The organism is Streptomyces tropicalis (assembly GCF_029269835.1).
GTDB lineage: Bacteria > Actinomycetota > Actinomycetes > Streptomycetales > Streptomycetaceae > Streptomyces > Streptomyces tropicalis.
Genome location: NZ_JARJBB010000013.1, coordinates 1 through 175,439 on the forward strand (window position 1 = coordinate 1; position 175,439 = coordinate 175,439).

General features: G+C 75.3%; 157 protein-coding genes and 5 pseudogenes. 69 read left to right on the forward strand and 93 right to left on the reverse strand.

All coding sequences use genetic code 11. The features are described from left to right. The first annotated feature begins 150 nt into the window (after window positions 1–150). Both P3H78_RS22745 and P3H78_RS22750 read left to right on the forward strand, forming a co-directional pair. Entirely contained in the window at window positions 151–1,662 is a 1,512-nt protein-coding gene (locus P3H78_RS22745) for an LCP family protein (protein WP_276110960.1), read from the forward strand. Between the two features lie 238 nt (window positions 1,663–1,900). Continuing rightward, window positions 1,901–2,197, forward strand: coding sequence for a hypothetical protein (locus P3H78_RS22750; protein WP_276110961.1), 297 nt, complete (start codon window positions 1,901–1,903; stop codon window positions 2,195–2,197). Window positions 2,198–2,332: 135 nt separating this feature from the next. Here P3H78_RS22750 and P3H78_RS22755 read toward each other — a convergent pair whose 3' ends face one another. Continuing rightward, window positions 2,333–2,722: a hypothetical protein gene (locus P3H78_RS22755; protein ID WP_276110962.1), complete on the reverse strand. Its 390-nt coding sequence runs from the start codon at window positions 2,720–2,722 to the stop codon at window positions 2,333–2,335. Window positions 2,723–3,035: 313 nt separating this feature from the next. On the opposite strand from P3H78_RS22755, the gene P3H78_RS22760 reads away from it, so the two are divergent. The 4 genes from P3H78_RS22760 (at window position 3,036) to P3H78_RS22775 (ending at window position 7,653) form a co-directional block, all read left to right on the forward strand. Then, window positions 3,036–3,746, forward strand: a complete 711-nt coding sequence (locus tag P3H78_RS22760) for a response regulator transcription factor (RefSeq protein WP_276110963.1) — start codon at window positions 3,036–3,038, stop codon at window positions 3,744–3,746. A gap of 95 nt (window positions 3,747–3,841) precedes the next feature. Then, on the forward strand, window positions 3,842–5,227 hold the full coding sequence (locus P3H78_RS22765) for a HAMP domain-containing sensor histidine kinase (protein WP_276111118.1): 1,386 nt from the start codon (window positions 3,842–3,844) through the stop codon (window positions 5,225–5,227). A gap of 56 nt (window positions 5,228–5,283) precedes the next feature. Then, window positions 5,284–7,275, forward strand: a complete 1,992-nt coding sequence (locus tag P3H78_RS22770) for a glycoside hydrolase (RefSeq protein ID WP_276110964.1) — start codon at window positions 5,284–5,286, stop codon at window positions 7,273–7,275. Between the two features lie 168 nt (window positions 7,276–7,443). Beyond that, window positions 7,444–7,653: a hypothetical protein gene (locus P3H78_RS22775; protein WP_276110965.1), complete on the forward strand. Its 210-nt coding sequence runs from the start codon at window positions 7,444–7,446 to the stop codon at window positions 7,651–7,653. A gap of 25 nt (window positions 7,654–7,678) precedes the next feature. Here the strand turns inward: P3H78_RS22775 and P3H78_RS22780 are convergent, their stop codons facing one another. Then, entirely contained in the window at window positions 7,679–7,951 is a 273-nt protein-coding gene (locus P3H78_RS22780) for a phospholipase domain-containing protein (protein ID WP_276110966.1), read from the reverse strand. A 38-nt stretch (window positions 7,952–7,989) separates the two neighbouring features. Here P3H78_RS22780 and P3H78_RS22785 point away from each other — a divergent pair. Continuing rightward, window positions 7,990–8,430 (forward strand): annotated as a pseudogene (locus P3H78_RS22785) (LysR family transcriptional regulator substrate-binding protein); the annotation flags it as partial. 87 nt (window positions 8,431–8,517) lie between these two features. On the opposite strand, the gene P3H78_RS22790 reads toward P3H78_RS22785, so the two are convergent. After that, window positions 8,518–8,892: an STAS domain-containing protein gene (locus tag P3H78_RS22790; protein ID WP_276110967.1), complete on the reverse strand. Its 375-nt coding sequence runs from the start codon at window positions 8,890–8,892 to the stop codon at window positions 8,518–8,520. A gap of 128 nt (window positions 8,893–9,020) precedes the next feature. Here P3H78_RS22790 and P3H78_RS22795 point away from each other — a divergent pair, with 128 nt between their 5' ends. Then, the gene (locus tag P3H78_RS22795) at window positions 9,021–9,413 is read left to right on the forward strand and encodes an ATP-binding protein (RefSeq protein ID WP_276110968.1); all 393 of its coding nucleotides are present in this window, start codon (window positions 9,021–9,023) and stop codon (window positions 9,411–9,413) included. Window positions 9,414–9,650: 237 nt separating this feature from the next. Here the strand turns inward: P3H78_RS22795 and P3H78_RS22800 are convergent, their stop codons facing one another. Then, the gene (locus P3H78_RS22800; protein ID WP_276110969.1) at window positions 9,651–9,998 is read right to left on the reverse strand and encodes a VOC family protein; all 348 of its coding nucleotides are present in this window, start codon (window positions 9,996–9,998) and stop codon (window positions 9,651–9,653) included. 265 nt (window positions 9,999–10,263) lie between these two features. Here P3H78_RS22800 and P3H78_RS22805 point away from each other — a divergent pair, with 265 nt between their 5' ends. Further along, window positions 10,264–10,929, forward strand: a complete 666-nt coding sequence (locus P3H78_RS22805) for a DUF3159 domain-containing protein (protein WP_276110970.1) — start codon at window positions 10,264–10,266, stop codon at window positions 10,927–10,929. A 411-nt stretch (window positions 10,930–11,340) separates the two neighbouring features. Here P3H78_RS22805 and P3H78_RS22810 read toward each other — a convergent pair whose 3' ends face one another. From P3H78_RS22810 to P3H78_RS22835, 6 genes and pseudogenes are all read right to left on the reverse strand, one after another. Beyond that, window positions 11,341–13,293 (reverse strand): ATP-binding cassette domain-containing protein, encoded by a 1,953-nt coding sequence (locus P3H78_RS22810; protein ID WP_438828019.1) that lies wholly within the window; start codon window positions 13,291–13,293, stop codon window positions 11,341–11,343. Window positions 13,294–13,837: 544 nt separating this feature from the next. Continuing rightward, window positions 13,838–14,550: pseudogene (locus P3H78_RS22815) on the reverse strand (MBL fold metallo-hydrolase). Between the two features lie 158 nt (window positions 14,551–14,708). Then, a complete protein-coding gene (locus tag P3H78_RS22820) occupies window positions 14,709–15,443 on the reverse strand; it encodes an alpha/beta fold hydrolase (RefSeq protein WP_276110971.1) in 735 nt (244 codons plus the stop codon). Between the two features lie 145 nt (window positions 15,444–15,588). Then, on the reverse strand, window positions 15,589–16,134 hold the full coding sequence (locus tag P3H78_RS22825) for a nitroreductase family protein (RefSeq protein WP_276110972.1): 546 nt from the start codon (window positions 16,132–16,134) through the stop codon (window positions 15,589–15,591). Beyond that, entirely contained in the window at window positions 16,131–16,457 is a 327-nt protein-coding gene (locus tag P3H78_RS22830; RefSeq protein WP_276110973.1) for a DUF6092 family protein, read from the reverse strand. Before P3H78_RS22830 ends, P3H78_RS22825 begins: the two co-directional genes overlap by 4 nt. Window positions 16,458–16,684: 227 nt before the next feature. Next, window positions 16,685–17,533 carry an SDR family NAD(P)-dependent oxidoreductase gene (locus P3H78_RS22835; protein ID WP_276110974.1) on the reverse strand — a complete coding sequence of 283 codons (849 nt, stop codon included), beginning with the start codon at window positions 17,531–17,533 and terminating at the stop codon, window positions 16,685–16,687. 85 nt (window positions 17,534–17,618) lie between these two features. Here P3H78_RS22835 and P3H78_RS22840 point away from each other — a divergent pair, with 85 nt between their 5' ends. After that, window positions 17,619–18,083: a MarR family winged helix-turn-helix transcriptional regulator gene (locus P3H78_RS22840; RefSeq protein WP_276110975.1), complete on the forward strand. Its 465-nt coding sequence runs from the start codon at window positions 17,619–17,621 to the stop codon at window positions 18,081–18,083. Between the two features lie 41 nt (window positions 18,084–18,124). Here P3H78_RS22840 and P3H78_RS22845 read toward each other — a convergent pair whose 3' ends face one another. Together P3H78_RS22845 and P3H78_RS22850 are read right to left on the reverse strand one after the other, a co-directional pair. Then, complete coding sequence (locus P3H78_RS22845) at window positions 18,125–18,490, reverse strand: nuclear transport factor 2 family protein (RefSeq protein WP_276110976.1); 366 nt, start codon at window positions 18,488–18,490, stop codon at window positions 18,125–18,127. 68 nt (window positions 18,491–18,558) lie between these two features. Then, a complete protein-coding gene (locus P3H78_RS22850) occupies window positions 18,559–18,705 on the reverse strand; it encodes a hypothetical protein (RefSeq protein WP_276110977.1) in 147 nt (48 codons plus the stop codon). A gap of 594 nt (window positions 18,706–19,299) precedes the next feature. Here P3H78_RS22850 and P3H78_RS33435 point away from each other — a divergent pair. Continuing rightward, a complete protein-coding gene (locus P3H78_RS33435) occupies window positions 19,300–19,812 on the forward strand; it encodes a MerR family transcriptional regulator (protein ID WP_369015725.1) in 513 nt (170 codons plus the stop codon). After that, the gene (locus P3H78_RS22855) at window positions 19,709–20,098 is read left to right on the forward strand and encodes a cupin domain-containing protein (RefSeq protein WP_276110978.1); all 390 of its coding nucleotides are present in this window, start codon (window positions 19,709–19,711) and stop codon (window positions 20,096–20,098) included. The genes P3H78_RS33435 and P3H78_RS22855 overlap by 104 nt, the downstream gene beginning before the upstream one ends. 54 nt (window positions 20,099–20,152) lie before the next feature. On the opposite strand, the gene P3H78_RS22860 is transcribed toward P3H78_RS22855, so the two are convergent. Together P3H78_RS22860 and P3H78_RS22865 are read right to left on the reverse strand one after the other, a co-directional pair. Further along, window positions 20,153–20,629: a GNAT family N-acetyltransferase gene (locus tag P3H78_RS22860; RefSeq protein WP_276110979.1), complete on the reverse strand. Its 477-nt coding sequence runs from the start codon at window positions 20,627–20,629 to the stop codon at window positions 20,153–20,155. A 42-nt stretch (window positions 20,630–20,671) separates the two neighbouring features. Next, window positions 20,672–21,200 (reverse strand): annotated as a pseudogene (locus tag P3H78_RS22865) (AAA family ATPase). Between the two features lie 247 nt (window positions 21,201–21,447). Between P3H78_RS22865 and P3H78_RS22870 the strand changes: the two are divergent. Continuing rightward, window positions 21,448–21,903 carry a DoxX family protein gene (locus P3H78_RS22870; RefSeq protein ID WP_276110980.1) on the forward strand — a complete coding sequence of 152 codons (456 nt, stop codon included), beginning with the start codon at window positions 21,448–21,450 and terminating at the stop codon, window positions 21,901–21,903. 131 nt (window positions 21,904–22,034) lie between these two features. On the opposite strand, the gene P3H78_RS22875 is transcribed toward P3H78_RS22870, so the two are convergent. Beyond that, window positions 22,035–23,285 (reverse strand): MFS transporter, encoded by a 1,251-nt coding sequence (locus P3H78_RS22875; RefSeq protein ID WP_276110981.1) that lies wholly within the window; start codon window positions 23,283–23,285, stop codon window positions 22,035–22,037. An 83-nt stretch (window positions 23,286–23,368) separates the two neighbouring features. Beyond that, the gene (locus tag P3H78_RS22880; RefSeq protein WP_276110982.1) at window positions 23,369–23,923 is read right to left on the reverse strand and encodes an ArsR/SmtB family transcription factor; all 555 of its coding nucleotides are present in this window, start codon (window positions 23,921–23,923) and stop codon (window positions 23,369–23,371) included. A 104-nt stretch (window positions 23,924–24,027) separates the two neighbouring features. On the opposite strand from P3H78_RS22880, the gene P3H78_RS22885 reads away from it, so the two are divergent. Continuing rightward, window positions 24,028–25,269, forward strand: a complete 1,242-nt coding sequence (locus P3H78_RS22885; protein ID WP_276110983.1) for an MFS transporter — start codon at window positions 24,028–24,030, stop codon at window positions 25,267–25,269. Window positions 25,270–25,315: 46 nt separating this feature from the next. Here P3H78_RS22885 and P3H78_RS22890 read toward each other — a convergent pair whose 3' ends face one another. After that, window positions 25,316–25,855 carry an HAD domain-containing protein gene (locus P3H78_RS22890; protein ID WP_313884422.1) on the reverse strand — a complete coding sequence of 180 codons (540 nt, stop codon included), beginning with the start codon at window positions 25,853–25,855 and terminating at the stop codon, window positions 25,316–25,318. 423 nt (window positions 25,856–26,278) lie between these two features. Here P3H78_RS22890 and P3H78_RS22895 point away from each other — a divergent pair, with 423 nt between their 5' ends. Beyond that, entirely contained in the window at window positions 26,279–28,666 is a 2,388-nt protein-coding gene (locus tag P3H78_RS22895) for an ATP-binding cassette domain-containing protein (RefSeq protein ID WP_276110985.1), read from the forward strand. 44 nt (window positions 28,667–28,710) lie between these two features. Here the strand turns inward: P3H78_RS22895 and P3H78_RS22900 are convergent, their stop codons facing one another. From P3H78_RS22900 to P3H78_RS22915, 5 genes and pseudogenes are all read right to left on the reverse strand, one after another. After that, a complete protein-coding gene (locus tag P3H78_RS22900) occupies window positions 28,711–29,523 on the reverse strand; it encodes a maleylpyruvate isomerase family mycothiol-dependent enzyme (protein WP_276110986.1) in 813 nt (270 codons plus the stop codon). 128 nt (window positions 29,524–29,651) lie between these two features. Then, the gene (locus P3H78_RS33440) at window positions 29,652–30,209 is read right to left on the reverse strand and encodes a DUF7019 family protein (protein ID WP_369015724.1); all 558 of its coding nucleotides are present in this window, start codon (window positions 30,207–30,209) and stop codon (window positions 29,652–29,654) included. A 94-nt stretch (window positions 30,210–30,303) separates the two neighbouring features. Then, window positions 30,304–31,107, reverse strand: coding sequence for an IclR family transcriptional regulator domain-containing protein (locus tag P3H78_RS22905; RefSeq protein ID WP_276110987.1), 804 nt, complete (start codon window positions 31,105–31,107; stop codon window positions 30,304–30,306). Window positions 31,108–31,203: 96 nt separating this feature from the next. After that, window positions 31,204–32,136 carry a quinone oxidoreductase family protein gene (locus tag P3H78_RS22910; RefSeq protein ID WP_276110988.1) on the reverse strand — a complete coding sequence of 311 codons (933 nt, stop codon included), beginning with the start codon at window positions 32,134–32,136 and terminating at the stop codon, window positions 31,204–31,206. A gap of 1,654 nt (window positions 32,137–33,790) precedes the next feature. Further along, window positions 33,791–34,601: pseudogene (locus tag P3H78_RS22915) on the reverse strand (class I SAM-dependent methyltransferase). Window positions 34,602–34,754: 153 nt separating this feature from the next. Between P3H78_RS22915 and P3H78_RS22920 the strand changes: the two are divergent. Beyond that, window positions 34,755–35,615 (forward strand): TetR/AcrR family transcriptional regulator, encoded by an 861-nt coding sequence (locus P3H78_RS22920; protein ID WP_276110990.1) that lies wholly within the window; start codon window positions 34,755–34,757, stop codon window positions 35,613–35,615. Beyond that, entirely contained in the window at window positions 35,612–36,499 is an 888-nt protein-coding gene (locus P3H78_RS22925; RefSeq protein ID WP_276110991.1) for an alpha/beta fold hydrolase, read from the forward strand. Before P3H78_RS22920 ends, P3H78_RS22925 begins: the two co-directional genes overlap by 4 nt. A 52-nt stretch (window positions 36,500–36,551) precedes the next feature. On the opposite strand, the gene P3H78_RS22930 is transcribed toward P3H78_RS22925, so the two are convergent. Beyond that, the gene (locus tag P3H78_RS22930) at window positions 36,552–37,676 is read right to left on the reverse strand and encodes a M20 family metallopeptidase (protein ID WP_276110992.1); all 1,125 of its coding nucleotides are present in this window, start codon (window positions 37,674–37,676) and stop codon (window positions 36,552–36,554) included. Between the two features lie 61 nt (window positions 37,677–37,737). Continuing rightward, on the reverse strand, window positions 37,738–38,409 hold the full coding sequence (locus P3H78_RS22935) for a TetR/AcrR family transcriptional regulator (protein WP_276110993.1): 672 nt from the start codon (window positions 38,407–38,409) through the stop codon (window positions 37,738–37,740). Window positions 38,410–38,468: 59 nt separating this feature from the next. On the opposite strand from P3H78_RS22935, the gene P3H78_RS22940 reads away from it, so the two are divergent. Together P3H78_RS22940 and P3H78_RS22945 are read left to right on the forward strand one after the other, a co-directional pair. Further along, window positions 38,469–40,100, forward strand: a complete 1,632-nt coding sequence (locus tag P3H78_RS22940; RefSeq protein WP_276110994.1) for an FAD-binding oxidoreductase — start codon at window positions 38,469–38,471, stop codon at window positions 40,098–40,100. A gap of 376 nt (window positions 40,101–40,476) precedes the next feature. Further along, complete coding sequence (locus P3H78_RS22945; RefSeq protein WP_276110995.1) at window positions 40,477–40,707, forward strand: hypothetical protein; 231 nt, start codon at window positions 40,477–40,479, stop codon at window positions 40,705–40,707. Here the strand turns inward: P3H78_RS22945 and P3H78_RS22950 are convergent. Continuing rightward, window positions 40,695–41,093 carry a winged helix-turn-helix transcriptional regulator gene (locus tag P3H78_RS22950; protein ID WP_438828020.1) on the reverse strand — a complete coding sequence of 133 codons (399 nt, stop codon included), beginning with the start codon at window positions 41,091–41,093 and terminating at the stop codon, window positions 40,695–40,697. The genes P3H78_RS22945 and P3H78_RS22950 overlap by 13 nt on opposite strands. Window positions 41,094–41,247: 154 nt before the next feature. Between P3H78_RS22950 and P3H78_RS22955 the strand changes: the two genes are divergently transcribed. Beyond that, window positions 41,248–42,093 (forward strand): NAD(P)H-binding protein, encoded by an 846-nt coding sequence (locus tag P3H78_RS22955; protein WP_276110998.1) that lies wholly within the window; start codon window positions 41,248–41,250, stop codon window positions 42,091–42,093. A gap of 180 nt (window positions 42,094–42,273) precedes the next feature. Here P3H78_RS22955 and P3H78_RS22960 read toward each other — a convergent pair whose 3' ends face one another. Further along, on the reverse strand, window positions 42,274–43,368 hold the full coding sequence (locus P3H78_RS22960; RefSeq protein WP_276110999.1) for a PP2C family protein-serine/threonine phosphatase: 1,095 nt from the start codon (window positions 43,366–43,368) through the stop codon (window positions 42,274–42,276). 219 nt (window positions 43,369–43,587) lie between these two features. On the opposite strand from P3H78_RS22960, the gene P3H78_RS22965 reads away from it, so the two are divergent. From P3H78_RS22965 to P3H78_RS22980, 4 genes are all read left to right on the forward strand, one after another. Beyond that, window positions 43,588–44,202 carry a TetR family transcriptional regulator gene (locus P3H78_RS22965; protein ID WP_276111000.1) on the forward strand — a complete coding sequence of 205 codons (615 nt, stop codon included), beginning with the start codon at window positions 43,588–43,590 and terminating at the stop codon, window positions 44,200–44,202. A gap of 1 nt (window position 44,203) precedes the next feature. After that, window positions 44,204–45,202: a glycoside hydrolase family 113 protein gene (locus tag P3H78_RS22970; RefSeq protein WP_276111001.1), complete on the forward strand. Its 999-nt coding sequence runs from the start codon at window positions 44,204–44,206 to the stop codon at window positions 45,200–45,202. A 265-nt stretch (window positions 45,203–45,467) separates the two neighbouring features. Continuing rightward, window positions 45,468–45,815 (forward strand): DUF1330 domain-containing protein, encoded by a 348-nt coding sequence (locus P3H78_RS22975; protein WP_276111002.1) that lies wholly within the window; start codon window positions 45,468–45,470, stop codon window positions 45,813–45,815. A gap of 165 nt (window positions 45,816–45,980) precedes the next feature. Next, window positions 45,981–48,311: an ATP-binding protein gene (locus P3H78_RS22980; protein ID WP_276111003.1), complete on the forward strand. Its 2,331-nt coding sequence runs from the start codon at window positions 45,981–45,983 to the stop codon at window positions 48,309–48,311. Here the strand turns inward: P3H78_RS22980 and P3H78_RS22985 are convergent. From P3H78_RS22985 to P3H78_RS23025, 9 genes are all read right to left on the reverse strand, one after another. Then, complete coding sequence (locus tag P3H78_RS22985) at window positions 48,266–48,739, reverse strand: response regulator (RefSeq protein WP_276111005.1); 474 nt, start codon at window positions 48,737–48,739, stop codon at window positions 48,266–48,268. The genes P3H78_RS22980 and P3H78_RS22985 overlap by 46 nt on opposite strands. Continuing rightward, window positions 48,736–50,505 (reverse strand): PP2C family protein-serine/threonine phosphatase, encoded by a 1,770-nt coding sequence (locus tag P3H78_RS22990; RefSeq protein ID WP_276111007.1) that lies wholly within the window; start codon window positions 50,503–50,505, stop codon window positions 48,736–48,738. Before P3H78_RS22990 ends, P3H78_RS22985 begins: the two co-directional genes overlap by 4 nt. A 185-nt stretch (window positions 50,506–50,690) precedes the next feature. Then, entirely contained in the window at window positions 50,691–51,704 is a 1,014-nt protein-coding gene (locus P3H78_RS22995) for a cytochrome d ubiquinol oxidase subunit II (RefSeq protein ID WP_276111008.1), read from the reverse strand. Continuing rightward, window positions 51,705–53,129 (reverse strand): cytochrome ubiquinol oxidase subunit I, encoded by a 1,425-nt coding sequence (locus P3H78_RS23000; RefSeq protein ID WP_276111009.1) that lies wholly within the window; start codon window positions 53,127–53,129, stop codon window positions 51,705–51,707. Between the two features lie 326 nt (window positions 53,130–53,455). Continuing rightward, window positions 53,456–54,877, reverse strand: coding sequence for a glucoamylase family protein (locus P3H78_RS23005; RefSeq protein ID WP_276111010.1), 1,422 nt, complete (start codon window positions 54,875–54,877; stop codon window positions 53,456–53,458). A 109-nt stretch (window positions 54,878–54,986) separates the two neighbouring features. Then, window positions 54,987–56,189: a glycoside hydrolase family 1 protein gene (locus P3H78_RS23010; protein WP_276111011.1), complete on the reverse strand. Its 1,203-nt coding sequence runs from the start codon at window positions 56,187–56,189 to the stop codon at window positions 54,987–54,989. 113 nt (window positions 56,190–56,302) lie between these two features. After that, window positions 56,303–57,178 (reverse strand): carbohydrate ABC transporter permease, encoded by an 876-nt coding sequence (locus P3H78_RS23015; RefSeq protein ID WP_276111013.1) that lies wholly within the window; start codon window positions 57,176–57,178, stop codon window positions 56,303–56,305. After that, window positions 57,175–58,149 (reverse strand): carbohydrate ABC transporter permease, encoded by a 975-nt coding sequence (locus P3H78_RS23020; RefSeq protein ID WP_276111015.1) that lies wholly within the window; start codon window positions 58,147–58,149, stop codon window positions 57,175–57,177. The genes P3H78_RS23015 and P3H78_RS23020 overlap by 4 nt, the downstream gene beginning before the upstream one ends. 5 nt (window positions 58,150–58,154) lie before the next feature. Beyond that, window positions 58,155–59,399, reverse strand: a complete 1,245-nt coding sequence (locus P3H78_RS23025; protein WP_276111017.1) for a sugar ABC transporter substrate-binding protein — start codon at window positions 59,397–59,399, stop codon at window positions 58,155–58,157. 571 nt (window positions 59,400–59,970) lie between these two features. Between P3H78_RS23025 and P3H78_RS23030 the strand changes: the two genes are divergently transcribed. Further along, a complete protein-coding gene (locus P3H78_RS23030; protein ID WP_276111019.1) occupies window positions 59,971–60,375 on the forward strand; it encodes a nuclear transport factor 2 family protein in 405 nt (134 codons plus the stop codon). 127 nt (window positions 60,376–60,502) lie between these two features. On the opposite strand, the gene P3H78_RS23035 is transcribed toward P3H78_RS23030, so the two are convergent. The 4 genes from P3H78_RS23035 to P3H78_RS23050 form a co-directional block, all read right to left on the reverse strand. Further along, complete coding sequence (locus P3H78_RS23035) at window positions 60,503–60,907, reverse strand: hypothetical protein (RefSeq protein WP_276111020.1); 405 nt, start codon at window positions 60,905–60,907, stop codon at window positions 60,503–60,505. An 886-nt stretch (window positions 60,908–61,793) separates the two neighbouring features. Beyond that, window positions 61,794–62,879 carry an ABC transporter substrate-binding protein gene (locus P3H78_RS23040; protein WP_276111021.1) on the reverse strand — a complete coding sequence of 362 codons (1,086 nt, stop codon included), beginning with the start codon at window positions 62,877–62,879 and terminating at the stop codon, window positions 61,794–61,796. 96 nt (window positions 62,880–62,975) lie between these two features. After that, complete coding sequence (locus tag P3H78_RS23045; protein WP_276111023.1) at window positions 62,976–63,854, reverse strand: ABC transporter permease; 879 nt, start codon at window positions 63,852–63,854, stop codon at window positions 62,976–62,978. Then, complete coding sequence (locus P3H78_RS23050; RefSeq protein WP_276111025.1) at window positions 63,851–64,711, reverse strand: ABC transporter ATP-binding protein; 861 nt, start codon at window positions 64,709–64,711, stop codon at window positions 63,851–63,853. The genes P3H78_RS23045 and P3H78_RS23050 overlap by 4 nt, the downstream gene beginning before the upstream one ends. A gap of 281 nt (window positions 64,712–64,992) precedes the next feature. Between P3H78_RS23050 and P3H78_RS23055 the strand changes: the two genes are divergently transcribed. Together P3H78_RS23055 and P3H78_RS23060 are read left to right on the forward strand one after the other, a co-directional pair. Then, the gene (locus tag P3H78_RS23055; RefSeq protein WP_276111027.1) at window positions 64,993–66,660 is read left to right on the forward strand and encodes an ATP-binding protein; all 1,668 of its coding nucleotides are present in this window, start codon (window positions 64,993–64,995) and stop codon (window positions 66,658–66,660) included. After that, a complete protein-coding gene (locus P3H78_RS23060) occupies window positions 66,657–67,346 on the forward strand; it encodes a response regulator (protein ID WP_276111029.1) in 690 nt (229 codons plus the stop codon). Before P3H78_RS23055 ends, P3H78_RS23060 begins: the two co-directional genes overlap by 4 nt. Window positions 67,347–67,704: 358 nt before the next feature. Here P3H78_RS23060 and P3H78_RS23065 read toward each other — a convergent pair whose 3' ends face one another. The 4 genes from P3H78_RS23065 to P3H78_RS23080 all read right to left on the reverse strand — a co-directional run bounded on the left by P3H78_RS23065 (window position 67,705) and on the right by P3H78_RS23080 (window position 71,607). Further along, the gene (locus P3H78_RS23065) at window positions 67,705–68,610 is read right to left on the reverse strand and encodes an aminoglycoside phosphotransferase family protein (protein ID WP_276111030.1); all 906 of its coding nucleotides are present in this window, start codon (window positions 68,608–68,610) and stop codon (window positions 67,705–67,707) included. 199 nt (window positions 68,611–68,809) lie between these two features. After that, window positions 68,810–69,757: a hypothetical protein gene (locus tag P3H78_RS23070; protein ID WP_276111031.1), complete on the reverse strand. Its 948-nt coding sequence runs from the start codon at window positions 69,755–69,757 to the stop codon at window positions 68,810–68,812. Window positions 69,758–69,823: 66 nt separating this feature from the next. Beyond that, window positions 69,824–70,888, reverse strand: coding sequence for a LacI family DNA-binding transcriptional regulator (locus P3H78_RS23075; RefSeq protein WP_276111032.1), 1,065 nt, complete (start codon window positions 70,886–70,888; stop codon window positions 69,824–69,826). Window positions 70,889–71,055: 167 nt separating this feature from the next. After that, window positions 71,056–71,607, reverse strand: coding sequence for a GNAT family N-acetyltransferase (locus P3H78_RS23080; protein WP_276111033.1), 552 nt, complete (start codon window positions 71,605–71,607; stop codon window positions 71,056–71,058). A 167-nt stretch (window positions 71,608–71,774) separates the two neighbouring features. On the opposite strand from P3H78_RS23080, the gene P3H78_RS23085 reads away from it, so the two are divergent. After that, window positions 71,775–72,608: a maleylpyruvate isomerase family mycothiol-dependent enzyme gene (locus P3H78_RS23085; protein ID WP_438828021.1), complete on the forward strand. Its 834-nt coding sequence runs from the start codon at window positions 71,775–71,777 to the stop codon at window positions 72,606–72,608. Between the two features lie 73 nt (window positions 72,609–72,681). Here the strand turns inward: P3H78_RS23085 and P3H78_RS23090 are convergent, their stop codons facing one another. Further along, window positions 72,682–73,095 (reverse strand): hypothetical protein, encoded by a 414-nt coding sequence (locus P3H78_RS23090; RefSeq protein WP_276111034.1) that lies wholly within the window; start codon window positions 73,093–73,095, stop codon window positions 72,682–72,684. Window positions 73,096–73,290: 195 nt separating this feature from the next. Between P3H78_RS23090 and P3H78_RS23095 the strand changes: the two genes are divergently transcribed. Further along, window positions 73,291–75,399, forward strand: coding sequence for a SpoIIE family protein phosphatase (locus P3H78_RS23095; protein WP_276111035.1), 2,109 nt, complete (start codon window positions 73,291–73,293; stop codon window positions 75,397–75,399). A gap of 248 nt (window positions 75,400–75,647) precedes the next feature. Here the strand turns inward: P3H78_RS23095 and P3H78_RS23100 are convergent, their stop codons facing one another. From P3H78_RS23100 to P3H78_RS23135, 8 genes are all read right to left on the reverse strand, one after another. After that, window positions 75,648–76,967 (reverse strand): PP2C family protein-serine/threonine phosphatase, encoded by a 1,320-nt coding sequence (locus tag P3H78_RS23100; RefSeq protein WP_276111036.1) that lies wholly within the window; start codon window positions 76,965–76,967, stop codon window positions 75,648–75,650. 298 nt (window positions 76,968–77,265) lie between these two features. After that, a complete protein-coding gene (locus tag P3H78_RS23105; RefSeq protein ID WP_438828022.1) occupies window positions 77,266–77,664 on the reverse strand; it encodes a hypothetical protein in 399 nt (132 codons plus the stop codon). Window positions 77,665–78,247: 583 nt separating this feature from the next. Further along, entirely contained in the window at window positions 78,248–79,300 is a 1,053-nt protein-coding gene (locus tag P3H78_RS23110) for an anti-sigma regulatory factor (protein WP_276111037.1), read from the reverse strand. Beyond that, a complete protein-coding gene (locus tag P3H78_RS23115; RefSeq protein WP_276111038.1) occupies window positions 79,288–79,707 on the reverse strand; it encodes an anti-sigma regulatory factor in 420 nt (139 codons plus the stop codon). The genes P3H78_RS23110 and P3H78_RS23115 overlap by 13 nt, the downstream gene beginning before the upstream one ends. Next, window positions 79,704–80,081 (reverse strand): STAS domain-containing protein, encoded by a 378-nt coding sequence (locus P3H78_RS23120; RefSeq protein ID WP_276111039.1) that lies wholly within the window; start codon window positions 80,079–80,081, stop codon window positions 79,704–79,706. The genes P3H78_RS23115 and P3H78_RS23120 overlap by 4 nt, the downstream gene beginning before the upstream one ends. Then, entirely contained in the window at window positions 80,078–80,926 is an 849-nt protein-coding gene (locus P3H78_RS23125) for an STAS domain-containing protein (protein ID WP_276111040.1), read from the reverse strand. The genes P3H78_RS23120 and P3H78_RS23125 overlap by 4 nt, the downstream gene beginning before the upstream one ends. A gap of 106 nt (window positions 80,927–81,032) precedes the next feature. After that, window positions 81,033–82,445 (reverse strand): FAD-binding oxidoreductase, encoded by a 1,413-nt coding sequence (locus P3H78_RS23130; RefSeq protein WP_276111041.1) that lies wholly within the window; start codon window positions 82,443–82,445, stop codon window positions 81,033–81,035. A gap of 68 nt (window positions 82,446–82,513) precedes the next feature. Beyond that, window positions 82,514–85,729, reverse strand: a complete 3,216-nt coding sequence (locus tag P3H78_RS23135) for an AfsR/SARP family transcriptional regulator (protein WP_276111042.1) — start codon at window positions 85,727–85,729, stop codon at window positions 82,514–82,516. Window positions 85,730–85,862: 133 nt separating this feature from the next. Between P3H78_RS23135 and P3H78_RS23140 the strand changes: the two genes are divergently transcribed. After that, the gene (locus tag P3H78_RS23140; RefSeq protein WP_276111043.1) at window positions 85,863–86,087 is read left to right on the forward strand and encodes a hypothetical protein; all 225 of its coding nucleotides are present in this window, start codon (window positions 85,863–85,865) and stop codon (window positions 86,085–86,087) included. Between the two features lie 58 nt (window positions 86,088–86,145). Here P3H78_RS23140 and P3H78_RS23145 read toward each other — a convergent pair whose 3' ends face one another. Both P3H78_RS23145 and P3H78_RS23150 read right to left on the reverse strand, forming a co-directional pair. Continuing rightward, the gene (locus P3H78_RS23145) at window positions 86,146–87,396 is read right to left on the reverse strand and encodes a SpoIIE family protein phosphatase (protein ID WP_276111044.1); all 1,251 of its coding nucleotides are present in this window, start codon (window positions 87,394–87,396) and stop codon (window positions 86,146–86,148) included. Between the two features lie 140 nt (window positions 87,397–87,536). Further along, window positions 87,537–87,920 (reverse strand): ArsR/SmtB family transcription factor, encoded by a 384-nt coding sequence (locus tag P3H78_RS23150; RefSeq protein WP_276111045.1) that lies wholly within the window; start codon window positions 87,918–87,920, stop codon window positions 87,537–87,539. Between the two features lie 147 nt (window positions 87,921–88,067). On the opposite strand from P3H78_RS23150, the gene P3H78_RS23155 reads away from it, so the two are divergent. The 3 genes from P3H78_RS23155 (at window position 88,068) to P3H78_RS23165 (ending at window position 90,794) form a co-directional block, all read left to right on the forward strand. Further along, window positions 88,068–90,047 carry a heavy metal translocating P-type ATPase gene (locus tag P3H78_RS23155; RefSeq protein WP_276111046.1) on the forward strand — a complete coding sequence of 660 codons (1,980 nt, stop codon included), beginning with the start codon at window positions 88,068–88,070 and terminating at the stop codon, window positions 90,045–90,047. Next, window positions 90,044–90,493, forward strand: a complete 450-nt coding sequence (locus tag P3H78_RS23160) for a (2Fe-2S) ferredoxin domain-containing protein (protein WP_276111047.1) — start codon at window positions 90,044–90,046, stop codon at window positions 90,491–90,493. Before P3H78_RS23155 ends, P3H78_RS23160 begins: the two co-directional genes overlap by 4 nt. A 79-nt stretch (window positions 90,494–90,572) precedes the next feature. Further along, the gene (locus P3H78_RS23165) at window positions 90,573–90,794 is read left to right on the forward strand and encodes a hypothetical protein (RefSeq protein WP_276111048.1); all 222 of its coding nucleotides are present in this window, start codon (window positions 90,573–90,575) and stop codon (window positions 90,792–90,794) included. Window positions 90,795–90,812: 18 nt separating this feature from the next. Here the strand turns inward: P3H78_RS23165 and P3H78_RS23170 are convergent, their stop codons facing one another. The 6 genes from P3H78_RS23170 to P3H78_RS23195 all read right to left on the reverse strand — a co-directional run bounded on the left by P3H78_RS23170 (window position 90,813) and on the right by P3H78_RS23195 (window position 98,356). Next, the gene (locus tag P3H78_RS23170) at window positions 90,813–92,438 is read right to left on the reverse strand and encodes an FAD-dependent monooxygenase (RefSeq protein WP_276111049.1); all 1,626 of its coding nucleotides are present in this window, start codon (window positions 92,436–92,438) and stop codon (window positions 90,813–90,815) included. A gap of 152 nt (window positions 92,439–92,590) precedes the next feature. Next, window positions 92,591–93,031, reverse strand: a complete 441-nt coding sequence (locus P3H78_RS23175; protein WP_276111050.1) for an ATP-binding protein — start codon at window positions 93,029–93,031, stop codon at window positions 92,591–92,593. Window positions 93,032–93,096: 65 nt separating this feature from the next. Beyond that, entirely contained in the window at window positions 93,097–95,310 is a 2,214-nt protein-coding gene (locus P3H78_RS23180; RefSeq protein WP_276111051.1) for a SpoIIE family protein phosphatase, read from the reverse strand. Between the two features lie 7 nt (window positions 95,311–95,317). Then, window positions 95,318–95,821, reverse strand: a complete 504-nt coding sequence (locus tag P3H78_RS23185) for an STAS domain-containing protein (RefSeq protein WP_276111052.1) — start codon at window positions 95,819–95,821, stop codon at window positions 95,318–95,320. Between the two features lie 170 nt (window positions 95,822–95,991). Then, entirely contained in the window at window positions 95,992–97,713 is a 1,722-nt protein-coding gene (locus P3H78_RS23190) for an MFS transporter (RefSeq protein ID WP_276111053.1), read from the reverse strand. A 184-nt stretch (window positions 97,714–97,897) separates the two neighbouring features. Beyond that, the gene (locus P3H78_RS23195; RefSeq protein WP_276111122.1) at window positions 97,898–98,356 is read right to left on the reverse strand and encodes a MarR family winged helix-turn-helix transcriptional regulator; all 459 of its coding nucleotides are present in this window, start codon (window positions 98,354–98,356) and stop codon (window positions 97,898–97,900) included. Window positions 98,357–99,199: 843 nt separating this feature from the next. Here P3H78_RS23195 and P3H78_RS23200 point away from each other — a divergent pair. Next, a pseudogene (locus P3H78_RS23200) lies at window positions 99,200–100,347 on the forward strand (low temperature requirement protein A). A gap of 579 nt (window positions 100,348–100,926) precedes the next feature. Then, the gene (locus P3H78_RS23205) at window positions 100,927–102,384 is read left to right on the forward strand and encodes a glyceraldehyde-3-phosphate dehydrogenase (protein ID WP_276111054.1); all 1,458 of its coding nucleotides are present in this window, start codon (window positions 100,927–100,929) and stop codon (window positions 102,382–102,384) included. Between the two features lie 243 nt (window positions 102,385–102,627). On the opposite strand, the gene P3H78_RS23210 is transcribed toward P3H78_RS23205, so the two are convergent. After that, entirely contained in the window at window positions 102,628–102,822 is a 195-nt protein-coding gene (locus P3H78_RS23210; RefSeq protein WP_276111055.1) for a hypothetical protein, read from the reverse strand. Between the two features lie 233 nt (window positions 102,823–103,055). On the opposite strand from P3H78_RS23210, the gene P3H78_RS23215 reads away from it, so the two are divergent. Further along, window positions 103,056–103,430, forward strand: coding sequence for an STAS domain-containing protein (locus tag P3H78_RS23215; RefSeq protein ID WP_276111056.1), 375 nt, complete (start codon window positions 103,056–103,058; stop codon window positions 103,428–103,430). Window positions 103,431–103,572: 142 nt separating this feature from the next. Beyond that, window positions 103,573–104,784 carry a spore photoproduct lyase family protein gene (locus P3H78_RS23220; protein ID WP_276111057.1) on the forward strand — a complete coding sequence of 404 codons (1,212 nt, stop codon included), beginning with the start codon at window positions 103,573–103,575 and terminating at the stop codon, window positions 104,782–104,784. Window positions 104,785–104,977: 193 nt separating this feature from the next. Here P3H78_RS23220 and P3H78_RS23225 read toward each other — a convergent pair whose 3' ends face one another. Further along, entirely contained in the window at window positions 104,978–105,541 is a 564-nt protein-coding gene (locus tag P3H78_RS23225; protein ID WP_276111058.1) for a Dps family protein, read from the reverse strand. A gap of 181 nt (window positions 105,542–105,722) precedes the next feature. Between P3H78_RS23225 and P3H78_RS23230 the strand changes: the two genes are divergently transcribed. The 6 genes from P3H78_RS23230 (at window position 105,723) to P3H78_RS23255 (ending at window position 110,119) form a co-directional block, all read left to right on the forward strand. Then, the gene (locus tag P3H78_RS23230) at window positions 105,723–106,211 is read left to right on the forward strand and encodes a DUF427 domain-containing protein (RefSeq protein WP_276111059.1); all 489 of its coding nucleotides are present in this window, start codon (window positions 105,723–105,725) and stop codon (window positions 106,209–106,211) included. Between the two features lie 134 nt (window positions 106,212–106,345). Further along, a complete protein-coding gene (locus tag P3H78_RS23235; protein WP_276111060.1) occupies window positions 106,346–106,924 on the forward strand; it encodes a DUF4383 domain-containing protein in 579 nt (192 codons plus the stop codon). A 23-nt stretch (window positions 106,925–106,947) separates the two neighbouring features. Continuing rightward, window positions 106,948–107,649, forward strand: coding sequence for an SDR family NAD(P)-dependent oxidoreductase (locus P3H78_RS23240; protein WP_276111061.1), 702 nt, complete (start codon window positions 106,948–106,950; stop codon window positions 107,647–107,649). 34 nt (window positions 107,650–107,683) lie between these two features. After that, window positions 107,684–108,484, forward strand: coding sequence for a YqjF family protein (locus P3H78_RS23245; RefSeq protein WP_276111062.1), 801 nt, complete (start codon window positions 107,684–107,686; stop codon window positions 108,482–108,484). A gap of 116 nt (window positions 108,485–108,600) precedes the next feature. Then, on the forward strand, window positions 108,601–109,014 hold the full coding sequence (locus P3H78_RS23250; RefSeq protein ID WP_276111063.1) for an ATP-binding protein: 414 nt from the start codon (window positions 108,601–108,603) through the stop codon (window positions 109,012–109,014). 364 nt (window positions 109,015–109,378) lie between these two features. Next, on the forward strand, window positions 109,379–110,119 hold the full coding sequence (locus P3H78_RS23255; protein WP_438828023.1) for an alpha/beta hydrolase: 741 nt from the start codon (window positions 109,379–109,381) through the stop codon (window positions 110,117–110,119). Window positions 110,120–110,225: 106 nt separating this feature from the next. Here the strand turns inward: P3H78_RS23255 and P3H78_RS23260 are convergent, their stop codons facing one another. Continuing rightward, on the reverse strand, window positions 110,226–110,513 hold the full coding sequence (locus P3H78_RS23260; protein WP_276111064.1) for an SHOCT domain-containing protein: 288 nt from the start codon (window positions 110,511–110,513) through the stop codon (window positions 110,226–110,228). Window positions 110,514–110,590: 77 nt separating this feature from the next. Further along, window positions 110,591–111,052 carry a DUF6325 family protein gene (locus P3H78_RS23265; protein ID WP_276111065.1) on the reverse strand — a complete coding sequence of 154 codons (462 nt, stop codon included), beginning with the start codon at window positions 111,050–111,052 and terminating at the stop codon, window positions 110,591–110,593. Window positions 111,053–111,242: 190 nt separating this feature from the next. Here P3H78_RS23265 and P3H78_RS23270 point away from each other — a divergent pair, with 190 nt between their 5' ends. Then, the gene (locus P3H78_RS23270) at window positions 111,243–114,017 is read left to right on the forward strand and encodes a SpoIIE family protein phosphatase (RefSeq protein WP_276111066.1); all 2,775 of its coding nucleotides are present in this window, start codon (window positions 111,243–111,245) and stop codon (window positions 114,015–114,017) included. A gap of 151 nt (window positions 114,018–114,168) precedes the next feature. After that, window positions 114,169–114,972: a polyphosphate kinase 2 gene (gene ppk2, locus P3H78_RS23275; RefSeq protein WP_276111067.1), complete on the forward strand. Its 804-nt coding sequence runs from the start codon at window positions 114,169–114,171 to the stop codon at window positions 114,970–114,972. Window positions 114,973–115,076: 104 nt separating this feature from the next. Here the strand turns inward: ppk2 and P3H78_RS23280 are convergent, their stop codons facing one another. Beyond that, complete coding sequence (locus P3H78_RS23280) at window positions 115,077–115,955, reverse strand: universal stress protein (RefSeq protein ID WP_276111068.1); 879 nt, start codon at window positions 115,953–115,955, stop codon at window positions 115,077–115,079. Window positions 115,956–116,407: 452 nt separating this feature from the next. Between P3H78_RS23280 and P3H78_RS23285 the strand changes: the two genes are divergently transcribed. From P3H78_RS23285 to P3H78_RS23295, 3 genes are all read left to right on the forward strand, one after another. Then, on the forward strand, window positions 116,408–118,276 hold the full coding sequence (locus tag P3H78_RS23285; RefSeq protein WP_276111069.1) for a PAS domain S-box protein: 1,869 nt from the start codon (window positions 116,408–116,410) through the stop codon (window positions 118,274–118,276). Window positions 118,277–118,787: 511 nt separating this feature from the next. Beyond that, window positions 118,788–120,194 carry a nicotinate phosphoribosyltransferase gene (locus P3H78_RS23290; protein WP_276111070.1) on the forward strand — a complete coding sequence of 469 codons (1,407 nt, stop codon included), beginning with the start codon at window positions 118,788–118,790 and terminating at the stop codon, window positions 120,192–120,194. A gap of 46 nt (window positions 120,195–120,240) precedes the next feature. Continuing rightward, a complete protein-coding gene (locus P3H78_RS23295) occupies window positions 120,241–120,693 on the forward strand; it encodes a universal stress protein (protein ID WP_276111071.1) in 453 nt (150 codons plus the stop codon). A 21-nt stretch (window positions 120,694–120,714) separates the two neighbouring features. On the opposite strand, the gene P3H78_RS23300 is transcribed toward P3H78_RS23295, so the two are convergent. The 10 genes from P3H78_RS23300 to P3H78_RS23345 all read right to left on the reverse strand — a co-directional run bounded on the left by P3H78_RS23300 (window position 120,715) and on the right by P3H78_RS23345 (window position 129,933). Continuing rightward, window positions 120,715–121,491, reverse strand: coding sequence for an OsmC family protein (locus tag P3H78_RS23300; protein WP_276111072.1), 777 nt, complete (start codon window positions 121,489–121,491; stop codon window positions 120,715–120,717). Between the two features lie 612 nt (window positions 121,492–122,103). After that, window positions 122,104–122,733 (reverse strand): V-type ATP synthase subunit D, encoded by a 630-nt coding sequence (locus P3H78_RS23305; protein WP_276111073.1) that lies wholly within the window; start codon window positions 122,731–122,733, stop codon window positions 122,104–122,106. Beyond that, entirely contained in the window at window positions 122,730–124,172 is a 1,443-nt protein-coding gene (locus P3H78_RS23310; RefSeq protein WP_276111074.1) for a V-type ATP synthase subunit B, read from the reverse strand. Before P3H78_RS23310 ends, P3H78_RS23305 begins: the two co-directional genes overlap by 4 nt. A 4-nt stretch (window positions 124,173–124,176) precedes the next feature. Further along, on the reverse strand, window positions 124,177–125,916 hold the full coding sequence (locus P3H78_RS23315) for a V-type ATP synthase subunit A (protein ID WP_276111075.1): 1,740 nt from the start codon (window positions 125,914–125,916) through the stop codon (window positions 124,177–124,179). Beyond that, the gene (locus P3H78_RS23320) at window positions 125,904–126,422 is read right to left on the reverse strand and encodes a hypothetical protein (RefSeq protein WP_276111076.1); all 519 of its coding nucleotides are present in this window, start codon (window positions 126,420–126,422) and stop codon (window positions 125,904–125,906) included. Before P3H78_RS23320 ends, P3H78_RS23315 begins: the two co-directional genes overlap by 13 nt. Next, complete coding sequence (locus P3H78_RS23325; RefSeq protein ID WP_438828024.1) at window positions 126,419–126,628, reverse strand: hypothetical protein; 210 nt, start codon at window positions 126,626–126,628, stop codon at window positions 126,419–126,421. Before P3H78_RS23325 ends, P3H78_RS23320 begins: the two co-directional genes overlap by 4 nt. A gap of 12 nt (window positions 126,629–126,640) precedes the next feature. Further along, complete coding sequence (locus tag P3H78_RS23330; protein ID WP_276111078.1) at window positions 126,641–127,051, reverse strand: ATP synthase subunit C; 411 nt, start codon at window positions 127,049–127,051, stop codon at window positions 126,641–126,643. Next, window positions 127,036–128,469: a V-type ATPase 116kDa subunit family protein gene (locus P3H78_RS23335; RefSeq protein ID WP_276111079.1), complete on the reverse strand. Its 1,434-nt coding sequence runs from the start codon at window positions 128,467–128,469 to the stop codon at window positions 127,036–127,038. Before P3H78_RS23335 ends, P3H78_RS23330 begins: the two co-directional genes overlap by 16 nt. Then, window positions 128,456–129,496 carry a hypothetical protein gene (locus P3H78_RS23340; RefSeq protein WP_276111080.1) on the reverse strand — a complete coding sequence of 347 codons (1,041 nt, stop codon included), beginning with the start codon at window positions 129,494–129,496 and terminating at the stop codon, window positions 128,456–128,458. Before P3H78_RS23340 ends, P3H78_RS23335 begins: the two co-directional genes overlap by 14 nt. Next, window positions 129,493–129,933, reverse strand: coding sequence for a hypothetical protein (locus tag P3H78_RS23345; RefSeq protein ID WP_276111081.1), 441 nt, complete (start codon window positions 129,931–129,933; stop codon window positions 129,493–129,495). The genes P3H78_RS23340 and P3H78_RS23345 overlap by 4 nt, the downstream gene beginning before the upstream one ends. 195 nt (window positions 129,934–130,128) lie before the next feature. Between P3H78_RS23345 and P3H78_RS23350 the strand changes: the two genes are divergently transcribed. Continuing rightward, window positions 130,129–131,007 carry a CBS domain-containing protein gene (locus P3H78_RS23350; protein WP_276111082.1) on the forward strand — a complete coding sequence of 293 codons (879 nt, stop codon included), beginning with the start codon at window positions 130,129–130,131 and terminating at the stop codon, window positions 131,005–131,007. 333 nt (window positions 131,008–131,340) lie between these two features. On the opposite strand, the gene P3H78_RS23355 is transcribed toward P3H78_RS23350, so the two are convergent. Beyond that, window positions 131,341–132,249: a pyridoxamine 5'-phosphate oxidase family protein gene (locus tag P3H78_RS23355; RefSeq protein WP_276111083.1), complete on the reverse strand. Its 909-nt coding sequence runs from the start codon at window positions 132,247–132,249 to the stop codon at window positions 131,341–131,343. 241 nt (window positions 132,250–132,490) lie between these two features. Here P3H78_RS23355 and P3H78_RS23360 point away from each other — a divergent pair, with 241 nt between their 5' ends. The 4 genes from P3H78_RS23360 (at window position 132,491) to P3H78_RS23375 (ending at window position 136,583) form a co-directional block, all read left to right on the forward strand. Then, the gene (locus tag P3H78_RS23360; RefSeq protein WP_276111084.1) at window positions 132,491–133,165 is read left to right on the forward strand and encodes a CBS domain-containing protein; all 675 of its coding nucleotides are present in this window, start codon (window positions 132,491–132,493) and stop codon (window positions 133,163–133,165) included. A gap of 376 nt (window positions 133,166–133,541) precedes the next feature. Next, window positions 133,542–134,123 carry an Rv1733c family protein gene (locus P3H78_RS23365; protein ID WP_276111085.1) on the forward strand — a complete coding sequence of 194 codons (582 nt, stop codon included), beginning with the start codon at window positions 133,542–133,544 and terminating at the stop codon, window positions 134,121–134,123. Between the two features lie 173 nt (window positions 134,124–134,296). Next, window positions 134,297–135,292, forward strand: a complete 996-nt coding sequence (locus tag P3H78_RS23370; RefSeq protein WP_276111086.1) for a universal stress protein — start codon at window positions 134,297–134,299, stop codon at window positions 135,290–135,292. Between the two features lie 406 nt (window positions 135,293–135,698). Then, window positions 135,699–136,583 (forward strand): universal stress protein, encoded by an 885-nt coding sequence (locus tag P3H78_RS23375; protein WP_276111087.1) that lies wholly within the window; start codon window positions 135,699–135,701, stop codon window positions 136,581–136,583. 58 nt (window positions 136,584–136,641) lie between these two features. On the opposite strand, the gene P3H78_RS23380 is transcribed toward P3H78_RS23375, so the two are convergent. The 3 genes from P3H78_RS23380 to P3H78_RS23390 form a co-directional block, all read right to left on the reverse strand. After that, window positions 136,642–138,384, reverse strand: coding sequence for a sensor histidine kinase (locus P3H78_RS23380; protein ID WP_276111088.1), 1,743 nt, complete (start codon window positions 138,382–138,384; stop codon window positions 136,642–136,644). 139 nt (window positions 138,385–138,523) lie between these two features. Beyond that, a complete protein-coding gene (locus P3H78_RS23385) occupies window positions 138,524–139,216 on the reverse strand; it encodes a response regulator (RefSeq protein WP_276111089.1) in 693 nt (230 codons plus the stop codon). 223 nt (window positions 139,217–139,439) lie between these two features. Further along, the gene (locus P3H78_RS23390; protein ID WP_276111090.1) at window positions 139,440–141,851 is read right to left on the reverse strand and encodes a phosphoketolase family protein; all 2,412 of its coding nucleotides are present in this window, start codon (window positions 141,849–141,851) and stop codon (window positions 139,440–139,442) included. A gap of 544 nt (window positions 141,852–142,395) precedes the next feature. Between P3H78_RS23390 and P3H78_RS23395 the strand changes: the two genes are divergently transcribed. Beyond that, entirely contained in the window at window positions 142,396–144,477 is a 2,082-nt protein-coding gene (locus P3H78_RS23395) for an NlpC/P60 family protein (protein WP_276111091.1), read from the forward strand. A 66-nt stretch (window positions 144,478–144,543) separates the two neighbouring features. Here P3H78_RS23395 and P3H78_RS23400 read toward each other — a convergent pair whose 3' ends face one another. Continuing rightward, the gene (locus tag P3H78_RS23400; protein ID WP_276111092.1) at window positions 144,544–145,356 is read right to left on the reverse strand and encodes an SAM-dependent methyltransferase; all 813 of its coding nucleotides are present in this window, start codon (window positions 145,354–145,356) and stop codon (window positions 144,544–144,546) included. 206 nt (window positions 145,357–145,562) lie between these two features. Here P3H78_RS23400 and P3H78_RS23405 point away from each other — a divergent pair, with 206 nt between their 5' ends. After that, window positions 145,563–146,888: a PP2C family protein-serine/threonine phosphatase gene (locus P3H78_RS23405; protein WP_438828025.1), complete on the forward strand. Its 1,326-nt coding sequence runs from the start codon at window positions 145,563–145,565 to the stop codon at window positions 146,886–146,888. Window positions 146,889–147,555: 667 nt separating this feature from the next. Here P3H78_RS23405 and P3H78_RS23410 read toward each other — a convergent pair. Both P3H78_RS23410 and P3H78_RS23415 read right to left on the reverse strand, forming a co-directional pair. Then, window positions 147,556–148,569 carry a hypothetical protein gene (locus P3H78_RS23410; protein WP_276111093.1) on the reverse strand — a complete coding sequence of 338 codons (1,014 nt, stop codon included), beginning with the start codon at window positions 148,567–148,569 and terminating at the stop codon, window positions 147,556–147,558. A gap of 80 nt (window positions 148,570–148,649) precedes the next feature. Continuing rightward, window positions 148,650–149,897, reverse strand: a complete 1,248-nt coding sequence (locus P3H78_RS23415) for a PP2C family protein-serine/threonine phosphatase (RefSeq protein ID WP_276111094.1) — start codon at window positions 149,895–149,897, stop codon at window positions 148,650–148,652. A gap of 253 nt (window positions 149,898–150,150) precedes the next feature. Here P3H78_RS23415 and P3H78_RS23420 point away from each other — a divergent pair, with 253 nt between their 5' ends. Beyond that, window positions 150,151–150,513, forward strand: coding sequence for an STAS domain-containing protein (locus P3H78_RS23420; protein ID WP_276111095.1), 363 nt, complete (start codon window positions 150,151–150,153; stop codon window positions 150,511–150,513). Window positions 150,514–150,615: 102 nt separating this feature from the next. On the opposite strand, the gene P3H78_RS23425 is transcribed toward P3H78_RS23420, so the two are convergent. Next, entirely contained in the window at window positions 150,616–151,134 is a 519-nt protein-coding gene (locus P3H78_RS23425; protein ID WP_276111096.1) for a hypothetical protein, read from the reverse strand. A 276-nt stretch (window positions 151,135–151,410) separates the two neighbouring features. Between P3H78_RS23425 and P3H78_RS23430 the strand changes: the two genes are divergently transcribed. Next, a complete protein-coding gene (locus P3H78_RS23430; RefSeq protein WP_276111097.1) occupies window positions 151,411–151,944 on the forward strand; it encodes a DoxX family membrane protein in 534 nt (177 codons plus the stop codon). A 106-nt stretch (window positions 151,945–152,050) separates the two neighbouring features. On the opposite strand, the gene P3H78_RS23435 is transcribed toward P3H78_RS23430, so the two are convergent. After that, window positions 152,051–152,224 carry a CsbD family protein gene (locus P3H78_RS23435; protein ID WP_276111098.1) on the reverse strand — a complete coding sequence of 58 codons (174 nt, stop codon included), beginning with the start codon at window positions 152,222–152,224 and terminating at the stop codon, window positions 152,051–152,053. A gap of 117 nt (window positions 152,225–152,341) precedes the next feature. Then, window positions 152,342–153,859, reverse strand: coding sequence for an MFS transporter (locus P3H78_RS23440; RefSeq protein WP_438828026.1), 1,518 nt, complete (start codon window positions 153,857–153,859; stop codon window positions 152,342–152,344). Window positions 153,860–154,126: 267 nt separating this feature from the next. Here P3H78_RS23440 and P3H78_RS23445 point away from each other — a divergent pair, with 267 nt between their 5' ends. Then, entirely contained in the window at window positions 154,127–154,645 is a 519-nt protein-coding gene (locus tag P3H78_RS23445; RefSeq protein WP_276111099.1) for an ATP-binding protein, read from the forward strand. On the opposite strand, the gene P3H78_RS23450 is transcribed toward P3H78_RS23445, so the two are convergent. Beyond that, complete coding sequence (locus P3H78_RS23450) at window positions 154,633–154,968, reverse strand: hypothetical protein (RefSeq protein WP_276111100.1); 336 nt, start codon at window positions 154,966–154,968, stop codon at window positions 154,633–154,635. The two genes, P3H78_RS23445 and P3H78_RS23450, sit on opposite strands and share 13 nt — an antisense overlap. Before the next feature lie 315 nt (window positions 154,969–155,283). Here P3H78_RS23450 and P3H78_RS23455 point away from each other — a divergent pair, with 315 nt between their 5' ends. Continuing rightward, complete coding sequence (locus P3H78_RS23455) at window positions 155,284–156,129, forward strand: RNA polymerase sigma factor SigF (protein ID WP_276111101.1); 846 nt, start codon at window positions 155,284–155,286, stop codon at window positions 156,127–156,129. A gap of 215 nt (window positions 156,130–156,344) precedes the next feature. On the opposite strand, the gene P3H78_RS23460 is transcribed toward P3H78_RS23455, so the two are convergent. Further along, window positions 156,345–156,506, reverse strand: coding sequence for a hypothetical protein (locus P3H78_RS23460; RefSeq protein ID WP_276111102.1), 162 nt, complete (start codon window positions 156,504–156,506; stop codon window positions 156,345–156,347). 575 nt (window positions 156,507–157,081) lie between these two features. Here P3H78_RS23460 and P3H78_RS23465 point away from each other — a divergent pair. From P3H78_RS23465 to P3H78_RS23480, 4 genes are read left to right on the forward strand one after another with little or no spacing between them, the layout of a single operon-like run. Then, complete coding sequence (locus tag P3H78_RS23465; RefSeq protein ID WP_438828027.1) at window positions 157,082–158,764, forward strand: PP2C family protein-serine/threonine phosphatase; 1,683 nt, start codon at window positions 157,082–157,084, stop codon at window positions 158,762–158,764. Next, the gene (locus P3H78_RS23470) at window positions 158,761–159,879 is read left to right on the forward strand and encodes a cobalamin B12-binding domain-containing protein (protein ID WP_276111104.1); all 1,119 of its coding nucleotides are present in this window, start codon (window positions 158,761–158,763) and stop codon (window positions 159,877–159,879) included. Before P3H78_RS23465 ends, P3H78_RS23470 begins: the two co-directional genes overlap by 4 nt. Next, window positions 159,876–160,259, forward strand: a complete 384-nt coding sequence (locus P3H78_RS23475) for an STAS domain-containing protein (RefSeq protein ID WP_276111105.1) — start codon at window positions 159,876–159,878, stop codon at window positions 160,257–160,259. The genes P3H78_RS23470 and P3H78_RS23475 overlap by 4 nt, the downstream gene beginning before the upstream one ends. A 59-nt stretch (window positions 160,260–160,318) precedes the next feature. Further along, the gene (locus P3H78_RS23480) at window positions 160,319–160,753 is read left to right on the forward strand and encodes an ANTAR domain-containing protein (RefSeq protein WP_313884420.1); all 435 of its coding nucleotides are present in this window, start codon (window positions 160,319–160,321) and stop codon (window positions 160,751–160,753) included. 326 nt (window positions 160,754–161,079) lie between these two features. Here the strand turns inward: P3H78_RS23480 and P3H78_RS23485 are convergent, their stop codons facing one another. From P3H78_RS23485 to P3H78_RS23495, 3 genes are read right to left on the reverse strand one after another with little or no spacing between them, the layout of a single operon-like run. Continuing rightward, window positions 161,080–162,687, reverse strand: coding sequence for an FAD-dependent oxidoreductase (locus P3H78_RS23485; RefSeq protein ID WP_276111106.1), 1,608 nt, complete (start codon window positions 162,685–162,687; stop codon window positions 161,080–161,082). Further along, on the reverse strand, window positions 162,684–163,415 hold the full coding sequence (locus P3H78_RS23490; RefSeq protein WP_276111107.1) for a methyltransferase: 732 nt from the start codon (window positions 163,413–163,415) through the stop codon (window positions 162,684–162,686). The genes P3H78_RS23485 and P3H78_RS23490 overlap by 4 nt, the downstream gene beginning before the upstream one ends. A 41-nt stretch (window positions 163,416–163,456) precedes the next feature. After that, complete coding sequence (locus tag P3H78_RS23495; RefSeq protein ID WP_276111108.1) at window positions 163,457–164,674, reverse strand: lycopene cyclase family protein; 1,218 nt, start codon at window positions 164,672–164,674, stop codon at window positions 163,457–163,459. A gap of 696 nt (window positions 164,675–165,370) precedes the next feature. On the opposite strand from P3H78_RS23495, the gene P3H78_RS23500 reads away from it, so the two are divergent. The 4 genes from P3H78_RS23500 to P3H78_RS23515 are packed head-to-tail and all read left to right on the forward strand — an operon-like array spanning window position 165,371 to window position 170,176. Then, window positions 165,371–166,585: a polyprenyl synthetase family protein gene (locus tag P3H78_RS23500; protein ID WP_276111109.1), complete on the forward strand. Its 1,215-nt coding sequence runs from the start codon at window positions 165,371–165,373 to the stop codon at window positions 166,583–166,585. Beyond that, entirely contained in the window at window positions 166,582–168,123 is a 1,542-nt protein-coding gene (gene crtI / locus P3H78_RS23505; RefSeq protein WP_276111110.1) for a phytoene desaturase family protein, read from the forward strand. Before P3H78_RS23500 ends, crtI begins: the two co-directional genes overlap by 4 nt. Next, window positions 168,120–169,139 (forward strand): phytoene/squalene synthase family protein, encoded by a 1,020-nt coding sequence (locus P3H78_RS23510; protein ID WP_276111111.1) that lies wholly within the window; start codon window positions 168,120–168,122, stop codon window positions 169,137–169,139. The genes crtI and P3H78_RS23510 overlap by 4 nt, the downstream gene beginning before the upstream one ends. Then, window positions 169,136–170,176: a DUF5914 domain-containing protein gene (locus tag P3H78_RS23515; protein WP_276111112.1), complete on the forward strand. Its 1,041-nt coding sequence runs from the start codon at window positions 169,136–169,138 to the stop codon at window positions 170,174–170,176. The genes P3H78_RS23510 and P3H78_RS23515 overlap by 4 nt, the downstream gene beginning before the upstream one ends. Window positions 170,177–170,403: 227 nt before the next feature. Here P3H78_RS23515 and P3H78_RS23520 read toward each other — a convergent pair whose 3' ends face one another. Beyond that, window positions 170,404–170,655, reverse strand: a complete 252-nt coding sequence (locus tag P3H78_RS23520; protein ID WP_276111113.1) for a hypothetical protein — start codon at window positions 170,653–170,655, stop codon at window positions 170,404–170,406. A gap of 112 nt (window positions 170,656–170,767) precedes the next feature. Beyond that, window positions 170,768–171,679 carry a DMT family transporter gene (locus P3H78_RS23525; RefSeq protein ID WP_276111114.1) on the reverse strand — a complete coding sequence of 304 codons (912 nt, stop codon included), beginning with the start codon at window positions 171,677–171,679 and terminating at the stop codon, window positions 170,768–170,770. Window positions 171,680–171,867: 188 nt separating this feature from the next. On the opposite strand from P3H78_RS23525, the gene P3H78_RS23530 reads away from it, so the two are divergent. Then, on the forward strand, window positions 171,868–173,250 hold the full coding sequence (locus P3H78_RS23530) for an FAD-dependent oxidoreductase (RefSeq protein ID WP_276111115.1): 1,383 nt from the start codon (window positions 171,868–171,870) through the stop codon (window positions 173,248–173,250). A gap of 119 nt (window positions 173,251–173,369) precedes the next feature. On the opposite strand, the gene P3H78_RS23535 is transcribed toward P3H78_RS23530, so the two are convergent. Next, window positions 173,370–173,603: a chaplin gene (locus tag P3H78_RS23535; RefSeq protein ID WP_276111116.1), complete on the reverse strand. Its 234-nt coding sequence runs from the start codon at window positions 173,601–173,603 to the stop codon at window positions 173,370–173,372. Window positions 173,604–174,202: 599 nt separating this feature from the next. Here P3H78_RS23535 and P3H78_RS23540 point away from each other — a divergent pair. Beyond that, window positions 174,203–175,439, forward strand: a 1,237-nt coding sequence (locus tag P3H78_RS23540; RefSeq protein ID WP_276111117.1) for a hypothetical protein, incomplete at its 3' end; no start/stop codon positions are given.

A 175,439-nucleotide genomic window follows, 5' to 3' on the forward strand; every position in this document is an offset into this window, starting at 1 on the left:
GTCATGGTTCGACACCTTCGGGGGGGTTCAGGGGGCGGGCCCGGGCACAGGCCGGTGGCCGCCCGTTCCGCCCCCGGGCGGGGCGGGTCCCGCGGGCCCGGCGGACGCTCCGGCGCCCGCCGGGCCCGCCCGACGAGCAGGGGCCGGCGCGTGCTCAAGATCACCGGGATCTGCCTGTCGCTGGCGATCCTCGGGACGGCCGGCGCCGGCTGGTGGTTCTACGAACACCTCAACGGCAACATCAACAGCATCTCGCTCGACGGCAAGGGCGGCACGGAGAAGGCGGACGCCTTCGGCCGGACCCCGATCAACATCCTGGTGATGGGTTCGGACGGACGCACCAGCGCCGAGGACTGCAAGCTCGGCGGCGGCTGCTCGAGGACGGGTGTGCAGACCGGCAGCAACGCGGACGTGGAGATGGTGGTCCACATATCGGCGGACCGTTCGAACGCCACCGTGATGAGCATCCCCCGCGACACGATGGCGCACGTGCCGGCCTGCCGGAACGCGGCCGACGGCCAGTCCACCGGCGGCTACTACGGGCAGATCAACAGCGCCCTGCAGTACGGTCCGGCCTGCCAGGTGGCCACCGTCCACCAGCTCACCGGCATCCCGATCGACCACTTCGTGAAGCTCGACTTCTCGGGCGTGGTGAAGATGTCGGACGCGGTCGGCGGCGTACCCGTGTGCGTGAGCGACAACGTGTACGACACCTACTCGCACCTGAAGCTGTCCAAGGGCACCCACACCCTCAAGGGCGTCGCGGCGCTGGAGTTCGTGCGGTCCCGGCACGGCTTCGGCGACGGCAGCGACCTCGGCCGCACCGTCTCCCAGCACATCTTCCTCAGTTCGATGATCCGCAAGTTCAAGAGCGCGGGCACCCTCACCGACCCCAGCGCGGTCTACGGCCTCGCCGACGCCGCGACCAAGGCTCTGACGGTGGACGACGGCCTCGGCAGCGTGAAGCAGCTCATCTCGCTGGCCGCCGACGTGAGCAAGGTGCCCACCAAGCGGATGAGCTTCACCACGATGCAGACCGCGCCCGACCCCGCGAACAACGACCGCGTGGTGGTCGGCTCCGGCGCCCAGGCGCTGTTCTCGACCATCTCCAACGACCAGTCCCTGACCACCGGTTCGGGCGACAAGTCGACTGCGGCCGCCGCGACCGGCAAGGCCGCCGCCCCGGCCGTGCCCGCGTCGCGTATCGCCGTGACGGTGGAGAACGGCACCGGCGTCACCGGCCGTGCCTCGTCCGTCGCCACGGCACTCACCGACCAGGGCTTCAGCCCCGCCACCACCACGGCGAACGCGCCGAGTTCGTCGGCCGCCACCAGGCTCGACTACGGCTCCGGGCAGGAGGACGAGGCGAAGACGGTGGCCAAGGCCCTCGGGCTGCCGTCCTCCCATCTCAGGCAGGGCAGCGGCCCCGGCCTGGTCCTGGTGATCGGCGGCGACTGGCCCAGTGGCACGTCCTATCCGGCGTCCGCCTCCGCGCCCGCGGACACGCAGGCGGCGGTCTCCAACGCCCATGCGCAGACCGCCGACCAGGCCAAGACCTGCGCCAAGGTCAGCCCGTACCGGACCGTCTCGCTCAACGGGGTCGCCATGACCCCGGCGCAGGCCTACGCCGCGGCGACCGACCGGCCCGACTCGGACCACTGAGGTCGGGGCACCGCCCCCGCCGGACGCCACCGTCGCGCTGCGGCCGGACCCGGCGGGGCCGCACGACCGGGTGCGGCCCGGTGGCACGGGCCCACGCCGGGTGGTCACCGCACCGTCGCGCGGTGCCACTCCACCGGCGGGCCCGTCGCGCCGCACCGTCGTCGTGGCCGCGCCGCTGTACCGCGGAGGATCGCGGGGCCCTCGGCCCACACCTCATGGGTTGCGCAACAATGGAACCGTGACGGAGATGACGGGGAACACCCGCGACGAGGGCCGCAGCATCGCCATGGAGCGCCTCCTCGAGGACCTGGCCCGGGGGTGCCCGACGCCGCCCGAGCACGAGGTCCGCCCCGCCTACCAGCCCGTGGAGGTGCAGAGCCAGGCGCGCTGGCCGCATCGGGGCACCGTCGTCGGATGGTGGTCCGGCCCGGACGGTGTCACCGCATGCAGGCTGAGGCTGTCCGGCCTTCCGGCTCCGCGGTGGGTGGTCTTCGACGCCGACCGGATCGTGGTCCTGGTGACGGACGGCACGTGACCCGCCGCGTCCTGCGGGCGCCGGTCCGTTCCGCGGACGACGCCCGGCCGCTCTCCCCAGGCGCTGGAGGGCGGCCGGTGCCGAGGACGCCCACGAGTCCCCGGCCGGAGAAGGCTCAACCGGTGGGCAGGTGCCTCACTGGACCGTGACGTTGACCGTCGACGAGTGCGTCGCGCCGGACGCGACGCGGTAGTGGAGCGTGCCCTTCACCGAGGGGCGCGCGGCCAGGAGGTAGGCATTGCCCTTCTTGACCTTGGTGTTGGAGTGCAGCGGGACCCACTTGCCGTTCTTGTCCTGCTGCAGCACCAGCGTGGCGCCGGGTCGCAGACCCGAGGTGCGTCCGGTGAAGCGGACCATGTGACCCGCCTTCACGGTCGTCGGGCTGGCCTTGACCGAGATGGAGGCGGAGTGGGTGCCGGGCGAGGGCGCGGCGGCCACCGCGCCGGCGGCGCCGGCGGAGAGCAGGGCCGCGGACACGGCTCCCGCGGCCGCCGCGCGAAGGCCGCGGCTGAAGCTCACAGTCATTGCTACTCCCATGGGGGACGGAGGAATGCTCTGGACGGGGATCGGACGATCCCCTGTCGCTTGCACGCCTCCAGCCTTGTCCGCACCCCGCACCGAGGCATCCCGAACACAGTGGGCAAAGGACCGGAAATCATAAAGATTTTCGTAAACGTACAGGTGGGCGGAGTCCCGCAGGGCCGGGCGCTCTTACGCTGCTCCTAACGACCGGCGGCCGGTCCGGCAGGTCGGCATGCGCGGCGGGGATGTCGGCGGGAGCCCGTGCGGGCGAGGTGCGCGCGGGGTGCCGACGGCACGGTTTGGCAGGCTGTGGGTCATGAACAGTGGTGACGGGCGTACACGGGCGCCGAAGGTCCTGGTGGTGGACGACGAGCCCGAGGTGCGGTACGCCGTCGAGGACGGGCTCTCCATCGAGGGCCACGAGGTCCGCGGAGTGCCCGACGGCGCGGCGGCCCTGGCCGCGGTGACGGAGTGGGACCCCGACGCGCTGGTCGTCGACGTGATGATGCCGGGCCTCGACGGGCTGGCCCTGTGCCGCCGGCTCCGGGCCCTGGGCGACCGCACGCCGGTACTGGTGCTCACCGCCCGCGGCTCGGTGAGCGAACGGGTGGAGGGGCTCGACGCCGGGGCCGACGACTACCTCGTCAAACCCTTCGCGCTCGACGAACTGATGGCCCGCATCCGCGCGTTGCTGCGCCGTGCGGCCCCCGTCGGGCCGGAGCCGGGGGACCTGCTCTCCTTCGCCGACCTCGTGGTGGACCCTGCGACCCGGACCGGACGGCGCGGCGAGCGGGCCATCGAGTTCAGCCGGACCGAGTCCGCCCTGCTGGAGCTGCTGCTGCGCAACCCCGGCCAGGCGCTGCCGAGGGAGACGATCCAGGAGCGGGTGTGGGGCCGCGACTTCGGGCCCCAGTCCAACTCCCTGGCCGTCTACGTCGGCTATCTGCGCCGCAAGCTGGAGGCCGGGGGCGAGGGCCGGCTGGTGCACACCGTGCACGGCGTCGGCTACCGGCTGGACCTGCCGTGAGGCGCCCGCGCCGGCGTCCCGCGCCCGCGCAGGACGTGACGGCGGGCGCGGACGTCCCGTGGCGGCGCCGGTGGCCGCTGCGCACCCGGCTGACCCTGGCCGCCTCGTCCGCCGTGGCGGTCGTCGTCGTGGGCCTGAGCGGTGCCGCCTTCCTGGTGATCCGCCACCAGCTGCTCGACCAGCTCGATCTGCATCTGACGCAGTCGGCCCGGCTGGCCGCCCGGCAGTACCGGGACGAGCCGCCCGGTGTCGTGCAGGGCGAGTGCCGCTACCTCGCCGCACCGGCGTGCGCCCAGCTGGTCCCGGCCCGGGCGGGCGACGACCCGGGCCGGCCGTACCTCCTGCCCGTCACCGGCGGCACCCGCCGGGTCGCGGCCGGCGGACGGGGCCCGTACTACGGGGAGTTCCGGCTCGGCCCGTACCGTGCACGGATGCTGACCACGCCGCTGGACGGGGGCCGTGCGCTCCAGGTCGCCCTGCGCGCGGACACCGTCGACCGGGGGGTCCGGCAGGCAGCCGTCGCCCTCGCGGGCGTCGGAGCGGTGGGGGTGCTGCTGGCGGGACTCCTCGGGTACTGGGTGTCCCGAACCGGCCTGGCCCCCGTCGGCGGTCTCACCGCCACGGCCGAGCGCATCGCGGCCACCCGTGACGCCCGGCACCGCATCGAGCTGCCGCCGGGCCGGCCGGGGCGTGCGGACGACGAGATCACCCGGCTCGCCTCCGCCTTCAACACCATGCTGGAGGAGCTGGAGAAGTCCGTCACCGCCCAGCGGCGCCTGGTCGCGGACGCCTCGCACGAACTGCGCACCCCGCTCACCGCGCTGCGCACCAACGCCGAGCTGCTCGCCCGGTCGGGCCGCCTCACCGATGCACAGCGCGAGCGGGCGGCCGGCGCGCTCGGCCGCCAGCTGCGGGAGGTCACCGGTCTGGTGAACGACCTGATCGAGCTCGCCCGCGACGAGGAACCCGACCCGCTCGTCGAGGACGTGCCGCTGGCGTCCGCCGTCGCACACGCCGTCGGCGCCGCGCGCGACCACTGGCCCGGCGTCACCTTCGGCCTCACCGTCGACGCGGGCGCCCGCGCGCGGACGGTCGCCGGGGTGCCGGCCCGGCTCTCCCGGCTGCTGTCGAGCCTCCTCGACAACGCGGCGAAGTTCAGCGGGACCGGCCGGCCCGTCGAGGTGCGCGTCTCGGCCGGGGCCGGACAGGTGGAGGTGACGGTCCGCGACCACGGCCCGGGCATCGCCGGCGAGGACCTCCCGTACGTCTTCGACCGCTTCTACCGGGCGCGTGCCGCCCGGGCCCTGCCCGGTTCCGGCCTGGGCCTGGCCATGGCGCGTCAGATCGCCCGCGCGCACCACGCCGACCTCACGGCCGAGAACCCGCCCGGAGGCGGCGCGCTGTTCCGTCTGCGCATCCCGTCCGACGGTACGGTCGCCGCCGGGAGCGGGGCCGAACCGGACGGCACGCCCCCTTCCTGACGACACGGTCAGCACCTCTCACAATGTTCTTATCCGGCGCCGGGACAGTGCCGTTCATGGGCAAGAGGAAGATCAGCAGGACCAGGACGAAGACCGCCGGGATGTCCGGCACGCTCGCTCTGATCGCCGTGGTCGGCACCGCGACCGCGTTCGGCACCGGCGGGCACGAGGACCGGAGTGTCGAGGTGCACGGGGGCCGGGTGACCGTACCGGTCGCCGGGGGCCGCGCGGTGGTGGACGCGGCCTCGCTGGCCGTGCGCGCGCAGGCCGACGACGGCCGTACCTGGCAGCTCACCGCACCGGCGGCCGGTGGAGGACCCGGAGCCGCGGGGCGGATCGCGGTGCGCCACGACCGCGCCACGTGGCGGTACCCCGCGACGGGACTCACCGTGACGGTCGCAGCACGCGACGGGCGGCTGGAGGTGACCCTGCACTCCGGCCGGGCCGCCTCGGTGCGCTGGCCGGTCACCGGCGGCGAACCGGCCACGCAGGAACTACAGATCCCGCGGGGCGAGGGCATCGCGGTGCCGGTCGCCGACCGGTGGTGGAACTCGGCGGCGGCCGGGCTGGCCGGCTCGGAGGCCGGCATGGCCGACGGGCTGACCATGCCGTTCTGGGGCACGAGCCTGACGGGCGGGCACGGCTCCAGCTACATCGCCGCGTCCGACATCGGGACGACCCTGAGGTTCGTCTCCGCCGGCGGCCGCCTGCACACCGAGGCCGAACACCGGTTCTCCCCGCGGGAATCCACGTCCGACTACACGGTCGCCTTCGCCCTCACCGACGGCTCGCCGGTGGCCGCGGCCCGGGACTACCGTGCCTGGCTGCAGCAGCACGGCGGGATCACCGGGCTGCGGGAGAAGATCGCCCGGAACCCCGAGGTGGGCAGGCTCGTGGGCGCCTTCCACGCCTACACCTGGGGGCAGGCGCGCGGCCCCGAGGGCATCCGCAGGCTCCGCGCCCTCGGCATCGACCGGATGTGGATCGGCTACGACGCGGACGGCTCCCCCATGGGCGGCGAGGCGGTCCGCCTGGCCCGGAAGGCCGGCTACCTCGTCGGGCCGTACGACTCGTGGGCCAACGCGCAGGACCCCGCGACGGCCGACACCCCGGTGTCGAAGTGGCCCGCCCCCGTCTGGCCGGACGGCTGCGTGCACGCGGCCGACGGCACGTCCGTGACCGGCTTCGGCGGTCGCGGCTGCTACGTCAGCTCCGAGGCACTGCGGCGCGCCGAGCCGCGCGGGCACTACCTCGCCGACCGCACGAAGGAGATGACGGCGAACGGTGCCACCAGCTACTTCCTCGACGTGGACGCCGCCGGGGAGCTCTTCACCGACCACTCCCCCACCCACCCCATGACGATGGCGCAGGACCGCCGGAACCGGCTGCGGCGGATGGGGTGGCTGTCCGGTGACCGCGGGCTGGTGCTCGGCTCCGAGAGCGCCGGTTCCTGGGCGAACCGAGTGGTCTCCTTCAGCCACGGCTCGGGCACACCCGTCGACGACCGACTGTGGAAGCTGGAGCGGGACCGGCCGACGTGGGGCGGCTACGCGCCCGCCGGCGCGCCCGGCGTGTTCTTCAAGCCGGTCCGCCTCCCGGCGGACGTGGCCAGGGCGATGTACGACCCCCGGTACCGGGTGCCGCTGTACCAGACGGTGCTGCACGACGCGGTGATCAGCACCGAGCGCTGGGAGCTGTCGTGGTCGAAGCTGCCGGACCTGAGCCGCACCCGGGCACTGCTGGCGATGCTGTACAACGTGCCGCTCAACCTGGTCCTGGACCGGGCCGAACTCGACGCGCACGGGCGGCGGATCGCCGCGCTGCAGCAGTACTTCGAACCGCTGCACCGGGTGGCAGCGACCCGGCCCATGACCGACTTCCGCCGGCTGACCCCGGACCACCTGGTGCAGCGGACGACGTTCGGCGACGGCGACCTGACCGTCACCGCCAACTTCTCCGCCGTCCCCCACGGCGGCCTGCCCTCCGGCTGCGTGGACGCGTCCGTCCGCGGCGGTCCGGCCCGGAGGCTGTGCCCCGCGGGGCTGTGACGGCGGGTTGCCCGGCCGCCCGCCCCGGGGGTGGGCGGCCCCGGGGCGGGGTCCGGGTGCGGCGCAGGGGCCAACAGGGTGGTCCCGGGCCGTGTCGGGCGGCGGGGGCGGACCCGGCTGGCCATGCTGGACCGGGACTGCCCCCTTTCCCGCGACAAGGAGCACGGTATGCCGACCGACGCGGTGCGACGATTCCTCGCGGCCCTGGATCCCGAGCACCGGCAGGCCGTCGGCGCCCGGTCGCACGAGGAGCAGGAGCGGCTGGCCGCGGCCTGGGAGCGCGAACTGGAGGCGGACGACGAGCTCGACACCCTGGACGAGCTGTCCCCGCCGGCGGCGGAGGCCGAGGCGGCCCGCCGTGTCCTGAACCGCGAGTAGGGCCGCTCCCGGCCTCCTCGGGCACTCAGCCGGTCACACTGGCCGCACCCGTCCCCAGGTGGCCGGTGAACCGGCGCGACCACGTCGGGTCGGAGTCCACGGCCACCGTGAGGTCGTACCAGCCGTCCTGCTGCGCGACGACGTCGAGGACGTCCTCCGTGGAGGATCCCGCCGCGACCGGTGTACGTCCACGGGCCGTCGCTGCGGGAGGGGAGCGAGGTGAGGGTGAACGTGACCGCCGTCGTACCGTGTTGGCCATCCTGAAGCAGATCGCGAACTTGCCCGTGCCGGGCTCCACGGCGTAACGGGTCTGCGCCTCGGCCGACTTGCCGGACTGAGGCGGCCGACGGGAACGCCGACGTGGGGATCACGACGCTGGGCGGCTCGGTGCCGCTGCCGCCGGGGCTGGTCACGGGCAGCCTGCTGGACGAGGCGTACGCCCTGGTGCATCCGGCGGGTCATGCGTCCCCGCGGTCGCTGCCGCTGGTCGACCGGGCGGAGACCTGCGGTTCCTCCACGCGCGCCTGGTGGGCCCGCGCAGGACTGGATCCCGGGGGCGACCGTGGAGACCGAGGACGACGGCGCGGTCCTCTCCCTGGTGGGCGCGGGCCACGGCATGCCGTCATGCCGGCGCTGTCCCTGGAGGGCGCGCCCGACTCCGTCGGCGTCACCGACCTCGGACCGGACCGCCCGAGCCGTCGCATCGGCTACGTCACGACGTCCGAACTGGCCGGGTCGGCCGTGGTCCGGGCCCTGGTGCGGGAGTTGCGGACGGCGGCGGACCGGGGCGACGGGGGCGGTCGGCCGCGTGGGCGGTGGCCGCCGGCTCGTGGACGATCTGCGGGCGCTTCCCCGGGCGTCGGCTCAACGGTCGCCGAACTCGAAGTACGCGGATGCGCCCGTGACCGTGAACAGCCGGGCCAGGACGGGCTGGAGACGGGCGTCGATCACCAGGCGGGCGCCCGACGCCCGGCAGTGGCGCTGCACGTCGAGCAGGACGTGCAGCAGCGCGGAGTCGGCGAAGGTGAGGCCGGACAGGTCCACCACGGTGGTCGGCACCCGGGCGGCCCGCTCCAGGAGCGTGCCTCGGAGGGCGGGTGCGGCGTGCCAGTCCACGCTGCCGCAGACCTGTATCGCGCAGGTGCCGTCCGCGACGGTCATCCGCACGGTGTAGTCCGCGGCGTGGAGGAGTCGCGGACCGCGCGGTTCGGGGGCGCACAGGTCGTCGGTTTCGTTCATGATCGATTCAGCACCGGGTCGCGCTGTCCTTCTTTCGGGTGAGTCCCGGCTGGGGTGGGGCTGTCATCACCGCGGCAGGGAACCGGGATGACACGTCGCATCCACTGCGCGGTGAGGGGCTGGTCCATGTGACGCTGGTGCAGGACGACTCGACCGTGACCGGGCAGGCTGCGAGCTCCGCCGAGGCCAGAGCCGCCATCTCCGCGCTCCTGGCCGGGCGGGCGCTGCCACCGGGGTCCAGGGCCCACGGAGACAGCCTGCTCGTGGTCTCCGAGCTGGTGGCGAACGTGCTGAGGCACACCGGAGGTCCCGCGACGCTCGCGGCGTATCTGCACGGCGCCACGCTCGACGTGACCGTGTCCGAGGGCTGCACCAGCGGCCCCGACCAGGACCCGCCGGACCGGGGACAGGATGCGACGGCACGGTTCGGGTGGCTGGTGGTCAGCCGTCTGGCGTCGATGGTCGCGGTCACGCGGCCCCGTCCCGGCGGCAAGCGGATCCGCGTGCACATGGCCGTGTAACGCGCTCATCCGCCTCACCCCCAGCTCGCGGGCACCCCTGTGGTCGTGTCCACCGACTCAGAGCCCGTACCCGGCAGAAGCGGCCATAAGGTCACCCGATCGAATGTCTCTATGACAAGCGTCGAACGCGCGGCCGTCCGTGGGCCGGCGTGGGGGCGCTTCGGAACGTTTCCGGGTGCCGCGGCACCGGTTGCCGGTGGCTGGGCCGCTGCCGGTCGGCGAGGGCGGGGTGCCCGGTCAGGAGACCGGGTTCTCGAGGAGGGTGACGCGGTTGCCGTCGGGGTCGTGCACGGCCGCGAACCTCGCACGCACGCCGCCGGTGCTCACGGGGCCGCACTCGATGCCCCGGCGGGCCGGCTCCGCGATCTCGGCGTCCAGGTCGGCGACCACGAGGTTGAGCAGGGTGCTTCCTGCGTGCTCGGGCGACTCGTAGACCTGGATCCACGCCGAGGCGGTGACGTGCCAGTCGGCCGGACCGGGCATGGGCCGACGGTCCGCGGGACGGCCCAGGAGACGCTCGTACCAGGCAGCCGCCGCTTCGATCTCCCGGACCGGCGCCACCGCGAGCACATGGGTGGGAGTCATTCCGACCCCTTCCGATCGCTTCGGGTCCACTCCCGGGCGGCTTCCGCCGGAGGCGGAGGGCGCGGGCTGCGCCTCGGGTTCCCGGTGGGCCTTCGGCCGCTCGCGCCGGCGTGCCGCCCGCTCCAGCATCGGCGGCGCCGTGGTGATGGGCCCCTGCCCCCGGCGACGGCTGTGCCGTACGCCGGATGCGGTTGCCGGTGCCCGGCGGCAGTCTTGAGGGAGGAGTCGGCGAGGGCTGCCCTCCTCGCATGGCAGGAGGTCTTCGATGGATCATCTCCGTTCCCAGGCCGGAGCAGCGGCGGAGCGATCGGACGTCCGTCCGGACAAGCGGGTCAGGCACAGCAGCATCTTCTTCGGCTTCCTGCCGTGGATCATCTTCGACGTGGTGGCCGGGCCGAGCACGTGGAAGTTCGCCGCGCTGGCCGCGTTCGTGTCGGCACTCGTCCTGAACGTCCCCGACATCCGGCGCGGCAGCGTCAAGGCCCTCGAAGTGACGGGGCTGGTGTTCTTCGCGGTGCTGTGTGTGCTGGCACTCACCCTCGACCTCCAGCACCTGCTCTGGCTGGAGACCTGGGCGCAGACCCTGTCGAGCGGCGTCATCGCCCTGGTGGCCCTGGTCTCGCTCGCGTTCACCCCGTTCACGGAGCAGTACGCCCGGGAGTCCACACCACGCGAGTACTGGCACTCTCCCAAGTTCAAGCACATCAACCGGGTCCTGACCGGTGTATGGGGCGCGGTGTTCGCCGTGTCGGCGCTCCTGGGTCTGTTCGCGATCCGCGTGTCGGGCAGCTCGGACTGGTTCAACTGGGTCATCCCGGTCGTCCTGCTGGTCGGGGCCGTGAAGTTCACCAACTGGTACCCCGACCACGCGGGCGGCTCCTCGTCCGACCGGGCGGAGGCGCCGGTGCCCGCCCGGCCACCGGGCGCGTGACCGCGGCTGCCGATGCCCGCCTCCGCATCCGCACGGCCTCGTGCGGCTCTCCGGGCGCCGACGGTCGCACGCCATGTGGTTGTGCCCGAGTCGGCGGCGACGGCCGCGACCGGTGTCGCGGCACCTCAGGGCACGGCGCCGCCGCGGCACACGGTGAAACCGGCCCTCGCCCAGGCCGTCGGCCCCCGCATCGTCATCCCGGCCAACCCGCTGCGCGGCCTCGCACGCAACTCCGCCTGCGTCACCGAGGCCGGCTCCTTCCGGGCGACCGTCGGCTCCCGCCGGGCCGCCGTCACTCGTGTCCTCGGAGAGGCCCCGACTCCCACCGGGAGGCCTTCCCGGCAGGAGGCGGCGCTGGTCCGACCGGCCGTGGGGCGCGCCGGGGCCGGCGCGTCCCACGGTGGTCCGTGGTCAGCGCTCCTGCGAGAGTGCGTACAGCTCGCCGAGCAGACTGCCCTCCGCGGCGACGAGATCCTCGAAGCGGCCCTGCTCCCGGACACGGCCCCGGTCGAGAACGATGACCCGGTCGGCCATTCTCACGTTGTCGAGCCGGTGCGTGACGACGATCGTGATGCGGTCCGGCGCCATGGCACGCAGTTCCCGGAAGATCTGGTGCTCGCCACGGGCATCCATTTCGCTGGTCGGTTCGTCCAGGACGAGTACCGCCGGCTCACGGTACAGGGCCCGTGCGCAGGCGAGGCGCTGCCACTGGCCGCCGGACAACTCGTGCCCGCCCCACACCGAGCGGGCCAGCAAGGTGTCCAGTCCGCCCGGGAGCTCGCGGAGGGCCGTCGCCATGCCGACCCGATCGGCCACCGCCCAGACCCGGTCGTCGCCCTGTTCGCGGCGCTGGCCGAGGGTGATGTTCTCCCGGGCGGCCAGGGGCCAGTGCCCGTTCTTCTGGGGGACGAGGCCGACGTGCCGCCACACCGACTCCGCCTCGGCGGTCGCGAGGTCGGTGTCGTCCCAGCGGACGGTCCCCTCACTGGCCGTGGTGAGGCCGGTGAGCAGCCTGATCAGAGTGGACTTGCCTGCGCCGTTCTCTCCGACGAGGGCGACGACCTCGCCGCGCCGGAGGGTGAGGGTGACCGGGTGCAGCGCCGGGGCGTCCTTGGCCGCATAGGTGTAGCCGGCTCCGTCGAGGTGGATTTCCTTCGGCACCCCCACCTGGACGGTGCCGCGGGAAGCGGTCATGGACCGGACCTCGTCGACGAAGGCGTGGTAGTCGCTCAGGTAGAGGCCGTGGTGGAACATCACCGCGCCGTAGCGCACGATCGAGTTCAGGGCACGGCCGGCGGTCTGCGAGGCGACGACCGCGGTGCCCGCGATGGCCGCCGTCATCGCCCCGGTGACGACCAGAGCGGCGAGGGAGGCCCACATCCCGAGCGTGAACACCCCTGCCAGGCCGGCGGCGAGCAGCGTCACGAAAAGGTACGGTCGGGCGCCCTCCAGCTCACGGGACTCGACGCGGTCGCACATCGTCCGGTACCAGAAGTGCAGGTATTCCCGCATGGTGTTGGCGCGCAGCTCGTCGGCGAGGTCGGCAGTGGTCAGCCACCAGCGCATCATGCCTCGCACGGTGCGGGAGGAAATGGTCCGGTCGTGCGTCCGGTAGTCGATGCGGGCCGCGACGACACCGCCGAGGCCGCGCGGGATCACGGAGAGCAGGAGCACGCCGAGGAGCAGGGGGTGCAGTGACGTGAGCACGGTCGCCGCGGACACCAGCTGGACGAAACCGTTGGTCAGGGTCTTTGCGTCGTCGGCGAGGTCGACCGCGCGCAGGGCTCCGACCTCCGCGGCCTGGCTGCGGTCGCTGAATCCCTCCGCGTCGTAGGCGGCCAGCTCGGCGCGCATGTGGAGATCGACGAGGGTGAGATCGGCGGCCGAGGCGATCTTCGGATTCAGGCGCCGGGTCGCCCAGTCGGCCAGGATCCACATGGCCGCTCCGGCGGCCATGGCCACGGTGGCGGTGGCCAGCGCCGGCCAGGCGTGGACCAGACCGGTCCGCGGGTCCGCGGTGGTCAGCCGGGGCAGGGCCCGGGCGACGGAGGTGAGCATCACGGCCGTCCCCACGCCCGACAGGATCTGGCAGAGGAGGATCGTGATCGCCATGTGCGGGTCGACGGCCCAGGCCAGCCGGGCCGTCTGGAGGAGGGCCGTGGGGATGCGTCGGGCCATGTCCCACAAGGTTGCGTCGTCCATGGCGCGCCGGTGCTTGCGGCCGTTGTAGTCGAGCTCCGGCGGCAGGGCCGGCTGGGGGGCGGCCGCTCGCGCCCCGGGGAAGGGCGGCGGTCCCGGCCGGTCGTGGGTGGCGTCGAGCGCGGCCGCGGGCAGACCCGACGCGGGCGTCGTCGAGTGGGTCATGCCCCCCACCTCGACGACGGTCGTGATGCGGATGCGAAGGGCGCGCGCCGGGCGTCGAGCGGGCGCCGGACCGCGGAGGGCCCGCCCGTCCCAGCGGGAAGATCCTCGGGGACGGGGTGAAGGACGGGAAGCACGAGCACGGGATTCACGGCAGCTCCTCGTAGGAAGAAGGGGACGCGGTCGCGGCTCACCGAGGACAACGCGCCTGTTCACAGGGGCGATCGGCGGAGACCGCGGCCACGTACGGAACCCTCGTGCACGCCACTGACAACCGCCGGGGGTCTGCGCACAGATCCGGACATTCCGAGCACTCGCCGAGTCGATGCACGCGCAGACGCGGGGACGGCCCTGGCCTGCGCCTGAGTCGGCAGAAAGGATTCTCGATGCGCGCGCCGAGGCCCCGGGGTGGCGCGCTGGACAAGATGGCTCGATCCGATCGGACCGGAGATGCCGCAGGACGGCGGGAGAGAGCACCGTGGTGCCGTGCAGCCCGGCCTCGGCCGCCGAAGCACCGAGGGGTTCGGCTGATGCCGTCGCCGAGGTCTCAGAAGGCGCTCCGGAGCGGTTCCCAGACCGAGCAGTCGTGGGCGAAGAGCACGCGCCGCGGGTCGCATGCGGCGAGACGGTCCAGCCAGTGCGGAGGGCGTGGAAGCGGCTCTTACACGCCCTCGCCTGCCGCCTGCCGGGCCAGGTGGTCCGAGGCGACGTGGGAGGCGAAGTCGTGTGCCTGGCCTGCGAGGACCACCGTGCCGTCCGGTCGGCGGAGAACCAGCGACTGGTGTCAGGGCGTGTGCCCGGGTGTCGGGACGATCCACACCCCGGGGCGGATCTCCCCCCCTCCCCGGAGAGCTCCTCGTGGGTGACACCGCGGTGGTCGACCAATGCGTCGAAGGTGCAGTTTCCTTCGCGAGCCGCGGCCAGTTCGACATCCTGGACCGGGACGGGGGTGCTGCCGAGGAGCGGATTGCCGCCGCAGTGGTCGAAAGGCAGGTGGCGGTTCGCCGCCAGGGAGATGTCCCGCAGGCCGACGCCCGCGGCGTGCAGGGCGTCGCGCAGGTCACGGCGTCGGGGCCGGTAGTGCGCCTCGGTCTCGGGGTTCGCGCGCCCGATACCGGTGTCGAAGAGGATCGGGCCCTGCTCGTGCTCCACGAGAGGGGCGAGGACGGGTTCGACGCGGGGATGCGGGGTGCCGGTCTCCGATGCGGGCCGGACGAAGTAGCCCAGATCGAGTCGCCCGACGGCCATGCGCTGCCCCATGGGTTCATCCTGACGGTCCGTCGTCGTCCCGCCCGGCCGATCCGCCCGGAGCAGAGCGCGGCTGCGGAGCGGACGGAGCCTCCGGTCCGGTGGGCGGGGCCGGTGCACCGGTCCCGCCCCCGCTCGGCAGCCGTGCCGCGATCCGGGAAGAGAAGGGGCTACGGCTCCAGCAGGCCCCGCCCTCCTCCCGCCGCCGCGCGGATCAGCACGTCGGCCAGTTCCACCGGGGTGGAGAGCATCGGGTAGTGGCCGGTCGGGAGTTCGAAGTAGGTCACGCCCGGCTCGGCCAGCCCGGCGAACCTCGGGGCGCCGGTGGCGTGCAGGGACCGGACGGTCTCCAGGGTGAGGCCGCCGTGGACGCAGAGGATGCCGGTGGTCGGGAGCGCGCGCCAGGCGTCGGTCAGCTTGATGGGCTCCGTGACGGTCCGGGCGGGGTGGGGCGTGGCCAGTCGCCGGTAGCGTTCCCACTCCGCCGCCGGCACGCCGTGCACGGCGTCGATCTGCTGCGGGACCCGCAGGACGGGACCGTCGGCGGCGTCGAGCAGGTGCGGCATCAGGGTGAGGACCGACTCGCCGGCCTCGGGGAGCCCGGTGTCCACGAGCACCAGGCGGGCGACCTTCCCGGGCAGGCGGTCGGCCGCCGCCAGGGTTGGGAAGATGCCGTAGCTGTGCGCCACCAGGATCACCCCCGGCTCCTCGGCGCCCAGCCGGTCGGCCAGTGTGTCCGTGTGCTCCTGGAGGCCGATGGCCGCCGGGTCCTCGCCCGCCCGTTCCGCCAGGCCGGGCAGCGTCACGGGCAGCGCCCGGTGGCCGTGGGCCGTCAGCTCGGCGACGACGGTGTCCCAGGCCCATCCGCCCAGGTGAAGACCGGGTACCAGCAGGAACGTCGACATGGTCGACCCCTTCCGAAACGTTGTCCGCGTGGCCGGTGGTGACCGGCGGTTGGACCGTAGGACCTCCCCCTGGGGGAGATTCCAGGTCCCGGCGGCGCGCGGGGTCGGCTGCCCGGCCGGGAGGGGGGACGGCGGAAGGGGGTGGTCAGCCTCTGTTCCACTGCACGAAGTCGTCCCAGGGGTCACGGGCGCGGTTCATCCCGGGTGGCTGTTCCGGGGCGGGGTGGCCCAGGCAGACCATCAGGTGAGGGGTGACGCCGGGGTCGAGCCCCAGCAGGGTGGCCACCGCCGCCTTGCTGAAGGAGGTCACGGGTCCCGCCCCGAGCCCCAGGGAGTGCGCGGCGAGCAGCATGGTGGCAGCGGCGGTGCCGACGTCGATGAAGGGGCCCGGCTTGTGCGGCGGGAATCCGTAGGCGCGGACGCGGTTCTCGTCGACGCAGATCGCGATCAGGGCCTTCGGGCGCTGGAGCATGCCGGGGGAGAACAGCCTGATGGCGTCGAGCAGGTGCTGCCGGTCGACGGCCACGAAGCGGTGCAGGCGCCGGTTGCCCGCATGCGGTGCGTACCGGGCGCTGCGGAGCACCGTGTGCAGGTCCTCGGCGCGCACGGGTTCGTCCGTCAGGGCCCGGGTGACGCGCCGGGTGCGGATGGCGGCGAGCACCGGGCCGGCGGCGGGGCCGGGGCCGGTCACCGTCCGGCTCCTGCGCGGCGGCCGGCCGTGTCCAGGAGGTGCTGGGCGACGGTCCGGCACAGGGCGTCGATGCCCTCCGCGTACGCCGCCGGATCCGCCTCCGCGACCGAGGTGTCCGAGACACCCGCCCGCACGGCGTGCAGGACGGGGCGGAGAGCGGGGTCGGCGTGCGGCTCCATGGCCGTGGCGAGCCGTTCGGCCGCGGTCAGGAGCCGCAGGGGCGCGTACTCGGCCGCCTCGTCGAGCTGTGTCCGCGCGGATGCGAGCAGATAGCACAGTACGTCGAGCAGGTCCTGCCGGATGGGCGGCGTGCTGTCTTCCACGGTGTCTCCTCGCCGCGTCGGCTCCTGGGTGACGGGTCCCGGCAGACAGCAGCCTACGAAGATCGCGGTCCGGCGGCATCCGCACGACGCGGGGCCGCCGCCGGACGGGGACCGCTCCCCCACGTCACCGACCCGGTCCGGCGGCGGAGGCGGGCCGAGGGGGCGGTCGGCGGCGGAATCGGGGGCGGGGCCGGCCGCCGGTACCCGCCCCCGTACCGCGCCGCAGCTCAGGCGGTCCAACCGCGGGTGAGCCCGAGGACGGCGGAGCCGTCCAGGTCGCCGAGCTTGATGCCCACGAAGTCGCGCGCCCAGGCCGAGGTCTGGAGGCGGAAGGCGGGCTCGTCCGCGGTCAGGGCCTCCAGCACCGCCTCGGCCGCCCCCTCCGGGGTCTGCGCACTGTCGGTGAACTGCCCGACCGTGCGGGCCAGGTAGGCCTGGAGCTGAGGCGCGTACACACCGGCGTCGGCGACGGCGGTCTCCAGGTCGATGCCGACGTTGGCGACGAACTCCGTGGCCACGGCGCCCGGTTCGACGACGGAGACGGACACGCCGTGCGCGGCGGCCACCGGAGCGAGGCTCTCCATGTAGCCCTCGACCGCGAACTTCGCGGCGCAGTACGCCTCGTTGAAGGGCTGCCCGATGACGCCGCCGACGCTGGTGACGGTGATCAGGCGGCCGCCGGTGGCGCGCAGGTGCGGCAGGGCTGCCTTGGAGACGCTGAGGACACCGAAGAAGTTGACCTCCATGACCTTGCGGACCTCGGCCACGGACTCGTTCTCGAGGGTGGCGACGTGTCCGGCGCCCGCGTTGTTCACGACGGCGTCCAGGCGTCCGTGGTCGGCGAGCACGCCCTCGACGGCCGAGGTGATCGACGCCTCGTCGGTCACGTCGAGGCGGCGGACGTCGAGGTCCACCCCCGCCTCGGCGGCCGCGGCGCGCAGGGCGCCGGCGCGGCCCGGGTCGCGCAGTGTGGCGACGACGGTCCAGCCCGCGCGGGCGGCGGAGACGGCGGCGGCGAGGCCGATACCGGAGGAGGTGCCGGTGACGAGGACGACCTTGGGGGAGTCGGCAGACATGGGAATGACCTTCCAGCGATTGCGTGCGTGTACACACACCATAGTGCACTTACGTGTGCGTACACGCAAACGCTATGCTGACGACATGCCGAAGAAGCTCGCCCAGAAGGAGATGCCCACGGCCGACCACGCCTTCTACGGGCTCGTGTGGGCCGGAACCGTCCTCACCCAGCGGGTCGACCGCGCCCTGATCAAGGCGCACGATCTGCCGGTGTCCTGGTTCGAGGTCCTGCTCTGGCTGGCCTCCAGCCCCGACCCCGTGCCGGCGTCGGTCCTCGGCAACAGCACGATGCTCAGCCGCAGCCAGGTGTCGCGTGTCGTGGACGCCCTGCAGAGCCGGGGCCTGGTCACCCGCACCCCCTCCTCCCACGACGCCCGCTCCGTAGAGGTCTCGCTCACGCCCGCGGGCAGGCAGCTCTTCGACGCGGCCGACGCCACCCGCCGCGCCTGTCTCGGCCCCGTCTTCACGGACCTCCTCGACGAGGGCGACCTGGCGGCGCTGAGCACCGTGTGGCACAAGCTGAAGGCCGACAAGGAAGCGCAGGTCTGACGGGGGCGGCGCCGCGCGCATGCGGCACCCCCGCGATGCGTTCAGTCCGTCGGGGTCGCCTGGTGGAAGTACATCCGCCGGCCCGTCCCGGTGAGGCGCCAGAGGGAGCTGCGCCACGCCTTCCGGCCGCGGTGGCCGGAGAAGTGGACCAGGTGGACGACACCCGGGGCCAGGACCGTCCCGGACATCCTGGTGACCTCCACCGGGGGCTCCGCCGACACATCGCCGGAGCCGGTCACGTCGAGAACGGACCCCGCGTCCCGGCGGCGTCCGGACGCGCCGAACTCGACGAACTCCGGTTCGAGCAGCTCCTGCACCCGAGCCGCCGAGGCACGCACGCCGGGATCGAGGAGCCGCAGTTCCCCGTCGACGGCCGCCTGTACCGCCTGCTCGTCCTCAACCGTCACGACCGCACCCTACGATCACCAGCCACCGGGTGCGCTCGGGGCATGGCGACTTTCGGGACCCCGCCCGCTCACCGGCCGGACGGGGCGCCCGCGGTCTCGCCCAGGCGGCGCAGGGCGCCCTCCGAGGCCGGGTCGTCGGGCAGGTGGGTGAGCGGGTGGTGGCCGGGCTCGTCGGCCGCGGCCAACTTCACGTAGCGCAGACGCAGTTCACCCACTTCGGTGGGAAGCGGCGCGTGACGGGTGCGAATCCGGAGGTCTCGCGCCGCGCGTACCAGCGCGCCGCGCCCGGGTCGGCCGGCAACTCCTCGAGCTCGGCGAAGCGGGGGACCTGCGGTGCCCGGGCGGCCCGGGAACGGAACTGCCCGAGCAGGGATCGGACATCCTGGTCCCAGTCCGGCAGCAGGATGCGAGGCAGGGCCCGGCGAGACGATGGCGGCGGCCTCCCGGGCCAGCACGAGATCCGGGAGCTGCTCCGCGGCACGCGGTCCGCGATGCGGGACGATCTCGGCGTGGCGCCCGAGGGCTGAGCCGGCCACGGGGTGCCGCCCCCGGGGGGATCACCGTGCGGTCGGCCGCCGGGACCGGCCTCCGCTGCCCGTGGCTTTCCGGTCCCGTGGCAGCGGCGGCCCGGCGGGCGCTCGGCGAACTGCGCACGGGGAGCGTCACGGAGGCGGCCGCGGCGGTGAACGCGGTGCACGTGCGGGCTCGCCCGGGCGCGCGAGGAGGCGTTGCCTGCGCAGCGGGCGCTGATCGCGATCCAGGGCGAACAAATGCTGACGCCGCATCAGAACCATGCGGAAGACGATGCGATGACGGTCACCTGGCTTTCCGCGGCGCTCGGGGTGCCGCCCTCGACGCTGCCGTTCCGGGAGGAGGCGGGGCTCCTCGTGCCGGGCCGGGTGACCTCGCTGCGGGCGCGTCGCTGCGACCCGTCGGCCGCCGCCGCGGCACGGATCGTCGTGGCCCTGCGCGACAACCGCCACGGCATTCCCGACGTCCGCGCGATCACGGCCTCCCTGGACCGGTTCGAGGGACTCGACGAAGCGCGGCGCCTCCCGGCACCGCCTCGAACGGATCGCCGGTCGCACCGTGGCGCTGCTGCGAGCGGGCGCGGATGGCGGAGGACGTCCGGTCCGCCGAGGGCACCGCGGACGGCGCGGGCGGGCAGGGACGTCGGGACGGCGGGGGCGCGGCGGGCGGCTGTTAGCGTTCGGGCGCATGGACGACGACGTGTACGTGGGCAACGCGGGCAAGGACGCGGCGCTCGACCGTGGCTGGCTGCTCGGGCACTTCAAGGAGCCCGGTTCCCCGCGCCACAGTGACGCGGTGGAGATCAAGTGGGGTGTCCATCCACGGGGCGAGGAGCGGGCCCGATGGGTGCGCGGTGAGGAGCGTACGGCGCTTCTGGTACTCGTCAGCGGGCGTTTCCGCGTCGAACTTCCGGGGCGCAGTGTGCTGCTGGAGCAGCAGGGCGACTATGTCGTGTGGGGGCACGGAGTCGATCACTCGTGGGTGGCGGAGGAGGACTCGGTGGTGCTGACCGTGCGCTGGCCCTCGGTGCCCGGCTACGCGGTTTTGCGGGAGGATCGGGCGGATTCGCCCGCGTGACGGCGGGGGCGGGCCGCTGGGGTGCCCGTGGCTGCGTCCCGGCCGCCGGGGTCGTCAGGAGCGGTCCAGGTCCAGCTCGCCCACGGTCTGGCCCCCGCTGGTCTCGCCGGTCGGGCGGAAGCCGAGGCCCAGGTAGAAGCGTTCGGGGCCGTCCGCTCCCGGGTGCCAGGTGGTGGTCAGGCGGGTGCCGCCGCGGCGGCGGATCTCGGCGGCGACGGATGCGACGGCGTAGCGTCCGTACCCCTTGCCCTGCTCTGCGGCGGCGATGTTGAGGCGCCACAGGCCGGAGCGGATGTCCGTGCCGCTGCCGTCGCCCCGCCAGTCGATGTCGAGGAAGGCCATGAGGAAGCCGACGGCGCGGTCGCCGTCGCGGATGAGGCGGGGCCAGGCCGTGCCGGGGTAGACGTAGGCCTCGGCCAGCGACTTCACGACCGGTGCCACGAGATGCTCCTGATCCGGGCGTACGCGCAGGCCGACGGCCGTGTCGAAGGTGTCCGGAGTGATCTCTTCCAGGCGCAGCCGACTGTTCATGCGGGCACTCTAGCCAGGGCGTTCCCCTGTCGCGCAAGGGATTCAGCCCTGGCGGCCGCCGTCACAGGTCCCGGGCGGCAGTTCGGCCGGGCCGGCGTCGCGCACGATGCGGGTCGACGGTCGCCGGCAGGGCGCTGCCGGCGGAGACGCCGGTCTCGGCCCTGCCGGGCAGGAGGGCCAGCGGGCGGCACCAGTCGCGCAATCGGGACGCGTCGACCTCGTCGGCGATCGGCTTCGTGGCGTGGCGGGCGAGGGTCTCGGTCAGGGGCACGTCGAGGTGGTGGGCGTGGATGGGAGAGCGGTGGTCGGCACGCAGGCCGGCGAGCATCTCGCCGTGGTGGTCGGCGTGGAGGACGCCCTCGACCATCACGTGGAAGCCGGCGTCGAGGGCGTAGCGGGCGGTCAGGCCGATCAGGGCGATGTTCGCCGCACCGGGCAGGTCGCGGTCGCGGAGTACGACGCGCCGCAGGTTGTCCTGGGCGACGAGGGCGGGCCCGCGGCCGAACCGCTCGCGGATTCCGGCCGCCACGGACGACTTGCCGGAGGCGCTGGTGCCGCGCAGGACGATCAGCCTGGTCTCCTCGGTGCCCCACCCTCACGGTCCCCGAGCTACCGGCGACCGCTGCGCTCGTGCCGCCCTTGCCTTCGGGTGGGGGCGCGCTGCAGCAGGAGGGGCGCATCGTGCGGCGCGGAACTCAGAGGAAATACAGAGGTTCAGGCCACTGGCGGCCACGGGAGTGCGCGCCCATTCTCTCCATGTCATGTCCATTGCAGCTCGCGCCTGACCGGCGGGCTGCCCGACCCGAGGAGTGACCCCCATGAACTTCTCCCGGGCACAGACGTTACGTTCCGTACGACCCGGTGTGCAGGCGCTGTTCCGCCTGGTGACCGGTTTCCTCTTCGCCTGCCACGGCGCGGCCTCCCTGTTCGGGGTGCTCGGCGGCGCCCACGGCGGCGGCACGGTCCCGAGCCTGCAGTGGCCGGGATGGTGGGCAGCGGTGATCGAACTGGCGGGAGGCGTCCTGGTGTTCCTGGGCCTCTTCACCCGGACCGCGGCCGTCGTCTGCTCCGGGTCCATGGCGTACGCGTACTTCAGCGTCCACCAGGCCCACGCACTGGTCCCGCTCCAGAACGGCGGTGAGCCGGCGGTGCTCTTCTGCTGGTCGTTCCTGCTCATCGCCTGCCTCGGTCCCGGCGCTCCGGCCGTCGACGCGCTCCTGAAGAGACACGCGGCCTCCGGCGATCGGCGCGCCGCGGCACCGCTCACCTCGTAGCACGCCGAGAGGACCGCGGTCCGGGGCCCCCGCCGCCATCCCCATGCCCGGCGGGGGCCCTCGGCCGTCCGCCACGCGCGGGCGCGCGCCCGGCCGTCGCCGCCTCCGCGAGGTCCGCGTCGGCCGGGGCGTCAGGAAGCGGCCGGGGCGTCCGCGCACGGTACGGGAGCCCGGCGCAGGGCCGCCGTGGTGAGTCCCACGGTGGCGACCGCACCGAGGCACAGCAGTCCTCCGGCGACGAGGGCCACGGCGCCCGAGGTGGCGTCCGCCACGAGGCCCCCGCGCAGGTTGCCGATGTCCGGTCCGGCCTGGCCGACGATCTGCTCGGCGGCGCCGACGCGGCCCAGCAGCCCGGCCGGCGTGTGGGCCTGGACGACGGTGCCGCGCGACACGACCGAGACCGTGTCGGCGGCGCCGGCCACGACGAGGCACGCCAGCCCGGCCCACGGGTCGCGCGCGACCCCGAAGAGCGCGAGTGCCGCACCCCAGGTGGCGGATCCGCCCAGCATGACCGCCCCGGGCCGCGGCAGCCGCGTGAAGGTCCCGGAGAGGACCGACGCCGTCACCCCGCCCACGGCGAGAGCGGTGAGGAAGAGCCCGAGGGTGCGCGGACTGCCGCCGAACCGCTCCGAGTTGATCAGCGGGAACAGGCTGACCGGCATCGACAACACGGTGGTGGCGAGGTCGGTGAGGAGTGCGCCCCGGATCACCGGCGTGCGCACGAGGAAGCCCAGTCCGTCGAGCACTCCGCGCAGACCGGGACGCGCGGCGTCGTCGCCCGGCTTCAGCTCCGGCAGCCCGAACGCCCCGTAGAAGGCCGCGCCGAAGGTGACCGCGTCGATGAGATGGCAGCCGCCGACGCCCAGCCCGGCGATGACCAGCCCGCCCAGGGCGGGGCCGAGGAGCATGGCGGCCTGGAACGAGATCCGCCGCAGGGCGAGTCCGGCGGCCAGCCGGCTCCTGGGGAGCAGACTCGGCACGAAGGTGCGCGACGTCGGTCCGCCGCCCGCCGCGAAGCACGACTGGACGGCGACGAGGACGAGGATCCCGGCGGCCGGGAGGGGCCGGAAGAGACCCTGGAGCGCGAGCAGCAGCGAGCACACCGACTGCCCGCCGGTGGTGAGGAGGTAGAACCTCCGGCGGTCGACCCGGTCCACCAGGGACCCGGCGAAGAGTCCGAGCACCACCAGCGGCAGGGCCTGCGCCAGCCCGACGGCGCCGGTCCACGTGGTGCTCCCGGTGCTCCGCCAGACCTGGAACAGGACGGTGACGACGGTCATCTGGCTGCCCAGCCCGGAGAGCGACTGGCCGATCCACAGCCGTCTGAACGCGGGGGACGACCTCAGCGGGGTCACGTCGATCAGCGTGTGCCTCAGCGCCATGTCCGGTCCTCCCCTGCCGGCCCCGCACCGCGATCGTAGAAGCTCGGGCGCCGCGGGGCGTCGGCGGTGTCACGGGCCCGGGTTCAACCGGGTCCGGATCCCGCCGGGTTCGGGCGGCCGTCCCCCTCCGGCCGGGCCTCCTCCTGGAGGGCGAACGCCATCACGCCGATCCCCACCGGGACGGTCCCCGGCGAGTGCGGCGGCCGTGCGGCCGCGTGCAGTTCGGCGGCCAGCGCGGCGAGCCGCCCGCGGACGTCCTGCCAGACCTGCGGGTCCACCCACAGCTCGCCGTCGACGGTGACGCCCTCGCTGTCCGGCGCGCGACGGCCGGCGCGCTCCCGGAGGTTGTGCGCCAGCGTCCCGGCCAGCAGCGGGGTGCCGTCGCGCCGGTCGGAGAGCGGTGAGCCGTGGACCGTGCGGTAGCGCCGCTCCCGGCCGCCGCGCCGGTCGCGCTCCTCCGCGAGCTCGACGAGGCCCACCGCGCTCAGGCGCCGCAGGTGCTGGCTGGCCAGCGCATGGGAGACGTCCAGCTCCCGGGAGAGCTCGGCCGCGGACAGGGGCCCGGGCCACATGAGTGTCAGCATCCGCAGCCGCAGGGGGTGGGCGAGTGCGCGCAGCACGGGGTCGGTGGCGGTCACGCGGGTCAGTAAACCGCATGCCCCTCCCCTACCACCAAGCAAATGATTGGGGGTAGGTTGGCGCGCGGCCGGAAGGACCGGGGTGCGGACGGGGCGGGGACGGCATGAGCTGGGGCGCGGCCAGGGTCCTGCGGGACCGCAATGCGGGTCTCTATCTGGGCGGGGTGGTCGTCTCGGGGTTCGGCGACTCCGCCATGTCGCTGGCCGCGGGCATCTGGGTCAAGACGCTCACCGGCTCCAGCGGCCTCGCCGCGCTCGTCGGATTCTGCTTCTGGCTGCCGGTGCTCGCAGGTCCGGCGATCGGCACCGTCGCCGACCGGGTGCGCCGGCGCCCGCTGCTGGTCGCCGTCCAGCTGGCCCTGGCCGTCGTGACGACCGCGTTGTTCGGACTGCACGAACGCGGCGACGTGTGGCTCCTGTTCGCCGTGCTGACCCTGATCGGCGTCGGCGGGGTGCTCGCGGACGCGGCCGAGACGGCCCTGATGGCGTCGGTCGTGCCGGGTGAGCTGCGCGGCGACTTCAACGGTCTGGTGCGGACCGCGATCGAGAGCATGAAGCTGCTCGCCCCGGTCGCCGGTGCGGGTCTGTTCACGGTCCTCGGGGGACCCGCGGTGGCCCTGCTGGACTCCGTCACCTTCGTCCTGGCCGCCGCGGCCTTCTGGTCGATACGGGTTCGGGAGGCCGCTTCGCAGGTGCGGCCGCGGCGGGCCTGGATCGCCGGGACCGTGGAAGGCGTCCGCCATCTCCGGCGGCACCGGACGCTGCGCCGCCTGGTGCTCGGAGGCAGTGCCGCCATGGTCCTGTCCAGCCTCAGCAGCACGGCCACCTTCGCGATGCTCGACGCCGGGCTGCACCGCGCGCCGGCGTTCGCGGGCGTGCTCACCCCGCTTCAGGGGCTCGGCTCCGTCGTCAGCGGGTCGGCGGCCGGCGCGCTGATGCGCCGCATGCCGGAACGCGCCTTCGCCGCGGCCGGGTTGGCGGTGTTCGCCCTGGGGGTGCTGGCGCGGGCGACCCCCTGGCTGCCGGTCGTGCTGGGCGGCCAGCTGGCGATCGGGCTGGGGCTGCCGTGCCCCCTTGTCGCGGCGCTGACGGCGGTCCAGCGGGAGACTCCCGGGGAACTGCTCGGCCGGGTCGCCGCCACCGCCAACACGCTGATCTTCGCGCCCACCGGCGTCGCCCTGCTCCTGGGAACGGCGATGGTGGAAAGCCTGGACTACCGGGTGCAGACGCTCACCGCCGGTGCGATCGGGCTGGCGGCGGCCGCTGCGCTGGCGTTCGCCGACCGCACGGGGCGGGCCCCGGCGCCGGGGGCGGAGGGGGTCCGCGTGGAGGACACGTCCTCCTGATCGCCGGCCTGCGCAGGCGTCACGCGTTGCGCCGCGGCCGGGGTCGTCAGTCCAACTGGCGGGCCCAGTCGGCGAGGAGGGAGAAGTCGCCGGTGTCCAGGCCGACGCGAGGGTCGATCCGGTGGAGGAGGGCGGGGCCGGCGTGGTGCTCCCGTACCCAGGCGTCGTCCGCGTCGGTGATCTGGTCGTCGACCCATGCGAAGGGGCGGCCCTGTGCCCAGGAGACGATCTGCGGTGTCTTCCAGAACACGCCGCCCTCCGGACGGACCGGCGTCTCGGACCAGGCGATGTACGGCAGAACGGGAAGGCCCAGGAGGGGCGCGAGGTAGTCGTTGGCCTCCTCTTCCCACGTCGTCGCCCAGACCAGGTCGAAGGGCAGCGCCGTCAGAGCCGGACCGTGGTCCGGGTTCAGCCGGACACGCAGCGGCCTGACCGGTCTGCCGGGCAGCCCCCACTCGGCGAGCCGGCGCCGCTCCTTCGCCTCCCAGCGCGGTGTCAGCAGCCGGTGTGTCGCGTAGCCCGCGGGGCGTCCGTACGGTTTCGCCGCATACGGATTCAGCGGTCCGTCGACGTCCACCAGCAACACCGGTCGCACCGGCCCACCCCCAGTCCCCTGCGCACGTTACCGCTCGCGACGGCGCAGTCACACGGCATTTCCGGCCCGCTCGGCCCCCGTCGCGGCACGGCCGGGGAGGCGGGCAGGGGGCGCCACCGGTGGGGTCCGCGTCGACGCGGTCGGGGCAGGGGTCGGTCAGGAATGGAGAAGCACGGGCGTTCCGCGCCGCATAGCATCACCGCCATGCGCCTGCGCGGACGGCGGTGCGGGCTGCCGTGCCCTCTCAGACGTGTCCATGACCGACCGCGGGTGCGGTCCGGGCGGCGCCGGACCGCACCCGCAACCGCCGTCGGCACACGGCGTCCGGACATACTGCACGCAGCCGGTCGGACCGAGCCGGACGACACCAGCGGCGACCGCGACGGGGCGGCCCGCGCGACAGAGGGAGACCCGATGAGCATGGCCAGGCGGACGGACCCGCAGTCGCGTGCCCCGCACCCTGCCGACCGCCACGACCTGATCCGTGTGCACGGCGCGCGCGAGAACAACCTCAAGGACGTCAGCATCGAGATCCCGAAGCGCCGGCTGACGGTCTTCACCGGCGTCTCCGGATCGGGCAAGAGCTCGCTGGTCTTCGACACGATCGCGGCGGAGTCGCAGCGGCTGATCAACGAGACCTACAGCGCCTTCGTGCAGGGCTTCATGCCCAACCTTGCGCGGCCCGAGGTCGACGTCCTCGACGGACTGACCACCGCCATCATCGTGGACCAGCAGCGCATGGGCGCCGACCCGCGCTCCACCGTCGGCACGGCCACCGACGCCCACGCGATGCTGCGCATCCTCTTCAGCCGGCTCGGACAGCCGCACATCGGCCCGCCCAGCGCGTTCGCGTTCAACGTCCCCTCGGTCCGGGCGAGCGGCGCGATCACCGTCGAGCGCGGCGCCAAGAAGGCGGTGAAGGCCACCTTCACCCGGACCGGCGGCATGTGCCCGCGCTGCGAGGGCCGCGGCAGCGTCTCCGACATCGACCTCGCCCAGCTCCTCGACGACTCCAAGTCGATCTCCGAGGGCGCGATCACCGTCCCCGGCTACAAGACCGGCGGCTGGAACTACCGGCTCTACAGCGAGTCCGGCCTCTACGACGCGGACAAGCCGGTCAGCGCCTTCACCCGGAGGGAGCTGCACGCCTTCCTGCACCACGAGCCGACCCGGATGAAGATCGCCGGCATCAACATGACCTACGAGGGGCTCGTCCCGCGGATCCAGAAGTCGATGCTCTCCAAGGACCGGGAAGCGATGCAGCCGCACATCCGGGAGTTCGTGGACCGGGCGGTCACCTTCACCACCTGTCCCGAGTGCGAGGGGACCCGGCTGAGCGAGGGCGCCCGGTCGTCGAGGATCGCGGGCGTCGGCATCGCCGACGCCTGCGCGATGCAGATCAGCGACCTGGCGGCGTGGGTGCGCAAGCTCGACGAACCGTCCGTCGCACCGCTGCTGGCCGCGCTGGGGCAGACCCTGGACTCGTTCGTGGAGATCGGGCTCGGCTATCTCGCGCTGGACCGGCCGTCGGGCACCCTGTCGGGCGGCGAGGCGCAGCGCGTGAAGATGGTCCGCCACCTGGGCTCCTCGCTCACCGACACGACGTACGTCTTCGACGAGCCCACGACGGGCCTGCACCCGCACGACATCCAGCGGATGAACGATCTGCTGCTGCGCCTGCGGGACAAGGGCAACACGGTGCTGGTCGTGGAGCACAAGCCGGAGACGATCGCCATCGCCGACCATGTCGTCGACCTCGGCCCCGGCGCCGGCACCGAGGGCGGCACCGTGTGCTTCGAGGGCACCGTCGAGGGACTGCGGACCGGCGGCACCGTCACCGGGCGGCACTTCGGCGACCGGGCCGCCCTCAAGCAGACGGTGCGCAAGCCCACCGGAGTGCTGGAGATCCGCGGCGCGGCGACCCACAACCTGCGCGACGTCGACGTCGACATCCCGCTCGGGGTGCTCTGCGTGGTCACCGGTGTGGCGGGCTCCGGGAAGAGCTCGCTGGTGCACGGCTCGATGCCCGGGAGCGCGGACGTGGTGTCGGTCGGGCAGGGCGCGATCCGCGGTTCGCGGCGCAGCAATCCGGCGACGTACACCGGGCTGCTCGACCCGATCCGCAAGGCGTTCGCGAAGGCCAACGGCGTCAAGCCGGCCCTCTTCAGCGCCAACTCCGAGGGGGCGTGCCCCGAGTGCAACGGCGTCGGCGTGATCTACACCGACCTGGCGATGATGGCGGGGGTGGCCGCCCCCTGCGACGCGTGCGAGGGGAGGCGGTTCCAGGCGTCGGTGCTGGAGTACCGGCTCGGCGGCCGCGACATCAGCGAGGTGCTGGCGATGTCGGTGACCGAGGCGGAGGAGTTCTTCGGCGCGGGCGAGGCGCAGACGCCGGCCGCACACCGGGTGCTGCGCCGGCTCACCGACGTCGGGCTCGGCTACCTGAGCCTGGGCCAGCCGCTGACCACCCTGTCGGGCGGTGAGCGGCAGCGGCTCAAGCTGGCGACGCACATGGCGGAGAAGGGCGGCGTCTACGTCCTCGACGAGCCGACGGCCGGCCTGCACCTCGCCGACGTGGAGCAGCTGCTCGGCCTGCTGGACCGGCTCGTCGACTCCGGCAAGTCGGTCGTCGTGGTCGAGCACCACCAGGCGGTCATGGCGCACGCCGACTGGATCATCGACCTCGGCCCCGGCGCCGGCCACGACGGCGGCCGCATCGTCTTCGAGGGCACCCCGACCGACCTGGTCGCCGCCCGCTCCACCCTCACGGGCGAGCACCTGGCGGCGTACACGGGCGCGTGAGCGGGGTCCGGGACCGGTGCGCCGGCACCCGGTCCCGGACCGGGTCAGAAGGCCGTGTGGGCGCTCCAGTGGTCCAGTGTCGTGGCCGGGCCGGTGACCTCGAAGGGCTTGTCCTGGTAGGAGCGCCGCCCGTACAGCAGGAGGAGGAGGTCGGCCGCCGGGCCCCGGACCGTCGTGCGCGCGCCGGGACGCGCGGGGTCGGTGGTGTCGGCCGTGGGCAGGAGGCGGAAGCCGTCCGTGTCCAGGAGCATCCGCCAACGGCCGCTCGCGGGACCGTCGTCGGTGCACTCGAAGGTGAGGGTCTCGCCGCTGCCGCGCAGACGGCCCACGGCCGGGGCGAAGAGGTGGGCGTGGCGGAGGTTGACGAGGAACTCGTCGATTCCGTCCGCGGCCAGTGCCGGGTCGACGGGCGACGGCCGGCCGACGGCCTCTTCGGCGTCGACCCGGTGCACCAGCGTCTCGAAGAGCATCCGGCGGGCCCAGAAGCGGGCGTGCTGGTCCTCGCCCCAGGCCCACATCGGCGCCTGCGGGTCGGTGGCCTCCAGCACCGCCGCGATCTTCCCGATGCCCGCCTCCACCCACTGCGGGTAGTCCCGGGGGCTGTCCGGCAGGGCCAGTTCGACGTCCCGGTCGCGGGGCGGCTCCTGCACACGCCGGGTCAGCAGGGCGCAGAACCAGCGCTGGAGGCTGCCCACGTGCCGGGTGAGGTCCCCGACGGTCCAGTCGGGGCAGGACGGTACGGCGGTCGCCGGGTCCACGTCCCCGACCACCTCGGCCAGGCGCGCCGTCTCCCGGCGGATCGCCTGGCAGTGGGTGGTGTACGGCAGCGGACGCTCCGCAGCGCTGGAGGCTTCCATTCGTGTTCCGCCCTTTCGTGCGCCGGGCGCGTGCCGAGGGGCCCGGGGTGGTGTGTGCGTGCGGGCCGCGGTGTCGCGGTGCCGGTGCGGTCCGGTGCCGCGCCGCGGTCCTCGCCCATGATCCCTCATCATGGCCGCCCGACCGCCGACGGCCCGCGGCGGACCGTGCGGCCCGCCCGGCACCGCCCCCTCGGCGCCGTGGGTACGGGTGGACGTCCCCGGGGGTTCCGTGCCGGCGTGCGACGCCTGCGGGGTCCGGCAGCGCCCGGTCCGCACGTCCCACAGCCGCACCAGGCGGTCCCAGACCCCCGGTGACGGCGAAGGTGCCGTCGGCGGAGAGCGCGAAGCCGTACGGCGTCCATCGCCGGCCTGCCCCTGACGTACGGCCCGGGGTCGTCGACCGTGCCGACGTCGCCGACGTCGTCCAGGTGCCGCACCACACGCTCCAGCCGGACGACGCGGGACGGCCCCTGCGCCTCCACGCTGCGCTTGGCGTTGAAGGACTTCAGGCTGGCGCCGACCTCGCCGGTGCGCCGGTCCCCGAACCCGCCGTCGAGTCGGGGCAGCAGCATGTCGACCTTGGCGTCGCTGACGTAGAGGTAGTAGTGCAGCGACACGTCGGCCCCGCTCCCGGCAGCGGGTCCGCTCCCACCCCGCGAGGCTGTTGCGTGCCGCCGCGCGAACATGCCTCTTGTGTACAGCGGTTGGCGCCGCGCCCGCAGGGGGACCGGGCCGGTTCGCAGCGCGGCGCGAACTGCCTCCCGGGGCCCGCCGCCACCGTCAGTCCACGTGCCAGGCACCGCCGAGCCGGCTCAGCCGGGCCGCCGCGGTGATGGTCGCGTAGATGTAGTGCTGGGGTGCCTCCGGCATGACGGGGGCGGGCTTGAGGAGCAGGACCGCTCCCCATATCGCACCGTCCCAGATGACGGGGGCGGCTATGGAGTTCCACTGCGCCATGCACTCCTGGCGCCCCAGCGCATAGCCCTGGTCCCTGATCTCGGCGAGTGACGCGAGCAGTTCGCCGCCGTCGCGGAGGACGCCGGGTCCGGCCTCCTCAGGCACCGGGTCGGCGGCCACCCGCTTCTGGATCTCCTCCGGGAGGTACGCGAGGATCGTGCGGCCCGACGCCCCGGTGCGCAGCGACCGCGTGACGGAGAGGACGTCACGGGGCGTCATGCCGAGCTCCACGAGGTCGGAGTCGCCCACCGCCATGTCCAGGCACTGCCGGCCGGCCGTGCCGAAGGGCGCCCTCATGTAGAGGAAGACCAGGCCGTGGTCGGTGGCGTTGCGCAGGCCCCGGAGGACCTCGGACGCCTCGCTGCCGGAGAGCCTGTCCTCGGCGAGGGCGTGGAAGCCCAGGTCGGCGACGGTGCTGCCGAGCTGGTAGAGGCCCCGGTCGACGCGGACGAAGGTGTTGTTGTAAGTGCCGGCGGTCAGGATGCGGCTGGTGGTGGAGTCGTCGAGGTCGGCGGCCTTCGCTATCTCCGACAACCGGTGTGCGCCGGGGCCGAGCGGGACGAACGCCTGCTGCACCCGCATGAAGCGGTCCGCGTAGCCGGTCCCGGTCCCGCGCTGTGCACTCATCGGCCGTCCCCCTGGGTCGCGGCCGCGCTCCGCCTCCCGGGGCGCGGCGGTGCGCGGAGGTGGTCGCCACCGCGCACGCTCTGGACGCCCAGGTTATTACCTGGCGGTGTCGAGGCTGAACTTGCCCGTTCCCGTACGGAGGTTGAGCGCATGGTGCACCTTCGCCGCGTCGGCCAGCGGGTACGTACCCCCGTCGACGACCTTGAGCGCGCCACCGGCGACGGCGTCGAAGAGCTGCCTCATGGACGCCGCCAGCGGCAGCGTCCGGTCGGTGTACAGGTGCGGGAGCCAGAACCCGGCGGCGGTGACGGACTTCTGGAGCAGGGTGCGCACGGGGATGTCGGCGAGCCGGCCGCCGGCGTATCCGTAGACGGCGAGGCGGCCGCGCGGGGCCAGCACCTCGAGGGTCTGGTGGAGGGTGGGGCCGCCGGTCATCTCCAGCGCGGCGTGGACGGGGCCGCCCGCGGCGTCGAGGATGCGCTCCGCCAGGCCCTCCTCGTGCGAGTCGACCGCTGCGGCCGCGCCCAGTTCCAGGGCCAGCCGGCGCTTGTCCTCCGTACCGGCGAGGGCGATGACGCGGGCGCCGGCCCGGTGGGCGAGCTGCACGGCGAGGGTGCCGACACCGCCGGCCGCGGCCGGGACGACGACGGTCTCCCCCTTGGTGACCCGGGCGACCGTGAAGAGCAGGTGGTAGGCGGTGTTCCCCTGGAGGGCCAGCGGAACGGCCTGGGCGTCGGTGACGCCGTCCGGGACCTCCCACTGCAGCCGGCGGTGCACGGCGGCCTTCTGCGCGTAGCCGCCGCCCTGCGTCAGCGCCACGACACGGGTGCCGTCGGCCCGGGTGCCCACGACCTCGTTGCCCGGGACGTACGGCAGCTCGACGGGCGCCAGGTAGGAATTGCCGCGAACATGGACGTCCGCGTAATTGACTCCGGCGAGCCTGACGTCCAGCAGTATCTGTCCGCGGCCTGCTTCGGGGTCGGGAACATCCTCCAGCCGCAGTACCTCGGGGCCGCCGAATTCCCTCATGACAATGGCGCGCACAGTGCTCCCATCGAAGCCGGTCGAATGCGTACCACGGCAGGCTAGGCCATCGCCCCGCCCCTTCCGACCCGGGATTCCCGCATCCTGCACATTTCTCGCCAGCTGAGAAATGGGTGCCGTATTTCTCACTCCGCAAGAAAGTTCAAACATGAACTTCTCGCGGGGTGAGAAGTGTGAAATGCAGGTTGCATTCGCGTTTTCGCCGGGAGATAGTGATGCCGCCTCGCTTTGCCGGGCGGATTCCTGCGGCCGACACCGCCGCGGGCGCGCCCGGCAGCACGGGAGGACGAGCACCCACCGCCGGTCCGGGGAGCGCCCGGGCCGGGTCCGGGGCCGCGGGACCGGCAGCCGGACCCGGGGGCGGGTGCTCCAGGAGGCGAACGGGGACAGGTGGAGGACACCGATGATCGACCAAGTGCCGCTCAGGGCCGAGGATTCGACGACGTGCGCGGAACGGCCGGCGCACGCACGCCCGCCGTCCCACCCGTCACGCCGCTGAGAAACACGGACCGTCGGAGATCGCCCGACCCCTCGTGATGGCCGCCGCCACCGGTCTCGGGTGGCCGGACGGGTAGCGGCCGGCGGGCGGCACTCGGCAGGCGCCGCCTCCCTGCACCGCAGGCGCAGGCGACCCGCCGACCACCACGGGCCTGCGCTCGCCCGCCGATCCGCGGAGCGCCACCCCGTCGGACCGGCACCGGCCTCCGCAGGCCCGGCCGGCCGCGCCGCTCGTCCACACTGCCCGTCCAGACCGCACGGAGCAGTACGCAGCCCGGGAGCGCACGCCTGCGCTCCGGACGTCCGCACCGCACGACACCCGTTTCCGGCCGGTGCACGGGTGGGTGCCGCCAGGGGACCCGCCGCGTGTCACCGCGCCGCCGACCGACCACGCCCGAAGTCCGGGTGCGTGCCGCAGGACGGCCGCACACCGGACGGGCACCGTCAGCGCCGCCGACGCGGCCACCACCGTCCCCAGGGAGACCGCTGCGCCCGCCGTACGACCGCCCTCAGTCCGCCCCGCCGTGCCGGTCCGCCTCCGGAGGAATTCCCACATCTGGGTCCTCGCCACCGAGTTCGCCACCGCCCACACGCGGTGGCGGGCCGGCCGCCGGTGCGGGGTCACCGACCGGACCGGACGCAGGGCCGGGCACGGGAGCGGCGGATGCGCCGCCCGCGCCCGGGTGCCCGCCGCCACTGGTGACCGTGGGCCCGTGGCCGCCGCGGGACGCCTTCGCTGACCCTCCCCCACCACCTCCACCTCGCCCTCGCCGAGGAGCGCGGCCCGCTGCTCCTGTCGGCGCTGGCGGCGCCCGTGTCGACGGCGGCCGACGACGTCCTGCGGGCGGTGACCGGCCGCGACCGGGTGGCGGACGCCCTCGATGTCCTGACCCCGCTCCTGCCCTCCCGGGGCGCGCCCGATGCCGCCGGCGGCGGGTGGTCCGGGTTCACCTGGCCGACGGCGCGGGCGGCGGGCCCCTCACGGAACGCGTCCCCGCGGATTCGCGGACTCGAGCGTGAACGCCTCTCCCAGGCATAGGTGGCGCGGCTCACGGGGAGCGGGACTGCTCATCGGTCGTCCCGGGCGCGAGCGGTCGCGGGGTGCCGCCGCCCGGGGCGACGGGGATCCGGCCCGGCCGCCTCACACCCGGCCGTGGGCCAGCAGGGCCGCGTGAGGCAGGCTGGGTGCCGTCCGCTTCGGTGAACTCGGCGGACAGCGACCTCAGACGGCCCTCGATCGCGGCGACGACCGCCGGAGGCCGACTCGTGACGAGCCGCCCGATCGTCGCCACGCCGGCCGCCGGCCCGCTCCACCATTCCGCGAGGGTCGTCCGGTGGTTCCACACCAGCGTGTCGCAGTCGACGTCCTGCAGACCCGCCTCCCCCAGCAGCGCGGCGAACCCGTCCTCCGTGCGCGGGAAGTCCTCCTCCGCAGGGAGAGCGGGCAGGTCGGCGGGCCGGGTGACGCCCGCCGCCCGGACGGCCCGCCCCAGCAGAGCCTGCCCGGCGGCCGCGGGAACGGGCCATACGGTGAGGGCGATCCGGCCGCCGGGGCGCGTCACCCGGCGCAGCTCCCCGAGGGCCTGCCGGGGCCGGCCCACGTGGTTGAGGACGAAGTTGCCGACCACGGCATCGAACTCGCCGTCGTGGAAGGGCAGTCGGGGCAGCGCAGCCAGCCGGACGTCGGCGGTCGGTGCCGCCTCCCCGGCCCGGGCGACCATGTCGGGCTCGGCGTCCACCGCCGTCACGTCCGCTCCCCGCCGAGCCGCCGCCGCGGCCGCGGCTCCGGTGCCCGTCCCCACGTCGAGGATCCGCGCACCCGCCCGGACCCGCGCGGCGTCGAGGAGCCGGGGCACCGGGTGGGCACAGAGCTTGGCGAAGCTCCGCGCGCAGGCGTCGGCCCGCCCCGCCCACGCCAGCCGCTCGGACGCGTCGAACGCCGTCTGAACCAGCCGCTTCCTTTCCCCCGGAGCCCCTGCCGGTCGCGACCACGATGCGGCATCTGCGGACTGCTGCACAAGATCGATGCGCGCCGGGACACGGGACGGCCGGGGCGGCTGCCGCACCGACGGGGCACTTGTACATGCGTCCAATGGACGCATACGATGCGCCCGACGGACGCGTCGTACGCCCCCGGACAGCGGCCGGACGGCACGACCGCGCATCCCACCCGGTACGGCGAACTCTCCGGCGGTGAGCAGGACATGGCGGAACGGGGGACCGCACGGACCCGCGTGCGGGCCGGCACGCGGACCGGGCCGTCCGGGGCCGCGGTCGGCTCGGCCGACTGGTGGCGCGGGCGCTACGCCCTGCGGGACCGCAGGCGCGCCCGGCCCGGCGGACTCACCCTGGACGCGATCACGGCGACGGCGCTCCGCATCGCCGACGACGAGGGACTGGACGCGCTGACGATGCGCGCCGTCGCCGACCGGCTGTCGGTACGGCACACCTCCCTGTACCGCCACGTGGCGAGCCGCGAGGAACTCCTCGTCGAACTCGTCGACCACATGCTCGGCGAGATCCGCCTCCCCGGACCGGGCCGCGGCTGGAGGGCCGGCACGGAGTCCGGGGCGCGGGAGTACCGCCGTGTCCTGCTCGCGCACCGCGCCCTGGTGCCCCTGCTCCCCCGGGGTCAGCTCCTCGGCCCGAACGCCCTGCGCGCCCGGGAGGCGGGGCTGCGGCTGCTGGTCGAGGCCGGCTGGCCGGCCGAGCGGGCGGTGCGGATCTACCTCACCGTCACCCACTACGTGGTCGGCGCCGTGGTCCTGGACACCGGGGGCGCGGCGCGCACGGCCGCCCGTCGAGCCGCCATGGCGGACCTGTTCGCCTCGCTGCCCGCGGGGCGGCACCCGCTCGTCACGGCGCACTCGGCGCTGCTGGGCGGACCGGACGGCGACGACGAGTTCGACTTCGGCCTGCGGTGCCTCCTGGACGGCATCGCCTCGACCCGGGAGGACCGCCCGTGACCCGTACCGCCATGCCCACCGGAGCGCAGTGGGCCGCCGGGGGCACCCGGACGACCGTGCGCGGACGCACCCGCACCCATGTCCTGTTCGTCCGCCAGGACGGCCCCGCCGACGGCACACCCGTGACGCTCGTGCACGGCTTTCCGACGTCCTCCCACGACTGGTCGCCGATCGTGCCGGGGCTGGCGGCGCGGGGGCACCGGGTCACCACCCTCGACCTGCTCGGCTTCGGGCACAGCGACAAGCCGCGCGGGCACGCCTACTCGGTGCTGGAACAGGCCGACCTGGTGGAGGAGGTCTGGCGCGGCCTCGGCATCGGCGACACCGCGCTGGTCGCCCACGACTACGGCGTCAGTGTGGCCCAGGAGCTCCTGGCCCGTGATCCCGGCAGGGTCACCCGGTCGGCCTGGCTGAACGGCGGCCTCTACCCGGACCTGCACCGTCCGATCCGCGTACAGCGGCTGCTGCACGGACGGTTGGGCCCGGTCCTGGCCCGTGCCGTGAGCGAGCGCGGCTTCCGTGCGTCGATGCGGAAGGTGATGTCCCGGCCGGTGTCCGACCGCGATCTGCATCTGATGTGGGAGAACGTCGCGCTCGACGGCGGCCGTCTGCTCGCGCCCCGGCTGCTGCGCTACATCGACGAGCGGCGGGCGCACGAGGCCCGGTGGGTCCCGGCGCTGGAGGGGTGTCCGGGGCCGATGCTGTTCGTGTGGGGACCCGCCGACCCGATCAGCGGCGCCCATGTGCTGGCCCGGGTGCGGGAGCGCATGCCGCACGCCGTCGTGCACGAGCTGTCCGGGCCGCCGGCGGTCGGCCACTACCCGCAGGTCGAGGCGCCGGACGAGGTCGAGGCGCTCCTCGGCGACTTCCTCGCCGCGGACTGACCCGGGGACGGCGGAGCGGAAGCGGCCGGATCCGTACGTCCGGCCGGCGCCTTCAGCGGACGCGCGTCTGCGCCGTACCGCCGCCCCGGATCTCCCTGACCAGTTCGGTGACGAGCCGTGCGCGCTCCTCCATGGCGTCGACGAGGAGGTACTCGTGGTCGGCGTGCGCGCCGCCGCCGACCGCTCCCAGGCCGTCGAGCGTCGGTACCCCGAGGGCTGCGGTGAAGTTGCCGTCGCTGCCGCCGCCGACCGCCTTGCCCTCGATGCCGGGCCTCAGGCGGCGCGCCAGCTCGAACAGCCCGACGGAGGCCGTGCCCGGCATCGGAGGCCGTCCCACGCCGCCGCTGACGTCGATCTCCGCCCCGTCCAGGTGCGGGGTCAGCGCGGCGAACGCCGCCTCGATGCGGTCCTTCTCCGCCGCGGACTCCACCCGGACGTCGACGACCACCGTGGCCTGCGCGGGCACCACGTTGTCCTGCGTGCCCGCCGAGGCCACCGTCGGCGTCACGGTCGTGCCGGCCTCGGGGCGGCTGAGGGCGGCGATGTCGAGCACCTGCCGTGCCGCCTCGATCAGCGCGTTGACACCCGCCGCCGGTTCCAGCCCGGCGTGCGAGGCCCGACCCGTGACCGAGACCTGGAAGCTGCCGCATCCCTTGCGTCCCGTCTTCAGGCCGCCGCCCTCGGCCGCGCCCTCGAAGACCAGCACGGCGCCGCAGGCGCGGGCCCGTTCCTCGATGAGGGCCCGCGAGGAACCGGAGCCGACCTCCTCGTCGGCGGTCACCAGGATCTCCACGCCGGACAGGTCGTCCAGCGCCGCCAGTCCGTGGACGGCCTGCACCAGACCGCCGAGCATGTCGAAGACGCCGGGTCCTGTGGCGCGCCCGTCCTCGACGCGGAACGGGCGCCGCTCCAGCGTGCCCAGCGGGAACACCGTGTCGTGGTGGCCGAGGACCAGCACGCGGGGATCGCCGCCGCCGGACCAGTGGACGTGCGGTCCGGCCTCGCTCTCGACCAGGGCGGCCCGCCCGCCCAGCCGGCGCTCGACGAACGCCGCCACCGTCTTCGCCGACGCGGACAGGGCGTCGAGGTCGCGCGACGGCGACTCCACCTCGACGAGCGTCCGCAGGTCGTCCAGCATGGCAGCGGCACTCACGTCGGCTCTCCGGTGCGTCGTCATGCAGCAAGGATAGGCGGGCCGGACGGCGCGGGACGGCCGGAGGGAGCTGCCCTCCGGCGGCTCAGGCGCCGGTCCGGACGGCGGCGACCAGTCGCGACCAGCGGGCGGTCATGTCCCCCGCGGACAGCTCGGGATGGGCGATCCACCAGCCGACGAGCGCGCTGACGGTGCCCGTCCACACGTGCTTGAGGGCGTCCGCGTCCAGCGCGTCGTCGTTGCCCTCGGCCTGCAGCAGGGCCGCGGTGCCCGCGGCCGCCAGTCCGTCGACGGCCGCGCGGTGGCGACGCGCCGCCTGCCACGGCGCGGAGTCGTGCGGCAGGGTCCGGTCGTACAGCACGAACCAGGCGTGCCGGCAGTCCTGGAGGGTGTCGAAGACCGCGGCGAGGACGGCCCGCGGCAGCGCCTCCCGCTCCGGGCCCGACGCCATGGCCTCCTCGATCGCGGCGCGCAGCCGCGGGCCGATGTGGTCGACGCAGGCCGTGTAGAGCCCGTCCTTGGAGCCGAAGTACGTGTACAGCATCGGCTTGGTCACGCCGACGCGCCGGGCGATCTCGGCCATCGACGCGGCCGCGTGGCCGTGCCGTCCGAACTCCTCCAGAGCCGCGGCGAGGATCTGTTCCTCCCGGAGGGCGCGCGGAACCCCCTTCGTCCCGGCGCCGCCGCCCCTGCCCCGCCGTCCCGCCGTGCCGTCGCCGGACGGTTCCGGTGCGGCCGAGGCTCTTGCCGTCGTCATGAAGGGCACTATACGTTGCAGTAAATTACTCCTTGGTAAATTACTGAGAGGTCACATCCATGGCCGATCGCAGTACCGCCCCCTCCGCCCCCTCCGCACCGTCCCCGGCACCCCGGAGCCGCTCCTGGTGGGGCTGGGGCACCACCGCCGAGGCGCTGCCCGACGCCGAGTGCATCGCCCTCGGGCAGTTGGTGCCGGGTGCGGCGGACACTCCGCGGCCCGTGCCCGGCGTCCGCGACCTCGCCCTGCCCGACGTGCGCGTCGCACCGCCCGCCGCGCTCGCCCCGCTGATGTCCTGCGACCCCGGGGAGCGGGCCTCGCACACGTACGGCAAGGCCTACCGCGATGTCGTGCGCGCCCTGGACGGAGACCTCGCGGCCGCCCCGGACCAGGTCGTGCGCCCCCGCACCGAGCAGGACGTGGTCGACGTCCTCGACTGGGCGGCGGACGCGGACGTGGCCGTCGTCCCGTACGGCGGCGGCAGCTCCGTGGTCGGCGGCGTCGAGTACCGCGCGGGACGGCACCGCGGTGTCGTCTCCCTGGACCTGTCCGCGCTGGACCGGGTGCTCCGGATCGACCGGGCCAGCCGTGCCGCCCGGATCCAGGCCGGCGCCCTCGGCCCGGGACTGGAAGCCCAACTGCGTCCGCACGGACTGACGTTGCGCCACTTCCCGCAGAGCTTCGAGTACTCCACCCTGGGCGGCTGGCTCGCCACCCGGGCCGGCGGCCACTACGCCACGCTCCACACCCACATCGACGACCTCGTCGAGTCCCTGCGGGTGGTGACGCCGGTCGGGGTCAACGAGTCGCTGCGGCTGCCCGGTTCGGGTGCGGGCCCCTCCCCCGACCGGTTCTTCCTGGGGTCGGAGGGCACTCTCGGGGTGATCACCGAGGCGTGGATGCGGCTCCAGGACCGCCCCCGTCACAAGGCGTCGGCCACGGTGCTGTTCGACGACGTGCACACCGCGATGGACGCCGTGCGCGCCGTCGCCCGGTCCGGGCTGCATCCGGCCAACTGCCGTCTCCTGGACCCCGGAGAGGCCGCCCTGGCCGGCGTCGGGCGCGGCGGGGCGAGCGTGCTCGTGCTCGGCGTGGAGTCGGCCCACGTCCCCGTCGGCGGACGCCTGGCCGAACTCCTCACGCTGGCCCGCGACCACGGAGGCACCCCGGTGCCGTCACGGCCGGGCGCCCCGGACGACGACGCGGGCCGGTGGCGGTCGGCGTTCCTGCGGATGCCCTACCTCCGCGACGCGCTGGCCCGGATGAGCGTGATCACCGAGACCTTCGAGACCTCCTGCACCTGGGACCGCGCCGCGGAGCTGTACGAGGCGGTGCGCACCCGGCTGGGCGAGGCGGTGACGGAGGTGACGGGCACCGCCGGCACCGTCAACTGCCGTTTCACGCATGTCTATCCGGACGGTCCCGCGCCCTACTTCACGGTCGTCGCACCGGGGCGGCGCGGCGACGAGGTGGCGATGTGGGACGAGATCAAGGCCGCGTCGCTGGAGATCCTCCACGACCACGGCGCGAGCGTCACCCACCACCACGCCGTCGGTCGCGACCACCGGCCGGGCTACGACCGCCAGCGCCCGGAGCCGTTCGCGCTGGCGCTGCGTGCCGCGAAACAGGCCCTCGACCCGGCCGGGATCCTGAATCCGGGAGTCCTGATCGATCCGCCGGACGCCCGCTGACGGGGCGGGCGCGCGGCCCTGTCCGCCGTGCCCGGTGCCGTACCCCGGCACCGGGACCACCCGGCTCGGGACGCCGTGGGGGCCGCGGGGCCGCCTGCCGTCGAACGGGGCCCGGCACCGCGGACCCCGATCCCCCACGTACGCACGAGGAGACACGGCAGGAGCGGAAACACGGCGCGCGAGGCAGCGGGCGCCATCGCGGACGTGACGGTGGCCGAGCGGTTCCTGCCGCGTTCGCCGCACGCGACGGGGCGGCCCTCCGCGCGCTGCTCACCGACGACATCACCTGGTCGATGCCGGGCACCGGCAGCATCTCCGGCCTCGCGCACGGAGCGGACGCGGCGCTCGACCGGGCCCGGGGGATCGCGGGAGGGGCGTGCGGACCGAGCTGCTGCACGTCCTGGCCGGCCGCGGCGGGGTGGCCCTGTCACTGCGCAACACCGCGACCGCTCCGGACGGGCGCACCCTCGACGAGCACCTCGCCACCGTGCTGACCCTGCGCGGCGGCCTGATCTGCGCCGTCGACAGCTTCCTGTCCGACGTGGCCGGGACGAGCGCGTACCTCGCCCGACGCGGCGGCAGCGCCGTCGGCGGTCAGCGGGCCTGATCCGCGTCGTAGGCCAGCCGGGCCTGCTCCACGCGGTCCAGGTGGCCCTCGCCCCAGGCCGCCAGGTGTGCGAACAACGGGGCGAGGCTGCGGCCGAGTTCGCTGATCTCGTACTCGACCCGCGGGGGGACCTCCGGGTGGTAGGTGCGCACGACCAGGCCGTCGCGCTCCAACTGGCGCAGGCGCTGGGTGAGCACCTTCGGGGTGATCCCGGTGATCCGCCGCTCCAGCGTCACGAAGCGCTGCCGGCCGTGGGCGTGCAGCGTCCAGAGGATCGGTGTGGTCCAGCGGCTGAACACGAGGTCGACGACCGGGGCGACGGGACACGCGAGCGCCGGGTCGGTCCCGGTGGCCGCGTGCGAGGGCGCAGTGCCGGACATGGACATCCCCCCGGGTGAGTCGCTTTCCTCTAGGAACGTACCGCAACCGCGGTGTTAGCGTCCGTGCGTCGCCCGGGGAACGGCCCGCGGAGCAGCGCTCCGAGCCTTCCCTCATCGAGTCGGGCTTCATCAACCATGGTGGAAGACAGAGGAGTTGCTGATGTTCGTTGTGACGGGGGCCACCGGGAACGTCGGCCGGTCGCTGGTGCGTGCGCTCGCGGCGGCCGGGGCGCCGGTGACGGCGACGTCCCGCGGGATCTCGGAGGGGGACGTGCCGGACGGGGTCCGGTGGCGCAGGGCGGACCTGACCGAGGCGGAGACCCTGCGCCCGGTGTTCGACGGCGCGCGGGCGCTGTTCCTGCAGAACGGCGGGCCCAGCGCCCACCTGCTGAGTCCGCGTGACCTTCTCGGCGCCGCGAAGGCGGGCGGCGTCGGGCGCGTGGTGCTGCTGTCGTCCCAGGGCGTCGCGACCCGGCCGGAGTCGGCCTCGCACGGCGGGGTGGGCCGCGCCGTCGAGGACGCGGTGCGGGAGTCGGGGCTGGAGTGGACGATCCTGCGGCCGGGCGGTTTCGACTCCAACGCCTTCGCCTTCGCGGAGTCGGTCCGCGGTGCGCGGACCGTCGCGGCGCCCTTCGGCGACGTCGGTCTGCCCCTGGTCGACCCCCTCGACATCGCGCTCGTCGCCGCGCAGGCGTTGAGGGAGGACGGACACGGCGGGCGCATCCACACCCTCACGGGGCCCGCCCTCGTCACGCCCCGGCAGCAGGCCGAGGCGATCGGCGGCGCGCTCGGCGAGCCGGTCCGCTTCGTGGAGCAGACCCACGACGGGGCACGGACCGCGATGCTGCGGTTCATGCCGGAGCCCGCGGTCGACACCACCCTGGCGATCCTCGGCCGGCCCCGGGCCGAGGAGCTGCGGATCAGCCCGGACGTGCAGCAGGTACTCGGCCGCCCGGCGCGGACCTTCGCCGAGTGGGCCGGGGACCACGTCGCCGCCTTCCGCTGACGACCGACGGCACCCGGATCCGCGCACCGGAGTGGGACGCCGGCCGCCGGTCCGGCGCCGGGCGGCACCGTCGCGGGGCGCACCGTCGGCCCCACGGTCCCCACGCCCCGCAACCGGCGTGCGGCCGATGACGGGTGGAGGGGCGCGGGGCCGCGGTGAGACACCCGCGGGGCCGTGGGCTCAGGTAGCGGCGTCCTCTGGGGCGGCCACGGGGACCTGGCCGTCGGCCCGGTCCGGGGACCAGTCCACGAAGATCATGGCCACGTCGTCCGAGAGGGAGTCGCCGGTGTGGTGGATCAGGCGCTCGTGGAGCCGGTCCAGGAACTGCTGCGGGGTCCGCGCGTCCACCTCCTCCATGGCGGCGGACAGCGGGAAGAACTCGCCCGCGTCGTTGCGGGCCTCCAGGACGCCGTCGGTATGCAGCAGCAGGCGGTCGCCGGGGGTGAACGGGTAGCTCTCCGTGACGGCGAAGGGGCCGACCGCGAGGTCCTCCAGGCCGAGCGGCGGCATCGGCGCGCGGGGGCCCAGGGCGTGCGCCTTGCCGTGGTGGAGCACCAGCGGCGCGGGATGGCCGCGGTTGACGAAGTGGACCGTCGAGGCGCCGGACACCTGCGCCACGAGCGCGGTGACGAAGGACTCCGCGCGGTACTCGTCGTCGTAGCCGGCGGTGGCGCACTCCCGGCGCAGCGCGGCCGCGCAGTGGTTGATGACCTCGGCGAGGTCCTGCTCGTAGTGGACCGTCTCGCGGAAGGCGCCGAGCACCGCCGCGGCCGCCCGGACGGCGGGCAGCCCCTTGCCGCGGACGTCGCCCACGATCATGCGGATCCCGTACCGGGTCTGGACCGCCTCGTACAGGTCGCCGCCGATCTGCGCCCCGGCCTCCGCGGCGAGGTAGATGCTCGCCGCGCGCAGGGGGCCGAGGCGGGCGGACACGGGCCGCAGCAGGACGTCCTGCGCGGCCTCGGACACGCGGCGGATCTGGTCCATCTCGTGCCGTCTTCGCACCCGCATGATGTTGCTGATGGTGACGCTGGCGACGGACACCACGAGCAGCCCCAGCAGGTTGCTGTAGACCTGCTCGTCCCCCCACGAGTGGTGGAGGGTGGCGGAGGTGCTGGTGACGCCGAGGGCTCCGGCTGCCGCAGCGAGTGTGCCGAAGGGGCCCATGGTGAGGGCGGCCAGCGGCGGCATCGCGGTGAGGAGCGGTCCCGTGTACACGTAGTGCAGGGGCGACAGTTCGATGCCCAGGCCGACGAGTACGACCGCGAAGGGCACGCACTGCTCGAGTCTGAGGAGGGCCCGACCGTGACCGCTCGCTTCTGATCGGGGAGACGCGCGGAGCCACCGCATGAGAACAGCGTCTCTCGCCGTCCCGGGATGTTCCACCCGTGCCGACGGCGACGGCAGTCCCCCGGCGGCGGGCGCAGGCCGCTCCTCCCAGCGAAATCCATACCGGGTTCATTTTTGAACCCGGTATGTTTTATGGTGGTCGGCATGGCAGGACTGAGGGAGCGGAAGAAGGAGCGGACCAGGCGGCTGATCGCCTCGGTGGCCCTGGAGCTGTTCGCCGAGCGCGGCTTCGACGCGGTGACGGTGAACGAGATCGCGGATGCCGCCGACGTGGCGAAGGCGACCCTGTTCGCCTACTTCCCGACCAAGGAGTCGCTGGTCCTGGACGGGGTGGCCGGGGACGACCTGGCCGGCATCGTCGCCGGCCGGCCCTCCGGGACGACCTGTCTGGAGGCGCTGCGGGCCCACCACCGTGCGCTCGCCGCCGGACGGCTGCCGGACTCCGCCCTGGAACCGCTGCTCACCCGGGTGCGCGTGATCCAGGGCGATCCGGCGCTGCGGGGCGCCGCCGAGGCGCTGCTCTACCGGCAGCGCGATCAGCTGGCCGAGGTCCTCTCCGAGGACCACGGCGAACGGGTCGCCGCCCTCGTGGCGGCCCAGGTGGCCGCAAGCCAGCTCGCCCTCCAGGAGTCGTTCTTCCGGCGCCTCCTCGACGGCGCGTCGGCCGCGGAGGCCGGCCGGGCACTGGCGGCGGACGTCGAACTGGCCTTCGATCTGCTGGAGCACGGACTCGCACACACCGCGACGGAGAGGCACTGACGTGCGCGCACGAGGCATCACCTACGACACCGGGACCTTCCCCGGCGAGCAGCTCACCCGGAAGACCTTCGAACCGGAGGCGGTCGAGCGCGAGATGCAGGTCATCGCGGGGGAACTGCACTGCGACGCCGTACGGATCTCCGGCCGCGACGCCGACCGGCTGGAGGCGGCCGCTCGGCACGCCGCCGGCGCCGGGCTCGAGGTGTGGTTCTCGCCGTTCCCCGTCGACCTCGCACCGGAGGACGCACTCGCCCTCTTCACCGACTGCGCGCGCCGCGCCGAGGCCCTCCGCCGGGACGGCGCGGAGGTCGTGTTCGTCACCGGGTGCGAACTCAGCGCCTTCTGCCACGGCTTCCTGCCCGGCGACACCTACCGCGACCGCCTGGGGGCCATGCTCACCGCGGACATGGCGTGGTGGACCTCGCTCGGCGGGGTGCAGGAACGCCTGAACTCCTTCCTCGCCGAGGCCGCCGCTGCGGTGCGCGCGCACTTCGGCGGGCGGGTCACCTACGCGTCCGGGCCCTGGGAGGGCGTCGACTGGCAGCCGTTCGACGTGGTGGCCGTCGACGCCTACCGCACCGCGCACAACGCGGACACCTTCCGCGACCGGCTGCGGGATTTCTTCGCCCACGGCAAGCCGGTCGCCGTCACCGAGTACGGCACCTGCGCCTACCGGGGCGCCGGGGACCGCGGCGGCATGGCGTGGCAGCCGCCGCGGGACGCGGTGCCCGACGAGGACGAGCAGGTCCGCTATCTCGGGGAACTCCTCGACGTCTTCGAGGAGGAGGGCGTCGACACCGCGCTCTGGTTCGCGTTCGCCGCCTACGACAAGCCCGCAGAGCGCGACATCGCCTCCTACGGGGTGGTGCGCATGCTGGACGCGACCCGCTGGGAGCGGAAGAAGGTGTTCGGCGCGATGGCGGCCCGCCATGCCCGCGCGGACACGGAGGCGCCGGGCACGGGCACGCCGGGCATCGCCCCGGGGGCCGCCCGGGGGTGACCCGCGCGACCGGCCGGTCCCGGCGCGGACGCCGACATGCCGACCGGTCACGGGCCTGCACGCCGCACCGCGCGTCGTCCAGGGCCGGATGGTCGGCGGGCGGACGGGGTCGGCCGGCCCGCCAGGCATCGACTACGCGTCACGCCGGCGTCCGGACGCGGCGGCGGTTCCCGGCCGATTACCCCTGAGGTCATCGACTCCGGCGGGCCCGCTTGCGACGATCACCGCGTACCTGCCGAACCGGTCGTACCACCAGGAGGAACGCATGACCGCCTACGCCGTGGCCCACCTGCGCGAGGCCGCCCCGCACCCGGAGATCGCCGAGTACATCGAGCGCATCGGCGCCACCCTCGCGCCGTACGGCGGGCGCTTCCTCGTGCACGCGGCGGAGCACGAGACGGTGGAGGGCACCTGGCCCGGGCACGTCGTCGTGATCGGTTTCCCCGGCATGGCCGAGGCGCGGTCCTGGTGGGACTCCCCCGCCTACCGGGAGATCGCACCGCTGCGCTCCCGCCACATCGACGGCGACATCGTGCTGGTCCCGGGTGTCCCGGAGGGCTACGACCCGGCCGCCACGGCCAGGGCCGTGCGGGAGGCCCTGCCGTCCGCGTAGGCCGGGGGCCGTCCGGGCGGACCCGGGGTCGGCCGGGCGGACCCGGGGCGGCGGGACCCCCGGCGCGGCGCGGTCGGCCTGCGGGACCGGCCCCCTGCCTGACAGCATGGAGTCAGTACCGCCCGCCGGTCGGATCGGGTCGGCTCTCGGGAAAGGCGGACCATCATGGACAGCTGGCTGTCGGAGCGGGCGCGGTCGGCCGAGGCGGCCGTGCCCGGTGGCTTCGACCTGACCCAGTGCGTGCGCGAGCCGATCCACCTCCTCGGCGGCATCCAGTCCTACGGGACCCTCCTCGCGGTGGACGCGGCGTCGGGGCTGGTGGAGACCGCGGCCCGCAACACCGGCGCGATCCTCGGGGTGGCCGCGGAGGACCTGGTGGGCGGGCCGGTCACCCGCGTCCTGCCCGCGCGGGACTGGGCCGAGTGCCTGGAGGCCACCGACGGGGACGCGGAGGACGGCACGGCCGCGCTTCCGGTGACGGCGGGCGTCCCGGGCACGCAACGCCCCTTCGACCTCTCCGTCCACCGCCGGGGCAGGCTCGTGGTGCTGGAGTTCGAGCCCCACGTCGCCGCCGCCTTCGGCTTCACCGGCCTGCACCGCGGGCTGCGCGCCGCCCTCACCCGGCTCCGGTCGGCCACCACGGTCGCCGACTGCTGCGCCCGCGCGGTGCGCGAGGTCCGCGCGCTCACCGGCTTCGACCGGGTGGTGGCGTACCGGTTCGACGGGACGGACGGCCCCGGCGAGGTCATCGCGGAGGACGTGCGGGAGGGGTGGGAGCCCTGGCTCGGCCTCTGGTTCCCGGCCACCGACGTCCCGCCCCAGGCCCGGCGGCTGTACCGGGAGAACTGGATCCGGGTGATCGCCGACGTGGACGACGAGAGCGTGGGCCTGCATCCCCCGGTCCGGCCGTCGACCGGGGAACCGCTGGACCTGTCGCAGTCGGTGCTGCGGACCGTGTCGGGATTCCACCTGGAGTACCTGCGGAACATCGCGGTGCGGTCGTCGATGTCCGTGTCCGTGCTGCGCGAGGGCGAGTTGTGGGGGCTGATCGCCTGCCACGGGGCGGCGCCCGCCCGGCTCAGCCCCGAGGTGCGGGCGGAGTGCGAGCTGTTCGGTGCCGCGTTCTCCCTCCAGCTCGCGGCGATCGAGGAGAAGGAGCGGGCGGCGGCGCTGCTGGCGGCGAGCGAGCGCATCGCGGCGGTCGCCGCGCTGCTGCACGGCGGTCTGGAGGTGTCGCTGCCGGAGCACGAGGCGGCCGTCCGCGACGTCCTCGACGCCGACGGGCTCCTGCTGGTCCGCGACGGCCGGGTCGGCGGCTGGGGTCTGCCCGCGCCCGCCGCGCTGGTCGAGGCGCTGCGCCGCCGGGCGCGCGGGCTGACGCCCGGGTCGCTGTGGTGCACCGACCGGCTGTCCGAGACCGCGCCGGCCGAGCTGGGCCTGCGCTACACCGGCTCCGGGCGGCTGCCCGCCGGCGTGCTGATGGTGCCGCTCAGCGCCGCGGGCGAGTTCCTGGCGTGGACGCGCGCCGAGCGGCCGATGCCGCGCCGGTGGGCGGCCGACCCGGCCACGCCCGTGCGGGTGGGACCGCACGGGGAGCGGCTGACCCCGCGCGGGTCGAGCGCCGTCGTACGGTCCGTGCTGCGGGACCGGAGTCTGCCCTGGACCTCCGGCGACCGGGCCGCAGCGCTCGAACTGTGGCGCATCCTGACAGGTCTGGTCCTGCGGCACGCGGACGCCCTGGCCGCGCTCAACGAGCAGTTGCGGCTCACCAACCTCGACCTCGACTCCTTCGCGCACGCCGCCGCGCACGACCTCAAGGAGCCGCTGCGCGGCATCTCCAACGCGGCCACCTTCGCCATCGAGGACGCGGCCGGGAAACTCGACGAGCCGACGCTGCGCCGGCTGCGGACGACGCAGCGCCTGGCCGGCCGGATGGACGAGCTCCTCAACTCCCTGCTGGACTACGCGCGTCTGGGCCGGTCGGGGCTGCGCATCGGGGAGGTGTCCCTGGACGAGGTGGTCGAGGCGGCGCTGGAGGTCGCCGGGCCCCGGCTCGCCGAGGAGCGGGTGGCGGTGGTCCGGGGACCGCTGCCCACGGTCCGCGCCGACCGCGACCGGCTCTACGAGGTACTGGTCAACCTCCTGGTGAATGCGGCCAAGTACGCCGGCGACCACGACCACCGCCGGGTGGAGATCACCGTGGAGAGCGCCGTCCCGCCGGGTGAGGCCCGGGAGCAGCGTGTGATCGTCGTGCGGGACAACGGCATCGGGATCGCCCCGGAGCTGCAGGGGCAGGTCTTCGACCTGTTCCGGCGGCTGCACGGGCCGGCGGAGCACGGCGGCGGCACCGGGGTGGGCCTGGCCGTGGTCCGGCGGATCGTGGAGCGGCACGGCGGCCGCCTGTGGCTGGACAGCACGCCGGGTGAGGGCACCGCGTTCCGCTTCACCCTTCAGGCGGCCGGGGACGGCGGGCCGGAGGAGGCCGGCGGCCGCTGACCGCCGGACTGCTGCCAGTAGTCGACCGCGCCCTTCAGCACCGTGCGGAAGAGGGTGAAGTTGACCGGCTTGTAGATGTAGCTGTCCGCGCCGGCCTCGTAGCAGGCGTCGACCTCGGCGGGGGCGGTGGAGGAGGTGAAGACCACCACCCGGATCGCCGTCAGCGCCGGCTGGGCGCGCAGCGACCGCAGCAGGGTGTGACCGCCGAGTCCGGGCATGTTGAGGTCGAGCAGGATCAGGCCGGGCAGGGCGGGGGCGGCGAGGAGCCGCTCGACGACGCCCTCGCCCCGGTCCACGAAGTCCAGGCGCAGGCTCGGGTGGGTGCGCGCCAGGGCGCGCTCGATCGCCTCCGCGTCCTCCTCGGAGTCCTCGATCACGAGGATCCGTCCGAGGTCGACGTCGCGCGCGTGCTCGCCCACAGAACTCAAGACCCTTCCTTCACGGTGTCGATGTGTGCCACCAGGACGGCGGTGTCGTCGTCCCCGGCGGAGCGGAACTCCTCGGCCAGGGCGACGAGGGCGCGTGCCGCGTCCCCGGGCGGGGCGTGGCAGCGGTGGACGGCGTCGGCCAGGCGTTCCGCGAACATCGTCCCACTGTCGTCGCGGGCCTCGCTGAGGCCGTCGGTGAAGAGCACCAGCCGGTCCCCGGGGTCCAGCCGTGCCGTGGTCTCGGTGTAGCGGGCGGCGGGGAGGACACCCATGAGCATGCCGGACACGGGCACCTCCTCGACGCCGCCGGCGGCGCGCCGGATCAGGGGGCGGGGGTGCCCGGCGGAGGCGGCCTCCATCCGCCGGCCGTCGCCGTCGGGGGTGAGGACGACGACGAGGGAGGTCACGAAGCGTTTGACGCCCTCCCGGACCAGGGTGGTGTTCAGTCGTTCCAGGGCGTGTGCGGGGCGGGCACCGTCCTCCAGCAGGGTGCGCAGGGTGTGCCGGGCGAGTCCGGTCATCGCGGCCGCCTGGGCGCCGCGGCCGCACACGTCGCCGATGAACAGGGCGACCCGGTCCCCGGACACCACGGCGTCGTAGAAGTCGCCGCCGACGTCGAGGGAGGCGTCGGCGACCCCGTAGGCGGCGCTCAGGGTCAGGCCCGGCGGCGCGGGCAGGGCCGGCGGCAGCAGATGGTGCTGCAGCTGGGCGACGTGCAGGCGCCGCTGCTCGTAGGCGGTGCTGGTGTCGATGGCCAGGGCGGCGCGGCGCGCCAGGTCGTCGAGGAAGCGGAGGTCGCTGATGCCGTCGTCGTCGCGCTGGTAGAGGAAGGTGAGGGTGCCCAGTGCCCGGCCGCGGGCGCGCAGCGGGCTGACGCTGAGGGCCCGGACCGCCGCGCCCGGACCGCCGGCCCGGGGACCGAAGGGGCCGCCGTCGAGGTCGGCGCCGCGCAGCACCACGCCCTGGCGTCCGCCGGCGGCGGCGCGGAGGGTGCGCCCCAGCCACGCGTCGTGCCGGGCGATCCCGGCGAGCCAGTCCTGGGCGGTGGCGGCCACGTGCGCGCGGGCGACGGGGAGGAGGCGTCCCTCCGGTCGAATGAGGTGGACCACGCATCCCTCGGCGACGGCGGGGACGGCGAGGCGGGCGACGCGGCTGAGGGTCTCCTCGATGTCGAGGCTCTCGTCCATCTGGAGGGACGCCTCGGCGAGGAAGGCGGCCTCCATCTGGAGGCGCTCGTGGGACCGGCCGACGAGGTTGCGGTGGTGGAGCGCGACGAGGATCTCGCACACCTGCCGCAACTGGAGGGGGAGCATGCGGTCCCCGGCGGACGGGGAGGCCAGGCCCACCGACAGGGCGGCCCAGTCGTCGTCGCCGAGGAGGAAGCGGCACTCCAGGGCCGCCTTGGCGCCGGAGCCCGTCAGCAGGTCCCGTTCCGGGGCGAACGCACCGTCGTCGTCGCCGGTCAGGTCCCGTTCGGCCAGCATCGGCGCGCGGTCCGTGCGGGCGAGCAGGGCCCGGAGGCGGGCCGCGCCGGCCGGGGACGGGTCCGGCTGCGCGGGAAGCGTGAGCGGTTCGGTCCCCCGGTCCAGGCTGCGGGCGTAGACGGGACGGTCCCCGGTCCAGCGGGTCCCCGCCACGCCGGTCACGCCGGGCAGGCCGCGCACCAGGGCGTAGACGTGGGAGGCCATCCCGGTGACGTCGGCCATGTCCGCCGCGGCCAGCCACAGCGTGTGCAGTGCACGGGCCCAGTCGGCGTCCGCCGGCACGGGAAAACCACCGCCTTCTTCCACCCTGCCGTCCCTTCCCGTCTCTGCCCGGGGCCGTCGCGGATCCGGATGCTTCCTGCACCGTAAGGCACCCGCGGGGAAATGAGCGACGAACACCCGCTCGAATTCCGGCGGCCCGGACCGGGCCCGGGCGGACGCGGATCCCGGGGCCCTGGCCCTGAGGGTCAGGGCGTGTCTCCCGGTGGCGGTTCGCCGATGCTGCCGCGGCCCGCGAGCCGGAACAGCAGCACCACGGAGGGGACGATGACCACGGCGGCCAGGCAGGCCACCGCGACCAGGACACGCAGGGTGGCGTCCGGGGCCGCCGCCTCGGTGAGCGTCAGGTGGGTGCCGAGGACGTACGGGTACTGGGACACGCCCCAGCCGCACACGATGAGGGCGACGGACCCGGCGGCGACGACCCGCAGGCCGCGCACCCTCCGGCCGAGGAGCAGGGCAAGGCCCAGCAGGCCGCCGGCGGTGGCGAGGACGACCAGGGGCAGCGCGCGGTGGCCGAGGTTGTGGAACAGCCGGGGCGCGTCGGCCCGCAGGACGAAGATGCCGGCGAGGCTGACCACGCCGGTGGCCAGGCCGGCGGCGATGCTGCGGACCCGGAAGTAGGGGTACAGCCGGCCTCCGTCGCGGCGGTGGGCCTCCACGGTCAGGTAGGTCGCGGCGAGGTAGGCGCAGACGAGCACCGCCAGCACCCCGCCGAGGACGCCGGTGGGGTTGATCCAGCTGCCGACCGGGTCGCCGTCGCCCTGCACGGGCACCCGTCCGGACACCAGCGCGCCGGCGATCGCGCCGAAGCAGTACGGCGTGAGCACGGAGGACAGCGCGAAGGCGGCCCCGTAGACGCGCTGCTGGGGGGTGCGCAGGGACGCCTTGCGGAAGGCGAAGCCCGCGCCCCGCAGCACGATGCCGAGGGCGGCCAGCATCAGGGGGATGTAGAGGGTGGTGGTGAGGGCGGCGAACGCGGGCGGGAAGCCGCTCCACAGGATGACCAGGCAGTAGATGAGCCAGGTGTGGTTGGCCTCCCATACGGGGGCGAGCGAGGCGTCGACGAGGCGGCGGGGCTCCCGGCCGCGCCGCGCGCCGCCCGCGAGGAGGTCCCAGAAGCCGGCCCCGAAGTCGGCGCCGCCGAGCAGGGCGTAGGCGACGATCCCGATGAAGAGGAACACGGCGACCACGTCGGGCATCTACGGCACCCTTCTCCCGGCCTCCGGCTCGCCCCGGCGCTCGGGACCGTACGGCACCTCGACGGACTGGTCGCCGTGCAGCTCCCAGCGCGACTTCATGCTGCGCAGCACGCCGAGGGCTCCGGCGGCGACGGCGAGGTAGACCAGGACGACGGCGCCGAGGAGGAACCAGAGGTCGCCCCGCGTCGTGACCGCGTCCCGGGTCAGGAGCAGCCCGACGACGATCCACGGCTGGCGGCCCACCTCGGTGGTGACCCAGCCGCTCTCCAGGCAGGCCAGGGCGAGGATCCCGCCGGTGGAAGCGGCCCGCAGGAACCACCGGTCGGTGGTCAGGGTGTCCCGGCGCCGCCACCACACCCAGAGGAACCACAGCGCCAGGAGCACCAGGAGCAGGGACGCCCCCACCATCACGTCGAAGGCGAGGTGGACGATGCTGGCCTCGCGGTCGGTGGGGCGTACGTCGGCGGGGATCGCGTTCAGCCCCTGGATGGTGGTGGACGGACTGAATCCGGCCAGCACCGAGGCCAGGTCGGGCACCGGGAGGCCGTAGCGGACCGTGCCGTCGAGAAGGACTCCGCCGAGCGTCTCGGGGACGTGGCTGCCGGTGGCGGGGACGAGTTCGACGGCGGCGAACTTGGCGGGCTCCTGGGCGAAGACGTGCCGGGCGATGGTGTCGCCGACGATCATCTGGAAGGGCAGCACGCAGGCCGCGGCGACGAAGCCGATGAGGAAGCCTCGGCGGTGGTAGGGGGTGCGGCGGCCGCGGAGCATGCCCACCGCGTAGACGCCGGCCACGAAGAAGCCCGCGACGATGTACGCCGCGAGGAGCATGTGCAGGAACTCCAGCCAGAACGCGCCGTTGAAGAAGACCTGGGCGGGCCGGACGTCGACGACCGTGCCGCCGCGGACGGTGACGCCGCCCGGCTGGTTCATCCAGGAGTTCGCGGCGATGACGGCGGCCGCGCCGCCCACGCTGGCCAGGGAGACGGGCACACCGGACCAGAAGTGGGCCCAGGGCCGCATGCGGTCCCAGCCGTAGATGTAGATGGCCACGAAGATCGCTTCGGTGAAGAAGAACAGCCCCTCGATGGCGAAGGGGAAGCCGACCGCGGCGCCGTAGCGGCCCATCAGGCGGGGCCACAGGACGCCCAGTTCGAAGGAGAGCACGGTGCCGGTGATGGCGCCGACGGCGAACAGCACGGCCGCGACCTTCGACCAGCGCCGGGCGAGCAGCAGGGCGTCGGTGTCGCCCCTGCGCAGGCCGCGGTGGTGTGCGACGAGCATGAAGGTCGTCAGGGCCACCCCGAACGGCACCAGGATGATGTGGAAGCCGAGCGTGAACGCCATCTGCTCGCGCGCGGGCAGCAGCTGGGCGGGGTCCGCGGCAGCCGGGAGGCGGAGCCAGGCCAGGGCGGCCGGCGTCATCGGCCGGTCCTCGCGGGGGACCCGCCCCGGTGTCCGGGGACCCCGACGGGCGCGGGCGGGCGGCGGTTCGGCCGGAGTGCGACTGCGGGCATCTCGGTCCTCCTCGACGCGGGTGGACCGTCACGCTCGGCGCTGCCGGCCTGTGGCTCAGCCTCTCACCGCCCTTCGCGGCCCGCACGCCGCGCACCTGCCGGACGGGTGCGAAGCGTCCGGACGGGTGAGGCACCCCGGCGCGGGACCGCCGGGGTGCCCCGGTGGCGCCCCCGACGGCGGGGCCGTCGGGGGCGCGGGAGCCGCCGGCGCCGGGGGTGTACGCCGGCGGCGGCTCAGATGCTGAAGCGCTCCTTCGCCAGCAGCGGGCGGACGCGGGTGCGGAAGCCCCCGCTGCGGAAGGGCGCCTGGAGCAGTCCGGGGCGCAGCTGCTGGGCCAGGGCGGCCGCGATCATGCCCTGGTCCAGGGCGAGGACGAAGTCGCTGACCCGGCCGTTGCCCACGTCGACGGAGTCGCGGAAGCCGTAGCGGTCGTCGTAGGCGCCGAAGTCGCGGTCCAGGGCACGGAGGTTGGCGACGGCCTCGGTGCGGGCCTGCGGCAGGGCGAGGAAGGAGGCGTGCGGGGTGACCACGCCGAGGGAGTAGTAGCCGTCCTCCTGCATGCCGATGGCGTCGACGCCGTACTCGCGGTATCCGCCCTCCGGGATGCTGGCCGGGGAGAAGCCCCAGTAGCCGTAGCCCGCCTCGTCGAGGCCGTGCTCGATCTGGCTGCGCACGTAGCGGAGGTGGGTGGTGCCCCAGGAGCGGGGTGACCACTCCGGCTCGGGCACGAACAGGGGCACCATCAGCGCCTCGAACATCGAGCCGCCCCAGGTGGGGACGAGCTTGCGGCCGCGGTAGGTGTAGTGGCCCTCCCAGACGCGGACGCCGTCGATGGTGGCGTACACGCCTTCGGGTTCCTGCTCCTGGCCCATGCCGGGCAGCATCGTGCGGAAGAGGTGCCAGTAGTGCTCGCCGGGAAGGGAGCCGTCGGCGATGCCGAGGTAACTGGCCATGCGGGGTTCGGTGTTGAGGGCACCGTAGTGGTGGCCGGTGGGTTCGCCCTTGCCGGGCTTGTCGGGCCAGTAGCCGCCGAGCAGCTGCCCGGGTCCGGCGACGGGGTCGGCCGGGTCGTAGGGGGTGTAGTAGTACGACCAGTCGGCGTCCGCCAGCAGGGCGCCGATCCGCGGCCGCAGCGCGGGGTCGGCGTGGGCGGCGATGCGCAGGCCGGTGACCAGCCAGGCGTTGTCGACGGTGGAGAGGAAGGGGCGCACCGGGTCGCCGCTCTCCGGCCAGGTGGTCAGCACGGAGCCGTCGCGTGCGTCGTACCAGTTGAACCAGAAGCCGTGCGCCCGCTCCAGCCGCTCGACCGCGGCGACGGTCCGGGACAGCCGCTCGTGCATCGTGGAGCCGGAGATCACGCCGAGCCCGGCCGCGGCGACCGTGGACCACAGGCCGCAGCCGATGTTGGTGGGCGAGGTCTGCACGGAGGGGACGGGGGTGCCCGTGCCGCTGACGTCGATCTTGTCGGCGGTCAGGCCGAAGTCGGTGGTCAAGGCAGTGATCGAGCGGTACGTCGCGGCGAACCACGTCCGCAGCAGGGCGGTGTCCTGCGCGTCGCGGGCGGGGACGGGGGTCGCGGCGCGGGCGGCCGGGACGGTGACGCAGCCGGCCGCGGCGGCGGTGCCGGCGGCCGTGAGGAAACGACGACGGTTCATACGGGTCCGACTCCCTGGGAAGGTGGACGGGGCGTGTGTCGCGGTGCGGGATGTGCCGGGAGCCGGAGGGGGGTCAGGTCCCCGCCGGCTCCCGGGTCGGTGGCGGCTGTCAGGCGCCGGTGCGCGGCAGCTCGCGGGTGCGGCCCATGCGGCCGAGCCAGACGGCGGACGGCTTGGCCGTGCGCTCGAAGGTGTCCGGGTCGACGGCGATGAGGCCGAAGGTGGGCTTGAAGGAACCCCACTCGTAGTTGTCGAGGGCGCTCCAGGCCAGGTAGCCCTGGACGTCGAGGCCGTCCTCGATGGCGGCGGCGACCTGGTCGAGGGCGCCGGTGTAGTAGTCGACGCGGCGGGTGTCGTCGGCGGTGGCGATGCCGTTCTCGGTGACGATCAGCGCCACGCCGGGGCCGAGGATGTCCGCGGTGTGCCGCAGGGCGTGGCCGACGGCGGTGGGGTAGTACTCCCACTGGGTGAGGGTGCGCTCGGCGTCGTCGGCGGCGGGGACGGGGCCGTCGGCCCCGATCCGGGTGCGGGTGTAGGACTGGACGCCGATCCAGTCGTCGCCGCGGGCGGCCTCGATGAAGACGTCCTCGCGCGGGTGGCGGTAGGCGGCGGTGGCGTCCTCGGCGCCGGGCAGCGCCTGGTAGACCTGGTTGGCGATGGTCCAGCCGACCTGGATGGCGGGGTCGATCGCGCGGACCGCCTTGACGGCGGCGTGGTGGGCCGCGATGACCGCGTGGGTGGTCTCCTCGTCCGGCGTGGGCAGCCCGGCCGGCGGGAATCCCTGCTCACCGGACTTGGCGAGGCCCGCGATCACGGCGATCATGTTGGGCTCGTTGAGGGTGCACACGTGCCGGACGCCGTCGGCGATGATCGGCGCGCACGCCTCGACGTAGCGGGCGAACAGTTCCACGGCGCCGTCCGCGGTCCAGCCGCCGAAGTCCTCGAACCACCGGGGGACGGTGAAGTGGTGCAGGGTGACCATGGGGCGCAGCCCGCGGGCGAGGGCGCCCTCGACCATGGAGCGGTAGTGGGCGATCTCGGCGCGGGAGAAGTGGCCGCGCGCGGGCTCGATGCGGGCCCATTCGACGCTGAAGCGGTAGTCGGTGAAGCCGAGTTCGGCGAGCAGGTCCATGTCCTGCTCCCAGCGGTGGTAGCTGTCGCAGGCGTCCAGGCTGGGCTCGGCGATCTTCGCCGCGGGGTCGTGCTCCTTGCGCCACCAGTCGCTGTTGACGTTGTTCCCCTCGATCTGGTGGGCGGCCGTGGAGGCGCCCCACAGGAAGCCTTCGGGGAAGCGGGTCGTGGTGTGCGTCATCGTCCGTTTCTGTCTTTCCGGGTGGGGGCGGGTCCGGGCACGGGTGGCGTCCGTGCGGGACGGAGTCGGGGACCGTGGAGCCGCCCGTCGGGCGGTCGGCGTCCGCTGCGGGGCTACTTGAGCCCGGCGGTGGCGATGCCCTGGGTGAAGTGCCGCTGCAGGGCGGCGAAGACGACCAGGACGGGGAGGACGACCAGCAGCGAACCGGCCATCAGCATGCCGTTGCCGCCGCCTCCGACGGTGCGGTTGGGGTCGTTGGCGAAGGTCGCGAGGGCGACCGGCAGCGTGTACTTGCCGGGGTCGTCGGTGGCGATCAGCGGCCAGATGAAGTTGTTCCACGACCCGAGGAACGTGAAGATCGTCAGGGTGGCCAGGGCGGGCTTGACCAGCGGGAGCACGATCCGCCAGAAGATGTACCACTCCCCCGCGCCGTCGATGCGGGCGGCCTCGATCACCTCGTCGGGGACGGACTGCATGAACTGCCGCATCAGGAACACCCCGAAGGCGTTCGCCGCGAACGGCAGCACGAGCCCGGCGTAGGTGTCGACGAGGCCGAGCCCGTTCATCAGCACGTACAGCGGCAGGATCAGCAGGTTGGCGGGCACCATCAGGGCCGCCAGGACGATCCCGAAGACCTTGGAGCGGCCGGTGAACTCCAGCTTGGCCAGGGCGTAGCCGAGCATCGAGCAGAACAGCAGGTTGCACACGGTCACCAGGCCCGCCACGAGCAGCGAGTTCAGGAAGTACCGCGCCATGTCGAGCTGGCGGAGCAGCGCGTGGAAGTTGTCCAGGGTCCACGTGGTGGGGATCCACACCGGCGGGCTGGCCGTGAGGTCCCGCTTGGTCTTGAAGGCGGACAGCGCCATCCACAGGAAGGGCGCGGCCATCAGCAGCAGGCCGGCCGAGGCGGCCGCGTACACCAGGGGGGTGCGCACGCGGCTGCCGGTACGACGGCGGCGGGTCGGCAGGGGTGCCGTCGGGGCGGTCATCGGGTGTTGTCCTTCAGCAGGCGGAGCTGGAGCACGGTGATGCCCATGATCACGACGAACAGGACGTACGCCATGGCGCTCGCATAGCCCATGTGGAAGAAGTTGAAGCCCTCGCGGTACATGTCGAGGGACACCGTCAGGGTGGCGTCGGACGGCCCGCCCTGCGTCATCACGAAGGGTTCCTCGAAGACGTTGAGGTAGCCGATGGTGGTGATGACGGCCGCGTACAGCAGCGTCGGGCGCAGCAGCGGCACGGTGATGCGGCGCAGTTCCTGCCAGGTGCCCGCGCCGTCCAGCCGGGCGGCCTCGCGCACCTCGGTGGGGACGGCCTGGAGTCCGGCGATGAAGAGCACCATCACCGTGCCGAGGTTGCGCCACACGGCCATCACGATCAGCGACGGCATCGCCCAGGTCGGGGAGCCGAGGAAGTCCGGCACCTGCACGCCCAGTTCGGCCCCGAGTCCGGCGACGAGGCCGTCGGACGGGTCGAGGACGAAGCGCCAGACCACGGCGACCGCGACGATGGTGGTGACCACGGGCGCGTAGAAACCGACCCGGAAGAAGGTGCGGGCGCGGTCGATGCCGTTGTTGAGCAGCAGCGCCACCAGCAGGCCGAGCACCAGGGTGAGCGGGACGCCGACCACCACGAAGTACGCCGTGTTGAACAGGGCGGTGAGGAAGCGGTCGTCCTCGAAGAGGTGCGTGTAGTTGTCGAGTCCGACGAACTGCGCCTCGAGCGGCCGGGTGACGTTGCGGGCCCCGAAGTCGGTGAAGCTCATCAGGAGCGTCGCGACGATCGGGAAGAGCATGAAGAGGCCGAACAGGGCGAGGAACGGCGTGGAGAACAGCCAGCCGTGCAGGGTGTGGCGGCCCAGCGGGCGCCGCCGGGGCCGCCGGCCGGCGCCGGCGCCCTCCGGCGTCGTCTTCGTGACGGCCGCCCCGGAGGCGGCCGGTCCTGTCGTGAGGGACATGGCGCTCAGCCCACGAGCCCTTCGATCTCGGACTGCGCCTTGTCCAGGGCCGCCTTGGCACTGGTCCTGCCCTGGGTGACGGACTCGATGGCGGAGTCGACCTTGGAGGTGATCTCGGTCAGCTTGGGCTGGGAGGGCGTGGTCCGCGCGGTCTCCATCTGCGCCCGCCAGACCTTCAGGCTCGGGTCGGCGGCGAGGGTGCCGGTCTTCCAGGCGGCGACGTCGGCCGGGAGGTCCTTGGTGCGCCGGTACCAGTCGGCCTGGCCCTGGGGGTCGGTCAGGTACTGGATGAACGCCCGGGCGGCGGCCTTGTGGTCGCTGTCCGCGGAGATCGCGAGGCTCGACCCGCCGGCCTCGGACACCGACGCCTTGTCCGCGGGGACGGGCGCGACGGCCCACTTGCCCTTGAGGTTCGGGTAGTTGTCGTCCAGCAGGCTGGTCATCCAGGGGCCGCCGAGGAACATCGGGACCGCACCGGTGTTGAAGTCCTTGGTGACGTCGTAGCCGGGGCGCACGGACTTCTCGCTGAGGCCCTTGTCGAAGAAGGCGCCGTACTCCTGGAGGGCGTGCACCGCGGCCGGGGAGTTGACGACGGCCTTGCCCTGGTCGTCGAGGATCGCGCCACCGGCCGAGTACAGGAAGGGGTAGAAGCTCTGCACGGTGTCCAGGCCGCCCGGCTGGAGATTGATGCCCCACTTGGTGCCGGCCTTGGAGTGGAAGGCCGCGGCGGCGCTCTGCAGGTCGGCCATGGTGGCCGGGGCGCCCTTGAGGCCGGCCTTCCTGGCGAGGTCGGTGCGGTAGAAGAGGGTGCGGGTGTCGACGTACCACGGCACGCCGTACGTCTTGCCGTCGTAGGTGCCCTGCTTCCAGGCGGCGGGGAAGAAGTCGCCCTCGTGGACGGTCTTGGTGTCGACCGGCTCGAGCGCGCCCATGTCGGCGAACTCGCCGAGGTAGGTGCCGCCCATCTGCACGACGTCGGGCAGCTTGCCCGCGGCGGCCGCGGCGACCAGCTTCTGGTGGGCCACGTCCCAGCCGACGGGGGTGACCTTCACCGAGATGTTGGCGTGCGCCTTCTGGTACTCCTTGGCGACGTCGCCGAGCTTCTCGCCCTCGGTTCCCATCGCCCACACGGTCAGGGTCTGCTTGGCATCGGCGGCCACACCCTTGCCACCCGACCCGCCGCAGGCGGTAAGGGTGAGCGCAGACACCAGGGTGAGGGCGATCGAACCGGTCGCGGCGGCGCGGTGCATGGACGGCTCCTCCTTGAGCACTGAATGTATGCGCTGTCTGTAAGCGCATACATCACTCTGTTGCAGCCACTCCGGCCTGACAAGAGGAGCCTTGGTCACACTCCCGTAACGGATCCGACATCACCCGTCGACGTGCTCGCACCATCGGTCCATGAAACGGACGGACGCCCTCCGGTCGCGACAGCAACGTAGGGCGGATCGGTGGAGGAGGAAAGCGTGTGTGATGCATGCCGCTCGGGCGTCCCGGCGTCCCGCTCGGCCGGCTGGATGGTCGGCCACATCACCGGCGCCGGCCCGCAGCCGTGCCGGCCGCCGCCGACGAGGCGCCCGCCGACGTGATCCCGGGTGCCGGGCCCGGCGCCCGGCTCCGCCGCCGCCCACGGGTCGGGCCCGTGCCGACCCGGGCGGCCTGGAGGGGGCGGTCCGACCGCCCGGCGGTGGATCGCTGAAGATCCCTGGCATCGGACGCCGGTCCGGCCGAAGGGAGGACGCAGCAGTCCTTGCCCGCCTGGCCTCGGTCCCTCTGCGGCCCGAAGTGTCTAGGCTGTCGCCGCTGCGGAAGGACGGTGCCATGGATGCTGACTCCCGGACCAGGGCCGCGATCGAGGAACACTGGCGGGCCTCGGAACACGGGGACAACGACGCCGAGCACGCCATCTACGCCACGGACGCGATCCTGGACTACCCGCAGTCGGGTGAGCGGTTCCGGGGCCGCGCGGCGATTGCGGCGCAACGCGGCGGGCACCCGGCCGACCGGCACTTCACCGTCCGGCGGATCACCGGCCACGCGAGTCTTTGGGTGAGCGAATGCCTGATCACCTACGACGGTGTGCCCTCGCACTCCGTGAGCATCATGCAGTTCGCCGACCAGCAGGTGGTGCACGAGACGCAGTACTTCGCCGAACCCTTCGACGCGCCGGCCCGGCGGGCCGCGCTCGCGGAGCCGATGCCGGGCCGGACCATCGCCGGAGCCTGACCCTGACCCGCCCGGCTCCAGCGTGACCGGCGAGGGCCGCGGCGAGCACGGCGCCGGTTCGGACGCAGGGGCTGTGCCCCCGCCGTGGGGCGGCGGGGGCACAGCCCCGGCCGGTACGGCCGGCCCGCTACTTCACCGTCACGGTGACCGTGGCCGACCGGGTCTTGCCGACCATGGCGCGGTAGTGCTGCATGCCCTTCGCGGTGGGCCGGGCCGTCAGGGCGAAGGAGCTGCCTTTCTTGACCATGGTGCTGGTCCTGAGGGTGGTCCACTTGCCGTTCCTCTCCTGCTGGAGCCGGACCGACGTGCCGATGGGGATGCCGCTGGTGCGTCCGGTGAACCGGACCTGCTGACCGGCCTTCACGGTGGAGTGGCTCGCCTTCAGCGTCACCGATGCCGCGCGGCGGGTCATGCTCGGCTTCGGGGCGGGCGAGGCGGCGAACGCTGCCGCCGGAGCGCCGGAGACCAGCGTCGCGGCCAGGGCGCAGACCGCCAGAGCTCGGGCACGGTGGCTGCGGAAGGTGGTGTTCATGAGTGCTCCCGTTCCTCAACGGATGAACGCCCCGGGGCCGGGGCGGGCCAGGGGCTCTCGAAGCCCTCCAACAGGCTCGGCCGATTCGCCACGCGCGGCATCTCGGCGTGTCACCGACCGTCACACTGTGCGAGGACCCAGCGTTTCCGTGCAGGTCGGCCGCCCGTCGGCCCGTTCTTATTTTGCCGGCCGATTGCCCACGAGCGTCCGGTGCGGGGGCGGCAGCCGGGCCGGTCGATGGCACTCGGCGACCGCGTCCTCCGCATGACTGCGGCGGTCGACGGCTCGTCGCGGCCGCTCGCCCGTGCGCAGGCCGCGGTGTCGCCTCTCGCAGCGTGCCCCCGCTGCGCGCCTGCCCCACGCCGCACCCGATCGGCAGACCACCGGCGGCAGGTACGGGTGGGCGCGATCGCCGCGATCCCACTCGGGTCGAGGCGGACACCCGGACGCGGCGCGCCTACCACTCTGGCGCCCCCGGTGACGAGTGACGGCGCCGCCGGCTCGCATGCATACGGCGTGAGCGACGGCTGACCGACTCGTGACGCGGAAGCCGACGCCTCGGCCGCTCGCGCACCCTGGCGGACTTCCGTGCGGACAGGCCGGTTACCCGCCACCGCGAGCCTCGGACGTGCTCGTCCAGAACGGCGGCGGGCCCACCCCACTGGGGGCGTTCGCCCCGGTACTGCCGGTCGCCTGCTGCCGCCCCACACCGGTCACGGGCCGACCGGCGCAGCCGCCCTGGACGAGGCGGGTACGGCGGCGCTCCGCCCGGCGGCTCGCTGCCACCGCCGCAGCCGCGTCCGCCGTGCGGGCCCGCGCCGTCGGCGCGGACCGAGGCCGCCCGGGCTGTGATGTGCCCGGGCGGCCTCGTGCGGGACGGAGAGACTCAGCCGCCGGCCCCGGCCGGGGTCGTGGTCGTGGTGAAGCCCTCCTTCTTGTTGGCGTTGACGGCGAATTCGTTGGTGAAGGTCTTGCTGAGGTCCACCGACGAGGTCACGGTCCCGACCATCTGCTCGGTGGCCAGTGAGGTCTTCGGGCCGCCGGCGGGCATGATCCCGTCGGGCAGGAACTGGCCCTTGTCCTCGTTCAGAGCCGTGATGTAGTCGGCCTTGGTGACCAGCTGGTTCTGCACGAATGACGCCGGCAACTTGTTCGCGACGTCGGCGGCGCTGTGGTCGTGGATCCAGTGCATGGTGGCCACGAGCGCGTCGACGACCTTCTGCACCGCGTCCTTGTGCGAGTTCACCCAGTCGGTGCGGGCGAGGACGCTCGCCGCCGGGAACGCGCCGCCCAGCGCCGCCTTGGCGCCGCCGGTGGTGGCCAGGTCGATCGCGGAGGTGCCGACGCCCTTCTTCTGGATCGCGGCGACCGTCGGCTGTGTCGTCATGACGCAGTCGGCCTTGCCGTTCTGCAGCGCGGCGACGGCCGTGGAGCCGGCACCGACCGCAAGCCGGTGGAACTGGTTCGTCCTGACGCCCTTCTTGGCCGCCATGAACTGGGTGAGGGTGTCGGTTCCCGAGCCCAGGTCCGTGACGCCGAGCGTCTTGCCCGTGAAGTCGGCCGCCGACTTCACGCCGCTCCTCGTGGTGCACATCTCCCGCTCGCCCGGCGCGCCCGAGAGCTGGACGACGTCCTCGACCGCCTTGCCCTTCGCCTGGAATTCGATCGTGTGGTTGTACCAGGCGCCGGCCATGTCCACCTGCCCCGAGGCCATGGCCTCCTCGGCGCCGACACCGCCGTTCTGCTCGGTGCTCAGCTCGACCTTGACGCCGTACTTCTTGTAGAAGCCGAGGCTCTGGGCGAGTTGGTAGGGGAGGTAGATCTGCTTGTCGATGCCGCCGACCATGAGCCGGACGGTCGGCGTACCGCCGGAGCCGCCTGAGCCGGACGACCCGGAGCTGCCGGAACACGCGCTGACGGCACCGAGGGCGAGGACGGTCACGATCGAGGCGGTGAGAGTTCTCTTGAGCATGGCGGGTCATACACCTTTCGGGACTGTGGGAAGCGCTGCACGAGAGTGCGGGGAGCGCGAGAGGGGGGTGGAGACACGGGCCGGGGCAACGCCGGGTCAGAGGGCGTTCGTCTCGGAGGGGGACGGCGGGCGCCAGGAGAGCAGCCGGTGTTCGAGCTTGCCGATCAGCCACTCCGCGCCGAGCACGATCACGGCGATGACGAGCATCGTGGCGAACACACCGTTGGGGTCGAAGTTGTTCTGCGCTGTCTTGATGACCAGGCCCAGGCCGCTCTGGGCACCGAGCACCTCGCCGACCAGCGCGCCGACGATGGCGAAGCCGAAGGCGCTGTGCAGGCTGGCGATGATCCAGGTCAGTGCGGAGGGCACGATGACGTGGCGGGTGATCTGCGTCCGGGAGGCGCCGAGCACCCTGACATGGGCGAGGACGTTGCGGTCGACCTCGCGAACGCCCTGGAAGGCGTTGAAGAAGACGATGAAGAAGACCAGCACCGCGGCGAGCAGGATCTTCGGGGTCACACCGATGCCGAAGGCGACGATGAAGATCGAGCCGAGGACGATGCGCGGGATCGCGTTGACCATCTTGATGTACGGACCGAGCACGTCGGAGAGGTAGCGGCTCTGCCCCAGCGCGACACCGAAGACGACCCCCGTGAGGGCACCCACGACGAAGCCGGCGAGCGCTTCCTCGATCGTGGTCCAGATGTTCTGGTAGAAGGAGCCGAACTGGGTGCCGTGCTGGAAGAGTTCGATCAGCCGTTGCCAGATGCCGGACGGCTGGCCGAAGAAGAACGGGTCGACGATGCCCCAGGTGGTGAACGCCTGCCACCCACCGATCACACAGACCGCGAGACCGATGCGGCCGGCCCACACCCGGGCCGCGCGCCGCCGGGCGGCGCGCTGCGCGGCGGCGGCTGCCGGCCCCTTGCCGCTGTCGGGGACGGCGGCGGCGGAAACGGTGGACGTCGTACTCATTCCGTGCCTCCCGCGGTCAGGGCGTAGGCACGCTCCACCTCTTCGCGCAGCGTGTCCCAGATCCGGTGCTGGAGTTCGATGAACCGGGGCTGGAAGCGGATCTCCTGGACGGAGCCGCGCGGGCGGGGCAGGTCGATGTCGAAGACCGCCTTGACCGAGCCGGGACCGGAGGTCATCACGACGACCTGGTCGGCCAGTGCCACCGCCTCGTCCAGGTCGTGGGTGATGAAGATGACGGACGGCCGGATCTGCTCCCACAGGCTCAGCAACTCGGTCGACATGATCGCCTTCGTCTGCACGTCCAGCGCGCCGAACGGCTCGTCCATGATCAGGATCTTGGGTTCGTTGATCAGTGCCGCCGCCATCGCCACGCGCTTGCGCATACCGCCGGACAACTGGTGGGGATAGCGGTCCTCGAACCCGGCCAGCCCGACCCGGCGCAGCCAGTCACGCGCCGAAGCCTGTGCCTGCTGCTTCGGCGTCCCGCGGAAGACGGGACCCATCAACACGTTGCCGAGGACGGTCTTCCACGGCAGCAGCGCGTCGGTCTGGAACATGAAGCTGACGCCCTCGGTGATGCCGTCCACCTCACGGCCGCCGACCTTGACCGAACCCTCGCTGGGCCGGTCGAGCCCGGACACCATGCTCAGCGTCGTGGACTTGCCGCAGCCGGTCGGCCCCACCACGGCGCAGAACCGGCCCGGCTCCACGGTGAACGAAACGCCTTGCAGGGCCGTGAACACCTCACCGGCGGGGGTCAGGAATCGCTTGGTGAGCCCGGAGATCTCGATGCGCGCGTCGGCATGTTCCGCCGTATCGGGGCCCGGGCCCGTCGCGACATCGTTTCGCGAAGCCATGTGGGAACCGCTTCCTTCCTTCGTTCGGAGTTCCTCGGTGGGTTCCTCCGGAGATGTGTCGAGGTCCCTGGCAGGCCGAGGAAGGCAGACGCTAGAGGGGCCCGCGTACGACGTCTCTGTTTCCGAGCTATCTCGCGAAAGTTGCGTAAAGCGGGCTTCTGCTCGTTCTGCTCACCGGGTGAGGGGTGGGCAGCACCCTGGTCATCAGGCACAATCGCGCCACCCGGGCACGTGCATCGGCGGGCCCGACACGACGCACGACCGGAACGAAGAGGCACCCCGTGATACCCATCCGTCTCCGGACAGGCCGCGGCGGGAACCGGAGACTGTCCACGCGGATCCTCGCCAACCAACTCGTCATCCTCGCGCTCACCGGCGTGATCGGCTTCGTCCTGTTCGCCTTCGCGCAACGGGCCGAACTCGACCGCTCCTACGAACAGCGGGCCCTGGACATCGCCCGGACCACGGCCGCGGACCCGCAGATCCGGCAGGCCATGGGCCACGGGGGCAGCAGCAGCGTGGTGCAGACGGTCGCCGAACGGATCCGCCGAGCCTCCGGGGCGTCGTACGTCGTCGTGATCGACCTGCACGGCATCCGGCACTCGCACCCCATCCGCGCTCTGATCGGCGAGCCGGTGGACGAACCGATCGTGGTGCGGGACGGCCGCCCGCACGTCGGCGCGGACCAGGGCGCGACGGGGCGGTCCGCCAATGGCAAGGCTCCCCTGCACGGGCCCTCCGGCGCACTGGTCGGGGAGGTCTCGGTGGGCATCCCGGAACACGACGTGCTCGGCGAGCTGTGGCACGAGCTGCCCACCTTCGGCCTGTACGCCGCGACCGCCACCGCGATCGGCGCGGCGGCGGCCTACCTGCTGGCGCGCCGCCTCAAGCGGACCACGTTCGGCCTCGAACTGGAGGAGATCGCCGGCCTGTTGCAGGACCGCGAGGCGATGCTGCACGGCATTCGGGAGGGCGTGGTCGCCTTCGACCCCGCCGGGCGGATCACCGTCGTGAACGACGAGGCCCGGCGGCTGCTCGGCCTCGGCACCGCACTGGGCAGCCGACTGGAGGACGTGCTGCCCGACGGCCGGCTGCGCCGCGCGCTGGACGGCACCCTGACCGGCACCGACGTCAGTGTCCTGACCGACGACCACTGTCTCGCCGTCAACCGCATGCCGGTCACCCTGCACGGCCACGAACTGGGAGCCGTGGTCACCGTGCGCGACCGCACCGAACTGATCGGGCTGCTGCGCGAGCTGGACTCCGTACGCGGGCTGACCAACGCCCTGCGGGCCCAGCAGCACGAGTTCACCAACCGGATGCACACACTGGCCGGGCTGCTGGACATCGGCGAGCACCGGTCCGCGTACGACTACGCCATCGAGACGGCCCGCTCCGGGCAGGCACTGACCGAGGCCGTGCGCCGGCACATCGGCAACCCGCTGATGGTGGGGCTCATCGTGGCGAAGACCACGGTCGCCGCCGAACGCGGGGTGCGGATCGTCCTCACCGACGACTCGACGCTCGGTGCGGACCCGCCCCACCTGCGGCGGCTGCTGACCATCGTCGGCAACCTGCTCGACAACGCGATCGACGCGACGGCCGACGCGCCACCCGCCGACGGCGGACGCCGGATCCGGCTGACGCTGACCGAGAGCGACGAGCGGATCGTCGTGCGGGTGGCGGACAACGGTCCGGGAATCGCCGCGGACCGTGCCCAGTCGATCTTCGAGGACGGCTGGTCCACCCGACCCGAGCGGGGCACGGTGCGCCGCGGTCTGGGGCTGGCCCTGGTGCACCGGCTGGTGCAGCGGCACAGCGGCACCATCACGGTCGGCGAAGGTCCGGGCGCGGTCTTCACGGTCGTGCTGCCGCTGCCGGACACGGCGCCGGCGGCGCAGGGAGCCCTGTTCACGAGGGTGTTGCCGAGGGGAGGCGAGGGCTGGTGATCCGCACCCTGGTGGTGGACGACGATTTCCGCGTCGGCCAGATCCACAGCGACTACGTGCACCGGGTGCAGGGCTTCGAGGTCGTCGGCGAGGCGGCGACCGTGGCCGAGGCGCTGGCGGCGGTCCGCGACCTGCACCCGGACCTGCTGCTGCTCGACGTCTTCCTGCCCGACGGCAGCGGTCTCGACATCCTGCGGCGGCTCAGCCAGGACCAGGACGACACCCGTCCCGACGCCCTCGTGATCACCGCCGACCACGACATCTCGTCCGTCCGCGCCGCAATGAAACTCGGCGCCATCGGCTACCTGGTGAAACCGTTCGGCTCGGCCGACCTCGCCGAGCGGCTCGTCGCCTACCGCCAACTCCACGACCGGGTCGACGCGCTCAGCCGGACGACCACGGCCGATCAGGCCGACGTGGACGCCCTCTTCAGCGCCGCCCGCCCACCCGCTGTCCCCCGGATCCCGGCCAAGGGCCACTCCGCACCCACCCTCACCGCCATCCACCAGGCCCTGCGCACCGCCCGCACCGCCCTGTCCGCCGCCGAAGCCGCCGACGCGACCGGCGTCTCCCGCGCCACCGCCCAGCGGTACCTGTCCTACCTCGTCAAGGAGGGCACGGTCCACCTGGAACTCCGCTACGGCACCAACGGCCGCCCCGAACACCGCTACCGCATCGCGCGCTGAGCCGGCGCGGAGCACTCCGTCGCGATCCTGCCCGCCGTCGGTACCCCTCCAGCCGGTCCGCCCGGTAGGGCTCCCGCGTGTCCGGCGGACCTCGTCGCCCGCCGAGCCGCCGTGGATCCATTCGGCGTGACCTCGATGCCGCAGAGCGAGAGCGGCCATCCGCCCTCCGGTGCTTCCTGACCCCGCCCGGTCCCCACCGGTGCGGGCGACGCTGTGCAGGCTGTGCCGCGCACGGACGGGTGTCCACCGTCGCCGGTGAGGCGGCAGTCGCGGCATCTCCGTCGCTCGCCCCGTAGGTGCCTGCGGCCGGCGAAGTCCGTCCCGAGGACCGGCCCGGCCGCGGCGTGGAGCGGACCGCTCAGCCGCCGGACAGCTCCCGCAGGAAGCGGGTCCCCGCGTCGTCCGGTCGCCCCGCGCAGAGGGACGGGACCGCGTCGAGCACGGCCAGGGCGCGGCACCAGTCCAGGACGCGCCGGGAGGACAGGCCCGGCACCAGCGCGGACAGGGTCCCGATCCGCTGCTCCAGTGCCCGGAGGTCCGAGGCTCCCCCGAGGACCCAGTCCACGGCGTCGTAGTCGGGGTCGCCCCAGGCGGGTCTCGGGTCGATCGCCACCAGGCGGGCGCCAGGCCCGGAGAGCACGTTGCCCGGGTGGAGGTCGCCGTGCACCAGGCCCACGGGGCCGCCCTCGGCGAGTTCCAGGGCCGCCGGCCGGGCGCGGTCGAGCAGGTCCCGTACGGACACGTCGTCCGCACCGGCCGCCGCGAGCCTGCGGCCGGCGAGGTCGAAGAGGAAGGCGATGCGGTGGGACAGCGGACGCAGGACCGACGGGCCCCCGGGCGCAGGTGAGGCGGCCCGAAGGCCGCGCAGCAGCCCGGCGACTTCGGGCAGGCCCCGGGCGAGCCGCCCTGCGGGGACGCCCGGCTGCACGTCCTCCAGGAGCAGGGCGCCGGCCGAGAGGTCCGACTCCAGCAGGCCGACGACCGCGGGCGTCGCGGTCCAGGCCCGCAGGGCTTCGGCCTCCTCGCGCGCGATCGCGGGTTCCGGAGTGAGCTTCAGCCACACCGCGGCGGCCGTGCCGCGCCGCGCGCAGCGGAACACGCGCGAGGTGCCTCCGCCGCCTGCCGCGAGCACGTCCAGGTCCCAGCGCTCGGCGAGACGGCCGACCAGCTCGGGCAGCGCGTCGCACCAGGCGAGCGCCCCCGCCCCGAACCGCACGACGAGCCGGTCCCGGACCTCCGGCACGACCCGCACCAGGTCCGGCACTGCGCCCCCAGGGGTGATCGGGAAGGAGGATCACGGCGATTCTACGAACGGGGATCGGACAGGCCCAGCCGTTTTCCCCGGCCGCAGGCATCGGTCCCGGCGGCAGCGGGGTGCGGGCGGACCACGGCCTGCGGGCGGCTCACGGGCATCCGAGAGGAGGCACCGGCGAGGCGGCCGGTCCGCCATCGGTTCCCACGCTTCAGGCCGGTGGCCACACGCCTCCGGTCCCCCGCCGGCCGGCGGTCACCTCGCGCGCGACGCGGCGCCACTGGGCTTCCCCGCCCGGCAGCGGCCACGCCCAGGTGGGCCGTGGCGCCGTGTGCAGCTCCCGGATGCGGCGGGCGAGGGGCGGCCCTGCAAGGGCGGCGCCGTCCGGAACCGCGGTGCCGTGGACGGCGCGGAGTTCCGCGAAGCGCGCCAAGGCGGACTCGTAGCAGTGCACCGCCCGCTCGGTGCCCGCCAGCACCTCATCGCTCGGTGAAGTGCGGTGCAGATGCACCAGCGGGGGCGCGATCGACTCCGCGATCGCCGCGGCGAGTCGGGCGTGGCCGTCCAGAATCAGATGGCAGTCCAGGCCGCTGACCCACCACAGCAGAACGGGCGGCAGCGTTCCCTCACGGGCCTGCCTGCGGTAGGCCTTGACCCGGCCGTCACCCGCAGCGGGCATCGGCCTCAGCGGAAGGATCTCCCACGAGCCGGAATGGACGTACCAGTCGATGCAGCCGTCCGGATGGCCCGCGATGAGCATGGAGGCCCAGTAATCGGCCTGTGGCAGGCGGCCGTGGTTCCAGTGCAGGAGAGGGCTCTCGCCCGAGAGCAGCCATCGGCCGTCGTGCAGAGGGCTGCCCGGTGCTTCGAGCAGGTGCCGTGCGAAGCGGTGGGCCCAGCGATCCGGGTGGCCGGCCAGAGCCCGCCCTGCCTCGGCCCGCAGGGGCGGAACGACGGAGCGGTGGGCGTCCGTGCGCCAGAACTCGACCCCGGCGTACCCCTCGTCGACGGCGGCCAGGAGGACGGGCCGTGACTCCTGGGAGAGAAGCAGGCGCCGCTCGGCGCTGAACAGGCACAGACCTGGCCGGCGGCGCGACTGCACCTCCAGGGACAGACCCGTCCACGTGCCGTCGTCCCGAGTGATCTCCGTGCGCCGCATGCCGGGACCGTGGACGGAGCGCGCGGTCGAACGCACCGGCGTTTCCCCGGGACCGCCCCCCGTCGGCTACTCCCCCTCGCCGCAGCCGCAGCTCGCGCGGCGGGCCACGCTGACCGGCAGCATCAGGGAGACCGGGTCGCCGGACCGCTCGCCGGTCAGCCGCTGGACGAGGATCTCGGTGGCCTCCTCGCCCATGCGCACCATGGGCTGCCGCACCGTGGTGAGTGCGGGACGGACCAGACGGCTGAGGGTGATGCCGTCGAAGCCGGTCACCACCACGTCGTCCGGCACCGCGACGCCCCGGCGTTCGAGTGCGTGCAGCGCGCCCACGGCCATCTGGTCGTTCGCGAAGACGAACGCGTCGGGACGCCCGCCCGGTCGGTCGCACAGGAGTCCGGCGGCCCGGGCACCCTCGGCCTGGGTCATCATGCCCACCCGTACCGCCGGTTCGTCCGGCACCTCGACACCCGCGTCGCGGCAGGCGCGGCGGAAGCCGCGGAAGCGGGCCTCCACGTCCGGCGACTCCTCGGCCGTGCCGACGTAGGCGGGCCGGCGCAGCCCGTGGTCCTCGATCAGGTGGCGGGTCAGCTCGCGCTGCCCCTCCTCGTTGGCGACCTCGATGTGGTCGAGGTGGTCCAGCGACTCGGCGCCCTCCCTCGGCCCGGCAAGCATCACCACCGGGCGGCGCCGGGAGATGACCTCCAGCTCCTCGGTCGGCACGGTACGGGCCATGACCGCGAACCCGTCCACCCGTCCGGCCACCTTGGCGACCAGGCTCTCCGGACCGCCCTGCAGCGACGCGGCGATCAGCAGGGCGTAGCCGTGGCGGCGGGCGGCCCGTTCCATGCCGCGGATGATCTGGTCCGAGTAGAGCATCGCGGCGTCGTCGTCGTCGGCGTCCGCGGCGGGGTCGGCGTAGTCCGGGAAGCAGAGGCCGAGGACGCCGGTGGAGCGGCTGGCGAGTCCGCGGGCGTTGCCGCTGGGGACGTAGCCGAGTTCCTTCGCGGCGGCGAGCACCCGCTCGCGGGTGGCCGCCCGGACCGAGTCGGGATTGCGGTAGACCCGGGAGACGGTGGCGATGGAGACGCCGGAGCGCTCCGCCACGTCGTACACCGTGGGGGCCGCGGTCACGATGCGGTTCCGTTCACGATTCGGGCCCCCGTACGGTCGGCACGCATGTCCGTGTCAGATACATGCGTAGGTATGAAAGCGCATTCACTCTAGGGGGCCGCCGCGCGTGGGGCAACCCTTTCCGGCTGGTCCGGGGCGTACGGCCCGGTTCCGGCGGTCCACCGGGCTCACATCGGGTACGACCGCAGCCGGACCTCGCCGCCGGGCGCGGGTGCGCCGTCGCGCAGCGGCGTCCACATGGTCCGCAGCGGCATGACCACGGGCCCCTCGGGCTGTTCGACCAGGACCTCCCGGTCCACGGTCCGCCGGCCCAGCCGCCGGTAGAGGGCGACGAGCTCCGGCCGGCAGAACAGCAGCCCGTACGACGGTCCCGTCGTCCGCGCGTGGTCCAGGGCCGACGTCACCACCGTCCGGGCCAGCCCCCGCCCCCGTACGTCGGGCGCGACGGCCACGCCCCCGACGCCGATCACCTCGGTGGCGGCGCCGCCGAGCCGCACCGGGATCCTCCGAAGGCCGGCGTGGGCCACGAGCCGGCCGTCCAGCCGGACGCCGACATGCAGGTCCTTCGGCAGCCAGGTCAGTCCGGTGTGCGCGACGCCGAAGGGGTCGCCCCCGGCGCCCAGGATGTCCTCCTGGTCGGCCCTGGTGTAGTGGGTGAGCCGCTCAACGGTCGCGTGCTCTACGGGAGATGACGGGCCGGGCATCCGGGCGTCGGTCATCGGGCCATGATCGCACCGCGGCGCGGCGGGACGGGCGGCCGCTCCCGGCGGATCCGCGACCTGGCGGAGGGAGTCGTTCCGGACCCTTGCCGGGGACCGTCGGCGTCTGGTTGGGTACGCCCGCCACCTGCGCGAAGGGCGCGGGCGACCGAGAAGGAGCGGGCGACGTGGATCCGATCGTGCGGCAGGACATCGACGGGCTCCTGCCCGAGGGTCTGGGGCAGGCGATATGCGGCACGGCGGGCGACATCGCCGCGCTGCTCCTCACCGCGCCCGACACCTCGGTGGCCGTGCCCCGGTCGGAGTGGACGCTCGGCGAGGCCGCCGCGCACCTGGCCCAGGCCAACGAGCTGATGGCCCAGGTCGCCGCCGGTCAGGAGCGGCCCTACGGCGACGGCACCCCGCAGAGCCTGACCGCGGCCAACGCCGAGGCGCTCGCGGTGTTCCCGGAGCGCCGGGCGGAACCGCTGGCCGCCATGATCACGGAACAGGCCGAGGCGTTCCTCGACGCGGTGGCGCGGGCCGCGGAGGACGGAACCCCGGACGCCCCGGTCCGCACGCCCCTCGGCATGATGAGCCGGGCCGTTTTCGCGTCGTACCTGCTGACGCACATGCTCGGCCACGGGTACGACCTCGCCCGCGCCCTCGGCCGTCCGCACATGATCGACCGCGGACGGGCGGAGCTGTGCATGCCGTTCATGCTGGCGGTGATGCCGCGGGTGACCGACGAGCGCGCGGTCGCCGGTCTGTCGGCCCGCTACGCGCTGCGGCTCCGGGGCGGCGGCGGCTTCGGCGTGCTGGTGACCGACGGCGCGGTCGAGATCCTGGGCGAGGCGCCGGACCGGCCGGACTGCACCCTCCTCGTCGAGCCGGTCGCCTTCCTCCTGATCGCGCTGGGCCGCCGCAACCCGTGGGCGGCCATCGCCCGCGGCGAGGTGGTCGCCTGGGGTCGCAGGCCCTGGCTGGCGCCCCGCTTCCCCGAACTGTTCACCGCACCCTGATCCCGGAGGGCCGGCCGGCCGGTCCGCCCGCGGCGTCCGGCGACGGCTCCTCCGGTACCGCCCCCCGCTCCGGTCAGCTCAACCGGGCTCCGGCGGCCGCGAGTCGGGCGTGCCAGGCACGCATCCGGGCCGCCGCACCACCGTTGAGCAGCGCGTCCACGACGCCGCCGGCCGCGGCGGGCTCGGACGTCTCCCGCCGGGTGCCGTCCACGGCCCGCTGCTGCCCGGCGCTCGGCGCGGGGGACAGGGAGGCGCCGCGTCCGACGAGGGCGTAGCGGCGTCCGTCGACGGTCAGCACGAGGGTGCCGAGCCGGGTGAGGCGGCCGGTGACCGCGCGCGGGTCGGCCTGCAGGACGGTTTGGAGGGAGCGGTCCTGGAGACGCAGGCCGTCGGGACGCAGGGTGACCAGCACGGGCTCACAGCGGGCGCCGTTCCACACGCTGCGCCGCCAGTGGACGATCCCCGTGTGTCCGGTGTCTGAGCTCATGCCGCCGATCATGGCATGAACACACCGCGGGCGGGGCCGCTCCCCCGTCGCCGTGCCCGGCCCCGGGGTGCGGGGTGCGGGGTCGGGTGGGCCGGAGGGACCATGGGAGACGGAGCGTCCCCTGGCCCCGGACGACCCGCCCCGGCGGGCGGCGAGGGACCCGGTGGCGCCCCGGCCGGGAGAAGGGTGCCCTTCATGAGCGAAGCCGATGGACTGCCCGTGGACCTCGGGTGGGCCGACGCCCGCCGGCCGGGGGGCGAGCCGCTGCAGCCGAGCGGGCTGATGGACCTGCTCGGGGTGGCCGCGGTGGTGCTGAACCCCGAGGGCCGGGTCGTCCTGTGGAGCCCGCAGGCCGAGGAACTGTACGGGTACACCTCCGAGGAGGCGCTCGGCCAGTACGCCACGCACCTGCTCGTGCACGAGGAGCACTGGGGGTGGGTGATCAAGAAGTTCAGCGAGGTCATGCAGAAGGGCGAGAGCTGGAGCGGGACCTTCCCCATCCGCCGCAAGGACGGCAGCACCCGTGCGGTGGAACTGCGCACCATGCGTCTGCAGAACGACCGCGGCCAGGTCTACGCCCTCGGGCTCGGCACGGACTCGCCGACGCTGCGCGAGGTGGAGCGGGACGTCGCCCTGTCCACCCGGCTGATCGCGCAGTCCCCCATCGGCGTGGCCATCCTCGACACCGATCTGCGGTACGTGGCCATCAACCCCGCCCTGGAGCGCATGCACGGCGTCCCCGCGAAGGAGCACCTGGGCCGGCACTACCGTGAGATCATGAAGGACGCCCGGTTCGAGGTGAACGAGGCCGCGATGCAGCGGGTCCTCGACAGCGGCACGCCGCTGGTCGACCACTCCACGATCGTCGCCTCGACCCCCGCCGACCCGGAGCGGCGCCACGCCTGGTCGATCTCGCTCTACCGGCTGGAGGACACCCAGGGACGCGTGCTCGGCGTCGCGGACCTCGTGGTGGACGTGTCCGCCCGCTACCGGTCCGCGCTGGAGGCCAGCGAGACACGGCGGCGCCTGGCCCTGGTCGCCGACGGGTCGGCCCGCATCGGCACCACCCTGGAGGTGGAGCAGACGGCCCGCGAACTGGCCGACGTCACGGTGCCCGAGTTCGCCGACGTGGTCGCGGTCGACGTCCTGGACTCCGCCGTCAACGAGCACCAGCCCGCCACGGCCGACGGTCCCGCGCTCTTCCGGGCGCTGGCGGTCAAGGCCGCCTACCCCACCGAGGCCGTGCTGGCCGCCGACACCCCCGGCATGATCGCCTCGTACGACGCCGACCGCCTGGCCACCCGGTGCGTGCGCTCGGGCCGCCCCGTCCTGGTGCCCCAGGCCGACGGCGGGGACCTGACGCGCATCGCCCGCGACGAGCAGTCGGCCGTCCTGCTGGCCCGCGCCGGGGTGCACTCGTACATGGCCGTGCCGCTCGCCGCGCGGGGTGCCGTCCTCGGCTTCCTCGGTCTCACCCGGGCCCGCGACCCGCGGCCGTTCGACGAGGACGACCTGGCCATCGCGACCGAGTTGGCCTCCCGCGCCGCGGTGTGCATCGACAACGCCCGCACCCACCAGAGCGTGCGCAGCGCCGCCGAGACCCTGCAGCGCAGTCTCCTGCCCGACCATCCGCCCCGGCTGCCCGGCCTGGAGGTGGCCTCCCGCTATCTGCCCGCGCAGGCCGCCTACGAGGTCGGCGGCGACTGGTACGACGTGCTGCCGCTCGACGGCGAGCGGACCGCGCTCGTGGTCGGGGACGTCATGGGCAGCGGCATCGACGCCGCCGCGGCCATGGGACGCCTGCGGACCGCCACGACCGCGTTCACCGACGTACGGCTCGACCCGGCCGAGGTCCTCCAGCACCTCGACACGACCACGGCCCGGCTGGAGCAGTACATCGCCACCTGCCTCTACGCCACCTACGACCCGCACCGTGCCCAGTGCCGGATCGCCAACGCGGGACACCTTCCCCCGATCCTCGTCCGGGACGGGCGGCCGCCAAGGCTGCTCGACCTGCCCACCGGCACGCCGCTCGGCGTCGGCGGGGTGCCGTTCGAGGACACCGCCGTCCCGTTCGCGCCCGGCGACCGGCTCGTCCTCTACACCGACGGCCTGGTCGAGACCCGGGACCAGCCCATCGACGAGCGCCTCGACACGCTGCTCGGCCTCCTCGGCCCGCCCGACTCCCCCCTGGAGGAGACCTGCGACCGGCTGCTGCGCCATCTGCGGCACCCCGACGACCACGACGACGTGGCGCTGCTGATCGCCCGCGCGACCCCTCTGAGCGCACCCGGGGCGCCCTGATGCTGTGACCGGGAAGGTTCACCGGCTCGCGACGCCCGGCACGGCACCTCCCTGCGGTGTCGCCTCACCCGGGTACATCCCGTACGCGGGCGACGCTCCGCCCTGCGATGCTCCCCCACAGCCTGAACGGCGTGGGAGGTGCCCCCGGCACCCGACGCCGCGAGCTTCCCGGCACACCTGTCCGGCCACAGCACTGGCGGTGCCGCGTGCGCCGGGCGCGTACATCGCACGACGGCGCACGCGGGGTGTCAGGGGGCGGCGGGGGCCGGGTCGGCGGACCGGGGCGGCGGCAGGCGGCCTGACGCGCAGCGCACGACCAGCAGGGCGAGGTCGTCGGCGCCGCTGCTCGGCGGCACCTCCGCGGCGAGCCGGGCCAGGATCCCGGGCAGTGGGGTGCCGCGGGCGGCCTCCTCCGCCAGGATCCGGGCCGCCCGCCCGATGTGGTGGTCGACGACCGTGTTCCGGTGCTCGACCAGACCGTCCGTGTACAGGAGCAGGATCGCGCCCGGGGGGAGCCGCACCCGGTGGACCGTGCGGCGCGTGGGACCCAGCAGAGGGAAGATCAGCCGGTCGTGGTCGTGCAGCAGGCGCACCTCCCGGTCCGGCGAGACCACGATCGGCGGCGGGTGCCCCGCGTTGGTCCAGTGGACGTCCCAGCAGCCGTCGTCCACCGCCGCGAGGTGGGCGTGGACGAGGGTGCCGCTCAGCGGCACGTCGAGCGCGAAGCACGCCTGCTCGACCGCTTCGACGGCGCTGGCGGGGCCCCGGCCGGGATGGTCGAAGTCCGCCTGCCGCAGCATGCTGCGCGCCTGCCCCATCAGCGCGGCCGCCTCGGCGTTGTGACCGGTGATGTCGCCGATGGTGACGGCCAGCTTGCGGCCCCGCACTCCGGTGCCGGAGACCGGGTAGGCGTCGTACCAGTCCCCGCCGACCAGGTCCCGGGTGGCGGCGGGCCGGTAGTGGGCGGCGACGTCGAGCCCGGCGACCGGGCGGACGTCGGGCAGCAGGTGCTGCTGGAGCCGGCGGGCGACGCTGATGCGCTCCTCCAGGAACACCGCGCGCTCGGTGGCGCCGGCCGCGTAGGCGGCGATCGCGGTCAGCACGGCCCGTTCCTCGTCCGACAGGACGTACGGCTGGGACCAGGCGATGATCAGCGCGCCGATCGTCTCGCGGGTGCCGGTGAGGGGGACCGCGGCGAGGGAGGCGAAGCCGAGGGTGTCCCACACGTCGACGGCCTCGGGCCCGTAGTCCCGGGTCAGCTCGGCGCGGCTGGTGACGGTCACGATGCGGTTGCTGCTCATCGCCCGCGCGGTCGGCCAGGACGCGTCGACGCCGAACGTGCGGTAGTCGGTCTCCGGGCGGATGTCGAACTCGGGGTCGAGGACCCGGACGGCGTGCGGTGCGCCGTCGCCGGCCCGGACGAGGGTGACGAGGCCGACGTAGACCGGTTCGAGGTCGCTGATGACGAGGTCGCGGACCCTGCGGCGCACGTCCGCCACGTCGGCGGCGCCCACGAAGGCCTCCGCGGCGGCCAGCAGGATGCGGCTGGTCTCCGTCGCCACCGCCACCCCCCCCGGCTCCCGTGCCTCGGCGCAACCCGCTCCGCGGGCGCGGGCGGGCCGGTGGACGGCCCGCCGCGTGCCGGCGGACGACAGGAACCGCTCCTGCCCGGGGCCAGCCTGTCACGACTACCCCCCGCTGCGGCAGGACCCGCGGCGGTCCGGGCCGCCGGACGCCCCGGCCGCGCGCCTGCGGCCGGGGGACGGGAGGCGGGGGTGCGTGGAGCCCGGACGGCCCGGGGCGGACCGGCGCCTGCTGTCCGGGGAGGAGGGAACGGGCCGCCGGGGCCGCAGGCTCCGCCCCGCGTCACCCGGTGGAGCCGAGCCAGCGGTGCAGTGCCACGTGGACGCTGGTGGGCAGGGCGCTGAGCTGCTCGACCGCCTCGCGGTCGCCCGGCCACGGGGCGATCCCGGCCGCGGTCAGGGCCGCGTACAGGTCGAGGCGGCGCAGGTCGCGCGGGTCGATGCGGCAGGCGATGCGGTGCGTGGGATCCGGCGGCGGGAGGAGGTCGCCGTCCCCCGCGCGGTGCGCGCAGTCCCGCGGCGGGAAAAGGTCGCCGTCGGTCACGCGGTACGTGGAGTCCCGCGGCGGGAAAAGGTCGCCGTCCGTCACGCAGGGCGCGGAATCCCGCGGCGGGAAGAAGTCGCCGTCCGCCACGCGGTACTCCGCCACCCGGTCGGTCGCGGTCGTCGGGGTCTGCATCATCGCGCTCCGTTCGCTGCTGGGGCTGTCACGGGCGCGGGCCCCGCACGGGTACGGCCCCGGTGCTCGGGCGGAGCCGCTGCGGGGCCCGCTGATGCCTACAGAGGTCCGGCGGGGCCGATCGGGTTGCAGGGGGCCGTGCGGTTCACCCGGTGGATGCAACAGGTCGTCTCGTCACACCGGTTCCGGCGGCGGAATGCCGGCCGCCCCCCGGCGTGGGTTCCCTTGCGGAGTGGCCGGGGGGCGGGGCATGGGAGGGTCGCCGCTCAGACCCTCCGCAGAGCTCTTCCGCCGGGCGGCCGCCTCCGGATGCACCCACTCCGCGGCGCAGCCCCTTTCCCGGGCGCCCGTCCGGACGGGCCTTCCCCGGGTGCGCCGCCGGGCGTAGCGTCGGCGGTAGCCCGCGAGGAGCGCCCGCCGGGGCGCATCGGCCCGCCGGCTCCGGTGCACGGGGACGGCGGGCCGTCGGCTTCCGTTCCCCCGCCGGCGTCCGGGGAGCGGGCCTCCCGGGCCGGGGCGCGAGGGTGAGCGGGGACGGTGGGGCCCGCCGCCGGTCGCTCGTGCGCGCCGGGGCGGGACCTCGGTGTCACCCCCTGCGGTGGGTGGCCACGACGATGCCCGCGTCGTCCCTGCGGACGGCCGCCTGGCTGAGTACCTGGGCGGCGATCAGGGCGGGACCGTGGGTGACCAGGCCGGGGAAGTCGGCGGGCGCCCAGCGGTCGCTGAGGCCGTCGGAGTGCATGATCAGGGCGGCGCCGGGCGGGTACGCGGCCTCGAAGGTCCGCAGCCGGGGCAGCTGGCTGCCGACGATGCCCGGCAGGGAGAGCAGCCCCGTGCGCCGGTCGTCGAAGGCGACCAGGGCGGTGGTGTTGCCCACCCCGGTCAGTTCCACGCGCCGGGCGGCGGCGTCGACGCGGGCGACGGCCACCGCGGCGCCCCGGGTGTGGCGCAGGGCCCGGTGGACGTCCTCGAGGACCGCGGCCGGGCGGCTGTGCGCACTGTCCCGGAAGGCCTCCCTGGCCCGGTCGGCGGCGCGGGCCGCGAGGGGCCCGTGGCCGAGGCCGTCGCACAGGAGCAGCAGGAGGACGTCGGGGTCGTCGCCGGTCGCGGTGCGCACGGCCCAGGTGTCCCCGCACACCTGCTCGCCGCCGATGGGGCGGGTCAGGCCGCCGACGTCCACCGGGCCGGGGTCGGGCGGGGCGTCGCCGGTCCAGAAGCGCGCCTGGACGGCGGTGCCGCGGCCGCGGACCGAGTGCACGCCGAAGGCGTCGGCCAGGCGTGCGATGGCGCCCAGGCCGATGCCGAGGCTGCCGGCGGCGGACATCCCGTCGCGCAGCGCGCCGCGGACGTCGTCGATGCCGGGGCCGTTGTCGACGGCGAGGCACTCGACGCCGGCCCGGTCGCGGTCGCGGACGACGCGCAGGGCGATGGCGCCGTCCTCGGCGTGCTTGAGGAGGTTCGTCGCCATCTCGGTGACGCACAGTTCGACGCGGGCGACGCGCTCCTCGTCCAGGCAGATGCTGCGGGCGAGCTGCCCGGCCTGCCGGCGGGCCGCCGCCGCGAGGGCGACGTCCGCGCGCAGCCAGTTCACATCGCCGGCCTCCGCGACGAGGGTGCCGGTGCCGCTCACCGCCCCCACTTCACAATGCGCACGGTGGTCCCGTCCGGTCCGGACTCGATGCCGAACTCGTCGACGAGGCGCCGTGCGCCGCTGAGCCCGAGGCCCATGCCGTCGCCGGAGGTCCAGCCGTCGGTGAGGGCCAGTTCGATGTCCGCTATGCCGGGGCCGCGGTCCTCGAACTCGACGTAGACGCCGGTCCGGCCGGCGTCGTCGACGGTGGCCGCGCGCACGATGCCACCCCCGCCGTGGATGAGCATGTTGCGCCCCAGCTCGCTGGCCGCGGTGACGAGCTTGGTCTGGTGGACGAGCGACAGGCCGGTCCGCTGGGCGAGGGTCCGCACCAGCTGCCGGGCCATGACCACGTCGCTGCTGTTGCCGACCGACAGGGACTCGGGCGGGGCGCCCGTCGCCGCGTAGTCCCTCATGCGCGGTCCGCGGGTCCCGCGGCGAGGCGCCGCAGGAGCTTCAGTCCACGCTCCAGGTTGAGCGCGGTCCGCACTCCCTTCAGGGACAGGCCCAGTTCGACGAGGGTCATCGCGACGGCCGGGCGCATGCCGACGACGATCGTCTCGGCGCCCAGCATCCGTGAGATGGCGGCGTTGGTGGCGAGCATCCGGCCGACGAAGGAGTCGACGACGTCGAGGCCGGAGATGTCGATGACGACGCCCCTGGCCCCGGTGTCGACGATGCGCTGGGACAGGTCGTCCTGGAGGTCCATCACCATCTGGTCCTCCAGCTCGACCTGGATGGAGACCAGCAGCACGTCGCCGATCCGGAGGATGGGTACGCGGTCGGTCACAGCAGGCCCCGCACGTCGTCGTCGGCCTCCTGGGCGACCTCCTTGACCGCCTGGCGCAGCGCGTCGGAGAGGGAGGCGATGGTGGGGACGTCACCGAACTCGATGCCGAGGGCCACGATGGTCTGCGCTATCTGCGGCCGGATCCCGGAGATGGTGCACTGGGCGCCCATCATCCGGGCGGCGAGGACGGTCTTCAGCAGGTGCTGGGCGACCTGGGTGTCCACGGTGGGCACGCCGGTGATGTCGATGATGGCGTGGGTGGAGTCGCTGTCGACCAGGGTCTGCAGCAGCTTCTCCATCACGACCTGGGTGCGGGCGGAGTCGAGCGTGCCGACCAGGGGCACGCCCACGACGCCGTCCCACAGCTTGACCACCGGGGTGGACAGCTCCAGGAGCTGCTCGGCCTGCGAGGAGATGATCTCCTCGCGGGTGCGGACGTAGGCCTCGGCGGTGAGCAGGCCGAGGTCGTCGAGCAGCCGCGCGAGCTGGAGGTACACCCGGGCGCCCTCGGCGTCGCCGGTGAGGGACGGCTCGAGGACCTCCTTCAGGGCGAACACGCTGCGGGCGGTCTCGGTGGGCGTGAAGCCCTGGCGGGCCCGGTTGCGGGAGAGCTCGATGAGCAGGCTGCGGACCTCGCCGAAGGCCTCGCCCCGGCCGCTCAGCCCGCCCGACGCGAGGCCCTGGAGGACGGCTTCGTACAGCTCGCCCAGCTCACGGCCCAGCTCGGCGGCGCTCAGGCGGCCCTGGAGCGCCTCGCCGACGGTGTCGGCCCACTGCCCCACGAAAACGTCGCGCCGTGCGGTCAGGGTCTCGACCAGCCGCTGCGTGTTGCTGTCCGTCGCCACGGGCACCCCATCAGACACTCGGTTGCATATGCCCACCAGACGATACGGCACGGCGGCACCGGCCCGGCGGCACCGGGTGGACGGGGCGCCGGGGGGACGGGTGGGGTCATCCTGCGGACGAGGGGCGGATGTTCTGGTTGAGGTGGAAGACGTTGGTGGGGTCGTAGGCGTCCTTGACCCGGACCAGGCGTGCGTGGACGGCGTCCGGGTAGGAGGCGCGCACCTTGTCCTGTGCGGCGTCGCCGGTGAAGTTGACGTACATCGTGCCGTGTCCGTGGCGGGCGATGTCCGCGCGTGCCTCGCGGGCCCACGCCACGTGCGCGTCGAAGTCGGCGCCGTCCGGGGAGCGGGCGATGACGTTGCACAGGACGCCCGCGTCCCGCTGGCTGAAGGCGGTGGCGTCCGCGGGCATCCGGGCGAAGGCGCCGCCCAGCTGGTGCAGGTGCAGTTCGCTGGACGGTGTCGGGCTCGCCCCGTGGTGGCGCAGCAGCGCGTCGACGGCGGCGTCGGAGGGGTCGACGAACGCGGACGTGAAGTAGTTGTACGAGCCGGCCGTCCACAGCGGGTCGAGGAGCGTCTGCATGCCGAGGTAGGGCAGGGGGCCCATGAGGTCGGCGATCGGGGTGCCGAGGGTGCGCAGCGGCGCCACGGCCTGCTCGGCGGCCGCCGGGTCGCCCGCGTGGAGCCCGGCCAGGACGACGACGCGGGTGCCGTGGACCTCCTCGGGCAGGAACGGCAGCGGGGGCGCGGTGGTCAGGTTGACGAGCGTGGTCAGCTCGTCGGGCATGGTGGCGCACGCCTCGCGCCAGCGGTCGACGACCTGGCGGGCCTGTGCGGCGGGATAGACGATCAGGCCGCCGAGGACCTGCGGCCCGACCGGGTGGAGCGCGAACTCGAAGGAGGTCACGATGCCGAAGTTGCCGCCTCCGCCGCGCAGCGCCCAGAACAGGTCGGGGTGCTCCTCGGCGTCGGCGTGGACGACGCGGCCGTCGGCGGTGACGACCTCGGCGCCGGTCAGGTTGTCGGAGGCGAGGCCGTGGCGGCGCAGCAGCCAGCCCACCCCGCCGCCGAGGGTGAAGCCGGCGACGCCGGTGGACGACACGAGCCCGCCGGTGACGGCGAGGCCGAACGCCTGGGTCTCGTGGTCGAGGTCGCCCCAGGTCAGGCCGGCCTGGGCGACCACCCTGCGCCGCACGGGGTCGACGACGGCGCCCTTCATGGGCGACAGGTCGATGACGATGCCGCCGTCGCAGGTGGAGAAGCCGGCGATGCTGTGCGCGCCGCCGCGCACCGCCACCAGCAGGTCCTGGCTGCGGGCGAACTCGACGGCGCGGATCACGTCGGCGGTGCCGGCGCAGCGCACGACGAGGGCCGGGTGCTTGTCGTGGGCGCCGTTCCAGACGGAGCGGGCCGTGTCGTAGGAGGCGTCGCCGGGGCGGACGACGGTGCCGCGCAGGCTCTCCTCCAGCTCTCCGATGGTGGCGTCCCCCAGGACGCCCTTCGCCGTGTCGATCGACATGGTCGGCTCCTCGGTGTGGAATTCCGCTTCGATGCACACGACCGTAGGCGGGGCCTCTTAGCAGTGGCTCAGCAGCCGCTTTGCGCGGGGGATGCGGGGGGCGCGAGCAGGGAGGGGGCGCGGGTGTCGCCGAGGGGTGCGAACAGGTCCCGGGCGCGGGCCTCGGCGGCGCGGGCGGCGTCCGTGTCTCCTTCCTGCCGGCCGAGGCGGGCGAGCATGAGGGCGACCCAGCCGGCCGCGCCGCGCGAGCCGGCGACGTGTTCCAGGCGCAGGGCCCGGGTCAGCAGGGTGCGGGCCGCCGCGGTGTCCCCCTCGGCCCGGGCCACGAGGCCGAGGTGGAGGAGGCTGTTGGTGGTGCCCGGGAGGTCGTCGGTCTCGTCGAAGCCGGCGAGGGCGCGGGCGAGGGTCGAGCGGGCGGCGGCGGTGTCCCCCTCGGCCAGGTGGAGCAGGCCCAGGCCGCCGAGGGTGACGCCCACCTCCCGGCGGTCACCGAGGGAGCGGCGGATCGCGAGCGCGGCCTGAAGATGCCGCCGCGCGGCGCCGTGGTCGCCGTGGGTGCGGCACAGGGCGCCGAGGAGGTTGAGGGCGAGGGACTCGCCGTGCGGGTCGGCGAGCGTGCGGAAGCAGTCCGCGGCGGCCTCTGCGGCGGCGACGGCCCCGGCCGGGTCGCCGTCGAGGCGGGCCGCCCAGGCGAGGTTGGCCAGGACGTAGCCGCGAGCGCGGGCCGCACCGGCCCCGCGGCCGACCAGCACCGTCTCCTCGAAGTACAGCGACACCTCGCCCGCGGCGTCCGTCCCGACGGCGTAGCCCGGGGTCATGACCGGCAGGAACGGGCGGGTCGCGGCCGGTACGGCGTCCAGGAGCCGCAGGCTCTCGGCGCAGGCCGCGCGGGCCTCGGCGCCCGCCCCGCGGTACACGGCCCAGATGCCCTCCAGCTGCGCGGCGGCGGCGAGGACCGCGGGCTCGCCGGCCTCGTGGGCCAGGGCGCGGGCCCGGTCCAGGGCGGTGCGGGCCCCGTCCCAGGCGCCGCGCATCCACAGCAGCACGGCCTGCTGGCCGTGGGCGTGGGCCAGCGCGGCCCGGTCGGAGCCCTGCCGGTGGACGGCGACGATCCGCGCGCCGGCCTCGTCCAGCGTGGAGGTGTCGCCGAGGCGGATCGCGAGGACGGCCTGTCCCATCAGGGCACGCGCCCGCTCCGGGGTGGGCTCGGGCGCGGCGGCCAGGACGTCCGCCAGCCAGCGCCGGCCCTCGGCCAGGCGGCCCCGGTCGGACCAGTACAGCCGCAGGGCGACGGCGAGGCGGAGGGCGCCGCCGGGGTCGGTGCGCAGCAGAGACCGCAGGGCGGCGCGCAGGTTGTCGTAGTCGGCCTCCCATTCCAGCGCGGTCGCACCCGAGACGCCGGTGGGCGGCTCGTGGTCGCGTTCCTCGGCCAGGTCCCGGTAGTACCGACCGTGCCGGGCCTCGGTCGCCGCGGTCTCGCCCGCGGCGCGCAGCCGCCCGGCCGCGTACTGCCGGATCGTCTCGGGGAGTCGGTGGCGGACCTCGTCGGGGCGGGGCTCGGCGGCGACGAGGGACTTGTCGGCCAGCCGCCCCAGGAGGTCGAGCACGCGCGGGCGGTCGTCGTCGGCGGCGCAGACCGCCTCGGCGGCGGCGAGGGAGAAGCCGCCGGCGAAGACGGCGAGCCGCCGGAACAGCCGCTGTTCGTCCGGGTCGAGCAGCCGGTGGCTCCATTCCAGGGTCGCCAGGAGCGTCTGCTGCCGGGTGACGCCGTGCCGGGTGCCGCGCGCCAGGAGGGCGAGGGCGTCGTCGAGGCGTTCGGCGATCTGCCGCGGGGCGAGCACGGGCACGCGGGCGGCGGCCAGTTCGAGGGCCAGGGGCATGCCGTCGAGCCGGAAGCAGATCTGGGCGACGTCGGCCGCGTTGGCGTCGGTGAGCCGGAAGCCGGGGGCGGCGTCGGCGGCGCGCTCGACGAACAGGCGTACGGCGGCGTACCGGGCGAGGTCCGCCACGGGGGGCAGCCGGTGCGGGTCGGGCAGTCCGAGGGAGGGCACCCGAAAGGTGCACTCGCCGTAGCTGCGCAGTGGTTCCCGGCTGGTCGCGAGCAGGGCGACGCGGGGGCAGCGGGCGATGACGTCGGAGGCGAGCGCGGCGCAGGCGTCGACGAGGTGCTCGCAGTTGTCGAGGAGCAGGAGCAGGTCGCGGGCGGCGAGTTGGGTGAGGAGGGCGTCGCGGGCGCCGCCGGACGGAGGCAGGTGCAGGCCGAGCGCGGCGGCGACGGCGTCCGGGACGAGGTCGGGTTCGGTGAGGGCGGCGAGGTCGACGAAGTGGACGCCGTCGGGGTGGGCGCCGGCGCGGCGGGCGGCGACGGCGAGGGCGAGCCGGGTCTTGCCGCAGCCGCCCGCGCCGGTGAGCGTCAGCAGCCGGCAGCGTCCGAGCAGCCGCTCCGCCTCGGCGATCTCTCGGTCCCGGCCGATCAGCGCGGTGGGCTGCGCGGGGAGGTGGTGCCGAGGGGCGTCCGGCGGCGGTTCGGCCCTGTCGAGAGAGCCGGCGAGCAGGGTGCGGTAGAGGCGGCGGGTCTGCGGGTCGGGGTCCCCGCCGCTGTCGCGGCGCAGGGCGTCCCGCAGGGACTCGTAGGCGGCGAGTGCCTCGCCGAGCCGTCCGGCGTCGGCCAGGGCCTGCATCAGCTCCCGGCGCCCGGGTTCGTGCAGCGGGTCCTCGGTCGTCAGCTCGCGCAGGACGCCGATGGCGTCGTCGGTGCGGTGCTCGTGCCGCAGGGCGGCGGCGAGGCCCTGTCGCAGGGCGGTGCGCCGGGCGTCGACGGCCGCGGCGGCCTCCTCCGCCCAGGGCTCGTAGACGTCCTCGGGCAGCAGGCCGGGGCCGGCCAGGGCGAGGGCGGCCCGGTGGGCGGCGGCGGTGCCGTCGTGCGCGGCGCGCCGGACGGCCTCCTCGAGGTCGTCGAGATCGACACGCACCCCGCCGTCGGGGGCGAGGACGACCAGGTCGCCGCGGAGGGCGGCGACCTCGCCGGGGGCGCCGGCGGAGGCCAGCGCCCGGCGCACGGCGTGCAGGACCTGGTGGAGGTTGTTCGACGCGGCCGCCGGGTCGAGGTCCGGCCACAGCAGGTCGTAGAGGCGTTCGCGGTGCATGCGGTGGGCGGGGGCCAGGCAGAGGACCTTGAGGAGGGTCCGGGCCTTGCGCAGCCGCCACGCCCCGGCGGCGACCGGGCGGTCGCCGACCGCCACCCGGAACCCGCCGAGGAGCCGGATGCGTACCTCATCGGCCATGGCTGTCCTCACGAGCAGGCTACCGCCGGGCCGGGGCGGGGACCTGCGGGAGGCGGTGGTGCGCCGGGCCGTGCGGGGGCGGCGCGGCGGGCCCGGGGATGCACCGGGGCCGTGCCCGGCCCATCCTGGGGCCATGGCTCCCGGACCCCCCGTGGTCGTGTATCCGCCCGCCGACGACGGCGGGCGGCGGGTGCGGGTGGGTGAGCACTTCCTGGGCATGGCCTACGGGCCGCTGGACGTGGCGGACTTCCTGCAGCGGGCGGGGGTCGAGGAGGCGGACCGGGCCTACGTCGAGCAGTCGCACCGGATCGAGTGGCGCGGCGGCGGCCCGGACGTGTGGGCGGTCACGCGGGGGTGAGCGGCCCCCCGAGCGGGACCCGTGCGGAGCCCCTGCCGGAGCCGCCTCCGGCGGCAGGTCAGAGGCTGACCACGATGAGGGCGATGTCGTCGCGGCCCCCGCTGGCGACCCCGAGGCGGGCGAGCAGGGTGTCGGCGAGCTGCTCGGCGCCGAGGCCGGCGCCGTCGGTGACGGCGTCGATCAGCCGGTTGAGCCCGACGTCGATGTCCTCGTGGCGGCGCTCGATGAGGCCGTCGGTGTAGAGCACCAGGGTGTCGCCGCGCCGGTAGTGGAGGCTGGCCTGCGGGCGCGGGACGTGCTGGGGGCGGGCGCCGAGCGGCGGGTCGGTGGCGAGGTCGAGCAGTTCGTGGGTGCCGTCGGTGTGGGCGAGGATCGGGGGCGGGTGCCCGGCGCTGCTGTAGGTGATCAGGCAGCTGCGCGAGTCGACCATGACCTTGACCGCGGTGGTGCCGAGGGCTCCCTCCACGGAGCGGGCGTACAGGCCCAGCACCTCCAGTGCCTGGGCGGGGCGCTCCTGGGCGCGGATGGCGGCGGACAGGGCGCTGCGCAGCATGCCCATCACGGCGGCGGCCTGGAGTCCGTGGCCGATGACGTCGCCGACGGCGAGGGTCAGCAGGTCCGGGGCGAGGTCCACGACGTCGTACCAGTCGCCGCAGACGTTGAGCGATCCGGTGGCGGGCAGGTAGCGCACGGCGACGTCGTTGCGGTGGTGGGCCAGGTCGGGGACGTGCAGCATCGCCTCCTGCAAGGTGACCGCGACCTCCCGTTCGCGGGCGTGGGCCTGGCGCAGCTCGTCGTTGAGCCGTTGCAGCTCCCGTGCGCGGGCGTACAGCTCGGCCTCCAGGGCCTGGGTGGACCCCAGCTGGCCGCCGAGGTGGGCGTCCGGATGGGCGGCACGGCGCGCCTTCATGTAGGCGGTGACGTCCTCGACGCGGTGGATGATCCAGGCGACCTGCCCGTCGGTGCCGAGGACGGGGGTGTTGACCGGGGACCACCAGCGGTCCTCGAAGACGCCGGGCCGGCCGTGGACGGGGATGTCGTACTTCTGGAGGGCCATGGTGTCGGGGCGCCCGGTGGCGAGCACGCGGTGCAGGGAGGCGTTGAGGTTGCGCACGCCGTCGGCCTCGGGGTCGGCGGGGTTGTCGGGCATCGCCTCGAACATGTACCTGCCGACCAGCTCGTCGTAGGTCCGGCCGGTGACCTCCAGGTAGGCGTCGTTGACGTCCACGATCACCAGGTCGGGGCCGAGGACCAGGTAGGGGCTGGGCGTGGCCGCGAACAGCGCGGCATGATCGACACTCGGATTCATCGTCGTTCCGTCCCGCCGGTGTGCACCCGCTGCTCTCAATCTAGGGTCCCCGGGCGGGCCCGGCTCCCCCACGTCGTCCGTTCCGGTGCGCGAGCGGCGCGCGGACGGGTGCCGGCGGGGTGCGGGCGGGCCGGGAGGGCTCAGCGGGGTCCGGCGGCCGCGGCCGGGGACGGGGTGTCGCGCAGGCCGAGGCGCAGGTGCTCGACGTGGTAGAGCGCCTGCTCCAGGAGTTCGGCGACGTGGTCGTCGTAGAGGGCGTAGATGACCGAGCGGCCGCGGCGCTCGCCGGTGACCAGGCCGAGGTTGCGCAGCAGGCGGAGCTGGTGGGAGCAGGCGGACTGCTCCATGCCGACGGCGCCGGCGAGTTCCGTCGCCGCGCAGGGGCCCTCCTGGAGGCGGGCGAGGATCCGCAGCCGGGAGGGGGTGGCGAGGGCCTGGAGGGTGGCGGCCACCTCGGCGGCGCCCACGGACTCCAGGCGCTCGCGTGCGGTGGCGGTGGTCTTGGCGTCAGCTCCGTGGCCCATGCCGCTCATCCTACGGAGACACCCGCCCGGTACGCATGAACGAATGAATGCCTCTTCATGTGATCCTGTACGGTGACGGGACGGGTCGCCACCGCGCGGCCGCCCGCACCCCCTGCCCCCGCTCCCCCGCCGAAGGACCCAGCCCCGATGACCTCCGTCCTCGCCCCCGCCCCGGCCGGCCGGGCCGCACCCGGCGCCGCCGGCGGCGCGCCCCGGCGCCGCACCCGCGTCCTCGCGCTGCCCGAGGCGCGCTGGGCGGCCGCGGCCACCGTGTGCTTCCTGCTGGCGCTGCCGCTGCACCTGACCGGCGCCCCGTCCTGGACGTGGGGCCCCCTGTACGCGCTCACGTACGCGTGCGGCGGCTGGGAGCCGGGCCTCGCCGGACTGCGGGCGCTGCGCGAACGCACCCTGGACGTCGACCTGCTGATGGTCGTCGCCGCGCTGGGTGCGGCGGCGATCGGGCAGGTCACGGACGGCGCCCTGCTCATCGTCATCTTCGCCACCTCCGGCGCTTTGGAGGCGCTGGCCACGGCACGCACCGCCGACTCCGTCCGCGGGCTCCTCGATCTGGCCCCGGCCTCGGCCGCCCGGTTGCGCGCCGACGGCACCGAGGAGGCCGTCGCCGTCGCGGAGCTGGCCGTCGGCGACACCGTCCTCGTACGGCCCGGTGAGCGCGTCGGCGCCGACGGACGGGTCCTCTCCGGTGCGAGCGACGTCGACCAGGCCACCGTCACCGGCGAGCCGCTGCCCGTGGCCAAGGAACCCGGCGACGAGGTCTTCGCCGGCACCCTGAACGGCACCGGCGCCCTCCGCGTCCGGGTCGGGCGGGACCCGTCCGACACGGTGATCGCCCGCATCGTGCGCATGGTGCAGGAGGCGTCGGCGACGAAGGCGCCCACCCAGTTGTTCGTCGAGCGGGTCGAACAGCGGTACGCGCTCGGCATGGTGGCGGCGACCCTCGCCGTGTTCCTGGTTCCGCTGTCCCTCGGGGCGCCGCTCGACGGCGCGCTGCTGCGGGCCATGACGTTCATGATCGTGGCCTCGCCGTGCGCCGTGGTCCTGGCCACCATGCCGCCCCTGCTGGCCGCCGTCGCCATCGCGGGACGGCACGGAGTGCTGGTCAAGTCCGCGGTGGTGATGGAGCGGCTCGGGCAGGTCGACGCGGTGGCACTGGACAAGACCGGCACGCTGACCGAGGGGACGCCGCGGGTGGCCGACGTGCGCCCGTGCCCCGGATCCGGCGTGGACGAAGGCACGTTGCTGACGCTGGCGGCCGCCGCGGAGCATGCCGCCGAGCACCCGCTGGCGCGGGCCGTCGTCGCCGCGGCGCGGGAGCGCGGGCTCGCCCTGCCCCCCGCGGAGGACTTCGCCGCCACGCCCGGCGTCGGCGTGACGGCGACCGTCGGGGACCGCACGGTCGCCGTGGGGGCCCCGGCGCGGCTGCTGCCCGCGGGCGCAGGCGCGGGTACGGCGCTGGCCGACGCGATCGCCGGGGAGCTGGAGGAGGGCGGCCGGACGGCCGTCGTGGTCGTGGTGGACGGAGAGCCGGCGGGGGTGCTCGGCGTCGCGGACCGGCTGCGTCCGGGCGCGGCCGCGACGGTGTCCGCGCTGGCGTCGCTCACCGGGTCCCGGCCGCTGCTGCTCACCGGCGACAACCCGCGGGCCGCCGCGCGGCTCGCCGCCGAGGCGGGCGTCGAGGAGGTGCGGGCCGGACTGCTGCCGCAGGAGAAGGCGGCCGCGGTACGGGAGTTGGCGGCGGCGGGCCGCAGGGTGCTGGTGGTCGGCGACGGCGTCAACGACGCGCCGGCACTGGCCGCCGCGCACACCGGGGTCGCCCTCGGCAAAGTCGGCTCGGACCTGGCGGTGGAGACCGCCGACGCGGTGGTCGTCCGCGACGAGCTTGCTACCGTTCCCGCTGTGATCTCCCTGTCGCGCCGGGCCCGCAGGCTCGTCGTCGGCAACCTCGTCGTCGCCGGCGTGTTCATCGCCGGGCTGGTCGTCTGGGACCTCGCCGGCACCCTGCCGCTGCCGCTGGGCGTGGCGGGCCACGAGGGCTCCACCGTCGTCGTCGGCCTCAACGGGCTGCGGCTGCTGCGCGAGGCGGCCTGGAAGCGGGCCGCCGGATGAGCCGCCGCGCCGGCCGCGCCACGGTGCCCGCGCAGGCGGCTCCCCGGTGCACGGTCTCCGTGTGCCGGGGCTGCTGCTGCGGCACCGGCAAGATCCCCGGGGTCGACCACGCGGCCCAACTCGCCGCGCTGCGGGCCGGGCTCGGCGCCGCCGCCCAGGTCCGGGTCGTCGACTGCCTCGACGCCTGCGAGCAGGCCGACGTCGTGGTCGTGCAGCCGTCCTCGGCCGGTCGTGCCGCGGGCGGGCGCCCCGTCTGGCTCGGCCTGGTCAACGACCCGGGTGCCGTGGCCGACATCACCGCCCGGGTCGCCGCGGGCGGACCCGGCCTCGCCGACCCGCCGGAGCTCCTGGACCTGTACGTGTTCTCCCCGTCGCGGCGGGTACGGCGGGCCGTCGAGGACCGACCGGGCCCGGGTGACGGAGCCCGGCGATCACGGCGCGCATAAGCTGGACCCGCCCGTGACCGGTCGCGGTGCGGGCACCTGTCGGGGAAGCACGGGACCGCCGGACGGCGTGAGGAGACGCTTGAGCGAGCAGCAGGGCCGCGACTGGAGGGGCATGACGCCCGGGGACTTCGACCTCGACGAGCCGCTGTGCCTGGCGATCGGCGGCGGGCCCGTCGCCATACCGGCCGAACCGGACGCGTGCGGCACGGACCCGCTGTTCGGCGACGAACCCGCGAAGCGCGCGGCACACCGGGTGCGCCGCACCGCTCCCCCGGCCGTCCGGCAGGACCGCCTGTTCTGACCGGGCGCCCGGTGTGCGTCAGGCGAACACGCGGGTCAGGCCGGCCAGCACGTCCAGGGAGCTCGCCGGGGCGGCCCGCAGTCCGAGGTGGCCGTCGGGGCGCACCAGCACGGCCGTGGAGCCGTCGGCGGCGTACGTGGTGCGGAACTCGCCGCCGGCGTCCCGCACCACGGGCAGCAGCAGCTCTCCGGCGTCGGCGCCGGGGGCCAGGACGGCGTAGCAGGTCAGCTCGCCCCGGGCCACCCGCCGTGCCTCCTCGGCGAGTTCGTCGAAGCCCTTGAGCTGGTCGGCGGCGTCGGCGTGCAGCAGCAGGACGTGGCCGCGGCCGCGCAGCAGGTCGAACAGGCGCAGCGGGAAGGCGCAGAGCGCGTCGCGCAGTCCTCCGCAGTCGGGGGCCCGGTCGCCGGCGACCGGGCCCGGCCCGGCCGCGCCCGGCTCGACGACGGGGCTGTCGCGGTAGGCGACCAGCAGTTGGGCCTCCCGCAGCAGCACGGTCGCGGGGTCGTCGGGATCGGCCTGCACGCCCTGTCCGGCATGGCGCACGGTCCGGCCGACGACCTCCTCCCCGACCGGCCGGCGTTCGGCGTCGTAGCTCTCCAGCAGCCGCGGCTGCGCCACGCCCCGGACGGCGAGGGCCAGTTTCCAGGCGAGGTTGCGGGCGTCCTGGATGCCGGTGTTCATGCCCTGGGCGCCGGTCGGCGGGTGGATGTGCGCCGCGTCGCCGGCCACGAACACCCGGCCCTCGGCGTAGCGGTCGACGATGCGGTGGCTGATCCGGAAGACCGACGACCACCGCAGGGCCGACGCGGTCACGGGCCGGGGCGCCAGCCGGTCTAGCACCCCCGCGACGGCCTCGATGCCCGGGGCCGGGCCTCCGTCCGGTCCGTGGGCGGCACCGTCGTCCTCCCCGCGCCCCGCCGTGCCGTCGCCGGCCGGGTCCCGGGGGACGAGCGTGGACACGCGGTAGCGGGAGCGGCCGGGCAGCGGGATGCAGACGAGCAGGTCGTCCAGGGTGCCGTCCTCGGCCAGGTGCAGCGAGCGCACCGCGTACCCCGGCGGCAGGTCCCAGTCGAGTTCGACGTCGGCGAGCATGTACTCGTCGGGGAAGGCGCCGCCGGAGAAGGACAGGCCGAGCTGTCTGCGCACGGCGCTGTGCGCGCCGTCGCAGCCCACGAGGAACTCCGACCTGACCTCCGACTCCCGTCCCGGGGCGGTGCGGAGCAGGCTGGTGACGCCGTGCGCGTCCTGGGTGAAGGACAGCAGCTCGCAGCCCCGTTCGACGGGCAGCCCGTAGCCGTCGAGGGCCTCCTCCAGGACGCGTTCGGTCTCGTACTGCGGGAGCGCCGCGAAGCCGTACGGCACCTGCGGCGGCAGTGTGAGCTCGATCCGCGCCTCCTCGGCGCCGTTGGCGTACACGAGCTGGCCGCGCAGCGGCAGCGCGGCGTCGAGGGCGGCCCGTACGACCCCCATGTGGTCCCAGATCTCCAGGGTGCGCGGCTGGACGCCCACGGCCCTGGCGTACGGCAGCCGCTCGGGGAGCCGGTCCACCAGCCGGCAGGCGACGCCGTGACGCCGGAGTTCGAGGGCCGCGGTCAGCCCCACGGGGCCCGCCCCGACGACCAGGACTCGGGTGTCGTCGCTCATGTTCGTCCTCCCGGCATGCCCGCGTGCGGAGGGTGGGCGCGTCCGGGCGGCGCCCCGCGACCGGTCCCCGGGCCTTGATCCGCTTCCCGTCCCATGGTCCCGCCGCGGCGGGGCGACGGCCACCGCACGGAGGTGCCCGGCCCGGGCCGGGGTCAGTCCGTCAGGCCGATCACGGCCCGCACCCACTTGCCGGCCTGCTCGGGACTGCTGTCCATGCTCCGGCACAGCGCCTTGACGATCTCCAGGCCGTGCTGGCCGACCCGGTCCGGGTCGGCCAGCCCTGCCACGGGGAGCACGGGGCTGGGGTCCCAGACGGCGACCGTCAGGGAGCCGGGGTGCGCCTCCAGCCGGACCAGGCAGGAGCCGGGCGCGTACTTGAAGGCGTTCGTGACCAGCTCGCTGACGACGATCTGGGCGGTGGCGACGGCCCTGCGGGACACGACGGCACCGCGGAAGGACTGGAGGTGGTGCAGGAAGGCCCGCACGAAGTCCCGCGCGTCGGAGATCAGCCCGGAGCCGCCTCGGGTGTCGTAGGCGGCGGCCGCCCGGACCGGCGTCGCCGCGCCGCCGTGGCTGTCGGCTACCTGGTGCATGTGCGTGCGTCCCGCCCCTTCGTCGTCGGCCCTGTTCCCCGCCCGCCGGGCCGCGCCCTGCCCGCTCACGTGCCGGTGATGACCAGGACGGCCTGGTCGTCGTCGACGCCGCCGCCACCGGTGTACGACCACACGTCGGCGGTGACGGCCTTCAGTACGTCGTGCGCGGCCGGTGTGTTCGGCGCGGACGCCAGGGCGCGGGCGAGTCGGGCCTCGCCGTACTGCCCGGAGCCCGTCCCGGCGTGGCACTCGGTGATGCCGTCGGTGTACAGCAGCAGGCTCTCGTGCGGGCGCAGCACCACCCGGCAGGCGTTCGGCCTGGGGTCGATGCCGGCCCCGAGCAGGCTGCCGGAGGCGTCGACGGCGCGCACGGTGTGGCCGGCGTCCAGCAGCAGCGGAGGGGTGTGCCCGGCCCGTACGAGGTCGATGGCCAGCCCGTCGGCGGTCGGGGTGCACCGGCCGTAGACGAGGGTGACGAAGCCGCTGCCGTGGCCCCGGGGCCGGTCCATGAGGGCCCGGTCGACGGCCCGGACGACGTCGACGGGGCCGGGCAGCAGCGGGGCGACGGCGCGTGCGGTGTGACGCACCAGCGCGGTGGTCGTCGCGGCGAGCGCACCGCGGCCGCAGACGTCGCCGAGCAGGAACGCCCAGCTCCCGTCGGACAGCGGGAAGACGTCGTAGAAGTCGCCGCCGATCTCCAGTCCCTCGCCCGCGGGGTGGTAGTGCGCGGCGAGTTCGGCGCCGGGGACGGCGGGCAGGTCCGGCAGCAGCAGGCCGGTCTGCAGATCGCGGGCGAGGGTGACGCGCTGGGTGTACTGGCGGGCGTTGCGGGCGGCGGAGGCGGCACGGCGGGCCAGCTCCTCGGCGAGGGCCACCTTGTGTCCGTCGAAGACGGCGTCGCCGGTGGACAACAGGGTGAGCGCGCCGAAGGTGCGGCCCCGGTCGGCGAGGGGGATGCACACGTAGCCGGTGACACCGAGCGCGTCCCAGGGGCCCGGTCCGGTCGGTGCGCGGCGGGCCACCTCGGTGACCCCGGAGGCAAGGACGCGGGCGACGGCCTCGTCCTCCCCGGCGTCGTGGACCGGGGTGTGGGAGGCGAGGAGGACGCCCTGCCGCGGGGTGGGGGCGGCCGTGGCGACCCGCTGGAGGCGTCCGGCCTCGACGAGGTCGACGGCGGCCAGCGGCGCGAGGGTGGGGGTGCACAGGGTCGCCAGGCGGTGCAGGATCTGCCCCTCGTCCAGGTCGGCGGCCAGGGCGTTGCTCGCGGACAGCAGGAAGGCGAGGTCGTCGCGGGCCGCCTTCTCCCGGGCGTCGGCGGCCCGGCGGGCCCGCTCCGCCCGGTGCCGCTCCACCGCGAGGGCGGCGGTGTCGGCGAAGACGCGGGCGAGGGCGAGGTCGGTGTCGTGCGGGGCGCGCGGTGTGCGGTGGTACATCGCGAAGGTGCCGAGCAGCCGGCCGTCGCGGGCCGTCACCGGTGTCGACCAGCAGGCGGCGACGCCGGCCCGCGCGGCCAGGTCGCGGAAGTCGCTCCACAGCGGGTCGGTGGCGATGTCGGTGACGACGACGGTCTGCCGCCGGACGGCCGCCGTGCCGCAGGAGCCGACCCCCTCGCCGGTGGCGATGCCGTCGATGGCCCGGTTGTAGAAGCCGGGCAGGCTCGGGGCCGCGCCGTGCCGCAGGTGCCGTCCGTCCTCGTCGGCCAGCAGCACCGAGACGATCACGTCCGGGGACAGCTCCTCGATGGCGCGGCACATGCCGTCCAGCACCTCGTCGAGCGGCGCCTGGCGGGCGATCTGCTCCAGCAGCACCCGGTGCTCGGCGGCGAGCCGCTGCGCGTGCTTGGTCCGGGTGGTCTCCACCCCGATCATGCGGACGCCGGTGACGTTGCCGCCGGCGTCGCGACGGGCTTCGTAGGTGAAGTCGACGAATATCTCGCGGGCGTCGGTGCCGGTGCCGAGCACGACGCGGGCGTCGCGGCCCACATGGCGCTCACCGGTGCGGTAGACGCGGTCGAGCAGGGTGAGGAAGCCCTGGGCCGCCAGCTCCGGCAGCAGTTCGGCGAGGGGGACGCCGGTGCGTTCGCGGTCGCCGCCGATCGCGGCGAAGAACGCCGGGTTCGCCGTCTCCAGCACGTGGGCGGGTCCCGCCAGGGACGCGAAGAGCGCCGTGGACCGGCCGAAGAGCAGCGAGAGGTCGCCCTCGGCGGCGGAAGCCGGGCCGGTCCGTCCGCCGGACCGTCCGGCGGCGGGTGCCGGCCGCTGTTCGGGATCGGCCGTCATCCCTGTCTCATCTCCCCCGCGCTGCGCGAGCGCACCCGAACGGTGCGTTCTCCGGGAAATCATGCCCTACCGGTCTGATCAGCGCCTCATCCACGGTCGGGTACACCGCGAAGGCCCCGTCCAGTCCGGTCAGCGACAGCACGCGGCGCATGGCGGGCGGTGCGGCCGCGATCCGCAGCACTCCGCCGGACGGGCGCAGCCGCTGATACAAGCGTACGAGGCTGCTCATGCCGGAGGAATCGCAGAAGTGCAGCCGGGAGCAGTCGGCCACGACGACGGGCGGCGCGCCTGCGGCGGTGCCGTCCCCGCCCTCGGCGGCGCGGAGGCCGTTCCGCCCTGCGGCGCGGGGGCCGGTCCCGCCGCCGGACGGGAAGCCGGGCTGCCCGTCGCCCGGAAGGCCCGGGACGGCGTCGGCGGCCTCGTCGAGCTGCACCACGCTCTCGTGGTCCAGGTGCCCCCTCAGCCCGAGCACCGGAAAGGGACCCGAGCGGTCCACCGCCACCTCGAACACCCGCGTCGCACCCTTCCTCGAACAGCCCCTGGCAGGCTGCCACCCTGCCAGACGCACCGGGACCGTCCGCAGCCGGTACCGCCAGCGGGGGCGGCGCCACGGGGAGGGAGGGCGGTGGGGGCGGGTGAGGCGGTCCGGCGGCGGGCGGGGGCGGTGGCCCGGCGACGCGGTCAGTGCGCGCCCTCCCGCAGGGCGGTGAGGGTGACCGCTGTCAGCGGCCGGGGTGCGGAGTCCGGGTCGACGAGCAGGACGTCGCACGGCGCCGCGTGGGCGAGCGCGGTGGTGAGGCTGCCGTCGGCGAACTGGGTGAGCGGCCCCCGCGGCGACCGCCCGACGGCGACCGCGCGGGCGTGGACGTCGGCGGCGTGCCGGGCGAGGACGCGTCCCGCGGCGGCGTGGTCGCCGACGCTGGTGAGGACCTGGCCCGTGGCGGGGATGCCGAGGGCGGTCAACCGGTCGAGGTGCGCGGTGACCGCGGCGCGGGCCTGGTCGGCGTCCTCGGTGTCGGCGGCCTGTTCCTCCACGACGACGGCCCGGCGGACGTGGACGACCTCGAGCGGGCTGCCGGTGTCCCGGGCCAGCCGGGCCGCCGCGTCCACGATGGCGGCGGCCCGTTCGTGGGCGCCGACCGCGACGATGACCGGCGGGACGCCGTGCCCCGCGGGGTCGCCGACGGGGGTGAGGGCCGGGATGACGGGCTCGCCGTCGCCGGGGTGCCGCTCGGCCTCGCGCAGCAGGCGGTGGCCGCAGGCGAGGACGGGGATCGCGAGCACGAAGGTGGCGGCGCCCAGGAAGAAGGGGACGCTCAGGTCGGTGGCGTCGGCGAGCTTTCCGGCGACGTACGGGGCGAGGCCGCCGCCGATGAAGCGCAGGAAGCCGTACGCGGACGAGGCGACCGGCCGCTCGACCGGCGAGACGAGCATGACGGCCTGCGTGGTGAGGGTGTTGTTGATGCCGATGAAGGCACCGCTGACGACGACCGCCGTGATCACCACGGTGGGGGTGCCGACCCCCGCGGCTATCACGGCCATCACGATCCCGAGGCCGAGGAGGTTGGCGTAGAGCACGGGCGCGGTGCCGAAGCGGGCCTGCAGACGCGGGGCGAAGAAGACGCTGAAGGCGGCGACCAGCAGGCCCCAGCCGGTGAAGACCAGGCCGAGCTGATGGGCGTTCAGCTTCATCGGGTACGGCGCGTAGCCGAGCATGGTGAAGAAGCCCCAGTTGTACAGCAGGGCCATGATGCCCATGGTGAGCAGGCCGCGGTGGCGCAGTGCCCGCAGCGGGGCGAGCGGCGAGGTGCGGCGGGCGGGCTTCGGCAGGGGCGGGACCAAGGCCAGGGTGGCCACGAGGGCGACGGCCATGAGCACGGCGACGCCGAAGAAGGGACCGCGCCAGCTGATCGCGCCGAGTTCCCCGCCGAGCAGCGGGCCGACGGCGATGCCGAGGCCGAGGGCGGTCTCGTACAGGATGATCGCGCCGCCGAACCCGCCGCTGGCGGAGGCGACGATCACGGCGAGGGAGGTGGCGATGAACAGGGCGTTGCCCAGCCCCCAGCCGGCGCGGAAGCCGACGATGCCGGCGATGGAACCGGAGGCACCGGCGAGGGCGGAGAAGATCACGATGATCGCCAGGCCGACGACGAGGGTGCGCTTGGCGCCGAAGCGGCTGGAGAACCAGCCGACGATCAGCATGGCCACGGCGGTGACGATCAGGTAGCTGCTGAAGAGCAGCGAGACCTGGCTCGGCGAGGCGTGCAGGCTCTCGGCGAGTGCCGGGAGGATCGGGTCGACCAGGCCGATGCCCATGAAGGAGATGACGCAGGCGAAGGCGACGGCCCAGACGGCCTTGGGCTGCCTGAAGGGACTGGCAGCTCTTCCGTGCGGTGCGCTCATGTGTGCTTCTCTTCCGGAACGTTGACGGGTGGGGACGACGAGCGGGAGACGCGGGACGGGCGGAACCCGGGCGGCGGCCGGAACCGGCGCGGGCGGGTGTCCGGTGCTGTGGCCGAGAAGGTTCACCGGCTCGCGACGCCCGGCACGGCACCTCGCTTCCCGGAAGACCTTTCCGGCCACAGCACTAGGTCCGGGGGCGGGCCTCGGCGGCCCGGCGGTCCTGGATCGCGCGGGCGAGGGCGGGCAGTGCGCGCCGGACCGCACGCTGTTCGGGCTCGGGCAGTTCGCCGACGATGACGTCGAGGGCGGCCGCGCGTTCGGCGCGGCGCTGCCGGAAGAGCTCCCGGCCGGCGTCCGTGGCCTCGACGAGGACGCCGCGGCCGTCCGTCCGGTCCGCGGCCCGGCGCACCAGTCCCGCCCGCTCCAGGCGGGTGACGAGCTGCGTCATGCCCGGCTGCGAGACCCCCTCGGCCCGGGCCAGCTCCGTCAGCCGCCGGGGGCCGTCCCGGCCGAGCCGGGCGAGGGCCGAGGAGGCCGCCGTGCTCAGGCCTCCCGCGGTGGCGCTGCGCCGCACGTAGCGGACCATCTGCTCGACGGCGATCATCAGCTCCTCCGGCGACACCTCGGGCGGCCCGGGGTCCATAACCCGCTTATGCACAACCGCATGATGCACTTGGATGTAACGCGAAAGCAAGTATCTGTTTTCCCCGCCGTCGGCCGAGCGGCCGGGACGGGCGACGGGCACCGGAAGCGCCCATCGCGTACGGCGCACCGCGTACGGCGCACCGCGCCCAGGGGCAGTGATCCGCACCGGGGACCGCCGGGGCCGGTAAGTCGGGCGGCTCAGGGCAGCGCGTTGCGGGGCATGCCCGCCTCAGCGGATACCGTCGCCGGCTCCCGGCGACGTCCCTGCGGCAGCCGGCCCCGGACGACGGCCGGGCGACGTCGCTGCACGGGGTCGCGGCGGCGACCGCGACCCCGTGCTGCCGCCGGGCCTGCGGGGGTGCCGGCGGTGCGGGCCGGACCGTGCCGCGCAGGGCGCCGTGGATCGGCTCGGCCGGGGATACGAAACGGGGCCGGGGGCGTGGAAACCGTCGGGCGCGGCCTGGCACGGCACCTTGCCCGTCGCGCACCGTGCGTGCCGATCTCCCACGGTGCGGGGAAGCACGGGCCGCGGGCACCGCGCTTGCGGCGGCCCGGGGTCCCGTCGGCGGCGCGCGATCCTGTCACCGGCCCGCCGCCGGGCCGGGGCAGCCCGCACGGCGCCCCTCGGCACCCGGCCTCGACGGTCCTCCTGCGCACAGCCCGGCGGGACCCGCGCCACGACCCGTGGATGCCGGACACGCCGCGGCGGCGCGGGCGAGAATGCAGCCGTGCCCCGCGTCGGCGGGCGGCGGCCCGGAGGAGTGAGGCGTTGATGAGCGAGGACCACGGCACGGGTGGCGGAGGCGTCGGGCACGGCGCCCCCGTGACGGTGCTGACCCGCATGCGGGCCCGCCGCCGTGACGAGGCGCACCGTACGGCGACGCCGCTGGAGCTCTTCTTCGACCTCTGCTTCGTGGTGGCGGTCGCGCAGGCCGGGGCCCGCCTGGTGCACGCCGTCGCCGCCGGGCAGGCGGGCCACGGCGTCGCGGGCTACCTGGCGGTGTTCTTCGCCATCTGGTGGGCCTGGGTCAACTTCACCTGGTTCGCCTCGGCCTACGACTGCGACGACGTGCCCTACCGGCTGGCGACCCTGGTGCAGATCTCCGGGGTGCTGGTGCTGGCCGCCGGTGTCCCCCGGGCCTTCGAGCACGCCGACTACACGGTCGCGGTGGCCGGTTACCTCATCATGCGGGTGGCGCTCACCCTCCAGTGGCTGCGCGCCGCGCGCGGCGAGACGGGCGCCGCCCGCCGGGCCGCCTGCGCTACGCCGCCGGGCTGGTGGTGGTGCAGCTCGGCTGGGTGGTGCTGCTCCTGCTGCCGGACGCCGTCCGGAACGAAGGCTTCCTCGTCCTGGTCGTGGCCGAGCTGGCGGTACCCGCCTTCGCCGAGCGGGCGCACGAGACGCCCTGGCATCCGCACCACATCGGGGAACGCTACGGACTGTTCACGATCATCGTGCTCGGGGAGAGCGTCTCCGCCGCCACCCTGGCCGTCCAGGCCGCGCTGAACGAGTCGACGGCGCTCGCCGAACTGCTGCCGATCGCGGCCGGCGGGCTCGTGATCGTCTTCTCCGCCTTCTGGATCTACTTCTCGACCCCCATCCACGAGCACCTGCTGTCGAACCGGCAGTCGTTCCTCTGGGGGTACGGCCACTTCCCGATCTTCGCGTCGGCCGCGGCGATCGGCGCGGGCATCGAGGTGGCCGTGGAGCAGGTGACCCGTCACGCCCGCATCTCCGCCGTGGCGGCGTCGGCCGCGGTGACCGTGCCGACGGCGCTGTACCTGGTGACGGTGTGGCTGGTGCACACCCGCCACTTCAAGCGCGGACCGGCCCAGCACCTGGTGCTCCCCGCGAGCGCCGCGGCGGTGCTCGCGACGACGTTCGCCGGACACTGGGCCGTGCCGCTGGCCGGGCTGGTCACGGCGGGGGCGGTGGCGACGGGCGTCGCGCTCGCCGTCCGGCCCGCGGCGGCGCCCGGCACCCCCTAGCCGTCCGGCCCGCGGCGGCGTCCGGCACCCTCTGGAAGGGCGTACGCCTGGAGTCCGTTGGGATGAGAAGGGCGTACACCTGGAGTCTGCCGGGACGCCGGAACGGCGTACGCCAGGGGCCGGCACCCTGTGCGCCCGGAGACCGGAGCGGCGCCGGAACGGCGTACGCCCGGGAGCGGGCGGGCACGACCGCCCGAGGTGCCGGACCCCGGCGGCGGCCGTAGGCTGGCGGTGGCTCACGCAGCCGCGACTGCCCTGGCACACGGACCGGAGCGGGCCTGGAGCCCGCCTCCTTCACCTTCCGGTCGGCCGGACGCTCCGCGCTCTCCCTGACGAGCCCGGCGCCCGTACCAGGGCAGTTCGCCATGCCGCCGGCCCCCGCCCGCCCCCGGCCCACGCCCCGGGCCCGCGAGGAGGCCGCCGACCGCCCCCGCCGGGCCGGATCGTCCCGCTCCACCGTGTTCGTTCGAGGGCACCGCGGCGCGGACCCCCACCTCCGGGCACCGCGGCGGGTACCGCCGAGGAGTTCGAATCCACCGGGGTAGCATATGAGCGCTGCCTAGCTCGAAAGAGATTCCTGTGACTGTCAACGACGACTCGTTCACCAACTGGAAGAACCGCGAAGAGATCGCGGAGTCCATGATCCCGATCATCGGAAAGCTGCACCGCGAGCGGGACGTCACGGTCCTCCTCCACAGCCGTTCCTTGGTGAACAAGTCGGTGGTGAGCCTCCTCAAGACCCACCGGTTCGCGCGGCAGATCGCCGGCGAGGAGCTCTCGGTCACCGAGACGCTGCCCTTCCTCCAGGCCCTCACCACACTGGACCTCGGCCCGTCGCAGATCGACCTGGGCATGCTGGCCGCCACGTACAAGGCGGACGACCACGGGCTGTCCGTCGAGGAGTTCACGGCCCGGGCCGTGGCCGGGGCGACCGGTGAGAACAAGATCGAGCGCGGCGAGGGCCGCGACGTCGTCCTCTACGGCTTCGGCCGCATCGGGCGCCTGGTGGCCCGCCTGCTGATCGAGAAGGCGGGCTCCGGTACGGGCCTCCGCCTGCGCGCCATCGTCGTGCGCGGCGGCGGCGACCAGGACATCGTCAAGCGGGCCTCGCTGCTGCGCCGCGACTCCATACACGGCCAGTTCCAGGGCACGATCACGGTCGACGAGGCGAACAGCACGATCGTGGCCAACGGCAACGCGATCAAGGTGATCTACGCCGACGCCCCCTCCGAGATCAACTACACGGCGTACGGCATCAGGAACGCCATCCTCATCGACAACACCGGCAAGTGGCGCGACCGCGCCGGCCTCTCCGAGCACCTGCGTCCCGGCATCGACAAGGTCGTCCTGACCGCGCCCGGCAAGGGCGACGTCCCGAACATCGTGCACGGCGTCAACCACGACACGATCAAGCCGGACGAGCGCATCCTGTCCTGCGCGTCCTGCACCACCAACGCGATCGTCCCGCCGCTGAAGGCGATGGACGACGAGTTCGGCGTGCTGCGCGGTCACGTGGAGACGGTGCACTCCTTCACCAACGACCAGAACCTGCTGGACAACTACCACAAGGCCGACCGCCGCGGCCGCTCCGCGCCGCTCAACATGGTCATCACGGAGACCGGTGCGGCGTCCGCCGTCGCCAAGGCGCTGCCGGACCTGAAGGCGCCGATCACCGGCAGTTCGATCCGGGTCCCGGTGCCGGACGTGTCCATCGCGATCCTCAACCTGCGGCTCGCCCGCGAGGCCACCCGCGCGGAGGTCCTGGACTACCTGCGCAACGTGTCGCTGACCTCTCCGCTGAAGCGGCAGATCGACTTCACGACGGCACCCGACGCGGTCTCCAGCGACTTCATCGGCTCACGCCACGCGTCGATCGTCGACGCCGGCGCGACCAAGGTCGAGGGCGACAACGCGATCCTCTACCTGTGGTACGACAACGAGTTCGGCTACTCCTGCCAGGTCATCCGCGTCGTCCAGCACGTCTCGGGCGTCGAGTACCCGACGTACCCGGCCCCGGCCCCGGCCTCGGCCCTCTGACACGAGGGACCCGCAGGACGGGCCGAGCACGGCGAGGGCCGCCACCCGAGTCCGGGTGGCGGCCCTCGCCGCTCCGCGCACACCACGGGGTGCCCGGCGGGGCGGCCTCCCCTCGCCGCGTGGGCCAGGGGTGCGCCCCGGTGTTCCGCCCGATCCCACTGGCGAAGAGGACACCTCCGGGTGTGCCGGGGCCGTGTGTCGGTAGCGTCCCGGCGCGGCACGGCATCCGTACCGGGACGGCGGTCAGCGTGGTGCGGTGGTCATCAGCTTCGCGAACGCGGCCATGCAGAGCGGGCAGTGACCTGTCCGCTCCGCGTGGGACGCGTCGTGCCGCTCGGCGAAGCGCTGCCCGCACAAGGTGGCGGGTGCCTGCTTCGCCATCACGTGCCACACCAGCGCCGCGCCCGTTTTCTCCGGGCCTACGCACATCTCGTACATGATCGGCCTCCCAGACGGTGGACGCCTTTCTCACTCCAGGAGAACGTGCGCAAGCGTCAAGGGTGAAACGGGCGCAGCCCATTCGGGTGACGGCCCCCGCGGCGCCGCGGGACGACCAGCGGCTTTCCGGCGTCCGGGGGAGACCGCCCGGGACGGGAGCCCGAAGGCATCCGGTACCGGTCTGTGATCACCCTGCCCGTTGCACCGGCCCCCGGCAATGCCACGATGACCGCATGCAGTGGCACTCCCGGACGACAGTGCAGGTCACCCACCACGCCCACGTCTTCGAGATCGTGGTGCGCGGCGAGGTCGACTACGACGAGTGCGACCTGCTGCACGCAGCCTGGGCGGAGGCCGACGAGCAGGCCCTGCCCGCCACCGTGGTGGATCTGTCCGGGGTAGCCTTCGGCGACAGCGGCCTGCTGAACGCCCTCCTCGCGGCGCGGCGGCGGCACGCCGCCGAGGGCAGGGCGCTGATACTCCTGGGCCCGCTGCAGGAGGCCGTGCGACGACTGCTCGCGGTGAGCGGCACCCTGGACCACTTCACCGTCACCGACTCCCGCGCCGCGGCCCTGGGCCCCGCCCCGGGGTCCGCGTCAGGACCGTAGGCTGCGGGGCCGGCCACCCGGAGCGACCGGCGCGGGCGGTCGTCGTACGGGACCTGGAACGGGACCTGGAGTGGACCGGCGCGGTCCGGGGCGGGGCGGGCCGTAGGTCACCACGGCCGGGACGACGAGCGGAGCAGCCGACATGCAGGACCGCCGGGGCGACCGGGACCAGCCGGCGCTGTTCGGGATCGGCGACCTGGAGCCAGCGGGCGCTCCCGGCGCCTCCCCGGCGCCCTCGGCGCCGTCCGGCCCGGCGAGCGGCCCCGCCGGGCCGATGTTCCGCGACTCCCCCGCCGCCCGGCGCATGCTCGCGGTCCGGGAGATCCACGCCGAGCCCGCGGCCGCCGCCTCGCCGCGCGGCCGGGAGATCGTCGCCCGCTTCCCCGGGGCGCGGGTGGTGCCCGTGGACAGCCACTGGCGGATCCCCGGGCTGCACGGCAGCGAGGGCAACGCGGAGCGCTGGGTCCGGGTCAAGACGGAGACCCTGGTGCTCGGCGAGCGCAAGACCTTCACCACCCGGCCCAACGGCCGCTCCGCCGACTGGATCGCCCCCGGCCCGTCCAACGGCTGCGCCATGGCCTGCGCGTACTGCTACGTGCCGCGGCGCAAGGGCTACGCCAACCCGATCACCGTCTTCACCAACATCGACGCGCTCCTCGCCCACCTGGGACGGCACATCGCCCGCCTGGGCCCCAAGCCGGAGCCCAACCAGTGCGATCCCGAGGCGTGGGTGTACGACATCGGGGAGAACGGCGACTGCTCCGTCGACGCGCTCGTCGGCGACAACACGGCCGACCTGGTGCGGGCCTTCACCCACTGGCCCACGGCGAAGGCGTCGTTCGCGACCAAGTTCGTCAACCCCGACCTGCTGGCGCTGGATCCGCGTGGCAGGACCCGTGTCCGCTTCTCGGTGATGCCCGCCGAGGACGCTCGTCTGCTCGACGTCCGCACCACCCCGGTCGCCGAGCGGATCGCCGCCGCGGCCGACTTCCTGGACGCCGGCTACGAGGTGCACTTCAACCTGTCGCCCGTGGTGCTCCGGCCCGGCTGGCGACAGGCGTGGGCGGACCTGCTGCGCCACATGGACGACGTCCTCCCGCGACGGGTCAAGGACCAGGCCGCCGCCGAGGTGATCCTGCTGACCCACAACCGCGAGCTGCACGACGTCAATCTGCGCTGGCATCCGCGTGCCGAGGAGGTCCTGTGGCGACCCGAGGAGCAGCAGCCCAAGCGTTCGGAGAACGGCGCGGTCAACGTGCGGTACCGCACGGGTGTGAAGGGCGAGGCCGTCAGGGGGGTGCGCGATCTGGTGGCCGCACACGCGCCGTGGCTGCGCATCCGGTACGCCTTCTGAGCCGCGGTTCCCGTGCACGGGGCTCCACGCGCCTGGCCGGCTGCGCCCGGGATCGGTGAGCGCGGCCTCGGTCGGCCGTGAGCCCGGAGGCGGCGGACCCGGCCCCTGCGGGCCCGGACGCACGGGTGACGGGCCCCGCGCGACGACGGGGCCCGCCACCCGGTCGGCTGCTCGCCGACCGTCCCGCCTGCCGTCAGCCCAGCTGCGCCCCGCGCGAGGCGGCATCCCGCTCGGTGGTGGCGTCCGCGGTCGCGAGGGAGCCGCCGGCGCTCTCCAGGTGGGCGCGCACGAACCACTGGAACTGCTCCAGGTCGCGCAGCTGCCCGATGAGCAGGTCCTCCGTCGCCGGGTCGATGTCGCCGGCCACCTTCACCGCGTCGCGTACGCCCTGGGCGACGCCGGTGTAGACGAGGTCGAGGGCGCCCAGGTGGGCGATGGCGTCGGCGCGGCCGATCGAGTAGTCGTCCCAGGCGCGTTCGGCGACGAGCGCGCCGGGCGTGCCCTGCGCCACTCCGCCGAGCGCGGCGATCCGCTCGGCCACGTCGTCGGCCATCTCCCGGACCCGGTCCACCTGCGGGTCGACCATCTCGTGCACGGCGATGAAGTGCGGGCCCACCACGTTCCAGTGGATGTGCTTCAGGGTGAGGTGGAGGTCGTTCAGCGCGTGCAGGCGCGTCCGGAGCAGACCGATGAGCCGGCCCGCGTCGTCGAGCTCGATGCCCGGGACCGTGTACGCGGGGGTGAGGTCCTGTGCCATGTGTTCCGATACCTCCGTGTCGTGCGTGTGACGTCAGCACGGGTGCCCCGTTCCGGCGGGTCCAGACCTGGGCGGGCCACCCGTCACCCGGTGGACGGGGATCGCGACGCGGAAGGTCATCCGTACGGCCGCCGGCGGCGGAAGTGGGGGTGCCGGTCCCGCACCCCCGAGGAGTGAGAGCATGTCCGTACGCCCCGGCCGTCCGCCGGAGTCCGTCTGGGACTACCCGCGCCCGCCGCTGCTGCAGCCGGACGACCGGCGGGTCCGCGTCGAGTGCGCGGGCGAGGTCGTGGCCGACACCTCGCGGGCCCTGCGGGTCCTGGAGACCAGCCATCCGCCGGTGTTCTACCTGCCCCCGCAGGACGTGCGCACCGAGCTGCTCCGCCCGGCCGCGGGCCGCCGCTCCTGGTGCGAGTGGAAGGGCGCCGCCGTCTACTGGGACCTCGTCGTCGGGGACGAGGTGCGCCAGCGGGCGGCCTGGAGCTATCCCCGCCCGGAGCCGCGGTACGCGGACCTGGCGGACCATCTGGCCTTCTACGTGGACGCGGTGGACCGCTGCCTGGTCGCCGGGGAGACGGTCACCGCGCAGGAGGGCGACTTCTACGGCGGCTGGATCACCGGCGAGATCCGCGGGCCGTTCAAGGGCGGCCCCGGCACCCGGGGCTGGTGAGCCCCGGCGGCGGAGCACGCGCCACGACCGGTGCAACCATTTGTCCGGTTCGACCGGAACACAGGGCACGGCACACCGGCCCTCGGGCGCCGGTCCCGGGGACGCACGGTCCCCGGCCCTGGAAAGGAACCGCCATGAAGCTGAGTGACGAGCTGCCCGTCGACCACAGGCTCGCGACGGTCTACCGGTACGGCGCCGCCTTCTGCGGCCTGGTGCTGCTGACCTTCGGCTGCCTGGGCTTCGCCGACGAACTCTCGCCCTTCAACACCGACGGCCGGCACATCGCCGGGATGTCGACCAACGGCGTCCTGAGCCTCATCTCCGTCGTCGTCGGACTCGCGCTGGTCGGCGGCGCGATCGTCGGCGGCAACTTCGCCTCGACGCTGAACATGACCGTCGGGGCGCTGTTCCTGCTGAGCGGCTTCGCGCACATCTTCGTCCTCGACCGCCCCGCCAACATCCTCGGCTTCGGCATGACCAACGTCATGTTCAGCTTCGTGATGGGCCTGGTGATCCTCACCTTCGGCATGTACGGGCGAGTGTCGAGCAAGCTGCCGCACGACAACCCCTACTGGCGCCGGCGCCATCCGCGCGAGGCGGCCAAGGAGTCCCTCGCGACCCGCCGCGGGCAGCTCGCCGGCGCGTCCGGACCGCGGGCGGCGCACCCGCTGCCCGGCAGCCCGGTCCCGCCGGCCGTCCGGCCCGGGAAGTAACGGCGACCGGGCGGGAGACGGGCGTGGACGTGCGTGGTGCGCGGATCCTGGTTCCCGGTGCCTCGGGCGCCCTCGGCGGCGCGCTCGTGGGCCTGCTGCACGGCAGGGGCGCCACGGTGGCCGTGGCGGGCCGCGACCGGGCGGCGCTCGACCGGCTGGCCGCGGCACACGGCGGGCTGCCCGCCCGGCAGTTCGACGCCTACGACCTGGACGCGTGCGCGGGCACCGTCCGCTGGGCTGCCGAGCGGCTCGGCGGGCTGGACGCCGTGGTCGTGTGCGTGGGGGTGGCCGCCTTCGGACCGGCGGACGCGGTGGGCGACGCGGTGGCCGAGCACCTGGTCACGGTGAACGCGCTCGCGCCCATCGCGTTTCTGCGCGCGGCGCTTACGGTGGTGCCGCCCGGCGGGGTGCTCGCCGCGGTCACCGGCATGGTGGCCCGGACCCCGGTCGCGGGCATGGCGGACTACTCCGCGGCGAAGGCGGCGCTGTCGGCCTGGCTGTCCGCCGTCCGGCGGGAGCGGCGCCGCAGCGGGGTCGGCGTGCTGGAGATCCGGCTGCCGCACCTGGACACCGGGTTCGCCGGCCGGGCCGTCGCGGGCCGCCCGGGCGCGCTCCCCGACGGGCTCCCGGTGGAGCGGGCGGTGGACGCGATCGTCGGCGCGCTGGAGTCGGGCGGGCGGCTGGTGCGGTCCGGCGACGGCGGAACCCTGGAAACCGTCCCGTAGGGACACCGAGCCGCAGAAGGGAGCGGACACCGTCGTGCAGAACTCCCCCACGCCGCCCGGCCCCGCCCGGTCCTCCGGCCGGGTGGAACCCCTCACGCCGCTCGCGCCCCGGCCGGTGCCGCGCACACTGTTCCGGCAGTCCTGGCGGGAGCTGGTGTTCCTGCACTGGGAGGCCGACCCGTTCGAGGTGGCGCGGCTGCTGCCGGACGGGACCGTCCCGGACCTGTACCACGGGCACGCCTACGTGGGGCTGGTCTTCTTCCGCATGGAACGCCTGGCCGTGGGCCCGGCTCCCGCGCTGCCCCACCTCGGCAGCTTCCGCGAGGTGAACGTCCGCCTGTACAGCCGGGACGTGCTGGGCCGGCGCGGGGTGGTCTTCCGGTCCCTGGACTGCGACCGGCTCCTGCCGGTGCTCGCCGCCGACGCCCTGCTCGGGCTCGCGTACCGCTGGTCGCGGACGCGCAGCCAGTGGTTCGACGGGCGCCTGCTGTACCGCACCCGCCGCCGGCTGCGGCCGGACGCCGCGGCGCGGGTCTGGGTCGACGTCGGCGACGAGCCGGTGACACCGGGTCCGCTGGAGGAGTTCCTGACGTGCCGCTGGGGGCTGCACGGGCGCGCCCGCGGCCGGACGTACCACCTTCCCCTGACGCATCCGATGTGGACGTTCCGCCGCTGCTCCCTGCTGGACTGGGACGACTCGCTGATCGGCGCCGCGGGACTGACCGAGCCGCGCGACGACCCGGTCGGCGTGCTGTACGCACCGGGGCTGCCGGTGCGGTTCGGGCCGCCGCAGGCGCTGCCCGAGCCGCGGCGCGGACGGCGGACGGGCGGCTGAGCGGACTTCCCCGCGGCCGCGGTCCCCCGGGGCGGTCCGCAGCCGGGTCCGCACCCATCCGCGGGACCCGCTGCGACGTATCACCTGTGGAGAGTGGAGAGCGAGGGAGGCGCGCGATGGACAGCGGGCACGGCCGTTCCGGCCGCGCGGCGGCCGGCTGGGTCCCCGTGCTGCGCAGGGCGGTCCGCCGGCAGCTGGACGGGTGGGGGCTGGCGGGTCTGGCCGACGACGCGACGCTCGTGGTGGGCGAACTCGCCACGAACGCGGTCCGCCACGGCGAGCCCCCGGTACGGGTGGCGGTGACGCTGCGCTGCGCGCCGGGCGTGCCCCGCACCGTGCGCATCGAGGTCGCCGACGGCGGCGCCGGAATCGACCTCGACGTCGTCCGGGCGTGGTGGGGACACCCCGCGTTCCCCCTCGGCGAGAGCGGCCGGGGGCTGTACATGGTGGACGCCGTGTCCCGGGAGTGGGGCGACCGGAGCACCTCGGCCGGCCACACGGTGTGGGTCGACCTGGCGCCCACCCCGTGACCGGCCCGTCCGGCCCCCGGGGTGACACGCGCCGGCGTGGACTCGACGTCGTCGCCGCGCACCCGCCCGCCTCCCCGGCACCATCGCCGTCCACCTGCCCCTCGGTCACGGCACCGCGGCCGAACCGCTCGCCGGCTCAGGGGCCGTGCCCCCTATCGCACCCGCACCCGCCGAGTCCGGGCGACCGCGCCGGTGTCGGCGGGTGCTCCCGCGGGGTACCGTACGGCCGCCCGGGCCCGGTGGGCAGCCGTGGCGGGGCGTCGGCCCGACGGGGCCGCGTACGACGACCGGAGGCTCTCCCGGCCACCGGTGAGAGACGGCGCACGGCACCGCCGTGGCGCACGCTGAAAGGACGGACTCCCCCGTGCAGGACCCCCTGAAGAGCGCGGAGACACAGGCACGCCCCGCGGACCGGCCCGCTCCGGCGACCCGGTCGCCCCTCGTCGTCCGACGGCGGCCCGGAACGCCCCGGGCGGCCGTGCTCGTCCTGCACGGCGGGCGGGCGGAGAGCCGGCGGGCGTCGCGGCCCTGGCATCTCGCCGCGCTGCGGATGCGGCCCTTCGTCCGGGACCTCGTGGCGGCCGCCGGGCCGGCGGACGTGCTGGTGGCGCAGGTCCGCTACCGGCACCGCGGCTGGAACGGCGAACCGGGCGACCCGGTGGCCGACGTGCGGCGTGCCCTGGCCGAACTGGAGGCCGTGGCAGGGGGAATCCCCGTGGTGCTGGTGGGGCACTCGATGGGCGGACGCGCCGCTCTGCGCGCCGCGGACGATCCGCGGGTCCGGGCGGTGGTGGCGCTCGCGCCGTGGTGCCCGCCGGGCGAACCGGTGGGCCCGTCGGCCGGGAAGCGTGTCGTCGTCCTGCACGGCAGCCGCGACCGCGTCACCTCGGCCGCCGAATCCGCCGCGTTCGTGCGGCGGGCCCGCGCGGCCGGGGCGCACGCCGCGATGGCGCTGGTCGACGGCGGCGACCACGGGATGCTGCGGCGCCACCGCCACTGGCACCGTGTCACCACGGAGGCCGTCGGGGAGCTGCTGGAGCCGGACGCGCGGCCCTCCGTCCTCCCCGGGGGTGCGTGGACGGCGGCCGAGCCGCCCCGCTTCTGACGACGCGCTGAGCAGCCCGGCCCAGGTCGGGTCGGGCCGGGCCGGTCGGTCGGGGCCTGGTGCTGTGACCGAGAAGACTCACCGGCTCGCGACGCCCGGCACGGCACTAGGCGAGGACCTGGCGCTTCTGCGCCTCGAACTCCTCGTCCGTCAGCACCCCTTGGGCCTTCAGCTCGCCCAGCCGCTTCAGCTGGTCGATCTTGTTGTTCATGTCGTCCTCGGTGGACGGGGGTGGCGCGGGGGCGGCCGGTGCCTGCGGGGCGGGCTGCTGCGCCGCCTGCTCCTCCTGCTGCGCCCAGCGCCCCTGCTGCCGCCGTGACACGCGGTTGGACACGGCGGTGGCGGTACCGGCGACCACGGCGGTGCGCGCGACACCGCGAATCAGTCCGGGCATGATCACTCCTTCGTCGGGCCGCCCGGGACCGCGGGGCCCCGGGCACGTGCCGGCCGGCGCGGACGCGCCGGGTCGCCTCAGGCCGCCGCGGATCCTCCGGGCGGGGTGGTGCCGCCCTCGACCGCGTCCAGGGACGCCAGCAGGGCCTGCACGGGAATGCGGCCGCTCGCGACGAGCTGCGCCCCGCTGCGCCGCAGCGCGCGGGCCAGCGGCGCGGCCCACAGGTTCTCGTACACCACGATGCCCGCCGAGTTGCCCGGCTCGAGCGCGCGGCCGGCCTCGTCGATGTCGCCCTGGTCCAGCAGCCCGCTGGAGACGCCCTCGAACACGGACAGGTCCACCTCGTCGCCGAAGTCCTGGAGCTCCACCGCGGTGACGGACCCGTCCGCGTCCTTGCGGACGAAGACGAGGTCGAGGATCCGGATGACGCCGCGGTCGACGAGGTCGACGAGGAGCGGGAACCCCTCGCCCGTCATGCGGTTGCCGGGGAACTCGACGACCAGGTAGTCGACGGGTCCCATGTCCTCTGCGTCCTTCATGGCCATTCCTTCACGGTCGGCGGCGGACGGCTCTTCCCGCTCATTGGAGCACGCGGCGCAGGGCGGCGCACTCCGGCGGACGCCCGCCTCAGGGGCCTGTGCAGGGCCCTCGCACGGCGCGGCCGCACGCCCTGTCCATCCGGTCTCCAGCGGTCGCATCCGGGGGAACCACAGTGTTAGAAAAGGGAGCATGATCGGACGATTCCGCCGGTCCCGGACGGGAGCGGACCCGCCGCTCGGCGACCGGCGGGCCGATCCGTCCCGGGGCGGCGGCCGTGCGGCGGAGCGGCGGCACCCGGCCCTGAGCGTGCGGACCCTGTCCACGCAGGTGTTCCTGCTCCAGGTGCTCGTGGTCCTCGTCCTCGTCGCGGCGGCCGCCGTCGCCCTCGTGCTCCAGGGCCGCTACGACGCGCTGCAGAACGCACGGTCCCGGTCGCTGACCGCCGCCGAGGCCTTCGCGCACGCGCCCGGCACCCTCGCCGCGCTCCAGTCGCCGGATCCGACGGCGCGGCTCGGGGCGGCGACCGCGGACGCCCAGCACGGTTCCGGTGTCGACTTCCTCTCCGTGCTGGACCGCAACGGGGTGGTGGTCGCCGACGCGGCTCCGGCCCTGGTCGGCACGAAGGTCGCCGGCGTCGGACGGGCCGCGGCGGGCGAGGCGTTCACCGAGACGTTCCACGGCCGGCCGTCCGACGCGGTGCGGTCGGTGGTGCCGGTGCTGGACGGCAGCCGGCGGGTGGCGGGCATGGTCAGCGCCGGCATCCAGGTGGAGACGGTGGGGCACATGCTCGACTGGCAGCTGCCCGTGGTGCTGGGCTCGGCCGCGCTGGCGCTGGCGCTGGGCACCGCGGGCACGGCCCTGGTCACGCGGCGGCTGCGCCGGCAGACCCACGGGCTCGGCCCGGCCGAGATGACCCGGATGTACGAGCACCACGACGCGGTGCTGCACGCGGTCCGGGAGGGCGTCCTCATCGTCGGCGGCGACGGCCGCGTCCTGCTCGCCAACGACGAGGCGCGCCGGCTGCTGGGCCTCCCGCGGGACGCCGACCGGCGGCACGTCGCCCGGCTGGGACTGGGCCCGGACATCACCCGTCTGCTGGAGTCCGACGAGGCCGCGTCCGACGAGGTGGTCCCGGCAGGTGACCGGCTGCTGGCGGTCAGCACCCGGCCCACCGAGCCCTACGGCGGACCGCCGGGGGTGGTCGCCACGTTCCGCGACACCACGGAGCTGCAGGCGCTGTCGGGCCGGGCCGAGGTGGCCCGCAAGCGGCTGACCCTGCTGTACGAGGCGGGTGTCCGGATCGGCACGACGCTCGACGTGCGGCGCACCGCGCAGGAGCTCGCCGACGTGGCGGTGCCCCGGGTCGCCGACTTCGTCACCGTGGAGCTGCTGGAGTCGGTGCTGCGCGGGGAGGAGCCGACGGGGGCCGTGCAGCGGATGCGGCGCACCGCGGTGCGCGGGAGCGGCGAGGGGCACCCGCTGCAGCCGGTGGGCGACGTGATCCGGTTCGTCCTGGCGGACACGCCGACGGCGGCGGCGCTGCGGCGGGGCAAGGCCGTGCTGGTGCCGGACCTGCACGAGGCCGAGGACTGGCGGGCCCAGGACCCGGAGGGTGCGCGGCAGGTGCTGGCGTACGGCATCCACTCGCTGATCACGGTGCCGCTGCAGGCGCGGGGGGTGGTGCTCGGGGTGGGGAACTTCTGGCGCGGGGCCGGTTCGCCGCGTTTCGAGGAGGAGGACGTCGCGGTCGCCGAGGAGTTGGTGGCGCGGGCCGCGGTGGCGATCGACAACGCGCGCCGGTACTCGCGCGAGCACGCGATGGCGGTGACCCTCCAGCGCAGCCTGCTGCCCCGGGACCTGCCCGACCAGGACGCACTGGAGGTGGCGTGGCGGTACCTGCCGGCGCAGTCGGGGGTGGGCGGCGACTGGTTCGACGTCGTCCCGCTGTCCGGCTTCCGGGTGGCCCTGGTGGTCGGGGACGTGGTGGGGCACGGACTGCACGCGGCGGTGACGATGGGCCGGCTGCGGACCGCGGTGCTGAACTTCTCGTCGCTGGACCTCCCGCCGGACGAACTGCTCGGCCACCTCGACGAGATGGTGATGCGGCTGGACACCCAGACGGCGAGCGCGGACGGCGAGCAGTCCCCGGTCACCGGCGCGACCTGCCTGTACGCGATCTACGACCCGGTGGGCGGGCACTGCACCCTGTCGCGGGCCGGGCACGTCGCCCCGGCCGTGGTGGATCCGCAGGGACGGGTGTCGTTCCCGCAGCTGCCGCTGTCGCCGCCGCTGGGGGTGGGCGGGCACCCCTTCGAGACGAGCGAGCTGCATCTGCCGGAGGGCAGCCGGCTGGTGCTGTTCACCGACGGCCTGGTCGAGGACCGCCGGCGGGACATCGACGAGGGGCTGGACCGGCTGCGGACGGCGGTCGCGCTGCGGGACCGGACACCGGAGGAGACCTGCCGGGTGCTGATGGAGCGGATGCTGCCGGAGCATCCGAGCGACGACGTGGCGCTGCTGGTCGCCCGGACGCGGCTGCTGGACCCGTCCCGGGTCGCGGTCTGGGACGTGCCGTCCGACGCGCGGGAGGTGTCGCGGGTGCGCACCGAGGTGAGCCGCCGGCTGGCCGACTGGGGGCTGGAGGCGGAGTCGTTCGCGACCGAGCTGATCCTCAGCGAGCTGCTCACCAACGCGATCCGCTACGGCGCACCGCCGGTCCGGGTACGGATCCTGCTGGGCAGGACCCTGGTGTGCGAGGTGGCGGACGGCAGCAACACCTCGCCCCGGCTGCGCAGGGCGGCGTCCACCGACGAGGGGGGCCGCGGCCTGTTCCTGGTCTCGCAGTTCGCGGACCGCTGGGGCACGCGGTACGAGGCCGACGGGAAGGTCATCTGGGCGGAGCAGACCCGCGGCACGGTACCGGAGCCCGCGGCGGCGGCGCTTCTCGACGCGCCCGCCCTGTGACGGCCGGGCCCGCGGCCCGGCGGCCCGCGGCGGGGCGGGCCGATCCGGGTGCGCGGCCGTCCGGCGGAACGTACGGTGGCGTCCGGGCGCCCGGTCGCGGGCGGGGCCGGGCCCGTGGGTCGTCCAGGAGGGTCGCCGGAGGGAGGCGCGCATGGCCGGCAGCAGCGCCGAGTCATTGCCCCGCAGGACGTACGAGAAGGAACTGCTGCGCCTGCAGACGGAGTTGGTGAAGCTCCAGGAGTGGGTGCGGGTGACGGGCGCGCGGCTGGTCGTGGTCTTCGAGGGGCGGGACGCGGCGGGCAAGGGCGGCACCATCAAGCGGGTGACCGAGCATCTCAACCCGCGGGTGGCGCGGATCGCGGCGCTGCCGAAGCCGACCGAGCGCGAGCGCACGCAGTGGTACTTCCAGCGGTACGTCGAGCAGTTGCCGGCGGGCGGCGAGATCGTGCTGTTCGACCGGTCCTGGTACAACCGGGCCGGTGTCGAGCGCGTGATGGGGTTCTGCACCCCGGAGGAGCACCAGCGGTTTTTGCGCCAGTGCCCGATCTTCGAGCGGATGCTGGTGGAGGACGGGATCCTGCTGCGCAAGTACTGGTTCTCGGTCAGCGACGCCGTGCAGCAGGAGCGCTTCCGGCGCCGGCTGGAGGATCCGGTGCGGCGGTGGAAGCTGTCGCCGATGGACCTGGAGTCCCTCACCCGCTGGGAGGCGTACTCGCGGGCCAAGGACGAGATGCTGGTGCACACCGACGTGTCCGAGGCGCCGTGGTACGTGGTGGAGAGCGACGACAAGCGCCGGGCGCGGCTGAACATGATCGCCCACCTGCTGAGCACCGTGCCCTACCAGGAGGTGGAGCCGCCGGTGCTGGAGCTGCCGCGGCGCCCGCGGTCCACCGGCTACGAGCGTCCGCCGCGCGATCTGCAGACCTACGTGCCCGATCACGCGGCGAGCCTGTGACGGACGATCGCGGGAACCCGCCCGGGACCCGCGGCCGCTCCTCGGCGCCCCGGCCGTCGACGGCGTCCCTCGCCCGGGCACCCGTCCGGCGGCCGGTGCCCGGCCTACGACGGCTCGGGGACCACGGCGACCGGGCAGGCCGCGTGATGCAGCACCGCGTGGGTCACACGGCCGAGCCGGGGGCCGACGTGACCGGTGGGCCGGCGCGCGCCGACGACGAGCAGGTCGGACGTCTCGGCGACGGCGAGCAGCGCCCGGCGCGCCGGCCCCCGCACCGTGCGCGGCTCCGTCTTCACCTCGGGCGGGACGTCCCGCAGGGCGGCCTCCAGGGCCGCGGCGGCCCGCTCCTCGTGCGACCGTTCCGGCTCACCGGTGCCCGGCGGCCGGCCGGGGGTCTCGTGCGGGCCGCCCCGCCAGGCCCGTACGGCCACCAGCGGGACACCGCGCAGCCGTGCCTCCGCGGCGGCGAAGCGCACCGCTGAGCCGGAGGCGTCCGCGACGCCGACGGCGATCCGGGCGTGCGGTGCCGGGGGGAGGCCGCCGCCGTCGTGCGGGCCGGGCAGCACGATCACCGGGCACGGGGCGTGCGCGGCGACGAACAGGGCCACCGAGCCCGGCAGCAGTCCGGTGATCCCGCCGTGCCCGGGGCCGCCGACGACCACCGCGGCGGCGGTGCGGGCCGCCTGCACCAGGAAGTACTCCGGCTCCTCGGCCGGCGCCTCGGCGGTCACGCTCAGCCCGGGCCGGCGGGCGCAGGCCCGCCGGCCGGCGGCGTCGACGAGGCGCTGGGCGCACTCCTGACCGGAGGGGCGGCCGAGGTCGCGGGCGAGGAGGGGGAGGTCGTACGGCTCCCAGAGCGAGGCGTACACGAGCCGGAGCGGGGCGCCGCGCAGCGCGGCCTCGTCGGCCGCCCAGTCGACGGCGCGCAGGCTGGGCACGGAGCCGTCGACGCCCACGACGAGCGGGAGGTCCGTCGTCCTCACCGGCCCGGGTCCCGTGCGGGCGTGCGGTGCACCATGGCTCCTCCTCGGGCGGGTTCGCCGCGGCGCGGTCGCGCGGAGCGCCGCTCCTGCGGCGGGTGGTCCGCTTCGAGCATGGCGCGCGGGGCACGTGCGGGGCAGGGGCCGCTGGTCCCCGGTGCGGGCCGGTCGACCCGGCCGCGGCCGAACGGAGGGCCGTTCGGGGCACGGGGGCGGCCCCCGGGGACCGGTGGTGTCCGCGGCCGGTCGCGGCCGGTGCCATATGCGCCACGCTTCGGCCACCGCTCGGACAGTACGCAACATGCCGGTGCAGAGGACGTCCGGGTGCGCTGAAATGACCGGAATCGTCTCAGGAGGGGGCCAGGAGGGACATGAGTGTATTTGTGGGCGAGCCGACACGGTCGGCGCACATCCCGCCCGCCGAACGGTGCGGCTGCGGCACACGGAGGGGGGACATGGGGCCGCTCGCCGCGGAGGAGAGGTTCCGCGGCCTGCTGGAGGCGGCTCCGGACGCCATGGTCATCGTGGACGACACCGGAACGATCCGGCTGGTGAACGCCCAGACGGAGGCCCTCTTCGGCTACGGCCGCGAGGAACTCCTGGGCCGCCCGGTGGAGTTGCTCGTGCCGAACCGCTTCCGGGCCCAGCACACCCGGCACCGCGGCGGGTACTCGGCCAACGGGCAGGTGCGCCCCATGGGCGCGGGCCTCGAACTGCACGGGCTGCGCAAGAACGGCACGGAGTTCCCCGTCGAGATCAGCCTCAGCCCGCTGGAGACCGCGGACGGGCTGCTCGTGTCCGCCGCCGTGCGGGACGTCAGCGACCGCAAGGCCGCCGAGGCCCGGATCAACGAGCTCGCCGCGCTCGTCGAGTCCTCTCAGGACGCCATCCTCGCCAAGACCCTCGACGGCTACATCACCTACTGGAACGCCGCCGCGGCCCGCCTGTACGGGTACACCGCCGAGGAGGCCATCGGCCGGCACGTGTCCCTGCTCGCCCCCGACGAGCTGCAGGACGAGGTCAGCGGCCTGCTGAAGCGGCTGCGGCACGGCGAGAAGGTCGAGCACTTCGAGACGCTGCGGGTCACGCGGGACGGCTCGCTCCTGGACGTCGACGTGACCCTGTGGCCCACCCGGGACCCCCGGGGCCGGGTCGTCGGCGCGTGCGCCATCGTCCGGGACATCAGCGACCGCAAGCGCGCGGAGGCCGAGCTGACAGCCCTGCTCGAGCAGCAGCGGCACATCGCCCTCACCCTCCAGCGCAGCCTCATGGGGACCCCGCCCGCACTGCCCGGCCTGGCCACCGCGAGCCGCTACCGGCCCGCCACCCAGGGCGCGGGCGTCGGCGGCGACTGGTTCGACCTGATCCCGCTGGGCGCGGGCCGGGTCGGGGTGCTGATCGGCGACGTGATGGGCCGAGGCCTGGAGGCCGCCGCCGTCATGGGCCAGCTGCGCTCGGCCGCGCACGCCCTCGCCAAGACCGGGATGCAGCCGCGCCAGCTGATGCAGGCCCTGGACACCGTGGTCGCCGACCTGGACGTGCCCGACCAGCTCGTCACCTGCTGCTACCTGGTCGTCGCCCCGGACGCGGGCAATGTCACCGTGTGCTCCGCCGGCCATCTGCCGACCCTGGTCGTCGGCCCGCAGCGGGGCGTCACCACCCTGTCCGCCCCGGTCAACGCCCCGCTCGGCGTGGGCAACGTGCTCTACGAGCAGTCCTGTGCGGACATCGCCCCCGGCTCGACGCTCGTCCTGTACACGGACGGGCTGATCGAGACCCCGGGCAGCGACATCGAGGCCCGCCTGCACGAACTCACCGCGGTGCTCGACCGGTTCTTCACCGGGAGCGCCGCGCTCGAGGCGGCCGCCGACCACGTGCTGTGCACGCTGCTGCCCGACAGCGAGAGCCACAACGACGACGTCACCCTGCTGTTCGCCCAGCTCCCGGCAGCCCCTCTGGCCGCCCTCACCACGGAACTCACCGCCGCGCCGGCGTCGGTGCGCGAGGGGCGCGCCTTCATGGACCGGACGCTGGACGCGTGGGAGTGCAGGCGGTCCACGGACGACGCGCTGCTCCTGCTGTCGGAGACGCTCACGAACGCCGTGCAGCACGCGGAGGGCCCGATCGGGCTGCGCCTGTGCCGCACCGCCACGGATCTCACCGTCGAGGTCAGCGACCGCAGCCCGCACCTGCCGCAGCCCCGCCTCGCGGCCGAGGACGAGGAGTCGGGCCGCGGTCTGCTCCTGGTCCGCACCCTCGCCGACAGCTGGGGCGTGCGGCCCACGGACGAGGGCAAGACGACGTGGTTCACGCTCAAAATGTGACGAACACCGCCTGGACCGCCTGGAGGTGACACCTCGTCACCTGCGTTCGCGGGGGGCTGCGCGCCGGCGCTCCGGCGGCGCGGAGGTCCCACGGACGCGGGGGCGGGGCCGGCCGCGGGTCCCGCCCCCTCCCAGGAGCCGCCGTGGCGGCGGGCGCCGGTCCCCACACCGGCGCCGGCCCGTGAGCCGCGTCCCGCTCCGTCCGTCGCGGCCGCGGGGCGACGGCGGGCGGCCCGGTCCGGTCACGGGAGGGCCCGGTCCGCCCGGCGTCTCACGGGCACGGCGTCCATGGTCGGGCCCTCGGCCCGGTCCCGAGGAGGGGCCGAACGGCCCGCGGGCACGGGGCCGACCGTCCCCGCCGCCGTGCCGGAGTGCCCGGTGCGTCCCGACCGGTCGCCGCCCCGCCGCCGTGGGCCGGTCGGCCCTTCCGGCCCGCGCCGGGCCCCGGAAGGCTGGGGTCAGGCCCAGGAACCGGGGACCGTCCCGGCGGGGCCGGGCGGGGTGAGGTGCCATGTCCGACGTGACGACCACGGATCTGTACGAGGTCACCATGGCCCTGTCCTACCTGCGGGAGGGCATGGACCGGCCCGCCACCTTCAGCCTCTTCGTACGGGACCTGCCGGACGAGCGCGGCTTCCTGGTGAGCGCCGGGCTGGAGGCCGCCCTCGACTTCCTGGAGGGCTTCCGCGTCTCCCCGGGCGACGTCCGCGACTTCGCGGCGGCGCTGGGCCGCCCGGCCGCCGACCTCGGCGCGCTGGAAGGGCTGCGGTTCACCGGCGAGGTGCGGGCCGTCCCCGAGGGGCGGGCGGTGTTCGCGGGCGAGCCGCTGCTGGAGGTCACCGCCCCGCTGCCGGAGGCGCAAATGGTGGAGACGTTCCTGCTCAATCAGGTCAGCCACCAGACGGCCGTCGCCGCCAAGGCCGCCCGCTGCGTGCTGGCGTCGCGCGGCCGCCCCGTCGTCGACTTCTCGCTGCGGCGCACGCACGGCCGCGACGCCGGCCTGCAGGCCGCCCGGGTGAGTGCCCTCGCCGGGTTCGCCGGCACCAGCGACGTCGCCGCGGCGGTCCGCTGGGCGCTGCCCGCCTCGGGCACGATGGCGCACTCGTACGTCGAGGCGTTCCCCGACGAGGAGAGCGCCTTCCGGGCCTTCGCCCGCGCCCATCCGGGTCCGGTCACCTTCCTCGTCGACACCTACGACACGCTGCGCGGCACCGCCACGGCGGCCCGGGTGCTGCGGGACCTCGGCCCGCCGGCGGGCTCCGGCGTCCGCCTGGACAGCGGCGATCTCGGCGCGCTGGCGCGCGGGGCCCGTCAGGTGCTGGACGCGCAGGGCCTCACGCAGGTCCGGATCATCGCCAGCGGCGGTCTCGACGAGTACCGCGTGGACGACCTCGTCCGCTCGGGGGCGCCGATCGACGTGTTCGCGGTCGGGACGCGCGTGGGCACCGCGGCGGACGCGCCCTACCTGGACTCGGCCTACAAGCTCGTGGAGTACGACGGGAACCCGGTGATGAAGCTGTCGTCGGCGAAGGCCACGGCGCCCGGACGCAAGCAGGTCCACCGCCGTCCCGGGCAGCCCGACCTGGTCGCGCTCCGGGACGAGCCGGCGCCCCCGGACACGGAGCCGCTGCTGCGGACCGTGATGCGCGCCGGGCGGCGGGTGGGCCCGCCCGACACCCTCGCCGCGGCGCGCGCCCGGCTGCGTGCCGACCTGGGCGCGCTGCCCGGGGCCGCGCTGCGGATCCGCGGGCCGCGGCCGCCGCGGCCCGGCGTGTCGCGCGGGCTGGCCCGCGCCACCGCGGCGCTCGGGGAGCGACTGCGGGCCCGGTACGGGCCTGTCCCGGCAGGTCCGGGCGCGGGGGCGGCGACGGGTTCCCCGGCTGGCACAGTCCCGTCCGGGCGGGCAGCGTGGACGTAGGGACCTCGACGGATTCAAGAGGCAGCGACTGCTGAGTGAGGTGGCCATGGAACCCACGGAACCGCGGGCACGGGTGGTGGTGGGTGTGGACGGTTCGCCGTCCTCGTACGCCGCGCTGCGCTGGGCGGCGCGGTACGCGCGGCAGGTCGGCGCGGTGGTGGAGGCGATCCACGTCTGGGACACGCCCTCGGCGATCGGCTGGAGCGGGCCCGCGATCGATCCCGACTTCGACCTGGAGCAGGCCCGGCAGCGCTTCGCCGACGAACTGCGCGCCGTCTACTCCGACGAGCATCCGTCCGGGGTCGAGGAGCATCTCGTGGAGGGTGACCCGTCGGAGGTGCTGATCCGGGCGTCGGACGGCGCGGACCTGGTCGTCGTCGGCAGCCGCGGGCGCGGCGGTTTCGCCCGCGCGATGCTGGGGTCGGTCAGCCAGCGCTGCGCCCAGCACGCGGCCTGCCCGGTCGTCGTGGTCCGCCAGGACCACGAGCAGGCGCACTGAGCGCCGGCGTCGTACCGGCCCTCAGGAGTCCTCGCGCGGTGTCGGGGCCGCCGCCCGGTGCTGCGCGGCGGCGGCCCGGCCGCCGCCGCGACCGCAGGCGGGGGCCGTCCCCGGCTCGGCCGCCGGTGTCGTCGGCGTCTCGTCCCGCTGACCCTCGGACCGGGGCGCGGACGGCTGCTCCGCCGGACCGTGCTCGATCTTCGTCCGCGTCCGGAGGCCGTGCGCCAGCGTGTTGGTCACCGTGCAGTGCGAGACCACGGCGCGGAACGCGGGCACGCGGTCCGGCGGCAGGGCCGGGGCGTGCACCGTCACGGTGATGGCCGTGACACGGGCCGGACGGCCCTCGGCCATGCGGTGGCGGGCGTCCACGCGCAGCCCGTCGCGGCTGATGCCGTGGCGGTCGAGGAAGCGGCCCGCGTAGTGCGCGACGCAGGAGGCGACGGACGCGACGAGCAGCTCGACGGGGGTGGGTGCGGTGTCCTCGCCGCCGTCGGACGTGGGCTGGTCGACCGTGAGGACGTGACCGCGGGTGTGGACGGCGTAGACGTCGCCGGTCAGGTGCACCGCCTCCACGCGGCCCGGCGGGCCGGCGGGCGGCGGGTCCACGGCGGCGGCGTGGTGCAGCAGCAGCGCGGCGAGCCGCCGGGCCTCCTCCGGGGTCAGCGACGCCCAGAGTTCGCCCTTGTCCTGGGCCGTGCAGGAGGTCTCCAGGACGACCCGGTCCATGGACGACGGGAGTCCGGGCGGGGCGAAGCGGGTCACGTCGATGGTGCGGCCGCAGCGCGTTCGGATGGTCATCTCGCCTCCCTGCCGGTCGCGCGGCCGGCCCGGCACCGGCCGGCCGGGAGTCACGGCCGCTCCCTGACCGGGGCGGCGCGCGCACTCCGCCGGCCGGGCGGGGGCCGCGGGTCGGGCCCGGCACCCGGTGGCCCGGCTGCCGATCTCCGGTCCTCGGTCGTCCGTGGCCCGGTGGCCCGATGGCCGGTCCTCGGTGGCCGATCGGCGGTCCTCGGACGCCCGAGTGGCCGGTCGCCGGTCGCCGGTCGCAGCGTCCGCCCCGCCCGATCGGCCGGAAGCACCATCGGCCCCGCGCCGGCCCGTTCGGGGCGGGGCGCGTCGGTCGGGCGGCGACCGTCTCCAGGACCGTCGCCGACCGGGCGGTCGCGGCCGGGGCCCGGCTCGCGGGGACGCGGAACCGGATCGCCGGGGTACGGGCCCCGCCGGTCGCAGGTCCCAGTCGACCGCCGGGGCGGTGGCGATGTCTGGGGCCGAACAGGCCACCCACGCCCGCGAAGGTCCCGCACGGCGATTCCGCCGCGCCGGGTGCCGTCCCCTCCGCTTCCGCCCGGTCGCTCCTCCGCGCCCGAGGCCCGGGTGGAGGTGGCCCCACCCGTCGCCCGTCCCGTCCGGCTACGGGTGGAGCCGGGGCGGGGTGTGGGACGCGGCCCAGCGGCGGCGGACGGACTCCTCGTGCTCGGTCTGTTCCAGCGCCTGGTCCGCGGCTGCGAGTTCCGCGGTGAGGCGGGGGATCCAGTGGCGGCGCAGCGCGCGGACGCGCTGCCGGGTGCGGTCGGCCTCGGCAGACAGCAGGGCGGCGGCGGCCAGGGCGACGGCGTACCGCGCCCCGGCCTCGACGGCGTCCCGGTAGGCCGCCTCGGCGTGGACCAGGGCCGTGGAGCGGGCCGCCGCCGCGCCGGGATCGCGGGCCGGGGGTGTCCAGGCGCTGCCGGAGGGGTGGCGGACGCCCATCAGCACGTCCCAGCTCACGTCGAGCGTGCCCGGGGTGCCGGGAGCCGCCTGCGCGACGGATCCCTCTCCCGCGATCACCACCCCTTTCACCAGCCAGTCCTCCGCGGCGGCGATCAGCTCCCGCCAGCGTGCCTCGGCCGTGCGTGCGGTGTCCTCCTGGGCGCGCCGCCGGTCCAGGAGCAGGCGCATCTTGCGTTCCAGCAGGTCGGCGCCGCGCTCCGCCGCGGCGAGCCGGCGGCGCAGGCGCAACCGGCCGGCGCGACCGGGCAGCCGGCTGCGGCGGGCGGTCACGGCTCCGCCCCGGTCGGCCCGGCCCGTCCGGGCGGCGGGGCGCCGGGGCCCGCCGCCGGGCCGGGACCCCCGGTGGCCCGCAGGCGCCGGCGGAGCAGGTCGGCGGGGAGCATGCCGAGGTGTGCCGCGGGGAGGTGGAGCAGGACCTGCCAGGCCCGTTCGAGGGCCGCGTCGAGGGGGCGGTTCTCGTCCTGGCCCTGGGCGACGAAGTCGCGGAGGAAGGCGTCCTCCATGTCGAGGTGCCGGCGGTCGGCGGGGCCGAGCGCGGACTGCCCGACGAGGTCGGCGAGTTCGCGGACCTGGCGGGCCCGGGCCAGCGCGGCGATGAGCTGGGCGGCGACCGCCGGGTGGTCCTCGCGGGTGCGGCCCGCGCCGGCACCCGAACGCAGCAGCCGGGACAGCGACGACAGGGGGTCGACGGGCGGGTACACCCCGCGGGCGTGGGCGGCGGGCGCGAGGACGATCTGTCCCTCCGTGATGTATCCGGTGAGGTCGGGGACGGGATGGGTGATGTCCCCGGCCGGCATGGTCAGCACCGGCAGCACGGTCACGGATCCGGGGCGCCCGCGGATCCTCCCGCAGCGCTCGTAGAGGGAGGCGAAGTCGCTGTACAGGTATCCGGGGTAGGCGCGCCGGGCCGGGATCTCGCCGCGGGAGGCGGAGACCTCGCGCAGGGCCTCCGCGTAGGCGGTCATGTCGCCCATCACGACGAGGACGTGGCGGCCGCCGGTGAAAGCGAGGTGCTCGGCCACGGTCAGGGCGATGCGGGGGGTCAGCAGGCGTTCGATCACCGGGTCGTCGGCGGTGTTGAGGAGGAGGACCAGTTCGCCGGCCGCGGCGCGCTCGCCGAGTCCCTCGCGGACGGCGAGCGCCTCGGCGTGGGTCAGGCCGAGTCCGGCGAAGACGACGCAGAAGGGCTCGCCGCCGCACGAGGACTGTGCGGCGATCTGCACGGCGAGTTCGAGGTGCGGGAGTCCCGCGGCCGAGAACACCGGCAGTTTCTGGCCCCGCACCAGGGTGGTCAGCACGTCGATGGCGCCGACACCGGTGAGTACGGGCTCGGCCGGCGGTGTGCGGCGCACCGGGTTGACGGGCGCCCCGGCGACGTCGGCGGTGTCCGGGGCGAAGACGGGTGGCCCGCCGTCGACGGGTTCCCCGCGGCCGTTGCACGTGCGGCCCAGCCAGCCGGGCCCGACGGGGATGCGCAGCGGCGAGCCGGTGAACGCGATCCGGGTACGGCGGGGGTCGAGGCCCGAGGTGCCCTCCAGCACCTGGACGACGGCGAGGTCCCGGTCGACCTCCAGGACGAGCCCGTGGCGGGGCGCGCCGTCCGCGGTGCGGACCAGCGCGAACTCGTCCCACCCGACGCCCGCGACGCCGTCGACCAGGAGGAGCGGGCCGCGCAGCTCGCGCACGGCGGTGTACTCGACCTCGCTCACGGGTTCACCGCACCTCCTTCAGTCGGGCCAGCACGGTGTCCCGGGCCGCCGCGATGCCCGCGGTCTCCCGTGGGCCCGCCTCCTCGCGGGCCCGCAGCAGCGGGGTGAAGTCGACCTCCTCGACGGAGTCGGCGCGGGCGGCGGTGTCCGCGGTCCGCGCGCACGCGTCGGCCACGGCGAGCACCGCGTCGGCGAGGGCGGCGGTCCTGGCGGGTGAGCAGGTGGCGTCGGCCGGGGACAGCGCGCTCTGCTGGAGCAGTCCCTCGCGCAGCAGCCGCCCGCCCAGGACGCTCATCCGCTCGGCGGGGGGCAGCGCGGTGATGCCGACGAGTTCGACGAGGTCGGCGAGCCGGTCGGCCTCCGCGAGCAGCCGGGTGACGCGGGCGCGGCGGGCGGACAGGTCGGGGTCGTCCTGTCCGGCGGGGCCGCGGGCGAGGGGGGCCGCGTCCCGGGAGAAGGAGTCGGCCCAGGAGACGGCGGGGTAGTGGCGGGCGTAGGCGAGGTCGCGGTCGAGGGCCCACAGGCAGCGCACGAACCGCTCGGTGTGCGCCGTGACGGGTTCGGTGAAGTCGCCGCCGGGCGGGGAGACGGCGCCGAGCAGGGTCACCGATCCGGTGGTGCCGCCGAGGGTGCGCACCACGGCGGCCCGTTCGTAGAAGGCGGCCAGCTCGGAGGCGAGGCCGGCGGGGTAGCCCTCTTCGGCGGGCAGTTCGCCCATGCGGGCCGCGAACTCCCGCAGGGCCTCGGCCCAGCGGGAGGTGGAGTCGGCGATCACGACCACGTCGAGGCCCATGTCGCGGAAGTACTCGGCGACGGTGGCCGCGGTGTGGACGCCGGCCTCGCGGGCCATCATCGGCATGTCGGAGGTGTTCGCGACGACGACGGTGCGGTCGGCGAGGAGTCCGCCGGTACGGGGGTCCTCCAGCCGGGACAGTTCGGCGATCACCTCGGCCATCTCGTTGCCGCGCTCGCCGCAGCCCACGTAGACGATGACGTCCGCGTCGCACCACTTGGCGATCTGGTGGAGCAGCATCGTCTTGCCGGTGCCGAAGCCGCCGGGCACGGCGACGGTGCCGCCGCGGGCCACCGGGAAGAGCAGGTCGATGACGCGCTGGCCGGTGACGAGCGGCGACCGGGGCGCGAGGCGTTCCCGTACGGGCCGCGGGGTGCGCACCCCGCACGGTTCGGACAGGTGGACGGGCGTGCCGCCGACGACGGCGACCGGGTCGTCGGCCCGGTAGCGGCCGGCGGGTGCGAGGTCCTGCACGGGGCCGGAGCAGCCCGCGGGGACGAGGATCCGCAGCTGCGGGTCGCCCGGTACGTCGCCGAGGACGTCGCCGGCGGCCACCGTGTCGCCGGCGCGGGCGCGCGGGGTGAAGGGCCAGGTGCGGTCGTCGTCGGGCGGGGGGCCGCCGGATGCGGCGAGGAGCCGGTCGCCGGCCGCGTCCAGCGGGCGGAGCAGGCCGTCGAAGACGCCGCCGAGCAGTGCGGGGCCCAGCCGCACGGTGAGCGGGTGGCCCTGCGGCCGGGCCGGATGGCCGGGGGCCAGGGAACCGGTGTAGGCATAGGCCTGGGCAGTGGCGACGCCGTCCCTGATGGCGACGACCTCGCCGGGGAGCCGTGCCGGGCCCAGGAGCACCAGGTCGTGCATGGCCACGCCGGGGACGTAGCCGAACTCGACCAGCGGCCCGGCCACGCGGACCACGGACGGCTCCGGGACTCCGCCCGGCGTCACGGCGCCCACAGGTCCTCCGTGCGGGCGCCGAGGCGGGTCAGTGCGCGCTCGGCGAGGGCGGCCGGGGTCAGGTCCACGCGGCGTCCCGGAGCGGCGGCGACGACACCGCCGCCGGGGCCGGGGGTGATGGTGGCGTCCGGGCCGAGCAGCCGGTGCGCCCGCGCGGCGAGGGCCTCGGGAAGGCCGTCGCGGTGCGCGGCCTCGGTGCGGACGCCGTCGGCGACCCGGCGGCGCAGGGTGTCGAAGGCCGCCTGCCGGGCCGCGAGTTCGGCGTGCGCGGCGTCGCGGCGGGCGTGGACCAGGTCGAGGGCGGCTGCGGCGGCGCCGTCGCGGCGGCCGGTCTCCCGGGCCTCGGCGAGGACGACGTCGGCGCGGGCGCGGGCGGCGGCGAGCGTCTCCCTCGCGTCGGCGCGGGCGCGGGCCGCCTCGGCCGCGGCGTCGGCGCGGGCCTCGGCGAGAAGGGCCGCACGGACGGGTTCGAGGGCCGCGTCGCAGCGGCGGCTCGTCGCGGTCACGGCGGCAGCACCACCATCAGGGGCGGCCCGGCGGCGGGGCGGTCGCCGAGGGCGTCGGCGGCCCGCGGGGTGAGGAAGACGAGGACCACGTCGGCGGGCAGGGCGTCCCAGGCCGCCCGTGCGGTGCCGGGGTCCTCCGCGGGGAGCACGACCACGCCGGCGAGGGCGAGTCCGCCGACCCTGGTCCGCTCTCCGATGGCGGCCACGGTCCCCATCGGTCAGGCCCGCCCGAGCAGGAGGATCGCGACGACCAGGCCGTAGACGGCGATGCCCTCGGCCAGGCCGACGATCACCATGGCGCGGCCGAAGAGCTCGGGCCGTTCGCTGAGGGCGGCCAGCGCGGCGGCTCCCGTGTAGGCGACGGCGATGGACGCGCCGATCGACGCGCCGGCCACGGCGATGGCCGCGCCGATGAGGGCGGCGCCGCCCGCTCCCGTCGTGCTCCCGCCGCCGGCGGCCTGCGCGGGCGCCGACAGGGCGGTCAGGACGATGACCCCGGCACCGCCGAGGAGGACCGCGTCGGCGGCCAGGATCCACCGCAGCGCGTGCCGGGGCCGGCGGCGGGCGAGCAGACGGACGGCCGCGAAGGCCGCGGCGACGAGCGGCAGGACGATCAGCCAGGCGAGCATGCGGTCACCTCCGGTTCCGCGCCGCGGGGCGCGGGGTGGGCCGGCCGGACGTGCCAGGGCCGGAACGGCCGGCCCTGGGACTCGAAGAGCCGGGAGAAGAGCTCGTAGTACTCGAGCCGCAGGGCCTGCACCGCGGCCACCAGGGCCTCCAGGGCGAAGGTGAGGGCGGTCCCGGCCGCGAAGAGGACGACGGCGCCCGCGAGTCCGGGGCCGCCGTGCCGGGCCAGGCCCAGGGTGCCGCGCCACACGAGGGCGGCGAGGGCGGCGTGGGTGAGCCCGAAGGCGGCGAGCCGGGCGAAGGAGACCGTGTTGGTGGCGACGCGCACGACCACGTCGTACAGCCGCACCGCGGTCTCGGAGCCGCCCGCGAAGCCGCCCCGGGTGGTGGCGAAGAAGCCGGCCGCGGTGAGCGCGAGCCCCACCACGGCGAGCGCGGCGCCGGCGGCGGCCGCGCCGGGGCGGTGCACGGCGAGGGCGAGCACGCCGGACGCGACGCCCAGGTGGACCGCGAGGCCGCCGCCGCCCGTCGCCGCGTACAGGGCGCCCGAGGGACCCCGCTCGCGCCAGCGGTTGACGGCGCCCGCCACGTGCGCGCAGGCCAGCAGCACGGCACCCAGGACCACGGCGGCGACGAGCAGCCGCTCGGGGTCGTCCAGCGGGTTCAGCCACAGCACCGGCAGCAGGCCGGTGGGCCCGAAGAACTCCCCGTAGGCGAAGCCGGCCGCGATCCCGCAGGCCCCGGCGCCCAGGAGGAAGGGCCAGATCCGCCGGACCGGCTCCGCCCGGCGGGGCGGGCGGAGCCACAGCAGCACGCCCATCAGCACCAGCAGCGCCCCGTGGCCCACGTCCCCGAACATGATGCCGAAGAGGGCCACGTAGACGACGCCGGCCGGCCAGGACGGGTCGAGGTCCGCGTACGGCACCGTCCCGTACGCGGACACCAGCGGGGTGAACGCGGGCCGGTCGGGCCGCCGCACCCCCGGCAGCAGGGTGGGCGGGTCGACGCCGCGGGGGCGGCTCAGCGGCACGAGGACGGCGCCGGTGCCGCGCAGCCGCTCGGCCAGCCCGGGGACGGCGGCGGACGGGCACCAGCCGGCCAGGGCCGTGACGTCGCCCTGCCGGACCCCGCCGCGGGCCCGCTCCTCCAGTTCCGCCTCGCCCTTGAGCAGGGCGCCGCCGAGGTCTCCCCCGGGCGCGTCCGCGACGGGCCCGGCCGGGTCCAGCCGGGCGGGACCGGGATGGCCGCCGGCCGCCTGGAGCCGCCGGGCGGCAGGGCCGGGCGCCGCACCCTCCGCGACGTCCAGCTCGACGCAGCCGGCGTCGGCCAGCCGGACCAGCGCGGCACGCAGCGCGACGCGCGGCACGACGACGGCCACCCGCCGCATCCGGACCGGCAGCAGTGCCTCAGACCAGGGCATCACGGGCCCCCGGGGCTGCTCCGCCGCGTGCGGCCAGGGCCAGCGCGCCCCGGACGGCCCACGCGTCTGCCGACATCACGGCGACCGCTCCGACGACGACGGCGGGGCCGGTGCGTGCCGTGCGCACGGTGGCCCGGCCGTCGGTGTCCAGCGTGTGCCACCAGTGCAGTTCGGCCCGCCAGAGGTCCCCGGCCGTGCCGGCGTCGTCGAGCACCCACCGGGCCGTCGCGGGCAGGGCGTGCCGGAAGCCGTCGTACGTGGACGCGTCCACGGCGCGGACGCCGAGCAGGGCCGTGGCGCTGCGGCGGGCACCGTCGGACAGGTCCCGCCGGTGCACGAAGTACTCCCGGGCGGTGACCAGCGCGGCCCGGCCCGCGGCCCAGCGGCGGCCCTCGGGGGCGGCGGCCGAGGCGGTGGCCGTGTGCAGCGCGGCCGTGAGGCGCATCGCGCTGAGGAGCGGGCCCGGGATGTCGCTCCCGGGGTCGCCCCAGGCGGAGGCCGCGAGTGCGGCACGGACCGCGGCGGGCGTCGCCGCGGCCGCGAGGGTGCGCCATGCGGTCGCCAGGGCGCCCGGCTCGTACGGCCGCGGGCGGTCGGGGAGCCCGGCGTCGGCGGCCGGTGCCGGTTCCCGCGGATCCTCCGCGCCCGGGGGCGGGGACGCGGTCGGTTCGTCGGAGCCGGGCGGCACGCTGCGTGGCGGGGTGGGGTCGGGGGGAGGACACAGCAGCGCGGTGACGTTGGCGATCTCGAAGCCCGCGGCGAGCGGGCGCAGGATGCCGACCCCGCCCCGGGGCAGCCATCCCGCGAGGACCCGCAGGTGCCACAGCAGCGTCGCCGCGACGGCCCGCTGGGCCGCGGGCAGGGACTCCACGGTGCGGATCCGGGACCGGTACGGCGTCGCGTCGAGCCGCCGCAGAGCCTCGTCGAGGCTGCGGCTGCGGGCGAGTTCGCGGGCGCCCTCCGGGCCGGCGCAGCGGGCCGCGAGGGCGCGCGCCCGGACCGTGCCGGCCACCCAGCCGGCGCTCATCCGGCTCCCCCGCCGTCCGCGGCGCCGCGGAGCGCGTCCGCGACGACCCGGTCCACCAGTGCGGGCATCCGCGCCGCGGCACGGCGGGACAGGTCCCGGGCCGCCGCCCGTCCCGCCCGGCGGACTTCGTCGGCTCGCGCGGCGGCCGCGCCGCGCCCCTCGGCGAAGCCGGCGGCGTGGGCCTCGGCGCGTCCGGCGCGGGCCCGTTCGGCGATCTCCTCGGCCGCCCGGTACGCCTGCCGCCGCACCGCGTCCGCCTCGGCCTGCCCCGCACGCCGGATGTCCGCGGCCTCGTCCTGCGCCCCGGCGAGGAGGGAGAGGAGCGGCTCCAGTTCCGCCGCGCGGTCCGCCGCCCGGTCGGCGGGTACGCCCGCCGCCGCGGCTCCGGCCGTACCGGCCGGGCGGAAGCGCGCGAGGAAGTCGTGGAATCGGAGCACCGTCCACTCCCGGAAGTTCGTCCTTCCGTCCCAGCGTGCTCCCGCGCCGCGTGCCGTGGAGAGGGCCCGGGGTGCCTCGATCGGTGGACCGTCCGGCCCTAGGCTCCGGCGCCCGGGGGCCGGAGCGTGGTGGCGGAGGGGCACGACCGGGCGGCCGCGACCATGGCGGGGGCACGCCGACTGCGGGAGGCCGCAATGAACGAGCGCGAGGCGTACTCCGCCGGATCCGACGCCCGGGGCCGTGCACCGGGGCGGCCACCGGGACCCGCGGAGACCGCCCACGAGGAGATGCTGCTGAGGTACCTGGGGGCGATGGCCGCCGTGTCGTCGAAGCAGGCCCTGCGGCACGCCCCCGCCGGGCAGGCGGAGCCCGGCGGGACGGCCCCGGAGCGGGCCGGTGTCCCGGCGGAGCCGGGATCGGCCACCGCGGCCACCGCGCCGCTGCTGGTCCGGGACGTCATGCAGGTGCCCGCGCCGTCCGTGCCCTGGGACCTGCCGTTCCAGGAGGTCGCCCGGCTCCTGGCGCGTGAGGGCGTGGGGTCCGTCGCCGTGGTGGGCGCGGACGACCGGGTCGTCGGGGTCGTGTCCGAGTCGGACCTGCTGGCGAAGGCCGCCGTGGAGGCACAGGACCACCGGCTCGGCCCGCTGCGGCGCATCCGGGAGCGCAGGCTGCTGGAGAAGGCGCGCGGCGACACCGCCGAGGTCCTGATGACCAGCCCGGCGATCACCGTCCTGCCCGGGGCGTCCGTGGCGGAGGCGGCGTGGCTGGTGGCGCTGTCCCGGCTGAAGCGGGTGCCCGTCACGGACCACGAGGGGCGGCTGGTGGGGTCCGTGCACCGCAACGCCCTGCTGCACGCCCTGATCCGGGACGACGCGGGCATCGAGAAGGAGATCCGCCACCTGGTGACGGTGGTGGCCGGGCCGGGTGCCGCCGACGCGGTGCAGGTCGGCGTCCGGGGCGGCGTGGTCGACCTGCGGGGCCGGCTGCCGGGCGCCGCCGCGGCACGGCTGATGGCCGAGATCGAGGACATGGACGACGTGGTGGAGGTACGGGGCAGCCTGGTCCCGGAGTGACCGCGGCCGTCCCGGGCGGTGCCGTTCCCCGCCCTTCCCGGAGCCCTCTTCCTGCCCCTCCCGGACCGGGGACGACCGTCCTGCCCGGGCGTACCTGTCACGGCCGGGCACCGTTACGGCCGGGCGCGACGGTCCCGGCCGGGCGCGACCACTGCCGGATCCGCCCCGTCCGCCCTCCCGCACCGACCCGGCCCGTCCCTGCCGCCCCGGGGGCGTGCCGAACCGGTCGAGCGCGGGCCGAACCGATCGGTTACGGGCCGGGGCGGCGGCTTTCGGCGGCTCCGGCGGCTTCCGCGGGGGCGGTGCGGGGCCGCTCCCGGGTCCGCGGGCCGCTCACCAGTCCGCGGGCGTGATCCGGCGGCCCGTCAGGCGGGTCGGGCGGATCTCCACCCACAGGGTGCGCTCCCCGCCCGCCCAGGGGTCGGCGTGGACCGTCGCGTCGAGCCGCCGGACGGCACCGGCGTCCGTGACCGCGCGGGCCGGTCCCACGGCCAGCACACTCCAGCCCTGGCTCAGGGCGTCGTCGACGTGGTCGACCTCGAAGGCGACCTCGGCGCCGACGGCCGCCGCGGGCGCTGCCTCGGGCGAGGTGCGGAAGACGATGCCGTCGTCGATCACGTCGTAGTTGACCGGGAAGACGGCGGGACCGTCCGGTGTGGTCAGCGCGACGCGGCCGACCCCGTGCGTCGACAGCAGGGACCGGCACTCGCCCTCGTCCAGGTCGCGCAGCCGGGGGCGGAGCAGCGCGTGCCCCTGACCCGGCGGCAGGTCCTCGCCGCCGCCCTGGAGGTCGACGAGGGTGGTGCCGAGCGCGTCGGCGAGGCGGATCAGGGTCGTCAGGTTCGGGTCCGAGGGCCGCTGCTCCAGGTACGCCAGGTACTGCGGGGACATCCGGGCGCGCCGCGCCGCCTCCTCCAGGTCGAGCCCCTGCCGCCGGCGCGCGGCCGCGACCCGGCGCCCCACGTCGCCGGGGTGTGCCTCGCGGAGGCCGGCCGGCGCCTCCCGGAACCGTGCCGCCGCGGAGTGCCCGGCGGGCCCCGGGGCGTCCTGGTCGGGCCCGAAGTGGTGGACGTGTGCGTCCGGTCCGGGGAAGACGAGCGTGATCTCGCCGGTGTCCGACCAGCGCACGTCGTACGGCGGGGTCCCGTCGTCGTGGTGCAGGCCGACGATCTCGCCGTCGCGCCGGGACGTGCCGGTGACCGCGCTCTCGACCACCAGCCGATCACCCTTGTGAGCGTGCATGACCGAGCCTCCTGCTCTCGAAGGGTCCGGTCCCCAGGATCCCGCCTGCCCGCCCGCGGCACCAACGGGGCTCAAGGTCCCCTCCATGAAGGCCGATCGGCACCTTCTCCTGCGCGGTGGGCCCCGGGCGTCCGGGGCCTGCGGCTGCGACGCTGGAGGGAGGACGCTGGAGGGAGAGGGCCGTGGCGGTACGTCGTCCCGGCGGGCCCCGCCGGCCCCGGGAGCGGAAGGAGTGGGCTCCATGCAGCACCGTGTGGTCGAGGACCTGATGACCCGCGGCGTCGTCCGGGTCGGCCGGGACACGCCGTTCAAGAGGATCGCCCAGTTGCTGGCCGACAACGGCGTGACCGCCGTCCCCGTGATCGACGACACGGGCCGCCCGGTCGGCGTCGTGTCGGAGGCGGATCTGTTGAGCCAGGTGGCCGCGCAGCCCGACCCGGCCGGGCTGCTGCCCCCGCCGGACGCGGCGGGCCGGGGCCCGGCCCGCGTCGACGGCGCGACGGCGGAGGAGCTGATGTCCGCTCCCGCGGTGTGCGCCCGGCCGGAGTGGACCGTGGTGGAGGCCGCCCGGCTGATGGAGGCCCACCGCGTGAAGCGGCTGCCGGTGGTCGACGAGGCCGGCGTCCTCGTGGGCATCGTCAGCCGCGGCGACCTGCTGCGCATCTTCCTGCGCCGCGACGAGGCGATCCGGGAGGAGATCTCCGGTGACGTGCTCGGCCGGACGCTGGGGCTGACGTCCGCCGACGTGACGGTCTCGGTGGCGGACGGCCGGGTGGTCCTGGAGGGCGTGGTGGGCACGCGGAGCGTCGTGCCGGTGATCGAGCGCCTGTGCCGCGGCGTGGACGGCGTCGTGTCGGTGGCGTCGGACATCGTGTACCACGCCGATGACACGACCCACTCGGTCGGCGCCGGCTGACACGGCCGGGCGCCGGATACCGCGCCGCGCGGTGCCGGTCGGACGCCAGGCCGGGAACGAGGATGCCGGGGGGACCGAGGCCGGAGCCGGAGACCGCGACACGAGGCCGGGACCGGGCCGGGACCGAAGACCGCGGCACCACGCCGGAGGGACCAGCCGCGGGGGTGCGCGACCGCCGTCCCGGGGCGCGGCACCCGGCAGGCGTGCTCGGCTCGAAGCCGGTGCCGCCCCGAGCGGGCCGCAAGCCGGGGGAGACCGCCGCCGGCCGGGCCGCAGGGCCGGATGGCCTTCCGGTGGCGCGGAGCGGGACCCGGAAGGCCCTGCCCGACGGTCGGCTCCCGCGTGACCCTGTAGGGGACAGCCGGAGGTGAGCACGATGGCGACGAGGACACGCACCCGGCGGTCGCTGTGGCGCTGGCGGCGCAATCCGCTGCGTCGCCGCGAGGACCTCATCGAAGGCTGGGTCCTGCTGGCCGCCTGGACGGTCGTCGCGGTGGGCGGCCCGCTCGCCGGGGCGGCAAGCGGGCAGGCGACGGCGGACAGCCTCGCCCAGCAGCGCACCGACCGGCACCCGGTCACCGCCACGTTCGCCGGCGACGCCCAGCGGCGCGTCGACCGCTTCGGGTCGGCGGGCGACCGCGTCCTCGGCACCGTCCGCTGGACGGCACCCGACGGCACCGGCCGCACGGGCCGCACCCTGGTCGACGGCGGGCTCCAGCCCGGCGCCCGGCTCGTGGTGTGGGTCGACGGGCACCAGCGGATCACGGTCCAGCCGCCGACTCCGGCCCAGGCCACCACCCAGGCGGCGGCGACCGGCGTCACGGCGGCCCTCGCCGTCGGCGGGATCGCGGCCGGCGGGTACTACGCGGTGCACGCGGCCCTGGACCGGCGCCGCGGCCGCGCCTGGGAGGCGGAGTGGGAGAAGGTCGGCCCGCAATGGGGCCGTACGACGCACTGACGCGCCCCACGACCCGCGCCCGCCACGCGCTCCCCGAGCACCGAGCCCGGTGCTCCGGGCTCCGAGTTCGGTGCTCCGGGCCGGGCTCCGCGGACCGCGGCCCAGCCTGCCGCCCCGGCCTCGGCGCGGCCGCGCACCGCACGGATCGGCGACCGACCCGGTGAGGTGACGCGATGCGCGGCGTGGTGACGGTGGGCGTGGACGGATCGGCGCCGGGTCTCGCCGCCGCGGCGTGCGCCGCGCGGGAGGCCGAGGTGCGCGGTGCCGTACTGCACGTGGTGCACGCCCACTCGTGGCCGATGGCGCACGCGTCGCTGGACCGGGTGCTGTCCCGGGCGAAGCGGGCCCGGCTGCGGGAGACGGCGGACCGTCTCCTGGAGGACGCCGTGGCACGGGCGTGCTCGGCCGCGCCGGGCGTGGACGTCTCCGCCCGGGTCGTGCAGGGTGATCCGCTGACCGTGCTGCGGGCCGAGTCCGGGCGGGCTGATCTCGTGGTCGTGGGGAGCCGGGGCCCGGCCGCGCCGGCGGGGCCGTGGCGGGGTGCCACGGCGGCCGGTCTGGCCGCCCGCGGCCGGTGTCCCGTCCTGGTGGTCCCGGGTCCGGGTGATGCCCGGGGTCCCGTGGTGCTCGGTGTGGACGGCTCCCCGTCGGGCGCCGAGGCCGTGCGGTTCGCGTTCGACGAGGCCGCCCGGTGCGGGGCGCCGCTGCTGGCGCTGCACGCCTGGACGACTCAGAGCACGTCACCGGCCACGGCGGCCGGTCCTCCCCCGGCAGCCGGTTCGCCCGCGGCCGGGCCCGGCGGTGGCACCGCTGCGGAGGAGCGGCTGCTGGCCGAGGCGGTCGCGGGCCGGCGCGAACGGTATCCCGAGGTGGCGGTGGAGGCCCGGCTGGTGGCGGGTGCGCCGCGGGAGGCGCTGGTGGAGGCGAGCCGCACCGCCCGGCTCACGGTCGTCGGCTCGCGGGGGCGCACCGGGTTCGCCGGACTGCGCCCGGGATCCGTGAGCGCGGCCCTGCTGCTCCGTGCGCACGGCCCCGTCGCGGTGGTGCGCGGCGCGCCGCACGACGACCGGGCGACCGGTGGCGCACGGGACGCCTCCGCGCGGCAGGAGGCCCGGCACGGCCGTGCCGGGCCCGGCACGCGGGCGGAGGAGAGCCGGGCGTCCCGCTGACCGCCCGTCAGCCGTACCGCACAGCGCCCTCCGGTGCCGCTGCGTTCGGCGCGGTGCCGATCCGGGCCGGCGCCGATCCGCACGAAACGCGATCCGCGCGGCGCCGGTCCCTACGAGGCCGATCCGCACGGCGCCGGCCCGTACGAAGCCGCTCCGCACGTCCCGACCACCGCACCCGGGGACCGCCCGTCGCGCCGTCCCCGGTGCGGCCGCCGGGCCGCGGCGAAAGGGCCGAACGACCCAAGCGTGCCGTGCGGGCTCCCCGTCACCATGGGGAGCGGAGGCCGGAACGGTTCCGGAGCCCCCGCCCCGGGCGCGTCCCGGCGGGACCCGGAACGGGAGCCGGAGACCCCCGGCGGCGCGGCCCCGGGCACGGAGACCGCGCGCCCCATTCCGGGAGGCGTCGATGTCGTACACCGAGGGCCGCAGGCCGATCGTGGTGGGGGTCGACCCGGATCCGCAGAAGCGGGTGGCGCTCGCCTGGGGCGCCGACGAGGCCGACCGGCGCAGGCTGCCCCTCCTGCTGGTGCACGCGCAGGGGGAGCCCGTGCCCGGGTACCGGCCCCTGCAGGGTCGCCCGTCCTGGGAGGGCTGGAAGGACGAGCTGCACACCAGCGGCGACCGGACGCTCAAGGAGGCGGTCTCCTTCGTGGAGGCCCGGCACCCGCGCCTGGAGGTGTCCGGGCTGCTGGCCGAGGGCCGGCCGGACTGGGTGCTCGGCGAGCAGGCCCGGCAGGCCGCGCAGGTCGTGATCGGGTCCTGGCACCTGAGCTCCGCACGGGAGCGGTTCGGGTCGTCCGCGGTGGCGCTGCCGCTCGTCGCGCACGCCCCGTGCCCGGTCGTCGTGGTGCCGGAGCCGGAGCACCTGACGCAGCAGCCGGCCTACTTCGTGGTCGGTGTCGACGGCAGCCCGCACGCGGCGTCCGCCGTGGACTTCGCCTTCGAGGAGGCCGCGATGCGCGGTGCGCTGCTGCGCGCCCTGTACGTCTGGCGGCCGCCGGTGCTCGGCGTCTTCGACGAGTACGCGGCGCTCCAGGAGTGCCGGAGGATGCTGTCGGAGACGGTCGCGGGGCGTACCGCCGCGCACCCGGAGGTCGAATTGCGCCACGACGTGGTGAAGGGCCACCCGGTGGAGGTGCTCACCGAGGCGGCCGAGCACGCGCTGGGCCTGGTGGTGGGCAGCCGGGGGCTGGGCGGCTTCGGCGGCATGATGCTCGGCTCGGTGAGCCAGGGCGTGCTGCATCACGCCCGGTGCCCGGTGCTGGTCGTGCCCCGCAGCGACGGCGACTGACCGGCGCGGGCACGGCGGACCACGACGTACACCGGGTACGGGGGCTCCCCGGGGACCGTCAGCTCCGGGAGCGGTCCGGCGGTCCGCCGACGGGGGCGTGCCACACCACGCGGGTGCCGCCGGACCCGGGGGCGACGAGTGCCAGGTCGCCGCCGAGTCTGCGGGCCCGCTCCGTCATGTTGGCGAGGCCGCTGCGCCGCCCGTCGGCGGGCAGGCCCACGCCGTCGTCGGTGACCGTGAGGCGGACCTCCTTGCCGTCGGTCTCCAGCACGACCTCCGCGCGGTCGGCGTGCGCGTGGCGGGCGATGTTGGTCAGGGCCTCGGAGAGGACGGCGACGACGTGGTCGGCGGTCTCCCGCGGCACATGGGTGTCGAGCAGCCCCTCCATGCGCACGCTGGGGGCGAAGCCGAGGAGGGGGGCGGCCTCGCCGACCACGCGTACGGCGCGGGTGCGCAGCCCGGGGGCGGTGTCGTCGCCGCGGCTGCGCAGACCGAAGATCGTCGACCGGATGATCTTGATGGTCTCGTCGAGGTCGTCCACCGCGCGCAGGACGCGTTCCTTGGCCTCGGTGTGCTCGATGAACCGGCCCGCGCTCTGCAGTGTCATGCCGGTCGCGAACAGCCGCTGGATGGCGAGGTCGTGCAGGTCCCGGGCGATGCGGTCGCGGTCCTCCAGGAGGGCGATCTGCTCGGCGTCCTGGCGGCGCTCGGCGAGCTCCATGGCGACGGCGGCCTGCGCGGCGAACACCTGGAGCTGTTCCATCTCCTGGCCGGAGAACGGGTGGGCGCCGGCCGCCCGGACCAGCAGCACCACACCGCGGACCCGGTCGTCGGAGCCGATCGGCACGGCCCCGGCGGGCCCGAGCCCGGTGAAGCGCGGCTGCCCGCCCGAGATCCGCTCGTCCCGGGCCGCGTCGGGGGTGGTGACCGGGACGCCGCCGGTGTACGCCTGCCCGAGGAGGGTGCCGTGTACCGGGAGCACCAGCCCGCGCAGCACCTCCGCCTCCTCGCCGATGGCCAGTTCGACGGTGAGGGAGTCGGTGTCCGTCATGGGCACGGCCACCACGGCGAGGGCGGCGCCGGTGATCTCCCGGGCGCGTTCCGCGATCAGGCCGAGGACACCGCCCTGGACGGTGCCGGACATGAGGCTGTGGGTGATCTCCGCGTTGGCCTGCAGCCAGCGCTCACGCAGCCGGGACTCCTCGTAGAGGCGGGCGTTGTCGATGGCCACGCCGGCGGCGACGGCGAGTGTCGACAGCACCGACTCGTCGTCCTCGTCGAACTGCAGCCCGCCGCGCTTCTCGGTGAGGTAGAGGTTGCCGAAGATCTGGTCGCGCACCCGGATCGGCACCCCGAGGAAGGTGTTCATCGGGGGGTGGTGGTCCGGGAAGCCGTACGACGCCGGGTGCTCGGAGAGCTTGGTGAGCCGCAGCGGGGCCGGGTGGCGGATCAGCTCGCCGAGGATGCCGTGGCCCTCCGGGTACGGACCGATGCGCGCGATCTGCTCGGGGCTCACCCCCACGGTGTGGAACGCCGACAGCCGCCTGCCGTCCGGGCCGATCACGCCGAGGGCGGCGTACTCGGCGTCGACGAGGGTCGCGGCGGCCTCCACGATGCTGTTCAGCGCCTGTTCCAGGTCGAGCTCGCGGCCGACGGAGAGGACCGCCTCCAGCAGGCTGTGCACCCGGTCCCGGGTGCCGCGCGCCGAGTCGAGGCGGGCCTGCAGTTCGTCGAGCAGTTCGTCGAGCCGCAGCTGGGGCAGCCGTACGCGGGCCTCCTGAGCGTCCCCGGAGCTTCCCACCGCTGATCCTCCATGCCCCGACACCGTAACGACAGCCGTCCCGCTCGTCTCTCACAGTAGCGGTTCCGTCACGGCGGCGACACGGGATCAGCGCGCCCCGGGCGTCGGCCCGGACCGGCGCGGCGATCCGCGGGGCGGGTCAGTGGCCGTCGCCACGCAGCCGGTCCTGCGCCTGGGTGGCGATCACGGCGGCCTGGATGCGCCGCTCCACACCGAGTTTGGCGAGCAGCCGCGAGATGTGGTTCTTGACGGTCTTCTCGGCCAGGTAGAGCCGCTGGCCGATCTGGCGGTTGGTCAGGCCCTCGCCGATCAGCGCCAGGATCTCCCGCTCCCGCTCGGTCAGCCCTGGCAGCGCGTCCGGTTCGGCCTCCTGGGGCGGGCCGCCGCGCAGCCGGGCCATGAGCTTGGTGGTGGCGCTCGGGTCGAGCAGCGACTGGCCGCGGGCCACGGTGCGCACCGCCGACACCAGGTCGGAGCCCTGGATCTGCTTCAGGACGTAGCCGGAGGCGCCGGCCATGATCGAGTCGAGCAGCGCCTCCTCGTCGTCGAACGAGGTGAGCATCAGGCAGGCGAGGTCGGGCAGGCGCGAGCGCAGTTCGCGGCAGACGGTCACGCCGTCGCCGTCGGGCAGGCGGACGTCGAGGACGGCGACGTCCGGACGGAGCGCGGGGACCCGCACCAGGGCCTGTTCCGCGGTGGCGGCCTCGCCGACCACGGTGATGTCCGGTTCGTCGTCCAGCAGGTCGTGCACCCCGCGCCGCACCACTTCGTGGTCGTCCAGGAGGAAGACCCGGATCGGGGTGCCGGGGCCGGCCTGCTCACGCTCCGCCATCGGTTGCTCCTCGGGGTGTGTCCGGTGGTCCACTCGGGATCCTTCCCCGGAGGGGGACCCTTGGCCAGGGCCGGTCGGCCCTCTTTCGCCCGTACGGGACGCGGCCGCGCTCCCCCGGCGCCCGCCCGCCTGCACCGTCGTGCAGGAGGCGGTCGGCCGGGCGGAGAGCGGGCAGGGCCCGGCGGGTGGAGCGGACCCGCCCCGGCACGCGGCGCCCGCGCCGTCAGCCGTCCCACGTCCAGTCGGCCACCTCGGGAAGGTCGGTGCCGTGCTCCCGGATCCACGCGTGGTGGCGCAGCCGTGCGTCCTCCATGGTGCGACGCACGGCCGCGGCGCGCACCGCGAGTCCGGGCACGCGGTCGATGACGTCCATGACCAGGCGGTAGCGGTCCATGTCGTTGCCGACCACCATGTCGAACGGTGTGGTGGTGGTGCCGATCTCCTTGTATCCGCGGACGTGCAGGTGCGGGTGTCCGGCCCGGCGGTAGGCGAGGCGGTGGATGAGCCAGGGGTAGCCGTGGTACGCGAAGATCACCGGCCGGTCCGTGGTGAAGAGCCCGTCGTACTCGAAGTCGCTCATCCCGTGCGGGTGTTCCTCGGCGGGCAGCAGCCGGGCGAGGTCGACGACGTTGACCACCCGCACGGCGAGTGAGGGCAGGTGGCGGCGGAGCAGCTGGGCGGCGGCCAGCACCTCCTGGGTGGGCACGTCGCCCGCGCAGGCGAGCACGACGTCCGGTGCGCGGGTGCCGTCCTCGGTGCCCGCCCACTCCCACAGCCCGGCGCCGCGGGCGCAGTGGGCCCGGGCCTGCTCCGGGGAGAGCCAGTCGAAGCAGGGCTGCTTGCCCGCGACGACGACGTTGACGTAGTCGCGGCTGCGCAGCACGTGGTCGGCGACGGCGAGCAGGGTGTTGGCGTCCGGCGGCAGGTAGACCCGTACGGCCTCGGGGCTCTTGTTCAGGACGTGGTCGACGAATCCGGGGTCCTGGTGGGAGAAGCCGTTGTGGTCCTGGCGCCACACGTGCGAGGTGAGCAGGTAGTTGAGGGAGGCGACGGGGGCGCGCCAGGGCAGGCCGCGGGTGGTGCGCAGCCATTTGACGTGCTGGTTGACCATCGAGTCGACGATGTGGGCGAAGGCCTCGTAGCAGGAGAAGAGTCCGTGCCGGCCGGTGAGGAGGTACCCCTCCAGCCAGCCCTGGCACGTGTGTTCGGACAGGATCTCCATCACCCGGCCGTGCCGGTCGAGGTGTTCGTCGGTGCCGAGGGTCTCGGCCTGCCACGCCTTCCCGGTGCGGGCGTAGACGGCCTCGAGGCGGTTGGAGGCGGTCTCGTCGGGGCCGACGAGCCGGAAGTCGCGGCGTCCGGCGGTCGCTTCCATCACGTCGCTCAGCAGGGCGCCGAGGACGCGGGTGGGTTCGTGCAGGGAGGAGCCGGGCTTGTCGACCGGGACGGCGTGGCGCTCCAGGGGCGGCAGCGGCAGCGAGCGCAGCAGCAGTCCGCCGTTGGCGTGCGGGTTCGCGCCCAGCCGGCGGCGCCCCTCGGGGAGCAGGGCGCGCACGGCGGCGCGCGGGGCGCCGTACTCGTCGAAGAGCTCCTCGGGCCGGTACGACCGCAGCCAGCCCTCCAGCAGGCGCAGGTGCTCGGGGTCCTCCCGCACGCCGGAGAGGGGGACCTGGTGGGCGCGCCAGGTGCCCTCCACGGGCAGCCCGTCGACCTCGGCGGGGCCGGTCCAGCCCTTCGGGGTGCGCAGGACGATCATCGGCCAGCGCGGCCGGTCGGTGGCACCCCCGGTGCGGGCGGCGTCCTGGAGTGCGGCGATGCGGTCGAGGGCGGTGTCCAGGGCGTGGGCCATCGCCCGGTGCACGGCCTCCGGGTCGTCACCGGTGACGTGCAGCGGTTCGTGTCCGTAACCCCGCAGGAGCGCGTCGAGTTCGGCCTCCGGGAGCCGGGCCAGGACGGCGGGGTTGGCGATCTTGTAGCCGTTTAGGTGCAGGATCGGCAGGACGGCTCCGTCGTTCACCGGGTCGAGGAACTTGTTCGAGTGCCAGGACGCGGCCAGCGGTCCGGTCTCGGCCTCGCCGTCCCCGATCACGCAGGTCACCAGCAGGCCCGGGTTGTCGAAGGCGGCGCCGTAGGCGTGCGAGAGCGCGTAGCCGAGTTCGCCGCCCTCGTGGATCGAGCCCGGCGTCTGCGGGGCGACGTGGCTCGGCACTCCGCCGGGGAAGGAGAACTGCCGGAACAGCAGGGCCATTCCGGCCGCGTCCCGGGTGACGTCCGGGTACACCTCGGTGTAGGAGCCCTCCAGCCAGGAGTTGGCGAGCACGGCCGGGCCGCCGTGGCCGGGGCCCCAGACGCACACGGCGTCCAGGTCGCGTGCCCTGATGACGCGGTTGAGGTGGGTGTGGACCAGGTTGAGGCCCGGCGAGGTGCCCCAGTGGCCGAGCAGCCGCGGCTTGACGTGCTCCGGGCGCAGGGGTTCGGTCAGCAGGGGGTTGGCCATCAGGTAGATCTGGCCCACGGAGAGGTAGTTGGCGGCGCGCCAGTGGGCGTCCAGGGCGGCGAGCTCGTCCTGCGGGAGTTCCCGGGCGGGGTCGTCCTGCGGCGGCGTGGCGGGTGCCTGCCGGGGGTCGGCGGCCATCGGAGGTCCTTTCCGTGACGGACGGGGGTCGGACGGTGCTGTGTGCCGGGGCGCACGAGTCCGCCTCCGGCACACGGTCCACCCTCCGGCGCCGGGCGGGGTCGCCGACAGGGCCGTTCGGGTCACTCCGCGGCCGGACCCGCTGCGACGCCGACCCGCGCCTCGCCCCGCCCCTCGGCCCGCGCCTCGCCCCGCGTCCGCCCGTGTCCTCGCGCGCTCCCCGGCAGCGACTGGGCAGCGCTCGGCCCGGGACCAAGGTCACGCATTCATATCGGACATATTACGCTTCAATCTTCACACGAGGCACACACGTTCGCTAAGTTGACGCCAGGTCGCATGACTTCCTCCGGCGAACCCCGTCGGAGCGTGCGGCCACCGCCGAGTCCGGTGCGTCCCTGCGGCCGCCGGAACCGGGGAGCCGGCTCCTCGGGGTGAATCGGCCGGCCGCCGCGCGCGGCACGGCCGTCGGGCACACCTTCCGGATCCGTCCGCCCGAACCCGACAGGCGCCCCGGCAGGCGGCCCGTGGAAGGAGTGCGTCTCTCGTGGCGCCGGAACGACCTTCGCGCCCGGGCGGCTTCGGCCTCCCCGGTGCGCGCGACTTCGACCCGGGGGCGGCAGTGGACGACGTCGTCCCCAGCCCTGCCGAGGTCCAGCAGCGGATCAGCCGCCTCTACGACCGGGCCGAGACGGCCACCGGGAACTACAACGCGACGCGGGCGATGAACAGGGCCCAGCGCTCGCGCACCGCCCCGGTTCCGGCCCGCTCCGCCCGGTCCGCGGATCCCGCCCTGGACGCGCTGGCCAGACGGTGGATGGACGTCGCGCGTGCGCAGTCGGGTCCGAGCGTCGCCGCGGCTCTCCCGCCCGGCCGCCGTCCGCAGCCCGGGGACTCGCGCACGGCGCTGCCCGCGGCACGGACCGCAGCCGCCCTCCCGGAGCGGGGACGCGAACTGCCCGCCCCGGCCCGCCTGGAGCTGACCGCCGGCCCGTCCGACCCGGAACCGGTGGCCGGTCCCACGGCGGCCAGGGCCCTCGTCGCTCCGGCCGGGCCACCTGCCCTGCCCGCGGCCGGCACCGCCCCCGGGGCGGACGGCACCGCGGGTCCCGGCGCCCTGCCCTCCGGCGGCACGGGCCGGCTGCCGTACGGGGACGCCACCGCGCTGCTCCCCGGACCCGCGGGCACGCCTCCCGCCGGTCCTGCGGACGGGCTGCCCGGCCCCGTCGACGCACTGTCCACCCGCGTCATGGAGGCGCTGCCCTCCGGGGCCCTGGACGTACCGTCCACCGGCCGCACGGACGCACTGGCCACCGGCTCCATGGACGTGCTGTCCACCGGCCTCACGGGTCGGCCGCCCTCCGCGGGCGCGGACCCGTGGCCCGTCGTGGGCGGGGGTGCGCAGCCCCTGGCGGAGACTGCGGTGTGGCCCGCCGGGGCCGTGCCGGCACCGGTCGACGCAAGCGCCGGCGACGGGGGGCCGATGATCGTGGCTCCCCGGCCGAACCTGTCCGCAGCGGAGTTGACGGAGGTTCCGCCCACGGGCCTCGGCGCCGCGCCGGCCGCGCTCGCGGCGGCGGCACCCTTCGGGGGGACCGTCCCCGGCGCGCTCGACGGGACGTGGGGCAGCACGCCTCCCCCGGTGCCGGCGTACGCCGGCGGGACCGGCGCTCCGCCCGGGCCCCTCAAATCCGCGACCGCCCGGGCCGTGCGGCCCCGCTCGCAGGTGGACCGGTCCGCCAAGGAGCGGCTGCGGCGCCAACTCGCCCAGTCCCAGGGCGTGCTGGCGCGGCACGCGGCGCAGTCCGCGACCCGCCCGGCGACCGCCGCCGGGGCACCCTCCGCCGCGGAGCCGTGGCGCGGCACGCCCACGGCGCCGTGGACCGAAACGCCCCTCACGGCGGGGCAGTCACCCCTTGCGGACGGTCCGGTGCCGCCCACCGCGGTCGGCACGCCCGGCGGCACCGTGCAGGGATACGGGGGCGGCCTCCCGCAGGGATACGACGTCAGCCCCGGCCAGGGGTACGGCGCCGGACCCACGCAGGGACACGGAGGCGGCACCGCGCAGGGCTACGACGGTGGGCCCGCCCGCGGCGCCGACGTGACCGCGTACCTCGACACACCGCTGTACCTGGACACCGTCGCCTCGATGGCCGCCCCGGCCGTCCCCGCCCTCACCGGCGGTCACACGTTCACCGCGGACCCCGCATTCGCCGCCGCTCCCCGGACCGGTGCGGCGGCTCCGGCCGGCCCGTCCGGCGTCGTCCCGGCCGGGCAGGCGGAGAGGGCACTGGCCTTCGCCCGGGCTCAGATCGGCAGGCCCTGCGTCTGGGGGGCGACCGGACCGGACTCGTACGACTGCGCGAGCCTCACCCAGGCCGCCTGGCGGGTCGCGGGCGTCGCGCTCCCGCGTACCGCCCAGGAGCAGTCGGCCCTCGGCACCGCGGTCCCGCTGGCCGAACTGCGCGCCGGCGACCTGGTCTTCTTCCATGCCGACGCCGGTCATGTGGGCATCTGCACCGGCAGCGGCACCATGGTCCACGCCCCGGGTCCCGGGACGCCGATCCGGGAGGAGTCGATCTTCTTCGCGGGCGCCCCGGCGATCCGGGGAGCGGTCCGGCCGGCGTGATCCGGACGGCCCCCGGGGCGTGACCCGGCTCCGTCCGCCGGGGCGGGCCGGGGCACGGCCGGGGCGTCAGTCCTGCCTGCGGCCGACCCCGGCGTACACCCAGTACCGGGACGGGTCCTCCGGGATCTCCTCCGGGGAGTCCGGGCGCCACAGCGGCACGTGGACCAGACCGGGCTCGGCCAGCTCGAACCCGTCGAAGAGGGCGCCGATCTCCCGGCGGGAGCGGGGAGTGACCGGGGAGGTGGCGCGCGAGCGGTACAGCTGCCCCACCGCCGCCGCGGTGTCGGGGCGGTCCTCGTCGGTGGCGTGGGTGAGTGCCAGCCAGCTTCCGGCGGGCATCGCGTCCCGGAACGCGGCGACGATCCCGGCCGGGTCCTCCTGGGGGGCGACGAAGTGGAGGATCGTTATCATCAGCACCGCGACCGGCTGGTCGAAGTCGATGAGCTTGCGCAGTTCGGGCGCGGCCAGCACCGCGGCCGGGTCCCGGATGTCGCCGGGCACGATCGCCGCGTCCGGGTCGTCGGCGAGGAGGGCCTCGCTGTGCGCGACCGCCACCGGGTCGTTGTCGACGTACACGACGCGTGCGCCGGGGCGGACCGCCTGGGCGACCTCGTGCACGTTGCCCTGGGTGGGGATCCCGGAGCCGAGGTCGACGAACTGGTGCACCCCGGCGTCCACGAGGAAGCGCACCGCCCGCCCCAGGAAGGCCCGGTTGGCGCGGGCCAGGGTGCGCACCTGGGGGTCGATGGCCGTGAAGGCGGCGACCGCCTCGCGGTCTATGGCGAAATTGTGCTCCCCGCCCAGCATGGCGTCGTACATTCGGGCCACACTCGCCTTGCCCGGATCCACACCATCCGGCAGGACTTCCTCGTCCGGCATGCGCAACTCCCCTGATACTCGGTCGACTTGACTGGGCATCATATAGTTGCCTGCGGCGTACGCCGCCGCCCCGGCCGTCAGCCCCGGCGCCCCACCATCCGCACGGCCACCACCCCCGCCGGCATCCCGCCGCTACCGGCCCCACCCGGAAGGCAACGACCCTGCGGAACACCGAACGCACCCCGCCCGACGACGCCCTCCCCGCGGTGCCCCTCCGCCGTCGTGCGCACTTCTCCCCCGCGGCCGACGCCATCGGGTCCGAGCTGGACCTGCACCTGACCGGCCGCCATGTGGTGCACGCCCTCGCGCCCGGCTTCTGCGACGCCGCCTCGGTGTACCTGCTGCAGCGCTGGATCCTGGAGGAGGAGGGGCGCGTCCCCGCCGATCCGCCGCAGATCGAGGCCCGCCGGCTCGCGGTGCGCATAGGAGCGGACACCGCGGAGGACTGGGAGCACCTGCTCCCGGTCGGGGAGGTCCTGGTCTTCCCCCGCGAGACGCCGTACGCGCGGGCGATCGCCTCCGGGCAGACCCAGCTCCTGGACGGCGTCGACCGGCACACCTCGGACCGGCTGCGCCGGACCGGACGGGACGACGCCGGGGTGCACGCGCTGCTGCGCACCGCCTCGTTCCTCATCGTGCCGCTGCGGCTGCGCGGCCGCGCCGTGGGCTTCGTCGCCTGCACCCGCGGGCCCGGCAGGGAGCCCTTCACCCGTGGCGAGGCGGTCGCCGTCGAGTCGCTGGGCGGACGGGCGTGCGTCGCACTGGACAACGCGCGGCGCTACGAGCGGGAGCGCCGCACGGCGCTCGCCATCCGCCGGAGCCTGCTGCCCGACACCGGCCGGGCCTTCCCGAGCTGCCGCGTCGCCCACGGCTGCCTTCCGGCGGGACAGGAGGACGTCATCGGCGGCGACTGGTACGACGTGCTGCCGCGGACGGGCCGCCGGGTGGCCATGATCGTCGGCGACGCGATGGGGCACGGACCCGAGTCCGCCGTCGCCATGATCCAGCTGCGGACCGCCGTGCGGACGCTCGCCGCGCTCGACATCGGGCCGGCCGAGCTGATGGACCGGCTGGACACCGTCGCCGGCGACACACCGGGGGCCTCGTTCGCCACCTGCATCTACGTCGAGTGGGACGCCGAGGCGCACACCTGCACGCTCGTCGGGGCCGGCCATCCGCCCCCGCTGGTCAGGGGACCGGACGGTCCCGCGGAGCGGATATCCCTCGTCAGCGCCGGTCTGCCGCTCGGCCTCGGCTCCGGCCGCTACGAACCGACCGTGCTGCACCTGACCGGGCCGACGCTGCTCCTGCTGTACAGCGACGGACTGGTCGAGTCCCGCACCGCCGACATCGACCAGGGCATCGCCCGCCTCGCCGCCGCCCTGGACACCGGGGCCGACGGGATCCCGGACCCCGCACACCCGAAGGCCCTGCCGTCGCTGTGCCGGCGGCTGCTCGCCGACGCCCCGTCCGACGAGGTCCGCGACGACCGGACGCTGCTGCTGGCGGAACTGACCCCCGGCAAGAACTGACGGGCTCCCCCGGGGGCCGTGCGTCACACCCGCGCCCCGGCGGACGGCGGCAGCCTCCCGGGCCGTGACCGACCTCCGCGTGCGGCCGCCGGACGACTCCACGTGGCCCGGCCTCGCGGACCTCGCCGAACGGCACGGCGGCGCGTGGGGCGGCTGCTGGCGCACGGCCTTGCGCGAGGAGGGCGTGGGGGCGGCCGGACCCCGGAGCAGAACCGGGCGGACGAGGAGCGCCTTGTCCGGGAGGGCAGGGCGCACGCAGCCCTGGTCCACGACGGCGCGGTGTGCGTCGGCCGGTGCCGGTTCGGGCCGGTCGGCGAACTGCCCCGGATCAAGCACCGGCGTGCCCACCTCCCCGCTGCCGGGAACCCTCCGGACCGGCGGACCAGCGGCTTCTTCGCCGACCGGGGGCACCGGCGCGCCGGGGTCGCCCGCGGCGCTCGACGGGGCGCCGGAGGAGATCGCGCGACGCGGCGGCGGGACGGTGGAGAGCTGTCCGGAGGACGCCGAGGGCCGGTAGGTCTCCGCGTCCTTCCTGCACACCGGCACGGTGGCCCTGTTCGGGAGCCGCGGCTTCCGGCGGACGCGCCGCGTCGGCAAGCACCACCGGGTGGTGTCCGCGGTCGTGCTCCGACCGCGCCCACGCTCCGGTCCGGCGGTCCGGGCCGCCTCACGTACGGAAGCCCGCGTGCACGTGGTCGTGGTGGGTGGCGTCGCTGAAGAACTGGCCGGGCCGGTTCCCGCCGGTGAGCACGACCGGGCCGCCGACGTTGTAGGAGCCGGCCGCGGCAGCGTCCCGCATGAAGCGCTCGACGAGGGCGCGCGGGGTGCCCGGGTCCACCACCGCGTGACCGTCGATCTGCCAGACGTCGAAGGCCCGGCCCCGGGGGTGGTCGCTCGGCCGGCGGGTGCCGAACACGTACAGGGGGTGGCCGGAGCGCACCACACTCACGTACATCCGGTACGTCCGGGCCAGGCGGAGCAGCGCGGTGAGGACGCCGGTGTGGACCCGTCCGGCGAGCACGTCGGCGCGGGCCGCGGGCGGCAGCACGATCGCGGGGTCGGCGAGCACCGCGCGCGCGTCCGGGGCGGGCTTCGCCAGGGGCGGTCCGGGCTGTGCCGGGTGCAGGGCGGTGACGGTCCAGCCGGCGGGCGTCCGCTCCAGCCGTACGTCGACGGTCGTGCCGCCCGCGCGCACGGTGCCACCGTGCCGGGTCCACTGGCGGCAGACCACCAGGACGCTCGCCGAGTCGGCGAGGATGCCGCCGTACTGGGCGTAGACCACCTGGAGCGCCGCCGCGTCGGCGGCCGGAAGGAGGGGTCCCGCCTGTGCGACGAGCCGGGTGGACTGGTGCAGTGCGGCCACGCGGGACCGGGCCGCGGCGGCGCCGCCCGCTCCCCGCGGCCAGGCGCCGATCGCCTCGACGACAGCGACGGCCCGGCTCTTCGCTCGCGGCTCCACCTCGGCCGCCGAGGGGGTCCACGGGGTGGTGGGCGGCAGCGCGGACGCCGGTGCGGAGCTCGTGGCCGGGCGTGGCGCGGACGCCCGGCCGGCGTCGTGCCGCGGGGCCGCCGCGCCGGCGGACCGGGAGCAGCCGGCCGCCCCGATCAGGGCCCCGGCCGCGCCCAGCAGGAGGGCCCGGCGCGGGACCGGGTGTTCCGCGGGCTGGGGCCGACGGGTCATGTGGTCCAGTGTCCGCCGCCGGGGCACAGCACGGCCATGCGGCGCCGCGGCGTCCCGTGGCGGGCGGCCGCCCGAGGGGCTCAGGGGCGGTTGCGCAGGCGGGCGGCGAGGACGGCGACATCGTCGTCCGCGTGCTCGGCGCCGAGCCGGGCGAGGATGTCGTCCAGCAGCGCCGAGACGTCCTGGCCGGGTCCGAGCCGCAGATCCGCGAGCCGGGCGAGCGAGACGTCGATGTCCTCGCCCCGCCGCTCCACGAGACCGTCGGTGAACAGGACCAGCGTGTCGTCCGGCGCGAGCGGCATCCGGGTCACCTCGTAGGCGCCGAGGCCGGTGCCGAGCGGGGGCCCGACGGGGAGCTCGATGAGCCGGCCGGTGCCGCCCCGGTGGAAGACAGCGGGCGGGAGGTGCCCGGCGCCCGCGAAGGCGGCCGTCCCGCGCGCCGGGTCCAGCAGGGCGAGCAGGCAGGTCGCCGGGCGGCGCCCGCTCTCCTCGGACATCGTCGCGTCCACCTGGCGCAGGATGCGGTGCGGCGGCAGGTCGGTCGAGGCGACGAAGCGGAGCATCGAGCGGTACGCGTTCATGTCGACGGCCGCGTCCAGGCCGTGCCCCATGACGTCGCCGATGACCAGCAGGGTGCGGCCGAAGTGGAGCCGCACCGTCTCGCACCAGTCCCCGCCGACCAGCGCGCCCCGCCCGGCGGGCAGGTAACGGGTGGCCAGGTCGACGTTGGGGTGGGGGCGGCCCGGGTCGGCGAGCAGGACCTGTTGCAGCGCCCACACGTGGTCGCTGACCTCGCGGTGCTCCCGGGCGTGCCGCAGATGCGCGGCGGCCAGCGCGGCGGCGTGGTGGACGGCCGCCGCCTCGCCGTCGTCGAAGGGGCGGCCGGCGCGCACGGCGACGAGGACGCCGAGGGCCTGTCCCCGGGCGTGGAGCGGCACCGCGAGCGCGGTCGGGCCGGCGTCGTCGCCGGGTGCGGAGACGGTCACGGCGCGTCCGGCGTCCAGGGCACGCAGACGGACGTCCTCGCGGAGGATCTTCTCCAGGCCGCCGAGGAGGTCGTCCCGGCCGGCGGTGGCTGCCGGGCGCAGGCGGCGGCCGGGGTCGCGCGGGTGCTCGTGCGGGTCGGCGAGGTCGACCGACGCCGCGTCGCAGCCCTCGTCGACCAGGAACCGGGCCAGTTCGTCCGCCGTCCGGTGGGCGTCGAGCGTCGTGCCGATCGCGGCCGCCGCCCGCGCCGCCCGCCCGAGGGGCCCCGCTGCGGCGCTCCCGGGCCAGGACACCTGGTCGCCTTCCACCACCATCCCTTTCTGCCGCGTCCGTCCCAGCACCGGTCCAGTGTCCCGCCCGGGAACGAACCGCGTCGGGCGGTCCGCTCGTCACGGTCGGGCGGCGGAGCCGGACGGGCTCCGGGCGGTCCGTGTGCGCCCTCCCGGGGCGGGTCGCACCGGGTCGCCCCGCCGTGTCCCCGGCGGTGATGCCCCAGGACTGGACAAGAGGCCCCTCAAGGCTTCACCAACCCCTAACATCATGGCGAAACGAACGACTGGCCATGGCCAGACATTCACGAGAAGTGAGGGAAGTGTGGCAGAGACCGAGGGGGCCGCGGTGCCCGAGCGGCTGTTGATCACCCGCACCACGGCCGGCGACGGCATCTGCGTCGTCACCCTGAGGGGCGAGGTCGACCTCGACGGCAGCGTGCACCTGCGCGAGGCACTGCTGGCCTGCCTGCAGAGCGCGGACACGGTGGTCGACTTCGGCGGAGTGACCTTCATGGACTCCAGCGGCATCAACGCCCTCATCACCGCCCACCGGGCCGCCGTGGAACTCGGCGCCCGGCTGCGGATCGCCGCGCCCCGGGAGGCCGTGCAGCGGGTGCTGCACCTGGTGGGCGTGGACACGCTCGTCCCGTGCTTCCCCACCCTGGAGCAGGCGCTGGCCGGCTGAGATCCGGCCGCGGCCCGGGTCCCCCGTGCGGCGGGGCACCCGGGCCGCCACGCGGCGGAGCCCGCCCGCGGGGTCGGCGGGCGGGCTCCGGACGGCGGAGGATCAGCCGGCGGGCTTCAGGTCGGTGATCCGGCGGGTCCGCAGGTCCGACTGGACATCGATCGCCGTCACCTCGGGGTTCTTCCCGTCACTCCAGGTCAGGGTGACGCGGCTGGTGGCGTGCCCCATCCCCGAACCGGTGTAGACGACCTTCCACTTCACGGGCACGTTCTGCGCGAAGAGGATGCCGTCCGCGTGCTCCCGCGCCTCGAAGGCGGCGACCTTCCTACGGGCCGCGTCGGTGAGGTAGAAGGCGCGCAGGGCCTTGGCGTCCGTGGATGCGCCGGGGGTGTCGAGGTCCCACACGGAGTCGATGTAGGCGCCGTAGAAGTCCGCGACCCGCTGGGTGACGTTGCGGGGGTCGCCCTGGACGGTGGAGACGACGGCGGCCGGCGCCGCCCGGTGGCCGGCGGGGGCGGCGCCGCCCCCGGCCAGCGCCGGTGTCACGGCGGCCAGGGTGAGGGCCGCGGCGATCGCGGAGGCGGCGAGCAGGGTTTTGCTGGTGCGGATGCGTACGGACATGTGAGTGGCCCCCCTGTGGTGACGGCCGGGGTCGTCCCGGCCTTCGACGACGGCTAAGACAGCGTGGCGTGGAGACGGGTTCCGGATTGCCCCGGTAGAAGTGTCACTGTCCAGAAACAGGAGAAAGGTTGCGCTGCGTTTCGGCCGACCTCGCTCCCCGCCACCGCTGTTCCGTCCCTCGCCCCGGGGCGCCCGCCGCCCGGCCCCTCGAATGCATCGGCCACGGCCGGGAACCCGGCGAGAACACGGAGTCACCCCACACCCCTGGAGAGGACCATGAGTCTGCTGCGCGTGGTCGGCCGTCCCCTGCTCGCCTCGATGTTCGTCGCCGGCGGTCTGCACGCCGTCCGCAGCCCGAAGGATCTGGCCCCGATCGCCGAACCGGTCGTACGGCCGGTCACCGAGCGCGTGGAGGCGCTGCCCGACAGCACCGAGCAGGTCGTACGGCTCAACGGCGCCGTGCAGGTCGGAGCGGGCGTCCTGCTCGGCCTCGGGCGGGTGCCCCGGCTGTCGGCGCTGGCCCTGGCCGCCACGCTGGTGCCGACCACGCTCGCCGCGCACCGCTTCTGGAAGGTGGAGGATCCCGCGGAGCGCGCGCAGCAGCGCATCCAGTTCCTCAAGAACCTGTCCATGCTGGGCGGCCTGCTGATCACGGCGGACGACACCGGCGCCGCCCCTTCCCTGCTGTGGCGCAGCCGCCACGCGGCCCACGAACTCCAGCGGGACGCCCGGCTGGTGCGCCGCTCCGTGCGCGCGACGGCCCGCCCGGCGGCCGCCGTCGGGGGGCTGCGGGCGAAGCTGCCCGCCTGACCGGCACACGCCACGGCGGGGTGCCTCCGGAGAGTGGTCCGGGGGCACCCCGCCATGGCGCGTGGTGCACGCTGGCCCGGCCGGCGTCCGTGCCGGCCGGGAGCGGTCAGCGTTTGAAGACGTCCTTCGTCTTCTCCTTGGCCTGGCGCGCGTCGCCCTTGGCCTTGGTCGCGCGGCCCTCGGCGGTCATGCTCTCGTTGCCCACCGCGCGGCCGACCGTCTCCTTGGCCTTGCCCTTGGCCTGCTCCATCTTGGCCTTGGCCTTCTCGTCTCCCGCCACTTCACTCACTCCCAGCCGTGGTGCCGTCAGTTGTCTCCGTGACGGGTGCTCCGAGAACTCCCGGGCAAACCAGCCCAATCGATTTCATTTCGCAGGCCCCTGTCCAGCACGGCACGCTCATGCCCGGGGGCAGGGCCGGACGGGTGACTCCTCCGGGGCGCCGCGGCCGGCGCCGTCGCGGCGCCAGTCGGCCACCGCGACCGCCAGGGCCGCCAGCAGCGCCGCGACGGCGGAGCCGACGGTGACCGCCACGGCGGTGCGGTAGTCGCGGGCGCTCGATCCGAGCACCAGGTAGAAGAGCCCCGGCAGCGCCGCCGTCCCCACGGCGCCGCCCAGCCGCTGCCCCGTCTGCAGGGCACCCCCGGCGGCTCCGGCCATCCGCACCGGCACCTCCCGCAGCGTCATGGTGACGTTCGGGGAGATGACGCATCCGCTGCCCACCCCGCCCACGAGCAGCGCGGGCGCGGCGAGCCAGGCGATCGAGCCCGTCGGTGCGAGGCCCAGCACGAGCGCCGCGCCGCCCATCCCGGCGACGACCCCCACCAGCCCCCACACCGTCAGCAGCCGGCCCAGCCGCTCCACCAGCCGGCCCGCCACCACGGCGGCCGCCGCCGACCCGATCGCGAACGGGGTCACCACCAGGCCGGACTCCAGGGGCGAGTAGCCGAGGCCGTTCTGGAAGAACAGGGCGAACACCAGCCACACCCCGCTGAAGCCGACGAAGTAGAGGGTGCCGACGGCCGCACCGGGAGCGTAGCCCCGCGTGCCGGTCATCAGACGCGGATCGAGCAGTGGCCGCCCGTGGTGCGTGGCGACGCGCCGCTCCCACCGGGCGAAGGCGGCGAGCAGCAGGACGCCGGCAGGGAAGAGCCACCACAGCCGGCGCACGCCCCCGGACTCGGCGAAGACCAGCGGCAGCATCAGCGCCAGCACCCCCGCGCCGAGCAGGGCCACACCGGCCAGGTCGAGACGTTCCCGGCGGCCGGGAGCCACCTTCGGCAGCAGCCGCAGACCGAGGAGCAGGGCCACGGCCCCGACCGGCACGTTCACGTAGAAGATCCACCGCCAGCCCTGGGGTCCCTGGGCCAGGGCGAGGATGAGGCCTCCGGTGACGGGGCCGACGGCGCTGGAGACGCCCACGGTCGCGCCGAAGAGGCCGAAGGCACGGCCGCGCTCGGCACCCCGGAACATCTGCTGGATCAGCGCCGAGTTCTGCGGGGCGAGGCAGCCGGCGGCGGTGCCCTGCGCGATACGGGCGACGGCCAGCCAGGTCACGGTGGGCGCCGCGCCGGCCGCCGCGCTGCACACCACGAAGCCGGCCAGGGCCAGCAGGAAGATCCGGCGCCGCCCCAGGGCGTCGCCCAGCCGGCCCGCCGGCACCAGGACGAGGGCGAAGGCGAGGGCGTACCCGGAGACGACCCACTGCACGGCGGACGCGGACGCGCCCAGCTCGCGCTGCATCGACGGCAGGGCGACGGCCACGATCGTCACGTCCAGCAGGCTCATGAAGCCGGTCACCAGCGTGACCCACAGGGCCTTCCAGCGCCGGGGGTCGGGGGCGGGGCCGGACGGGCCCGCACCCCGTGCCGGACCCGGACCGCCGCCGCGTCCGCCTGCCCGCGCATCCGATTCCACGAACGCTCCTTCCGGTCACCGCCCGTCCGCGTCCCGCCCACGCGGGCCGCGGACGCCGCATCCCACCCGGCTCACCAGGGCCCGCCCGCCCGCACCCCGGCGGTCCCCGATTCACGCACGGGGACCCGTCCGGGTGGCGGGCAGCGGCGAAGCTCACACCGGCGCATGCCGCCGCCGGGGCTTCGGACCGCCGACACGGGGTAGTCGAACCGACGGCAAAAAGCACAGAACGTCACCAACCACCGAGCAGCACAGACGGTAATTCTCATGGTCATTCCGCTGAGTAAGCAGGCGGTCGACGATCGGGAGACGGACCCGCACGCTGCCGCGTTGCGCTATGGGGCCACCTATGACACCGGTGCCGCCCGTATCGCCGACGCGCGGCGCGCGGTCCGTGTCCTCCTCGTCCACGCGTCCCGGACCGCTCCCACCGACGTCACCGAGCGCGCCGAGCAGGACGCGCAGCTCGTCGTGAGCGAACTCGTCACGAACGCGCTGCGTCATGCGCCCGGCCCGTGCGGGCTGGTGCTGGAGGTCTCCCCCTGCCGCGAGCGGCTGAGCATCACGGTCTGGGACACCTCCTCCACTCTGCCCCGGTTCCACGAGCGCGACGAGTCGCGCGTCGGGGGGCACGGCCTGTACCTGGTGCGCGCGTGCAGCCGCGACCTGACCGTGACCTCGCTGCCCGGCGGCAAGCGGATCACGGCCGAGATCGATCTGGGGCCCGCTGCCCCGAGCGGATCCGGGAGGGCCGCCCGGGAGCCGGGAGCGGCTCAGTCGCCGTAGGCGTCGGTGTCGAGGTCGCGCCGTCCGCCGCGCAGCTCGTAGCGGGCCCGCAGCGCGGCGGCGGCGCGTCCGCGTTCGACCGAGACGAGTCCGAAGTGCTGGCGGGCGTACTCCAGCACGTCCGCCACCGTGACCCGCCCGCGCGGCGGGCGTCCGCGTGGTCCGGTGTCCCCGGTGGCCCTGCGGGCGGCGAGCGCGCGGCGCTGGGCCCGGATGGCGATGTCGGCCGCCACCCCGAGCTGTGCCCGCAGGTGACGCGCCCGGCCGGCCGCCGCCTCCCGGGGCGACTGCGGGGTGGCCCGGCGCAGTGTGCGACGCCTCATGGCGCCCCCTGTTCCCTGGTTCGCTGTTCCTTCGGATCCCTGGGCCGCGCCGTGCTGGGGTGGCCGCTTCCGGTGCCGTGGCCGGCGTGCGGCGAGGCCCGGCGGGCGGCGGTGACGATCGCGTGCGGGCCTGATACCCCGTGCGCGGCGATTCAGGCCGGGCCGGTCGTGGCATGCTTCCCGAGGCGCGACGGCGCCGCCCGGGGGATGATGGGTGTGGAACGCGGAGAAGGGGGTACACGCTGCGCGGTCCGCCCATGATCGACATGGGTGGACGGCACGGACCGGGTACGGACGGAAAGGGAGGACCGCGCGATGGCGGTGACCACGAGGACCACGGCGGACCGGGAGCGGACGGACCTCCCCGCGGTGGCCGATCCCGCGCATGTCGCGCCGTCCGACGCGCGGGCCCTGTCCCGGCTCTTCTTCGACCGGCTGACGGCACTGGAGGAGGGCACGCCCGACCACCAGTACGCGCGCAACACCCTGATCGAGATGAACATGTCCCTCGTCCGGTACGCGGCCGGACGCTTCCGCAGCCGGGGCCCGCAGGAGATGGAGGACATCGTCCAGGTCGGCATGATCGGCCTGATCAAGGCGATCGACCGGTTCGACCTCTCCCGCGAGGTGGAGTTCACCTCCTTCGCCGTGCCGTACATCGTGGGGGAGATCAAGCGCTTCTTCCGCGACACGTCGTGGGCGGTGCACGTGCCGCGCCGGCTCCAGGAGGCCCGGGTGGAGCTCGCCAAGGCCACCGAGGAGCTGAGCAGCCGGCTGGGCCGCAGGCCGACCACCAGGGAGCTGGCCGAGCTGATGAACCTCCCCGAGAAGGAGGTCGTCGACGCGCGGGTCGCCTCCAACGGCTACACGTCGTCCTCCCTGGACGCGGCCGTCGCCGGCGGCGACGAGGGCGACAGCGTCCTCGCCGACTTCATCGGCACCGAGGACGCCGGGCTGCAGCTCGTGGACGACCTGCACAGCCTCGCGCCGCTGCTGGCCGAACTCGACGAGCGCGACCGGCGGATCATCCACCTGCGGTTCGTGGACGAGTGCACGCAGGCGCAGATCGGCGAGGAGCTGGGGATCTCCCAGATGCACGTGTCCCGCCTGCTCCAGCGCGTGCTGGCCCGGCTGCGGCAGGGCCTGCTGAACACCGCCTGACCTGCCGCGCCCGGCCCCGTGGGCCGGACCGGGAGGCGTCCGCAAGATCGGCGACGAGTCGAAGGAATGACCGACTCCGTTCCGGGGCACACGGACGCCGTACGACACAGCAGGGCCGGACGCCGTCGTCCTGGGGAGGTGGACGGCGTCCGGCCCTGCTGCATGTGTCCGCCGCCGTGGGCGGCACCCCGGCCGTCGCGCCCGGCGGTGCCTCCTCACCAGGTCGGCACCGCGCGGACCGTCTTCCCGGCGAGGTGTCCGAAGACCCGGCCGTCCCCGGCGAGCCGGTCCACCAGCAGCTTCCTGAGGCCGCCCGCACCATGGACGGTGCCGGGCTCCTGGCGCAGCGGCCGCGCCGGGGAGGAGCCGTAGGCCACGAGCCGGTCCCGGTGGGCGCGCGCCCACAGCCGGTGGCGTGCCGGGGGGCGTCGTGCACAGTTCCGAGGCCGGCAGCTCCACGTCCCCGAGGTCGGCGATGGGCAGCGCACCGGCGCGTACCACGCGGTGCCGCGCGCCGGGCGGAGCCGACGGACATCCCACGGTTGTCCACCACGAGCAGCCCCCGGCACGCACCGAAGGGGACGAGCCGCGATCCGCCCCACCGGTCCCGGCGGCAGGCGAAGCGCCGGGCCGTGCCGGCCACCGCACCCCCGCCCGCGGTCGCCCGCCGCCCCTCCGGCACGGGGTGTCCGCGGCCGCCTCCATCGATCCTCACGATCACGGTGACGCCTTCCCGATCGGGAGGAAGGCCGCTTTCCGGACGGAGGATCCGTCGAACACCCGGCCGGTCCGCAACACGGCCGGTCGTGGCGGCGTTGTGCTCACGGCGCTTGCAATGCCCGGCCGGGTGCGAGACGGTTGTCGTCAGACAACCTTTCTCCAGCAGAGAGCTCGGACAACTCCTTCCCCCAGCAGAGAGGTGGTGGGGTGCGCGGCCCGCGCTCCCCCGCTCGTGGCTTCTTCATCAAGTTCCCCCGTCGGTCCGCGCGGTGCAGGCACCAGCGTCGGCGCCGCGTGGAGCGGCGCACCGTACCCGGTGCTGGTTGTCGACCGGGACGGCGGCATCGTCGACCTCAACGACGTCGCGAGGACCCTCCTGCCCGGCGTCGCCCGCGGCGACCGGCTGCACGACGCGGTGCCCGGCTGGCTGACCGAGGCGCACCGCCTGCTCGCCCGGGGACCGCAGGAGTCCGCGCCGGGCCACCGGTCGGGCTCCCTCGGGGACCGGGTCTTCGACGCCCATCCCACGGCGAGCGACGACGGCGACGTGGTGTGGTGGCTGGTCGACGACACCGACCGGCGTCTCGCGCGGGAGGCGCTGCGCAGCGAGCAGGAGCGCACGGGCATCCTCGCCGAGGTCTCCAGCGCGCTGCTGTCCTCCCTCAACGTGACGCGGTGCATGGAACTGACCGCGCACATGGCCGCCGACCACCTGGCGGACGCCGCGGTGGTCATCGCGCCCGCACAGGGCCGCCGCCACCCGCTGACGTACGCCTGCAAGGACGGGGCCGTCCTGCAGGCGAACCGCGTGATCGACCCGGCGACCGTACCGGGCCTCGCCGAGGCGCTGCGCGGCTTCCCCCCGGTGCCCACGCGCTGGATCAACCCCGACGACATCCCGCCGTGGGCGGTCCCCGCTGGCTTCGCCGGCCCGCTGGGGTCCGTCATCGTGACCCCGCTGCCCGGCCACGGGGTGCCCGCCGGAGCGCTGATGCTGCTGCGTTCCAGCACCGAGCGGGCCTTCAGCGAGGGCGAGGAGATCTTCGCCCGGCTGTTCGCGGCCCGCGCCGGTGCGGCCCTGTCGGCGGCGCGGATGTACGCCGAGCAGGCGGACATCACGGCGACGCTGATGCGGGAACTGCTCCCGCCGACGCTGACGCAGGTGCACGGCGTGGAGTACGCGGGCAGCTACCGCCCGGCCAGGGACAACGAACGCGTCGGCGGCGACTTCTACGACGTCCACCCCGGCACGGACCCCTCGCACGAGTCCCTGGTGGTGCTCGGGGACGTCGCGGGCAAGGGCCTGGAGGCCGCGGTCCTCACCGGCAAGATCCGCAACACCCTCCATGCGCTGCTGCCCCTCGCGGGCGACCACGAGCAGATGCTGAACCTGCTGAACAGCGCGCTGCTGACGTCGCACCACACCCGCTTCGCCACGCTCGTGCTGGCCTCGGCCCTGCGCCGCGCCGGCCGCGTCCACCTCAGGCTGACCAGCGCCGGGCATCCGCCTCCCCTCGTCGTGCGCAGGAACGGCACGGTCGAGGAGGTGGCCACCCGGGGCACCCTGGTCGGGGCGATGCCGAGCGTGATCGCGGAGACCACCGAGACGGTGCTCGCCCCCGGCGAGACCTGCCTGCTCTACACCGACGGCATCACCGAGGCGCGCGGCGGCCCCATGGGCGGCGAGCTCTTCGGCGACCGGCGGCTCAGGCAGGCGCTGTCGGAGTGCGGCGGCCTGCCGGCCGAGGCAGTGGTGGAGCGGGTGCAGATGCTGGCCGCCCAGTGGATCGGCGGGGGCCGGCACGACGACATGGCGACCGTGGCCGTCAGCGCCCCCAAGTCGGGCGCGTTGCGCGTCGTCAACGGCGACGTGCCCATAGACGGGTCGGAGATATGGCACAGGAGGAAGGGATGACCGCAGCCCCACCGGCACCGCGGACCCGGCCGGAGGACGGGCCGCAGCTGTCCTCGGTACGGGAGCGCTTGTGGGAGGCCGTGCTCGACGGCGACGAGTACGCGGCCGTGGACGTGGTCCTCGGCGCTCGCGACGCCGGGCTCGACGAGGAGACGCTGCTGCTCGACGTGATCGGCGCCGTGCAGCAGCGCGTCGGCGTGGAGTGGGCCGCCGACCGGATCAGCGTCGCCCAGGAGCACGCCACCACGGCGATCAACGAGCGTGCCGTCGCCGCGCTGTCCGGCGCGGGCCGCCGCCCCGGCGCCCGGCCGCGCGGGCGGGTCACCGTCACCTGCGTCGACGGCGAGTGGCACGCGCTGCCCGCCCGCCTCGTCGCGGAGGTGCTGCGGCTGCGCGGCTGGCAGGTGGACTACCTGGGGGCCCAGACGCCGACCCCGCATCTGATCGCCCACGTGCACCGCACGAACCCGGCGGCGGTGCTGCTGTCCTCCTCGCTGCCCACCCGGCTGCCCACCGCGCACGCGGCGATCACCGCGTGCCAGGCCGTCGGCATGCCCGTGATGGCGGGCGGCGCCGCGTTCGGCGAGGGCGGCCGCTACGCCCGCCTGCTGGGCGCGGACCACTGGGCGCGGGACGCGCGGGACGCCGCGGACCTCCTGGAGGGCGGCACGGCCCAGCCGTACACCTCGGTCAGCCGGCAGGCCGTGGACGACCTGCCGCACCTCGCGGACCAGGAGTACACGATGGTCGCCCGGTCCCGTCCCCGGCTGGTCAAGCAGACGCTGGCCGACCTGGAGGACCGGTTCCCCGCCATGGCCGCGTACGACGACGCCCAGCGGGAGCGGACGGCGGAGGACATCGCCCACATCGTGGACTTCCTGGCCGCGGCGCTGTACGTGGACGACGCGCGCCTCTTCGCGGGGTTCCTCACCTGGACCGCGGACATCCTCGCCGCGCGCGGGGTCCCGGTGCACTCCCTGGCGCTGGGGCTGGACGTCCTCAGCCGGCAGTTGCACGACTTCCCGCGGTCCTCGTCCCTGCTGGAGCAGGGCGCCTCCGCGCTCGCCGGGCACCGGCCCGGCTCCCCCGCCGCCGGACCCGGGAGCGGCGCATGACCACGCTGTCCCCCGGACCGTTCGACGTCACCGTCGTCGAGTCCGCGCCCACCGCGCTGACCGTGCACGTCTCCGGCGACCTGGACTACGACACCAGCGAGGAGCTGGTGGAGCTCGTCACCCGGCACCTGACGCGGGTCGGCCCGGCCGGCGAGTGGGAGGACCTGCGGCTGGACTTCGCGGAGCTGACCTGGCTGGACTCCATGGGCCTGTCCGCCCTGCTGATGATCCGCAGACGCACCGGAGCCGCCCGCGTCACCCTGCACCTGGACAACCGGCCGGACTTCCTGGACCGGATGCTGGACGTGACCAACACCTACGACCACCTCACCGAGGCGGCCCGCCGGCAGGACGACGTCTCCGAGGCGGGCGCCAACTGATGCGCGCGCCACGGACCCCGGGCCCGTCCCGGCGGCCTGCGGGGTGCCATCCCGCGACCGTGACGCACCGAGGGAAGTCCATGGCGTTCTTCGCCATTTCCAAGCGCAACCCGCTGCAGCTGCTGTCCGCCACCGACCTGGCGGTCGAGCACGAGCGGCTGCTGGAGGAGAACGCCCAGCTCCACCGTGCCGTCACCTCCCACGCCGTGGTCGACCAGGCCATCGGCGCGGTCGTGGTCATGGCCCGGGTGCCGCCGGAGGAGGCCTGGCACATCCTGCGGGACATCTCGCAGCGCACCAACACCAAGCTGCGGAGGGTCGCGGAGCGGCTGCTGGCCTTCGCCCAGAACGGGCCGCCTTCCGGCGGCCAACGGGTGGAGCCGGCGGAACTGCGACGCGTGCTGGAGCGCTCGGTGGTGCGTGCCGGTGCCCGACCGGACCACCACCGGTCCGGCGGCCTGGCCTCGACGGGCCCGGGCGGCCCGCCGGCCTGACGGGCACCGGGTCGGTCGGGTCGGCAGACGGACCGGTCGCCCTGTGCGGCTCCCGGGCTGCCCGCCCCGCTGAACCGCTCGGGAGCAGGTGGCAGGCCGCCGAGCGGGCTGCCGGCCCTTCGCGGTCGTCGGGCGGGCCGGCTGATCCACGCAGGCGGGGCGGGCGGGCCTACTGGACCGCGCGGGACGAGTGGGGACGGGAACGGGTGAACGAGCCGGCGGCCCTTCCTGACCCGGGCGGACCGCACCGGGCGCCCGCGGGGCCGCTGGGCGCCGACGCGGCCGCTGGGCCGTCGCCGTTCGGCGGCCGGCCCGGGGAGGCGGCGTCAGGAGGGTCCGGGGCCGGTGTCCCGGGGCGGTGGGGGCGGGGTCGCGCGGCGGGCCGCCGCGCGCAGCAGGCGGCCGCGGCCCCGGTCGGGCACGGTCCACAGCGTCTGGCCGCGTACGCCCCACCGTTCCAGCAGGGCGTTGGCCGCCAGGAATCCGCTGGTGGCCGCCCGTTCCATCAACGCGACGGGCAGACCGGTGCGCACCAGGTCGCCGGCCACGACCAGACCGGGGTCGTCGGTGCGCACGGTGGGCCGGTCCCCGTAGCCGCCGACCGGGAAGAGCGGGCAGTCGGCGCGCCACTCGTGCCGCTCGTCCACGATCCGCGCCTGCCGGGTCTCCGGGTAGACCCGGTGCAGCTGCTCCACGAGCCGCTTGCGCTCCACGTCCGGCGCGGCGTCGCCGGGCAGGGCGTACGCGTGCAGCTCGACCACCGAGCCGCCGGTGCGCGACGCCCAGCGCGCGGCCTCCCCCTCCCAGCGGTCCAGCACGCTGACGTTGTCGAGGGTGCCGTAGCCGGCGGTCCCGAGGAAGCCGGGGCGGTCGGCGGCCACCGGACGGTCCAGCCAGATCCGGGAGACCAGGAAGGGCGGGGCGGTGCGCAGCCGCCCGACGGACGCCCGCCATTCCTTCCCGCCCAGCCGGGGCGAGGACGCCACGAGTGAGGACAGTCCGGCGGTGTCGAGGGCGAGGACGACCGCGTCGTGGCGCTCCGCGCCCCCCGCGGCGTCCACGGTGAATCGGCCGTCCCCGGTCGGCGTGACGCTCCCGACGGGTGCCGAGGTCCGCAGCCGGACCCCGTGCCCGTCGAGATAGCCGGCGAGCGGGTCCCACAGCGCGGCCGGGAACGGCTCCCCGGGCACGTCGAACAGCAGCCCCTCGGCGGAACCCAGGAAGTAGATGTGGAACATGAGGACCATCTCGGCGGCCGACAGCCCGCGCGGGTCGGCGAAGAAGCTGCGGGAGAACACCTCGAACGCGAGATGGCGGGCGGCCTCGGGGAACCCGACGGCATCCAGGAAGTCGTGGGCGCTGACGCGGTCGAGGCGGTCGTAGACCTCCGGGACCCGTACGTCGAGCAGCCCGAGCGCGGCGGCCGGGCGCATACGGGCCAGGTCGCGCAGCCCGAAGGCCGGGCTCAGGGCGACGAACCCGGCCGCGCTCCACGGCGGGGTCCGCGGGACGTGCCGGAATCCGTCGCGCAGTCCGCCGGCGTGCCACAGGGGGTAGTCGGGGAGGGCGGTCAGGCGCTCCAGGCCCGGATCGGTGCGGCGGAGCAGGCCGCGCAGGTTGTAGTACTGCCGGAAGAAGGCGTGGAAGCCCCGGCTCATGGTGACCAGGGTGCCGTCCCTCAGTGTGGTGGGCCGGCCGGCCAGCCGGCCGCCGAGCACCGGCTCCCGCTCGTAGAGGGTGACGTGGACGCCGCGCTCCGCGAGGGCGGTCGCGGCGGCGAGCCCGGCGATGCCGCCGCCGACCACCGCGGTGCGGGGGCGTTCGGGTCCGTCGACGCGCCGCGCGCCGGGAGCGGGGAGCAGGACGCGGGCCCGCCGGTCGCGGCCGCGCCGCGCCGCGGGCGCCCGTGACGGGGACGGTGCCGGCGCGGTCATCGGGCGCCCTCCGTGTCCGGGCCGGGCCGGGCGGCGACGACGGTGTGCGTGATGCCGGTCTGCCAGCCCGGCAGCGGCAGCACCCGGACCCGGGCGAAACCGGCCGCGCGTACCCGAGCGGCGAAGGCGTCGGCGGTGTCGAACTCGACGACGCTGCGCCACAGGTGGCGGTACAGCGGTCCGTCGCCGAGGAGCGTCGCGGCCGGCAGGACGATGCCGCCGCACACCGCCGTCCACACGGCGCGGTCCGTCGCCCGCCCGCTGAGGGTGTACTCGTGCGCGGCCAGCCGGCCGCCCGGACGCAGCAGGTCGCGGACGGCGGCGAGGACGCGGTCGGGGTCGGCGGTGTTGCGGAAGAGGTAGGCCGCCAGGACCGCGTCGTAGGGCCCGGTCACCCCCGCCTCGGCCAGCCCTTCCGCGGGGGCGTGCACGAAGTCGACGCGACGCGGCCAGCGCTTCGCCGCAGCGCGCCGGAGCATGCCCGCGGACGCGTCGACGGCGGTGATCGCGGCGTACGGGAGCACGGCGGCGAGCGCGGCCGTCGAGGCGCCGGTGCCGCAGCCCAGGTCCAGGACGCGCATCCCCCTGCCGCCGTCCGGGAGGCCGAGCCTGCGGGCGGAGCGGCGCAGGTGGGCGTGGTAGCCCGGGTTGGCGGAGACGAGGGTGTCGTACCGGGGGGCGGCGTGGTCGAAGGCGGCGGCCAGGTCGTGGTCGCGCAGCAGGGTCATGCGGGCTCCAGGTGCGGATGCCGGGCGGGCTCCGGCGGCGGTCAGGGTTCCGGGTGGGGGCGGCGGGGCAGGCGGGGCAGTTCGAGGGCGGTGCGCAGCATGGGCAGCACGGGGGTGCGCAGGCCGATGGACAGGTCCTCGTACAGGCGGCTGCGGCCGTCGAGGAAACGCAGCAGGCGCTCCGCCGGGACCCGTGCGAAGAGCCGGGCGAAGAAGGCGGCGCCGTCGATGCGGCCGCTGTCGAGTCCGTGCAGCAGGACGGCGTCCATGGCCAGCGAGCGGGCGGAGTGCGCGGGCGGCGGCAGCGGGCGGCGTCCGGCCGCGAGGGCGGCGGCGACGGCCCGGGTCTGCCGCTGCACGGCGGCGAACGTGTAGCCGGTCGAGGGGCGGGTGGCGCCGCCCGCGGCGCCGATCCGGAAGACGGACGGCCCGGTCTGCCGGGCGAAGGGGGCGTCCGTCATGGGGATCACGCCCGACTCGGTGCCGCGCACCTCGAACGCGCCCAGCCGCAGCACCTCCCCCGTGTAGTGGCGCAGCGCGGCCTCGTAGCGGTCGCGGGAGAGGACCCGCGGGGAGAACTCGGTGTACTCGACGAGGGCCTCCCGGCGGCTGGTGGGCAGCACGTAGCCGAAGGACAGGCCGTGCGCGGGCTGGGGGGTGCGGAAGTCCATCAGCTCGACCGTGCCCGGTTCGAAGACCTGCCGGTCGTGGCGCACGAACCAGCCGTGGAAGTGCTGGAGCAGGGTGGTGCGGGCGGCGGGCAGGCTGCCCAGGGGCCGGGAGTCGAACACCCAGCGGGCCCGTACCCGCACCGGGCGGCCGTCGAGTGCGGTGCCGGCGATCTCGGCGCCGCCCGCGACCCCCTCGACGGTGTCGACGCGGGCCTCGATCCGCACTGTGTGCGGGCTGCGGGCCACGGCCGCGCCGACCAGCTCCTCGAAGTCGTCGGAGCGGAGCATCTTGTAGCGCAGCGGGTCGATGTCGTCCTCGATGCCGGGTCCGCGGCGCGGACGGACGCGCAGCCTCCGCCAGCTCGCCGTGAGCGCCGCGTCGTAGGGGCCGGTGCCCTCCTCCCAGAAGCACCAGGTGCGGGAGGGCGGGCGCAGGGGGCCGGGCGGCGCGGTCACGAGGGCGACGGACGGGCGGCGGGGACCGGGCGGGCGCCGGGCCAGCCGGTGCGCCAGGGACAGGCCCGCGGCTCCCGCGCCGACGATCGCGACGTCCGTCTCCACGACGCCGGGTGCGTCCCCGTCGCTCACGTCTCCTCGCCCTCCTCACCCCGCGGGTTCCGTGTCCCGCGGGTTCCGCGCCGCCGCCCGGCGGCCGACACCGGAAGCATTCCGGGTGGCGGGGCCGTCCGGATGCAGGGCGGGGGCGTGTCGGCGCCCGGGATCCCGTCCCCCGGCCCGGCGGGCCTCCGGGGACCCGAACGGGCCCGGTGCTGTCGCGCGTTCGGCGCATCCGCCGACGTGACGGACGAGGAATGAGTTCAGACGTACGCCGTCGTGCTCACGGGAGAGGAACCGGACATGCGCTCCAGTCAGGGGAAGGATCACCCCGCGGGCGAACCCCCGCCGGGGCCGTACCGCGCCGTCCGGCTCCTCGCCCCCGTGCAGGCATGCCGCGGCGAGCTTCCGGCGGACGGGGCACCCGCCGCCCCGGACGCCTCCGCTCCGGACGCCTGCGCCACGCCCGGCCCGTGCCAGGACCCCGGCGGCGCCGCAGGGCCGTACGCCTCCCGGACCGCCGCCCCGGGCCCGCCGCCCGCGGCCGGAGCCGGGTCCCCCGGCTCGTACCCGGCGAACGCCGGGGACCCCGGTGTGCCCGGGCCGTACGCGGAGGGACCCGGCGCGCCCGGGCCCGGTGCGCCCGGGCCGGACGCCGAGGACCTCGGTGAACCCGGACGGTCCGCCGCAGGCGCCGGTGCGTCCCGACCGTGCGCCGAGGGACCCGGTGTGCCGGGACCGTACACGGAGGCGCCCGGTCCGCACCTCGACGTCCCGGACGCGCGGGTCGTCGACGCCGACGTCGCCGGTGCCGTCGACCGCCATCTGTCCGCGCTGACCGCGCACCGGGTGGCACAGGCCGCCGGGCTGGACCAGGGCTTCGGGGCCGACCTCGCCGAGCGGGTCGCCCGATTCACGCTGGACGGCGGCAAGCGGATCCGCCCCCGGTTCCTGTGGTGGGCGCTGCGCGCCTGCGAGGGCGGCGGCGCCCCGCGCACGGCCGCCGCCCTCGGGCTCGGGGCGGCCCTCGAACTCGTCCAGACGTGCGCGCTGGTCCACGACGACGTGATGGACGGCGCCCCGGTGCGCCGCGGCCGGGCCGCGCTGCACGTCGACGTCGCCGCCGGGAGCACCGGGATCACCGGGCCGCGGCGGGCGCGGGACTTCGGGACCGCCGTCGCCATCCTCGCGGGTGACCTCGCCCTGGCGTGGGCGGACGACGTGGTCGCCGAGACCGTGCTGGCGCCGGCCGCCGCGGGCCGGGTCCGCGGCATCTGGCGGGCGATGCGCACCGAGATGGTCGCGGGCCAGTACCTGGACCTGCGGGGCCAGGCCTCCGCGTCGCGCTCCCCGGCCCACGCGCTGCGCGCCGCCTGCCTCAAGAGCGCGCTGTACACGGTGGAGCGGCCGCTGCGGCTCGGCGCCGCGCTGGCCGAGGCGGACGAGGCCGCCACGCGGGCCCTGTCGTCGGCCGGCCGCTGCGTCGGCACCGCCTTCCAGCTGCGCGACGACCTCGACGACCTCTTCGCCGACCCGCGGCGCACCGGCAAGCCGCGCGGCGGCGACATCCGCGAGGGCAAGCCGACGTACCTCCTCGCCGTCGCACAGGCCAGGGCCGGGGCGGCCGGGGACCGGGCCGCCCTGGACGTCCTGGAGCAGAGCGTGGGCCGCGCCGACCTGTCCGACGCCGACCTCGACCGGGTGCGCGACGTCGTCGTCGCCACCGGCGCCCGCCGCGCGGTCGAGGAGAAGACCGCACGGCTCACCGCGCAGGGGCTGCGCCACCTCGACTCGGTCGCGCTGGAACCGCGCGCGGTGGGACGGCTGCGCGACCTCGTCGGCACGGTGACGGGGACCCGTCCGGGGCTCGGCGCTCCGCGCGCCGACGGCGGCCCGCAGCGTCCCCTGCGTCTCGCGGGCGGCTGCGGGGTGAGCGGCCGATGACGCGGACGCTCCCCGGGCGCACGGATCACGTGGTGGTCGTCGGCGCCGGGCTCGCCGGCCTGTCGGCGGCGCTGCACCTGCTCGGCGCGGGCCGCCGGGTCACGGTCGTCGAACGGGATCCGCAGCCGGGCGGCCGGGCCGGACGGCTGGAGCGCGGCGGGTACGCCATGGACACCGGGCCGACCGTGCTGACCATGCCCGACATCGCCGACGAGGCCTTCGCCGCGGTGGGCGAGCGGCTCGCCGACCGGGTGGACCTGATCCCGCTGCACCCCGCCTACCGCGCCCGGTTCGCCGACGGAAGCGCGTTGGACGTGCACACGGACGCCGAGCGGATGGAGGCGGAGGTCGCACGGTTCGCGGGGGCCGCGGAGGCGGCGGGCTACCGGCGGCTGCGGCGGTGGCTGGAGCGGCTGTACCGGGCGCAGATGCGGCGGTTCGTCGACGCCAACTTCGACTCGCCCTTCGCACTGCTCCACCCGGACCTGGCCCGGCTAGCGGCGCTGGGCGGCTTCGGGCGGCTGGACGCGCGGATCGGACGCCATCTGAAGGACGAGCGGCTGCGCCGGGTGTTCTCGTTCCAGGCGCTGTACGCCGGGGTCCCGCCGGAGCGGGCGCTCGCGGCGTACGCGGTGATCGCCTACATGGACACGGTCGCGGGGGTGTACTTCCCGCGCGGCGGCATGCACGCCCTGCCCCGGGCGATGGCCGGGGCGGCCGCGGACGCGGGGGCGGACCTGAGGTTCGGACGGTCCGTCACCCGGCTGGAGCGCAGCGGCGACCGGGTCACCGCGGTCGTCACGGCCGACGACCGCATCGCGTGCGACGCGGTCGTCCTCACGCCCGATCTGCCGGTGGCCTACCGGCTCCTGGGCCGCGCACCGCGCCGCCCGGTGCCGCTCACGCACGCGCCGTCCGCGGTGGTGCTGCACGCCGGATGCGACCGCACCTGGCCCGAACTCGCCCACCACACCCTGTCGTTCGGCCGGGCGTGGCGGAGCACCTTCCACGAACTGACGCGCACCGGAAAGCTGATGAGCGATCCCTCCTTCCTGATCACCCGTCCCACGGCCACCGATCCGGGGCTCGCTCCCCCGGGCCGCCATCTGCACTACGTCCTCGCGCCGTGCCCCAACACCGACATCGGGCCGGGCGCCGCCGAGTGGGGCGACCTCGCGCCGCGCTACCGCGACGAGATGCTCACCGAGCTGGAGCGCCGGGGGCTGACCGGCATCGGGTCGGCCATCGAGCAGCAGTGCCTGGTCACGCCGGCCGACTGGCACGCCCTCGGGCATGCGGCGGGCACACCGTTCTCCGCCGCGCACACGTTCGCGCAGACCGGCCCCTTCCGTCCGCGCAACCTGGTGCGCGGCACCGAGAACGCGGTCCTGGCCGGCTGCGGCACCACGCCCGGCGTGGGCGTGCCGACGGTGCTGCTGTCGGGGAAGCTGGCCGCCGCGCGCGTCACCGGAGGCGGGGGCCGGCGGCGCCCGGCCCGGCCCGCCGCGCGGCCCACGGCGGAAGGGGCGGCGTCGTGACCCGGCGGGAACTGGACGCGGCGGGCATCACCGATCCGTCGCTGCGGGCGGCCTACGACCGGTGCCGTGCCCTCAACGCGCGGCACGGCAGGACGTACTTCCTGGCCACCCGGCTGTTGACGGTGGAGCGCCGTCCGGCGGTGCACGCCCTGTACGGCTTCGCCCGCTGGGCCGACGACATCGTCGACGCCCTCGACGCCGGGGAGTCCCCGCAGCGCCGGGCGCGGGAGCTGGACCGGCTGCGGGCGGACCTGGAGGCGGGGCTGCGCGACGGCCGCGGCGCCGAGCCCACGGTGCGGGCGCTGGCGGACACGGCCCGCCGCTACGGCATCGACCACGCCCACTTCCGCGACTTCATGGCCTCCATGCGCAGCGACCTGGAGGTCACGGACTACGCCACCTATGCCGACCTGCACGGGTACATGCACGGGTCGGCCGCGGTGATCGGCCTGCAGATGCTGCCGGTGCTGGGGACGGTGGTGCCGCGCGAGGAGGCCGCCCCGCACGCGGCCGCGCTCGGGGTGGCCTTCCAGCTCACCAACTTCCTGCGGGACGTGGGCGAGGACCTGGACCGCGGCCGGGTGTACCTGCCCGCGGACCTGCTGGGGGCGCACGGCGTGGAACGGGAGCTGCTGGTCTGGAGCCGGGACACGGGCCGCCCGGACGCCCGCATCACGCGGGCGCTGCGGGCGTTCGAGGACCTCACCCGGGGCGTGTACCGGCAGGCGGCGCCCGGCATCGCGATGCTCGACCCGGTGTCCCGGCCGTGCATCCGGACCGCGTTCGTGCTGTACGGCGGCATCCTCGACGCGGTCGCCGCCTCGGGGTACGCGGTGGTGCGGCGGCGTGCGGTGGTGCCGCGCCGGCGCCGGGCCGCCGTCGCGCTGGACGGACTGGCGCGGGTGGCCGGGGCGCGGCTCGCGGCCCGCCACCGGCCCGGTCCCGGGGAGCCGCCGCCGGGCCGACCGGATCCGGCGCCGTCCCCGTCCGCACCGCTGCACCAGGAGGTCGCGTGAACCGGCAGCCTTTCCCGCGGCGGGGCCGCTACCCGCTGCGGCTGCGCCGGCGCCCCGTGGCGTGGGAGCGGCAGCGGCCGACCTGGCGGGAGGCGCGGCCCGCCGTCATCACCCGGGCGCTGAAGGCGGCCCTGGCCCGGCCGTCGGGCAACTGGTACGTCGTGGGGGCGATCCGGTCCGTGCGCGCCGACCGGCCTCTGGCGCGCACCGTCGCCGGGCGGGAGGTCGTCGTCTGGCGGGACGCCGCGGGACGCCTGGTGGCCGGCCCCGGGATCTGCCCGCATCTGGGGGCGCCCCTCGCGGACAGTCCGGTGCGGTGCGGCACGCTGGTGTGCCACTGGCACGGACTCGCCCTGGACGGCTCGGCGTTCGCCGGCTGGGAGCCGCTGCCGGTGCACGACGACGGCGTCCTGGTGTGGGTGCGGCTGGACGGGGCGGGCGGCGAGCCGGCGACCCCCGCGCCGCTGGTCCCGCCCCGCCCGGAGGCGTCCGGGGCGGTGGAGGCGGTCTACGTGGGGACGGGCGTCTGCGAGCCGGAGGACGTGATCGCCAACCGGCTCGACCCGTGGCACGGCGCCTGGTTCCACCCGTACTCCTTCGTGGACCTCACCGTCGTCGGTACGCCGTCCGGCACCGGCGGGGACCCGGGCGGCGAGGGCCGGGAGCCGGGTGGCGACGGTTTCGCGGTGGACGTGTCCTTCAAGGTCGCGGGGCGCCTGGTCGTGCCGGTGCGGGCCGTGTTCACGGCGCCCGAGCCGCGCACCGTGGTCATGCACATCACCGAGGGAGAGGGACGGGGTTCGGTGGTCGAGACGCATGCGACGCCCCTCGGGCCGGACGCGCTGGGCCGTCCGCGGACGGCGGTGGTGGAGGCGGTGATGGCGGCGTCGGACCGCCGGGGATTCGCCGTGGCCCGGCGTGCGGCGCCGTTGCTGCGGCCCCTGATGCGGGCCGCGGCGGGCCGCCTGTGGCGCGACGACCTGGCCTACGCCGAACGCCGCTGGAGTCTGCGCTCCACGGGCCGCTTCCCCGGCTGAGCCGGGGAAGCGGCCGGGCGCCGGTGACCGGCGCCCGGCGCCCGGCATGCCGCACGGGCCGTCGGACAGGCGGCGTCCGCACACAGCAGGAACCGTCCCGTGCGCGCCCGGCGGGTCGCGGCGTCACCCGGGACGGCGGGCTGCCCTGCGGTGCGGCGCGGTCGTCCGGGGACGGCGGCAGCGGCACATCGCGGCGGGGCCTCCCCGGGACGGAAGGGCGCCCCTCGTCAGACTGCGGGGCCGCCCCGCTGCGGGGACGTGGTCCACAGGTGCCAGGCGGACCACAGCCACAGCAGTCCGAAGGCGGCGACCAGGGCGAGCAGGAGCAGGACCTGGCGGACGTCGGCGTCGTGTCCGAGCAGGGACACGAGCAGGGAGACGGTCCACAGGACCGTACCCGCCGCGTACACGCCCTGCATCCGCCGCAGTTGGCGTGCGTCCGGCCCGCTCGGTGCGAGGGGCACCACCTCAGGAGTCATGTCCCTGCCGGTACCCCGCAACGCCGCCGCCATGACCGCGCGGCGCCGTTCCGGATGCGCGCCCCGTACCGATCCGGCCACCCGGCACCCGCACGCGACGGCGGGGCCGGAATCAGCGGCCCGGCCGCTTGCCGCTCCCGGCACCGGCGGCCGCGCCCGCCGACGCCCCCGCCAGGGTCTGCTGCGCCTGGGGCACCACACGGGTCAGCCGCAGGACGCCCCAGAGGATGAGCCCGGCCCCCAGCAGCTCGGGCACGACCCACCAGCCGGTGCGGACCTCCTCGCCGAACAGCGCGACGCCGAGCACCAGGCTGACCGTGGCGTCGCCGATGGTGAGCGCGGGCTGGGAGGCGGCGAGCGGACCCGCCTGGAGGGCGTTCTCGAGCAGCAGCAGCGCGCCGACCCCGACCAGGGCGAACCCGTACGTCTGCCAGGAGCGCAGGAAGGCCGCGAAGCCGGTGTCCGCGAGGGTCCCGGTGGCGGACTTCAGCAGCGCCGCGGTGAGCGCGTTGCCGATCGCCGCGGCGGCGGCCAGGACGGCCGCCCGGAACAGCGCGGGCCGCCCGGGCCGGGCGACGGCGATCGCGGCGGCCATGGCTCCCAGGCAGACGGCGAGCGCGGGGACCCAGCGCACCATGGACGCCTGGTTCTCGGAGCCGGACGGGGCGGCCGACGCCAGCACCAGCGCCAGTCCGGCGACCACGCCGCCCACCGCCCACCAGCCCGGCCGCGGCATCCTGCGGTGCATCAGCGGCGCCGCGATAAGCAGGGCGCACGGCAGCTCCAGGATGAACAGCGGCTGCACCAGCGCCATCGGCCCGTTGATCAGGGCCAGCGCCTGGAACAGGGCGGCGCCCATCACGCCGGCGATGCCCGCGAGCCAGGCCGGCCGCCGCACCAGGGCGAGCAGCAGCCGGATCCCGCCGCCCTGGGCCACGGTCGAGGCCGCCTTGCGCTGGAAGGCGGTGCCGGCGGCGTTGCTGGCGGCTCCGACGACGGCGAAGCACGCGGCCAACACGATCACATGTCCTACGATGCCCGACGGGACGCGGTCCCGCCGTCCGGAGCCGGCCGGCACCCCCGGGATCCGCCCGGTCCGCCGCTCATAAGATCCGTTGATGAGCCCATAGACCGGACCCGCGTACCAACTTAGGTTTGCCTCAATTTAGGGTTGCCTTCGAGTCGCCTGTCCTCGCTCGAAGGGAACTGATCATGTCCCGCCCCCTGCGGGTTGCCATCGTCGGAGCCGGCCCCGCCGGGATCTACGCCGCCGACGCCCTGCTCAAGTCCGACGTCGCCGCCGAGCCGGGCGTGTCCATCGACCTCTTCGAGCGGATGCCGGCCCCCTTCGGACTGATCCGCTACGGCGTGGCACCCGACCACCCGCGCATCAAGGGCATCATCACCGCGCTCCATCAGGTGCTCGACAAGCCGCAGATCCGCCTCTTCGGGAACGTCGACTACCCGTCCGACATCGGCCTGGACGACCTGCGGGCCTTCTACGACGCCGTGATCTTCTCCACCGGCGCGACGGCGGACCGGGCGCTGCCCGTGCCCGGCATCGAGCTGGACGGCTCCTACGGCGCCGCCGACTTCGTGTCCTGGTACGACGGCCACCCGGACGTGCCCCGCACCTGGCCGCTGGAGGCCGAGAAGGTCGCCGTGCTCGGTGTCGGCAACGTGGCGCTGGACGTGGCGCGGATCCTCGCCAAGACGGCGGACGAGCTGCTGCCGACGGAGATCCCTCCGAACGTGTACGACGGCCTGAAGGCCAACCGGGCGCGGGAGATCCACGTGTTCGGACGGCGCGGCCCGGCCCAGGCGAAGTTCAGCCCGATGGAGCTGCGCGAGCTGGACCACTCCCCCACCATCGAGGTCGTCGTCGACCCCGAGGACATCGACTACGACGAGGGGTCGATCGCCACGCGGCGGTCCAGCAAGCAGGCCGACATGGTCGCCAAGACCCTGGAGAACTGGGCCATCCGCGACACCGGCGACCGGCCGCACAAGCTGTTCCTGCACTTCTTCGAGTCCCCGGCCGAGGTCCTCGGCGAGGACGGCAGGGTGACCGGCCTGCGCACCGAGCGGACCGCGCTCGACGGCAGCGGCAACGTCACGGGCACCGGCGCCTTCAAGGACTGGGACGTCACCGCGGTGTACCGCGCGGTGGGCTACCTGTCCGACCAGCTGCCCAAGCTGCCGTGGGACCTCGACTCGGGCACCGTCCCGGACGCGGGCGGCCGGGTCGTCCAGGAGAACGGCGAGCACCTGCCGTCGACGTACGTCACGGGCTGGATCCGGCGGGGCCCGGTCGGGCTGATCGGCCACACCAAGGGCGACGCCAACGAGACGGTGGCCAACCTGCTGGACGACTTCGCGCAGGGCCGCCTCCTGACGCCCGCGTCGCCCGGCCCCGAGGCCGTCGACGCCTTCCTCGCGGACCGCGGTGTGCGCTTCACCACGTGGGACGGCTGGTACCGCCTGGACGCCGCGGAGAAGGCGCTGGGCGAGCCGCAGGGCCGCGAGCGCGTGAAGATCGTCGAGCGTGAGGGCATGCTCCGCGCGAGCGGCGCCCCGGAGCCGCGGGAGCCGTAGCCGCCGCGGACCGGCCGGACGCGTACGACGGGCCGTGCCCCCACCGGAGGGCACGGCCCGTCGTCGTGCGGACGGGGCCCGGTGCGCAGACGCGCCCGGCTGCCCCGGGGTGTTCGGTGTCAGCCGTTGGCGCAGACGGCGCCGGCGGTCGGGTTGAGCAGTCCGACCAGGTTGAGGGAGTTGCCGCACAGGTTGAGCGGGATGTCGATCGGGACCTGGATGACGTTGCCGGAGAGGACGCCGGGGCTGCCGACGGCGGAGCCGCTGGCTCCGGAGTCCGCCGCCGCGGCCCCCGCCCCGGCCACCAGGGCCGCACCCGCCAGAACCGCCGCGGCCGTCATTCTGATCCTCATGGAAGACTCCTGTCGCTCGAGGGGACGTGTGGCTCCACCCTGCGGTCGTCCGGCGCGCCACGACATCGCAGAGGGCCGATCGGAGTAGCGGCCGTCCACCGGCTCCGGGACGCGGGCGTGCGCCCCACGGCCGCCGGGACGCGTCACGTGCGTGCGTTTCAGGCCGAACCGGGAGCGGTGCGCGCCGCCGGGAGCACGGTCCGGGCGCGCCACCGCCGCGAGGGCCCCTTCACCGGTCCGGCTGGACGCGGCCGCGTCGGCGGGACGGCGGGACCGCAGGGTGACGGGAGCGCGCGAAGGCGGGGTGACGGCCGGGACGGCTCCGCCACCCCCACGTTCGCGTGAACATGCCCGTCCCCTGGCTGACGGCCGCCGGCTCCGTTCGGGCCCGGCAGGTGCGGCGACGGGTCGGCACCCCGTCGCCGGGCGCGGGCTGCGGGGCCTGGCTCGGCACCGCCCGGACGTGCCGCGCCGGACCCGCCCGTGCCGGCGGGGCGCGCGCCCCGGAATCATGGCGCGCCCGGGCCCCCGGCCCGCGATCCGCGATCCGGCTCCGGGATACTGGACGTCGCACGCCGTCCCCGCCCGCAGAAGGGCCCATGTCGAACTCCTCCTCCCCCCGTCCCGAGACCCCGCGCACGGTGTGGCTGGCCCGCGGCCGCCACGCAGGAACCGGCGCGGAGGGCGCCGTACGCAGTCGTCTGGAGAGCCTCACGGCCGAGGGCGTGCTGCACAGCCACCGCGCCCCCGAGGATCCCGACGCCTCCGGGGCCCGGGTCTTCGAGGCCCGCTGGCTGACCCCCGCCGGGGTGACCGTGCGGGCCCGGCTGACCCTCGCCGCCGAGACCGCCCCGGCCAGCGGCCGCGAGTGGGTCGTGGCGGCGGAGGCGGAGCGCCCGTGGGAGAGCGACTGGGCGTCGCCCGCCGCGATGTTCTGGCCGCAGGAGCCCGGCGCGGGCTGGGACCGCGAGGCCGTCACGGGTCTGCGGCTCGGGGCGGTCAATCCCCTGCCCGACGACGACAAGGAGCTGCGGCGCCTGCTCCGGCACGCGGTCCGGGACACCTGGAACGTCCACGTCGTCGTGCACGAGGCCATGACCCCGGACGCGTACGGCCGGCTCGCGCTGGTGCGGCTGCTGCCTGCGGAGCTGCGGCACCGGGTCGTGGAGCACCGGGCGGCGCCCCATCGGCTCCGGGCCGTGAACTGGGCGCTGGAGGACTCCGGCGTCCAGGTGCCGCGCGGGGGCGCCCTCGTCCTGCCCGGCCGGCCGGCGGCGCGGGGCTACGAGGCGGGGGACTTCTCCGTGCGCAGCGTCTTCCTGGACGGCTCGGAGCCGAAGGACGTCCTGGACGCGGTGCGGCGCTTCGCGGCGCTCCCGCGCCCCCTGCCGGAGGGCGGTGCCGGGGCGCTGACCGCACTGCGGGAGGAATGGCGCCTGCTGACCATGGAGGAGGAGCTGGCGCGGGCGCGCGATCTCGTCGCGATGTACGAGGACGCCCTCGCCGCCATGACGAGGTCCCGGGACCTGTACCGGGAGGCGGCGGAGCACGCCCACGAGGCCCTGTCGGTCTACCGCGACGCGGAGGCCGCGGGGACGCTGCCGGCGGCGCGGAGGGCGGAGCGCCCGGCCGCGGGCTCGCCGTTCCAGCAGCTGGCCCGCGGCTTCGAACGCCTCCGGGGCTCCGCGCTGTCCCGGCGCCCCGGCACGGTCCCGGGCCCGGCCGGGGAGCCACCAAGGAGCACGGCGGCCGAGCCCCCGGTCACCGCCCGCGCGGCCCTGCCCCCGGGTACGGGCAGCGGGACGGCGGGGGATCAGGAGTCGTCCACTCCCCCGC

Excerpts from the sequence above, each read along its gene's own strand:
- P3H78_RS23135 (WP_276111042.1), bottom strand. The coding sequence starts at position 85,729 with ATGGCCGATGAGGTACGCATCCGGCTCCTCGGCGGGTTCCGGGTGGCG.
- P3H78_RS23340 (WP_276111080.1), bottom strand. The coding sequence starts at position 129,496 with ATGAGCGCCGGCTGGGTGGCCGGCACGGTCCGGGCGCGCGCCCTCGCG.
- P3H78_RS23360 (WP_276111084.1), top strand. The coding sequence starts at position 132,491 with ATGCAGCACCGTGTGGTCGAGGACCTGATGACCCGCGGCGTCGTCCGG.
- P3H78_RS23170 (WP_276111049.1), bottom strand. The coding sequence starts at position 92,438 with ATGAGCGACGACACCCGAGTCCTGGTCGTCGGGGCGGGCCCCGTGGGG.
- crtI (WP_276111110.1), top strand. The coding sequence starts at position 166,582 with ATGACGCGGACGCTCCCCGGGCGCACGGATCACGTGGTGGTCGTCGGC.
- P3H78_RS22835 (WP_276110974.1), bottom strand. The coding sequence starts at position 17,533 with ATGTCTGCCGACTCCCCCAAGGTCGTCCTCGTCACCGGCACCTCCTCC.
- P3H78_RS22995 (WP_276111008.1), bottom strand. The coding sequence starts at position 51,704 with ATGCCCGACGTGGTCGCCGTGTTCCTCTTCATCGGGATCGTCGCCTAC.
- P3H78_RS22855 (WP_276110978.1), top strand. The coding sequence starts at position 19,709 with ATGGACGACGACGTGTACGTGGGCAACGCGGGCAAGGACGCGGCGCTC.
- P3H78_RS22885 (WP_276110983.1), top strand. The coding sequence starts at position 24,028 with ATGAGCTGGGGCGCGGCCAGGGTCCTGCGGGACCGCAATGCGGGTCTC.
- P3H78_RS22775 (WP_276110965.1), top strand. The coding sequence starts at position 7,444 with ATGCCGACCGACGCGGTGCGACGATTCCTCGCGGCCCTGGATCCCGAG.
- P3H78_RS23445 (WP_276111099.1), top strand. The coding sequence starts at position 154,127 with ATGGTCATTCCGCTGAGTAAGCAGGCGGTCGACGATCGGGAGACGGAC.
- P3H78_RS23095 (WP_276111035.1), top strand. The coding sequence starts at position 73,291 with ATGAGCGAAGCCGATGGACTGCCCGTGGACCTCGGGTGGGCCGACGCC.
- P3H78_RS22870 (WP_276110980.1), top strand. The coding sequence starts at position 21,448 with ATGAACTTCTCCCGGGCACAGACGTTACGTTCCGTACGACCCGGTGTG.
- P3H78_RS23225 (WP_276111058.1), bottom strand. The coding sequence starts at position 105,541 with ATGGCACAGGACCTCACCCCCGCGTACACGGTCCCGGGCATCGAGCTC.
- P3H78_RS23450 (WP_276111100.1), bottom strand. The coding sequence starts at position 154,968 with ATGAGGCGTCGCACACTGCGCCGGGCCACCCCGCAGTCGCCCCGGGAG.
- P3H78_RS23390 (WP_276111090.1), bottom strand. The coding sequence starts at position 141,851 with ATGGCCGCCGACCCCCGGCAGGCACCCGCCACGCCGCCGCAGGACGAC.
- P3H78_RS23400 (WP_276111092.1), bottom strand. The coding sequence starts at position 145,356 with ATGCCGGACGAGGAAGTCCTGCCGGATGGTGTGGATCCGGGCAAGGCG.
- P3H78_RS22770 (WP_276110964.1), top strand. The coding sequence starts at position 5,284 with ATGGGCAAGAGGAAGATCAGCAGGACCAGGACGAAGACCGCCGGGATG.
- P3H78_RS23010 (WP_276111011.1), bottom strand. The coding sequence starts at position 56,189 with ATGACGCACACCACGACCCGCTTCCCCGAAGGCTTCCTGTGGGGCGCC.
- P3H78_RS23520 (WP_276111113.1), bottom strand. The coding sequence starts at position 170,655 with ATGACTCCTGAGGTGGTGCCCCTCGCACCGAGCGGGCCGGACGCACGC.
- P3H78_RS22805 (WP_276110970.1), top strand. The coding sequence starts at position 10,264 with ATGGATCATCTCCGTTCCCAGGCCGGAGCAGCGGCGGAGCGATCGGAC.
- P3H78_RS22760 (WP_276110963.1), top strand. The coding sequence starts at position 3,036 with ATGAACAGTGGTGACGGGCGTACACGGGCGCCGAAGGTCCTGGTGGTG.
- P3H78_RS23410 (WP_276111093.1), bottom strand. The coding sequence starts at position 148,569 with ATGACCCGTCGGCCCCAGCCCGCGGAACACCCGGTCCCGCGCCGGGCC.
- P3H78_RS23230 (WP_276111059.1), top strand. The coding sequence starts at position 105,723 with ATGTCCGTACGCCCCGGCCGTCCGCCGGAGTCCGTCTGGGACTACCCG.
- P3H78_RS22950 (WP_438828020.1), bottom strand. The coding sequence starts at position 41,093 with ATGTCCATGTCCGGCACTGCGCCCTCGCACGCGGCCACCGGGACCGAC.
- P3H78_RS23175 (WP_276111050.1), bottom strand. The coding sequence starts at position 93,031 with ATGCACCAGGTAGCCGACAGCCACGGCGGCGCGGCGACGCCGGTCCGG.
- P3H78_RS23370 (WP_276111086.1), top strand. The coding sequence starts at position 134,297 with ATGCGCGGCGTGGTGACGGTGGGCGTGGACGGATCGGCGCCGGGTCTC.
- P3H78_RS23485 (WP_276111106.1), bottom strand. The coding sequence starts at position 162,687 with ATGACCGCGCCGGCACCGTCCCCGTCACGGGCGCCCGCGGCGCGGCGC.
- P3H78_RS22810 (WP_438828019.1), bottom strand. The coding sequence starts at position 13,293 with ATGACCCACTCGACGACGCCCGCGTCGGGTCTGCCCGCGGCCGCGCTC.
- P3H78_RS23150 (WP_276111045.1), bottom strand. The coding sequence starts at position 87,920 with ATGGGCCACGGAGCTGACGCCAAGACCACCGCCACCGCACGCGAGCGC.
- P3H78_RS22920 (WP_276110990.1), top strand. The coding sequence starts at position 34,755 with ATGCGCCCGACGGACGCGTCGTACGCCCCCGGACAGCGGCCGGACGGC.
- P3H78_RS23160 (WP_276111047.1), top strand. The coding sequence starts at position 90,044 with ATGAGCCGCCGCGCCGGCCGCGCCACGGTGCCCGCGCAGGCGGCTCCC.
- P3H78_RS23195 (WP_276111122.1), bottom strand. The coding sequence starts at position 98,356 with ATGGACCCCGGGCCGCCCGAGGTGTCGCCGGAGGAGCTGATGATCGCC.
- P3H78_RS23490 (WP_276111107.1), bottom strand. The coding sequence starts at position 163,415 with ATGACCCTGCTGCGCGACCACGACCTGGCCGCCGCCTTCGACCACGCC.
- P3H78_RS22900 (WP_276110986.1), bottom strand. The coding sequence starts at position 29,523 with ATGGAAGCCTCCAGCGCTGCGGAGCGTCCGCTGCCGTACACCACCCAC.
- P3H78_RS23285 (WP_276111069.1), top strand. The coding sequence starts at position 116,408 with ATGGGGCCGCTCGCCGCGGAGGAGAGGTTCCGCGGCCTGCTGGAGGCG.
- P3H78_RS23350 (WP_276111082.1), top strand. The coding sequence starts at position 130,129 with ATGAACGAGCGCGAGGCGTACTCCGCCGGATCCGACGCCCGGGGCCGT.
- P3H78_RS23265 (WP_276111065.1), bottom strand. The coding sequence starts at position 111,052 with ATGAAGGACGCAGAGGACATGGGACCCGTCGACTACCTGGTCGTCGAG.
- P3H78_RS33435 (WP_369015725.1), top strand. The coding sequence starts at position 19,300 with ATGACGGTCACCTGGCTTTCCGCGGCGCTCGGGGTGCCGCCCTCGACG.
- P3H78_RS23270 (WP_276111066.1), top strand. The coding sequence starts at position 111,243 with ATGATCGGACGATTCCGCCGGTCCCGGACGGGAGCGGACCCGCCGCTC.
- P3H78_RS23455 (WP_276111101.1), top strand. The coding sequence starts at position 155,284 with ATGGCGGTGACCACGAGGACCACGGCGGACCGGGAGCGGACGGACCTC.
- P3H78_RS23155 (WP_276111046.1), top strand. The coding sequence starts at position 88,068 with ATGACCTCCGTCCTCGCCCCCGCCCCGGCCGGCCGGGCCGCACCCGGC.
- P3H78_RS23070 (WP_276111031.1), bottom strand. The coding sequence starts at position 69,757 with ATGCGGCGCACGGAGATCACTCGGGACGACGGCACGTGGACGGGTCTG.
- P3H78_RS23430 (WP_276111097.1), top strand. The coding sequence starts at position 151,411 with ATGAGTCTGCTGCGCGTGGTCGGCCGTCCCCTGCTCGCCTCGATGTTC.
- P3H78_RS23040 (WP_276111021.1), bottom strand. The coding sequence starts at position 62,879 with ATGCTCAAGAGAACTCTCACCGCCTCGATCGTGACCGTCCTCGCCCTC.
- P3H78_RS23035 (WP_276111020.1), bottom strand. The coding sequence starts at position 60,907 with ATGAACACCACCTTCCGCAGCCACCGTGCCCGAGCTCTGGCGGTCTGC.
- P3H78_RS23030 (WP_276111019.1), top strand. The coding sequence starts at position 59,971 with ATGGATGCTGACTCCCGGACCAGGGCCGCGATCGAGGAACACTGGCGG.
- P3H78_RS23210 (WP_276111055.1), bottom strand. The coding sequence starts at position 102,822 with ATGTACGAGATGTGCGTAGGCCCGGAGAAAACGGGCGCGGCGCTGGTG.
- P3H78_RS23235 (WP_276111060.1), top strand. The coding sequence starts at position 106,346 with ATGAAGCTGAGTGACGAGCTGCCCGTCGACCACAGGCTCGCGACGGTC.
- P3H78_RS23470 (WP_276111104.1), top strand. The coding sequence starts at position 158,761 with ATGACCGCAGCCCCACCGGCACCGCGGACCCGGCCGGAGGACGGGCCG.
- P3H78_RS23000 (WP_276111009.1), bottom strand. The coding sequence starts at position 53,129 with ATGACGCCGGCCGCCCTGGCCTGGCTCCGCCTCCCGGCTGCCGCGGAC.
- P3H78_RS23145 (WP_276111044.1), bottom strand. The coding sequence starts at position 87,396 with ATGAATCCGAGTGTCGATCATGCCGCGCTGTTCGCGGCCACGCCCAGC.
- P3H78_RS23005 (WP_276111010.1), bottom strand. The coding sequence starts at position 54,877 with ATGAACCGTCGTCGTTTCCTCACGGCCGCCGGCACCGCCGCCGCGGCC.
- P3H78_RS22955 (WP_276110998.1), top strand. The coding sequence starts at position 41,248 with ATGTTCGTTGTGACGGGGGCCACCGGGAACGTCGGCCGGTCGCTGGTG.
- P3H78_RS22755 (WP_276110962.1), bottom strand. The coding sequence starts at position 2,722 with ATGACTGTGAGCTTCAGCCGCGGCCTTCGCGCGGCGGCCGCGGGAGCC.
- P3H78_RS23375 (WP_276111087.1), top strand. The coding sequence starts at position 135,699 with ATGTCGTACACCGAGGGCCGCAGGCCGATCGTGGTGGGGGTCGACCCG.
- P3H78_RS23220 (WP_276111057.1), top strand. The coding sequence starts at position 103,573 with ATGCAGGACCGCCGGGGCGACCGGGACCAGCCGGCGCTGTTCGGGATC.
- P3H78_RS23295 (WP_276111071.1), top strand. The coding sequence starts at position 120,241 with ATGGAACCCACGGAACCGCGGGCACGGGTGGTGGTGGGTGTGGACGGT.
- P3H78_RS23050 (WP_276111025.1), bottom strand. The coding sequence starts at position 64,711 with ATGGCTTCGCGAAACGATGTCGCGACGGGCCCGGGCCCCGATACGGCG.
- P3H78_RS23080 (WP_276111033.1), bottom strand. The coding sequence starts at position 71,607 with ATGACCGACGCCCGGATGCCCGGCCCGTCATCTCCCGTAGAGCACGCG.
- P3H78_RS23105 (WP_438828022.1), bottom strand. The coding sequence starts at position 77,664 with ATGATGCAGACCCCGACGACCGCGACCGACCGGGTGGCGGAGTACCGC.
- P3H78_RS23425 (WP_276111096.1), bottom strand. The coding sequence starts at position 151,134 with ATGTCCGTACGCATCCGCACCAGCAAAACCCTGCTCGCCGCCTCCGCG.
- P3H78_RS23355 (WP_276111083.1), bottom strand. The coding sequence starts at position 132,249 with ATGCACGCTCACAAGGGTGATCGGCTGGTGGTCGAGAGCGCGGTCACC.
- P3H78_RS22895 (WP_276110985.1), top strand. The coding sequence starts at position 26,279 with ATGAGCATGGCCAGGCGGACGGACCCGCAGTCGCGTGCCCCGCACCCT.
- P3H78_RS23260 (WP_276111064.1), bottom strand. The coding sequence starts at position 110,513 with ATGCCCGGACTGATTCGCGGTGTCGCGCGCACCGCCGTGGTCGCCGGT.
- P3H78_RS23090 (WP_276111034.1), bottom strand. The coding sequence starts at position 73,095 with ATGAGCTCAGACACCGGACACACGGGGATCGTCCACTGGCGGCGCAGC.
- P3H78_RS22840 (WP_276110975.1), top strand. The coding sequence starts at position 17,619 with ATGCCGAAGAAGCTCGCCCAGAAGGAGATGCCCACGGCCGACCACGCC.
- P3H78_RS22940 (WP_276110994.1), top strand. The coding sequence starts at position 38,469 with ATGGCCGATCGCAGTACCGCCCCCTCCGCCCCCTCCGCACCGTCCCCG.
- P3H78_RS22965 (WP_276111000.1), top strand. The coding sequence starts at position 43,588 with ATGGCAGGACTGAGGGAGCGGAAGAAGGAGCGGACCAGGCGGCTGATC.
- P3H78_RS23190 (WP_276111053.1), bottom strand. The coding sequence starts at position 97,713 with ATGAGCGCACCGCACGGAAGAGCTGCCAGTCCCTTCAGGCAGCCCAAG.
- P3H78_RS23140 (WP_276111043.1), top strand. The coding sequence starts at position 85,863 with ATGGCTCCCGGACCCCCCGTGGTCGTGTATCCGCCCGCCGACGACGGC.
- ppk2 (WP_276111067.1), top strand. The coding sequence starts at position 114,169 with ATGGCCGGCAGCAGCGCCGAGTCATTGCCCCGCAGGACGTACGAGAAG.
- P3H78_RS23300 (WP_276111072.1), bottom strand. The coding sequence starts at position 121,491 with ATGACCATCCGAACGCGCTGCGGCCGCACCATCGACGTGACCCGCTTC.
- P3H78_RS22800 (WP_276110969.1), bottom strand. The coding sequence starts at position 9,998 with ATGACTCCCACCCATGTGCTCGCGGTGGCGCCGGTCCGGGAGATCGAA.
- P3H78_RS22820 (WP_276110971.1), bottom strand. The coding sequence starts at position 15,443 with ATGTCGACGTTCCTGCTGGTACCCGGTCTTCACCTGGGCGGATGGGCC.
- P3H78_RS23115 (WP_276111038.1), bottom strand. The coding sequence starts at position 79,707 with ATGAGGGACTACGCGGCGACGGGCGCCCCGCCCGAGTCCCTGTCGGTC.
- P3H78_RS33440 (WP_369015724.1), bottom strand. The coding sequence starts at position 30,209 with ATGTTCGCGCGGCGGCACGCAACAGCCTCGCGGGGTGGGAGCGGACCC.
- P3H78_RS23535 (WP_276111116.1), bottom strand. The coding sequence starts at position 173,603 with ATGAGGATCAGAATGACGGCCGCGGCGGTTCTGGCGGGTGCGGCCCTG.
- P3H78_RS23250 (WP_276111063.1), top strand. The coding sequence starts at position 108,601 with ATGGACAGCGGGCACGGCCGTTCCGGCCGCGCGGCGGCCGGCTGGGTC.
- P3H78_RS22975 (WP_276111002.1), top strand. The coding sequence starts at position 45,468 with ATGACCGCCTACGCCGTGGCCCACCTGCGCGAGGCCGCCCCGCACCCG.
- P3H78_RS22875 (WP_276110981.1), bottom strand. The coding sequence starts at position 23,285 with ATGGCGCTGAGGCACACGCTGATCGACGTGACCCCGCTGAGGTCGTCC.
- P3H78_RS23045 (WP_276111023.1), bottom strand. The coding sequence starts at position 63,854 with ATGAGTACGACGTCCACCGTTTCCGCCGCCGCCGTCCCCGACAGCGGC.
- P3H78_RS23530 (WP_276111115.1), top strand. The coding sequence starts at position 171,868 with ATGTCCCGCCCCCTGCGGGTTGCCATCGTCGGAGCCGGCCCCGCCGGG.
- P3H78_RS23180 (WP_276111051.1), bottom strand. The coding sequence starts at position 95,310 with ATGACGGCCGATCCCGAACAGCGGCCGGCACCCGCCGCCGGACGGTCC.
- P3H78_RS23330 (WP_276111078.1), bottom strand. The coding sequence starts at position 127,051 with ATGCTCGCCTGGCTGATCGTCCTGCCGCTCGTCGCCGCGGCCTTCGCG.
- P3H78_RS23475 (WP_276111105.1), top strand. The coding sequence starts at position 159,876 with ATGACCACGCTGTCCCCCGGACCGTTCGACGTCACCGTCGTCGAGTCC.
- P3H78_RS23020 (WP_276111015.1), bottom strand. The coding sequence starts at position 58,149 with ATGTCCCTCACGACAGGACCGGCCGCCTCCGGGGCGGCCGTCACGAAG.
- P3H78_RS22790 (WP_276110967.1), bottom strand. The coding sequence starts at position 8,892 with ATGAACGAAACCGACGACCTGTGCGCCCCCGAACCGCGCGGTCCGCGA.
- P3H78_RS23130 (WP_276111041.1), bottom strand. The coding sequence starts at position 82,445 with ATGTCGATCGACACGGCGAAGGGCGTCCTGGGGGACGCCACCATCGGA.
- P3H78_RS22930 (WP_276110992.1), bottom strand. The coding sequence starts at position 37,676 with ATGACGACGCACCGGAGAGCCGACGTGAGTGCCGCTGCCATGCTGGAC.
- P3H78_RS23215 (WP_276111056.1), top strand. The coding sequence starts at position 103,056 with ATGCAGTGGCACTCCCGGACGACAGTGCAGGTCACCCACCACGCCCAC.
- P3H78_RS23385 (WP_276111089.1), bottom strand. The coding sequence starts at position 139,216 with ATGGCGGAGCGTGAGCAGGCCGGCCCCGGCACCCCGATCCGGGTCTTC.
- P3H78_RS23015 (WP_276111013.1), bottom strand. The coding sequence starts at position 57,178 with ATGACCGCCCCGACGGCACCCCTGCCGACCCGCCGCCGTCGTACCGGC.
- P3H78_RS23290 (WP_276111070.1), top strand. The coding sequence starts at position 118,788 with ATGTCCGACGTGACGACCACGGATCTGTACGAGGTCACCATGGCCCTG.
- P3H78_RS22980 (WP_276111003.1), top strand. The coding sequence starts at position 45,981 with ATGGACAGCTGGCTGTCGGAGCGGGCGCGGTCGGCCGAGGCGGCCGTG.
- P3H78_RS22905 (WP_276110987.1), bottom strand. The coding sequence starts at position 31,107 with ATGAGTGCACAGCGCGGGACCGGGACCGGCTACGCGGACCGCTTCATG.
- P3H78_RS23335 (WP_276111079.1), bottom strand. The coding sequence starts at position 128,469 with ATGCCCTGGTCTGAGGCACTGCTGCCGGTCCGGATGCGGCGGGTGGCC.
- P3H78_RS22935 (WP_276110993.1), bottom strand. The coding sequence starts at position 38,409 with ATGACGACGGCAAGAGCCTCGGCCGCACCGGAACCGTCCGGCGACGGC.
- P3H78_RS23365 (WP_276111085.1), top strand. The coding sequence starts at position 133,542 with ATGGCGACGAGGACACGCACCCGGCGGTCGCTGTGGCGCTGGCGGCGC.
- P3H78_RS22860 (WP_276110979.1), bottom strand. The coding sequence starts at position 20,629 with ATGAACAGTCGGCTGCGCCTGGAAGAGATCACTCCGGACACCTTCGAC.
- P3H78_RS22910 (WP_276110988.1), bottom strand. The coding sequence starts at position 32,136 with ATGAGGGAATTCGGCGGCCCCGAGGTACTGCGGCTGGAGGATGTTCCC.
- P3H78_RS23025 (WP_276111017.1), bottom strand. The coding sequence starts at position 59,399 with ATGCACCGCGCCGCCGCGACCGGTTCGATCGCCCTCACCCTGGTGTCT.